We start from the raw sequence: 230,686 nt of genomic DNA, 5'->3' as shown, positions 1-230,686 counted from the left end.
CTTCGGCCGGCCGATCGGCGCGTGGCCTCCCATCGCCTCGCCCAGGTCCTCCGCGGTGAGCTCCGCCATGGCGGCCTCGTTCGCGGCGAACAGGGACTCTGCGGTGGTGAAGGGGCGCTGGGCGAGCATCTTGCTCCCCCACGCCGAACTGGCGCACACCTCGTGCAGCTCGGCCGTGGCCGCACTGTCGTCCAAGGTGTTGAACCGGGTGAGACCCGGGGTCGGACTCGAAGTCACGGTAGGCCTCCGTGGCCTGTTGTTGCTTTGACGGGCTGCGCATAGCTAACGCCCTCCACAACACGGCGTCAACACTTTGTTGAAACTTCCCGTACACAAAAGCCGCCGCCCGGGTGAATTGGGCGGCGGCTCGTCACTGTGGGTCAGGCTTCGTTCACTCCCGGCTGCTCTTGCCGGCCCCTTTCGAGGTGCTCGAGTCCCTGTTCAAGTAGTTGTAGACCGTGAAACGGCTGACGCCCAGGGCGCTCGCGACCGTTTCCACACCGTGCCGCACCGAGAAGGCGCCTCGCGCCTCCAGTATCCGCACGACGTCCTGCTTGGACTTCCGGTCGAGCTGCGACAACGGTACGCCGTGGCGGCGCTCCAGGGCCGCAAGGATGTGATCCAGCGAGTCCGAGAGCTGCGGCAGGCGTACGGCGAGCAGGTCCTGGCCCTCCCAGCTGAGCACGACGTCGTCGGGCTGCGCCAGGGCCGGATCCATCAGCTCGCCACCCATGGCGTCCACCAGCGGCTTGACCGCGGTGACGAACGGGTGGTCGCGGGGTTCGGTCATGGGGTGTCCTCCCCGATCACGTTGACCTGGAGCGAGACGCGCGTGGCTCCGGCCTCCAGGGAATCGCGCAGCAGGGCGCGCACCGCGTCCAGCACCCGGTCGGCCTCGCCTTCGGCGGTGTTGCCGAACGGGCCGACGTCCACCGCGTCCAATTGGGCCTTCTGGATGACCTCACGGGCGGCCACGGCATGGGCAGGAGCCTCTTCGAGGTCGAAGGGCTCGGTCGTGAACTCCACTCTCAATCGCACGCGCCTCAAGCTACCGGGCAGTCGGGATTTTTCGGGAGTCCGCACTTGACATCCGCGCGGAACCCCATGCAGTCTTCCATCAAGCAGAAACTAACTTCCGCAATACGGAAGGAGCGCACACCCCTCATGGGATACACGGACCAGCGCTTCGATGTAAACCTCTCGATCCTCTTCACGGAACTCCCGCTTCTGGAGCGTCCCGCGGCTGCCGCCGCGGCGGGCTTCACGGCGGTCGAGCTGTGGTGGCCCTGGATCGAGACCCCCACCCCCGCACAGGAGGAGCTCGACGCTCTCAAGAAGGCTCTTGAGGACGCCGGCACCCAGCTCGTGGGACTGAACTTCTACGCCGGCCAGCTGCCGGGCCCGGACCGCGGTGCGGTTTCGGTTCCCGGTGAGGAGTCGGAGCGCTTCAACGCCAACATCAACGTGGCCGCCGACTTCGCGGCCTCGGTCGGCTGCAAGGCGCTGAACGCCCTCTACGGCAACCGCGTCGAAGGCGTGGACCCGGCCGTTCAGGACGAGCTCGCGCTGAAGAACCTGGTCGTGGCGGCTCAGGCCGCGGACCGCGTCGGCGCGATCCTCCTGATCGAGACCCTCAACAAGCCCGAGTCGCCGCTCTACCCGCTGGTGAGCGCCCCGGCCGGCATCGAGGTAGTGGACAAGGTCAACGAGGCCACCGGCCTCGGGAACGCCAAGTTCCTGCTCGACCTGTACCACCTGGCGATGAACGATGAGGACCTCTCCGAGGTCATCGAAAAGTACGCCGCCAAGACCGGGCACGTCCAGATCGCGGACAAGCCCGGACGGGGTGCCCCCGGCACCGGCGAGCTGCCCCTCGAGGGGCTGCTCGACCAGCTGAAGAAGGCCGGATACGAGGGCTACGTAGGCCTGGAGTACAAGGCCGCCGACGCTGCCGCCTCCTTCGCGTGGCTGCCGGCCGAGGCCCGCGCCGCGAAGTAGGCGGACAAAGTCCAGGCGATCAGCCAGGCACGTCACGAACTTTTCGTACAAAGCATTAAGAGAAGGACCCTCATCATGAGCAACCCCACTGCGCTCCCGTCCATCGCCTGGATCGGGCTCGGAATCATGGGCTCCCCCATGGCCGAGAACCTCCTGAAGGCCGGCTACCCGGTCACGGGCTTCACCCTGGAGCAGGACAAGCTGGACCGCCTGGCGGCCGCCGGCGGTTCCGCGGCCGGCTCGATCGCCGAGGCCGTCAAGGACGCCGACGTCATCATCACGATGGTGCCCGCCTCCCCGCAGGTCGAGGCCATCTCCTACGGTGAGAACGGCATCCTCGAGAACGCGAAGTCCGGCGCGCTGATCATCGACATGTCGTCGATCACCCCGCAGACCTCGATCGACCTCGCGAAGAACGCCGCCGAGAAGGGCATCCGCGTCATCGACGCCCCGGTGTCCGGCGGCGAGGCCGGCGCCATCGAGGCCGTCCTGTCGATCATGGTGGGTGGCGAGCAGGCCGATTTCGACGAGGCCCTGCCGGTCCTCCAGTCCCTCGGCAAGACCATCGTGCTCTGCGGCCCGCACGGCTCCGGCCAGACGGTGAAGGCCGCCAACCAGCTCATCGTCGCGGTGAACATCCAGGCGTGCGCCGAGGCCGTCGTCTTCCTCGAGAAGTCCGGCGTGAACCTCCAGGCCGCCCTGGACGTCCTCAACGGCGGTCTGGCCGGCTCCACCGTCCTGACCCGCAAGAAGGACAACTTCCTGAACCGCGACTTCAAGCCCGGTTTCCGGATCGACCTGCACCACAAGGACATGGGCATCGTCACCGACGCCGCCCGCAACGTCGGCGCCGCCCTGCCGGTCGGCGCGGTCGTCGCCCAGCTGGTCGCCTCGCTGCGCGCCCAGGGTGACGGTGGCCTGGACCACTCGGCCCTGCTCCGTGCGGTCGAGCGCCTCTCCGGCTCGCAGGTCTGATCGAGCCGATCCCCGACGGCCCGCTCCCCCGGGCCGCCGCTCCCCCTCACGGGGGCTTGAGTTTCCGGATGGCGCCGGTGCTGACACCTGTCCTGTCGCGCCCAAGCGCCGGCGCCGTCCGGATTACCTCTCTCACAACTTCGTTCAACAAACTGTTGACGTTTGGTTCTTGCCGAAATTAGGCTCCGCATGACGGAAGACACTTTCCGTCAGCAGTTACCCGTACGGAAGGTCACCATGTCGAAGCGCACGCTGACGACCGAGTCCGGCGCCCCGGTCGCCGACAATCAGAACTCCGCCACCGCCGGCGTCGGTGGCCCGCTCCTGGTCCAGGACCAGCAGCTCCTCGAGAAGCTTGCCCGCTTCAACCGCGAGCGCATCCCGGAGCGCGTGGTGCACGCCCGCGGCTCGGCCGCGTACGGCTACTTCGAGGTGACGGACGACGTCACCGCGTACACCAGCGCCGCGTTCCTGAACACGGTCGGCAAGAAGACCGAGACCTTCCTGCGGTTCTCCACCGTCGCGGACTCCCTCGGCGGCGCGGACGCCGTCCGTGACCCGCGCGGCTTCGCGCTGAAGTTCTACACCGAAGAGGGCAACTACGACCTCGTCGGCAACAACACCCCGGTGTTCTTCATCAAGGACCCGATCAAGTTCCCCGACTTCATCCACTCCCAGAAGCGCGACCCCTTCACGGGCAAGCAGGAGCCGGACAACGTCTGGGACTTCTGGGCGCACGCCCCCGAGGCGACGCACCAGATCACCTGGCTGATGGGTGACCGCGGCATCCCGGCGTCGTACCGTCACATGAACGGCTACGGCTCCCACACGTACCAGTGGACGAACGAACAGGGCGAGGCCTTCTTCGTCAAGTACCACTTCAAGACGAACCAGGGCATCCGCTGCCTCTCGGGCGAGCAGGCCGCCGAGCTCGTCGGCAAGGACGCGAACTCGCACCAGACCGACCTGCTGCAGGCCATCGAGCGCGGTGTGAACCCCTCGTGGACCCTGTACGTGCAGATCATGCCCGCCGCCGAGGCCGCGGACTACCGCTTCAACCCGTTCGACCTCACCAAGGTGTGGCCGCACAGCGACTACCCGCTGCAGCGCGTGGGCCGTCTGGTCCTCGACCGCAACCCGGACAACGTCTTCGCCGAGGTCGAGCAGTCCGCCTTCTCCCCGAACAACTTCGTCCCGGGCATCACCGCCTCGCCGGACAAGATGCTCCAGGGCCGTCTCTTCGCGTACGCCGACGCCCAGCGCTACCGCCTCGGTGTGAACCACACCCTGCTGCCGGTCAACGCCCCGAAGGCGACGAAGGCCGAGAACTACGGCCGCGACGGCGTCATGGCGCTGCGCAACGGCTCGCGCCACGACAAGAACTACGAGCCCAACTCGTACCAGGGTCCGGCCGAGACCGGTCTGGCGCTCGGTGCCCCGAAGGCCGTCTCCGGCTACACGGGCACCCACGAGGCCCCGGCCCACACCAAGGACGACGACTTCTTCCAGGCCGGTGAGCTCTACCGCCTGATGTCGGAGGCCGAGAAGCAGCGTCTGGTGGCGAACATCGCCGGCGGGCTGTCTCAGGTCACCCTCGAGGACGTCATCGAGAAGAACCTGGCTCACTTCCACGCCGCGGACGCCGACTACGGCAAGCGCGTCGAGGAGGCCGTTCGCGCCCTGCGCGACGCCTGAGCCGCACAGCTGTACCGGGGGCCTGACGGGAGGTCAGGCCCCGGGTGCTAGCCCGAGCTGCTTGCCCGGATGAGGGGTGGTACGCAGTGAGGGCAGGACGAGGACCGTGGTGGGCGTGCGAGCCAGTGCGGTGGTAATGGGTTCCGAGGCCCGTCTCTTGACCTGAGGGAGACGGCGCCGGAGTTCTCGTCGCCCGCCCACCACGGTCCCAGCCATTCCTCTTCGTACAGGGGCCACGCACAGAGTCCCCTGTGGGTACGAGGAACCTCCTACTCCGCCCGGCGGTGCGAACGTCCTGTCGCGCCAGCCTCGCTCCGTCGGGCGGTCACAACCAGAGCGCCGAGTCACGGACGGTCCCGTGACTCGGCGCTTTGTCGTTCCCGGCCGTTTCCGGCCGCTCCCGGTCGTTTCCGGCCGCTCCTCGTCGCTCCCGGTCGGTCCCGGTCGGTCCCGCTACCGCGGTCTCCTGCGCGGTACGGAGTCCAGCAGCAGACGGGTGTACTCGTGCTCCGGGGACGAGAGCACCGAGGCGGTCGGGCCCGTCTCCACGACGCGGCCCGCGCGCATCACGACGAGCTCGTCCGTCACCGCCCGTACGACGCCCAGGTCATGGGTGATGAAGAGGTACGCCACCTCCGTGGCCGCCCGGATCTCTGCCAGCAGGCCCAGGATCTGGGCCTGCACGGAGACGTCCAGCGCCGCCACCGCCTCGTCCAGCACCAGGACCGCCGGCTCCACGGCCAGGGCCCGGGCGATGGCCACGCGTTGGCGCTGGCCGCCGGAGAGCTCGCGGGGCCGGGCCGCCGCCTCCCGCTGCCCCAGGCCGACCTGGTCCAGCAGTTCGCGGACCCGCGGGCGCGGATCGCGCCCCGGGAAGTGCAGCCGCAGGGTCTCCCGGAGCACCTCCCCCGCCGCGATCCTGGGATCCAGCGAGAGCAGCGGGTCCTGGAAGACCAGCTGGACCTCGCGCGCCCGGCGCAGGCGCGCGGCCCGCCCCTTCTCCGCCCGCCCCTTCGTGGCCCGGCCCTTCGCGGCCGGCTCGCGTACCCGGCCCCGTACGAGGACCTCTCCCGCGTCGGGCCGTTCCAGGCCCGTGATGATCCGGGCCGTGGTGGTCTTGCCCGAACCGGATGCGCCGACGATGCCCAGCGCGCCGCCCGCCGGGACGGTGAAGGACACCTCGTCCACCGCGCGGACGTCCCCTCCGTAGGTCCGGCAGAGGCCCCGGACTTCCAGTACGGCGGTCATGACGACTCCTCCGCGTGGTGACAGGCCACGCCCGCGCGCGGGGCCGGGATCTCCTGGGTGCACAGGCCGCTCGCGCGTGCGCAGCGCGGGGCGAACGCGCAGCCGATGACGGCGGTGCGCAGGTCCGGCGGGCGGCCCTCGATCCCGACGAGGGGGCCGGGCGGGGCGTCGAGGCGGGGCGTGGCGGCGAGCAGGGCCGCGGTGTAGGGGTGCCGGGGGTGTTCGAACAGGGCGGCGGCCGGGCCGGTTTCGGCGATCCGGCCCGCGTACATGACGTAGACCCGGTCGCTGATGGCGGCGGCGAGTTCCAGGTCGTGGGTGACGAAGAGCAGGCCGCAGCCGCGCTCCGCGCGGAGCCGGGCGAGCAGGGTGATGATCTCGGCCTGGGTGACGGTGTCGAGGGCGGTGGTGGGTTCGTCGGCGAGGAGCAGCCGGGGGCCGGGCAGCAGGGCGGCGGCGATCATGACGCGTTGCAGCATGCCGCCGGAGAGCTCGTGGGGGTACTGGCGCAGGACGCGGGGCGACAGGCCGACCGCGTCGAGGAGTTCGGGCAGGGCGTCGGCCCGCGCGGTTGCGCGTACGGTCTCCGTGAGGAAGTCGCCCAGCCTGCGCAGCGGGTTCATCGCGGACCGCGGGTCCTGGAAGATCATCGAAGCGGTGGTGGAGCGGACGGTCCGGAGGCGGTCCGGGCGCATGGTCAGGACGTCCTCCCCGGCCACCCGGACCTCCCCCGAGACGTCCGCACCGGCCGGCAGCAGGCCGAGGGCCGCGCGTGCGGTGAGGGACTTGCCGGAGCCCGACTCGCCGACCAGGGCGACGGTTTCGCCTGACCGGACCGTCAGGTTCACTCCGGCGAGCACGGGCCGGGCCTGGCCGGGGAGCGCCAGGTGGAGGTCCGCCACCTCCAGTACGGGGTCGTTCACGGGGTCGTTCACGGGGGTGTTGACGGTGTCGTTCACGGTGTCGTTCACGCGGTCCTCCCGGCGACCCGGTCGGCGACGTGCTCGCCGACGACGTTGAAGGCGACGACGGTGAGGATCACCGCGAGGCAGGGGGCGAGCGCGGAGAGCGGCGCCCCTTCGAGGATCGCCGACTGCCCGTCGTTGATCACGGCTCCCCAGTCCGGGGTGAGCGGCGGCACGCCGAGGCCGAGGAAGGACAGGGCGGCCAGGTCGAGCAGGGCGTAGCCGAAGTTGACGGTGGACTGGGCGAGGACGACGGGGGCGATGTTGGGGATCAGGTGGCGTACGCAGATCCACGGGCCGGAGAAGCCCTGGACCCGGTACGCCGCCAGGTACGGCTTGCCGGCCTCGGCGAGGGCGAGGCTTCGGGCGAGGCGGCTGACGAAGGGGGTGTAGGCGAGGGAGAGCGCGACGACCGGGGCGATCAGGCCGCGGCCGTAGAGCGAGACGAGCGTCATGGCCAGCAGCAGCCCCGGGAAGGCGAGCAGGAGTTCGCTGGTGCGCGAGAGCACGGCGTCGAGCAGGCCGCCGCGCCAGGCGGCGGCGACCCCGATCGCGACCCCGAGCAGGGTGGACAGGGCGACCACGCAGAGCGGCCCGAGGAGCGAGGTGCGGGCGCCGGTGATCAGGCGGGAGAGGGTGTCGCGGCCGCTGATGTCGCCGCCGAGCAGCAGGTCCGACGAGGGGCCCGCGAGGGAGGCGCCGAAGTCGACGGCGTTCGGGTCGTGCGGGGCGAGCCAGGGCGCGAACAGGGCGACCAGGACGACGAGGGCGGCGGAGCCGAGGCTCACGCGGTACAGCCGGCCCCCTCCCCGGCCGGTGCGCCGTACGGCTTTCGGTCTGAGCAGGAGTGCGGTCATTCGGTGCTCCTCGCGCCGAGCCGGACCCGGGGGTCGATGAGCGGGTGGACGAGGTCGACGGCGAGGTTGACGAGGACGAAGAGCGTGATGGTCAGCAGGGAGATCGCCTGGACGACGGGGAAGTCCTTCACGCTGACGGACTTGGCGAGGAACTCGCCGAGCCCGCCGAGGCCGAATGCGGACTCCACGAGGATCGTGCAGACCATCAGCCCGGAGAGGGTGAGCCCGGCCTGGGTGAGGACGGGGCCCAGCGCGCCGCGCAGCACGTGGCGGCGCACGACGGTCCGCTCCGGGACTCCCCGGCTGCGGGCGACGGTGACGTGGTCCTGGGCGAACTGCTCCAGCAGGGCCGCCCTGGTGACCCGGGCGAGCACTCCGACGAAGGGCAGGGCCAGGGCGAGCGCCGGCAGGGCGAGGTGGTGGAGGGTGTCGAGGAAGCCGTCACCGCTGCCGAGTACGGGGAACCAGCCGAGGCGGACCCAGAAGAGCGAGAGCAGCAGGATCGCGGCGATGAAGGAGGGGGTGGCGACGGCGGCCGAGGTGACGACGAGGACGGCCCGGTCGGTCCGGCCGCCCCGGACGGCGCTCAGCAGGCCGAGCAGGAGGCCGCCGGTGAGCACCAGGAAAGCTGAGATTCCGATCAGGGCGAGGGTGACGGGCACCCGCGCGGAGACCAGGTCCAGGACATCGCTGCGGTACTGGAAGGAGGTGCCGAGGTCGCCGGTGACGGCTCCGGCGAGCCATTTCCCGTACTGGACGAGGAAAGGGTCGTCGAGGTGGTACTGCTCCCGGATCGCGGCCAGCGCCTGCGGGTTGGCGCCGCGGCCGCCCAGCAGGAAGGTCTCGGGCTTGCCGGGGGCCAGGCGGACGGCGGCGTACACGAGGAAGGAGGCGGCGAGGAGGGTGGCGAGGAGTTCGCCGAGACGTCTCAGCAGGAAGCGGATCGGGCCGGACGGGTCCGTCATCAGGAGGCCCCCACTTCGGCGGCCCACGGGGCGTACATGTAGGAGATGGTCGTGGGGGCGCCGGTGATGCGCTCGTTCAGGAACACGGCGCCGGGATACTCGGCCACCGGCAGGCACACGGCCTCGGCCGCGGCCATCGCGGCGAGCCGGGCGGTGAGGATGCCGCGCTCGGCCGGGTCGTACGCGGCGCTCGCCTCGTCGGCGAGGGCGTCGTACGCGGGTGAGCTGTAGCCCCCGTAGTTCTCGAACTGGCCCGTGCGGAAGTTCGCGTACATGCTCAGCGGGTCGCTGACGGAGAGGTAGTAGGTGTAGGGGAAGAGGTCGAGCCCCTTGCGGGCCTCGGGGTCGGAGAACAGCGCGGTGAAGGCGTCGGGGGCGACGGTCCGGATCTCGACGTCGAGTCCGATGCGGCGGCCGGCGTCCTGGACGGCGGTGGCGAGGAGGGCGACGTCCGGGCCGAGCGGGCTGGAGGCGACGGTGAGCTTCCTGCCGCGTGCCCCGGCCTCGTCGACGAGGCGCTTCGCCTGCTCCAGGTCCCGCTGTACGGGCGGCAGCGCGGCGAGCCCGGCCGCCACCGGTTCGGGCGGTATGCCGCGCCAGGTCGCCTTGGCCACCAGGGAGCTGGTGGGGGTGGCGGCCCCGCGCATGGCCCCCTTGGCGAAGCCCTCGCGGTCGAGGGCGAGCATCAGGGCCCGGCGGACGCGGACGTCGGCAAGGGTGCCGCCGAGGTCGGCGACGGCGAGGTTGACGGTGGTGAGGCCCTCGCCGCGGTAGAGGTGCCCGGTGTCGGCGGCGCGCAGCCGGGACATGGACTCCGGGGGCACGGCGAAGGAGCCGTCGACTTCGCCGGTGAGCAGGGCGTTGGTGCGGGCGGCGGAGTCGGGGAGGAAGGCGAAGGTGACGTGGCCGGCCCTGGCGCGCTTGCCGTGGTAGCCGTCGAAGCGGTCCAGGCGCAGCGACGCGCCCTGCTCCCACTCCCCCAGCCGGAAGGGGCCGGTGCAGTCGAGGCCGCCGTCGGCGGTGCCGAAGGCCTTGCCCTGCTCCGCCATGGTGGCGGCGTTCGCGACCGTACCGGCGGAGTTGGCCATGGCCTGCGGGAACATCGCGTCGGGGGTGGTGAGGTGGACGGTGATCTGGAGCGGTCCGGTCTTCTCCACGGATTCGACGTTCTTGAAGTCCTCGATCCAGTACGAGCCGAGCTCCGGGTCGAGGTGGCGCCTCAGGCTGGCGACCGCGTCGTCGGCGGTGAGTGTGGCGCCGCTGTGGAAGCGCACGTTCGGGCGCAGGTCGTAGACCCAGGTGGTGGGGTCGGGGTTCGAGGCCTTCTCGGCGAGTCCCGGTTCGAGGGTGAGCCCGGGGGTCCAACGCATCAGGGATTCGCAGACGTTGGCGAGAACGGTGTTCTGCGGGTAGTCGAAGGCGTAGAGGTAGTCGAGGACGGGCGGCTCGGCGTAGAGGGCCCAGGTGAAGCCGTCGATGTCGCCGCGGGCGGGGGGCGTCGCGGTGGAGAGGGGGACGGCGGCGGCGCCGGAGCCGCCGGCCGGGGCCGCGCAGCCCGCGCCCGTGAACAGCAGGGCGAGGACCGCGGCGGCCGGGGCGGCCAGGCGGCGGGGTGAGGGGATCGGCATGCAGGCTCCTTGGCGGAGGGGTCCGGGTCCGCTACGCGGGTTCGGTGAGCGAGCCGTACAGCTCGGGGCGGCGGGTCTGCAGCAGGCCGAACTCCAGCCAGTCGCGGCGCTGGTCGAGGTCGAGGTCGGCGACGAGGACGGCGGGCCGGTCGCGGGGGGCGCGCAGCATGACCCGGCCGTAGGGGTCGGAGATGAAGGAGGAGCCGTAGAAGACGGAACGGCCCTCGGTGCCGGTGCGGTTGGGCACGATCATGAAGAGGGCGTTGGCGAGGCCGTTGGCGCTGATGGCCTGCTCCCACATGGGCCGGGTGTCGAAGTCCGGCAGGTCCACCTCGGAGCCGATGGCGGTGGGGTGGACGAGGATCTCGGCGCCGTGCAGGGCGTAGGCGCGGGCGAGTTCGGGGAACCACTCGTCCCAGCAGGTGGGGAAGCCGAAGCGGGCGCCCGCGTGGGCGATGACGGGGAATCCGCTGTCGCCGGGGCGGAAGCAGAGGTCCTCGCGGTAGCCGGGGAAGGCGGGGATGTGGTTCTTGCGGGTCCGGGCGATCAACTTGCCGTCCGGGTCCACGCAGATGGCGGTGTTGTATCCGAGGCCGCCGTCCTCGGCGCGCTCGTAGAGCGAGGCGTGCACGGTGATGCCGAGGCCGGTGGCGAGCTCGGCGGCCAGGTGGGCGGTCGGGCCGTCTTCGAGGTCTTCGAGGCAACGGGCGGCGCCGGCGGCCGTCGGGTCGTCGGTGGTGCAGAAGTACGGGCTGCGGGTGAGCTCGGGGAGGCAGACCATCGTGGCGCCCTGCTCGGCGGCGATGGCCACGCCCTCGCGCAGCCGGTCGTCGTGCTCCTTCTCGTCGGGGTACCAGCGCATCTGGACGAGGCCGACGCGCAGGAGCTCGCGCTCGGCGGGCTCGGTGCGGGCCGGGGAGCCGAGCGGGGAGCCGTAGGAGGTGAGGAGTGCGTACGTCGTCACGCGCGCGCCTCCTTGGGGGGCTGCGGGGTGACCGCGGGCTGCGGGGTGACCGGGGGCTGCTGGGTGGCCGGAAGCTGGGTGATCGGGAGCTGTGCGATCGGGAGCTGCTGGGTGATGCAGTGGACTCCGCCGCCGCCGTACGCGAGGACGGGGGTCGGTACGCCCACCACCTTGCGGCCGGGGACGGCGGCGGCGATCACGGCGAGGGCGGCCTCGTCCTCGGCGCTGCCGCCGACCGGGACCACGCAACCGCCGTTGGCGAGGTAGAAATTGAGGTAGCCGACCTCGACCGGCACGCCGTCGACCTCGCCGTGGGTGGTCTGCGGGAGGGCGACGATCTCCAGGGCGCGGCCGCGGGCGTCGGTGGAGGCCTCCAGGACGGCGAGGTTGGCGCGCATCCGGGCGTGGTCGGGGTGGGCGGGGTCCTCGGGGAGGGAGACCAGCACCTTGGCGGGGGCGATGAAGGCGGCGACCCCGTCCACGTGGCCGTCGGTCTCGGTGTCCTCCAGGCCGCCGTAGGGGAGCCAGATGACCTTCTCGACGCCGAGGCGGCGGCCCAGCTCGTCCTCGATCTCGGCGCGGCTCATGCGGGGGTTGCGGTTGGGGTGCAGGAGGCACTGCTCGGTGGTGATGAGGGTGCCCTCGCCGTCGACGGTGATGGCGCCGCCTTCGAGGACCATCGAGGAGTGGACGCGGGGGACGCCGAGGCGGTCGAGGAGGAGGGCGGCGAGCTTGTCGTCGGCGGTCCAGGGGTAGTGCTTCTCGCCCCAGGCGTTGAAGCGGAAGTCGACGCCGATCCGGCCGCCGTGCTGGTCGTAGGCGAAGATCGGGCCGGAGTCGCGCAGCCAGGAGTCGTCGATGGGCAGCTCGACGACATCAATGCCGGCGTCCTGGCCGCAGGCGGCGCGGGCCTCCTCGGCGCGGCCGGGGGCGGCGATCATGACGACGGGCTCGAAGGCGGCGATGGCGCGGGCCACCGCCGCGTACTCGCGCTTGGCGGCCTCGAAGGCGGACCCCCACAGCTCGGGGCGGGTCGGCCAGGCCATCAGACAGGCTTCGTGTTCGGCCCACTCGGCGGGCATGCGCCGTGGGGATGGGGTCGCGGTCATCGGGGGGGCTCCTTCGGTGCGGTGGTGGCCCGGCGGCCCCACCAGTCACCCTGACTGAAATTTCAGTCAGGAGCGAGCGGACTGAAAATCCAGTCAGGATGTCGGGTGGGAGCTATCGTGAGACCTGACTGAAAGCTCAGTCAAGGGATATCCGACCGAAAGGTGCGAGCAAGAGTGGCCGATCGCCAGGCGTTGATCTTGGAAGCAGCCGTACGCGTGATCGCGCGCAACGGCGTCAGAGGGCTGCGCGTCGAGGAACTGGCGGCCGAGGCCGGCGTCTCCACCGCGCTGATCTACTACCACTTCAAGGACCGCGCCGGACTGATCCAGCGCACCCTCGCCTTCATCAGCGACCGCGCCACCGGCTACACGGACGAGGCGCTCAAGGACACCGAGGACGCCCGCGCCGCCCTGCTCCAGCTCCTGCTGAGCGAGCTCCAGGACACCCCCCGGGTCCGCGAGAACAGCATCGCCTGGGGCGAGTTGCGGGCCAGCGCCATCTTCGAGACCGACCTGCGCGAAACCCTGGCCGAGTCGACCCGCTCGTGGTCCCAGGACACGGCGGACGCGATCTCGGACGCCCAGGCGGCCGGCCTCGCCGACCTGCGCGCCGAGCCGCTCGACGCCGCGGAGCGGCTGACCGCCCTGGTCGAGGGGCTGAGCGAGCGCTGGCTGAGCGGATCACTCACTCTGGACCGGGCCCGCGAGCTGCTGACCGGCGCGGTGGACGCGGAACTGGGCCCCCGCCCCGAGTAGTTACCGTCCGGCCCCGACAGGACCACGGGACGAAGACACAGCGAGCGAGACACAGAACGACCCCCGCCCCTCCCGGAGGAGGAACGAGGGTCGCCGTGCACTACGGGACTACGGGACTACGGGACCTGCTGGACCTGCCGGACCTGCCGGACCTGCTGCGATCAGACCTGGAGGGCCTTGATCGCGGTCGGGGCGTGGCCGGGCTCGGTGGCCAGCTCCTCGAACTCGGTGACGTCGCTCATGTCGACCGTCTTGCTCATCGAGATGTTGGTGACGCGCTCCAGGATGGCCTCGACGACGACCGGGACCTGGAACTCCTGGGCCAGCTTCTTGGCCTGCTCGAAGGCGGCGCCCAGCTCCTCCGGGTCGGTGACGCGGATCGCCTTGACGCCCAGACCCTCGGCGACCTTGACGTGGTCGACACCGTAGACACCCAGCTCGGGGGTGTTGATGTTCTCGAACTCGAGGTTGACCTCGAAGTTGATGCCCAGACCACCCTGCGCCTGACGGATCAGACCCAGGTAGGCGTTGTTCACCAGGACGTGGACGTAGGGGACCTTGTGCTGCGCGGCGACCGCGAGCTCCTCGATCATGAACTGGAAGTCGTAGTCGCCCGAGAGCGCGACGATCGGGGTCTCCGGGTCCGCGGTGGCGGCACCGATCGCGGCCGGGATGGTCCAGCCGAGCGGGCCGGCCTGGCCGCAGTTGATCCAGTTGCGCGGCTTGTAGACGTGCAGCATCTGCGCGCCGGCGATCTGGGAGAGGCCGATGGTGGTGACGTAGCGCGTCTCCGGGCCGAAGGCCTTGTTCATCTCCTCGTACACGCGCTGCGGCTTCATCGGGATGTTCTCGAAGTGCGTGCGGCGCTGCAGCGTGGCCTTGCGCTCCTGCGCGGATGCGGCCCAGGCGCTGAAGTCGGGCAGCTTGCCCTCGGCCTTGAGCTCCTTGGCGACCTCGATGAAGAGCTCCAGGGCGGCCTTGGCGTCGGAGGCGAAGCCGAAGTCCGGGGCGAAGATCTTGCCGATCTGGGTGGGCTCGATGTCGACGTGGACGAACTTGCGGCCCTTGGTGTAGGCGTCCAGGTTGTAACCGGTGTGACGGTTGGCCCAGCGGTTGCCGATGCCGAGGACGAAGTCCGACTCCAGGAAGGTCGCGTTGCCGTAGCGGTGCGAGGTCTGGACGCCGACCATGCCCGCGCTCAGCTCGTGGTCGTCCGGGATGGTGCCCCAGCCCATGAGGGTGGAGATGACCGGGACGCCGGTCAGCTCGGCGAACTCGACCAGCAGGTCGGAGGCGTCGGCGTTGATGATGCCGCCACCGGAGACGATCAGCGGGCGCTCGGACTCCAGCAGGAACTGGATGGCCTTCTCGGCCTGGGCGCGGTTGGCCGTCGGCTTGTAGACCGGCAGCGGCTGGTAGGTCGCCGGGTCGAACTCGATCTCGGTCAGCTGGACGTCGATCGGCAGGTCGATGAGGACCGGGCCGGGACGGCCGGAGCGCATGAGGTGGAAGGCCTGCTGGAAGACGCCCGGGACCTGCGCGGCCTCGAGGACCGTGGTGGCCGCCTTGGTGACCGGCTTGGCGATCGAGGCGATGTCGACGGCCTGGAAGTCCTCCTTGTGGAGCTTCGAGACCGGAGCCTGACCGGTGATGCACAGGATCGGGATCGAGTCCGCGATGGCCGAGTACAGGCCGGTGATCATGTCGGTGCCGGCGGGGCCGGAAGTACCGATGCAGACACCGATGTTGCCCGCCTTGGCACGGGTGTAGCCCTCGGCCATGTGCGAGGCGCCCTCGACGTGGCGGGCCAGCGTGTGGTTGATGCCGCCCACGTTCTTGAGCTCGCGGTAGAACGGGTTGATCGCAGCGCCGGGCACGCCGAACGCTTGCGAAACGCCCTCGAGCTTGAGGATCTCCACTGCAGCGGCGGCGGCTGTCATACGGGGCATCGAGTTCTCCTGCGGGTCTGACGGTCAGGCTTTTCCGTAATCCGGAAGTTTTGTTCTGCTATACGGAACAAGCTATGCGTGGCTCTCCCTCTCGTCAAGGCAGTAGGGGACCTCGGAAGCCACCAAAAGCCGCGTCTCGCCCTGTCGGTTGCACAAATGACCGGGGCGATGACCCGAAATGGCGTGCTCCCTCGCCCCGGTGGTCGCCGGTGGTGGAACATGTACCTACGCACAGCGACGGAGGGGGTCCAGGTCTCATGGCGGAAGCGGTACCGGTGCGCTGCCCGGCGTGCCTGCGCGAGAACGGCTACACCGCACCGGTCTTCCCGTGCGCCTGCGGAAGCCCGGTCCATCCCCCGCTGGATCTGGCGGCGCCACCGCTGCCGCTGACCCATCGGACCTGGTCGGACACCTGGGTGGCGGTGCGGTGCGAGGCCTGCGGGCGGGAGAGCGAGTGGCCGCATCCGGAGGTGGGGTGCGGATCGTGCGGGACGGTGGTGCGCCTTCCCGTGCACCCGCTGGAGCACCGGCCGGGACCGGCCGATCCGCCGCCGGGCCCGGGGAGGTCCGCTCCCGGCCCGTCCGCCGACTCCGCGACGTCGGCCTCCGGGGGCTCCGGGGGCTCCGCCACCTCCGCTGCCCTGCCGCAGCGGGATCGGCAGGATCGGCGGGATCGGCGGGATCCGCAGCCCGAGGCGAGCCCCGGGCCGGCGCCCGCGCACATACCGCTGCCGCCGACCGCGCCCGTGCCGCGGCCCGCGTTCCGGCCGGTGACCATCCGTACGGCCCGCGACGCCGTGGCCACGGCCGCGCTGTACCTGCGCTGGCTCGGCTTCCAGGACGTACGACAGCCCGACGGGCGCCCGATCCCGTCGGCGGCCGTGGACCTACGGGCTCCGGGGCTGGTCGCCCAGGTGGACCCGACCACCGCACCGGCCGGGCTGCGGGCGGTGGAGTGCGTCTGGCTGAACGGACTCACAGCTTCCGCGACGAGCGTCTACTTCGCGCTCGCCGGGTACACGGAGGAGGCCCGCACCCGCGCGGACGATCTCGGGATACCGCTGTTCGTGATGGACCTCACGGGCATGCCGCAGCCGGTCAACGACCCGGCGGACGAGCTGGTGGGATCGGGGGCCTAATCTCGGAGGCGCTACTTACTGCTTGCCGAGGAGAGCCCGATGAGCCTGTACGACATCCCGCTGACCACCCTGTCCGACGAGCCCACCAGCCTGGCGGCCCACAAGGGCAAGGCGATCCTGCTGGTGAACACCGCCTCGCAGTGCGGGCTCACCCCGCAGTACTCGGGACTGGCCCGCCTGCAGTTCAAATACGAGGAGAAGGGCTTCACCGTCATCGGCGTGCCCTGCAACCAGTTCGGTGAGCAGGAGCCCGGGAACGCGGAGGACATCCAGACCTTCTGCGCGGCCGGTTTCGGGGTCACCTTCCCGATCCTGGAGAAGTCCGAGGTCAACGGCGAGAACCGGCACCCGCTCTACCAGGAGCTGGTGAAGACCCCGGACGCGGAGGGTGAGGCGGGGGACATCCAGTGGAACTTCGAGAAGTTCCTGATCTCCCCCGCCGGCGAGGTCGTGGCGCGCTTCCGCCCGCGCACCGAGCCCGAGTCCGCCGAGGTCATCGCGGCGATCGAGGCGCACCTGCCCGCGTAAGGACGCCCGTACGTCCGCCGGCGCGGGCCGTACGTCCGCCGGCGCGGGTCGCGCGGGCCCGTACCGCTCAGCCCAGGTCGGCCTCGTGGTACTCCCCCGCCGAGCCGGCCGCGGTGAGCTCCCGCAGTTCCACCCTGCGGATCTTTCCGGACACGGTCTTCGGGAGCTCGCCGAACTCGATGCGGCGGATCCTCTTGTACGGGGCCAGCACCGCGCGGGAGTGCTCGAACAGCGCCCGGGCCGTCTCCGGCCCGGGCTCCCAGCCGCCCGCGAGCGTGACGTACGCCTTCGGTACCGCCAGCCGCAGCTCGTCCGGGGCCGGGACGACGGCGGCCTCGGCGACGGCCTCGTGTTCCAGCAGGGCGCTCTCCAGCTCGAACGGACTGATTTTGTAGTCAGAGGCCTTGAAGACGTCGTCGGAGCGCCCGATGTAGGTGAGGTACCCGTCGGCGTCGCGGGAGGCGATGTCGCCGGTGCGGTAGAGCCCGTCCGCCATGGCCTCGGCGGTGCGCTCCGGGTCGTCGCGGTAGCCGGTCGTCACCCCGGCGGGCCGGGTGCGCAGGTCCACGCAGAGTTCGCCCTCGTCGGGGGACTCCTTGCCGGTGACCGGGTCCAGCAGGACGATCTCGTAGCCGGGCGCCGGGCGGCCCATGGAGCCGGGCTTGACGGGCATGCCGGGGAAGTTGCCGACCTGGAGGGTGGTCTCGGTCTGGCCGAAGCCGTCGCGGATGGTGATGCCCCAGGCCTCGCGGACCTTCTCGATGACCTCGGGGTTGAGCGGCTCACCTGCGGCGACGGCCTCGCGCGGGGGACTGGCCAGTTTGGTGAGGTCGGACTGGATCAGCATCCGCCACACGGTGGGCGGGGCGCAGAAGGTGGTCACGCCGTGCCGGTCCATCTCGGCCATCAGCCGCTCGGCGTCGAAGCGGGTGTAGTTGTGGACGAAGACGGTCGCGCCGGCGTTCCAGGGGGCGAAGAGGTTGGACCAGGCGTGCTTGGCCCAGCCGGGCGAGGCGATGTTGAGGTGCACGTCGCCGGGGCGCAGCCCGAGCCAGTACATGGTGGAGAGGTGCCCGATGGGGTACGAGGCGTGCGTGTGCTCGACGAGCTTGGGGCGGGCGGTGGTGCCGGAGGTGAAGTACAGCATCAGCGGGTCGGTGGCGAGGGTCTCCCCGTCCGGACTGAAATTACAGTCAGCCACATCGTTCACATCGTGCATGTCCGCCAGCCGCCGCCAGCCGGCCGGAGCCTGCGGCCCGGCGGCGATCCGGGTGTAGCCGCCCGGCACCTCGTCGAACTTGGCCGTGTCCTCGGCGCGCGCGACGACGTGGCGGACGTGCCCGCGCTCGACGCGGTCGCGCAGGTCGGCCGGGCCGAGCAGCGGGGTGGCGGGGATGACGACGGCGCGCAGCTTCATCGCGCCCAGCATCACCTCCCACAGCTCGCGCTGGTTGCCGAGCATGACGAGGATCCGGTCGCCGGGCGCGACACCCTGCTCGCGCAGCCAGTTGGCGGCCGCGTCGGACCGTACGGCGAGCTCCGCGAAGGTGACGCCCTCGCTGGTGCCGTCCTCCTCGACGATGCGCAGGGCGTCCGCGTCGTTGCCGGCGGCGAGGTGGTCGAACCAGTCCAGGGCCCAGTTGAAGCGGTGGGGGCGGGGCCAGGTGAATCCGGAGTGTGCGGCTTCGTAGTCACCGCGGCGTTCCAGCAGGAAGTCCCGCGCGGTCAGGAACTGGGCGGTGGCGCTGTGCTGCGTGCTGTCGGTCGTCATGGCAGGCATCGTGCCGCGTCCGGTCCACGGACCACCAGAGCGGCGTCAGTCGCGGATTGACCCGAAGCGTACGGAAATCCGACCTCCGCCCCCAGCCCCGCCCTTGGCCTCGCCCATGACGGCGGCCATGAGCTCCCCCTCGGCGACGATCTCCTCCCGTTCCGCCTTCGAGACGTCGCCGAACAGCTCTACGGTGAGCACCTCCCCCGTCAGCTTCCAGAGGCCGGCGAGGAACCCGTCGACGAGGAGGGTGCAATGGGCCTGGTTCCCGGTCCAGGCGCGGCCCTTGGCCGCGGGGGCGACCACACGGGTGCGGTCGGCGTGCGAGAGCAGGAGGTTGTCGAATTCCGGGAGGAAGCGGGGCGGCGCCGGGGTGTCCGGGTCGGGCCGGGGCGCGTCGGGGAGGTCGAAGAGTTCCACGCCGTTCTCGTCCTGGAAGGCGACCAGCCCGGGCCGCAGCCGCTCGAAGGCCTCCCGCAGCCGGGTCAGCCCCGCCCAGACCTGCATGTCCTTGACGGAGGCGGGCCCGAAGGCGGCAAGGTAGCGCAGCACGACGTCATCCACGGCCTGCGCGGGGCACGCCTCCTTGCCCAGCCAGCTCTCAGCGGTGGTGAGCCTGACCTGCCCGCTGCGCCCCCACACCCCGCGCGGGGTGACCTGGACCAGCGGCAGCCGGCAGCGCGCGGCGACGGACAGGGACTGGGGATCGGCGCCGGGCCACTCTTCGAGCAGTTCCTCGCGGATCTCGGCCATGGTGCGCGGCTCGGCCTCGACGAACGCGCGGGCACGTTCCGCCAGCCGGTCCAGGTCCACCCCGGCGAGCCCCTTGCGGAAGTAGTTGACCTCGCGCTCGCGGGCGGGCTGGACGAGCGGGCGCAGGGTCAGGGCATCGTGCGCGGTGTGGGTGTGGATGGTGGAGCGCATGGTCACCATCCGGACCACCTCACGGGACTCCATGAGGCCGGCCAGTTCGGCGGGCCGGAAGTCGGTGAGCCGGGCGTGGAGCTGGAAGTAAGGGGGCTTGACGTTCTGCGCCTGCAGTCCGAGCAGGTGTGCCACGGCGTCCTGCGCGGACATCTCGGCGCGGCTCAGCAGGAGCTGGCGGGCGAGCGTGGCACGGTTCAGAGCGCGGGTGTCGAGTACGGGATGCATCGTCCTGGAGGCCATGACAGCAAGCTAACCCTCCTTGCGGACACCTTCTGTCCGCAACCCCACAACCGGAGCCGACGGGAAACGACGTTGCCCGACACCCCGCATCCTTTTCCCCCTATATCCTGCCCCTTGCCCGTAAACACGTTCGACCGGGAGCTGACCTGCGATGTCGGAGCGCCCAGACCGCCGCCCCTCGCCGTCCGCCGCGAAGCGCACGGGATGGCGCCGCCCCGCCTCCCCGCCCACCACGCCCCCGGCGGGACCGCCGCCCGCCCCGCAGCCCGCACCGCCGGCTACCACTTCCCCGAACCACCGCAGCGTGATCGACTCGGCCGTCTACCGCGACGGCCGCCGGGTCGCCTCCCCCGCCACCCTGGCCGACACCTTCCGACAGCTGCGCGAAGAGCCCGACGGCATGGCCTGGATCGGCCTGCACCGCCCCACGGAGCCCGAACTCCACTCCCTCGCCGCCGAGTTCAACCTCCACGAACTCGCCGTAGAGGACGCCCTGGAAGCCCACCAGCGCCCCAAGCTGGAGCGCTACGGCGACACCCTCTTCGTGGTCCTGCGCGCCGCCCGCTACCTCGACGCCCAGGAGGAGGTCGAGTTCGGCGAGCTGCACATCTTCGTCGGCCCGGACTTCCTGATCACGGTCCGCCACGGCGGCGCCCCGGACCTCTCCAGCGTCCGCCGCCGCATGGAGGAATCCCCGGAACTCCTCTCCCTGGGCCCCGAGGCCGCCCTGTACGCCATCCTCGACGCGGTGGTCGACGGCTACGCCCCGGTCGTCGAGGGCGTCCAGACCGACATCGACGAGATCGAGACGGAAGTCTTCCGCGGCGACCCGGCGGTCTCCCGCCGCATCTACGAACTCTCCCGCGAAATGGTGGAGTTCCAACGCGCCACCCGCCCCCTGGTCGGCATGCTGCACGGCCTGATGGCTGGCTTCGCGAAGTACGGCACGGACGAGGAACTCCAGCGCTACCTCCGCGACGTGGCCGACCACGTCACTCACACCAGCGAACGCGTGGACGGCTTCCGCCAAGCCCTCACCGAAATCCTGACGGTCAACTCCACCCTGGTATCCCAACAACAGAACGCCGAAATGCGCGCCCTCGCCGAAGCCGGCTTCGAACAGAACGAGGAGATCAAGAAGATCTCCTCGTGGGCTGCCATTTTGTTTGCACCCACACTCGTGGGAACCATCTACGGCATGAACTTCGAGTCCATGCCTGAGTTGGGTTGGAGCCTCGGATACCCCCTTGCGATCTGCCTCATGGGGATGGTTTGCGTCAGTTTGTATGTAATTTTCAAGCGGCGGGACTGGCTCTAAGCGGCCATCACATCACCCTCAGCAATCATTCGCACTTAGCTTTCGCATCACTCGCAGAGCGCCCCACAAGCGGCCGTGGGGGGTTCCTGGGGGGAATAGATGCGGGTGATCTCCTCGCCCTGCCCCCGACAAGCCCGTGACCAGCCTCTTTTGGGTGTCGGAAAGCTCTGGGGGGAATCCGGGGAGAAACGAATGGCAGTCCGCGCCTTGCGCCCGCCGCAACGAGCCCGCCCGGCTTCCTGTTCGGCGCTCCCTGCAGAGCCCGCCGACCCTGCGGCGCATCACAGACAGTGACCTCCATGCACTTGCCGTCCCCGACAGGCCCCAGGGTCAGAACGCCCTGACCTGTCGCAAGTGTCGTCCGTGCGAGCGACGCCAGTCGCGAGGCTTCAGCAACTCGCCATACACCGCACCGTGCCCACGGAGTCGAGCAGACACCCTCGGCCGGCAACCTGCTGTGAGCTCGCGCTCGGGTACTCCGGGCCGGCCGCTTTTTGGTCTGCTCTGGTGGCTGTTGACCGTTACGGCTGTCCCGGCGTCTGCCCCCTCCCGGGGTTGGCGCAGACGCTCTGACCGTCCCTGATTAGGGTCAGACGTCCCTGGGGAGCGGGAACCAAAGCCTTTCGGGCCCCAGAATTGTCTTCTGGTCCTCGGCGGTCTGCTGCAGTCCCCGTATCGGCCGACCGTGTTCCGTCCACGCTGACTGGCCAATGGGTCCGTCGGCTCCCGCTGGGGGGAGGCGTACGGCGATGCGGGCGCGGGAGGGGTGGCCTCAATGCGGTTAGCGCCCGTGTCCTGCCCACCCCCGCAGCAGTTCACCAGGGGTGACGGCGACGATGCGCCACTTTGAGGCCACCAACGAGGTAGCGGTTCTGCCACTCCAGGTGGAACCGGTCTTCAACGAACTCGCACGGCAGTGGTCCGACACGGGGCGGACCGTGCCGGGTCACGCGGACCGCGAGTGGACCCGGAGTGTGACCCTCCGTCGCTTCCCGTGTCCGTGTACTGCACCTTCACACGCAGCGGTGGACCACACACGCATCAGCGGAATTCGGCCGTGGTTGTTCCCGACGTTCCCCACGCAACTCCGCCCTCGTGAATGGGCGGTTCATGGATTGAGGAAGCCATAATGACGACTGCTTTGAAGAACCAGAAGTTCAGCTCTCTGTTCGACTGGTTCGACCACGACCACGACGGGCAGCTCACGCAGGCTGACATGCAGGCGACGGCCTCAGTGTTCGCCCAGGTCGCCGCGCCGGATGACCACAAGAACGTCACGGCCATCCGCAACGCGTTCGAGCAGTGGTGGCAGCTGTTGCTCAAGCACGGTGACACCGACGGCGACGGGCAGGTCTCACGCACCGAGTTCATCACTGTTATGGAGGTCAACGTCACCGCCCCCGAGCACTTCGAGGGTGCCGTCATGACGATCGCCGAGTCGGTCCATAACGCGCTCGACACTGACGGCGACGGAGTGCTCAGCCGCCAGGGGTACGTGGCGATGTGCGACGCGCTGGGCCTCTCTGCCGAGCACGCCGGGGAGGCGTTCCAGCTGCTGGACCTGGACGGGGACGGAGTGATCAGCTTCGAGGAGCACCGAAAGGCCATCCGGGACTTCTGCCTCAGCGCCGACCCCAACGCGCCGGGCAACTACCTCCTGGCCCCGGCGAACACCCTCAGCTGACGTATCGTCTTCCACACCGCCGGCGAGGGGCCCACCGGCGCGCCGCAAGGTCCCTCGCCCTACCAAACCCCGCAAGACTCCGCACGGCAGGTCGTCGGGGTGCGTGGCCAGGCACACGCGCCCACAGGGATCGCGCATACTGCAGCACCCATCCACGGACCGACGCCGATTCCTGGCGACGGCTTCGGGTCGCTGTCTGTTCGCAGCCGTTCCCGTCCGTGCGACTGCCTGATGCCGAATGCTTTCGGCCGGTCCGCGCGGGCCCTGAGCCGGGTCACCATTTTTCAGGGGACCACGACCAAGCAGCAGCGTTTCGTCGCCTGCGGGTCGCTCCGGTACTCCCTGGGGAGTCCGTCGTAGGTTTCCGCGCCCTGAGGCGCGGCATTGATGAGGATGACCGCGAAGACGGTCAACGCGGATGCGGGATCCCGAGAACCGTGACGGTCCTCGATGCGTGGGAGCGCCGAGGACCCCCGGGCGAGGCCCAACCCCCGTCAGGAGGGGCGGCGCGCCTCCAGCAGGACGTAGTCCTGCGCTTCAAGATAGATCCGGTTGTACTGGCCCACGGCAGCCTTGACCGCCTCAAGGCCTTCCTGGCCGACGCAGGCGACGAGCTCCTGCTGGCGTGCCGTCACGGCCCTGATCAAGTACGCCGCAGTGGCTCGAACCTCCGCAGTGATCGGTGTCACCCGGATCTGGGCGAGCCCTGCCTCCACGGCAAGGCCCTTCACCTGCTCCATCGTGTCCAGCGGGGCCGCGCACAGCATCTCCGCCGCCAGGCGGCGATCCTGCGCCGACATCTCGTGCGTCAACACGTAGTCGGCGATTACGAGCGGCGCTCCCGGGCGCAGTACCCGGGCGATCTCGGCGAACGCGGCGGCCTTGTCGGTTACGTGGAAGAGCAGCGACTCGATCGCGAAGGCTCCGTCGAAGGACGCGTCGGGGAACGGAAGGTGCGTCATGTCGGCGCCGGCGAAGGTCACTGAACCTGTGACGCCGGCCTGTTCGGCTGCTGCGGTCGCCTCCGCCACCTGACCCGCGCTGACGGTGACCCCCGTGACGTGCACATTCTGCCGCTGGGCGGCATGGATGGCCGGGCCGCCCTGCCCGCATCCCAGGTCCAGGATCCGGCTGCCCGGCCGTACGTGGCATGCGTCCAGTACGACATCGGTGAGATGGGTCTGAGCCTGGGGTAGCGAGGCCGCGCCCCGGCTCCAGTAGCCGACGTGAATGCTGCCGTCGTGCACGGCTGCGAAACCAGCGAGGGCGGCGTCGTAGTAGGCCCCGACCTCCTGCCCGCTGAGTCCATCTGTCTCCGTCACCATGTCCATGTCCTGCTTACTCCTGTTCTGTCACGAGGATTCCTGGCACGAAGGTCTGGGAAGGGCCGTTCCCTTGCCAAGGAGCAGGGCCTCTGTCGCCCTGACTCCGGCCGAAGGGCATCCGAGATGCGCTTCGGCGGGCGCACGTCCAGGCGGGAGTTCTTCCAGTACCTGTCCAGCATCGAGCGGGCCCGCCCGCCAGGGCAGCCGCGCGGAACTGGCCGGCGCCTCAGGCTTCGGGGCTGCGCAGCAGACAGGCGACGTATCCGGTCTTGTCCTTGAGGAAGTCAAGAAGTTGGGGCATGGCGGTGTCCATCGTCTCGGCGAAGTCCGGGCCGAGTTCGTTGGCGATGGCCTGCCGGTTCTCCCGGTAGATGTGGGAGAAGAGGCGACTGCTGAGGGTTACGTGCGCGGTCAGGTCGCGGTACTGCTCCAGTTCCAGGCCGGCTTCGCGGATCTGGTCGATCACCTCGGAGGCGGTGGGCAGCGGACAGAAGGTGAAGCTGCCCATCATGGCGAGTTCGGCATCGGTGGGGGCGACGCGCTGGGTGTAGAAGGTCACCAGGATCGGCGCTCCCGGGCGTACCACCCGGCGCAGTTCGCGCAGTGCGCGGACGGGGTCGCTCAGGTGGGGGAAGCTGTCCAGCGCCCACGCCCCGTCGAAGGTGGCTGCCTTATAGGGCAGGTCCATTGCGTCACCGTGCTCGAAGCGCACGCGATCACCCATTCCGGCGGTGGCTGCCCGGTGTGTGGCCTCCTGGACCTGGGCCTGGCTGATGCTGCAGCCGGTGAAGTGCGTGCGGGTGCGCTGGGCGGCCCGGATGGTGGGGGTGCCGTGGCCGCATCCGACGTCGAGCAGGCTCTGGCCGGGCTGGGGCCGCAGCAGATCGGTGAAGAAGTCGGTCATCCGGTCCTGGGCCTGGGTCATCAGATCCTGGCTGCGGGTGGCCGGGGTGCCGTCGTCCTTCAGCCACATGCCGTAGTGGAAGCTGTCGCCGCTGATCAGCTTCAAGAGGCTGTCGGCAGTGTCGTACCACGCGCCGACTTCCTGCGACGTTGGCATCGTGGCTGTCTCGAGGGGCGGGGCTGAGGTCATGAGGCACTCCTGGGTCGGGTTGAGCTTGCTAGGGGGTCGGCGAGGTCTTCGGCGGCACCGAGACCCGAATCAACGGCGGTGCGGCCGTGTCACCGATCGCGATGATGAAGGAAGTTGTGTTGCGGGCCCGGCTTCCTGGGCGCGGCGACGGTGGAGCAGGTCCGGGCGGTCGTCGAGGGCCAGGCTTATGTGCTGCTCGGCCCCGTCGGTCGTTGTGAGCGACGACGGGTGCGGTTTTCACCAGGTGGCGAACAGGTGGCTGGGGCCGCGCATCCCCAGGTCACTGCGTGCCCAGCCGGACTCGTCTGCCTCCTCGAGGCGTAGAGCGGGCAGATGCCGGGTGAGTGCGGCGATCGTCAGCTCGGCGAGGGTACGGGCGAATGCGGCGCCGGGGCAGTAGTGGATGCCGAGGGAGAAGGCCAACGATGCGGGGGCGTCGGTGCGACCGGGGTCGAAGGCTTCCGGGTTCCGCAGGCCGGTGGACTCGTCGTGGGCGGCAGAGCCGAGAAGGAGCAGCAATCGCTGTCCCGAGAGGATGGAGACGTCACCGAGGCGAGCCTCACGACGGGTGGCCTTGAGCCAGCCGGTGATGGGAGTGTCGTAGCGCAGAGCCTCCTCGCAGGCAGCTGGAATGTCTTCGGGGTGCGTGGCCAGGTTGGTGAAGGCACCGCTGCGCAGCAGGTGGTAGCTGGTGTTCGCGAGGTGTAGAGGGGTCGTCTCGGCATTGGTGAGCAGCAGTTCGGCGAGCTGCGATGCCGCCTCATTCTCAGTGAGCTGTTGTCCTTCGGGGCCTCGCCAGGACAGCAGGGCGCTGGGAACGTCCTGGCGGGGTGAGCGAGCCCGGTCCTCGATCACGGCGGTGCAGTAGCGGTTGAGCCAGGCGAGCTCGGCCACCCCGCGGCACTGTTCGGCGGGCGGAAGCCTGTCCCAGACCAGACGCGTCAGGGACGCGGCGGCGGACGCGATGCGCCCGTGGTCGTCCGAGGAGATTCCGCACAGCTGAGTGATGAGCGCAGCGGACAGGGGGCGGGCAAGGTCCGCGACCAGGTCCGCGCGCCGGGCAGACCTGGCGGCGAACGCGGCCACCACGGTGTCGGAGCAGGCGGCCAGGAGCGGTTTCAACGCGGCGACTTGGCGCGGAGTGGTGGGCCACGCGGCGGTCGCGGCGGCGCGCAGTCGCGCGTGACCCGGCGGATCGGTGGTGGAAACCGCCGGCACGCCGCCGACGCTCTCCAGGGCATGGAGCGCCGCGGGGTCCAAAGGCCAAACGGGTGCCAGGGTGTCGGCATTGCCGTAGGTGAGCGGATCACGCAGGACCTGCTCGATCTCGCGGTAGCGGGCTACGATCCACAGCCCCAGATCGGGGTCGTAGCAGACCGGGTGCTCGCTGCGCAGCCGCCGGTAGACGGCGTACGGGTCGCGAGCGCCGTGCAGCCCGGTACGTACCACCGCACTCCCGGTCGCTGGTGCCACCGGGCAGGCCGCGGGCGCACCCGCAGCCGGGACTCTTTGGACATCGGGGCGGTGCTCAGCCAATGGTTCAGCTGTGGCGCCCGCCATCTCCTCGATCATGTATCCCTGCTTCAGGTCAGGCCGGATCGGTTGGCACGGTCCCCGGGACCGGCCTCGCGCCTGTGCACCGTGTGGACCGCCCCGTCTGCGAGCAATCGTGTCGCGGTGACCGTCAGGCGCCCGGTATGAGCTATTTATGGTTGGCGCTTCAACCCAACGGATCACATTCGCCGTGGTGCTCAACTCGCCGCAGTCGCCGCCTGGTTGTGATCGTGGCGGCGGCGCGGGAACTGGCGCCACCTGCCGCAGCGGATGCCGGAGTGCCGCATCGGCGCATGTTTGCGCCCGAGCCCTCCCGCCACCCCCAGCACCCGGTCCGCCGCCTCCTCCGCGCCCGTCAGGCACCGCGGCGAAGGCCCTGCGTGGACCGGGGGGCGCTCGCAGCAGTGGGCTGCCCAGTCCTTCGGATCAGCCGGCGAGTTGGTAGAGGTGGAAATCCATGTTGGCCCCGTAGGGAAGGGTGGGCGTGGGAGTGACGGTGCGCAGGTGGGTGGCGCCACGGAACGCGGTGGCCAGGGAGTCGTGGGCGATCTGGTCGTTGGTCTTGATGGCGATGAAGCAGGGCCGGCCGGCGCGGTGGCGGCGGATGTCGTCGAGGATGGCGGGCACCGGCGGCGAGGTGGCTTCGAGGTCGAGCCCGGCGGCGGTGAACGCAGGGCCCCAAGGGGGTTCAACCACGTATGTGTCGTAGGGCCCGCGAGGGGTCAGGGACTCGAGGAGGACGCGGTAGTCGGTCAGCCGCAGGTCGATGGTGGAGCCGAGGGTATCGAGGTTGTGGCGGGTGGCCCGGTGCACGTCCGGGTCGAGCTCGGAGGCGAACACGGGAAGCCCGAGGCGCTGTCCGAGGTGGAAGCCGAAGTTCCCGGAGCCGCAGAACAGGTCCACGACCATGCCGTCCTCGGTTGGCGGGAGGCCGCTGCGCAGTTCGGCAACGGCGTCGGCGACGGCCGCCGAGTACTCGTCAATGGAGCACTCGATGGTGGTGCGGCCAAGGAACCGTAAGTCCTTGGCTTCCATGTCGGGGGCGGTGACGCCGTACAGGGACAGGCCCTCGGGCCGGCCGTAGATGAGAAGGCCCGCCTCGCACAGTTCGGCACCGCTCAGAACTCGGTTGCGGGACGGGCCGAGGAGGTCATCGCGGAAGCGGAAGTAGGCGGCGTGGCCGGTCTCGGTGGTGCTGGACACGGGTGCGGACTCCTGAAAGGGGGCATGGGAAAATCGCACCGTAAAACACGGTGCGTGATTGAATGATTCCGCAGTGTAGTCTCCGGGGCGATGTGTTGTTGACCATGGAAATGGACCGCTCCCGATGACCACTGAAGTGACCCGCACCCCGTCGGCGTACCTGGATTCGGCCGCTCTCGCCGCCCGCCCGTTCGACGAACTCGGCCTGACGTACGAACAGACCTACGTTCACCTGCCCGAGCAGCTGGCCGCGATCGACTGGCTCGCCGCACGCCTGCCCGCCCAGTCCCGCGTCCTGGATATCGGTTCGGGCACGGGACGCCCGACCGCGGACCTCCTCGCCAGCGTCGGTCATCACGTGCTGGGAATCGACGTGTCCGCGACCATGGTGGACCTCGCCCGCGCCCAGGTACCCGCTGCTCGCTTCGAGCAGGTCGACGTACGCACCGTTGCCTACAGCAACGGCAGTTGGAACGCGGTGTGCGCGTTCTTCCCGCTCCTGCAGATGAACCGGGCCGACCTCGACAGCACGCTGAAGCGGATCTCCGACTGGCTGGCCCCCGGCGGCTATTTCATCTTCGCCACCGTCCCGTTCGACGCCGAGAACACCCCGATCGAGTGGATGGGCCACAACGTCACCGCCACCAGCTACCCGGCCGAGGTCTATCTGGAGCGCCTGCGCGCAGCGGGGCTTGAGATCCTCCACGACCAGCTGAGCACCTTCCATCCAGACTTTCCCGGCATGGGCGCCGAGGAGCACCTCTTCATCCACGCCCGCAAGCCCGGCGGATCCGCCATCCCCGCCCACGCGCTGGCCGCTCCCTACCCCCACCCCGTCGACTACCGCGGCCCACACGAGCTCACCCAGGACGGCTGGCTCGGCCTGGAAGCCCGTTTCCAACGCGAGGACATCGCTCCCGTTGTCGACGCCCTGGCCGCCAACCAGCACGTCGTGGACATTGGCGGCGGCAGCGGCGCGGTCGTCGCCGCCATCACCCAGCGCCTCGGGACCTGCACGACCGTGGAGCCGCACGCCGCCCGCATCGAGGGCATGCGCACCCTGCTCGCCAACGGGGTCACCGTCCTGCCCGGCTGCGCCGAACAACTCCCCCTAGCGGACGCCTGCGCAGACGCGGCGGTGGCGACCTGGATGCTCCACTACACCGACGACCCGCGCGCCGCCGTCACCGAGATGGCACGCGTCGTCGACCGCACCCACCCCCAGGCCAAGGTGGTCCTCGTCCAGGGATCACCCGACAACGAACTCATCGGTCTGTGGAACCGCATCTGCGCCCCCCTCGCCGGCGAACGGCCCGACCACCAGGGCTACCTCCTGGCCCTGGCCGCCGAAACCCTCGCCGCGCACGGCTTCCAGGACATCGCCCTGCACCCGGTCGCGGTACGCGTCGCCTTCCCCGAGCCCGGCCCCCAGGCCAAGGCCGAGGCCGCCGCCGACGCGCTCGCCGACTTCTGGCACACCGGCCATGCCCGACGCGACCAGCTCCGCGCCGCCCTTCTCGCACCCCTGGCCGAGCACTTCGCCACCGGCGCCGACAGCCTCACCGACAACGGCGTCATGCTCATCGCCCGCCCCCGCCGCACCCGCTGACCCGGTCGGAGCCGTGCGGCCGGCCCGCTCAATTGATCAGCTATTTATGGCCGGAGTCGAAGTCAGGCGCCTCGGGCAAGTACGAGGGACTTACAGGAAGCGGGGCAACTCCGGGAGGTTGCATGCAGTCCGCACGGCCTTGCGCCGTTTGGTCGGCACCATGAGCGTGCCGACCAAACTGGCCACCCTCGTCAGCCGCGGGGACGTGATCGGCTACGAGCGGCAGTGGCGCGAGGTGCGAGCTCTGAAAGCGGAACCCGACGCACGGAGGTCTTCGCGGTGGGGCGGGTGTACCAGGAGGTTCTGACGGGCGCTCGTTGATCGAGATCCTGCGGCAGTCGGTAACCTCCCGGAGTCTGAAGGAGGGCTTCACCCACGAGGACTTCGCGGCAGCGATGAAGGAGATCGGGCCGCTGGTGGCCGCGCAGCCGAACGTGGCGCTGGTCGACCGGTCCAAGATCGCGGCCGAGGTGGGACGTCCTTCATACGCTGGGCAGGGCGACGGCGCTGTCGGGGAGGGGTGCCGGGCGGGGGTTGGCCGAGCACTGGGGGTCGCTCAAGTACAACCAGGCTCTGGAAGGCGGCGTCGATTCCTTCCTCGGCCTGAGCGACGAGGGCCGGCAGATCGCGGAGCAGTACAAAAACCTGCAGTCCGGTGAGCTCGGCATCGGGTTCGCCCTCACTCTCGCGAAGCACCTGCTGGGCCGACGGTTCCCCGAGCATTCCGTGACGATCGTTCCCGCGGACACGGTGCTGCGCGCGGGGTGGGCCCTCACCAGCAGGGACAAGGGTCACAAGATCAAGTACCGCTATCGTCCGCAGTACTTCGCCGAGGTCTAGCGGCCCGGTGAGCCGCCCCTCGTCATCCCCATCGCATGCAAGGGCAACCACGGCAACGCCGCGACGTCGGCAGGCCAGTTGGCATCCGCCTCAGCCCACGCTGATGCGGTGCACATTGGTGATTGGAACGAGACCCCGAGCCTGCTCTTCAGCACGGAGCTGCCGACGGACGGCACCGTGACGGTCCACACGCTCCAGGCCCCCGGTCATGGCGGCTGGCTGGACGGCCCTTCCGGAGAACCGGAAGCGAATCTGGACTCCGGGCCCGTACAGGAGAACGCCATACCGGGCATCCAGCCGCCTCCCGAGGGCGACCTGATACCCGAGCCCGTACCCGGCTGCCATGTCACACCCAAGTACTACACCTGGTTCCAGGAGACTCTCGGTCACACGGCGGCGGCCGGGCTCATGGCCTTCACCGGCTCTGGCAAAGCCACAGCCCGTCACCTGACCGACCGGCAGGGCTACAAGCGCTTCGACGGCTTCGAGCATGCTGCCAGCACCAGCGTCCAGGACATCAGCCACGAGCTCCTCGGAAACACGTACGCCGGCACGGATCACGTCTTCCGCTTGAACGGCCCCCGGGTCGAGGCGTTCTCCGGCGTGGACGCGAGCCTCTTCAGGCTTCTCTCCGAGGGGAGCGCCGAGGAGTACCGCGCCATCGTGCACGCAACCCGCCACACCCGGCCCCTGCTCGCCTGGGACGAGAAGTGGGGCGGCCCCGTCTCCGTACATGCCGACGGATCCGTACTCGCTATCCGGCTGCTGCCGGGTCAGCGTCAAGCGCGCCGCTGACGCTGACCCGAGAGCGCCAGAATTCACAGCCGCCCGGAAAGGCACCGAGACCCCGGCCAATCCTGAGCCAGAGGCCCCGCCGTGCCTGAGGCGGGCTCGCCCCCCAGCACCGGATCACTCCGCCAGCACGATGGTGTGCGGTGTCGGCGCGAGCTGCGCGCGGTAGCGGCGGATGCCCCAGCTGCGGTGCTCCAGCTCCGCCGCGACCAGTATCTCGGCCGTGTTCATACGGTCGGGCACGAGCTCCACCAGCGCGGCCACCGGGTGATCGCCGACCAGCGGGAAACCCTTGATTCGCCGGAACTCCCACTGCGGGTTCGGCTGGGAAGCTCCGTGGCCCCGGACGATCCACTCCTCCCTCGTCGGTCCGGCTCCTGGCGGCTTCTCCACCCCTACATCCAGCACGCCTGTCGTGACCGTGAAGCTCACGCCCGTCCCGAGGCCGGGGACCGGGCGGGTGCGCTCGCCAGGGTCGATCAGGCGCGCGATCGGATGTACATCACGTTCCGGTGTGGACAGTGCGACGCCCAGGGAGGCGTGGCGGAATACGCCGCTGCTCTCCGGTGTCTCGGGGCGAAACGAGCACACCATCAGCAGTTGCCGGAACTGCCGGTCGGGTGTGGCCCTGAGGTAGGACGGCCAGCCCGCCGGGGCGCCCACGTGGTCGGCAGGCAGTAGGTCCCAGCCGAAAGTGAGCCTGCCGCGCAACGGTGCGTCATCCGCCGGGCTGCCGAGCGTACGCTCCGGCACGAGTTCGACGTCGTGCAGCCGAATCTCGGTCATGCGGCGGCTCCCTTGTTCCGACCGTGCAAATAGGTGAACGCTCCCCAGTCACGGTAGTGGGGATACGTGGCACGCGTGGCGAGTTGGGCACCGCGGAAGGCCTGCTCCGGGTCCGCGCCGTGCGCGACTCCGTGGTGCAGGTGGTGGTAGAAGTACGTGGCCGGCTCCGGGCGCACGGGCCACAGGCACCCGACGACGGCCTGCGCTCCGGCGGTGATCAGTGCCGATGGGATGCCACGAATGTTGTCTCCACGGTCGAATCGGCCGAGCGCCGACTCACAAGCGGCGAGTGTGACAAGACGGACGCCGCGCAGGTCGACATCCAGGAAGTCGTACGCGAATACGCGGCCGTCGTCGTCGCCGTCCGGCGTGAGGTAGAGGCAGTGCATCCACGGCGCGTCCTCGTCTAGTGTTCCGTGTACGGCAATGTGGACGACGTCCGCCGTGGACATCTCTGCGCGCAGCCTGTCGCGAGTGGCCGCACGACCGGTGAGGGCTTCAGCGCCTACCGCCTCGGCAACCTTCCGTGCGTGCTCCTCCAACGCCGGTTCGGCATGCAGACCGAATGGAACACCCCCGGCAGCGGAGGCCAGTACAACGGTGCGGCCCTCACGCGCAGGTACTTCGACGGGTGCCATGGCTTCGAGGCCGGCGATCGTGGTGACCGTCCAGTCGTCGGCGATCAGACGGCCGCCCCTGCGGCACAGCGGTAGGGGCAGGTAGTGCAGAGCGCCGTGCGGCCAGGCCAGGATTCGGTCCTTGCCCTGGGCGCGCCACTTGTCCCACAGTTCGCTGCCGCCGAGCGGCAGGCCGGCCGACTCCAGCAGCCGATTGCCCTCCGGTGTCACGTCGCCGAACAGCGGGTCGCGTTCGATTTCCGTCCGGATCGCCTCGACCCGGTCCGCATCCGGGTGCCGGTCGCCGTTCTCGTCCGAGCCCTCGCCGAGGTGCACCACGAGCTCCCGGCCCTGCCTGGTGACCGCGAGCAGCACGGCCGCGCCACTCACCGCCGCGGGCAGGAACCACGTCAACAGCACCGTTCGATCGTCCAGCAGATCATGCACCTTGGCCCAGATACGCTGGTCGTCGATGAGCGGTGCCGAACGCCGACGCAGCTCGTCGTCGATGAACGACGAGATGCGCCACCGCAGATTCCGGGCGATCTGCGTGTTGTCGTGGCCGCTAGGACGATGGTCGGCGTCCACCACGTTCAGCAGGTTCGGCAAGGCGCCGCCGGCTGCGGCGGGCTCCTCCCAATCGCGCAACTTGCCAAGGAAGTGCTGGATGTGCGCGGGCAGCACGAGCGGGCCTTCGATGCGCCACCACGCGCCCAGCTCCGAACCCTTACCCGCTTGATGCAGGCCGAGTATCAGCCCCATCGGCAGCGTCTCGCTTTCCGCGGTGAGCTGCCAGACCGCCGAGTGCACGAGGTCACGCAGTATCGCGCCGAGTTCGGGCGTGCCGCTCGTATCGAAGTTCGGCGCATCCACGATGATCGCGTACAGCGCATTCCTGAGTTCGTCACCGCGGAGGTTGCCCAGCTGCTGCACAAGCGGCACCAGGCTCGCCTGCGCCAATTCCTCTAAGCCGAGCGAGGCGTAGGCGAGCGCCGCGTACGTGTAGTAGCCCCATGGGAACGGGACAGGACTGGAGACCGGCTCGCCTGCCTCCGCCGCCTGGTAGTACAGATCCGCCGTGAGCAGCCGGACCTCCTCGTTCCGTCCGTCGCCCGCCTGCCGCAGGAGAGTGAGCCCCAACGCCGGCTGCCGTCGGTCGCGGGCGTGTGCAGCCGCATGCAGCAGAGCCACAGATCGCTGCGCTGGTGTCCAGGACTCCGGGAACGACACCGAGAGCGCCTGGTTGGGATCCGAGCACTCGCTCGGGTCGTCGGGCAATACGTGGAGCCGGGCCTCGATCAGCTGCCTGCGATGGGCAGAGGCCCACCGGATGTCGAGCTGCCCCGCCCAATCCAACACGGTGCGCAGCAACCGCCGGTCGGCGCGTTCGCGGGCCAGGTTGACGCCCTGGCTGATCACCTTCGCGGTCACCGTACTGCCGTGGGCGGCGACGAAATCGGCCAGTGGCGTCCCGAACACCCCTGCAAGCAGCCCGTTGGTCGTCTCCGTTGACACCCCGTCCACCGTCCTGAGGAGGAACAGCACGAGGTCCGGCTCGTCGGCAGCAGACGAGTCACTCCATGCCGACAGCGCAGCCCTGGCAGCGTCACGGTGAACTCCCTCCTCGTCCGCGAGAATCTGCGCCAGTACCGCCAGCAGCCGGAACCTCTTCAACCCACCGTCCAGCTCCAGCGCCCGCACCACCAGGTGTCCCGCTTCCACCACCAGCCGGTGAGACTCCGTCTGGAAGGGCTCCTCTTCGGTGAACCACGTGCGGTACAGGTCCGAGGCCAACCGAGCGGACCATGTGGTCAGCAGCGGCTCGCGAGCGTAGCCGTCGGCGGCCAAGTCCTCCGGTCCCCGTGTAGCCATCCGCAACCGTGCGGCAGCCAGCAGCGCGGCTTCCAGATCGGCGGAGTCGCTCAGTCTGTCGATCAGCCGAGCCGCCAAGGCTTCGGACTCCTCGAACACCGCGCGGTCGCACCGGTCCGCCACCAGGTGGACGCCCGCCTCGACCGTTTGGGAAGCCGCGACCCGCCAGGCAGCCTCCATCGCGCAGGCATCGGCGACCTCGGCGACCAGTCGCCAGTAGACGTACATGAACTCCACCAGGCCGCGGTGATCGAGGAACTCGTCCCGGAACAGCAGATCCACCATCGCCGCGGCGGGCATCGCACCGTGCTCCGCCAGGGCCTGCCGCATCTCCTCTACTTCGCGCGCCCGTCGCTTCGCCTCGTCCAGCGACATGATCCGATCGCACACGTACTGCGCCAGTTCCATGAGCACGCCGACGGGGTCGATGACGAAGGTGACTGTCGGCTTGCCGTCCGTCTCGTAAGCAGGCTCACCGAAGCGCACAGAGCCGGCGCACACCTTCCCCTGCCGCGTTTCGAAGACCAGCGCGCCGAGTGGATCGTCTGTGGCAGGCAGCACGTGGGACACGACCAGCATGACCGAGCCCAACAGCTCCGCCGCCTCCCGCCATCCTGGCGGCCTTTCCAGGTCGAGGTCGTGCACGAAGTGCGCACCGTCAGGGCCGAGGACGGACAGCACACCTTCTTCGTCCTGCGTGACACACCACCGGGGGGCGAGAGGGTGACTGAACGGCAATTCGTCCAGCGAGAGGAGCGCTGGGAGGCCCCGCGCGTACGCGCGGGTGAACAGGCTGCCTCCCGCCCCGCCACCAGTGGTGAACGGGCTGATGCTGGCCAGACCGACCGCCAGGCCGGCATGCCGGACACCCTCCACATCGGCGATGAACGCCCACCCCGTGACCTCCCGTGACAGTCGCACGCCATCCCCCTTCGCGCCGCCGGTCATCGACAGGTTCAACGGTGGCACAGACAACGGCCGGACCAGCCCGCTTCCCGGGCACGCGAAGGTGATCTCAAGGGCGACAACGTGCGCGCCACGCTGTGCGCTCGTCCTTGCGCGGCCACGACCGTTCCGATTCATTCATGGACCCTTCGCCCACGAAAGCCAAAGCCACCGCAACTCCGACTCAGTTCCACTGCGTTGCGTAACCCGTCCCGACACCTGGATCAGACTCCTGGCCAGCCCTGATCTGCCCTCATCGGCAGACGCGGCTGGGGAGAATCTGGGGAGAACGAAGCCCCGTTGGGGAGCGGCTGGGGAGAATCAGCCGCATCAATAGGCAGCACGACGAAAGGGCCGGAAAGACGGGTCGCCGCAGGCCAGAGTGCCTCTCCAGGCGGTTTCCGCAGGTCAGCGCCCCGAGGGTGGCGACTTCAAGAAGATTTCCTCATGGGCTGCCATTTTGTTTGCTCCCACACTCGTCGGAACTATCTACGGCATGAACTTTGAGTCCATGCCTGAGTTGGGTTGGAGCTTCGGATACCCCCTAGCGATCTGCCTCATGGGGATGGTTTGCGTCAGTTTGTACGTGATTTTCAAGCGACGGGACTGGCTCTAAGCCCCTCGCATCACGCTCAGTCATCCTTCGCACTTCGCTTTCGCATCACTCGTAGATCGGCCCAGAAGCGGCCGTGGGGGGTCTCTGGGGGGAATAGATGCGGGTGATCTCCTCGCCCTGCCCCGGCAAGCCTGTGACCAGCCCTTTTTGCGCGTCGGCGCGCCCTGGGGGAATCTGGGGAGAAACGAAGGGCAGTCAGCGCCTTGCGCCCGCCGCAACGAGCCCGCCCGGCCACCTGTTCAGCGCTCCCTGCAGAGCCCGCCGACCCTGCGGCGCATCACAGACAGTGACCTCCATGCACTTTGCCGTCCCCGACAGGCCCCAGGGTCAGAGCGCCCTGACCTGTCGCATGTGTCGTCCGTGCGAGCGACGCCAGTCGCGAGGCTTCAGCAACTCGCCAAATGCCGCACCGTGCCCACGGAGTCAGCACCAGAGCAGACGCCCTCGGCCCGCAACCTGCTGTGAGCTCGCCAAGGCTTCAAGCCTGCGTCTGCGGTGACCACGCAGCAGGCCACGGACGGCCCAGCCTGGGTGACACCCCCGCCTCCGCACGCGACCACTTCCATGAGGAACCCTACGGGTGCTGCGTGCTCGAGCCTGACGCTGCTTTCCCGCTCTGAACCGACCTGGACAGGGGTCGTGTGCGGACTCCTCCCGACGCCAGTAGGGCCGGACACGCGGCCACTACGGAAAGCGCGTCGAGAGCTGCGAAGAGGTGGGGGTAGCCGCCCAGCGGCCCCGCAAGAGCGGCTCCGGCCCATGAGGCGAGGGCTGCGGCGATTCGGGCGGGGGCGCCGAGAAGGGCGGAGAGGCGGTCGTAGTGGGTGGTGCCCCAGCGGTCGGTGACTGCGGTGGCCTGGAGGAGGGTGAGGTTGCCGCGGACGACGCCGGCGAGGACGGCGAGGCAGACCAGCAGTGGCATGGGGCCTGGGATGAGAGCAAGGGCTGCGGTGGTTGCGCCGCCGAGGGAGATCAGGGTGACCGTGCGGGTGGTGACAGAGGTGCGGCCGGCGAGGGTTGCGTAGAGCGTGCGGCCCAGGGTCTGTCCCGCTCCGCCGAGTCCGAGGGCCCAGGCGGCGGTTGTGGCGTCGACGCCGCGTTCAGTGAGGAGCGGGATCAGGCCCATGACGACGGCGTACATGGCGAAGCCGGAGAGGGTGAAGGAGGCTGCCAGCAGGAGGAAGGAGCGGCTACGGGCGATCGGGGTGCGGTCGTTGGTCGTGGGGCGGGTGGGGCCGTCGGCCAGGGGGCCCGTAGGGCGAGCGCGGGCGGGAATGGTGATGGCGGCGAGGATCACGGTCAGTACGGCGTACGTCTGGCGCCAGGTGAGGTGTTCGTCGAGGGCGGCGGTGAGTGGGGCGAAGATCCGATCCCTCGCCCACCTTGGGTCGGGGCCAGATAGATGCTGGTCTCGACCGAGGTTTCGAATGCTTGCTTCGGGCGATAGCCGCTACTGCTGGCGTATCCGATAACCAGGCCGTCGGATTCCGCGACCAGCAGGCGGTGCCGCCCGGTTTCGGGATGCGCGTGAAGTCATTCGAGACGCTGGTCCGGGGTGAGGGGTTCCACGTCGAAGGTGACTGGCGTCTCTTTGACATAGTGGTTGTAGAGGTTTACCAGGGCAGGCAGGTCTTCCAAGATTCCGGGCCTGATGCGCACCGGCCCTACTCCGAGGAGGGGCGGATCGTCCTCGGCGTCGCCGGTCCGAGCTGTGAGACCGGGCCGGGGTGCCTGCCGGGCAGCACGAAACCCCGAGACCATGACGGGACTCGGGGTTTGTGTGCACTGCGCTGACTCACGTTCAACGACCGTTACCCCGCAGACGTCACTTGCGAAGCGGCACAGCCGCACTCGTCTGACCGGGCCGATGGTGGCCGACCGCACGGTCACGGTCAGTGCGGGGACCGCGGGTGAGCCGTCGGGGCACAGGTGGCAGCCCGCTGCGGCCGCCGCCGGGTGCGGCCGGTCGCCGGGGTCGGACGGGAGCGGGGGAGGAGTTGTCACCCGGGCCCAACGAGCGGCACCACCGGTGGCGTCACGCGGTGGTGGACGGGAACAAGCTGTCCAGCGCCAGGACGGGCACCTACTGATGGACGCTCCGAGGTGGCGCTCCTGGCCGCGGCCCCGGCGGCAAGGACCAGCCCGGGCGTGTCACGGGGCCACCGGGTCCGGTGAGACGGTGCGACCGCGTCTCGGCAAAAAATGTTTGAAACGGCAACCTTTCCGCTCCGGCCGGCCACTTAGGGGTGTACCGACGAGGGCAAGCCGTGATCAGCGGCCCTACACCCTCTGTGTCAACACCCGATCGGAGCCCCACGTGTCATCAGACGACCCGAGATCCGCCGAGCAGCCGATGCCCTCGGATCGCACGCCCCGCCGTAGCCGGATGCGCCGGCATTTTGTCGCGGGGGCGGTGGCGGTGCTCGCCGCCTCGGTCGGCCTCGGCGCCCTGGCGCCCAGCGCGGGCGCCGCGCCGACCGTAGACATCAGTGTGAATGCCGGTGCCTCCTTGGGCACGGTGCCCAGCAGTGGTGTCGGCCTCAATCTGGGCTTCGGCGACGAGCACATGGGGGACGCCAATGTGACCTCGCTGATGAAGGCCGCGGGAGTTCGGCAGCTGCGCTATCCCGGCGGTTCCGGCGCGGACGAATACCACTGGAAGACCCACACCTCCGGCGACGGCAAGGGCTGGATCCCCTCCAACACCAACTTCGACCGCTTCATGGACATCGCGAAGAAGGTCGGCGCCCAGCCGATCCTGACCGCGAACTACGGTTCCGGCACCGCCCAGGAGGCCGCCGACTGGGTCAAGTACTCCAACGTCGACAAGGGTTACGGCGTTAAGTACTGGGAGATCGGCAACGAGGTCTACGGCAACGGGCACTACGGCAACGGCAAGGGCTGGGAAAGGGACGATCACGCCGACAAGAGCCCGAGGGAGTACGGGAAGAACCTGGTCGCCTACTCGAAGGCGATGAAGGCCGTGGACCCGACGGTGAAGATCGGAGCGGTGCTCACCACCCCCGGCGGCTGGCCGGACAAGGAGAAGGCTCCCGGTGACCCCGCCGACTGGAACAACACGGTGCTCTCCATCGCGGGAAGCTCGATCGACTTCGTCATCGTCCACTGGTATCCGGGCGGCACCACCACGGCCGACCTGCTGAACACCCCCTCCAAGATCGCCGCTACCACGTCCGAGCTGCGCTCGCTGATCGCCAAGTACACGGGCTCGCGCGCCGCTTCGGTGGAGATCGCGGTCACCGAGACCGACGGCGTCGGCTCGCCCGCCTTGACCAGCCAGGCCGCGGCCCTGTTCGCGCCGGACACCTACATGACCTGGTTCGAGCAGGGTGCCACCCACGTGGACTGGTGGAACCTGCACAACGGCACGGACCAAGCACCCACCACCGTCCACGGCCAGACCGACTACCAGGACGGGGGCATTCTCTCCGCTGGAACCTGCGCCGGGGGGAAGTGCCAACCGCCGCGCGACACAACCTTCCCCACCTACTGGGGCATCCGCTCGCTGACCGCACTGGCGCAGCCTGGCGACACCATAGTCAAGTCGTCCTCGGGCAACTCGTCGGTCACTGTGCACGCGGTGCGGAGCAGCAACGGCGGTCTGAACGTCATGCTGACCAACAAGAGCCCGCAGAACGCGGCGGAGGTGTCGCTCTCGTACGCCGGATTCACCCCGGCCGCCGGGGCGGTCACGGCCGTTTCGTACGGCAAGGGAGACACCGCCCTGACGACGGCGGAGCGGGGCACGGCGGTCGCACAGACGCTGCCGCCGTACTCGATCACGACTCTTCAGCTGAAGCCCGCGGCGGGGACTGCTAGCGCTGACAAGCCGACGCCCGTCCCCACGCCGACCGTCCCCACGCCGGTTGTCTCCGGCACGACCGGCACCCGTGCGCAGGCGGGGATCGGCGCACCCGTCGGCCAGCCGACCCCGAGCAGCACGTCCGGCGGCCTGGCTTCCACCGGGGCGGGCAACGCTGTCACGTACAGCGCCATCGGTGGCCTGCTGGTCATCGCTGCCGGCAGCGTGCTGGTGCTTCGCGGACGTCGCCGCAAGGCTTTGCACGGGAAGTGAGACCGCGTGAGTGACTGACTGACGGCCCGGCAGCAACGCCACCCACCCGTGGCGCGCGCCGGGCCGTCGGCCTCCGCGCCGGGCGTCGGCGGTCAGGTAACAAACAAGGCCGGGGTCGTTGACCTGGACCTGGCCTACCTCGGCACCGGTCCCGGCCCGTGGGGTGGCCCGCAGGCGGCTGCGTTCCGGGCCACCGTGGAACTGCCGCGTGAGGACTTCGCGATCTTCGGGGACCTGGCGGTGTTGCCCGCCTGGCGGGGTCAGGGCATCGAACGGCGACTCCACGACGCCGTTCTGACCTTCCGGGACGAGACCGGGTCGGTGCTGTTCGCAGACTCCACCGATGCCACCATGCGGGGCATCCACCGGAACTGGCGCTACGTCTGGCGCACCGCAGGAGGCAGCGCCGATCGCTGCGCCCCGCCCCGCTGCTGATCTCCGGCCTTTTGCAGACCGGTAGCGCCGCCCCGGACACGTCCGTGGGCGCCACCTGCACCACCGGCGCCGACGGTGTCTGCACCGCGACCGTCCCGCTGGGGAGCTACTACTGGCAGGAGACCAAAGCACCCGCACCGCTGGGAGCACTCCCATTCGTAGGCACATGAAGCGAGCCCCGCGCGGTGCGCGTCAAGACACGCGCCCGCGTTCACCTTCCGTAACCGGACTTCCCTGCCCCACCGCGTACGGTCGACGGGCCCGTCCGGGTCGATCTCCCCACGGACACGGCCTGGTCCCCTCGGGTTCACCCCGAGGGGACCAGGCCGGCGTTTCCCAACGGCCGTGAAGCCAAAGGCCCGAGCCGACCCCCGTCAGTAGCCGACGTGGAAGGTGGCGTCGGCCTTCTCCGTGGTGGTGGCGATCGGGTCGATGCGCAGGACGTAGCCGGTGTGCCGGATGTAATGCGTCGGGAAGTTGTGCGAACGGAAGGACGACCAGGAGGAGTCGGCCAGGCCGGCGGTCCTGTGGAACGTGGCGTCCGCGGCGAAGGTCGCGGTGCCGTCGTTCTCTTCCAGCCGCAGGTCGTAGTTGGAGTGCCGCAGGTAGCGGGTCGGGAAGTTGACCGACTGGAAGGACACGCCCGCGCTGTCGGCCAGGCCGCGTACGAGCTTCCACTGCGCGTCGGTGTACGGGTCGAACGGGTAGACATCGATCCGGCCGACGGAGTTGGCATGACGGACGTAACGGTCGGGGTAGTTGTAGGACTTCAGCCGGTTCCAGGCGGGGCTGCCCCACTTCGCCACGAGGTTGTCGTACTCGGTCGTGGTGATCGTCGCAATGGTGCAGTGCTTGGAGTTAAGGGGCTGGGTGTAGTCGCGCTGGTCCAGCGCGGTCCAGGTGCCGGCGGCGAGGTCGTTGCTCTGCCAGGCGTAGAAGACGCCGTTCGGCGTGTAGGTGTCGCCCCACAGGTACCAGGATCCGGAGGTCAGGGACTTCACCAGGGTCGGCGCCTCGGTGCCGCCGTGGGCGGCCGCCGTGCTGAAGGGCGTGAAGCTGCCCGCCTGCAGGGTGGTCGACCGCGCGCCCACGAGGGCCTGGTCCCTCCCCCTGTAGTAGAGGTAGTTGACGCCGTTCACGCCCACGGCGAGGTTGCCGTCGATGATGTCGTAGCCGGGGTCGAAGAAGACCTGCGGGGACGTCACCGTCTGGAAGTTGGTGGTGTAGTTCACCATGATCACGCCGTGGCCGCTGGCATTGACGGACGAGTAGATGATCCCGTACTCGCCGCGGCCGGCGTCCCAGAACGCCTCGGGTGCCCAGCTGTGGGTGACCATGTCGTGCAGCTTCAGCCGGCGGTAGCCGGTGAGGGTGCGCAGGTCCGCGGAGTCCCAGACGTGGATGTACTGGCTGTTGTAGCCCCAGTCGGTGCCCTTGAGGTCGGTGGCGAGTACGACGAAGGTGCCGTCCTGCTTGCGCATGATGAACGGATCACGCAGGCCGCCCGCACCCGCGGTCGGGGTCACCACGGGGTTGTTCTGGTTGAGCGGCATCCAGCGCAGGCCGTCGGTGCTGACCGCCAGGTGCAGGCCGTAGTCGGCCTCCAGCATGGTCGCGGACTCGGTGAAGTAGCCCATGACGTAGGCCGCGTCCGCGGCGTAGGCGGGCCGCGCGCCCAGGGCCAGCGTTCCGGACAGGGCCAGCGGGACGGTGGCGGCCATACCGAGGAACAGGCGTCGCGACGGGTGGGGGCCGGAGCCGGTTGTTGCGGTCATTTGCGCTCCAGGGTGCGTGGAGGGCGGGCGGCCGTTCTCGGTAGTCACGGCATGCACCGTCGCAGTGCTGGGCGGGGCGCCCGGACCACGGGATGCACGGGTCCCGCGGGTGGTCGCGGACGTTGCGTCCCGGGGCGGGAGGTTGCTGCCCGTTCCGTGGAGCCCAGCCCGTCGGGAGTGTGGGGACGGTGGAAGCAGGATCGAATGTTAGCGCTAACAATCAATTCAGCCAGGTCACGCGGTAGATGAGAGCGGCTCGGTGGCCATCACTATGAGTCAGCCCGAGTAGCGCGTCAAGGTCACGCGCAAGGTCGTCCCGCTGCCCGGCCGGGAATGGCAGCCCGACCCGATCCGTCGTCCCGGACGGGCACGTCGGCCTCGACGAAGCCCAGCCGCCGGTTCATGCCGATGGCCGCAGCGTTGCCCGGGTGGTGGAAGGCCCGCATCCAGTGCACGCCGTGCGAACGCGCGAAGCTGATCGCCAGAAGCTTCATCGCCAGCGCGACGCCCCTCCCCCGGTGGCCGGCCAGCACTCCGTCTGCGCTATTGGGGGATGGTGAGCAGGATGCGGCCGTGGCCACCGCCGGCGTCGACGTGGTCGTGGGCCTTGGCGATGTCGTCCAGCGGATGACCGTCGCCGACGGCGACGGTGAGGGCGCCGACGGCGGCTGCGGAGGTGAGGTCGCGGGCGGCCTGGCGCTTGGCCTCGGCAGGGAAGTCGTCGCTGCCGAGCAGTCGCAGGGTGACGTTGTTGAACAGCAGCGGCCAGAAGGGGATCTCGGTGCGGTCTGTGCGGGTGGCGTAGGCGGCGATGACGGCGTTGTTGGCGGCGACGGCGTTGTCGAGGTCGGCGTTGTCGGACAGCGCGACCTCGATGATCCGGTCGACGCCCCGCGGCGCGTACGAGCGGATGGCCGCGGCGGGGTCGCCGGTATCCAGGGCGACGGCGTGGGAGACGACGGCCGGGTCGACGCGGTCGAGGTCCGCGGTGCGGCGGACGGTCGCGATCACAGTCGCGCCTGCCCAGTGGGCGAGCTGGGCGGCCAGGGAGCCGACGCCGCCGAGGACTCCGTGGACCAGGACCAGTCGGCCGTCGACCGGGCCGTCGGCGAAGACGGTGCGGTGGGCGGTGATGCCGGGGATGCCGAGGCTCGCCCCCAGCTCGTCACTCAGATGGTCTGGAAGAGGTACGGCTTGGTGGTCGGGTACGACGGTGTACTGAGCAGCTGTGCCGAAGGGGCGGTAGGACTGGGCGCCGTACACCCAGACCCGCTGTCCGACGCGGCGGGCGTCGACTTGGGCGCCCACGGCGTCGATGACTCCGGCGGCGTCGCTGTGCGGGATCACCCGTGGATAGGGCATGGACGAGCCGAGCCAGCCGCGCCGCTTCTTGGTGTCGCCGGGGTTGACGCCCGAGACGGTGACACGGACGCGGACCTCGCCGGGGCCGGGGACGGGATCAGGGAGTTCACCGACGTGCAGGACATCGGCGGCGGGGCCCTGGTCGTCGTACCAGGATGCAAGCATGGGGGTACCTCCGTGGACAGTCAGCTCGCGGGAGCGGCGGGGGCATGCGGATCGCTGTCGGTGCATCCGGTGTCGAATACGGGCGGTTCCTCCCCGAGGGTCTCGCGCAGCCAGGTCCGTTCGGCGCGACTGGTGGCGCGGGCGGTGAGCAGCATGCCCCGCCGGTAGGGGTCGGCGACCTCTTCGGCACGCAGGGGCCGCTCGTGGTCGTAGAAGAAGCTCGCCGGTTCTTCCAGGAACTCCAGCCGTCTGCGCAGCACCGCGTGCCGTTCGGCCACGTCGGGCAGGTGGGAGAGGAATGCCAGGACGATGTAGAACCGTGTGAAGTCGGTGATCTCGTGGTCAGCGGGCTTGCGCAGGCGCTGATGCATGTCGGCCCGCCCGGCCGCGGTCAGGCTGAGCACGTACCGTGCCGCCCCCGCGGCCGGGTCGGCGCGCCGCTCGATCAAGCCCGCCTTGGTCAGGCGATTGATCGCCGGATACAGGCTGCCGTCACTGACCGGCCGCGTGTAGCCGGTCAGCTGTGAGATGCGGCGGCGCAGTTCGTGTCCAGGTAGGGGCCCCTCGGCGAGGAAGCCGAGTATCGCGAGTTCCAGCATGAATCCATCTTCACACAAAGACATCGAATCGATGTGAACATCGATTCGATGTTACGCTCGTAGGCACCCGCCCAAACGTCTCTGGAGAGGCACAGCAAGATGCAATCGCAGTCCACCGAGTCAGTGATGAACCGTTTCGTCGAGTTCATCAACACGGGCAACGAGGATCTCGCCCGCGAGGTCATTTCTCCGGACGCGGTGTTCCACGCGCCAAGCCACCCGGAACCACTGCGGGGGCCCGATGGGTACATGGAAGTCCTCGGGATGATGCGCAGCGCCTTCCCCGACGTTCAGTGGACGCTGGAGGAGACGGTCACCGAAGGCGACACCGTGGCCGCGCGGTTCACCATGCGGGGAACCCACGACGGTGAATTCTTCGGGATTCCGGCGAGCGGCAACAAGATCTCGGTGCAGGCCATGAACTTCTACTACCTGGCCGACGGCCGGATCGTCGGCGAACGGGGCCAGCCCGACCTCCTCGGGGTGATGCAGCAGATCGGCGCCGTACCGGCGCCGTGAGGCAGACAGTCGCCTCCTCCTCCCGCGCAACCGTCCAGGTCCGCGCTGCCGCCCTCCCGCAAGGCACATCATGGAATCCCTCGCACCCGCACCGCCCGCTCAGGCGATAGCCGTCCTGCCCCGGTCCTCCATTCTGGTGGCGGCCCTGTCCACCGTCGTGGAGTGGTACGACTTCACGCTGTACCTGTACATGACCACCGTGCTGTCCCGGGTGTTCTTCGGCACCGGCTCCACCTCGCTCCTGATCACCCTGGCGGTCTTCGCCGTCGCCTACCTGATGCGCCCGCTCGGCGCGATGGCCTTCGGCCACATCGGGGACCGGCTCGGGCGCCGCAAGGTGCTGCTCGGCTCGATGGCGGTGATGACCTCCGCGATGCTGGCCACCGCCCTGCTCCCGACCCGCGACCAGATCGGCTCCGCCGCCGGGGTTCTGCTGTTGCTGCTGCGCTGTGTCATGGGCTTCGCCGTCGGCGGCGAGTACACCGGCGTCACCGCCTACCTGGTCGAAGGCGCCGCACCCCACCGGCGCGGCCTGGCCGCCTCGCTGGCCTCCGACGCCAGCGAGATCGGTGCGCTGCTCGCCGCCGGGGTCACTGCCCTCACCGTCACCCTCGTCCCCGGCCCCGCCCTGGACGCGTGGGGGTGGCGCATCCCCTTCCTGTTCGGCGCGCTGCTCGCCACCACGGTGCTGATCGCCCGCTCCACCATGCGCGAATCCCCCGCCTTCGAGCAGCAGCCCCCGCCCGACACCAAGGGGGCGGGCCCACTGATGACCACTCTGCGCACCCAGCGCCCCGCGCTCTACCGGACGTTCGCGATCTCGGCGCTCGGCTCGGTGACGTACTACGTCGGCATCAGCTACGTCCCCACCTACCTCGGCGCGGTCAGCGGCTTCAGGGAGTCCGACGCCCTGTGGCTGTCGACCATCGCGGCCCTCGTCGTCATCGTCGTCACGCCGTTCGCGGGTGCCCTGTCCGACCGGGGCGGCCGCCGCCCCGCACTCACGCTCTTCGGTGCCCTGGCGGTGATCCTGCCGCCGGCCATGTTCGGCCTGATGACCCAGGGCAGCTTCGCCGCCGCACTGACCGGCGCGGTCGTCCTGGCCTGCGTGGCAGGCGGCATCAGCGCGGTCGCGGCCTCCGCGATCGCCGAACAGTTCCCCGTCGCCCAGCGCCTCAGCGGCCTCGCGCTCGGCGCCACCGCTGCTACCGCCCTCTTCGGCGGACTCACCCCTTACGCCTCCCAGGCCCTGGTCGACTCCACCGGCTGGGCCCTGATCCCCGGCGCCCTGGTCGCCGCCACCGCCCTGGCCGTCCTGCCCGTCCTGCGCCGCCTCCCGGAAACCGCACCAGCCATCCGTGCACCCCAGCCCGGCCATCTCGCCCCGGAACCCGAACCCCAAGCCCGCTGAGCAGACTTCGTGCGCTGGAACAACCTCACCGACGCCGCCGGGCCCGCCGCACTCTTCGCCCCCGGCACAGTGCGTACCCGGACCTTCGACACCCCGGAGTTCCTCGGCATCACCTTCCACGAGGTCCACGCGAAGTCGATCGTCAACCGGGTCCCGGACGGCTCCAAGCCTTCCAAGGTGCCGCTCGCACAAATGGCCACGCCGTAGACAGCTCGTCTGCGCGCCGGCGGACCGCACCACATCGCGATCACCGTGGATCAGGCGGGGTCAGCGCTGCAGGGTGAGCAGACCCGGCCGGTACGGCAGCTCACGTCCGTCCCGTCAGCAACTTTGACAGGACGAGATTCTGATGACGTCTCAGTGACGGGCAGGTTGCGACGCGGGTACTTGACGGCCGCTCATGTGCCGTGGTTTTCTCCCTGCAACACACCAGATGTTCGACTTTCAAGTTGTTAGCGCTAACAATGCGCCGGAGGCCCGACATCCCCACCCCGCAGGGGTCACGTCTTGCAGCCGCCCCGGACAAACAGTCCGTTCGCGCAGTTCAGCGCACCAATCCAGATGACCAACCGCCCCGATGCGGGACACGGTCACCGGCCCGGACGACCGAAAGGCAGCACAATGGCCGACACCACCAACTCCCGTGCAGGCAGCGGCCGCCCGCCCGGCATCCGAGTAGGCGAAGACGGTCTGACGGAGCGCCAGCGCTCGGCGGCTCCGTCCGCATCGCACGGTTCGCACTGACCACACCCCGAGCGCAACAACGTCCCTCCTCCGCTTCTGACCAGCTGCTCAGTCCCCGAGGCGCAGCACCAGGAAGGACCACACCATGGCCAGTACCGCCGCCCACAGGCCAACGGCTCACCCGACCGCAGTGAGGTCACCCGCCGCCGGTACGAGCCCAGCCCGGGCAGCCTGGGTGCTGATGATCCTCATATTGGCGTTCGCCGTCCTTCCCGCCGCGGTGCATCCCACAGCGGCCAGGGCCGACAACCCGATCGTGCAGCACGTCTACACCGCCGACCCTGCCCCACTGGTGCACAACGGGCGGGTCTACCTCTACACCGGGCACGACGAGGACGGCTCCACCTCCTCCTTCGTGATGAATGACTGGCGGGTGTGGTCCTCCGCCGACATGGTCAACTGGACCGACCACGGCTCACCGCTCAGCCTGAACACCTTCAGCTGGGCGGGCGCCAACGCGTGGGCGGGCCAGGCCGTCGAACGGGACGGCAAGTTCTACTGGTACGTGCCGGTGTCGGTCCGGGCGACCGGCCAATTCGCCATCGGCGTGGCGGTGTCGGACAGCCCCACCGGCCCGTTCCGGGACGCCCTCGGCCACCCGCTGGTGGAGAACAGTGAGATCGACCCGACCGTCTTCATCGACGACGACGGCCAGGCCTACCTGTACTGGGGTAACCCGAACCTGTGGTACGTCAAGCTGAACGCGGACATGACGTCCTACGCAGGCAGCCCCGTCAGAATTCCGCTCACCACCGAGGGCTTCGGATCCCGCACCGACAACCCCGACCGTCCCACGCTGTACGAAGAAGCGCCCTGGGTCTACAAGCGGAACGGCCTGTACTACATGGTGTATGCGGCCAAGTGCTGCTCGGAGTTCATCGCCTACTCCACGGCACCCAGCCCGACCGGACCGTGGACCTACCGCGGAACAGTCATGCCCGCCCAGGGCAACAGCTTCACCAACCACGCGGGCATCGTGGACTTTCAGGGCAACTCGTATTTCTTCTATCACAACGGCGCCCTCCCGGGCGGCGGCGGCTTCACCCGCTCGGTCGCAGTGGAGAAGTTTTCCTACAACGCTGACGGAACGATCCCGACGATCAATATGACGACGGCCGGGGCGCCGCAGGCCGGCACGCTCGATCCTTATGTCCGCCAGGAAGCCGAGTCCATCGCGTGGGGCAGCGGCATCGAAACCGAACCCTCCAGCGAGGGCGGGATGAACATCAGCTGGATTGAAAACGGCGATTACATCAAGGTCAAGGGCGTGGTATTCGGCGCCGGTGCCGGCTCGTTCACCGCCAGGGTGGCCTCAAACACCAGCGGCGGCCGAGTTGAGCTGCACCTGGACAGTGCCACTGGGCCGACGGTCGGGACATGCACGGTGTCGGGCACCGGAGGCTGGCAGACCTGGAGCACGGTCTCGTGCCCTGTTACCGGTGCGACCGGGACCCACGATCTGTACCTGCGCTTCGCCGGTGGCAGCGGGTACCTGTTCAATATGAACTGGTGGCAGTTCACCACCGGCCAGCCCGCCTTCTCGTCAACCGCCGTCGCCCAGCACAGCGGGCACTGCCTGGACGACCCCAACCAGAGCACCACCGACGGCACTCAGTACCGGCAGTACACCTGCGGCGCCGGTGAGGAACAGCGGTTCGACTTCCGCCCGGTGCCAGGGGTGGCGGACACCTACTCCCTGGTGAACCGCCACAGCGGCAAGTGCCTCGACATCCGTGGCGTCTCCACCGCCGACGGCGCGGCGGTCCACCAGTGGACCTGCCACGGCGGCACGAGCCAGCAGTTCACGCTGCGGCAGGTCGCCGCCAACGACTACCAACTCGTCGCGGTGCACAGCGGCAAGTGCGTGGACGTCAGCGGGATCTCCACCGCCGTCGGAGCATTGGTCCACCAGTGGACCTGTGACTCCGCCAGTGCCCTGGCCACCAAGAAGAACCAGGTCTGGCGCCTGACCGGCAAGAGCTGAACCACCACAGGGTCGGGCCCGGGCCGGCAACCCGGTGCCCGACCCTGTCCAGGGCCTTTGCGCGACGGCTTCATCTCGCCGCCCGGCCTGGGTCAGCCCTCGGGTCACGTCAACGAGGTGCAGGGCGCGGCGCACTCAGATCACCCCCTGCGCGACTCGTCCTCGGAAATGTTAACGCTAACACTTCGGCTCTCGGTCCCCCACGCGTGAGGAAGCTGATCTCGTATGTCCTGGCTCCAACACCCCCACAGCCGCCGGAAAGTCATGGCGGCCACCGTCGGCCTGGTCGCGGGCACCACGCTGCCGGCGATAGGCGCGAGCGCGGCGGCGGCCACGACGGCCCAGCAGGAGCGGTTCACCAACCCGGTGATCTGGCAAGACTTCGCCGACCTCGAGGTCATCCGCGTCGGCGACGCGTACTACTACACCGGCTCGACCATGCACTTCTCGCCGGGCGCGCCCGTCCTGCGCTCCTACGACCTGGTCAACTGGGAGTTCATCGGCCACTCGGTGCCGGTCCTCGACTTCGGCGACGCGTACGACCTCAATGGCGGACGGGCGTACGTCCAGGGCATCTATGCGTCCTCGATGCGCCACCGCCCCAGCGACGGGACCTTCTACTGGGTGGGCCAGATCGGCGGGCAGCGGTCGTACGTATACAGAGCCACCAACGCGGCGGGCCCCTGGACCCGGCACGCCGAGATCGGCAGCAATTACTACGACGCGGGGCTGCTCTTCGACGACGACGGCACCCCGTACGTGGCGTACGGCGCCAACGAAATCCGCGTCGCGCAGCTCTCCCCGGACATGCGCACCGAGGTCAGGTCCGAGCACGTGCTCACCAAGCCCGACACGTTGCACTTCATGGAGGGCTCCCGCTTCTACAAGATCAACGGGAACTACTACATCTTCGTCACCCGCCCGCCCAACGGCCAGTACATCTGGAAATCCACATCAGGCCCCTTCGGCCCGTACAAGATGCGAGAGGTGCTGTTGGACCTGCCCGGCCCGATCCCCGGCGGCGGCATACCGCACCAGGGCTCGCTGGTCGACACCCCGAACGGCGACTGGTACTACATGGGCTTCATCGACGCCTATCCCGGCGGCCGCGTCCCCGCCCTGGCCCCGGTCACCTGGAACGCCGAGGGCTGGCCCGAGCTCCAGACCGTCAACGGCACGTGGGGCGAGACATACCCCTACCCGGTCACCCCGCACCCGCTCCCGCCGATGACCGGCGCCGACACCTTCCAGGGAACGGCGCTGGCGCCGTACTGGGAGTGGAACCACAACCCCGACACCGCCGCGTTCACCGTCAACAACGGGCTCACCCTCAGGACCGCCACCGTCACCGACGACCTCTATAACGCCCGTAACACCCTCACCCGCCGCATCCAGGGCCCCGCCTCCACCGCGACCGTCGTGCTCGACTGCTCCGGGATGGCGCACGGCGACCGGGCCGGGCTGGCGATGCTGCGGGACTCCTCCGCCTGGATCGGCGTCACGCGGCAGGACGGCGCCAGCAGGCTGGTGATGTTCGACGGCCTGACCATGGACGCCAACTGGAACACCAGCAGCACCGGCACCGAGCAGGCCCGCGCCGACCTCCCCGCGTCCGGCAGCCGCGTCTGGCTGCGCGCCGCCGCCGACATCAGCCCGGGGCCGGGCCGCCAGGCGATGTTCTCCTACAGCACCGACGGCACCACCTTCACCCGGCTCGGCCCGGCCTTCACCATGAGCGATAGGCCTCATTTCTTCATGGGCCACCGCTTCGCCGTCTTCAACCACGCCACCCGGGCCCTCGGCGGCGAAGTGCTGGTGGAACGCTTCGAGTTGCGCGCGCACGCGCCAGCGGCCCCTGTGGACACCAACGCCTGGTACGTCATGGTCAACCGCTCCAGCGGCAAGGCACTGGACGTGGCGGGCGTGAGCTCCGCTGACGGCGCCGCGCTCACGCAGTGGGCCCGGTACGACGGGCCCAACCAGCAGTTCCAGTTCGTGGACTCCGGTGGCGGCTACTACCGGTTGAAGGCGAGGCACTCCGGCAAGCTGCTGGACGTCTCCGGCTGGTCGACGGCCGACAACGCCGCCATCCACCAGTGGAGCGACCACGGTGGCGTGAACCAGCAGTTCCGGTTGGTGGACTCACCGGACGGATACGTCCGGTTGATCAACCGCAACAGCGGGAAGGCCGTCGAGGTACCGGGCTTCTCCTCCGCCGACGGGACCGGCATCGTCCAGTATTCGGACTGGGGCGGCGTGAACCAGCAGTGGAAGCTCGTCCGCGTCGGCTCCACGGGCTAGTCCTCCTGCTGACACCGGTATCCGGTTCAAGCCCACCGAAACTCCCCCTGCCCGCTGGGCAAGGGGAGTTTCGGTCTGCGCGCGCCCGAGGTCGCACGGCCGACAGCGAGGTCCGAAAAAATCTTGGACCGGACGGCAACCCTTTCTGAAGAGGATCGAACGCCGGGTTGCCCGGTCCTGACCGCTGCGTGCCGCGCCGCGCGCTCGGGAGACGTGGCGCCGCCCTGAGCCGTGTGCCAGGCACGGCAGGTCGCGTTTTCCCCCTGCGCGATTGGCCGACGCACTACTCGACAGGGTCCGTGAGATCCTGGCCCGGCTCCTGCCGAGACGGCGACGACGCAGCAACCGCCGCGTGGTCAAACGCAAGATGTCCAACTACAAACTCAAACGCATCCCGCACCGGAACTGGCCACAACCCACCCGCGACCCCGCCGAGGCAGTCCGGATCGCACCGCACTACCGCACCGTCTCCGCCAACAAGCAGCGCAAACCACTCTAAGTCACTGGTATTGCATCTAGACCGACCTGTCCTGACAGAGCCCAGCCCTGTGGGGCAAGACCGGACGGCGCTGCCCTCGAGGGTGGCCATGCCGACGTCACCGCTGACGCGCCAAGTGCGGGAAGTTCGACGCAAGGAGGTCAACAGCCTCCTCCCAGAGGAAGCGGTCACCACCGCCACCGGACTTCGGGCGATGCGGCATGTAGCTGCCGAACATCACGCCCATCTCACGCAGCTCATCAACGCTGCGCCGATACGCACGGTGGGCAGCGAGGGCGGTGTTCACGTAGGGGAGCACCACCATGGGGATGCCCATGCCGGGTGCCTCGCAGAGGATGCCGAGTGCGAGGTTGTCCGCGAAGCCGGCCGCCCACTTGTTAACCGTGTTGAACGTGGCTGGTGCGACTGCGATGGCGTCGACCCGCGGGTACGAGCGCGCATCACCCGGTGAGCGCCAGGCAGAGCGGATCGGGTAACCGGTCTGGTTCTCGATCACCTGGCTGTCGAGGAAGTTGAAGCCCTGTGGGGTGGCCACAACTACGACGACCCAGCCCCGTTCCTGCGCGGCGGTGATGAGTTTGCCGACATCGCCGGCGATCCCGGCCGCGCACACGATGACGTACAAGACAGACTTGCGCTGTGGCTCAGTCACGGGGCGCTCCCAGTCGACGGCTGAAGTGGCGGAACTCTGGGCAGCGTACGACTGTGGCCCCGAGCAACAGCAGACTCACCGAGCGCCTCCAGCCCCGCCTTGCCACTCCCCTGAGTAACCTGTCGTGAGCGACGTTGGATGGCCCCCGACCTGCGGTGCTCCTCTTGGCGAGACAGTGTCCGCTGGGGGGAATCTGGGGGGAATGAGGCCTCGTGGGGGGCGGCTGGGGGGAATCGGCTGCATATGCAGGCAGCAGGGTGAAAGACTCGGAAAGGTCGATCGCTGCAGGTCAGACCGCCTATGCAGGCAATTTCCGCAGGTCAGCGGTGCGAGGGTGACAACTTCAAGAAGATCTCCTCCTGGGCCGCCATCCTCTTCGCCCCGACCCTCGTCGGCACGATCTACGGCATGAACTTCGAGACCATGCCGGAACTCCAGTGGGCCGCCGGCTACCCCTTCGCGATCCTCCTGATGGCCGTGGTCTGCGTCAGCCTCTACGTCATCTTCAAGAAGCGCGACTGGCTCTAGCCAGTCGAAGAGCTGCACGCGCGCGGGATCGCCGCACCAGGCTTCCCCTCCCCGGCCGGGAGAATCTGTACCGCGTCGGAAGGCACCGGGAAAGCGGTGCCTGACGCGGGGTCCCACAACGTCACCTCACCACCGACCGCACCGAAGCTGCCGTACACCCGCTTGGGGTCCAACTTGTAACCGTACATAGGCAGCTCTTCCAACGGGCCGATGGGCGTCACGCAGACGGGCCTGGGGGTGGCACCGTAGTAATCACCCGGCACTTGGCCCGATCGCCACTTCCGCACCGCCGTATCGCCTGCCTCCGAGGCTCCGTCCAGTACGGTCACTCCCCACACCAAGGTGAGCACCATCGCTCCGGTCAAAGCAACGAGCGGGCGAAGCAGGTGCAGACTGCGGCGGCGGAGAAGGGGGCTCATGTAGCCCCAACAGGCCAGGGAGAAGAGCATCAACACTGCCGAGGTCCCCAGGACGTGCACGGAGGCCAAGAACTGCCACGCCTTCGCAACGTCCATTTCTTCCGCGCGGACGTGGAACGCTGCGCCGTAGAACGTAAAGAGCACCGGGCTGAGTCCGGCGAGTGCCGGAGCAGCCACGGGCAGCAGACCCACGAACACCGCCACCAAAAACGGTCTGCGGTCGCCCGCACGCGCCAACTGTCGGATGCCCGCCGCGACGAACACCGAACCGGCCAGCAAAAGGTGGGTGCCAAGAGCAGTGGCGGGATCGGCAATCCTGGCCAGTAAGGCTGTGCCCACGAAGAGCACCCCGCTGATCACAAGCGCAACCAGCCATGCTTCCCACCGCCGGCGTCTGTGGACGACCACGGCTTCGCCCCCGGCCCTCGCCCGCCGGGCCACCGACGCGGCTGAGTCGGGACCGCTTCCACGAAGGATCCGACGTCGGCGTACGAAGGGAAGCACGGTCGTCGCACACCACCAGACGATGGCTACCCAGGCCACCCCTGCGGACAGGGCCAGCCACCGAGGTCCCGTCGCCACGGGGATGCCGAGCAGACCTCCGGCCCAGCCCAGCGCCACCGTCTTCAGCTCCCGGCGGCGGTTGTCCGCCGCCCGGCCCCGCCGCATCCCGTCGTGAACCCGTACCCGTCGCGGAAAGGGGGGACGAACGCATCCTTGACCAGCGCGTCGCTCGGCTTCCTCGTACGAGCCGTACAACACCGTCCCGGTGTCATGGAACCCGAGGCGGCGTTCCGCGTTGAATCTGCAGCGGACCCACGGACCGGATCGCGTGCTACGCGGTGCACAGGCAAACCAGTGTGGTTCCTCGCGACGCTGCCTCCGCGACATCCTTGCGCTCACCGGCCGCAGATCCAGGTGAGCATCGTCCGCCAGGTCCTTGACCTCCTGGGCTGCCCAACGTTCCGGACGCCGCGACGAATCCTGCCGGATGGGGATGCCGAGGGTGTACACCGAGGTTCTGACCGCCTCGCCCGGGAGAACTCCCCCGGCTGCGCGAACCGTGGGAAACTCCTCCTCCTCAGCTGCCAGCACCTCCCAGCCCCTCGCCTCGAACAACCTACGTGCGGTCATCCGGTGCTCGACTGGTCCTCTGAGTGTCGCCTGCACCCGAACGTTGAGCATCACGCCTCCGCGCTCCTGCCTCTGATCACGCCTTGGCTCCGCAGGTCGCGCCGGACTTCATCGGGCAGCACGCGTTGACTTTCCCCGTCACGCCCACACCGCTGTACGTCGGACACCCGAGTTGTACGCCGAAATGGCGGGCAGTATCGCCCATCGCGCGGTACTGGCTGAGATCCCCCGTTGTGAAGCGACGGGGGACGGGGGATGAGGGACGGGCGTCACGACCCGCGTGACTGAAGCGGGTTACCGCCGGAGGCGAGGTGCGCCGCTACTCGTCGCAACCACCGGCGAATTGAGCTCCCGCTGGGTAGAGTTCGGGCCAGCGGTCCACGACGTCGGGTGGTGGGGTGGGAAGGCAATTCTTCATCGCCTTGGGGAGCGGCAAGTACTGCCACCTTCCGAAGGAAGAGCAGCTGGCCTCCGTGCCCGGGGACGTACGGGCGACCACCGAGCTGTTCCAGGCGTTCGGCTACACGGCTGTGTTACCGGGCCTGGGAGACTACGAAAGCGCCGACCAGATACGGCGGAAACTGACCCATTGGTCGTCCGATGCCGAGCTGACGGCCGACGACGTCGTCGTCGTGTACTTCGCGGGGCACGGATCCGTTGAGGAACGCGACCGCCACTATCTGCTCTGCTGGGACTCGCAGGAGGACGACCTCGTCTCCAGCGCCCTGGCCACCGAAGACCTCGTACGCATCCTCTGTCGCGGCGAGCTACGTCACCTGTTGCTGATCCTCGACACCTGCTCGGCCGGAGCGGGAAACGCGGACGCCGCCGCGGTCGCGCTCCAGACGATCGCCTATCGGAGCACCTCCGGCCGTGCCTCGACCGGCCTGTGGTTCCTGGGCTCGGCCCGGCACAAGGACATCGCGGAGGACGGCAAGTTCGTCACGGCCCTGATCGAGGCCGTCGAAACCACCGCCGGCAGGACCGGACAACGCCAGCAGTACCTGGATCTCACCGAACTCGTCAAAGCCGTCAACGAACAGTTCGACGCCGAAGGCCGCGGCCAGCGAGCGGAGTTGGCCAGTGGACTCGTGACCGGTCTCGCGCCGTTCCTGGCCAACTCGAACTACCGGGAGGAGCTTCCTCCCCTGGGCACCGATCTGCAGGTCCAACGACGCGTGGCGGACCGGGATCTGGACGAGCACTTCGGCCCCCGGTCCCGGGGCGTGGAGTTCGAGTCCGAGCAGGGCTTGTACTTCAGCGGCCGGATCCGGGTGCTGTCCGAACTCGTGGGCTGGCTCACCTCGCCCCGCGGCGACGGTCGCGGCAGGGTGGTCACAGGCAGCCCGGGATGCGGAAAGTCGGCGGTGCTCGGACGGATCGTCGCCCTTTCGGACCCCGGATACCGGGCTCGTCTCGACCTCTCCGGTGTCGACGCCTCGACCGTGCTTCCCGCCGGGTGCGTGTCAGCCGCGGTCCATGCCCGGCACAAACGGCTGGAGGAGGTGGTCGAACGCATCGCCACCGCGCTGGACACCCGTACCGATGGCCCGGCCGCCCTGCTGCAGGAGCTGACCCGCCGCGGGCGTCAGGGAGCACCCATCGTGGTCGTGGTGGATGCCGTGGACGAGGCGGGTTCGGACACTGCGGCGGACGCCGGCGGCCACGGTGAGCCCCGCCGGATCACTCGCGAGCTGCTGCGTCCCATGTCGGAGATTCCCGGCGTGAGGCTGCTCGTGGGCGCCCGCCACGAACTCGTGGGCCCGCTGGGCCGCACGTTCACGGTGATGGACCTGGATCAGGACGGCTACCGGGCCACGCAGGAGGACGTGTCCGGCTACGTCGCACGGGTGCTGCTAGCCGGCGACGAACCCGAGATTCCGACGCCCTACCGAGGCCAGGCCGACCGCGCCCGTACGGTCGCCGACGCGGTCGCGGCGAAGGCGGCCGGCGTCTACCTCTACGCGAGGACGACGGCTCGCACCCTGCGCTCCGACTGCTCTCCCGTCGACACCAACCGCACCGGCTGGGCCGAGGACCTGCCCAGCGAGGTCGGTGAAGCCTTCGACGACTATCTGGCCCGCTTCGGTCCGGACGAGGCCCGGGTGCGACGGATGCTGCTCGCGCTGGCCTTTTCGGAGGGCAAGGGGCTGCCCCGGGGCCACGTGTGGACCACGCTCAGTTCGGTGATCTCGGGCGTTGTCTGTACCGAAGGGGATGTCACTTGGGCACTGGACGTGGCGGAGGCGTACGTCGCCGAAGTCATCGACGACGACCAACGATCCGCGTACCGCCTCTACCACAAGGCGCTCGCCGAGCATCTGCGCGCCACTGCGGACCGGGAGGCGGAGCAGGTACAGCGGTCGATCGTACGGGCCCTGCGCTCGCTCGTCGCGAAGCCAGTCGACGGCCCGCCGGACTGGTTCGGCGCCGCCGGGTACGTCCGACGTCATCTGGCCACGCACGCGGCCGCCGGTGGCGTACTGACCGACCTGATCGAGGATCCCGGATTCCTCCTGGCCAGTGATCCGCGAGCGCTCCTCACGGCCTTCTCCTCCATCGAGGGCGACACTGCCCGGCGCATCCGCAGCGCGTACGAACACGTGGCACATCGGCTGACCCTCGATCGCCCGCTCGGAGACCGTGCTGCGGACCTGCAGCTCTCGGCCCGCCGGTGCGAGGCCGATCTGCTGGCCGACCGCATCGAGGACCTCTCCCTGGCACGTCCATGGGCAGCGAATTGGGCCTGGTGGTCGACGAGCGGCGTCCACCGGCTGCTCGCCGGTCACACCCGGACCGTGAGCTGCGTCGCGGTCGGCGCGCTGGACGGCCGTCCGATCACGGTCACAGGCAGTGTGGACGGCACGGCGAGGATCTGGGACCTGACGGCTCAGCAGCAGATCGGCGACCCCATGTCCGTCGGCATCGCCGTGAGCTCCGTAGCCATCGGCGATCTTGGTGACTACACGGTGGCTCTGACCGGTGGCGATGACGGCACGGTCAGGGTCTGGGACCTCTCGGCAGGCCAGGAATACGGCGCACCGCTGCGCGGGCACACCAACCGCGTGGCGAGCATCGCGGTGGGAGCCCTCGACGGCCGCCCGGTCGTACTGACCGCCAGCGCCGACGGCACGGCACGGTTGTGGGACCTGCAGGACCGGTGCCAGCTGGGGAGCGAGCTGACCGAGCACCGTCGTTCCGTCCTCGCCGCAAGTTTCGGTGAGCTCGACGGGAGGCCGATCGCCGTCACCGGCGGGGATGACAAAGCGGTGTACGTCTGGGACCTGTCCGAGGTGGTTGACGGCGGGAACGCCCGGGTGGACGGCAGTCCGCTCATCGGCACCGCGATGGGCGTCTCGGCCGTGTGCGTGACCGAAGTCGACGGCCGGACCCTCGCTTTGGTCGGTGACCAGGCTGGCATGCTGAGCCGCTGGGACTTGCACGATCGCCGTCAGGTCGGGGAGCCGGTCAGCGCACACGTCTACTACAGCCGGAGCGGAGTGACCTCGGCAGCCGCCGGCCATTTCGGAGGTCGTCCCGTAGCGGTGACGAGCGGGCGCATGGAAGCCCGTGTATGGGATGTCCGCACCTTGCAGCAGCTCGGTCCTCCTCTGCGCGGCCACGTTCACGACATCACCGCAGCGGCATTGTTCGACCAGGGCGACATCGCCCTCACGGTGACGGTGAGCGAGGACCGGACGGCACGAATCTGGGACCTGGCGGCGGACCAGCCCGCGGAAGGCCATGCCCGACCCGTGCTGGCCGCGGCCTACCACTCGTACCGGAGTCGCGACCTGGCCGTCACCGGGAGCGAAGACGGATCCGCCCGTCTGTGGGACATGGGCACCGGCCAGGAATGCGCTTCACCCCTGAAGGGCCACACCGGCCAGGTCGTGGCCGTTGCGGTCGCAGAGGTGGGCGGTTCACTCGTCGTGGCCACAGGCGGATCCGACACCACCGTGCGACTGTGGGAGCCGCTCCGCGCGGGCGCTTCGGTCGGCCCCCTGCTCGGTCACACCAATGCCGTTCGCTGCGCCGTCTTCGGCGAAGTCGAAGGACGGCCGATCCTTCTCACCGGAAGCGATGACGGAACGGTGCGTCTCTGGGACGCACGCGACGGCACCGAGCTCTGCCCACCGCTGGCCGGCCACATCGGGGACATCCGGCACCTGTCGGTCCGACGGAGCGGACGAACACTTGAGGTTGTCCTGTGTACCTCCTTGGACCACGGATACCTGTGGCGCATCGGACCCAGTCCAAGCCACCTGACCGCAACGCTCCATTCCCATTTCGACGCGTCCACTCTCACCCCCGCCGCCCGGACCGTAGGAGTCGGGTTCCACCAGGGACGCCCCGTCGTCATCGTGATCCTCGATGGAAACGCGGTCCACGCCCGGGACATGGAGACATCCGCCGTCATAGGAGGCCCCTACTTCGGCCACACCGGTTTCGTCGCGGCAGCCACACTCGGCTGCATCGGCAGCAGGACGGTCATGGCAACGACCTCGTGGGACAACACGTTTCGCGTCTGGGACCTGATGTCCGGCACCGAAGAGGGTCCGGTCCTGGCCAGCTGCAACAACCTGGCGCCGGGCTCGCAGACTCCGCCCGTCTTCGGGCGGATCGGGAACGTTCCGGTAATGATCGGCGTCGGCTCGCTCCAGGTCCGCCTATGGAACTTGACCACCATGCAACCGCTGGGTGAACCCCTGTACGGCCTCGAACAACACCTGCTTTCGGCCGACATCGCCCGCACCGCCGACGGCCGTGCCGTGGTCGTGACAGGCAGTCTCGACGGTGCTGTGCGTGTCCACGCTCTGGAGACCGGCCGGCAGGTCGCCAGCCATCTGACCTCAGGGGCGTCCTCCATCTACCACGCTGTCACGGAGCCCATTGACGACGACGCGATCGTGGTTCGCAGCAGCTGGACCGATGTCGAGGTCTGGGGTCTCGGCGCACGTCACAGGCTGGCACGCCGGGCCGGCTTTTCGCAGCTCGCACGCGCCAGCGTCCTCGAGGGGCGCCCCGTCGTGATCTCCGTTGCCGGGGACTACACCCTTCACGCCTGGGATCTCGATACGGAAGCTCCCGTATGTCCGCCCATGTCGGGGCACACGGCCATGGTCAGCGCACTGCGGGCCGGGCAGGTGGGCGCCGTACCGATCGTGGCCAGCGCCTCGTACGACGGAACCGTGCGTCTGTGGGATCTCCGGACCGGCCGCTCCCATGGGCAGGTCAGAACCGGCTACGAGATGGGGGCGACCGCACTGGATCTGGCAGTGATCGGCGGGCGCGACCACCTACTGACCGGAGCCGGTGACGGCCGGGTCTGCATGGTGCCGTTGGACGGCTACTCGTCCTCCGACACCGAACTGGACCGGTTCCCGGCTGCGGTGCGACGCGTGCGCGTGGCGAACGTGGGCGGCACTCCTACGCTCGTCGCCGCCGACCGGTACGGCTTGGTACGCGTCTGGGACCTCGAAGCAGCCGCCCTCCAGGCGGAGATCAACGTCGGCAGCGGAATCAACGGTGTCGCCGTCGACGAGGCGGGCCGGATCTGCGTGGCGACCGACATGGGGCTGGTGGCGCTCCGCCTGACCCCCGCAGCCCGTAAGGAACAGGGGGATTCCCGATGACCCGCGTCGTCCTCGTCCACGGCATCGCACAGCAACTGAAAGGGCCCGAGACGATCGCCGAGGCGTGGCTTCCGTCCCTGAACGACGGCCTCGCCCTCTCAGGTGCCGGCACGCTGCCGCGCCACGACGTCTCGGTCGCCTTCTACGGTGACCTGTTCCGCCGACCCGGCCACCGCGGCCTGGGCGAGCCGCCCCTTGACGCATCCGACGTGGAACCCGGACTCGAGCACGAGCTGCTCCTCTCGTGGTGGCAGGCAGCCGCGGACGCCGAGACCCGTGTACCCGGACCGGATGCCACTGGCCGGCTACGTACCCCCCGCATCGTCCAGCGGGCGCTCAACGCACTCAGCCACTCAACCTTCTTCGCCGGCCTCGCCGAGGGCGCGATGATCGGCAGTGCGCGCCAGGTCCGACGCTACTTCACCGAGCCAGAAGTCCGGAGGGCAGCCGGAGAACGCCTGGCTCGGGCGGTGACCGGCGAGACGACAGTGATCGTCGCCCACTCGCTGGGCAGTGTCGTCGCCTACGAAACCTTGTGTGCCCACCCGCAGTGGCAGGACCTCACGCTGATCACTCTCGGGTCACCCCTCGCCGTACACGGCCTCGTGTTCGACCGGCTTCGTCCCACCCCGCACGGAGAGGCGGCCCGGTGGCCCGTGCCCGTGAAGCGCTGGGTCAACATCGCCGATCACGGAGATGCCGTGGCACTGGTAAAGGAGCTCGCACCCTCATTCGGAACCCGCGTCCAGGACCTGACGGTCGACAACGGTGCCCATGCCCACGATGTCCGCCCCTACCTGACCGCTCGCGAAACCGGTCTCGTTCTCGCGGAGGCGCTCGCCTGACCGTTCGTTCCAGATCACGTCGGAAGAGGTAGAGACCTCTTGGCAGGGTGTCCCAGAGAGGACCACTCGCCGAATGGGGCGCAGACCGTTGCAAGGGGACTCGTTCATGGTGGGCACTTTGCGGCGTCGGAAGGCGGCTGGTGACCAGTAGAGCCGGAATCCCCAGAACCGGGAGTGGCCGCGGCAGAAGCCGTAACGTCCTCCACTCACGTCGAACAGTCTCAGCCCCGGCGCCGCACCCCCTGCTCTCGGTCTCCCACGCCACAACAGCTGTGGAGACACGATTGTTTCCGCGCCCAATCCCACCCTGGACATGGCGCGGAAAGCCAACTCGCCACTCGGACGACTGGTGCTGAGCCGTGCGCGGTCGGCTGCCAGTAGGACTTTCTGGAGGGGCACGGGTGTCGTGCCGATGGGTAGGGCTGTGACCTTCTTTCTCCCTGGCCGCGGCCGCAGAGCCGATGTTGTAGCTGAGCGCTCCGGACCCGGTGGGGTTTCCGCAGCAGGCAGGCGTTCCAGGTGGCGTTGGGGGGTGTTGTGCGGCTCTGTTGTCACTGCCACGGCCGTGGTGCTGACGGGTTCGGCCGGGCCGGTGCCCGCCCGAGCTCAGGCGCCGGCCGGGATCGCGGCACCCGTCAAGGGAGCCGGTGTTGTTCTCGATGGGGGGCACCTGACGCTGGGTCAGATGAACGCGGTGCTGGCCGGTTCGGCTGGCCCCCTGCGGCTCGCTTCGTCGGCTGCCACGAGGATGGACCAGGCACGTGCCGGGGCGCTGGCCGCGCTGAAGGGCGGGCAGCGCGTGTATGGGTGGAATCAGGCCCTGGGCCCGCTGAAAGACCATCCACTGACAACGGTGCAGCAGCGGGATTTCCAGCGCAGGATTTTGCGCTCGCACGCGGCAGGGGTAGGTGAGGAGGTTTCGGCCGGGGTAGCCCGGTTGGCTTTGGTGTTGCGGGCGAACGCCATGGCTCGCGGTCACATGGGCGTGCGGCCGGAGATGGTGCGGCGGATGCTGGCCCTGGTGAACGCCGGGGTGACCCCGGTGATGCCCTCGGTCGGGTCGCTGGGAACCGGTGATCTGCAGCCCATGGCGGCCGCCGGGATGGTCCTGACCGGGGATGGCGCGATGGCCCGGCTGCGCGGGGGTCCATCGCGCCCGGCCGGACAGGTGCTGGAGCAGGCGGGCCTGCCAAGCACGTTCGCCCTGGAGGCGGGTGAGGCGTTGCCGCTGATCAGTGGGAGTGGAGTGCTGACAGCACGCTACGCGGCTTCGGTGGTCCGGGCGGAGAGGTTCCTGGACCAGTTCGACGGTGCGTTCGGTCTGTTCCTCGAGGCAACCCGGGCCGAGGCCAGTTCGCTCGACGCTCGTACGCATGCCGAGCGCGGTGTGCCGGCCGAAGAGGAGGAAGCAGCTTTCCTGCGGGAGCTGACCGAGGACAGCGAGTGGATGACGGAGGAGGGACGCCGGCGCTTTGGGGAAAAGTCACCTCGGGTGCAGGACGCGGTTTCGGTTCGCGCGGCCCCGCACATCGTCGGCACGGTCCGCCAGACTTTGGAAGAGGCCAGGACGATCATCGGCCGGGAGGCGAACGCCTCGACGTCCAACCCACTGCTGTTCAAGTCCGGTTCATCGTATGAGTTCGTGATGGGTGGGAACTGGGACGGGGCGCAGATCGGTCATGCCCTGGACACTCTGAACGCGCAGATCACGGATGTGGCGGTGCTCAGCCACGAGTTGTCGGGACGGTTGATCTCCTCGAAGTGGAGCTACGGGCTGCCCGACAACCTGGCCGCCGAGCCGGTAGGGCTGAACTCGGGCATGGTGCAGGTCCAGACGGTCGGTGCGGCTCTGATCCCGGAGATGCAGGCGCGAGCGATGCCGGCCGGGGTACTGTCGCGGCCGGAGAAGTTCGGCCAGGAGGACCACAACACCATGGCCATGGCCTCGGTCCGCAACCTGGACGACAATCTCGACCGGGCGGAGACCGTCCTGGCCGTCCAGTTCCTCCTTGCAGCCCAGGGCATCGACCTGGCCAAGCCCAAAATGGGCGAGATGACGCTGGCAAAGCGGACCACCGAACTGCACCAGCGGTTCCGAGACCACATCCCGGCCCTCGGCCAGGACCGCTGGATGACCCCCGACGTCGAAGAAGCCGTGGACCTGGTCCGACACGGCCGACTGCGGCCCAACGGAAGCTGAGGCACAGCACTCCGGCACTCTTGGCTTGCCGGTGCCCTTCGGATACGCCGACGACCTGCTGGCCTTCGTCCATTTCAGGGCCGAGGCAGAGCAGGTTCCGGCGCGGCTGGGCACCTCGCTGAAACCAAGGGGCTGGTTTTCAACGAGGACACACGGCTCCGCGCCTCCGACTTCGCCGAAGACGTCGCTTTTGCCGGCGACGATCCAGCGGGTGGCGAGGGCGAGGCCGTCGTCGACGACGGCCAGGCCGTCGGGGAAGTCGGCGTACATGAGGGCGGGCTCCGGTGCAGGCGTCGAGACGCCCAACCAAGCGCGCCGTCAAACCCACCATCTCGAAGACACGCGTCTCGGTCCGCAGCCAATTCAGTAGCACCGTCCGGACAGGGCGATCGTGACGGTGACAGGGTCAAACGGCTCACACATCACATCGGCGGAGATCTCGACGCAGTACCGGGCGCAGTCGAGGAGCAGGAAGGCGAACGGTCGCCCGCCTGGGCCAAAGACGTACGTGCTCGACTCGCAGTCGCAGGAGACCATGGCGGCCTACCTGGCCGTCGAGGGTGAGGATGCCGCCCGCGGGGGCGTAGGCAATCTCGTAGATGCTGTGCGGGGTGCACCGCTGTCGTGATCGCACGCCCCGCAGGTCCGGACGCGTCAGCGGCCGGTGACGCGGACCCGCAGTTCGTACGGGGCGCCGGAGCTGATCACCTCCGCTTGCTCGGCCAGGTCGTCGCCGGTTAACCCCAGCATCGCGGCGTCGGCGGCACGGCGGAGGAGGGGCCGACAGCCGATGTGCCTCTGCGAAGACCCGCGCCGGTGCAAGAGGCCGGCCTTGCTGCCGTCCACCGGCCGGAGTTTTTCGCCTTCCCACTCGCTTCTGTGCAGCCCGGGTGTCGGGTCCGGTGACGAGCAGCAGGCCATCGGCCCAGACCAGATCCATGCCCCCGTCAGGCAGGACCGGGCGGAAGCCCTGGCCGGCCGGGCCGTTGTTCCAGACGACCGCTCCGGTGAGCCGGGAGGGACGTCCCTCGCACGCACCCCACCAGGGTAGGCCGATCCGCTGACACGTGCGGCGCCGTGCGGCCAGAATGGTGCGCGATCCAACTGATCGGTCCACGGGGGTTGTTGTGAGCACATTCATGGAGTTCGGCACCGAGAACGGCGCGGTCCTGGTGGAGGCCGACGGTCTCCAGCCGGGCCAGCGGCCGGTGTCCCGTGGCGGGAACTCCCTGGTCCGGGCGGGTCAGACCTTCGACGAGGCCCTGACGGGCATCCGTACGGCGGCCGAGTCGGCCCTCGCGGTGTTCCGCGGGGGGTCGCTCCGGCCGGATGGCGTGGAGCTGGAGTTCGGGGTGAAGTTGACTGCCGAGGCGGGAGCGGTGATCGCCAAGACGGCGGTCGAGGGGCACCTGGTGGTGCGGCTCTCATGGACCCCGGATGGTCGCGGTACGGAGACCACGGTCTCGGTTCCGGCCCAGCGGGCGGACCCGAGGGGTGCCCCCCAGCGGTCCGGCTCCGCGCCCGAGGCGGGTGACGAGGCGTCGCCCGCGGCCCTGTGATGCCGCCCTCACCTGCGTGGCACGTGCGCGTCGACCACGACGGCGCGGTCCTGGGCTCCGGCTTCCTTGTCGCCTCCGACAAGCTCCTGACCTGCGCCCATGTCGTCCAGGACGTCAACGACGTCTCGGTCTGGTTCCCCGGTGCGCCGGGCCTCGGCAAGGTCCCGGCTCGGGTCGCCGTGGGCGGCCCATGGGGCTGTTCATCCAACGACATCGGTGACGTCGCCGTGCTCACGCTCGACCGGCCGGTCGCAGTGCCGCCGATCGTCTTCGCCGAGCCCGAGGGCCTGGGAGACGTGGGCGAGCCGCCCCGCCTGGTGGCATACGGCTTCCCCGAAGGGTACGGGCAGGAGGGCGCCCAGACCGAGCTGCGGGTGACCGCGGCCGGGCAACTGATCCACAACGAGTGGAACCAGGCCGAGTACTGGTCGGGGTACGGGCAGGAACCCTCGTATGGCTTCAGCGGCGCCGCCGCGATGCGCGTCGGGGACGGGACGGTCGTCGGGATGGTCGCCTCGTACGATCCCGCCGTGCGCAACGCCCGGATCATTCCCGCACGGGTGCTCGCTCGGCACGTCCCGGCCCTCGCCGACCTGGTGCCCACGCCCGGCTGCACGGCCGAGGAGAAGCGCGAGCTGCGCGAACTGGTGGACCGGGCCGAGCGGTCCGGGCCGCTGCCCGTGCCGGTGGAACGGCTGCTGGGCGCCGCCGTCGGCCGTTTCGGCCTCGCCACCCCGGCGGCGCCCGTCGGTCTCTGGCAGGGCGTCTGGTACTTACTTACCGAAAGCCGTCCGGCCGGCAGTCACATCCCCGTCGCCGAGCTGGCGTCCCGCCTTGCGGACGAGGTGGCCGACCAGGAATTGCGCCGCGCCCTCCGCACCTGGGCCCGCGACCACCGCGCCCGCCACGCCGCGGGGTGTGCACCCCCGGCTCGGGGCGGGGGCCAGGCCCGGGCGGTCCACCCCGCCGAAGACCCCCTGTTCGGCGGCGTCGGGGACGACCCCGCGTGGCGCGGTTTCAGGTACGAGGCCGCACCCGACACCAGCCGTCCCCACATCGGCACCGGCACCCGGCATCGCCCTGCCGCGACGGCGGCCGGGCGGCCGGGGGTCGCGCAGCCCGGGACCACGCTGCCATGGGCACCGATCCTCGTCGAGGTGCGGCGCAGCGGCGCCGACAGCGGGACGGTCCTGACCGAGGTGTCCGTCTACCGGGGCGGCGACCGGCTGCTGGTGAAGGCGGACCAGTTCCCCGTGAGCCAGTTGCGCAGCTGGGTGGTCGACCGAATCGACGAAGCCTACGAGGACATCGTCGACGGGCGTCCGCTGGTGGCCTTCGCCCTGCCCCGGGGCTGGCTCAACAAGGACGTCGACCAGTGGACCCGAAAGCGCGGCAAGGAGCCACCGCTCGGCTGCCTTTCGGCGGTCGTGGTGCTCGACCACGACCGGCGGACGAAGGGCCGCCACCAGTTCGAGCTGCGGCGGATATGGGACGAGCTCGACCGGCAGGAGGGCTCTCCATTGCACCGCATCAGCTGCGCCACCCGGCACCGGGCACCCCAGCTCTCCGTCCTCCTCCAGGATGTGCGCGGACCGGTCGGCTTCACCCGGCCGCCGACGGCGGCCCGGGAGCGCGACCTGCACGGCGCCGCCCTGGACGCGCCGGCGCCGATCGTGCTGTGGCCGCGCAACGGCTGTCCGCCCGGCGGGCCGTGTGCGGAGAACTGCGCGGGTGCCGGCTTCCTGGACCGGATCGCGGAGCGGATCTCGCTCCTGCCGCCGTCCGAACTGCCTGACCTGGTCTTCCAGTTGCGCAAGGAGGCGTTCCTCCACGACGGACCCGAACCGCACTGGGCGGCGGCCGGCGTCTCCCTCGTTTGGGAGGACCCGCGCCGCTTCCCGGAGACCCGCCCCCTGGGCCGCTCCCCCGTCGCCTGACCCCACCTTCAACCACATCTCGCCACCTCAGGAACCCGGGAGAACCGCACATGGCCCTCTGGCCCGTCTACACCGGATCAAGCGACCCGCACGACGGCGTCGACGCACTGCCCGACCCGCCCCCGTGGCGGACCTTCGACGGCGGTCCTGCGCTGCCCCCGGCGCCGGAGGAGGAGACGGAGGGCGGGGCGCCGGGCCGGGTGCACCGGGCCCGGACGTACCAGCCGACTCCGGAGACCGTGCAGCTCGTGAACGCCGCCCTGCACCTGCGGCGCCCGCTGCTGGTGACGGGCCCGCCCGGCAGCGGCAAGTCGAGCCTCCCGTACGCGGTGGCAAGGGAGTTGAAGCTGGGCCGGGTCCTGCGCTGGAACGTCACCAGCCGTACCACACTCACCGACGGGCTGTACCGCTACGACCCGCTGTCGCGGCTGTACGCGGCTGGCCGGGTCGGCGAGGGCGAACGAGCCGCCGAGGAGGCGGCGATCGAGGACCATCTACGACTTGGCCCGCTGGGCACCGCACTGTTGCCGTACGAACGCCCGCGCGTGCTGCTCATCGACGAGATCGACAAGTCCGACCTGGACCTGCCCAACGACCTGCTGCACATCCTGGAGGAGGGGCAGTACGAGATCCCGGAGCTGGCACGGGCGGCGCGCTCGCACCCAGTGGCCGAGGTGATGGTGGCGGACTCGGAGGAGAGGGTTCTGGTACGACACGGCGAAGTCCGTTGCTGCGCCTTCCCGTTCGTGGTATTGACCAGCAACGGCGAGCGTGAGTTCCCGCCCGCCTTCCTGCGCCGCTGCGTCCGCCTCGAACTTCGCCGCCCGTTGCGCGAGCAGCTGGAGGACATCGTGCGCGCTCACCTCGGAGACATGGACGAACGCGACCAAGCCCTCGTCGAGGCCTTCCTGCGCCGCAGCAGCGCGGGCGAACTGGCCACCGACCAACTGCTCAACGCGATTTATCTGACCCGGACTTCGGGTCTTGAGGCGCCGTCCAGGGAAGAACTGGCGGAGAAGCTGATGCCGTATCTGGGACGTGCGGCGGAGACATGGGACGCAGATGACGTCTGAGCGGGGGGAGGGGTTCGCCGACGGCGCTGACCGCCCCTCCAGCACGCTCGGCACCCTCGCCGGGCTCCTCGGTCGGGTCGGCGAAGAACCGCCGACCGGACGGGAGTTGGCCGAGCTGTTGTGGCTGGCGCGACAGATGGATATGCCCGGGTGGGCCGAGGAGACACGGGCGGTCGATCGGGCGGGGGCGGGCATCGTTCGGCCGGGCGGGCGGGTTGCGCCGGCCGTGGCCGCACCGCCTCGGGAGGAGGCGCCGACGCCCGAGGCGCCGAGACCCGTTCCGCCTCGGCCGGCTGTTCCCCCGCCGCCACGGGTGCCGCTGCGCACCCCAGCCCCCGCGCCCCGCACGCCCGAACCCGCCCTCGGGCACGCCCCGCTCCTGGCGCCCGCGCCGCCGATGCTCGCGCGGCCGCTGGCCATACAACGCTCGCTGCGGCCTTTGCGGCGTACGGTCCCGAGCGCGGCCGGCCGGGAGTTGGACGAGGCGGCGACCGCCGACCGGATCGCCACCCTGGGCGCGGGGCGGAGCGGCTGGTTCCCCGTACTCCGCCCCCGGCACGAGCGCTGGCTGCATCTGCGGATCGTGTACGACTCAGGGCCGACGATGGCGATGTGGCGGCCGCTGGTGCGCGAGCTGCACACTACGTTCGCGCAGACCGGGGCGTTCCGCACGCTCGACGTGCTGCGGCTCGGCCCGGACGGCCGGCTGCCGCTGCGCCACTGGGAACGAGGTCGCACCGCCGTCCTCGTGGTCAGCGACGCAATGGGCCCGCAGTGGCGCGAGGGCCCGGCCGGGCTGCGCTGGCGGGCCACGCTCGCCGCGCTCGGCGCGGAAATGCCGGTCGCGCTGCTCCAGCCGCTGCCCGAGCGGCTCTGGCGGCACACGGCGGCGCCCGCCGAGCCCGGCCGGTTCGTCTCCCCCGCCGCTGGGGTGCCCAACTCGGCCCTGAACTTCGCCCCGTACGACCGCGTCCACGCCCCCACGGGGATGCCGGTCCCGGTGCTCGAACCCTGCGACGTGTGGCTAGGCCACTGGGCGGCCCTGGTCGCCTCCCCGTCCGGCGCAGAGGTGCCGGGCGCGGCGGCCTTCCTGACCCCGGGCACAATCGTGCCCCCGGAGGACGCCCTCTTCCCGGAGGAGGCCGACCCGGAGGAGCTGGTGGTGCGTTTCCACGCGGTCGCCTCGCCGCAGGCCTTCCGGCTCGCCGCGCATCTGGCCGTCGGCTCGGCGCACCTGCCCGTGATGCGGCTCGTCCAGGCGGCCATTGAGGAGCGCCCCGCACCGCGGCACCTCGCCGAGGTCGTCCTCAGCGGCATGCTCCGCGCCGACCCGGGCGCGGGCCCGGACGCGTACGACTTCCGACCCGGTGTCCGCGACCTCCTCCTCGGCGCCCTCCCCCGTACGTCCCTGGTCGCCACGGCCCGGCTCCTCGCCCGCGTCAGCGCCGAGATCGACGCCCGCGCGGGCGCGCTGCCGGGCGAGTTCCGCGCGCTCGTGGAGAGCCTGGAGGGGCAGGGAGGGCAACGGGCTGCGGGGCGCCCGTTCGCCTTGGTGAGCGAGGAGAGCGTGCGGCTGCTGCGGGGCTCGGAGCGGCCCGTGTTGCCCGGCGGGACCGCCGCAGCCGCCGCTCCGTCCCCGGCCGCCACGGCAGCCGGGGACGGAGCGGCGCACTGGGCGCGGCTGATCGCAGAACGGTACCTGCCGCTCGGACGCAGGCCCCACCCGTCCGGCGACGAGCTGCTCCTTGCCGATGACAAGGTCATGGACCGCCGCGTGCTCCTGCGGGTCCACCCGCACCCGGCGCCAGACGGATTCCTGGCGCGCGTGGACAGGCAGCGGAGCATCACCCACCCGCACTTCGTTCGGATCCACGGCGGCCTGGAACTCGACGGCCGCTGCGCGGTGGTCCTTGCCGTCCTCCCCGGCACCACTCTGCGCGACCTGCTCTTCAGCCGGCCGGAGGGTCTGGACGCCGAGCCTGCCATGGAGTGGGCCGGGATGCTGTGCTCGGCGGTCGTCGCCCTGCACGACGCCGGGTTCGTGCACGGACGGATCCGGGCGGACCGCGTCATGCTGTCCGAGCGGGGCGAGCCTCTCCTGACCGATGCCGCCCCGTCCCTCGACGGCCACCGGATCGAGGACGACCTGTACGACCTGGGGCGGCTGCTGTACGAACTGGCGACCGGCCGCCCCCTGCAGGACGGCGCCGCTCCGCTGTCGCCCCGCGAGGTCAGGCAGGACGTGCCGTTCACACTCGAGCAGGTCGTGCTGGGGCTGCTCTCTGCCTACGACGCGCACCGCCGTGACGCCGTGCGGCGAATGGCCGACACGAGCGCCGCGGGCGGCGGAAGTCCAGAGTCGACGACTGCGGCGTTCCGCCGCCCGAACTACCGTGTGCTCGGCCCGGTCAAGGCCTGGTTCGACTCCCTGCCGGAGACGGACGCGCTGATTCTGGCCCGGCTGCTGCTTGCCCGGGGCGACTGGGTGCCGGTCGACGATCTCCGTGACACTCCCCCGGATCCCCTCACGGAGGACGACCTGCTGGACCGGCTCGCCCGGCTCATCGCCGACGGTCACCCCATCGAGGGCGCCGAGGGCGGGGCCCGGATCGTCCTGAACGGCGGACACTTCGACCTGGCCCACGCCGAGAAGCTCCTGTCGGGCGCGGGAACGGCGGCGAGGAACGGCGACCGTGAGACGAGCGCACGGCTCTTCCGGGCCGCCCGGCTTCTGCTGCGGGAGGAGCCGCTGGCGGGGCTGCGAGGCTCCTGGGCCGAGGCCCAGCGGGGGAAGCTCCTGGCGCTGTACGAGAGCCGGGCGGAGGAGCTGGCCGGGGTCCTGGAACCGCAATCCGCGGGGTCGCGGATGCGGATCCACGTCTCCGAGGGCGGTGACGCGTCGGACAGCGATGTCTTCATGGGCCACCTTCAGGCCCTGCGAACCGAGACCGGGAGCCTTCTCACCGACTACGGGCCCGTGCAGGCCGTGTGGAGGGTGGTCCAGGTGGCCGAGCGGCTCTGGGCGCCCCTCCCCGGCGGTGGGCCGGCCACCGTGCACATCGCGCTGGCCGGGGAGGAAACCGACGAGGCGGTCCTCGACGAGATCGCCGCGGCGCTGCCCGCGGACGGGCGGCCACGGCGGCGCGTGCTGCTCGCCTATCCTCGCTGGGTCCATGAGCCGAACGGCTCCCGCCTGCCGACCACGCAGGTACCGGGGCACGACCGCTGGGTGTGGCTGGAGGTGGCCGCCGAGCCCTTCCTGGCCATGCCACCGCGCGAAGGCCGCGGCGGCTTCCTCGGCCGACTGTTCGGCAGCTCGTCGGGCGGCGGCCGACCGTCCGCCCAGGGACTCGGGCCGAAAGACGGGGCCGACGGCCCGGCGTCGGGAAGCGCGCAACCCCCGCCAGGGACCATCCCGCCTTCGGGAACCGCCAAGCCCCCACCGGGGACTACCCCGCCCCCGGACGGAAGCGCCCCGGCCTAGGCCGTCTCTTTCGGATCTTGCCGGGCCCGCGATGTCTGGCAAGATCCGAAAGAGACGGCCTAGTCGTACGTCGCGCTTTAGGAGCCGATCACCTGGCCGGCTGCCCGTCAGGGGGCGTGGCGGGCAGCCGGCCGGATCCGGTGACATCCGTCTTGCGCACTCCGAAGTCCGGTCCCGAATCAGATCCCCACGAACTTGTCGTCCTGCACCCGCTGACCACCTTGCTGGAGCTGCCACGCCGCCACTCAGGCCGATTTCCGGGTGTCGCGCGCAGGTCGTACGTCACGCCCTGCAACTGACTGCCTCCCGCACTCGGACAGCCGCCAACCCCGTCTTGCCGAACATCTGCAGCAAGTGTCACGCCTGCGGCAGAGGCGGCAGAGCGTTATCCGCGAGGACCGCTTCCACTAGTGCCGTGGCCGGAAAGGTTTGCCGGGGCACGGCGTCCGGTGCGGTACATCGCAAGGCGGAGGGTCGCGGCTCGTACTGGACGTACCAGCGCGGTCCGACAACGCGGCGAGGTGCCGTGCCGGGGGCCGTGACCCGGCAAACCTTTCCGGCCACGGCACTAGCAGCGGGCCAGTGTGCCGCTCTCCCGGGTGAGGTGGGTGCTGGACATCCAGCCTTCGGTGTTCGTGCCCTCGGCACGGGCGTAGATCCACTTGTTGCCATGGGCGTTGGTGATGTAGCAGTGGTAATAGACCTTCACGCCGGTCTTGACCACGGACACGTAGCCGCACTCCGCGTACGGCCCGGTGTAGAGGTGGGAGTTGTCGAGCAGGTAGCCGTAGCCGTTGCTGCGGTTCTCGTGACTCCAGCCGGTGCAGGCCGTCGACACCGGGGTGGGCTCCTTCACCGTGGAACTGGGCTTGGTCACCGGAGAGGCGGACGGGCTCACGGCCGGCTTGGCACCGTTGTTGCCGGGCGTCGTCGTGGGACCTGTCTTGTTCGCCGAGGGAGACGGCTGCGAAGAGGCGCCCGGAGCAACGGAGGACGACGGGCCGCTGCCCGCCGGGGAGCTGACGTCGGGCGGCGTCGCCCGCGCACCGTCCGCGGTCGTGCCGCCCTCTTGGCCGGTCAGCGCGTAGGTGATTCCGCCGCCTGCGGCGAGGAGTACGGCGGCGGCCACCGATGCGATGAGGGTGCGGCTGCCGCTCCGTGCGCGACGGGCTGCGGCGCGGCTCGCTTCGACAGTGGGGACTCCAGCGGGGCCCGCGACCGGCGCACCGGGCTGTGGAAGCGTCGGCGGCAGGTTGGGCTGCGGGTGGCCGGCAGGCTGAGGCTGAGGCTGAGGCTGCGGGAACATCGGGGGGCCGAACCCGGGAGGCGGTGCGACGGCAGCCGCAGCCCCGGGAACCACCGTGGCGGCGGGAGTCGGGCCCTCGGACACCGTCCGGCCCGAGGCGACGCGCTCCAGCATGCCGCGCGCCTGGTCTGCGGTGGGCCGGTCCTCCGGTTCCTTCGCCATCAGCGCCTGGAGCACCGGCGCGAGTGGTCCAGCCCGGCGGGGCTCCGGCAGTGGATCGGTGACGATGGCCGACAACGTGGACCACGCGGAAGTGCGGCGGAACGGCGAAGTGCCCTCCACGGCCGCGTAGAGCGTCATGCCGAGCGACCAGATGTCCGACGCGGGCCCGGGCTCCCTGCCTTGCGCGCGCTCCGGCGGCAGGTAGTCGAGAGAGCCGATGATGTCACCGCTGCGGGTCAGCTTGGCCATGGCGTCGTCGTCGGAGGCTTCCATGGTGGCGATGCCGAAATCGGTGAGTACGACCCTCCCGCCGTGCTCCATCAGCACGTTGGCGGGCTTGACGTCCCGATGCAGTACGCCGACCCGGTGCGCGGCGTCGAGCGCGTCCATCAGCTTGGCGCCGATCGCCGCGGCCTCGTGCGGCTCCAGCGGGCCACGCTCCGTCAACACGTCGTCGAGCGAGGGCCCGTCGACGAATTCCATGACGATGACCGGCAGACCCTGCTCCTCGGTCACGTCGTGCACGGTGACCACGCCGCCATGCCTAATACGGGCGGCGGCCTGCGCCTCCCGCTGCATCCGGGTCCGCAGATCGGCAAGTTCGGACGCGGAGGCGTCGTTGAAGGCACGCAGGACCTTGACGGCGACCTCTCGGTTCAGCAGTTCGTCCACCGCCCGGGCGACCACTCCCATACCGCCGCGCCCGACCATGGAGGTCACCCGGTAACGCCCCCCGAGCACCTTGCCTATCAGCTCTCCGCCCTTCCCTTCCCCCGCCTTCACCGCACGCTCCGTTCCATCGCTTCCATCGCTGTTCGCCATCGATCAGCCGGCGGCCTCAAGGGTAGAGGCAGGAGCGTGGAGGGGTTGCGGCGGCCGAAATCAGCGACACTGGATGCCGTATGCGTCATGGCATCGGGCTCTCGTCTCGGTACCACCACACAGGCTCACATCCAGGCGACCGTGCACCGAGCTGACGTCGCACTCCGCGGCCAACACCCGACAGTCGGGCGGACACACTGCCACAGGCCCAGGGATACGACGCCCTCGAAGTCGACTCTCGTCAGAGTGGGCCCTGTTGTGGTTCGTCGCACAGCTGTGGGGCTGGCGTCGCCGTATCGGCTTCTGGGATGCTTCGGTCCGTCAAGCGACGGCGGAACGAGGAAGCCGGTGAGATTCCGGCACGGTACCGCCACTGTGTAGGGGGAGCGACTCCGCCATGGCCACCGCCCGTCAAGGGGTGGGAAGGCCGGAGAAGCGTTGATCCCGAGTCAGGAGACTCACGCCGTCGCACCTCGATGTACGGGGCGGATTTCCCCAGGAGAGGCGGTGGCACTCGTGTGCCTGCGTACTTGTGTGAGCTTTGCGCTGCCGGTTGCCCATGGGAGCCGGCCGGACCGGCCTGATTCCCGGGCCCGCTCCCTCGGACTCTGAAGAGCCTTCTCCCGCCACGGAGTTCCCCTCCCGTACAGCCGCATCACGTGCGCCGGTTGCCGGTGCGCGTTTCTCTACGCATGTCACCAGGAGTCACCTTGTCCGTACGATCAGCCATGCCCAGCCGCCGTCCGGCCGCCGCGGCGGCGTTTCTCGCCCTCGCGCTCGCACTCACCGCGTGCGGTGACGGCGGCGCGGACCGGCCCGCCGACTCAAAGGCCGCGGCGGGTGACGGCTGCATCACCGATTTCGACCCGGGCAAGGACTACTTCCCGGTCAAGTCGGCGGTGAAGCACGCCAAGAACTTCACGCTCCGGTACGAGAAGAGCTACCAGGTCCTCACCGTGAACGAGCCGTACCCCAAGGGCAAGCCCGAGTCGTACGTGCTGGTCAAGTGCGGTGCCCCCAAGCCGAAGCCGACCGGCGACCTGGCGGGTGCCCCGCAGATCACCACCCCCGTCAAGAGCCTGTACTCGGCCTCGACCACGCACCTGCCCCTGCTGACCGAGACCGGCACCCTGGACGTGCTGACCGGCGTGGCGAACGCCTCCAACATCAGCTCGGCCGAGGTGACCGAGCGGGTGAAGGCGGGCAAGGTCATCGAGTACGCCAAGGACCGCACCCTCAACGCCGAGACGGTCATCGGCGCCAAGCCGGACGTGCTGATGACCCAGGGCACCGACGATCCCCAGTACCCCAAGCTGCGCCAGGCCGGCATCGCCGTCGTCGCCAACGCCGAGTGGCTGGAATCGAGCCCGCTCGGCCGCGCCGAGTGGGTCAAGGCGATGGCCGCGCTCACCGGCGCGGAGAAGCGCGCGGGCGAGGTCTTCGACACCATCGAGGGCGACTACCAGAAGGTCGCCACCAAGGCCGCCGAGACGGTCAAGGCGGGCAGGCCCGTCCAGGTGCTGCCCGGCACCATGTACCAGGGCACCTGGAACATGGCTCCCGGCGGTGGTTACGCCGGCAAGCTGATCAAGGATGCCGGCGGCACCTACCCGTGGGCGGACGAACCCGGCACCGGCAACCTCCAGCTGAACTTCGAGGCCGTGTACGCCAAGGGCGGCGAGGCACCCGTATGGCTGGTCGGCCAGCAGTGGAAGACCACCGCCGACGCGGTGAAGGCCGACAGCCGGTACGGCGAGCTGAAGGCCGTCACCGCCGGTGAGGTCTGGACGAACACCAAGGCGCAAGGCCCCGGCGGCGGCAACGACTACTTCGAGCGCGGCGTGCTGCGCCCGGACCTGGTCCTCGCCGACCTCTTCGCCCTGCTCCACCCCGACCAGGCTCAGGGCCACGACTTCACCTTCTACACCAAGGTCTCCAAGGCGTGACGACCCGGACGATCGTCACCGCGGCCGCCACGTCGGCCCGTGCCCCGGACGGGACTCCGGACGCGCCGCGGCCCGGGCGGCGCAGGCGCCTCGCAGTCGTCGGCGCGCTCGCGGCCGGCGCAGCCGCGCTGTTCGTGCTCACCATCGCGACCGGCTCGCACCAGGTGCCCCTCGCGGAGGTGGTACGCGTCCTGTTCGGCGGTACCAGTGCCGACCCGAGGTGGGCCGTGATCGTCGAGGAGGTGCGGTTGCCGCGCGCGCTGACCGCCACTGCCGTCGGAGCCGCCCTCGCCGTCGCCGGAGTACAGATGCAGACGCTGTTCCGCAACGCGCTGGCCGACCCGTTCTCCCTCGGGGTGAGTTCGGGCGCCAGCATGGGCGTCGCCGCGGTCGTGGTCGGTACCGGCGGGGTGGCCGGCAGCTTCACCGGGAACCTGGCCGGGCTGGGACGCCTGGGCGTGGTGCTGGCCGCGTCCCTCGGCGCCGGTTGCGTACTGGCCCTCGTACTGCTGCTCTCACGGTGGGTGCGGTCGGCCGTCACCCTGCTCGTCATCGGCGTCATGATCGGCTCGGCAGCCACGGCGGCGGTCAGCGTGATGCTGGTGTACGCCCAGCCCGAACGCTCCCAGCAGTTCGTCATGTGGGGTCTGGGCAGTTTCAGCGCCACGACCTGGCCCGACCTCAAAGTGATGCTGCCCGTGATCGGCGGGGGTCTGCTGGCTGCCCTGCTCACCGCCAAGCGCCTCAACGCGCTGCTGCTCGGCGAGGACTACGCCCGCACCATGGGGCTGAACGTACGGCGCAGCCGCGATCTCGCGCTGCTCGGCACCTCGCTGCTGGCGGGCGCGGCGACGGCCTTCTGCGGCCCGGTCGCCTTCCTCGGGCTCGCCGTCCCGCATCTGACGCGGGTGGCCCTCGGGACGTCCGACCACCGCGCGCTGATTCCGGCGTCGATGCTCGCGGGCGCGTTCCTCGCCCTGGCGTGCGCGCTGCTGAGCCAGCCGCCCGGGATGGACTCGGTGCTGCCGCTGAACGCGATCACCTCGCTGTTCGGCGCCCCGGTGGTCATCGCGTTTCTGATCCGCAGCCGCCGCGGCATACAAGGAGTGACCTCGTGACAGGCACAACAGGTCTGCCGGATACGGTGGAAGCCGCGGCCGCCTCTCCCCCGCGGACCGCTCACGGGACGACCGACGAAAGCCCTACGCGTGGCCTGGCCACCGAAGGACTCGCCGTCGGATACCGCACCCGGTCTCTGAGAGGGCGGGGCAGTGGGCGGGGCGGTGAGCGGGCCGTGCTGACGGGGCTCGACCTCGAAGCCCGGGCCGGTGAACTCACCGCACTGCTCGGCCCCAACGGGGCGGGCAAGTCCACCCTGTTGCGCACCTTGTGCGGGCTCCTTCCCCCGCTCTCCGGCCAGGTACGCGTGGGCGGCGTCAGCCTCGCGCACGAGTCGCCGGCGGTCCTCGCACGCCGCCTCGCCGTCGTCCTGACCGACCGCGTCGACCCCGGACTGCTGTCGGCGCGGGAACTGGTCGGGCTGGGCCGCCACCCCCACACCGGATTCACCGGCCGTCTCACACCAGTCGACCACGCGGCCGTGCAGTGGTCGCTGGAGGCGGTCGGCGCGGGGCATCTCGCCGACCGGCCGGCCGCCGAACTGTCAGACGGCGAACGCCAGCGGGTCCTGACCGCCCGGGCACTCGCCCAGGAGCCCGAGGTCGTCCTGCTCGACGAGCCGACCGCGTTCCTCGATGTGCCCTCGCGCGTGGCCCTGACGGTGCTGCTCCGTGACCTCGCCCGGGACAAGGGCCTGACTGTGGTGGTCAGCACCCACGATCTGGAGCTGGCCCTGCGGGTCGCCGACGCCGTCTGGCTGGTCGACCGCGACTCCCGTGTGCACGCCGGGGCTCCTGAGGATCTGATCCGCAGCGGCGCCGTCGCCGGCGCCTTCGACGCCGAACACCTGGCCTTCGACCCGGTCTCGGGCACCTTCGGGCTGAGCCGGACCACGCGCGCGACCGTGGCCGTGGACGCGCCGCCCGCCCTGTTCCCGCTGCTCGAACGCGCCCTGGCCCGCGAGGGGCTGGATGTCATACAGAGCGGACGGGGTGAGAAGGGGCAGGTGAGCGCCGACAAGGAGGGCAGGCTGATGCTGCGGGGGCCGAACGGCCGCGTGGTGCGTACCGGCAGTTTCCACGAGCTGGCCCGGACGGTGCGCGCATGGTGAGCCTGATAACTCCTGAGGTACTGGCGCGCGTCTCCGCCATCGGACCGTACTTCGCCGTGACCACCGGGTCCCGGCCTGATGCCGGTGGATTCCGGCCGATGTCCGACCTGTACGCGGACCCCGGCGCGCTGCAGCTCTGCGTACGCACCGTGGCCGGGCGGCTCGGCACCGATCAGCCGCGGGTGGCCGCCTCCACCCTGCACCTGGGCACCGCCTCCCGGCTCTGGTCGGTCGCCCTCGCCTGCACGGCGCTCACCGGCCGTGTCCCCGACTTGGGGCCCGACCTGCTGTGGTGGCGTCTGGCGTCCTCCGGCCCGATCGACCTGTGGCTGCCCGACGTACGAGAACTGCCCCAGGACCCGGTCACTGCCCTGCACCACACGGTCGCCACCCAGAACCTGGCGCCCTGGGCCGACGCCGTGCGGCGCGTGTCCGGCGTGTCCCCGCACACCTTGCGCGGAAACGCCGCCTCGGCGCTCATCGGAGCCCACCGCGTGCTGCTCGCCCGCCTCCCGCACGCCCCGCACGCCCCGCACGCCTCACACCAGGCGGTAGCTGTCCTCCCGGTCGTCCGCGAGCTACTCCGCCGCCCGCCGATGGCCGACGCCGGCGCGTGCGGCACCAGGCCCGACGGAACCATCGCCTTCCGCCGCCGAAGCTGCTGCCTCTACTACCGCGTGCCCGGCGCGGGCACCTGCGGCGACTGCGTCCTCAACCACCAGGAGACCAACCCATGACCACCACCGAACCCGCAGTCGTCGAAACTCCGGGCGGCGGTACCCAGAACGTCTGGACCCTGCCCACCGATGAGGCCACGCTCCTCGACCTCATCACCACCGTCTTCACCGACCACTGGCAGCACATCCACTTCGGGCCCATCATCGAAGGCGCCGCATGGGAGGTCGGCGCTCCCTGCGCGCCCACCGCCATCACCATGAACGACGGCTACGCCACCGTCGACTTCGGCGCCTGGCACTTCCACCTGTGCATCGGCGAGCACACTGCCTCCGGCCCCGAACTCGGCCGGATCCGCCGCTGCTCCCGCGCCGAGCTCTACCGCACACTCGGTTCCGACGGCGCGCCCGTCAGCTGGGGGGCCCGCCTGTTCAACGGCAGCGACGAACAGATGATGACCGTCCTGCTGCCCAACCCCTTCCTCACCGACCGCCAGGAGATCCGCGAGACCCCCGACTTCACCCGCCTCGCCGCCTGGGACGCACTGCGCGCTCGCTTCCTCGATCTGCCGGAGGACCCCCTCGACCGCAGCGGCAAGGGATTCCGGCACAGCGGATGAGGAGTCGGCCAGTCCGTGTGCGGCCGCCTTCCGGACCGGGCATACGGCCCGGTCCGGAAGGCGGCTTCTTGATTTGACGCCATATCAGCAATACCTGGGCCGGGCGACGACAGCAGGAGGCAGGACGGGAGGCTGGCCGGGGGGGGCAGGACCGGGGGCCGGCGGAGGCGGGCCGGCGGACCGGCCCCCCAGGCTCTCCTGGCTCTCCTGGCTCTCCTGGCTCAGTTCTCGCCGGTGGCCGAGGCCCCGGTCACCGGCCGATCCGGGCCGGCAGTTGGCCGCAGTCGCTGCCGGCGCACTTGCTCAGCCAGTCGGCGAAGTCGGCGTCGTACTTGGTGCCGATGGTGTCGCGAAGCAGGCTGTGGGCCGCGTCGTACTCGCCTGCGCGGTAGTGGCCGAGCAGGGTGGTCACGTCCGCGGGGTGCGACTGGAGCATGTAGCGGACGCCCAGATAGCCCCACTGGTAGATACGGGTGGTGTCGGCGTTGTCGTAGGTGGTTCCGAAGAGCTGGCTGAGCTTGTAGGTGTTCTTACCCGCCTCCTCGATCGCCCTGTCGTAGGTGATGCCGCGGTACGAGTAGGAGACGTACTCGGCGAAACCCTCGATCCACATCACGGTCGGGGTGGTCTGCCCGGCTGCGAAGTCGCCGTACATGTCGTAGCGGCCGTCGAGGTAGTGGGTGTACTCGTGGTTGAGGTTCCAGATCTGGAAGGCGCCGTCCTGGGCCGGCTGCTCGTAGGCGATGAAGCGCGGCTGGTTGCCCTCAGCGGCCGGGTCGCCCTCCAGGTACATGCCGCCGTTGTTGGTGTCGATGCCGAAGACGACTCCGGCGTAGGTCTTGTAGTCGGTACTGGAGTTGAAGGCGACGATCTCGATGCTGGTGTTGTTGTCGTTCTTGACCGGACCGTTGTCCTTGACGATGTTGTGGAAGACCGGGTCCTGCTTGAGGATGCTGTCGCACGTGGCCGACAGGTCGGACGCGGTCAGCTCCTGTGCGAGGATCTTCGCGCTCGGACCGCATGTGTGCTTGACCGTCAGCACGGCGTCGCGCACGCGGTTCTGCAGGTCACAGGTGTCGTACTCGGCGCAGTTCTCCTTGTCGTACTCGTTCGTCATCTCGGCAAGGCCGACCCAGAGCGGGGCGGTGCGTCCAGTGATCTCGCTGCGGCCGAGCAGCTCCTTGACCAACGGCTTGACGGTGTCCTTGAGGTCGGCGTGCCGCAGGAAGCGGCCGAGTTCGCGTCCGGCGTTGCCGGCCAGGTAGGACTTGTCGGTGCCGAGGAGATCGTCGTGGGCGACGGCGAAGTCACGCAGTCCGGTGAGGACGCTCGGGTCCGCCTTCACGGCTTCCACGAACTCGGGCAGCTGGTGGCCGCGGAAGAGCACGGTGTAGGTGTTGTTGACCGCCGAGAGCATCCCGTAGAACTGGTCGTACGACGAGTCGTAGCCCTTCTGCAGACGCTTGACCACGCCGAGGTGGCGGGCGTTCTCTCCGGAGCTGTCGATCAGGGTGACCGTCTCGGCCAGGGTTTCTCCGTTGGCCTCGGTGACGTCGAAGGCGTGGGACGAACCGAAGAAGGCATCCAGGGCGCCCTGAATGGCGCTCTTCAGCGTCGGGCCGTATTCGCCGACGTTCTCCGGCTGGTTGTACTGGATGTAGTAGCCGGCGCGCAGGTACAGCACCACCTGGGTTGCGAAAGTGCTGTTGTCCCCCGGGTAGTTGGCCGCGACGTCCTTGAGTGCGTTCGCCACCGTGACCATCTGTTCCTCGCGGAAGAGGGCCTTGGAGTCTTCACCGGTCACGCTGAACAGCGTGTTGATGCAGGTGGTTTCCGACTTCTTGATCTGCCCGACCAAGGCAGCGCCGGTCTTCGAGGTGAAGTCGCTGACGTTGCAGTCCGCCGCGGCCTTCGCCACAGAGCGGGCCTGCTCGCGCTCTGAGGCGTTCTGGGCCGCGGGGAGCGGAGGGCGTTGCGCGGGGTTCGAGACCTTCGCGGCAGATCGCGCGGGGTCGGCGGCGTGTCCGGGTGCGAGATCGGCGGCAAGCACGGTGGCGGAGGCGGGCTGTGGGGCGGGGCCCGACCTCGGTGCGGACTTGGGTGCCCAGGTGCCGGCCGGGGCCGCCGCGCCATGGGGGGCGAGCATGGTGAGCCCCAGGCCGGCGACGGCCACGGTAGGTATCAGCAGTTGGGTGAGTTTCCTGAGTGTGGGGGGTTTGCGCATAGCGATGGCCTCCAGGCCGGTCGGCAGCCGTGCGTGGGGCACGGCGGTGGGGGGTGCGGACCGTGTTGGCAACGGAAGTTGAGCACTCCCGGAGCTGTCATGCCCGCGGAAAGTGTGACCGTACAATTTCACAGTTCACATGGCAGCGAAAGGGGGTTGCAAGCATCAGAAGAAACTGATGTGCCGTCAGGGAGGTGTCTTGTCAGGGAACTTGAGCGCGCGGGTGACGCCGGCAGGCAATCCCGGTGGCACGACGGCGACATGGGTACGGGACCGGCTGGACGGGCCGTGCAGTGACGAGGGCTTCGCCGGCTGGTGGCCTCCGCCGGGGACGCCAGTGTTCGCGCCTACTCGCGCCGCCCGGGCACAGAGTCTGACTGGCACTCTGGCCGCTGGGCGGGTGCTGGACATGCGTAACAGGCCCTGCGGCGGCTCACCGGCTCCCTCAGCCGTCTGCGGGAGTATGCAGTCGGCCGCCCGCAGGCAGTGACGGCGCGTCGTGCTGTCTCTTGCGTGAAGGTGCCGGATGCCGTCAGCGATTGCTGAAGGAGCGGGAGCCGGCTGCCCGACAGCGGGTGGAGCCGCTGCGGGAGGAGGCGGACCGCGAGGGCGGACGTTCGACCGTCTCGCGTCCCGTCAAGCAGGCACCCCGCACCGCCCACACCGGCACGTGAACGGGGTCTGCGCAGCCTCGCCGTACGCACCCAGGAGACACACTTTGAGCACCGATGCCCCGCCCGCAGACGGCGGCGACACCTTCTGGCAGGAACGCCGAGTGTGCTTCCTCACCACGCACCGGCGCGGGCTGCAGTCGGCCAAGCCGACGGCCGACGCTGGTGCACCCCGGAAGGCCCGGCCGTCATCAAGGACCCTCAGGCTGGTGACCTTCCCCGCGTGACCTGCCGACGAGCGGCGTCTGCCGTCGTCCCGGCGCGGCCTGACCTCAACGACCCGATGCCGTCGATGGGCAGGCCGAGCGTGTCCCGCCCGTGGCAACTTCTCCGATGCGGTGCGTAGCCTCTTCGCGTGCCCAAGGAGAGCCCTCTCACCAGCGGTAATGCCTTCAGAAACCGGCGTTGGCCGTGGAGAATCCGGGGAGAATAAAGCCGCGCCGGGGAGCGCCTGGGGGGGGAATCGACCGCGTAAATCGGCGTCACGGTGAAAGCACCGGAAACGTCCATCACCGCAGGTCAGCACACCCCATTCAACGATCCCTGCAGGTCAACGAGTCAAGGGCGACCATTCCAAGAAGATCTCCTCCTGGGCCGCCATCCTCTTCGCCCCCACCCTGGTGGGAACGCTCTATGGCATGAACTTCGAAGACATGCCCGAACTGAAGTGGGCCGGAGGGCCCGATTGGCCGGTCCATCCCCGGTACACGTAGTCGTGCGCCTCCGCGTCGGCCAGGGCCGCGGCACGGATGAGTCCGTGCTCGGGCGACAACCGGCACGCGGGGTCGGTACGGGTGGGGTCGCCGGTCAGCGCGTAGGCCTGGCACCGGCATCCGCCGAAGTCCTTCTCGCGCTGCGGACAGCTGCGGCACGGTGCCTGCATCCAGTCGGTGCCGCGATAGCGGTTGAAGCAGTCGGAGCGCTCCCAGATCCAGGCGAGCGTCCGGTCGCCGACATTCGGCGCGTTGAGCCCGGGCAGTGTCGCGGCCGCCTGGCAGGGCAGCACGGTGCCGTCGGGTGTGACGGTGAGCGAGATCGCTCCCCAGCCGCCCATGCACGGCTTCGCGATTCCCTCGACATGGTCGGGCACGACCCAGATCAGCTCGGTGAGTCCGTCCAGCCGCTCCCGCCACCGTTGCACCGCCTCTGACGCCCGGGACAGTTGGGCGCGGGTCGGCATGAGGGCCGCACGGTTGCGCAGGGCCCAGCCGTAGAACTGTGTGTTGGCCAGCTCGATGCGGTCCGCGCCCCAGGCCAGCGCCAGCTCCACGATGGCATCGATCGCGTCGAGGTTGTCGCGGTGAAGGACGACATTGACCCCCAGCGGCAGTCCCGCTTCCCGCACCACCGCTGCGGCCCGCTCCTTGGCGTCGAACGACCTGCGCCCCGCGATGCGGTCGGAGGCTGACGCGTCGGAGTGCTGCACCGACAACTGCACGCTGCGAAGTCCGGCGTTGACGAGTCCCGACAGCCGGACGGCATCGAGACCTACCCCGCTGGTGACGAGCTGTGTGTGCAGCCCGGCCGAGTCGGCGGCGAGGACGATCGCGTCCAGGTCCGGGCGCAAGAGGGGCTCCCCGCCGGACAGATGAGTCTGTACCACTCCCAGGTCCCCGGCCTGCCGCATGACGTCCTGCCATTGGACGGTGGACAGTTCCCGGCTGCGGCGGGACAGCTCCAGTGGATTGGAGCAGTAGGGGCAGCGCAGCGGGCACGCGTGGGTCAGCTCGGCGAGCAGTGCCCAGGGGGGCGGCACGCCCGTCATCGCAGCCAGCCCTCGACGCGCATCCGGTCCAGGAAATCGGGAACGTCGGCGGTCACGGGGGCAACCGGGAAGCGCGCCGCCAGCTCACCGACGATCCGGGGGACATCCCGCTCACCGTCGCAGAGCCGCAGAACGTCGCCTGCTTGCCCACGCAGGACCACCACGCGTTCCGGCATCGTCAACAGGTCGGTACCGCGTACCTTGTCGTATCGCAGGAAGACGGCCCGAGCGAGCCGCGGCCGCCATCGCGGCTCCGCCACCGGGATCGAGGTCATCGGCATCGGCATCGGCATCGAGGTCATCGGGGATCCTCCCGCCGAGCGTGGTCCACCGCGTCCAGCAGTGACCAGAGCACCTCGCACTTGAACGTGAGTGCCGCGACCGCCCGCTCCTGCTCGACCCTGCCGCGCGCCCACTGGAGGACGAGGGCCATTGCCTCGCCACTGTCCCGCCGACCCTGGGACACACGTGCCCGGAAGTAGGCCAGTCCGTCGGCGCCGATCCACGGGTAGTGCCGTTCGAGGGCATCGATGCGCCGCCGCATGAGATCCGGGGCGGACAGTTCGGTGAGCGACGCCGCGACGGCGTCCAGCGCCGGCCGCAGCCGGCAGAAGTTGACGTACCCGTCGACGGCGAGACGCACCCCCGGCAGCACGTCCCGACCCGCGAGGAGACCTGCCCTGTCCAGACCGGCCGCCTCACCCAGGCGCAGCCACCGCTCGATCCCGCCCTCGTCGCCCTCGCGTCCGTCGTGGTCCTCGATCCGGCGCACCCACATGCGCCGTAGCTCCGGTGAGCCCAGCTTCGCGGTGATCAGGGCGTCCTTGACCGGAATGTTCCGCTGGTAGTAGAACCGGCTACTGATCCAGCGCCGCACTTCGGCGGGGCTCAGCATGCCTTCGTGCATCCGCACATGGAACGGATGACGGTCGTGGTAATGGCGCTCGACCACCGCCCGCAGCCGTTCCTCGAACTCCGCTTGTGCCCAGGCACCTTCCGTTTCCACGACGGTCACAGCACGATCTCCGTTCCGTCAGCGGCCACTTCGATGCCCAGCCGGGCCAGCACCTTGTGCTGGGGCGCATCGGGGTCGACAAGGGGGTTGGTGTTGTTGAGGTGCGTGTAAAGCCGGCGCGCGGACAAGGAGGCGATCCGTCGTGCCGTGCCGTTCGGCCCGTCGATCGGCAGGTGCCCCATGGCTGTCGCGGTGCGGGCCGAGCACTTGTGACGCCGTGGCTCGTCGTCGTCCCAGAAGGTGCCGTCGAGGATCACGCAGTCGGCCTCGGAGACGGCCTCCTCCAGGGCGGCCGGCCATGCGCCGAGCGCGGGTGCGTACACGGCGGTGCGGCCGGTGGCTCTGTCCGTGAGCCGCAGGGCGGTCACCCAGTGGTCGGCGGCTCCGGCCGACGCCCCGGCCGCGGCGTAGCGCGGTTGCTTGCCGGACACGGGGATGGCACTGATGTGAATCGTCGAGCCCGTGGCGAGTGGCTCGGCCCGGCCGCCCTCGGGAAGCAGACGCCAGGTCAGTTCGGTGTACGGAGCGAGCAGCGCCCCCAGGTGCTGCCGTTCCAGCAGCGCATCCCGCACGGCGGCCGTGGTGAGCAGCTCCAGCCGCTCGGCTTGCCGCAGCAGGGCGATGCCCAAGGTGTGGTCGAGTTCGGCGTCTGTGAGCACGACTCCGGCGAGCGGTGTGCGTCGCCGCTCGGGGCCCGGATGCAGCTCGGGACAGTTCTCGATCTGGGCCGCGATGTCGGGTGTCGCGTTGACCAGGTACCAGTGGCCCTCGGCCGCCATGACGGCGAGTGAGGCGTGGTGGCGGCGGCGCCGCGGATCGGCACGCGCCCCGGAACATCCCCTGCAGGCGCAGTTCCATTGCGGTACGCCTCCGCCGGCTGCGGTACCGAGCACCTTGAGCAGCATGTCCGCGGGGTCCGCTAGCGGTCGGCCAGCGAGTAGGCCGTCACCTCGAGGGCGGTCTCCACGACCTCGAACTCGGGCTGCTGCCAGACCGCTTCCTCGTCGGGTGTGGTCACTTCGCAGCTGGAAGCCTGCCCCTGAGCGTTCGTCGGTTCCATGCTCTCGGTTGCCATGAGCCTGTCCCTTCCTTCGGATGTCGATGACGCTCCCCATCGCAGCCTCCGGGGGCGGCGGGTTCCTGGCAATTCAGGGGCGTCCATCAGAGGGATCAACCGGCATGTCTGATCATCCTTCAGTCATAGCGGTCCTACGATCCCGGGTGAACCAGTGCCGAGCCTTCCCGGAGGATGCCCGTGCCCACTCTCACAACGCGCCGAAAGGCTCCCGGACGCAGGCCGCTCCGTGCGGTGAGAGCCGTCGGGGTCACGATCGCGGGGATGCTGGTGGGGGTGGCCGGCGCGGGGACCAGCGCGTTCGCGCTGCCCGCGGAGCATCCGCCCGGGAACCATGCGCTCACCGAACCGGGCGCGGTCCGGACCGTTTCCACCCAGTGGACCACGCCGTGGGGTATGAGCTGGCTGCCGGACGGCTCCGCGGTGATCAGCGAGCGCGAGACGTTCAAGCTGTTCAGGCTCACCCAGGCCGGTGGGAAGACGCTCATGGGCACTGTTCCGGAGTCGATGACCACCGGTGCCGAGGACGGCGTGATGGGCATCGCGGTGTCGCCCAGGTGGAACAACGACCACTACATCTACATCCTTCACACGACCGCGACCGAGAACCGAATCGCGCGCATGACGTACGACGGGTCCACTCTGGGCGGGTACACGCCGCTGCTCACCGGGATCAGGAAGGAGCGGGTCCACAACGGCGGACGCCTGAAGTTCGGCCCCGACGGCTACTTGTACGCCTCGATGGGGGATGCCTTTCAGCACACCCTGGCGCAGGACAAGAACTCCCTCAACGGGAAGATCCTGCGCTTGACCGCCGACGGCAAGCCGGCACCCGGCAATCCGTTCGGCACCTACGTCTACTCCTACGGCCACCGCAACCCGCAGGGACTGACCTGGGATGCGCAGGGCCGCCTGTGGGCGTCCGAGATCGGCCCGACCGACGTGGATGAGCTCAATCTCATCGAACCCGGCAAGAACTACGGCTGGCCCACCTGCTCAGGTCCCTGCACCGCTGAGGGGATGACGAACCCCAAGGCGTCCTGGCCGACCTCGGAGGCCACACCGAGCGGTCTCACTTACGCCGACGGCAACCTCTACATGGCCGGGCTGCGCGGCAAGCGTCTGTGGCGCATTCCCATCAGCGGCACCACGGTGGGTACCCCGGTGGCGCACTTCAAGGACGTGTACGGCCGACTGCGCACGGTCGAGAAGGTTCCTGGCAGGAACGCACTGTGGCTGTCGACGACCAACACCGACCGCAACGGTGGGCAGCCCGACGGTGCCGACACGGTGCTGGAGGTGGCGCTGACAAAGCCGGCCGCCTGAGCCCGCGGGGTGCTCCAGCCCCTCGAACGGTGGCCATGCCGACGTCACCGCTGACGCGTCAAGTGCGGGAAGTGCGGGGAGTGCGGGGCAAGGAGGGCAATATCCTCCTCCCAGCGGAAGTCACGCCCCATCTCACGCAGCTCATCAACGCTGCGCCGATACGCGCGGTGGGCAGCGAGGGCATTGTTCACGCAGGGGAGCACCACGGTGGGGATGCCCATGCCGGGGGCCTCACAGAAGATGCCGAGTGCGAGATTGTCCGCGAAGCCGGCCGCCCACTTGTTGACCGTGTTGAACGTGGCCGGTGCGACTGCGGTGGCGTCGGCCTGCGGGTACGACCCTGCATCGCCGGGGTGAGTGCCAGGCAGAGCGGATCGGGTACTGGCCTGGTTGGCTCCCGAGCAGACATCTCGGGTACCGGGCCGGGGCTCGTCTCGGTGGGGGTCCTTGTGGCGTGCGGACTGCCGAACCGGCAGGGCGCCGGCCGGTGGTCCCCGTGGCGCGTCACATCGTCCGCCTGGCCTTTCCGCCGGCTCGTGAGCGCAGGGATCAGCGTGTAGACAGCAGCGCCACCGCCCATGCCGGGGCGCGCTGTCGCACGTACGACGACCGCGACCGCGTCGTGTCGGAGGGCGGCGAGGCCGGCCACGTCCAGATCACCCTGACGTACACCGAGCCGGACCCGGAGACAGGTCACCACACCACCACGCTCACCACCGCCGACGGGCATACGACGCACCACCTGTTCGGCCCCGGCTGCCGTCGGCTGGCCGTCACCGACCCGCTTGGTCACACCACCCGCTTCACCTACGACCCGCGCGGCAACCTGCTGACCCGCACCGACCCGCTGGGCCTCACCACCGCCTTCTCCTACGACGAAGACGGTCGCGTCGTCCGCGCCGTCCGCCCGGACGGAAGTGAACTGCGAACCGTGCGCGGCCGGTTCGGCCTGCCCGTGGAAGTCGTCGGACCGGACGGCTCCCGCATGGTCCATGAGTTCGACGAACGCGGCAACCGCACGGCGGTGACCGATCAGGGCGGCTCGACCACCCGCTACACCTACGACCATGCCGGCCGGCTCACCTCGCTCACCGACGCCGAAGGGGCCATGACACGCGTGGTGTGCGACGCGTCGGGGCTCCCCGTGGAGGTGACCGACCCGGCCGGCGCCATCACCCGCACGGACCGGGACGCCCTGGGCAGGCCGCTCCGCATCACCGATCCGGTGGGTGGCGTAACCCGCCTGGAGTGGCATGCCGACGGACAGCTCGCCCGGCGCATCGGCCCCGACGGCGCCACGGAGTCGTGGACGTATGACGGCGAGGGCAACCTGCTCTCCCGCACCGACGCGTCCGGTGGCGTCATCCGCTTCGAGTACACCCACTTCGACTTGCCGATATCCCGCACCGGACCCGACGGCGCACGCTACGAGTTCGAGCACGACACCGCGCTGCGCCTCACCCGCGTCACCAATCCGCAGGGACTTACCTGGGCCTACGAGTACGACGCCGCCGACAACATCGTCTCCGAGACCGATTTCGACGGCCGCTCCCTCACCTACCGGCTGGACGCTGCGGGCCGGCTCGCCGCCCGCGTCGACGCGCTCGGCGGGACCATCTCGTTCGAGCGTGACCAGCTCGGCCAGGCGGTCGCCAAGGACGTCGACGGCCGGGCGACGACCTACGCCTACGACAGGGCCGGACGCCTGCTGGAGGCGGCCGGACCGGACGGGGAACTCCGTTACCAGTACGACCGCCGGGGGAAGGTCAAGACCGAGCTGGTGGATGGCCGTCCCCTCACCTATGCCTATGACACCCTCGGCCGCCGTACGCGCCGCACCACCCCCACCGGTCACGTCACCAACTACGCATACGGTGCCGACGGAACGCCACACCGCCTGACCACCGGCCATCACCACGTCGACTTCACCCACGACGCCGCCGGCCGCGAGCTCACCCGCGTCTTCGGCGACGCGATCACCATGACCTCCGCCTGGGACGAAGCCGGACGGCTCACCGAGCAGCACACCACCGCCGGGGCGCGCGCCGTCAACAGCCGCGCCTACACCTACCGCGCCGACGGCCATCTCATATCCGTCGCAGACCGGCTGTCAGGCACCCGCACCTTCGATCTCGACCGGGCCGGCCGCGTCACCGCCGTCCACGCCCACAGCTGGACGGAGCGCTACGCCTACGACGCGGCCGGCAACCAGACATCGGCATCATGGCCATCGCGTCACCCCGGCAGTGACGCCACCGGCCCACGCACCTACACCGGCACCACCATCACCCGCGCCGGAACGGTCCGCTTCGAACACGACGCCCTCGGCCGGGTCACCCTGCGACAGAAGACCCGCCTCTCCCGAAAGCCCGACACCTGGCGCTACGAGTGGGACACGGAGAACCGACTCACCTCCGTCACCACCCCCGACGGGACACGGTGGAAGTACCGCTACGACCCGCTCGGCCGCCGCACCGGGAAGCAGCGCTTGGCGGCCGACGGCGAGAGCGTGGTCGAGGAGGTCCGGTTCACCTGGGACGGCCTGACCCTGTGCGAACAGACCAGCCACCAGCCGGACCAGCCGAACACGGTCGCCCTCACCTGGGACCACCGCGGCGACGTCCCTCTGACCCAGACCGAGCGCATCCTCACGGCCGACGACCGCCAGGAGGAGATCGACCGCCGGTTCTTCGCCATCGCCACCGACCTCATCGGCACCCCCACCGAACTGATCGACGAGTCCGGCGACATCGCGTGGCACTCCCGGACCACCCTGTGGGGCACCACCGCCTGGGCCCGCGACAGCAGCACGTACACCCCGCTCCGCTTCCCCGGCCAGTACTACGACCCCGAAACCGGCCTGCACTACAACCTCTTCCGCCACTACGACCCCGAAACCGGCCGCTACGCCTCCCCGGACCCCCTCGGCCTCGCTCCAGCCCCCAACCCCGTCGCGTACGTGGACAACCCGCACGGCGGGTGCGACCCGCTGGGCCTCATGCCCAAGTACACGAAGGAGGAGAAGGCACAGAAGGCCAGGGAGGTCGCCCTCAAAGCCATAGACGAAGTCATCGAGAGGGCGCAGGAAGGCAAGATGAAGAAGGCTGGCAACTACCACGCGGACGACCACGGCTTCACTGAGGACATGGTCATGGAGATCCTCAAGAAGCCGGACGCGGTGTACCACTCGACGGCGGGCAGCGGAAAATTGATCTTCCGTCAGGGCGAGGACATCGTGGTGGTCCGGGCTGACAATACCGCGCCAGGCAATGTCATCACGGCATACGGTTCGTCCGGCATCAAGGGTCCCTCCGGGGCCGAGGCGCTGGGCGGCTTGCCCACCGATCCCGGTGCACCGATTACGCACGTGGACGTGGTGGAGGGCAGGATTTCAGCCAAGACCGGCTACATGGCTCCCGCAGAGCAGGTCAGATGAGGTGGCATTCACGATGAAACTCACCATCGACGACGACTGGACCGCGGTGGTGACGGGCGATCCGCTGCGCATCACTCCGCGTTTCGATTTTTGGGATTTCAGTGTGCGCATCGCGACGTACGCGAACGTCGAGGAACGCGGGCGGTTCCTTCTGGACACCTTCGGCAGTCAGCCGTGGTTGTGGGACACGCCCGACGAACTCCGCTTCGATCCGGCCAGCCGGAAACTGGTCGGCGCCGAGTTTCAGATCGCCGGTGAGGCCGCTGACGTCGAGGACTGTGCCCGTGTTCCCGCTACACCCCTCGTCCGCCCGGGCGGTCTTCGCGCGGACGAGGCCCGGGACTTCCGCCTGGAGGTGACCACGGAGCTGTGCCGCGCCCCCGGGGACACCGTGCTCACCTGCCTCCGCGACCTCGACGTCCTCGACGGGCCGCTGGAGGCCCGCATCGGCATCGCACCCGACGTGGCGATCCTGGTCCAGCACGGCACCATCGTCGGCTGGAGCCTCACCGACCCCGCCCGCTACCTGACCACCGGCTTCGCCGCCCCCGACCCGGCTCCCCCCGCCCCGGCCACCCGGCTCCTGCTCACCGAATGCCTCGACCTCATCACTACGCCGCTGCTCGACGGGGTGAGGCGCCGGGACCCGGCCGCCCTGGCCAGCCTCCGGGCACTCGACCACAGCCTGCGCAATCAGCGCGAGGACCGACACCGAATCGACGCCCTGACTACGAAGATCGCCGACTTGGTAGAGGACTACGGGAACTAGTGACGGCCGGTTTGGGCGGGCGGGCGCGGCGAGCATGCCTGAGGGAGGGGACCGGTGTAGGGCTCCGGTCCCCTCCCGGGCGGCGAGGGGGATCGCCGCCGGTTCAGCAGGCGATCAGCAGCCGCTCGTGTGCCAGCGGCAGGCCGTGATCAGCGCGGCGGCGTGCTCCTCGCCGCGGGCGTCCTCGGTACGGACGTCCTCGGGCAGGACCTGGAGGGCATCGATGTCGAACTCCGCCATGGCGGTCTCCTTCTGTGCGGATGGAACTGCGGGTGGAACGCCGGACCCGGATGAGCCCGGCAGCCGGTGGCCGGAGGCCACCGGACACTCAGGGGTGGGCGGATTCGCCCTCGGGCAGCCAGGCTCGCGGGCCGCCGTACCGCAGGCGCAGCAGCAGTGACAGGCTCCCGGCCAGACCGGTGGCGTACTCGGCCAGCACGGCCTTGCGGTTCTCGTCGGGCACCAGCAACCGGCCGTCGCGCAGCACCGCCTGGGCCGCCATGTGCTCGACCAGCAGCTCGGCTCCCGCGCGGTGGCGCGCATCGCCCGTCAGCTCGGCCGCGTCGAGCAGGAACTCGGCGTTGCCCGCGAGCCCGTGGCAGGTGGCGGCCGTATCGGTCACCCTGCCCGCCCGGACCGCGGCTGCCGCGCCCTCCACCAGGTCGGTCAGGCCCTCGTCGGGCGTGGCGGTGGCCGACCGTAGGCGGACCAGGAAGGTGCCCACGCCGGAGGAGCCGCTGCACCAGTGCCGGGCCAGGTCCGGGGAGTCCGACAGGTGCCGGGCCCGGTCCACCGGCCACAGCGTGCCCGCCGGTCCGCGGCGGGCGGCCTCGGCCAGGGTGGCGCCCGCCGCCACGGCCGCGGCGCGCAGCCGCTTGTCGCCCGTGGCCTCCCAGGCGAGCAGCAGGAAGGTGCCGACGCCGGCCACGCCGTGCGCGAATCCGTAGTGCCAGGCGCCCGCCAGACCGGAGTCGAAGTCCTCGGGCACCGGCCAGAAGACGCCCTCGGGCGTGCCCCGAGCCGCCGCCAGCAGCCCTTCGGCAGCTTGCGCTGCACGCTTGAGGAAGCGCGGGTCCCCCGTGGTGCGCCAGAAGTGCAGCTGGGTCAGGCCGGCGCCGGCCGCGCCGTGGCAGACATCCGGGTTGGGCCACTCCACGGGCAGCGCCAGGGCGAGCGCGACGGCACGTTCGGCGAGCACCTCGTCCTGCAGCGCCCGGGCGGCGTCGAGCAGGGCCCAGGCCGTGCCCGAACGGCCGAAGTGGAGTCCGGGCAGGTTGCCGGGCAGCGCCTCCTGGCGGTCCGCCGTCCAGAGCGCGGCCGTACGCAGCCCCGTACGCAGTGCCTCCCGGGTCACCGGCGGCCCGTACGGGGCCCCGTGGGAGGTCGTCCCGTACGGGAACCCGGCCGCGAGGTCGTCCGCGTGGCGCAGGGCCCGGGCGAGCACGCTCACCCCGCCCGCCGAGCCGTGCTGGAGGGCCACCGGGTCGCAGGTCTCGCCGAAGGAGTCCGCGGCCCAGAGGCGCTCGGGGTCGGCAGGGCGCATGGTGGCCAGCAGGTGGGCGATGCCATCGTGCAGCAGCCGTGCGCGCACCTCCGCCGGGCCGGGAGACGGCGTGGGGCGCGTGGCCCCCGTAGACCCCGTAGACCCCGTGGCCCCCGTAGACCCCGTGGCCCCCGTGGACTCCGACGTGCCGGCGGGTGCGGCGGGGACCGCCGGTGCCGCGCCGCCGGTGAGGGTCCCCCGAGCCCGCTCCAGGGTCCAGCGGTCCGCGGGCGCGTCCCGCATCAGCCCCCGGACCAGCGGCCCGAACCGCCGTACGAGCGGCTGGTCGCGGGCCAGCAGCTCCAGGAGCCGGGACAGGCGCTCCTCGTCCGGGCGGGCCCCCGCCGCGGGCCGGTCCGGCGCGAAGAGCGGATCGGCGCCGGTCAGGGTGTGCAGGATGGTGGCGCCCAGGGCGTAGAGGTCCACGCCGGGCCCGAACGCGGGGGCCACCGGGTCGGCGGCACGCAGTTCGGGGGCGGTGTAGCCGGGGGTGGCGCCGAGCACCCAGCGTTCGCCCTCCTCGGCGGCCATCTCCAGGTCGATCAGCCGCAGCCGCCCGTCGGGGGTGACCATGACGTTGTTGGGATTGAAGTCGTGCAGGGTGACGCCGAGTTCGTGGGCGACCGCGACCAGTTCGAGCAGCTGCCGGACCAGGGACTCGGCGGTCCGCTCGTCGGGGCAGGCGGCGCCCTCCCGGATCAGCGACTCGGCGACGGTCCGGCGCAGGGTCGCCCCGGGGACCGACTCGGCGACCAGGAACGCACTGCCCTGCTGATCGAACACGTCGACGAGCCGGGGAACCCGGTCGGGGAACTGCTTGCCGAAGCGTTCCAGGAGGGCCGCCTCCCGGCGCAGCAGGTCCCGTACGTCCAGCCCTTCGAGGCCGGCGCCCACATGGGGACGGGCCTGTTTGACGACCACCTGGGCGCCGGTGGCGGTGTCCTCCGCGCGGAACACGCCACCCTTGTTGGAGTGCTGGATCGCGCCGCGTACGAGGTAGCGCCCGTGCAGCAGCACGGGCTTCGCGGTGGCCGTGCTGCGGGCCGGAGCGAGCGGGCGGCCCGGGAACGGGTCGCCCGCCCAGGACGGCGGGCTGTACCAGGCGTTGCGCTCGTCGGGGACCGGCCGTCCCTCGGGGTCGGTCAGACGGGCGGCGAAGGCGCCGTCGGCGGTGAGCTCGGGGGTCGCCGCGAACACCCCGTAGCGGTAGTAGACCTGACTGTCCGGCAGATAGCGCCGGTCGGAGAGCACCGCGGGTCCGGGCAGACCCACGGTGGCCCGGTGCAACTCCTCGGCGAGCAGCCGGAACTGTGCGTCGTCGACCGGGTAGACCGTGATGAACTTGCCGGCCCCGCCCCGGGTGAAGCGCCCCGAGACCAGGGCGGCGACCCGCGCCGGGCTCGCCGCGAACTTGAACGGCGCCCGGTGGGCGGTCAGCACCTCGGCGGCCCGGGCCAGCACCAGCGGGGCCGAGAGCGGGGTGGCCGAGACGTGGAGCTTCCACCCCTGGGTGCGACGGACGGCGTCCCCCGGCCGCACGTGGCACCAGAACTCGCCCTGCTCCACGGCCCAGTCCCCCGCTGCTCCGGCCCCGCCGGCCCCGCCCCGCGCGAGGACGGCGCGTACCAGGTCGGGCAGCAGCGCCAGGTCCGCGGGACCCTCGGCGCGTGTCCGCCGCGGCCCGGTGAAGGACCGGGACGGAGTCTCGGGCAGTGATGACACGCTCTACGACCTCGCACTTCGCACGGCGGAACCAATGAGGCGGACGGAAGGGGCCAACAGGCTTTTGAGGAAGGGGCCCTTAAAGAAGGGGCCGGATGTAGTCGTCACCCCAGCTGGTGTCGAGAATGTCCGCGGCGAGGACCGCGCTCGCCCCGTCCTGCGCACCCCGGTGGTGCCCGGCGGCCGCCCCCGGCCCTGCCTCCGGTTCGGCGACGAAGGCCCCGCCGGCCAGCAAGGCCACGAGGAGGAGCACACAGCGGAGGGTTCTGGACATGGGACAGCTCCTGGATGGGGAGGTCGTGGATCGGGCAGCGGACGCCCGCGTGGGGCGCCTCGCGCCGTAGGTCGGCATATCGGCCTGATGGGGTGTGGCCCCGGCCGGATGCTCAAATTTCATACCGGCGTACCCCGTTGGTCCAGCCCATTGAGCTGGCAATAGCCTGCATGGCACGGAAGTAACAGGGCCGCATTGCTGGGGAAATGATGACCATCCCGACAAATTCCATCGAACTGCCGCGGCTGGACGCCCGGGCCGTCGCCGTCTTCGAGTACGCGCTGTCGCAGGGCAGCCTCAAGAGGTGGCCGCCCGACGCGCCCGGGGCCCTCGGCATGAGCCTGGAGGAGGTCGAGGGTGCCTGCCGCACGCTGCTGCTGCTCCGGCTGCTGCGCCCGGCGCCCGGCAGCCCCGACGAGCTGATACCGGTCAGCCCGGACGCGGCCGCGGCGGAGGCGGTCGGCCCGCTGGAGGCCCAGGTCGCGCAGGCCGCCGCGCACGCCCAGTCCGTACGCGAGGATCTGCGCTCCCTGATACCGCACTACCGCGCGGCCCGACGCGAGCGCGACCACCAGCAGGGCGTGGACGTGCTGCCCGACCTCGCGGCCGCCTCGGCGATGCTCACCGAGGAGTCGGCCCGCTGCCGGGAGGAGGTGTTCAGCATCCAGCCGGGCGGCGGCCGGGCCCCGCACCGCCTCGGGGACGCCATCGAACGGGACCTCGCGATGCTGCGCCGCGGGGTGGGGATGCGCACCCTCTACCAGCACTCGGCGCGCGCCAGCCTCTCCACCCAGGGGTACGTGGAGACCCTCACGCAGGCCGGCGCCGAGTACCGCACCGCCGCAGAACTTCCGGACCGGGCCGTGGTGTTCGACCGCTCGGTGGCCTTCCTGCCCCGGCGCACCGAAGGCGGTCCGGGCGAGGGGGCCGTACTGGTCCGGGACCCGGACGTGGTGGCGTACCTGTGCCGGGTCTTCGACCAGCACTGGTCCGGCGCGACCCCGTTCCACGGCAGCAGCGAGGCCGCGTACAAGGAGGTCGGCCCGAGCCTGCGCCGGGCGCTGGTCGGGCTGCTGGCCGAGGGCGCCAAGGACGAGGTGATCGCCCGGCGGATGGGCATGTCCCTGCGCACCTGCCGCCGCCACATCGCCGACCTGCTGGAGGAGCTCGGCGCCGAGAGCCGGTTCCAGGGCGGCGCCCTGGCCGAACGCGCCGGACTCACCTCTGCGGAATAGCCCGCCTCGTCAACGCCACTGCCCACCTCGTCAACGCGGCTGCCTACACCGCCATCTCATCCGCGCTCAGGCTCGCTTCCCACTCGGGTGAGGGACGGAGCAGGTGAGCCGAAGGGCTGTCCGTCGAGCGTCCAGTGGGGGTCGGGCGCGATGCCCAGCGCCGCGTAGACGTGGGCGGCGACATCGGCGTGGCGGAGGCCGGCCGACGTGGTGGAGGGGGGTGAGGCCGGGGCCGCTCGCGGCGATCCAGGCGGTGCGCTCCAGCGTGCTCCGGCCGCCGTGCCCGCCTTCGTCGCGGTGGCCGTGGTCGGTCACCGCGATGACGGTCCACTCCTCGGACCGGACGTCGGGACGCCCGCGTACGGCGGTGAGGAGCTCTCCGAGCCGTCGGTCGGCGGCCTCGATCGCCCGCCGGTACTCGGGGCCGCAGCCGAGGAAGTGGGCGGTCTCGTCGACGGCACCGAGGTAGACGAAGGAGGCGTCGAGGTCCTCGCCGGAGCCGAGGACCCGCACGGCTTCGGCGGTCACGCTCTGGTCGGACTCCTCCCAGGCCTGCGGGGTGTCCTCCCTCGGTGCGATGTACGAGAGCCTGCTCGGGGCCGCGAGGAGCGGGCCGCCCTGCCGGGCCAGGAACAGCGGCTCCCAGCCGCCGGCCGCGAAGGTCCGCAGCCCCCGCTCGGCGGCCAGGCGGGTGGTGAAATCGGGGAACACCCCGAGCCGGTTTCCGGTGAAGTTGTTGCCCCAGACTCCGTGTTTGGCCACGCCGACACCGCAGAGGACGGTCGCCCAGCACGGGCCCGACATGGTGGGTGTGTCCTCGTCGATGTGGACCGGCGCGAGGAAGCCGGCGTTCGCGATGTCGTCGAGGTTGGGGGTGTCGAGCAGCGGCAGCAGGTCGAGGCGGACGCCGTCGATGCCGACGACCAGGACGCGGGGTGTGGCCACGTTCTCGGGTCCTTCGTGAGTCGGGTGCGGAAACCGGGGGCGGAAAGCTGTGCGGGGCGCGGGGAGCAGACCCGGGTGCGGAGAGCGGAGCCGGGTGCGGAGAGCGGAGCCGGGTGCGGGAAGCAGGGAGGGGCGGGAGTTCAGTCGGTCCGGCGCAGCCGGATCAGGCGGCTGGCGTAGTCGCCGACGGGCAGCCGCAGGTCGATGCCCTGCCGGGTCAGGACGGCGCCGCTGTGCGTGGTGCCCTCGTCGACGTCCAGGTAGCGGGCCGTGGGGTCCAGGGCCGGCAGGGCGAGCCCGGAGGGCTGGTGGCCGAAGCGGGTTGCGGGGCGCCAGGCGAGGACGGCGTGTTCGGCGCCGTCCGAGGACGCGTAGTGCACGGCCGTCACTCCGCGGTGGCCGGTCAGGCGGTACTGGCGGCCGTGCTGGACCAGGGGGCGGATCTCCTTGTACCGGGCGACGAGCCCGGCGGCTGCGTCGAGCTCCTCCTCGGACCAGCCGGCCAGGTCTCCGCCGAGGCCGAGCGCTCCGGCCATGGCGACGTGGAAGCGGAACCGGAGAGGGGTGGTGCGGCCCGTCGCGACGTTGGGGCTGTCGGTCACCCAGGCGGCCATCGTCTGGGCGGGGAAGAGCTGGCTGAAGCCGTGCTGGATGCCGATCCGGTCGACGGGGTCGGTGTTGTCGGAGGTCCAGGCCTGATCGGTGCGGGCGAGGACGCCGAGGTCGACCCTTCCGCCGCCGCCCGCGCAGGCCTCGATACGGAGGCCTGGGTGGTCGGCGCGGAGGCGGTCCATGACCCGGTAGACGGCGCGGGTGTGGTCGATCCACAGCCGGTCGGGGTCCGGATGACCGGCCCATCCGGCTTCGGTGACGACCCGGTTGGCGTCCCACTTGAGCCAGTCGACGTCGTGGTCGCGCACCAGTCGGTCAAGGGTCCGGTGGGCCCAGGCCTCGACGTCCGGGCGGGCGAAGTTCAGCATGAGCTGGTTGCGCAACTCGGTGGCGTCCCTGGTCGCCGCGTGGACGACCCAGTCGGGATGGGCGCGGTAGAGGTCGCTGTCGCGGTTGACCATCTCCGGTTCCACCCACAGTCCGAAGGCCATGCCCAGGCGGTGCACCTCGTCGGCCAGCGGGCGCAGCCCGTCGGGGAACGCCTCGGGCCGGGGTGTCCAGTCGCCGAGGCCCGCCCGGTCGTTCGTACGGCCGCCGAACCAGCCGTCGTCGAGGACGAAGAGCTCGGCTCCCAGCCGGGCGGCCAGCCGGGCCAGCCGGAGCTGGCCGGGTTGGTCGACGTCGAAGCCGGTGGCCTCCCACGAGTTGTAGACGACGGGCCGGTCACGGTCGGGGGCGGGCAGGACGTTGCTGCGCAGGTGGGTGTGCCAGGCGCGGCTGGCGGCGCCGAAGCCCCCGGGGGTGTAGAGGCCGGCGAAGACGGGGGTGTGCAGGATCTCGCCGGGTCGGAGCGTCCAGCTGAGGCCTTCGTGGCCGAAGCCGCCGGTCCAGGTGGTCCGGCCGACCGGGTCGCGGTGCACGGTGATGCGCCAACTGCCGCTCCAGGCGAGGGCGGTGCTCCAGACCTGGCCGTCTTCCTCGCCGGCGGTGCCGTCGTCGAGGGCGAGCCAGGGGCCGGCCTGGTGGCTGGTGAGTCCGCGGCGGCTGGTGAGCACGGTCTCGGCGACCGGGAGCCGGTCGCGGTGCAGCTGGAACTCGCTGTTCCAGCCGCCCACGAGATGACTCAGGCGGTAGTCGGGCAGTTCCGGCACCGTCCAGCCGGCCGAGTCCAGCCGGTCGACGGTGATCGGGCCCGAACCGTCGGCGCCGGTGTGGGCGAGTTCCACCCAGCGCTCGATGACGTCACTGTCGGGGCGGACGCGGTAGCACAGTTCGGCGGCCAACGGATAGCGGCGGTCGGCCAGGTGCAGGCGCAGCTCGCCGCCGTGGACCGTGTGCCCGGTGAAGGACCACTGGGCGCCGCGGGTGCCGTCGGCGAACCGTACCTGGAGGCCTGCGGGCCCGAACCGCGCACCGCTCTGCGGGGCCCACTCGTCCGGAGCGGGGTCTGCCGCGAAGCTGCTCGCGGCGGGTGAGGTGGCCGCGGGCAGGCCCGCGAGGGCGTCGGTGTCGAGCACCGGCCCCCAGTACAGGTGCCGGGGGCTGCCGTCGGCGCCGACGCGCACGGCGTAGACGCTGTTCGGGGTCCGCAGGACGGCCAGCGCGCGGACGGGATCGAAGGAGACGGGCGAGAGCACGGGAGTCAACAGGTGGTCCCAGGGGTGGGGAGCGAGGATGAGGACCAGGCGCGGACGGACGACCGGGCATGGCGAACCAGGCCTGAAACGCATGGAGTTGGGCCAGAGAGTAAGACCGCCCCAGCGGGAAAATCAATACTGGACGAAGTTATTTATTTACCGGTAGGTTACCGCCGTGTTTCCCAACCACTCCCGGCCACTGGTCACCGCTCCGGCCGAAACCGCCATCCTCGCCCTCCTGTTGGCCGAGAGCCCGCTCAGCCGAGTGGAGCTGGCCCGCAGGACGGGCCTGTCCTCGACCGCGGTGACCAAGGCCGCGCGCCCGCTCATCGACGACGGCTACCTGCACGAACTTCCCCCGGAGCGCACCGCTCCAGGGGCCGGACGCCCCGTCAACCCGCTCGCCGTCACTCCCGACCGGGAGTTCTTCGTCGGCGTGAAGATCAGTGCCGACACCGTCTTCGGCACGATCTGCGACCTGCGGGCGCGGATGCGCACCACCGCCAGCAGACCGCTCGCCGACCGCGACCCGGCCGCCGTGTGCGCGCTGCTGACCGACCTCGTCGCCGAACTGCTCGACGCGGAACCCGAATACCGCACCCGCACCCGGCACTTGGGCATCGCGGTCTCGGGTGACGTAGACCGCCCCAGCGGGCGCGTCCGCTACTCCCAGCTCCCCGGCTGGCGCGACGTGCCGCTGGCCGAGACCGTCGCCGCGGCCACCGGCCTGACCGTCACCGTGGAGAACGACGTCAAGGCCCTCACCGCCGCCGAGCACTGGTTCGGCGAGGGCATCGGCACCGAATACTTCGCGCTGGTCACCATCGGAGCCGGCATCGGCTCCGGGATCGTCGTCAACGGCGAGCTGCTCACGGGCTCGTACGGCGTCGCCGGCGAGATGGGGCACATCAGCATCGACCCGGCCGGGCCGACCTGCCACTGCGGCCAGGTCGGCTGCGTGGAGGCGACGGCCTCCAGCAGCGCCATCCTCGCCTCGGTCCGCGGCGCCACCGGCCGCCCGGACCTCGACTTCGACGGGGCCGTCCAGCTCGCCCGCGGCGGAGAACCCGCCGCCCGCGACGCCTTCGCCCGCGCCGGCCGCGCGATCGGCACCGGCATCGCCATCCTGGTCAACCTGCTCGGGCCCGAGCGCGTCGTCGTCACCGGCGAAGGGCTCGACACGTACGACCTCTTCGGAGTGCACATCAAGGACGCCTACGCGGCGCACTGCTTCAAGGCGGCGGCGAAATGCCCGCTGACCCTGCGTCCGCTCCCCTGGGAGGAGTGGGCCCGCGGCGCCGCCGTCGTCGGCATCCAGGCCCTTTTCCCCTGACAGGCGTCACCACCGGATCCGGGCCGGGCCGGGATCCCGAGCACCAGCCAGAGCCTCCGGCGCGACCGATGTCCGTCACTGCCTGCCAGCCGTGAATGTCGGACACCGGCCACGCCGGCCAGCAACCGCACCCTCACACCCTCAGCCTGAAGGATTCGCCATGAGCGCACAGAGAGCCCAGCTTAGCCGCAGAGCATTCCTCGGCGGATCCGTCCTGTTCGTCGCCGGAGCGGCGGTCGGCTGCAGCACCGACCCGGCCGGCGGGGACTCCGCCGGGGCGAAGACCACCCTGAACGTCTGGTCCCACGCCTACGGTGAGGCGGGCACCCAGCAGGCCCTCACCCGCTACGCCACCGCGTTCACCAAGGCCAACCCGGACATCGCGGTCAAGGTCACCTGGACGCCCGGCGACTACGCCAGCAAGCTCAACGCGACCCTGCTCACCGACTCCGCCCCGGACGTCTTCGAGATCGGCGACTTCAGCGAGGCCCTGGCCCGGCGCGGCCAGATAGCCCCGCTGGACGACCTCTACGGCGACGCCAAGCCCGACTTCAACCAGGGCGACCTCGACGCGGTGACCGTCGACGGCAAGCTCTACGGCGTCAAGATGATCGACGACGTCATGATGCTCTACTACCGCAAGAGCGTGCTGTCCAAGGCCGGCATCACCCCGCCCGACACCTTCGACGCGCTGGTCGCCGCGGCCAAGGCCCTCACCACCAAGAACACCAAGGGCCTGTTCCTCGGCAACGACGGCCTGGGCGACAGCGCCATCCTGGCGGTGTGGTCCAACGGCGGCGACCTGGTCACCGACGGCAAGGCCGCCTTCGGCTCCGCGCAGGCCGCCGAGGCGGTGGCCGGTCTGAAGCGCCTGCACGACGACCGGTCCCTGCTGCTCGGCTTCACCACCGACTGGTGGGATCCCGCCGCCCTCACCCAGAACCTCGTCCCGATGCAGTGGGGCGGCCTCTGGTCGATGCCCGCCATCACGACCGCACTCGGCGACGACTTCGGCATCCTGCCCTGGCCCGCCTTCAAGGCCGGCGGCACACCGGCCGTGCGAGTCGGCGGCTGGATCAGCTGCGTCAACGCCAAGGGCAAGAACGTGGAGGCGGCCAAGAAGTTCGTCCAGTGGCTCTGGGTCCATCAGACCGGCCTGCAGAAGGACTGGTCGGAGAGCTACGGCTTCCACGTGCCGCCGCGCAAGTCCGTCGCCGCCTCCGCCGACAAGCTCGCCCAGGGCACCGCGAAGGAGACCGTCGAGCTGGCCGCCAAGTACGGCAGGCAGAACCCCGGCACCTGGAACACCGCCGTGAGCGCCCTGTTCAACGCGGCCGCGGCAAAGGTCGTCAGCGGGCAGGGCGAGGCGGCCCAGCTCATGGCCGAGGCGGCCAGGCAGGCCCAGATCGAGATCGACAAGCAGCGCGCCTGATGAAGTCCGTATCCGCGACCACGCTGCCCAACGAGCGTGCCGGGGGCCCCGCGGCCGAGCCGCGGGGCACCGCCCCCACCCGCCGGCCACGCCGGGACTGGCGGACCTGGGGCGCGTTCGCACTGCTCGCCGGACCCCTGCTGATCGGCCTGGGCGTCTTCAAGTACGTCGCCATCGGCTGGAGCTTCCTGCTCAGCCTCAGTGAGGCCCGCGGCACCATCGCCCTGGGGAACTGGGTCGGCCTCGACAACTACCAGGCGCTGCTCTCCGACGCCGTGTTCCGCAAGTCGCTCGTCCAGATCCTGCTGTTCACGGTGTTCATCGTGCCGGTGACCTTCGCCGCATCGCTCGGGCTGGCACTGCTGGTGCACCGGATCCGGCGCGGCCGGGCCCTGCTGCGCACCGCCTTCCTGATCCCGGCCGCCGTCTCCTACGTCGCAGCCTCCCTGCTGTGGAAGATGTGCCTGTTCAACGGGCTGCCGGCCGGCATCGCCAACTCGATCGGCGGCTGGTTCGGCATGTCCGCCGTCCCGTGGCTGCAGACCACCTCGCCGCCGCTGTACTGGGTCGCCCTCGTCACCCTCCGCCTCTGGCTCCAGGTCGGCTTCTACATGGTGCTCTTCCTGGCCGGTCTCCAGGGCATCCCCAAGGAGATCGACGAGGCCGCCGCCCTCGACGGTGCCACGGGCCTGCGCCTGCTGCGCAGGATCACCCTGCCGATGCTGCGCAACACCTCGGTGGCCGTCCTGATGCTGCAGTTCATCGCCGCGTTCCAGGCGTTCGACGAGTTCTACAACCTGTTCAACAGCGGGCTGTCCGGGACGGCGACGGCCCCGGTCCGGACCCCGCTGGTCTATCTCTACGACACTGCGATGAGCGCCCAGAACTACGGCCTCGGATCGGCCGGAGCCTTCGTCCTCACCGCCGTCATCGTCGGTGTGACCCTGCTCCAGGGCCGGTTCACCGGATTCGGCAAGGGTGACGAGTGAGCGCCATGACAGCCATGACAGCCATGCGAAAGCTGCCGCAGGTCCTGCGCCGGTCCGCGCGCGGCGTGTTGGCCGGCCTGCTGATGGTGGTGTTCCTGACACCCTTCTACCTGATGCTGCGCAACGCGCTGATGGACACCAGGAGCCTCACGTCGCCGCACTGGACGTGGTGGCCGTCGACGATGCACTGGGAGAACTTCAGCTCCCTCTTCAGTGATCCCGCCCTGCACATGGGTCAGGCCCTCGGCAATTCACTGCTGATCGCCGCGATCACCGCGCCGGTGTCGACGATCCTCGCCTCCGCCGCCGGATACGCCCTCGCGCGGATCCCGGTGCCCGGACGCGGCGTCCTGCTCGCCCTGGTGGTGGCCACGCTGATGATCCCCAGCTCGGTGACGTTCGTGCCCACCTTCGTCGTCGTGGGCTCGATGGGCGGGGTCAACACCCTGTGGGGAGTCATCGCACCCGGGCTGTTCAACCCCTTCGCCGTCCTGCTCTTCCGCAACTTCTACCTCCAGTTCCCCACCGAGATCGAGGAGGCCGGACGCCTGGACGGGCTCGGCTGGCTCGGCCTGTACCGCCGGATCGCACTGCCGTCGTCCGGGGCGATGCTCGCCTCGCTCGGCGCGCTCGCCTTCATCGAAAGCTGGAACTCCTTCCTGTGGCCGCTGGTCATCGGACAGGACCCGTCGGCGTGGACGGCCCAGATCGCCCTGTCGACCTTCCTCACCTCACAGACCATCAACCTGCCCGGCCTGTTCGCCGGAGCGGTCGTGACCATCACACCGCTGGTGGTCATGTTCCTGGTCGCTCAGCGCTACATCGTCGAAGGCATCGCCACCAGCGGCCTCAAGGGCTGAGCCGACCTCCCCACCGTCCCCACCGCAAGGAGCGCCACGGCAATGCCACGACTGGAGATCGCCGGAGACGGCTTCCGTCTCGATGACCGACCGTTCCGCATCATCTCCGGCGGACTGCACTACTTCCGCGTCCACCCGGAGCAGTGGGCCGATCGGCTCCGCAAGGCACGCCTGATGGGGCTCAACACGGTCGAGACCTACGTCCCGTGGAACCTCCACTCGCCCCGGCGCGGGGAGTTCCGGCTGGACGCGGGCCTCGACCTGCCCCGCTTCCTCGACCTCGCCGCCGCCGAAGGACTGCACGTCCTGCTGCGTCCCGGACCGTACATCTGCGCCGAGTGGGAGGGCGGCGGGCTGCCCTCCTGGCTGCTCGCCGACGAGGACATCGAACTGCGCAGCCGCGACCCGCGCTACCTGGAGGCGGTGGACGGCTACCTCGGCGCCCTGCTGCCGCCCGTACTGCGCCACCTCTCCACGCGCGGCGGCCCGGTCCTCGCCGTCCAGTTGGAGAACGAGTACGGCGCGTACGGCGACGACTCCGGTTATCTGCAGGACCTGGCGCAGCTGCTGCACCGGCACGGCGTCGACGTACCGCTGTTCACCTGCGACCAGCCCTCCGACCTCGAGCGCGGCGGCCTCGACGGCGTCCTGCGCACCGTCAACCTCGGCAGCCGGGTGGACGCCGGGCTCGCCGAACTGCGGACGCGGCAGCCGTCCGGGCCGCTGATGTGCAGCGAGTTCTGGATCGGCTGGTTCGACCGCTGGGGCGGCACCCATGTCACCCGCAGCGCGGCCGACGCCGCGGCGGACCTCGACCGGCTGCTCGCGGCCGGAGCCTCCGTCAACATCTACATGTTCCACGGCGGGACCAACTTCGGCTTCACCAACGGCGCCAACGACAAGGGCACCTACCGCCCGACCGTCACGTCGTACGACTACGACGCGCCCCTGGACGAGGCCGGCGACCCCACCCCCAAGTACGCCACCTTCCGCGAGGTCATCGCCCGGTACGCGCCCGTCCCCGAGGATCCGGTACCCGCCCCCGCCCCCAAGCTCGCCCCCGCCGTCGCCGAGCTCTCCGCCTGCGCCGGCTTCCTGGACCAGCGCGAGCGGCTCGGCAGCGCGGTCCACGCCGTCCGCCCGCAGGTCATGGAGCAGCTCGGCCAGTCCTTCGGATTCGTCCTCTACGAGACGGCGCTCGCGGCGGCCGGGCCGGCGGTCCTGCGCGTCGCCGGGGTGCACGACCGCGCCCAGGTCTTCGTCGACGGCCAGCCGGTCGGCGTCCTGGAACGCGAGAACCACGAGCACACCCTCACCTTCCACGCCCCCCGGTCCGGCGCGCAGCTGGCCGTGCTGGTGGAGAACCAGGGCCGGGTCAACTACGGTCACGGCGTGCACGACCGCAAGGGGCTGCTCGGCGAGGTCACCGTCAACGGGCGGGCCCCGGAAGGCTGGTACAGCCGGCCGCTACCGCTCGACGATCTCGGCGGGCTCGGGCTCTCCTTCACCGCGTTCGAGCCCGCCGCTCCCCCGGTCGGCCCGGCCTTCCACCGCGGACACCTGGACATCGAGCGACCGGCCGACGGCTTCATCTCCCTGGACGGCTGGACCAAGGGCCACGTCTGGATCAACGGCTTCGCACTCGGCCGGTACTGGTCCCGGGGCCCGCAGACCACGCTCCACGTCCCCGCGCCGACCCTGAAGGCCGGCCGCAACGAGATCACGGTCCTCGAACTGCACGGCTCCACCACCCGCACCGTGGAACTGCGGGGCGCACCCGATCTGGGCCCCACCGAAGACTGACGGACACGCCGCCCCGCGAGGCAGTCATCGCGGATCGCGGATACTCGTTCCGCCGGCCCTGCACTGGTGTGCGACGATCACTCGTCGCACACCACCCTGGGGGGCATGCCAACGGCATCGGCGTCTGCGAGACGCCCGATGTCCACCGCACTGACGTGCCTGCTCGCCGTCCTCGCCGCACTCCTCCTGCCGGTGAGCGCCGCTCAGGCCGCGCCGGTCGCTCAGGACTGCGTCGGAGTCGCCGAGGGGCGGTACGCAGGTCAGTTCACCGCGGCCGGGCAGACGCACTGCCTGGAGCTGCCGAGCCCGCAGGGCGCCCGGATCGCGGCCCTCACCTCGCTCGGCGGCGCGGGCGTGACCGTCCAGGTCGAGGTCGTCGACCGAACGGCACCGCGCCGTGCACCGCCGGTGCTCTCGGCTGGGGCGACTGCGCCCCGTGGACCTGCGCACGGCCCCCGCCGGCATCTGGAACATCAACGTCGACGCGCTCGGCACCTCGTACGCGAGCGGGACGCTGACGGTGACGCCGCCCGCGGTCTCCGGCCTGGGTACGTACAAGCCGATCACTCCCACCCGGCTGATGGACACCCGTGAAGGCCTGGGTGTCCCCAAGGCCAAGGTGGGCGGAGCAGGAACGGTCACCCTGCAGGTCACCGGCACCGCCGGAATCCCCGCGAGCGGAGTCACGGCCGTCGTCCTCAACGTCACGGCCACCGACCCCACCGCAGGCAGCTACGTCTCCGTCTACCCCAACGGCACCACCCGCACCAGCGCCTCCAACCTCAACTTCACCGCAGGGCAGACGATCCCCAACCTCGTGGTCGTCCCCGTCGTGAACGGAAAGGTCAGCTTCTACAACAACGCGGGATCGGTCGACCTCATCGCCGACATCGCCGGCTACTACACGACGAAGTAACGCCAGAGAGACTCACCCTGCGCCGGCCGGCCCGTCGGCCGGAGCAGGGTGAGGGAACCGTCGGGCCGCGCACCGTGTCTTCACGGGCGTCGGGACCTGCAGGCCGTCAGCGGGAGAGGGCTGCGAGGCTCGCGAGCAGGTGTGCGGACTCGGGGTGGTGGAAGTCGGAGTGCGAGCCCGCCGGGGACAGGCGGCTCACCCGGCTGCCCCGGAAGCGCCAGCCGGCGTCGACGTTGACGATGCGGTGGTCGAGCAGTCGGCGTGTGTACGGCTCGTCGACCGTGAGCATCCGCGTGGAGTACTGGGGCACCGGGGCCGTGCCCACTCCGGAGTGACCGATTCCGGCAGCGCCCTCGGCCCTCAGGTGCCAGAAACCGGTGGCGCGGTCCCAGCGGGAGTGGGTCAGGACGAGCGGGCCCTGCAAGGGTGCGGCGGGCCGGTTGTCGGTGGGGAACAGTGCGGGGAACATCGTGTCGAAGCTGTTGCGCGGCGCGGCCATCTGGAAGACGAGGGCGCTGTCCACCGTGAACGGCCGCCGCGGGTCGGCCGGGTTGCCCCAGCCGAGCACGCGGGGGGCCGTCGGCGCGTCGGCCGCCCATTGGACCGCTTCGCACAGGAACCGTCCGCCGAAGGAATGCCCGAGCAGGTGCAGGTACTGCCCGTTGCGGTTCCGCAGCACCGCCGGGTCGGTGGGATCCGTCCGGTGCGTGTCCAGGTAGCCCAGCAGATGGCCCAGGACGTGGCCGGCCTGCCCGGTTCCCGGTGTGCTCATGGCGTGCGCGCGTTCCCGGATGCGGCGGTATCCGGCGGGGCTCGGCAGGCTGGAGGACGGCCAGCAGACGACCACGCACCACGGCCGGTACCCGTCGGCCAGCCCGGCGTAGAGGTCCGGTCGGGCGGCGGTCAGCTCCCGGGCCTGGCGCAGCAACTTCGTCGCGCTGCGAAGAGCGGTGTCCGGAGGGGTCTGCCAGCCGTGCACGTAGACGTACAGGTCGGTCGCCCGCTCCGGGACGCGCAACTCGCGGGCGAGGTACTCGGCCAGCCGATCGGGCCGGACGGGTGCCGAGGCTCCGGCCGGGCGCAGCCGGCCCTTCTCGTCCAGGTGGACGACGGTCTGCGTCACGTGCGGGGACTGCTTCACTGTGCCTTCTCCAGTCTGCTGTCGATGCCGCAGTACACCGAGTAGGCCAGACCCAGCGGGTTGTGGAACCGGTCGGCGTACCAGCGGACCAGCCCCAGGGCGATCTCACCCGCCGTGCTGTCCCCGCTGAGATAGCGGTCCAGGAATTCCAGGGCGTACTCGGAGGCGAAGAGCTGGGGTATGTCGAACTGCGGCCCGATGACCCCGTCCGCCCCCAGGTTGACCAGCGCCGCGCCGAGGTGTTTCATCCCGGGTTCCGGAGCCGTCTGGCCCGTGTGGCAGGCATTGAGCAGGACGAAGGGGCGGAAGAGCGCGTCGCCGGACGTCGTGTGCCGACGGCGCTTGAGCAGGACCAGATCGGCGTCGATGGGCTGGCTGTCGGACAGTTTGACGGCCAGGTGGGGGTGGGGCGATCCGTTCTCCACGAACGCGCCGTGGCACCAGAAGTACATGACGTCGTCGTGCAGGACGGGGGCGGCGAGATCGCCCAGCAGTTCCTCCGAGTCGGTGCGCACCGTCAGCTGGGAGCGTTCCTCCAGCAGCTTGCGGACCTCCGGCGCCCGGCCGACGGTGTCGAGCGTGACGTCGGTGTTGAGGCTGGTGACGGGGAGCGCACGGGCCAGGACCTCGCGCTGGGTGCTGGGAAAGGCCTGCGCGCCGGTCTGCTCGATCTGGTGCCGGTAGCCGAGGAACCCTTGCAGGGACGGGGCGCCCCCGGGCGGCTCGACGGCGAGCATCGGCCAGGGCAGGTGCAGGTCCGAGTCGAACGAGACGCGCAGGCCCTCCTCACCGGCGAGCGTACCCACGAGGAAGGCGCGCAGCTCGGTCATCGGACGGTCCGTTCCCTCCAGGAGGCGCTCCAGGAGGTATTGCCCCTCGTCGGCGAGCTCCTCCGTCATGCGGTGGGAGAGCTCGGCGTACACGGACAGGTCCACCTCGTCGCTGAAGGGGTGGCCCCCCACGGGCATGCCGTCCTCGTCCTGCGGCTGGTAGTGGACGAGCCGGCTGCTCCAGACGCCGCGAAGCCGGGCCGCCGCCCGCAGGAGCTCGTTCGCGGAGACGTTGAGGTAGGCGTTCGGCGTTCCGTAGTACGGAGTGCGCTGCCCGGCACGGAAGGCCGACAGGTGCAGCCGGTCAGGGCTGTGCTGGCGGAGCATCACCACCAGGTCGAGGGGCGGCTTGGCACGGACCGGGCTGTCGGGACGGCGCTGCCGCGGGGGCAGCGCCGTGAAATCGAGCGAAGGGTTGTGGATCACGTCCACAGAGAGCTCTTTGGTCACCTGCTCACTTCCTCCTGCGGCCACGTGCGTCGGATGCGCCGTGGGAACGGGCGTCCTCCGCCACGTCGATGCCGGCTTCCACGTCCTGGAGCACGACGCCCATGTCCCGGTCGTACACGGTGAGTCGCAGGCGGTGTTCGCCCGGCTCGGACGCCGTGAAGACGAAGACGGCGGGCCGGCCTCCGGAGACGTACTCGGCGACCGCGGGCTCCACCGTCGCGGCCGAGCGTGTCGCGGCCACCAGGAGCAGCAGCGGCAACGGCTGTGCCGGCGACGGCTCCGTCCGTCCCGGCGACGCCTCGGTTCCCCGCACTTCCGGCGCGCCGGATTCGGCCTCCCGGTCTTCCGGTTCGCCGGATTCCGCCTGCCGGTCTTCCGGTTCGCCGGACCGTTCCAGGCGGACCTCGACGCCGACCGCCTCTCCGACGCTCACCTCATCGGCCAGGAGCCTCAGCCGGACCGTCCACGACGGGTGGGACGCGGCCAGTCGCCGCCGTATCTCCTGGACCCGGGGGTGGTCGCGTCCCAGCACCCCCTCCCAGGCCGCCGCGAGACGGGCACCGGCCACGGGGCCGTCGCCGCCACCGGCCGCGGCGCGGGCGAGGAACAGGCCGGTGCGGCTCTCCAGCGTGTCGGGGTGCGCCTCTCCCAGGACCTGCCCGCGCCCGGAGGCGACCGCCGCGAACAGTGCCACCGCCCGCTCCCAGTCTCCCGCCTCTCCGTAGGCCCGGGCGAGCGCGTCGATGGCGGTGGGGTGGGTGCGGTCCTGCATGCGAACCCGGCACGCCATCACGGTCGCCAGCGCGTCCCGTCCCCGCTGGTGGGCGGCGCCGACGCCCTCAGGTGTGTCGGGGTGGCCGAGGCCGAGGACTCGCGAACGGTCGGCGATGACGCTCTCGAACAGGGCGATCGCGCGGCTGGTGTCGCCCGCCAGCAGACAAACGTAAGCGAGCCGCTCGCGGCTGGCGAGGGCCTCCTCGTGATCGGCTCCGAGCGCCCGCACGTGGTCGTCGACCAGCTGCTCGCACAGGGAGACCGCGTGTTCCGAGGGGCCGTCGGGCAGCGCGGCGAAGCTGAGGGCGAGGGCGCTGCGGACGTCCAGGGTGTCGAGGTGGTCGGGGCCGTGCACCCGTCGGCAGTCGCCGGCCAGCTCCTCGTACAGCGCCACGGCGCGGGCATGTTCACCGGCGTCGCGGCAGACGACGGCCAGGTTGGCCCGGCTCGTCAACGCGTCGGGATGGTCCGCGCCCTGGATCCGCCTGCGATCCAGGGCGAGCGCCTCCGACTCCCGCAGTGCCGTCTCGTACTGCCCCACCAGCCGACGCGTGATCCCCAGCCCGCCCCGGCACGCCAGCGTGTCGACGTGGTCCACGCCCAGCACCCGTACGGTGTCCGCGAGGACCTCCTCGTACAGCTCGAGTGCCCGTGGGTACTGCCCGGCATGTCGGTGCGAGAAGGCGAGCCATTGCCGCGTGGCGAGCGTGTCGGGGTGGTCCGCGCCGAGGACCCTGCGGCGGTCCGCGACCAGCTCCTCGTACAGACTCAGGCAACGGGGGTGAGCACCGGCCTGGCGATGGGCGTTGGCCAGGTGCTGCCGTGCCCGGAACGTGCTGGGGTGGTCGGGGCCGTGCACCCGGTGGGAGTCGTCGGCCACCGCTTGGTACAGCGCGACCGCACGGGCGTGGTCACCGGCGTCACGGCACGCATTGGCGAGGTTCGACCGGCTCACCAGCGTGGCCGCGTGGTCCCTCCCCTGGATCCGCGTACGGTCCGCGACCAGCGCCTCCATCTCCCGCACCGCCGCGCCGTACCGCCCCGCCTCCTGGAGGGCGAAGCCGCGCCCGTTGCGACACAGCAAGGTGTCGACGTGGTCCGCGCCCTGCACGCTTTCGAGGGCCGCCAGCACCTCCCCGTACAGCTCCACGGCCCGCTGGTGGTCACCGGCCGCGTTGAGGGCTCCGGCCAGGTCCCTGCGGATGTTGAGCACCCGCCGGTGCCGAGGCCCGTGGATCCGGGTCAGGTCGGTGACGAGCCGCCGGAGCACGTCGACGGCCCTGCGGGGGTCATCCGCCTGCCAGTGGGTGTAGGCGATGTTCGTGCGGCTGGTCAGGGTGCTCGCGTGGTCCGCGCCCTGGATCCGGGTGCGGTCGGCGACCAGCGCCTCGTACTCCCGCAGGGCGTCGGCGTACCGTCGCGCGGCCAGCCATGCCCCGGCCAGCACTTCCCGGGTGAGGAGCGTGTCCGTGTGATCCGCGGCCCGCACGCGGAGTTGGTCGCTCAGCAGGCTCTCCAGGAGCCGGGCGACGCGCACGTGCTCTTCGGCCGCACCGCGCGCCAGGGCCAGGTCCAGCCGTACCCGGAACGTGGTGGGGTGGTCGGCGCCGTGGACCCGGCGGCAGTCGTCGACCAGCTCTTCGTACAGCGCGACGGCGCGGGCCTGGTCGCCGGCGTCACGGCAGGCGTAGGCGAGATTCGAACGGCACACCAGTGTGGCCGCGTGGTCCACCCCCTGGATCCGCGTACGGTCCGCGACCAGCGCCTCGTACTCCCGCACCGCCGCCCCGTACCGCCCCGCCCTCTGAAGGGCGAAGCCGCGCCCGTTGCGACACAGCAAGGTGTCGACGTGGTCGGCGCCCCGCACCCGCGCGGATTCCTCGACGAGCCGCTCGAACATGGTGACGGCTTTGTCGTGGTCTCCCGCCTTCCGGTAGGCCTCGGCGAGGTTGCCGAGGGTCTTGAGCGTGCGCGAGTCGTCCGCCCCCTGGACCTCCGTGCGCTCCGCGGCCAGCTCGTCGAGCAGTTCCGCGGCACGGCGGGCGTCTCCTTCGTCGCACCAGGTCAGGGCCAGGGACTCCCGGGCGTCGAACACGTCGGGGTGCCGAGGGCCCTGGACACGCATCCGGTCCGCGATGAGCCGCTCGTCCAGCGTGGCCGCCCGCCGGTGGTCACCGGCGCGGCGGCAGACGAAGGAGAGCCACGCTCGGATGTTCAGTACGTCGGGGTGGTCGGGACCCTGCACCCGGGTGTGGTCCGAGAGGAGTTCCTCGAAACCGGCGATGGCGCCGCCCGTGTCACCGGCCAGGTCGCGCGCGTAGTTGAGGCCGATCCGAGCGCTCCGGGTGTGCGCGTGGTCGGGGCCCAGGACGCGGGTGCGGTCCGCCACCAGGGCGGTGAACTCGGCCACGGCGGCGTCGAACCGTCCCGAGAGCCGCAGGATGTACGCCAGCGCGTTACGGCTTTCCAAGGTGTCGGGATGGTCCGTGCCCAGCACCCGGACGCGGTCTGCGACGACCGGCTCGCACCACACCATGGCCTGGGGGTAGTCGCCCGCCTTCCGGTACATGTAGGCCACGCTGTCGCGCGCATCGAGGGTGGCGGGGTGGTCGGGGCCCTGGGTGCGCGTGCGGCGTGACACCAGGGCCTTGAGCAGCCGCACGGCCCGCGCGTACTCCTTGGCCGCCCCGTGGGCGAAGGCGAGGTTGTCGCGCGTCTTCAGGGTGGCCGGATGGCTGGCGCCCTGGATGCGGGTGCGGTCGGCCACCACCTCGGTGTACATGCTGATCGCGCGCTTGTGGTCGCCCAGATCGCGGTACGCGGAGGCCAGTTTCTCGCGGTCGTCGAGGGTGGCGCGGTGGTCCGGGCCCTGGACGCGCGCACGGTCCGCGACGATCTCTTCCAGCTCCCGCACCGCCCGCTCCGCGTCGCCGGCGCACTGCCGTGCGTAGGCGAGGTCGGCGCGGGTCCCGATGGTGTCGGGGTGGTCGCCGCCCAGGAGCCGGGTGCGGTCCGCGGCGATGGACTCGAGACCGGCGATCGCCGCGGAGAAGTCCTTGGCCACGCGATGGGCGTGCGCGAGCCAGCCCCGGCTGGTCAGGGTGTCCACGTGATCGGCCCCGAGGACGCGGGCCCGGTCGGCGATCGCCTCCTCGTAGAGCAGGACGGCTCGCTGGTGGTCGCCGGCGTCCAGGCAGGCGTAGGCGAGGCTGCTCTTGCTGTCGAGCGTCGGCGCGGCGTCGGCGCCCAGCAGGGCGGTACGGTCGCGGACCACGGCCTCGTACTCCGCGACGGCGCGCCGGTGGTCGCCCGCCATCTGGCGCGCGTACGCGAGGCCGTCGCGGCTGTCGAGCGTGTCGGGGTGCTCCGGGCCGAGGACGCGCGTGCGGTCGGCGACGACCGCCTCGAACTCACGGACCGCCACTTGGTGGTCGCCGGCCTTCCGCAGCGCGTACGCGTAGGTGTGCCGGGTGGCGAGGGTCGCGGGATCGTCGAGGCCGAGCAGACGGGCCCGGTCGGCGATCAGGCCGCGGCACAGCTGCACCGCCTTCTGAGGGTCGCCGTCCGTGCTCTGCACGTCGGCGAGGGTGTCGCGGCTGTCGAGGGTGGCCGGGTCGTCCGGTCCCCGCAACCGGGTGAGGCCGTCGACCACGGCTTCCATCAGCGTGACGGCGAGCGTCTTCTGGTCGCGCTCGATCAGCTCCCGCGCCGCCCGCTCGTAGAGCTGGACGGTCGCCTCGCGAGGCCGCCAACCGGCCGGGCCGGCGGCGGCGGCCAGGGCCTGGATGTGCGGGAGGATTTCCTGCCAGCGTGCCTGGACCGGACGCTCGGTGCGCGGTCCCTCGGGCAACGCCCGTACGAGGGCCGCCTCCGCCCACTCGCGGCCGGTCTTCAGCAGGGAGGGGCGGCCGGTGCCGCGCGCGGGGCCGGGCGGCGGGACGGAGTTGCGCAGCGTGGTCTGGACGAGCCGGTGGACGGTGACGTCCTGGTCGGTGAGCGTGATCAGGTTGTAGTCGGCGAGCAGGCGCAGGGCCCTGCGGATCGTGGATGCCCTTGCGCTCTCCACCTCCGTGTCCAGCGGCACCGAGAGGGCGGCGAGCGGCACGGCCTCGGGGGCGTACCAGGCGAGCGTGTGGAGCAGTGTGGCCGCCTGCGGGGCGGTCCGCTCCAGGGTCCGGAAGGTCGTGCGCCAGATCCGGGCGATGGTCCGGTCGGCGTCCTGTCCGTGACCGGCGGCGTCCAGCACCGTGGTGGGTGCCTGCGAGAGGAGGGCCCGGTACGCGGCGAAGGGCATGCGGTTCTGCCGCAGATAGGCGCCTGCCTGTGCCAGCGCCAGGGGCAGGTGGCCGAGCTCCGTGGCCAGGGCGTCGGCCTCACGGATCTGCTGCGGGGTCGGCTCCCTGTCGGGCATGGCCAAGTTGCACAGCAGGCTCACCGAGGGCTCCGCGGCGAGCACGTCGATGCGCAGCGCCTGTGCGCCCGCCCGCCAGCCGTCCGCGCGGCGGCTGGTGACGAGTTGGTGCCCGTGGCCGTGGAGCCGGCCGAGGTAGGGGTTGAGGTCGGCGGGGCTCTCGGCGTTGTCGAACACGAGGAGCCAGCCGTCGTGCGACTGGAGCCAGAGGATCGCCCATTCCGTCTGCTGGTCGGGCAGCGCGCCGAGGGCCCAGCTCGGGTGGAGCAGGACCGCGAGGTCGGCGAGGGCGGCGTCCACCTGCTCGCGGCTCTCGGCGACGATCCACCAGACGAGGGTGTAATCGGTGCGGTGTTCGCGGGCGTACCGCAGGGCGAGCGACGTCTTGCCGACACCGCCCAGGCCGTGCAGCGTCTGCGGCTGGGTGATGATCCCCTCACCCAGGCGCAGGGCCCGCTGGATGCTCGCCACGTCGTCGGTCCGGCCCACGAAGGTCTCGGTCCCGCTCAGCGGCAGGTTGTCCATGCCGGGCGGGGCGTCGATCGTGGTGGCGGCGACGACGGCTTCGGGCGGCACACTGGCCCGCCGCTCCGTGTGGGGATTGCCGTTGGCTTCGGCCGGCGCCTGCGAGCGGCGCACCATGAGGACGTCCGAGTCGGGCTGTTCGGCCGCCCTCCACTGGTGTAACCGCTCAGCTGTGATCACATTGGCCCCCCGTTGCCCGCGCTCGTTCGCGAAGCCGCACCGGGCTCCGCGAACTCACTCCCCTCGGCATGGTAACGACGAGCCTGACGTGGTGTCATGCGTTCGGCGGCGTCGTGCTCCCCACGTGATCCGCCGGGCCGACGATGCGGCCGTCGCGCAGTTCCACGACCCGGTCGGCGAGCTCGATCAGGTTGGGGTCGTGGGTGGCGACGAGGATGGTGACCGACTCGCTGCGCACCACCGCGCGCAGCAGTTCCATGATCGAGCGGCCGGTCTCCGAGTCGAGCTGGCCCGTGGGTTCGTCCGCGATGATCAGGTCGGGGTCGTTGGCCAGGGCGCGGGCCACCGCGACGCGCTGCTGCTGGCCGCCGGAGAGTTCGCCGGGGCGCTGCTCGGCGTGGTCCGCGAGGCCGACCAGGGCGAGCAGGGTCCGCGCGCGTTCCTCGCGCTCCTTGGCGGGGATGCGGCGCAGGCGCATCGGTACGCCGACGTTCTCGGCGGCGGTGAGGACGGGGATCAGGCCGAAGGACTGGAAGACGAATCCGATGCGGTCGCGGCGCAGGGCGAGCAGGCCCGGCTCGTCGAGGGCCGCCAGGTCGGTGCCGTCGAGGGTGATCCGGCCGCCGGTCGGGGTGTCGAGGCCGCCGACGAGGTTCAGCAGGGTGGTCTTGCCGGAGCCCGACCGGCCCCTGAGGGCGGTGAGTTCGCCGCGGCGGACCTCGAAGGACACGCCGCGCAGGGCGTGGACGGCCTGCGGTCCGCTGCCGAAGCTGTGGTGCACGTCGTCCACCACCACGATCGGCGCGCCGTCGCCCTCCCGTGCCGTCGCGACCGTCGCGATCGCCGCGACCGCCGCGACCGCCGACTCCGGTTCCTGATGGTCCCTCATGATCTGTACTCCCCCGTCGTGTTGTCCGCGCGGAGCGCCCTGGCCCGCGTCCCACGCGTCCCGCCTCTGCAACTTTCTGATCGCATTTGCGCATCTGTCACACCAATCACGCAAGACCCTTCCCTCTATCGTCCGAATCTGACAGCATCGTCCGCTATCCGGTACCGAGGGTCCGGACGGGGGAGGAACTCAACACGTGCTCGGCTTCGTCGTGCGCCGACTGCGCGGGCGATGGCCGCTCGCTGTCGCCGTACTGCTCACCGTACTGATCACCGCGACCGCTCTCACCGCGCTGACGGCCTTCACCCGCGGCGTGGGGGAGGAAGGGCTGCGGCGGGCGCTGACCGGCCCGGAACAACCCCGGACCACCGTCGTGGTCACCAGCAGCCACCCCGCCTCCGCCCGCGCCAAGGACGACGAGTCCGTCCGGGCCTTCACGGACGAGGTCTTCGGACGGCTTCCGGTGACCGCCGAGAGCGTGGCCCGCAGCCGTTCGTACGGACTCCCCGGCGCTGCCGCTTCCGGCCGCGACGCCGATCTGACCCTGCTCGCCGCGCTCGGCCGGGAGCACGTACACCTGCTCGCCGGCCAGTGGCCCGGGCCGGCCGCCGCAGCCGCCGGAGCCGGATCCGGAGCCGGCGCCCCGGCGGCACCGACGCAGGTGGCCGTCCCGCGCGCCGCGCTGGCGCGGCTCGGCCTGGCCGAGTCCGCGCTGCCCGCACCCGTCCGGCTGGACGACCGGTTCGGCGGACCTCCGCTGACCGTGCTGGTCACCGGCGTGTACCGGGCCGCCGATCCGGACGCCGGGTACTGGCGGCTCGACCCGCTCGGCGGCCGGGAGATCCAGGGCAACACCTTCGCCACCTACGGCCCGCTCCTGGTGGACGACAGCGCCTTCACGACGGGCGGTCTCCTCCAGGACTACCGCCTCACGCTGCTGACCCCGGACCTGCGCACGATCCGCGCCTCCGAGGCCGAGGCCGTCCGGACCGCGGCGAACCCCGCGGGAGCCTCCCTCGAACGCACCACCTCGCTCCGCGCCGCCACCGAACTGCCGCAGATGCTGGCCGAGCTGGACTCCGGCATGCGCGTCGCCCGGTCCACGCTGCTGGCGGGCGCGCTCCAGCTCGCCGTGCTGTCGACCGCCGCGCTGCTCCTCGTCTCCCACATCCTGACGGTCCGCCAGGAGCCGGAGCGCGTCCTGCTCACCGCGCGCGGTGCCTCCCGCCGGCGTCTCGGCGCGCTGAGTGCGGCCGAGTCGCTGCTGCTCGCCCTGCCCGCGGCCGTCCTGGCACCGCTGCTGACCCCGCCCCTGCTGCGCGTGTTCAGCCGGTTCGGACCGCTCGAACGGGTCCACCTGGAGATCCCGGACACCTGGCTGGTGTGGCCGGTCGCGGCCGGCTGCGCCCTGGCCTGTGTCCTGCTGACGACCCTGCCCTCCGTCCTGCGCGGCGCCTCGGCCGCCGTACTGCGCCGCGTGGGCAGCAGGCAGGCCCTGGTGACGGGCGCCGCCCGTTCCGGAGTGGACCTGGCCGTGGTGGTGCTCGCCGTCCTCGGCTACCAGCAGCTCTCGCAGTACGGGGGTACGGACGCCCCCGCGCCCGACGCCCCCGGCGGCGGGCTCGGCGTGGACCCGGTCCTGGTCGCCGCGCCGGCCCTGGCCCTGTGCGCGGGCACGCTGCTGGTCCTGCGGCTGCTGCCGTTCGCGGCGCGGGCCGGGGGACGGCTGGCGGCGCGCGGCCGGAGCCTGGGCCCCGCCCTGTTCGGCTGGCAGCTCGCCCGACGGCCCGGCCGGGCCACCGGGCCGGTGCTGCTGCTCGTACTCGCCGTCTCCAGCGGGATCCTGGCGCTCGGTCAGCACACCGCCTGGTCCGCGTCCCAGCGCGACCAGGCCGACTTCGCGACCGCCGGCGGCCTGCGGATCTCCGGGAGCAGCATGTCCCCGATGGGGCAGGGCGGACGCTACGGGGCGCTGCCCGGCGGGGACCGCCTGAATCCGGTGGTCCGCCGGGAGCAGCAGCTGCCGGGCGGGGGCGTCGCCGACCTCGTCGCGCTGGACGCCGCCAAGGTGGCCGAACAGGTACCGCTGCGCACGGACCTGCGCGACGGCCGCGCGATGCGGGAGCTGTTCGCGCCGCTCGCCGCGGGTGACCCCCCGAACGCCGCGGCCGGGTCCGGCGCCTCGGGAGCGGCCACCGCCCCCGCGGAGGGCCCCGGTGTCGCACTGCCCGGCTCGCCCCGCCGGATCGACCTCGACGTGACGGTACGGTCCGCCGGAACGAGCTGGGCGGCCGTGAGCCTGCTGCTGCGCGACCGGTTCGGGGCGACCTACGGGACGCCCTCGGTCACGCTGCCCGACAGCGGCGACGTCACCCTCCCCTTCCTCCTGGACGCGCTGACCGGAGCCCCGGTCGGTTCGGCCGCGGCTCCGCTGACGCTGGCGGGGATACGCCTCTCGTACGCCGGGGACGGCGGTCCCCCGGGCGACGGCAGCGAACTGGCCCTGCGGCGCATCGCCGTCTCCGACACCGTGGACGGCGGCGCCGTCCAGGTCGCCGTGCCCGGCCCCGCGGGCACGGGCGGCTGGCAGTCGGCGCCCGCGGAGAAGCCCGGCTCCCTGCGGGCTCCCGTACCGTCCCCGGTCCCCGCCGGTTCCACGGACCTGCTGCGGCTGCGCTACCGGGGCGGGGCGGGCACCGAGAAGGGTGTCACCGCCGTGCTGTTCCCGACGCCCGCGGCGCCGCCCGCCCCCGCGGTCCCTGCCATCGCCACCACCCGCTACCTGCGGTCCATAGGTGCCTCCGTGGGCGCGACGGTCCCCGTCACGCTGGACGGCGCGACCGTCCCGATGCGGATCACCGCCGCCGTGGACTCCCTCCCCGTGGCCGGACGGACGGCGCTCGCCGTCGACCTGCGCGTGCTCGGCCGGTACCTGCTGGAGTCCTCCGGTCAGCAGCCGGCCGCGCCCACCGAGTGGTGGCTGCCCGCGGCCTCGGCCGCCGACCCGGTCCCGGCCCGCGCGGCGGCCGAACTGCGCGCGGGGGCCAGGACCGAGCGCGTCCAACTGCGCGAGGAGATCACCGCGCGCCTGCTGGACGACCCGTTGAGCGCCGGCTCGCAGAGCGCGCTGGTCGCCCTCGCCGCCGCGTGCGCGGTCCTGGCGGCCATCGGCTTCGCGACCGCCACCGCCGCCGAACGGCGCGTGCGCGGCCGGGAGTTCTCGGTCCTGCTCGCGCTCGGCACACCGCGCCGGTCGCTGGCCGTGGCGTCCGCCGCCGAGGGCGGGGTGCTGATCGCCATCGGGACCGCGGTCGGGACCGCGCTGGGTGTCGCCCTCGTCCATCTGATGGCGCCCCTGGTCGTGCTGACACCCGCCGCCGGGCGGCCGTTCCCGCCCGTACGGGTGGACATGCCGTTCTGGCAGACGCTGCTGACGGCCGCCGCCATCGCCGCCGTTCCCCTGCTGTCGGCCGCGCTGAGCGGCCCCCGGGGCCGCGACATCGCCGCCCGGCTGCGCCCCGTGGAGGAGATGTGACCACCCCGCCGCCGTCCACCGGCACCCCGCCGCCTCCGGTCGCTGCCCCGCGGCCGCCCGCCGCCCCGAAGTCCGGGCCGCGGCCCGCGCCGTGGGTCCGGACCCGGCTGCGCGCGGCTCCGCTCGGCACCCTGCTCGCCGCCGCGCTGGCGTTCGTCGCCGTCCTGCTCGCCGCCGCACTGCCCCGGGCCCAGGACCGGGGCGCCGACCAGGCCCTCCGGTCCTTCCTGGACCACAGCGGGTCGACCCGCACCAGCCTTCAGGTGACCGCGGAGGCACCGCCGTCCGGGCAGAGTGCCCAGGCCCTGGACCGGACGCTGAAGAGCCTCCTCGCCCGTACCGGGAACACCTTCCACGTCGACGCCGACACGGTCGTCCACGGCACGCGGACCACCAAGCGGCAGCCTCTGCTGAATCCGGAACTGTCCCGCCCGCACCGCCTCCCGCCCAAGATGTCCTTGCTGTACATCCAGCAGGCGCAGGATCACGTGAAGCTGGTGGAGGGGCGCTGGCCGAGCGACGCCCCCCGGCCCACCGGAGCCGCCGCGTACGAGCCGCCGCTCCAGGTCGTCCTGTCGCGGGAGGCCGCGGCCACCATCGGCGCCCGCGTGGGCTCCGTCCTCAAGAGCGCACCCCTGATCGACGGCACGCCGTCCGTGGAGGTCGTGGGCCTCTACTCGGTCACGGACGAGACCGAGGACTTCTGGGTGAACCTGGACTGCCTCCCGCGCGCCTGCAAGACGTTCGTCGGGGAGAGCTACCTGTGGGAGGCCGACGCCCTGATGGGGGCCGGCGACCTCGACCGGATGGACCTCTGGGGCCACAACGCCGAGGACTTCTGGCGCCTCCCGGTCGAGGTCGGCCGGCTGCGGGCCGACCGGCTCGACGCCACGAAAGAGGAGATCGCCTCCTACGTCGCCGGCCCCACCGCCGCCGCCATCGCCTTCGAGACCCGCCGCGAGCGGATACGGACCACCTCGTGGCTGCCCGAACTGTTCGAGCAGGCCCACGACCGCAGACAGGCGGCGGCGCCCCTCGCGCTGATCGGGCCCGCCGGGGTCGGCGGGGTCGCCTTCGTCGTCCTCTGCCTCGCCGGCGCGCTCGCCGCGGACCGGCGGGACGCCGAACTGCGGCTGCTGCTGGCCCGCGGCGGCTCCCGCTCCGCCATCGTCGGCCGGCTCCTCGGGGAAGGCGCCGTCACGGTCCTCCCGGCCGCCGCGGCCGCCACCGCGCTCGCCGTACTCCTGCTGCCCACACCACGGCTCGCCCCCGCGCTCATATCGGCCGCGACCGTCGCACTGCTCGCGCTACTGGCCTTCCCCGTACGGGCTGCCGTGCTGCTGACCCCGCCCCGCCCCGCCGGGCGCTGGCGGCGGCCCGTGGCCGAGCTGCTCGTCCTCGCCGCCACGGCCGCCGCCGTGCTGGAGGTCCGCCGCCGCGGGGTCGCCCCGGCCGGCAGCGACCCGGACCCGCTGCTCATCGCGTCCCCGCTGCTGCTCGCACTGTGCGGGGGGCTGCTGCTGGCCCGGCTCCTGCCGGTGGTGACCGGGTGGCTCGCACGGGCGGCCGCCCGCCGCTCCGGACTGGTCGGCTTCCTCGGACTGGCCCGGGCCGCGCGCGGTTCCGGGGCCCGGGGCACCGGCCGCTCGGGCCCCTCCGTCCTGCCGATGGTCGCCCTGCTCCTCGCCATCACCACCGGGGGGTTCGGAGCCGCCGTCCTGCAGTCCGTGGACTCGAACCGGCTCGGTGTCGCCCGGCTGACCGTCGGGGGCGACGCGGCGATCTCCGCCTTCGGCAAGGCGGAGCTCCCGGAGGGCCTCGCGAAGGCCGCGGGCGAACTGCCGGGCGTACGGACGTCCGTGCCGCTGTGGATCGACCACGACTCCGCCCTCGTCGGCACCGTCCAGCGCTCCAGCCAGGTCAACCTGATCGTCGTCGAGCCGGGAGCGTACGCGGAACTGTCCCGCGTCCTCGGCTGCGGACCCTTCGACCCCGCCCTGCTCGCCACGGCCGGCGGGGAGCCCGCGGACGCCCCGGTGCCCGCGCTGTTCAGCTCCGGCCTGGCACGGCTGGGCGGCTCGGGAACCTTCACGCTCCAGCCCGGCAACGGCGGCGAGGTGCGGGTCCGGGGCACCGCCGTGATCGACTGCACTCCGGCGGTTGCGGCCGCGGACGCCGCGACCGTCGTCCTGCCCGCGAGCCGCGCGGCGGCCCTCATCAGCGGCGCCGACCGCCCGAACCGGTGGTTCGGCCTCGGGTCCGTCGACGGCGACCGGCTGCGCGAGCTGGTCCGCTCCGCTCTCCCGGCGGCGTCCGCTTCCCCGTCGGCGTCGGCGTCGGCGTCGGCGTCCCCGTCCCCTTCGCCCGCGGCCCCGGCCGGAGGCCAGGACCCGGCCCCGGCTCCCGGGACGCAACCGGCCGACGAGGTGTATCCCGTGCGCACCAGCGCCGAGGTCGTCGCCGAGCTGGGCTCCGATCCGCTTCAGCGGTCGGCACAGCGGCTCTTCTGGGCCTCCGTGGCCGGAGCGGCCGGCTTCGCGCTGCTGGCCGTACTGCTGACGCTGATGCGGACCGTCCCCGAACGTGCGGCGCTGCTGGCCCGGCTGCGCACCATGGGGCTGCGCCGTCGCCAGGGCGTGGCGCTGATCCTCGCCGAGACCTTGCCGCAGACCGTGGCCGCGGCACTGGGCGGGGCCCTGGTGGCGGCGGCCGCGGTGGCGTTGCTGGGACCGGCGATGGACCTGTCCACGCTGGTCGGCACGAGCGTGCCGACCGGTGTACGGCTCACGGCGGGGCCCGTACTGACCCAGGCCCTGGGCCTGGCCGCCCTGGTCGCCGCGGCCGTGCTCGTCGAGGCGGCGACATCCGGGCGACGGCAGATCACCACCGAGTTGAGAGCGGGAGACCAGCGTTGAACAGCGACCAGCCGACGTACGAGGAGCTGCGCCGCCGGGCGACGGCCGCCGCGGAGCCCCGCACCACGGCGGTGGACGCCGCGATCGCCTGCGACCGCCTGGTGCGGATCTTCAGTACGGACGGGATCGAGGTACAGGCCCTCCAGGGCCTGGAGCTGACGGTCGCGCAGGGCGACCTGGTGGCCCTCGTGGGCGCCTCGGGCAGTGGCAAGTCCACCCTCCTGAACATCCTGGCGGGCCTGGACGTGCCGACGGCGGGCAGCGCGGCGGTCGCCGGCTACGACCTGCTGGAACTGTCGGCGCGGGACCGGCTGCGCTACCGGCGCGAAGCGGTCGGGTTCGTCTTCCAGCAGACGGCCCGCAACCTGCTGCCGTTCCTGACGGCCGCCCAGAACGTCGCCCTGCCCATGCAGTTGAAGGGTGACGGCCCGCGGCGCGGCGCGGGCGCACGGCGCTCCGCCCGCGTCGCGGAGATCCTGGACGCCCTCGGGATCGGTGACCTGGCGCACCGGCGCCCGGCGGAACTGTCCGGCGGCCAGCAGCAGCGCGTCGCGATCGCCGTGGCGATGGCGAACGACCCCAAGGTGCTGCTGGCCGACGAACCCACCGGCGAACTGGACTCGGAGACGGCCGCGGCGGTCTTCGAGACCTTCCGCACGGTGAACAAGGAGCTGGGCGTGACGGTCGTCATCGTGACGCACGACCCCATGGTGGCGGGCGAGGTCCGCCGCACGGTGGCGATCCGCGACGGCCGCACGAGCAGCGAGGTCCTGCGCCGCCTGGTCACCGACGAGCACGGCGAGGAATCGATCAGCGAACGCGAGTACGTCGTCCTGGACCGCTCCGGGCGCGTCCAGCTCCCCCCGAAGTTCCTGGAGGCCCTGGGCATGGAGCACCGCGTGGCGGTCGACCTGGCCCCGGACCGCATCGAGCTGCGCCCGGACCGGAGCTGAGGGCTCCCACGCCGCACGCATGGGCCCGCCGACACGGGGCAGACGCCGGGTACGGGGCAGTGGGCATCGCATCGCTTCGCGCAGTGCGGTGGCGAAAGGAGGCTGCCATGGTGCTCGTGGCAGCGGACGTGCTGGGTGCGCCGTGCTGGCTGAGTCTGATGGCACGCGATCTTCAGGCCGCGGAGCGCTTCTACGGGGCGGTGCTGGGCTGGACCTTCCGGCGGGGCGTGTTCGGACGGGCCTCCTCGGTGGCCGAGCTGGACGGCGTGGCGGTGGCGGGGATCGGAGCGATGGCCGGGGAACTGGCCGCACCCGTGGCATGGACGGTGTACTTCGCGGTCGACGACGCCGATGCGGCCGTGGCCAGGGTCCGCGAGCGCGGGGGCACGGTCGGGGTGGGGCCGGTGTCCTATCCGCCGCGCGGCCGGGCGGCCCTCGCCACCGACCCCGAGAGTGCGGCCTTCGGCATCTGGGAGGGAGAGGTGCTGTCCGAGTGGCGCGCCGGTGAGGGGCGGGCACCCGCTTGGGTGGAACTGCTCACGCGCGACGCCTTCGACGCGGCCGTCTTCTACGGCGAGGTCCTGGAGTGGGCCGCGAACGCGAACACGGCCGAGGACGAGGACGAGGACGCCGGAGGCTGCGAGGTCTCCTACGAGGAGGACCAGGTCGTCCTGCGGCGCGGCGACGGCCGGGCCGTCGCGCGCTTGAACAGCGGCCCGGTCGAGGCGGCCGCCGAGCGGCCCCAGCTACGGCCCCGCTGGCTGGTCCATTTCAGGGTCCCGGATCTGAAGGCGGCACGGGCGGCGGTCGTCGAGCACGGCGGCAGCATCGTCCCGGACGTCCCGGACCCCGCCGGGTGGGCTGGTGGGAAGCAGCGCACGACGGTGTGCGATCCGGACGGCGGCCTCTTCACCCTCGACCAGTCGCCCTCCGCGTGACGTCGGCGCCGCCCGGGAGGTCGGCGGTGAGGAGGAGGCCGAGGAGGAGGCCGTCGGCGCGCTTGCCCAGCACGTCCGCCGCCGACGCCAGGCGCCGGGACTGCGACACGGGCAGGGACAGCGCGATGCTCGACGTGAAGCCGGGAAGCCTCAAGGGCACGGCCGCGCAGACGTCCCTCGGGGAGTATTCGAGGAGGCTGAACTGCTCACTTCTGTTCCACAGGGCCACCTGAGCTCACCGGGGCAGGCGTGGCGACGGGGCGTTTTGGCTCATCCGCGTTCACACCGGGTTGAGATCCGGGGCGCGAAGGGGGAGGCTGGCGGGGCTGGTTGCCCAGGCAACCGGACATCCCCTGGCTACTACTGGCTGCAACCGTACGGAGCGGGGATCTCGGGCAGCATTCACGTTGGCGCGTGGGCTGCCCGGGAGGCCGTCGTCCGGAACGCGGGACGACGGCCTCCTTCAGCTCACCAACCTGCCGCGGGCACCGGCGGTACGTCGTCCCGGGGCGCCTTGGCGGTGATCGTGAGGCCGGCGACGAGGGCGGCGAGGAGCATGCCGGCGAGCGACCACCAGAGGCCGTCGGTGTAGGCGCGCAGCAGATCTCGGTTCACCGTGTCGGGCAGCCACCCGCGCAGTCGGCCGGTGATGAGACTGGTGAGCAGCGCCGCGCCGAACGCGCCGCCCACGTGCTGGGCCGCGGCGACGGCCGCCGAGGCCACACCGGCGCGCTGCGGGGCGATCGCGGCGGTCGCGGTGGCGAAGACCGGCGTGAAGGCCAGGCCGGTGCCGAAGCCGATGAGGAGCATGCCGGGCAGTACCTGGGTCCCGTAGGCGCCGCCGGGTTCGAGGCCGGTCAGGAGCAGCAGCCCGAGAGCCGTGGTCACCAGGCCCGCCACGATCAGGACGCGGGGCGCGACGCGGGGCAGCAGGCGGGCGGAGACCTGGGTGGAGCCGATGACGGCTGCGGCGACCATGGGCAGGAAGAGCACCCCGGTCATGACGGGGCCGTAGCCGCGGACGTACCCCACGTGGAAGGTCACGGCCGGGAGCGAGGCGGCGATGCCGGCGCCGACGAGGAGCACGGTGAGGAAGCAGCCGACGCGGTCGCGGACCGTGACGGGCGACGGCTGGAGGAACGGACTCGACGTCCGGGCCTGCCGCCGCAGGAAGGCCACGAGCAGGACGGCTCCGACCACGAGCAGGACCAGGACAAGTGGGGTGCCCCAGTCGCGCGGCTCGGCCTCGATGAGGCCGTAGGTGAGGGCCCCGAGCCCGCCGGTGCCGAGCAGCACGCCGGGCACGTCGAGGCGGGCGCCGCTGCGGTCCGGGCCGTCGCGCAGCACGATGAGCGCGCCGGTCAGGGCGATCACGGCGATGGGGATGGCGGCGTACAGGGACCATCGCCAGTCCAGCCCCTCCGTGAGCAATCCGCCCGTCAGCAGCCCGAGGGCCGAGCCGCCGGCGGCGACCGCGGCGTAGACCCCGAAGGCCCTGCCACGGTCCTTCGGGTCGGTGAAGCCGGTGGCCACCAGGGACAGTGCGGACGGTGTCACCAGCGCGGCGAAGACGCCCGTCAGGGCGCGGGCGCAGATCAGCGTGGTGGAATCGCCGGCCGAGCCGCCGAGCGCGGAGGCCGACGCGGATCCGACCAGGCCGATGACCAGGGTCCGCTTGGGCCCGACGAGGTCCGCGATGTGCCCGCCGAGCAGCAGCAGACTGCCGAAGGCGAGCAGATCGGCCCGGAACGGCAGGCCCAGATCGTTGTCGGAAAGGTGCAGGTCGGCCTGGAGCATCGGCGCCAGGACGTTGTAGTTCATCGCTTCGATCAGCACCAGCAGCTGCGCCAGGGCGATCACCGCCAGGGCCCACCAACGCCGCGCGTGCGCGAACGGTGCGCCGGGCGGCGGTCCCGGGGGCGGTCCGAATCCCTGCGCGGGGCCGAAGTGCGCCGGGGTGGTCGGGGCGTACGCGGGGGCCACCGGCGGGGGCAGCGGCTGCGACCGGGGCTGCGACACGGGCTGCAGCTCGGGCTGTGCGGGCGGGGCACCCGGACTCGGCTGTGCGGCAGGCGCTTCCGGGGCGTAGTCCAGCAACCGGGCGGCATGGCGCCCCAGTTGCGCCAGCACCGCGCCCGGCAGCCACTCCCCCGCCTGATCCTGCGCCGTGCGCGCGGCCACCTGTTCGGGGGTGGGCCTCTTGGCCGGGTCCTTCTCCAGGCACGCGCGTACGAGGTCGACCAGCGACTCCGGTACGCCGGTCAGGTCCGCCTCCTCCTCGGCCACGCGGAAGAGGTGGGCGTTGAGCCCGGTGTCGGCGGCGCCGAAGAGGAGGCGCCCGGTGGCGGCGTAGACGAGGACGGCGCCCAGGCAGAAGACGTCGCTGGCAGGCGTGAGTTCGAGCCCGCGGACCTGTTCCGGCGACATGAAGCCGGCGGAGCCGATCAGCATGCCGGTGTGGGTGTGCAGACTGTCCCCGGCGAGGCTGTCCATCGCCCGTGCAATGCCGAAGTCGATGACGCGGGGGCCGTCGACGGTGACGAGGACGTTGGACGGCTTGAGGTCGCGATGGATCAGGCCCGCCTCGTGCACGGCCTGCAGGGCGAGGGCGAGGCGGTTGGCCAGGGTGTGGACCGCATGCTCGGGCAGCGGCCCGAAGTCCTCGGCGACCACGGCGTGCAGGTCGGGCCCCGGTATGTACTGGGTCGCCACCCACGGTACGGCGGCCTCGGGGTCGGCATCGAGCACGGCGGCCGTCCAGCTCCCGCCCGCCCGCCGCGCGGCGGCCACTTCACGGGCGAAGCGCTTGCGGAACTCGGTGTTCCCGGCGTACTCGGCCTGCACGACCTTCACGGCCACGGTCCGTCCGCCCTCGGAACGCCCCAGATAGACCAGGCCCATCCCGCCCGCGCCCAGCCGGGCGATCAAACGGTACGGGCCTATGCGGGTCGGGTCTTCAGTGATCAGCTGGTCCACGGAGGAAGGATAGTCCAACTATCCAACTACCACAGGGCCATTGGGCGAAACGACTGCTCCGAGGGTCGCAGCCGGTCAGGGCAGCGTCCAGATCCGGATCGTGACCACGTAGAAGACGACGGCCCAGAACACCATCGCCGCGGCGACGATGCCGAGGCCGACGAGGTTGGTCCTCGCCTTCGGCTCGTCCGGGGCCGGCCGCAGCCAGCGTTTGAGGAGCGGGTTCACGTAGTACGGCATCGTGAGGAAGCTCATCAGGAAGCTCGACAGCAGGTTGCCCACGAGCAGTCCGAGCCAGAACGGCATCCCCAGCGGATGCAGGGCGAGCGACAGCAGGACGACGGTCGGGTACAGGCCGACCCAGATCGCGATGGAGGTCTTGGTCTCCGAGGGGGGCGGCGCCTCCTTGCCGTGCTGGTCGAAGGCGAACCAGCTTCCGAACGAGTTGTCGATCGTGCGCAGTTTGAAGTCGTCGAACTTCTCGCCCTCGGTGAGGAGTTCCTGCCGTTTGGCCGATGTCAGCCAGGCATCGAGGTGCTCGGCGCTGTCGTAGCGGTACAGCGTGGTCCATTCGTCCTGGAGCCCCTCGATGGGGCGGAAGATCTCGGTACCGCGGAATCCTTCGAACTTCTCCTCCTCCTGGCTCATGCGGCGCTGCCAGTCGAGGAATTCCCCGATCTGGTCGGGGTGGACGCGGTGGGTGACCACGACGGTCACCAGCGGATCCGTCGGCTGGGTGCCACCGCTGACCACCTGCTGGGTCGCGGGACCGTCGAAGTACCTTCGCCCCCTGTCGAGGAAGCCCTGCCTGGTCGCGCTGTTGATCCACGCTTGCAGATGGGCTATCGAGTCGAACCGGTACACGACGACCCAGTCGGGTTGCAGGGGTGTCGCCGGGGAGTTCTCGGCGCCCAGGAACCCGGGGTAGTGCGCGGCGGCGGCGTTGACGTCCTCCTGCCACATCTCGTACTCCTGCTCCGCTCCGGGCAGGATCTTCTGGCCGATGATGGCCGTTGCCGCCGCGTCTTCGAACTTCTTGGTGTTCACGGGATCAGGCCGTCGTCCGCGCCGTCCGGCTTTCGCCCAGCCGGCCGTAGATCCGCTCCGGGGTCAGGGGCAGGGCGCGGTAGCGGACGCCCGTGGCATCGTGGAGCGCGTTCGCCAACGCGGGGGCCACCGGGTTGATGCAGCATTCCGCCATCCCCTTCGACCGCATGGGCCCGAAGGAGTCCGTCGAGTCCACCAGGAGCACCTCGGTGCGGGGGACATCGGCGTAGGTGGGGATGCGGTAGTTGCGGAGGTTCGGGTTGGCCATGACGCCGTTCGCGTCGACCTGGAAGTTCTCGGTCAAGGTGAAGCCGATTCCCTGGGCCACACCGCCTTCCACCTGCCCGCGGACCTGCTCGGGGTTGATGACCACCGCGGCGTCCGTCGCCTGGACGCTGTAGAGGATGCGGATCTCACCGGTCACCTGATGGACGGCGATCCGGAAACCCTGCGTGTTGGAGGTGACGCTGCGGGGTGAACCGTAGGCCTTGCGGGCGGCGGTGAACCGGATTCCGCGCGCCCGGGCCAATGCGACGAGCTCGGCCAACGACACGCGCCGGTCGCCGCAGACGACGCCCCCGTCTTCCATCGAGCACATCACGACGTGGATGCCCGTGTGCGCGGCGGCGAATTCCAGGATGCGGTCGCGCACGGCGTTGGCCGCGCGGAGTACCGCGTTGCCCGATACGAAGAGACCCGCGCTCGCGAAGGCGCCGGTATCGAATCCCGTGCGGTCGGTGTCGGACTGCACCAGCCGGATACGTGAGGGCGTCGTGCCCAGCTGGTTGGCCGCGATCTGGACGTGGGCGGTCGACGTCCCCTCGCCGAATTCGACCGTTCCGACGGCCAGTTCGTAGATGAGGTCGTCGCCGAGGGTGACCCAGGCCTCGGAGATGTGCTCGGTGGGAGGCGCGGTCTCGTGCAGTGAGCTCGCGACGCCGCTCCCGAGGAGCCACCCGGGGCCGGGGGACGGCTGATCGGCCGTACGGGCCATCGCCGCGTCCACGAGATCGATGCACTTCGCGAGCCCTTCCTCGGTGAACATCACGTCGTCGGGGCCTTCGTGCAGGGCGATGAGCGGATCGCCCGGTCGCACGATGTTGCGTCGTCGCAGTTCGAGCGGATCGAGGTGCAGGGCGAGTGCCAGTTCGTGCATCGCCGATTCCACGGCGAAGGCCGGCTGCGTCATCCCGTAACCGCGCAGGGCTCCGCTCGGAACGGTGTTCGTGTAGACGGAGTACGCGTCGTACTTCTTGTTGGGGCAGCGGTAGATCATGACGGCCGAGCCGCCCGCGTACAGCGTTTCGCCGCCGTGGTTGCCGTAGGCGCCCGTGTTCGACACGTTGCGGATCTGGAACGCCGTGAGCGTGCCGTCCGCCTTGGCGCCCAGCTTGACCGTGAGGGTCATCGGATGCCGCGGCGAGGCCGTGGTGAACTCCTCCTCGCGGGTGTACTCGAAGCTGACGGGCCGCCCGGTGTCCAGGGTGGCGAGTGCGGCCAGATCCTCCGAGATCACTTCCTGTTTGCCGCCGAAGCCGCCGCCGACCCGTTTGCAGAACACGCGGAGCTGGTCCGGGCGCAGCGCGAACAGGTAGGCGAGTTTGACCTTCGCGATCGACGGCGACTGCGAGCTGGTGCGGACGTTGAGCCGGCCGTCCTCCATCCAGGCGATCGAGCCGTGTGTTTCGAGGTGCGCGTGCTGTACGCGCGGTGAGGCGTACGTGCCTTCGTGGATCACGTCGGCTTCGGCGAACCCGGCGTCGACGTCGCCGATGTGCGAGTGGATCTCGAGCAGGATGTTGTGGAGGGGGTCGCGGGCGAAGGGATCGTTGCCCGCGCCGTGCAGCTGTGGCGCCCCGTCGGCCATGGCCTCTTCGGGGTCGAACACCGCCGGCAGCACCTCGTATTCGACGACGAGTCTTCGGCAGCCCTCCTCCGCGGCCCCGACCGTGTCGGCGAGGACCGCGGCGACGCGCTGGCCGACGAAGCGGACCGTGTCGTCGAGGATGAAGGTGTCGTCCGGATCGACGAGATGGTCGGTGTGGATCGCCGTGGTGAAGCGCTTGGGCGGCACGTCTTCCCAGGTGTAGACGCGATGCACCCCGGGGACGGCGAGCGCGGCGGTCTTGTCGATCGAGACGATCCGGGCGTGGGCGTGCGGCGAGTGCAGCACCTTGAGGTGCAGCATGCCCTCCATACGGGTGTCCATGGTGAACTCGGCGCGACCGGTCACAATGTCGTCGGCCGCCGGCGCCCCGACGCTCGTCCCGACGGCCTTTCCCGGTGCGGCGCTCTCCACGCCGACGACACCCTTCACGGCGTCCTCGATCGCCCGATAGCCCGTGCAGCGGCAGAGGTTGCCCTTCAACGCCCGTGGCAGGTCCGCCTTCTGGGCCTCGGTGAAGGTCGCCGAGGTCATGATCATCCCTGCGGTGCAGAAGCCGCACTGGAAACCGGGCGCATCGCGGAACTGTCGCTGCACCGGATGGAGGCCGCCGGGTGCTCCGAGCCCCTCGATCGTCGTCACCTTGCGACCGTCCGCGCGGAAGGCGGGAGTGATGCAGCTGTGGACCGGTTCGCCGTCCAGCCACACCGTGCACGCGCCGCAGTCGCCCGCGTCGCACCCCTTCTTGACGCCGTAGTGGCCGAGTTCGCGGAGGAAGGTGCGCAGGCACTGACCGGGTCGCGGTTCTTCGCCGAAGCTCTTGCCGTTCACGGTGTACGTCATGCCGGACCTCCGGCCATGAGTTCGCGGCGGATCTCCTCGGCGAAGTGCTCCGTCAGGTGGCGACGGTGGTCGGGGGTGCCGTTGGGGTCGGCGAACCAGACGTCGGCGGGGATGGCGTCGATGCTCTGCCGCAGCGTGGGGGCATCGGGCATGGTGTCGAAGGCGAACCGCACCGGCCGCGTGGTGCCGGCGGTGACGGTGAGCAGCAGGTTGCCCGTTCCGGGCGCGTGCGTACCGATGAGGAAGACGGTCGACCGGCCGAGGCGGGTCAGCGTGAAGCGGCGGTGCGCGGCGCGCTTGCTCAGGGCGTGCGCCGGAACGTCGATGCGGCGCAGTATCTCCCCGGGGGCGAGGATGTTGCGGTTGTTCCCGGTCACGAAGTCGAGGGCGTCGACGGTGCGCACGGACCCGTCGGGGGCCCACAGCTCGTACCGTGCCTCCAGCGCGACCGTGAGGGTGATCATCGGGCCGGCCGGCAGGGACATGCAGATGTTTCCGCCGACGGTCGCCGCGTTCCAGACCTTGAAGGAGGACAGGAACGCCTCGCAGGACGTCCGGATGAGGGTGCCCGCGGGCCAATCAGCAGGAGGCGAAAAGGCGTACAGGTCGCGGACGGTGCACGTCGCGCCGATTTCCAGGCCCGCGTCGCTCGGGACGAGGGGGTCCCAGCGCAACGCCGTCAGGTCGATCAGGCGGCGCAGGCCGGGCTGCTCCGCGGAGAACAGCCACGTTCCGCCCGCGAGCCAGGCGTCGCCTTCGCGCCAGTCCGCACCCGGCCGGTCGGACGGTCGCCGGACTACTTCGGTGATGGTGTTGAGATCCATGGGAGCTGATCTCCCTCACGACGATGCGCCTGGAGGCAGTGCAACCCCGAGCGACCACTGGGCGCATAAACCTTTTTCCAGGATATAGCAGAACAGAACAGCCCCGCCAAACGGAACGGGCCGCGTTCCCCACTCATGTCAGATCAGGACCACGGCCCGGTTGTACCCCACGAGGCCCAGCGCGGTGCCCAGGCAGACCAGCACGATCAGCCAGAAGAGGAAGGGCAGTGCGACCTGGGCCAGGGGCGGGGCAAGGGCCACCGCCGGGACCACGGCGAGGATGAAGTTGAGGGGCCAGCCGGAACATCGTTCGAGCAGGCCGAAACCCTGGCGGTAGGGCTCGAACGGGGCGTTCAGCGCCGTGCGCAGTGGCCGGCGCGGGGAGTACAGCTCGTCGCTGACGCCTTCGGCGAAGTAGACCAGGGCCCAGATGAGCGCGACCCAGCCGAGGACGAAGACGGCGAAGCCCCGCCACGGCACCTCCACGTCCGTGGCCGCCATCAGGGCGGCGTCGGTGCCGAGCGCGAGAGAGCCCACGCTGGCAGCGCTGATCAGGACGTAGCAGCCGAGGGCTAGCAGGGCCCGACGCCAGGACGGGGTCTCGATGGAGTAGGGCTTGCCGAGGGCACGCCCGGCCTCCAGGCGCAGCTTCCAGTCCTCGTCCTGCCGCAGTTCCTCCAGCCGGCTGCGTGCATTGAGGGAGAGGGATGCCTCGTTCAACACGGACGAGTGCATCAGTACTTCACCCAGTTCGCGGACGACCTCGCGCCGCCCTTCCGTATCCAGGGACATCAGTCGCTCGTCCGCGCGTTCGATTGACGCCTTGGCCGTCCACCGCAGCTCGGCCATCCGTGAGAGATCCTGCTCCCCCCAGGAATGCTTCCGGTCCCGCCAGTCACGCAGGATCCGGCCCAGCAGGTCGTGGAACAGCTCGTACTTGTACGTCGTGCCGCACGCCACGCGCCGGAGGATGAGGACTCCGCCGGCACAGAGCGATTCGAGCGTCTCGTACAACAGCTGACTGAGTCTCGGGTTCTCGAACGGCCATTGCTGTTCGTCGTCCGCCAGCCCGAACGTCCTGCGCGCCTGCGGGGTGAAGTCCCGGGCGGTCACCAGCCCGGAGAGATCGTCGAGGCCGAGCAGGACCTTGGCTCCGGTCGGCGTCACCAGGTAGCGGACGATCGCGAAGAGGATCTCCAGATGGTCCTCCGGCATCGAATCGTCCAGCTTGCCGCGCACATAGGACTGCAGGACCCCCTGCACCCCGCCTTCCCGGTCATAGGTGGCGCGGGTGAGCGTGCGGTCGGGCCGGTCCTTGTCCAGCTCCCACAGGTGCTGGCAGACCACTTGGAGGTGACCGAGCTCGGCGTAGCCCTTCCCCTCGGTGTCCAGGTCGACCACCAGCTCTTCGAACAGCCCCTCCTCGGCTCCGAAGGGCGGCACCAGGGCGTCCAGCGGGCTGCGAAAGGCGCGGTGCAGGCTCTTGGGACCCAAGGGTCCCAGCCGCAGGCCGTTCTCGATCAGCGTCGGCACGCGGCGCAGCAGCTCGTCGAGATCGGCCAGGTGGTCCTCGCGGATTCCCAGGACCACCCGGGCCCCGCTGCGCGGATGTGTGCCGATCACGGCCAATTCATCCCAGACCGCGTCCAGTCCGTCTCGCTGGCGCAGCGCCTCCTCGAACTGGTCGAGGATCAGCACGGGGCAGCAGCCGGTCTCGGCGGCGTTGGCACGCAGCATCTCGCACCACGATCCGGGGCGTTCCCCCGACGACGGGAAGTGCTCTGCGATCAAGCGGCTCAGCTGCTCCGCGATGGGAGGCCGCCACGCGTCCACGGAGGCGATGGTGAAGTCCCCGGCTCTGTCCAGGGCCGGGCGCAGGCCGGCTTGGAGCAGCGAGGACTTGCCCCCTCCGCTCGGCGAGTACACCAGCGTGAGGGGGGTCGAATAGACCAGGTTGTAGAGGACCTCGGCCTCCCGCTTCCTGCCGAAGAACAGGTGCCGGTCGCGCTCGGTGAAAGGCCGCAGGCCCACGTAGGGGCTGCCTGCCGTCCCGGGGATGGTCATGCCGCCACTCCGATCGCCGTGTGCAGGTGGGCAACGAACTCGGCGAGGTCCATGTCGAACAGCTCGACGTGGCGCTTGTCCCAGAACTTCCGCTCGACGACGGAGACCGATCTGCGGACCCCCCAGGACGTCGGCACGTTCAGGGGCGGCCCAGGGCGGCGCTGTTCGAGCTGGTGCAGGATCACCCGCATGTTCCAGTCGGCCATGGAGTACCCGAGGAAGAGGATGCGCCGCTTCTCCAGGATGTGCGTGGCGATGGCGCCGGGCGGCACGGCGTGGGTGGAAAGCGAGGCGACGAAGCGTATGTAGTCGCCTTCGGACACCACCAGCGTGTCCACATCGTCGCCGAGTCCTTCGCAGAAGCCTCCGTGCAGCTTGTAGATCAGTGTCGTCCCCGCGTACTCGTCGAGCCCCAGCTCCTGGCTCTGCATCGGCTCGAACTCGGCGTCGCCGCTCTTGCGCACCAGCAGTGTGTGCGAGGTCCAGGGCATCGTGTCCTGGATGACCACGGTGTACCTGCGCCCGGCCAGCTCCATGGCCTTCTCCAGCTGGCAGTCGTAGTTCGTGGTGATGACCACGAGGGGGCGGTCGGCGGGCGGTGCGATGGCTGCCACCATTTTGGCGGTGGGCGCCGGGGCCACTTCGCGTTGCTCCTCGTAGAACACCTGGCGGAAGCAACGCCAGATCTCGGTGTGGCTGCCCGCGCTGTCCTCGTAGTACTGGGCGACCTGGGTGAGCGGATCGTCGGCCTTACCCGGGTAGCCCTGGAACTCGTCGATCAGCCGCTGGGCGAGCTTCTGGCCACCGGGCAGCCTGCCGGGAGCGGTCTCGGCCACTCCGGCGTAGGAGGCGGCCGCGCCGAGGAAGGGCACGGCCCGGCCTCCCAGGAGTTCCGTGGCGATCAACCCGTACGGGGGTTCGTTGCCAGTGGTCATCGTGTCGCCTCCTGACTCGGCGCCCGGCCCGTGCGAAGGGTCAGCCGTCCTTGCCGCCCGTGCCGCCCGTGCCGTCCGTGCCGTCCGGTCCGGCGACGAGGAAGACGTCGGACAGCGGCGCGGTGTCGGCGCCGGCGCTGATGAGCAGGTCGTACGTGCCGGGGGGCAGCAGGCCGAGGTCGAACCGCTGCCGCTTGCGGGGGACGGTGATGGCGCGGTCGACCGCCTGGCGGCCGGTGGACCGTTCGGTGACCGAAAGGCGGGCCCGGACCTCGGGCAGTTCGCTCTCGCCGGAGGCGCTGTTGGCGCCGATCTCACAGGCAACGATTTCGTCGGCGAGGTAGAGGTCGTCGCCGAGGTAGCTGAACCAGACGGTGACGGCGTCACGCAGGTCGTCGATGCGTATGTTGTGCAGGGACTGGAGGATGCCCTTCAGGTGGGCGAGCATCGCGTCGTGGTTCTGCAGGCTGCCGTGCTTCTGCGGGACGAACGTGCGGGCGTCCTCGGTGCCGGAGAGGGCGGCGGAGAGTTTGGGCACGGTTCCGTCCCCTCCTTCGTCCGCGTCCCCACGGATCATCAGGGCCTCGACCTTGTGGTCGGCGATCCGGGCCGATTGTCTGGTGGGCTGGTCCATGCCGACGATGGGGTGGTAGATCACGCGCTGGGTCTCCCAGGCGGGGTCCTTCCGGTTGGCGGCGGCCGCCTTCTCCATCTCGTCGTGGAAGTCGGTGAGATGGCTGCTCCACTGCGGCTGCCAGCCGGGCAGTCCGGCGTTGGCCGGGGTGGCGGCCGAGCCGTCCGGCCCGTAAATGCACTTGTACACGGGCACGAGCTGGTGGAGGCCGGTGAGGGAACGCAGCAGGCGCGTGAGGTCGTGCTCGAAGGGGCCGATCCGCTTGTGGAAGCCGTTGCACAGGAAGTCGACGGCATTGAGCGAGCCGTAGAAGGGGGTGCCGAAGGTCACGATGGCCCGGGTGTTCTTCCAGCCGCCCAGTGCCTCGACGAAGTAGCGGGAGATGAGTCCGCCCATCGAGTGCCCGATCAGGACGAGTTGGGCCGCGTCGTTGCCGCTCTTCTCGCGCCAGTTGCTCAGCCAGGTGTGGCTCTGTTCGGCGAGCTTTCGGGCGGCGGCCCGGTTGTCGCGGCGCCAGTCGTACGGGAAGGGGAAGTAGTTCTGGCCTGCCGTCAGGTCGAACTGGGCCAGCAGGAAGTTCTCGATCGCCGTGTAGCCGTCGATCTTCCACAGACCGGGCAGGGTGTGGAGGTCGGGCACCAGCCGGGGGGCGGCGACCCCGTCGCCGAGGTCGTCCACGTGCCAGTCGTCCTCCCCCAGTTCGAGCGACTCCAGTGAGCGGCCCAGACTCGTGAGCGCGCCCAGTACCGCCGAGGGCGACGGCGCCCATACGTCCTTGCCGTTCCGGGTCAGCACGCTTCCGGTGATGCCGGGGAGCAGTACGACGACGTCGGCCATCGGGATCCTGGCCATGAGCGGACCTCCTAGCTGCCCCCTGGTCGGTCGTTCGGGTCGGGTCGGACGAACCGGGCGGCCGCGTCCCCGTAGTGCTGGTAGGCCGCCCATGCACTCCACCGCTGCGGGTTGGCCGCGATGTCGGGCTGTCGCTGCTCCGCGGCGCGCTGATCGTAGAGCCTCTTGCGCGCCGCGCGGACGGCGCCGCCCACCGTCGGCGCCTCCTCGGCGGCCCCGTCCTTGAAGAGGTGTTGGTAGAACTGCTCGGCGAAGGTGATCCCCTGGTCGTCGGGGATCCGCCAGGCCGCCCCGACGTAGTGGCCGACGCCGACCCGAAGGAATTCGTCGGCGAGACTCGGCACCAGCGCGGCCTGCGGGTTTCCCCAGGGGCTCTGCTCCGCCACGCCCGGCTGTCCTTCCGGCGTGCCGGGACCGGTGGGGCCGCCGAGCCGGGCCGTGTAGCAGGCGTTGGCCACGACGATCAGGGGCGGCCGTTCGAGCAGGGCCAGTTCCTGTGAGGTCAGCAGGCCGTCCGAGAAGACCCAGCCCGAGCGGCGGCCCGTGTCGGACACGTCGAAAGCGCTGTGACCGCAGTAGTGCACGATGTGGTTGCCCCCGCACAGCAGGACCCGCAGGACGTCCAGGCGCCTCGCGGGTTCGGCGTCGCCCGGCTCCCGGGGGGCGTTCGCCGCGCCGATGAAGCGGGTGACCTTGACCCCCAGGCTCTCCAGCTGGTCGGCGACCGCGTGGGCCTCCTGGCAGGCTCCCGGCAGGTCGAACCCCTTCTCCGGGTCTCCCGGGTCGCCGATCACCAGGGCCCGCAGCTGTCCGTCCGCCGCCCCCTCGGTCGTCACGCGCGAGTAGGGAGTGCGCAGTTGCCGGGACAGCTGGGTGCGGATCGCCAGGGGATCGCGCCTCTCACCGCCGGCCTGCTGGATCTCGGCCAGGAACTCCCAGGGCACGGAGGCCGTGTCGCGGTCCAGTTCCAGCAGGACCGTCGCATCGTCGGTGAGCAGCCGCTGGAAGTCCGCGGGCACCATGAAACGGGACAGCAGGTCGGGCAGTCCGTCCGCGTCCTCGACCGTCGGTTCCGTCAGCCGGCCCACGAGCTGGCGCAGCAGGTCCATGTCCACGGGGAGGAACCGCTCCGGTACGGTGGCCCGCCCGGTCAGCGCCGCCCAGCGCAGGCCGCGGATACCCGATTGGACGGACATCCGGACCGGTACGGAGCCGTCCTGGGTCTCCACGGACGGGCGTACCGTCAACGTCAGGTCGGTGTGCGCCACTTCGGCCAGGTGGACCAGCTGCTCACGGACCTGGCCCTGGATGTGGGGGGCGAGGCCGGCCAGCACGGTGCTCAGGACGTCATCCCCGGCGAGCCCGGTCAGCGCGGTCAAGGCGTACACCGCCGCGGAGGGCGGGAACAGCTGACCGCCGCTGCCCTCGCGCAGCTCCGGGCCGATCCGCAGCTGCGACAGTTTCTCGGTCGCCTTGCTCAGCGCCAGGAGGAGCTGCTCCGCGCGCAGCCGGTCGACCTCCACGACGAGCACCTCGGTGAGCGCGGGCGGCGGCGTCGTGGGCAGCGACGCCAGGAAGCCGGCGAATCCCCTGACGAGGGCGCGAGCCGCCTGGTTCACGGTCAGGTTGCCGGTGCCCGAGCCGATGAGCACGGTCGCCATGGTCTCGACGTGGCCGAGCCCGACCGCTTCGCCGAGCAGCGAGCCGTACATCTGGACGGCGCGGCGTTCGGTCAGGGTGCCCATCGGCCCCATGCCGACGACGGCGGCGGACCGCACGGGGCCCGCTTTGCAGGGGAAGTACGTGACCTCCCCCAGCTGGGCGTCGATCCAGCCCAGTTTGGTGTGCTCGGTGATGATCCGGCGGGACTCGCTGGATATGGCGCGGTCGAGCGCGAGCTCCGCGGCGGCGGGCACCACCGACTGGTAGTGCCCGGTGACGTGCAGATCGGCGCCGGCCTCCGCGAGGTCGCCCCACACCACGGTCAAGCCGACGGAGGGGCCACCGGGGCGCGCTGGTTCCTCCTGGGGCGGAGCGGGAGGCTGTCGCGGAGGGTTGGAGGCCGGCGGCACGTCCTCGAGCAGGTCAGCGATGCGTGCGTCAGGGGTGCTCACCACGCTCCTCCTTCGAGTCGCCCGGCTTCTCGCTCACGGATGCGTACCACCCGTCCCCTTAACCGGATTATCCCACCGTTCCCCGCCCGTCACCTCTGGCGGCGGCCCCGGCGGCTTCCCGACGGGATCCGGTTGTTGAACGGTTAGTTGTTGAACGGTTGTTGAACACGTTCCGCAAAATACGGAGGATGGCCGTGAGCGAGGGAGGTCCGCACCACGGCTCGCCACGGGTCCCTCTCCCACCCTCAGCCCAGGCGGGCCGGGGAGGAGGCCCCCGGGGCCAGCAGCTCGGGAGCTCCCGAGCCGTCGGCGGGCACGGTCCACAGGTCCGTGCTGTCGACGGCTCCGTCCGTGGGCAGGGCGTAGGCGAGGGTACGGTCGTCGAGCCAGGCGGCCTGGTCGTCCACGCTGCGCTTCTCCGCGAGCGGCTGTTCGCGCAGGGTCCGCAGGTCCATCACGTGTTCGCGCCACAACGAGGCTCCGGGCCGCACCCGCTTCTTGTACGCGATGCGGGTCTCGTCCGGGGACAGGGACGGGCATTCGACGTTCTGCGCCAGGGTGGTGACGCTGCGCCGGGAGATCGAGCCCTTGACCAGGTGGGTCCGGCCGGCGGTGCTGAGGGTGGCGTAGAAGGTGTCGTCGTCCTTGGTGAAGGTGACTCCCCAGAAGTTGACGTCCTGGGCGCGGTAGTCCCGGCCGTCCAGGGAGACGGCGAACTCCTCCAGATCGGCTTCGAGTTTCCACGTACGGGTGTCCAGGATCGCGGTCCGAGTCGAGAAGAACGCGGCTCCGTACGACTCGCCGGAGACGAAGACGGTCCAGGCGACGAACCGGCCGCTCGGCGAGACGCGGGCCCTGCTGGGGGTGCCCGCCAGCGGGAAGCTGCGCACCGTGCGCAGGTCGGCGTCGACGATCAGGGCCTTGTTGTCCTGGGCGAGCGCGCCCGGCATGGAGCGCAGGCACACACCGGTGCCCGCGGCGGCGTGGAACCGCTGGCAGGTGAGGTCGGAGGCGGTGCGCGCGCCCTCGGGCGCATCGGCCGGGACCGAGGCGAGGGATCCGCGGTGCGGGCCCTGCCCGCTGTTGAGCAGGGCGAGGCGGCTCGGCGCGGTCAGCGTGACGGCGCCCTCGGCGACCGCCGGGCCGCCCGTCCGCGGCTGGTCGGCACGGGAGGCGGAGCGCAGCACGAGTGCGGTGGCCAGGCCCCCGAGCAGCAGCACCGCCACCGTGAGGACGAGCAGGCGGCGTGAGAGGGTCATCCGGTTCCTCGCGGGCTTCGGGTCGGGTCGGGGACGGTGGCGGCGTCAGGGGCCGCCGGACGCAGGACGAAGCCGGCCACGGCCGCGCAGCAGAACAGGCCGGCCGCCGCGGCGGCGAGGGCCGGCCCGGTGCCCCAGAGCGTCCACGCCCCGCCGAAGGCCAGGGAGCAGCCGAAGCGGGCCAGCGCCTGGCCGGTGCCGACCAGGGCCAGGCCGGTGGCGCGCAGCCGCGCGGGCACGGTGGCGGCGACGGCGGCGGGCAGCACGCCGTCGGTGGCGGCGTAGAACATGCCGTGCAGCGCGAGGACGAGGTAGGGCAGGGCCGGCCAGTCGGGGGCCCACAGCAGCAGCCCGTACCCGGCCAGCAGGAGCGCGTGCCCGGTGAGGAACACGGTGCGCCGCCCGATCCGGTCGGCGAGGGTGCCGGCGGGTACGGCCAGCAGCAGGAACACGGCGGCGGTGCCGAGCGGCATGAGCGGGAACCACTGCTCGCCGACGCCGGTGCGGCGCTGGAGCAGCAGGTAGACGAAGGCATCGCTGACGGTGGTGAGGCCGAGGAGGACGGCGCAGCCCGCCAGGGCGCGCAGCCGGGGCAGGCGCAGCAGGGCCAGGGCGTCGCGCAGGCCCACGGGAGCCGGTTCCGGGCCCGCGTGGGCGGCCGCGCCGCCGCCCGTGCCGCTGCCTGTGCCACCGCCCGGGCCGCCCGCGGCCTTCGGCACCGGGCGCAGGTCGCCGCCGCCGGACGGGACGAACAGCACGAGCACCACGAGGCCGAGCACGGCGACGCAGGCGCTGACCCCGAAGACGGCGTCGTAGCCGTCGACCGCCACGCTGAGGATCATGAAGGCGGCGAGCGGGCCGAGCAGCGCCCCGGTGGTGTCCATGGCCCGGTGCACCCCGAAGGCGCGGCCCTGTAACTCCGGTGGTGTGGACAGGGAGATCAGGGCGTCGCGCGGAGCGGTGCGCAGGCCCTTGCCGGTGCGTTCCAGGGCGAGGACCATGCCCACCGGGCCCAGGCTGTGGGCGAACAGCAGCAGCGGCTTGCACAGCGCGGACAGGCCGTAGCCGATGCCGGCGATCAGCTTGTGGTTGCGCACCCGGTCGGCGAGGTGGCCGCCGGTCAGCTGCACCAGGGCGCTGACCCCGTTGTAGACGCCGTCGAGGGCGCCGAAGCCGAGGGGGCTCAGGCCCAGACCCGCGATCAGGTACAGGGGCAGGACGGCGGTGACCATCTCGGAGGAGATGTCGGTGATCAGGCTGACCGCGCCCAGGGCCAGGACGGTCGAGGCGACCGCGGGGTTCCGGACGGTGCCGTGACCCTCAGGCGCGGTCTTCGCGCCCGCGGGCGCGGAGCGGTCCGCGAGATACATGCTCTGGAGCCCCCGATGCCGACGGTCTGAGTCACTCGAACGTGCGATGGAACCCTAGTCGTTGTACGGGCCTCCGGCGGGGCCAAATTCAGCCTCGCCGGCTGCTCTCGTCCCGCAGCCAAGTGGAGAAGTCCCCGTCGCGGATGGCCTTGCGGGACCCCCTGCGGGCGGCGAGGGCCGCGACGGCGAAGACCACCACCCCGGGAAACAGGCTCGGCCGGTCCCGCAACAGGGCGCGCAGATCGGCCGTACCGGTCCGTGCGGTCGGCGCCGCCTCCCCTGCCGGGGCCCCGGCCCGCTGCGCCGCCTGGAAGCGCTCGAACTCGGCGGAGGAGGTCGCCGCGCGGATCCGCCGCCTGACGAGGTCGGACCAGGTGCGCGGGGGATGCACGACGACCCGGGCCGACTCCACCACGCGCCGCTCCCCCGGCCCGAAGGCGAGGGAGGCGGCCAGGTCGTCGGCCATCAGCGGCGGCAGCGCGGTGATCCGCGCGTGGCCCGGCTCGGTCACCGCGATGACCCCCCGGCCGAACAGGCCCTCGCGGACGGCCGGAAGCCGCTGCCAGACCCGGTAGTACGCCCGGACCGGCCAGGCGCAGCCGGACAGGGGGATGTCGCGGCCGGGGGCGGCGGCGAGGAGCTCCGGGCTCTCGGCGAGCGCGCCGACGAGGGCCCGTACGTCGGCGGCCCCGACGACGACGTCGGCGTCCACGTAGAGGCGGGGAAAGCCCCGCGCGTGCTCGTCCCCGACCCGAAGTGCCGCGTGTTTGGAGGGAGTCGGGATCTCGACCACCCGTACGCGGGCACCCCGCGCGCCCGCCACCCGGGCGGTGTCGTCCGTACAGCCGTTGCACACCACGACGATGTCCGGACCGGATGACGATGGCGATGGCGATAACGATGACGAGGTGTCGGCCAGGAGCGCGTCGAGGAGCCGGCCGATGACCCGGCCCTCGTTGTGGGCCGGTATCACGATGCTGGTCACCCGGGCAGTATGCACGGTCGAACACCCGCTCCAGGCGATTGTGCCAACTCTGCCCGGGGGTAGGCCCGGTGGACTAGATTGAGCGGCGCCGACCCGATTCGGCACGCGGTACGGGTTCGGCTGCCTGGGGGACACGCAGCCGGTCCGGGGGGTGGTACGCGGAGCACGCAGAGCATCGGTTGTGGGGGGCCATCACCGTTGAGCAGGTCATGCACGGGTCGCGCAGGCGTCCGGCCTGCCCTCGACGGCTTTCCCCTCCATCTCACGCGCCCCGGCCATGAGTTGTCGACACGCCGGCGGGCGTGCGCGGAAGGAAGGGGAACGCTGTGAAGCCCAACACTGTGAAGGACGGCGCGCAGGACCCGGGGCGGCCGGAGCCATTAGGCGTCGCCGTGGTCGGCGCCGGCTACTGGGGCCCCAATCTCGTCCGCAACTTCCAGTCCAGTCCGCAGTTCCGGCTGCACTGGCTCTGCGACCTGAACGTGGACCGCGCCCGGCAGGTGCTCGGCGGGTACTCCACGGTCCAGGCGACCTCGGACTACGCGGCCGTCCTCGCCGACCCGGCCGTCCAGGCGGTCGCCGTGGCCACCCCGGCCGGCACGCATCTGGACGTCGCGCTGGCCGCCCTGCGCGCCGGCAAACACGTCCTCGTGGAGAAGCCGCTCGCCGCCACGTACGAGGACGGGCTGCGGCTGGTGACCGAGGCCGAGGAGCGCGGTCTCACGCTGATGTGCGACCACACGTACTGCTACACCCCGGCGGTGGGCCGCATCCGGGACATGGTCCGCTCCGGCGAACTGGGCGAGATCCACTTCGTGGACTCGGTACGCATCAACCTGGGGCTCGTCCAGAGGGACGTCGATGTCCTGTGGGACCTGGCCCCCCACGACCTGTCGGTCCTCGACTTCATCCTCCCGGACCACGTCCAGCCCGTCGCGGTCGCCGCGCACGGAGCCGATCCGATCGGGGCCGGGCAGTCCTGCGTGGCCTATCTGACGCTCCAGCTGAGCACCGGCGCCATCGCGCACGTGCACGTCAACTGGCTGTCCCCGACGAAGGTGCGGACCACCATGGTCGGCGGTTCCAAGCGCACCCTGGTGTGGGACGACCTCAACCCCACCCAGCGCGTGTCGGTCTTCGACCGCGGCGTGGAGCTGAGCACCCCGCAGGAGATCGGGGTGGACGAGCGCCGCGACATGCTCGTCTCCTACCGGACCGGCGACATGGTGGCGCCCGCGATCGGCGAGAAGGAGGCGCTGCGCAGCATGGTCGAGGAGTTCGCCGGGGCGATCCGGGCGGGGCGGCCGGCGCTGACGGACGGCAGGGCCGGCCTGAAGGTCCTGGACATCCTGGAAGCCGCCTCCCGGAGCCTGGAGTTCCGCGGCGCGGTCGTCGGACTGCGCACCGGGCGTTGACCGTGCGCAGGCCGCTTGCACGCAAGACGATGAACGACTCAGTGGGGGCAGGGCGTTGAGCAGCGTACGAGGCAAGAGGATTCTGGTCACCGGCGGAGCGGGCACCATCGGCTCGCACCTGGTGGACCTGCTGGTGGACAACGGGGCACGCGAGGTCGTGGTCCTCGACAACTTCGTGCGGGGGCGGACCGCCAACCTGGCCCGCGCCCTGCCGAGCGGCGTGGTGGAGGTCGTCGAGGGCGATATCCGCGACGTCACCGCGGTGCGCAAGGCGACGGAGGGCGCCGACCTGGTGTTCCACCTCGCCGCCATCCGGATCACCCAGTGCGCGGAGGAGCCGCGGCTGGCGAACGAGGTGATGGTGGACGGCACGTTCAACGTGCTGGAGGCCGCGGCCGCCGCCGGGGTGGGCAAGGTGATCGCCTCGTCCTCGGCCTCGGTGTACGGACTGGCCGAGGCCTTCCCGACCGGCGAGCGCCACCACCCGTACAACAACGACACCTTCTACGGCGCCGCGAAGGCCTTCAACGAGGGCATGCTGCGCAGCTTCCACGCCATGTACGGGCTGGACTACGTGGCGCTGCGCTACTTCAACGTGTACGGGCCCCGGATGGACATCCACGGGCTCTACACCGAGGTGCTGATCCGCTGGATGGAGCGGATCGCCGCGGGCGAGCCGCCGCTGATCCTCGGTGACGGCACCCAGACCATGGACTTCGTCCACGTACGGGACATCGCGCGGGCCAATCTGCTGGCCGCCGAGTCAGACCTGACCGACGAAGTGTTCAACGTGGCGAGCGGGACCGAGACGAGCCTGCTCGACCTCGCGCTCGGCCTGCTGGAGGCGATGGGCGCGGACGGCCTGGTGCCGGAGCACGGACCGGCCCGCGCCGTGAACGGGGTGACCCGGCGGCTCGCGGACACCTCGGGTGCCGCCGGGCGTCTCGGCTTCACGGCGGAGATCGATCTGCGCGGCGGGCTGCGGGACCTGGTCGACTGGTGGCGGGCCGAGCGCGCCGCGGACGCCGCCTCCGCCGGAGCCACCGCCGGGGAGGCCGGCCGATGAGCGCGCGGGAGCCCGCAGCGCCGGCCCGCATTCCGGTGATGGTGCCGTGGCTGGGCGAGGAGGAGGCCCGGGCCGCCGCCGACGCGGTGCTCTCCGGCTGGGTCGCCCAGGGTCCCCGGGTCGCCGCGTTCGAGCGGGCCTTCGCGGAGCGCGTGGGCGCCGAGCACGGCATCGCGGTGAGCTCGTGCACCACCGCCCTGCACCTGGCCCTGATCGCCCTGGACTTCGGTCCGGGCGACGAGGTGGTCGTCCCCTCCCTGTCCTTCATCGCCACGGCCAACGCGGTGCGCTACGTGGGGGCTCGGCCGGTGTTCGCGGACGTCGAGGAGGCCACCGGCAATCTGACCCCCGCCACCGTGGACGCCGTCCGCACGCCCCGTACGAAGGCGGTGCTCGCCGTGCACCAGGGCGGGGTGCCCGCGGACGTGCACGCGCTGCGCGCGGCGTGCGCCGACTGGGACCTCGCGCTGGTGGAGGACGCGGCCTGCGGGATCGGCGCGACGGTCGGCGGCAAGTCCGTCGGCCACGGCGCACTGCTCGCCGCCTGGTCCTTCCACCCGCGCAAGGTGATCACCACCGGCGAGGGCGGCATGCTGACCACCGACGACGCCCAGTGGGCCGAGCGGCTGCGACGGCTGCGCGAACACGGGATGAACGTGTCCGCCGCGCAGCGGCACGCGAGCAGCAAGCCGATCGTCGAGAGCTATCTGGAAGTCGGCTACAACTACCGGATGACCGACATCCAGGCCGCGGTCGGCCTGGTGCAACTGGGCAAGCTGGACGCGATCGTGGCCCGGCGGCGGGCGCTCGCCGCCCGGTACACGGAGCTGCTGCGCGAGGTCCCCGGCCTGCGCCCGGTCCGGGACCCCGGTCACGGCCAGGGGAACTTCCAGTCGTACTGGGTGCTGCTGGCCGAGGACTTCCCGGTCGGCCGGGACGAGCTGCTCGCGGCGCTCTCCGAGGCCGGGATCTCGGCCCGGCGCGGGATCATGGCCTCGCACCTGGAGCCGGCCTACGCGGGCCACGGCGCGGCCCCGCTGCCGGTGACCGAGCGGATCAGCCGCGACTCCCTGATCCTGCCGCTGTTCCACACCATGACGCAGGAGCAGCAGGACCGGGTGGTGGCGGCGCTGCGCGAACAGGCCGGCGGGTGAGCGGGCCGCAGGGCACCGAGGACCTGCTGGTCATCGGTGCGGGCGGGTTCGCCCGGGAGACCGCCCAGGCCGTACGGGACGTGGCCGCCGCGGACGTGGCGCGCGGCCGCCCTCCGCGGTGGCGGCTCGCCGGGCACCTCGACGACGACCCGGCCCTGCACGGCCGGGACGTGGACGGGGCGGCGGTACTGGGCGGCTGCGAGCTCGCGCACGAGCTGTGGGCCGCCCGGGTGGTGGTCTGCGTGGGCAGCCCGCGCGACTACGCCGTACGGGCCCGTCTGGTGCGGCGCCTGGGCCTGCCCGTGACCCGGTACGCGACGGTGGTCCACCCCACGGCGGTGGTGTCGGGGTCCTCGATGCTCGGCGCGGGCTCGGTGCTGCTCGCGCACTGCGTGCTGACCGCCGCCGTCCGGGTCGGGTCCCATGTGGCGGTGATGCCGCAGGTGGTCCTCACCCACGACGACGCGGTCGGGGACTTCGCCACGCTCGCCTCGGGCGTGCGCCTGGGCGGCGGGGTGCGGCTGGGGCGGGGCGCCTACGTGGGCGCGGGCTCGCTGGTCCGCGAGTCCACCACGGTCGGCGCCTGGTCGCTGACCGGCATGGGCAGCACGGTCCTCGGGGACGTACCGCCCGGCGAGGTCTGGGCCGGGAGCCCGGCCCGCCGGCTGCGCGCGGCGGACGGTCCGGCGCTCGACGAGCTGCGGACCGATGGGGAGATGACCGGCCTGCGGCCGGAGACACGGATGGAGAGCCGAGTCAGATGAACCAGATACCGCTCGTCGACCTGAAGGCGGCGCACGCCGAAGTGGCCGAGGAATTACGGGCAGGATTCGACCGTGTCCTCGCCGCCACCGCGTTCATCGGCGGTGAGGAGGTCCGCGCGTTCGAGCGCGAGTACGCCGACTTCGCCGGGGTCGGGCACTGCGTGGGCGTGGCCAACGGCACCGACGCCCTCGAACTGGCCCTGCGCGCCAGTGGGGTCGGCGTCGGCGACGAGGTGGTGCTGCCCGCCAACACCTTCATCGCCACCGCGGGCGCCGTCGCCCGGATCGGGGCCCGGCCGGTGCTGGTCGACTGCCTCCCCGACAGTCTGCTGATGGACCCGCAAGCCGCGCTGGACGCGGTCGGGAAGGCCACCCGCGCGGTGGTCCCGGTCCACCTGTACGGGCAGTGCGCGGCCACCGCGGAGCTGGCCGCGCAGCTTCCGGCGCACGTCAAGGTCGTCGAGGATGCGGCGCAGAGCCAGGGCGCGACCCGCGACGGCCGCTCCCCCGGCAGCGGCGGGATCGCCGCGACCAGTTTCTACCCGGGCAAGAACCTGGGCGCGTACGGGGACGCGGGCGCGGTGGTGACCGACGACGAGGAGACCGCCGACCTGGTGCGGGCACTCGCCAATCACGGCGGCGTCGCCAAGTACCGCCACGACGTGGCCGGGTTCAACAGCCGGCTGGACGGTCTGCAGGCCGTGGTCCTGCGGGCGAAGCTGGCCCGGCTGGCCGAGGGGAACGCGGCCCGCCGGGCCGCCGCCGCCCGGTACGACGAGCTGCTGGGCGAGCCGGCGGCGGCCGGGCGCCTCACCCTGCCGGTCACGGCGGAGGGCAACGTCCACGTGTGGCACCTGTACGTCGTGCGGGTGGCCGGCGCGGACCGCGACGCCGTCGTCGGCAAGCTCAACGCGGAGGGCATCGGCGCGGGTGTGCACTATCCGGCTCCGGTCCACCTCACCCCGGCCTTCTCCCACCTCGGCCACGGCCGCGGGGACTTCCCGCACGCCGAACGGGCCGCGGACCGGATGCTCTCCCTTCCCCTCTTCCCGCAGATCACCGCCGCTCAACAGGAGCGGGTCGTGGACACGCTCGCCGGCGCCCTGCGCTGACGTAAACCGATGAGGTCCAGATGAACAGACGGACAAGGTTGCTCCGGTACGGTCTCTTCACCGTGATCGCGACCCTGATGGCCACGGTCCTCCCGCCGGCCTCGGCGGCCGGTGCCGCCGACCCCTGCGGTCCCGGTACGAACGCGATCGTGTGCGAGAACTCCAAGCCGGGCACGCCGATGTCCGACTGGTTCTCGGCCGGCGCGTACGGCGACATCAAGGGCTTCCCGACCCAGACGAGCGTCCAGCCCGGCGACACCGTGCAGTTCAAGATCCAGTCGTCGACGCCGTACCGCGTCTCGGTCTACCGCCTCGGCCACTACGGCGGCAACGGGGCCCGCCTCCAGTCGACCGCGGCCCAGGCCGCCCAGACGTACCCGGCGAACTTCCTGCCGGGCGGGAACCCGCGCGGCTGCACCACCAAGACGTCCACCGGCCTGGTCGACTGCGGCAACTGGCCGGTCACTGCGACGTGGACCGTGCCGTCCGACGCCGTCTCCGGTCTGTACGTGGTCAACTTCGACCAGGCGGACGGCAACGGCGTGATGCCCTACCCGTTCGTCGTCCGCAACGACTCCAGCCACTCCGACATCGTGGTGCAGACCAGCGACCAGACCTGGCAGGCGTACAACAACTACGGCGGCCAGGACCTCTACGACGGCGGCGGGCCCGCCCCGGACGGGCGGGCGTACGAGGTCAGCTACAACCGGCCCATGGACATCGGCGGGGAGAACGGGATCTACGGGTCCGAGTTCCAGATGGTCTCGTGGCTGGAGCGCAACGGCTACGACGTGAGCTACATGTCCGGCATCGACGTGTCGACCCGCGGCGCGCAGCTGCTGAACCACAAGGTGTTCATGTCCTCGGGGCACGACGAGTACTGGACGCAGGAGCAGTTCACGAACGCGCTGAACGCGCGCAGGGCCGGGGTCAACCAGACGTACTTCAGCGGCAACGAGGTCTTCTGGAAGACCCGCCTCGCCCCGAGCATCGACGGCGCCTCCACCGCCAACCGGACGCTGGTCTCCTACAAGGAGACCAAGCTGTCCTTCCCGCAGCCGAACGGCGTCCCCGACCCGAGCGGGATCTGGACGGGCACCTTCATGGACCCGGCCAGCGCCACCAACGGACGGCCCTTCCAGCCGCAGAACCAGCTGACCGGCTCGATGTTCAGCGTGAACGGCTACCGCAGCGACGCGATCACCGTGCCGGGCACCTTCGCCAAGCAGCGGCTGTGGCGCCACACCAGCGTCGCGAACATCACGCCCTCGCAGACGGCCACGTTCCCCGCCGGTACGCTCGGCTACGAGTGGGACAGCGACGTGGAGAACGCCACCCGGCCGACCGGGCAGATCCAGATGTCGTCCACCACGGTGGACATTGACGACGGCAAGCTCCTGAAGGACTACGGCAACACGTACGGGAACGGCACCGCGACACACAGCCTGGTGGCCTTCCGGGACCAGACCTCGCACGCCCTCGTCTTCGGCGCGGGCACGGTGCAGTGGTCCTGGGGTCTGACCAACATGCCCGTCGGCAATCCCGACGACGCGGTGGTCACCGAGGACAAGCGGATGCAGCAGGCCACCGTGAACGTGTTCGCCGACATGGGGGTCCAGCCCAAGTCCCTGCAGAGCAACCTGGTCGCGGCGAGCGCCTCCACGGACACCGTGGGCCCGGCCGTCACCGTGACCAGCCCGGCGGCGAACGCCACCCTGCCGGCGCTGCGGCCCGTGACCGTCACGGGCACGGCCACGGATTCCGGCGGCGTGGTGGCCCGCGTGGAAGTGTCCACCGACGGCGGGACCGCCTGGAAGGCCACCACGGGCCTCGGCTCCTGGAGCTACACGTGGACCCCGACCACCCCGGGCCCGGTGCAGATCAAGGTGCGCGCGGTGGACGACAGCGTGAACATCGGCGCCACCACCACGGTGCCGCTGACCATCGGCCCCCAGCAGTGCCCCTGCACCGTCTGGCCGGCCGCGGCCGTGCCCGGCACCGTCAACGCCGGTGACGGCGGCGCCGTCGAGCTCGGCGTGAAGATCCGCTCCTCGGTGGCGGGTTCGATCACCGGCATCCGGTTCTACAAGTCCCCCGCCAACACCGGGACCCACATCGGCAGCCTGTGGAGCAGCACGGGCCAGCGCCTGGCCACCGGCACCTTCACCAACGAGACGGCATCCGGCTGGCAGCAGCTGAACTTCTCCTCACCGGTGCCGGTGAAGGCGAACACCACCTACATCGCCTCCTACTTCGCGCCGCACGGCGGCTACTCCTTCGACACCACCTTCGCCTCCGGGGACGCGGGGCTGGCCCCGCTCACCGCGCTGAAGAGCGGCACCGACGGCGGCAACGGCGTCTACCGCTACAGCACCACGGGCGGCTTCCCGTCCACGACCTCCAACGGCAGCAACTACTGGGTGGACCCGGTCCTGGACACCTCCACCGCGAGCACCACGCCGCCGTCCGTCAGCTCGACGTCGCCGCAGTCCGCGGCGACCGGGACCCCGATCACGGCGGCGGCGACGGCCACCTTCAGCACCGCCATCGACGCGGATTCGCTGGTGTTCACGCTGAAGGACGCCGGCGGCGCCACCGTGCCCGGTACAAAGACCCTCGGCGCGGCGAACAGTGCGACCTTCACCCCGTCCACCGAACTGGCCCTGAACACCACCTACACGGCGTCGGTGCACGCCGCCGACCTGTGGGGCAACACCATGGCCGCGCCGGTCACGTGGAACTTCACGACCAGCGCCTCGCCGCCGACGGTGAACTGCCCCTGCACCCTGTGGGGCAGCAGTGCGGCGCCGAGTACCGCCAACGTCGGGGACGACGCCAACTCCGTGGAGCTGGGCACCCGCTTCCAGTCCGCGGTGAACGGCTACATCACCGGCATCACCTTCTACAAGGGCCCCGGGAACACCGGCACGCACACCGGCACCCTGTGGTCCGCCTCCGGCGCGCAGCTGGCCACCGGCACCTTCGGCAGCGAGACCCTGTCCGGCTGGCAGACGCTCAAGTTCGCCACCCCGGTGGCCATCACCGCGGGCACCTCGTACGTGGCCTCGTACCACGCGCCGAACGGCAACTACTCGGTGGACGGCGGCTACTTCACCGGCGCGCACCGCTCGTACCCGCTGGTCGCCCCGGCCGACGGCAACGGCGGCGCCAACGGCCTCTACAAGTACGGCTCCGCCACCGCCTTCCCCACGAACACCTTCGGCTCGGTGAACTACTGGGTCGGCCCGGTCTTCACCACCACCCCGCCGGCCGCCGCCCCGCCCGTCGCCTCCTCGGAGGTGACCGGCCAGTGAGCACGGTCAGCGTGGTGATCCCCTGCTACAAGTACGGCCACTTCCTGGCCGACTGCGTCAAGAGCGTCCTGGACGAACAGGAGGGCGTCGACGTCCGGGTCCTGATCATCGACGACGCCTCGCCCGACGACTCCGCGGACGTGGCACGCGCGCTGGCGGCGGCCGACCCGCGGATCGAGGTACGGGTCCACGAGCGCAACCAGGGGCACATCGCCACCTACAACGAGGGTCTGCTGGAGTGGGCCGACGGGGACTACGTGGCCCTGCTCTCGGCGGACGACCGGCTGGTCCCCGGGGCCCTGGTGCGCGCCGCCGCCCTACTCGACGCGCATCCGGAGGCCGGCTTCGCCTACGGCAGGCCGCTGCGCTTCCGGCACGGCGGGCCGCTGCCCGCGGCCCGGACCCGCAGCACCGGGTCGGTCGTCTACCCCGGACGGTGGTGGCTGGAGCGGCGGTTCCGGGAGGGCACCGGGTGCATCACCTCACCGGAGGTGGTCGTCCGCACCAGCCTCCAGCGCAAGGTCGGGGGCTACGATCCGCAGCTCCCGCACGCCGGGGACATCGAGATGTGGATGCGGCTCGCGGCGCACGCCGACGTGGGCTACATCAGCGGGGCGGATCAGGCCTTCTACCGGGTCCACGGCAACAACATGTCCACCACGGACTTCGGCGGGCAGCTCGACGACCTGCGTCAGCGGCTCGTCGCCTTCGACTCGGTGCTGGACAAGTGCGCCGGGCTGCTCCCGGGGGCCGAGGCCGACCGGCTGTCCGTGGCGGCGCGTACCCGGCTGGCCCGGTACGCGCTGCGGCGCGCCTACCGCGCGTACGACCGGGGGCGCACGGCCGTGGTCCCGGTCGAGGAGCTGGTGGAGTTCGCCGCCGAGTGCCTGCCCGGCGGCTACACCTCGCTGGCCGAGTACCGGGCGCTGCGCAGGCGCTGTCGCGTCGGGGCGCGCGTGATGCCCTACCTCCAGCCGCTGGTGCTCTCGGCGGTCGCCGACCGGGGGCGCGAGTGGCTGTGGTGGCAGTCGTGGAAGCGCCGAGGGATCTGATGCACCGTCCGTTCCACTCAGTTGCCCGCCCGCCGCGCCCGGCGGGCGAGCAGCTGGTCGCTCCACAGGGCCGCCGGCACTCCCACGACCCCGGCCAGCAGGACCGATCCGGCCAGCCCCCGGCTCTTGGTGCCGGTCTGCGCCACGGCGTTCGGCGGCACCAGGAGGGTGACGCTCATCCGCGCCGACTCGGGGATGCCCTGGCCCGTCTGCAGGTCCGTCAGGCGCTTCGTGTAGAGCTCGATGATCTTCCGTACGGCGGTGTCGGCCGCGGCCGGGCCGGGCTGCTCGGCCTGGATCTGCAAGGAGGGGATCAGGTAGCGCGGGGTCACGCTGGTGCCGCTGTTGCGCGGTATCAGCCGGTAGGTGCCGGTGACTCCCGCGGCCCTGAGCTCGGCCTCCCCGGCGGGCGAGTCCAGCTGCTGCACCGTCGCGTAGGAGGCGGCGGCGAGCGGCGGCTGCAGATTGGCCAGCTGGTTCGGCTGGTTGCCGGTCACCGGTGGCTTGAGCACGACGATCGCCGTGCTCAGGTACGTCACGGAGGGGCGGAGCACCTGGTAGGCGCCGGCGGCCGCGAGCACCATCGCAAGGACCAGGACGTACCAGCGCCGACGCAGCGCGCGAACCAACTCACCAGGCGACACACGATTCCCTTCGTCGCGATCGATCCTCGCAGTACATGTGTCGGCACGCCATCAAATCCCGTACCTTCTGGGGGCGTTAGTGACCATCGGTGAAATACTCGCGGTGCTACGGCGGCGCTGGTACGTGATGGTGCCGTTGACGCTGATCGGCCTCCTCGCGGCCGGGCACCTGTACCGGTCGGTGCCGGTGGCGTACCAGTCGCAGAGTTCGGTGGCGCTGATCGATTCCAAGGCGGTGGCCGAACTGGCGCCGGCCTTCGGCAATCCCATCTCGAACGCCGGCGGTTCGCTGGTCGTGACCGCTGACGTGCTGATCAGAACCCTGTCGGGGACGGATGCGGCGCGGGATCTGCAGGGCCTGGGCGTGACGGACCCGTACACCGTCTCCTTCGCCGCGAACGCCTCGGGACCGTTGCTCACGCTGACCGTCACGGGCACCGACCGGGAGAAGGTGCTCCGGGAGACCAACATCCTCACCGGTTTCGCCGGGGAGCAGCTGGGGGCACTCCAGGCGGCGGCCAAGGTCGAGCCCGCGTACTTCGTGCAGACCACGCCCGTGGTGCTTCCGCAGACCCCGCGACCCCAGCTCAAGAGCCGCTACCAGCAGGTGCTGGGCGTCCTCATCCTCAGCACGACGGCCGGTTTCACGCTGTCCTTCGTGACCGAGAGCCTGGTGGTGGCCCTGCGCCGCAGGCGCGCGAACGGGTCGTCCGGTGTGCGCGCCTGGCGTGCGCACCGGCGGGCCCGGGGCCGGCAGCTGGACGCGGTCACGCTGCTCAGCGGTTATCTGGCGCTGGCCTTCTTCATCCCCTCGAACCTGACGCTGCCGGGGATGGGCGGGGTGGGCACCCCGGCCAACGTGTTCGCGCTGCTGGGCCTGTTCTGGTACCTGGCGGCCTGGATCACCGGCCGCATCCGGCCGGCCCCGGGCACCCGGCTGCCCCGGGTCGTGATGTGCCTGCTGGCCGTGTCGGTCCTGGCCTCGTACCTCGCGAACGCGACGCGCGGCAGTACCCAGAAGGAGGTCCTCGCGGCGGACCGCGGCCTGATCGCGCTGCTCGTCTGGGTGGCCCTGGTGGTGCTGGTCTCCGCCGGGATCCAGGACCGGGCCCGGCTCGACGTCCTGCTGCGCAGGGCCGTCGTGATGGGGGCGGTGGTGGCCGCGATCGGCTTCTACGACTTCTTCACCGCGACCAACATCGCCGACAAGATCAGCATCCCCGGGCTCAAGTCGGCCGTCGCCCAGATCACCGCCCTGGACCGCGGCTCCTTCACCCGGCCGCGCTCCACCACGGCGCAGCCCCTGGAGTTCGGCGGGATGCTCGCCATCCTGCTGCCCTTCGCCGTGCAGCAGGCCTTCGATCCGGTAAGGCGGCACCTGAGCGGGTGGCGCCGCTGGGGGCCGGTGGTGCTGATGGGCGGCGCCCTGCCGCTGACGGTGTCGCGGACCTCCATCATCGGGGCGCTCATCGTGATCCTCGTGATGGTGCTGCGCTGGAAGCCGCAGCGACGGTGGACGGCGATCGGTGTACTGATGGTCTCCGTGGCCTGCTTCAAGGTCATCGTCCCCGGGCTGATCGGCACCATCACCACGTTGTTCGGCTCATTCCTGGCGAACTCCGACAGCAGCACCCAGGCGCGCACCCTGAAGTACAGCGCGATCGTCCCCTACCTCGACGAACGCCCCCTGCTCGGCCGGGGCTTCGGGACCTTCCTGCCCGAGCTGTTTTTCTTCACCGACAACCAGTACATGCTGACCCTGGCCGAAATGGGCCTCGTGGGGCTGATCGCGCTCCTGGTGATCCTCTTCACGGGAATGCACCAGGGCGGCGCCGTCCGCAGGCTGGCCCGCACCGAGTCCGACCGGGAGCTGGGCCAGGCGTTCTTCGCCTCGGCCCTCGTCTCCCTGGTCATCAGCGCCACCTTCGACGCCCTCAGCTTCCCGATGTTCGCCGGGATCTTCTTCCTGACGATCGCCGCCGGAGGCAGCTACCTCGGCTTCATCCGGCGCGAGGCGCCGAAGCCCCGAACCGTGGAGTCCCCGTGCCCGGTCCCGTCCCTCCCGTCCGTCCCATCCATCCCGTCCGTCCCCTAGGCCCCGTCGCCGTTCTCGTCGTCACCTGGAACAGCGCCGGGGTGCTCCCGGAGTTCCTCGCCTCGCTGCCGGAGGGCACGGCCGGGCTGGACTGGCGCTTGGTCGTGGCCGACAACGACTCGGCCGACGGCACCGTGGACCTGGTCCGCTCGCTGGCCCCGGACGCGACCGTCGTCCAGACCGGCCGCAACGCCGGTTACGCGGCCGGGGTGAACGCCGCCCTCGGCGCCGCCGCCGCGTGGGAAGGCGGCTTCCGTGCGGCCCTGGTGTGCAATCCGGACATCCGGATGCGGCGCGGCTGCGCCAAGGTGCTCGTGGACGCGCTCGACGCGCCCGTGGCCGACGGCGACCGCGTCGGGATCAGCGTGCCGCTGCTGTACGAAGAGGACGGCCGCACCCTCGTGCACTCGCTCCGCCGGGAGCCGAGCGTGACCCGCGCCCTCGGCGAGGCCGTCATCGGCAACCGCCGGGCCGGGCGCTTCCCCCGCCTGAGCGAACTGGTCACCGACCCCGCCACGTACGAGCGGCCCACGTACGCGGACTGGGCGACCGGAGCCCTGATGGCCCTCTCCGCGGACTGCCTGGCCGCCTGCGGCCCATGGGACGAGTCCTTCTTCCTCTACTCCGAGGAGACCGAATACTGCCTCCGTGCGCGAGACCGGGGATACGTCACGCAGTTGGAGCCGACGGCCGAGGCCGTTCACCTGGGGGGCGACTCTCAGGTGTCGCCCCGGCTGTGGACTCTGCTCACCCTCAACCGCGTCCGTCTGTACCGGCGCCGGCACGGCCCCCTCGCCACAGCCGCCTTCCGCACCGCTGTCCTGCTCCGGGAGACATCACGCGCCGCGCTCGGCCGCCCGGCCAGCCGAGCGGCCGCCGCCGCCCTCGCCCGACCGGGCGCCTTGCGCGCCACGCCGGGGCCGTGATCGCGACCCGTCCGGGAGGTGCGTTCCCCCGGACGGGGCTGACTGCGTCAGGGGCGCGTCTTCCGGCGTCCGAGTCGCCGCATCACAGGCACCTCGACGAACCGGTGCATGAGCCCCGCGAGCGCCACTGAGAGAACGAGCGCTCCGACGGTGAGCGTCCAGGCCTTTGCCGAGGCCGAACCCTGAGCGCCGAGCCCCCGCATGAGATCCACGATCACCGACTGATGGATCAGGTAGAAGGCGAAGGAGATCTCTCCCAGCCACACCGCGGACCGGCTCCGCCACACACTCGGCTTCCCCTCGACGTCGGCGACAGCCACGGCAGGGATGAGCAACGCGAACGGGATCGCGGTGACGGCCGACGTTTCCGCGTCCGGCGGGAAGTACGGCGTCACGGCGTAGGCGACGACGAGAAGCACTGCGACGGACCACATGGGAATCCGCGGCCAGCGCCCGCTCTTCACGACGAGCGCCATCAGAATCCCGAGCACGAACTCCAGCAAGCGGACCGGCGGGAAGATGTAGACGAACCAGTAGTGCCGCTCGGCAGGCAGCAGCGTCGCCATCACGGGCACCGCGAACACGGCCGCTACGCACGCCGTAGCGCTCGCCCACAGCCTCTCCGGACGGATGCGTCTCAACACGGGCAGCAGCGCCGGGAACAGGGCGTAGAAGAACGCCTCACACGCGAGCGACCAGCTGACCGAGTTCGCGCCGAAGTAGACGCGCGGGTCCGGCCACCACGCCTGAACGAGCCCCAGGTTCGCCGCTCCGACGAGGAACCCGACGGCATGGCCGGTCGCATACAGCCCGGCGAGGGAGATGACGAAGGCCATGACGTAGTTCGGGTAGATCTTCGCCGCTCGACGCCGCCAGAAGGCACGAGCGGTGTCTCCTTGCCGTGCTGACCACGTCAGGACGAAGCCGCTGAGGACGAAGAAGAACGAGACGCCCACAGCGCCGGCGCCCGCCGTGCGAGCGAACGCGTGTTGTGTTGACGACGGAGCCAACAGCCCCGATATCGAGACGTGGAAGCAGAAGACGAGGAATGCGGCGACGAACCGGAGCCCCGTCAGCGAGGGGAGCCTCGATCCGTCGGCCTGCGTTCCGGCCCGCCTGTCCGATCCGTCGGTGACCCCAACTGCACTCATGAATCCCCCCAAGAGCCCAAAGCGACCCGATCCGACTCACACGGCACTGGAGTACTGGCTCGCGCTCCGCGGTCGGCACACCATGGCGATGAAGTCGTGCCCAACCTCCGGCAGGGCCGCGTCCTCCGCGGCGAAGCACCGCTCCAGCAGCTCCAGCGTCTCCGGCTGCTGGTCACGGAAGTTGTGCGCGATCCCGGAGAACGCGATGTGCAGGACCGTGCCCCCGTACGGCCGTTCCTCGACGACGTCGAAGTGGCGCCGCAGGCCCGGCAGCAGCGCCGCCGCGTCGACCGCCTCCGAGGGGTCGTCCAGCACCATCGACAGCCTGCTGGGCCGTACGACGCGCCGCTTGATCCGGCCGTCGGCCAGCCGCCGCCGCTCCTCGGGGAGCCGGGCCAGCAGCTCGTTCGCCGCGTCCAGCTGACCGTCGGTCCACTGGAACCGGGTAGGGCCGACGAACTCGTCAACGACGAACGTCCCGCCGGGCTCGATCAGCCGGGACAGCCGCGGCAGGGTCTCGTCGAGGTGGTCGAAGTGGTGCAGCGACTGGAGGCCCAGCAGTACGTCGAAGCGTTCCCCGTCGGCGGCCATGCGGTTGACGTCGGTGACCCGGAAGCGCAGGACGTCGGCGAGGCCCTCCTCGGCGGCGGCGCGGGTCGCGAAGTCGATCCGCTGCTGGGCCACGTCCACGCCCTCCAGGAGACCGAAGGCGCCGGTCTTCGCCCAGAGCAGTTCGTTCCCACCGGTGCCGCACCCCAGCGACAGGCCGCGCAGATCGGCGCGCGGCGCGAAGTGCTTGGCGGCCACGTACTCGGGAAAGGAGATGTCCGCGTCGCCGGTCATCAGCAGGTTCCACCGCTTGATGACCGGCGGTATCGCCCACCATTCGGTCAGCGACGGGTCGACCTGGGACCAGTGCTGGACCACCCGCGCGCCGCCGCGCACCCGTAGCTTGGCCAGCACCGGATCCAGGTCCAGCTTGCGCACCTTGCGCAGCAGCCGGTCCGCGTCGTGTCTGTTGATCAGGTTGTTCAGCATGTGGGCTCCGTTCGTACGGCTGTCAGCGACTTCGTGACACCGAGCACCCGCTCGCTGAGGAGCACCGATCCGGGGAACAGGTAGCTCATCTCTGCGCGGGTCAGCAGCTCGATGTTGATCACGGCGTTCATCGCCGACTCCGGGCTGTCGGGACGGCTGTGGACGAGCGGCCAGTGCCGTACCAGACGTGTCCTGGCGGCCAGTGGCAGGAACTGGAAGCCGGGCGCCACGAAGTGCGGCTCGACCGGGAAGTAGCGGTACGGCGTCTGGATCCAGTGCAGCGGGGCCAGTGACTCGACGGCGGCGACGAACCGCCGGCGCTGGCTGTGGCCGCCCACGTGCTCGATGGTCGAGTTGGAGAACACCAGGTCGTAGCCGCCCTGGGCGCTCAGTTCGGCGGCGACCACCGGGTCGGTGACGTCGGCGACCTCCGCGGTGATCCAGTCGGGCAGGTCGGCGGGATGTTCCTCCAGATTGATCAGGTGGACGTGCTTGGCGCGCACTGGTGCACGCAGCCACATCTCGGCCGTCCCGCCCAGGTCCACGACGCTCATGCTCTCGATGCCGGGGAAGCAGCGTTGAAAACGCTCCCAGCGGGCGATGCGCATGCGTTCGCCCAGCGAGCCGGGCGCGTCGACGAACTTGTTCCTGAGGGCACGGGATAGGGGCATGGGATCAACCACCTGTGGTCGGAGCGGAAAGGGAGCAAGCCTCAACTGGGCTGTTGCCATTGCGTGTAGAAGCTGGCCGGGTTCATCAGGTATCGGACGGTGGGATGCGGGACATGGAGCACCCGGTACCGGCGGCCGTAGCGGCGGATCAGCTCCCAGTCCTCGCGGGGCAGCACCTCCGGTGTCCGGCGCAGACGGCTGAAGTGCAGGGAGCGATTACGCCGGGCGACAAAGGCGTTGGTGTCCAGGAAGGCCTCGCGGGCGGCGCGGCGCCGGTCGTAGGGCACCGAAAGGACGTCCTTCTCGCTGCCGTCGGGCAGGACGCGGCGCAGCGCCGTGTAGACGCCGTCGGGCCCGCCGGGAGACTCCAGGACCGCCAGCGCCCGTTCCAGATGGTCGGGTTCCCACAGGTTGTCGTCGTCCAGGAACGCCACGTACCGCGAGCGGGTGAGGCGGATGCCCACGTTGCGCACGACGCCCGCCACACCGGTGTTGCGTGCCAGCGACACGGCGAACAGCCTTGGGTCATCGGGGAGTCCGGGCAGTCCGGCGCCGTCGTCGACCACGATCACGACCTGGTCGCGAACGGTCTGGGCCAGGGCCGAGCGCACCGCGGCACGCAGCGCCTCGGGGCGCCGGTGGGTCGCGATCACCGTGGCGACCAGCGCCGGGGGCGGCGACGGCAGGACGACGGCCAGCCGCCCGGTCTCGGCGTCCTCGATCCGGCGCAGCCGCACCGCGGTGGGGGCCAGCAGGACCTTGTTCCTGGCCTCGAAGAGCACCAGCCAGCCGAACACCGCCTTGAGCAGCGTCCAGGACGCCCGCGCGACACGGCGCACGAGGCCGCTCATGAGGCCGGCTCCGGCTGGATCGGGCGGCCGTCGGACATCCGGTTGCCCCGCCACACGTTTCCGGCGCCGCTGTCGTTCCAGTGGGCGACCACGCCGTATCCGCCGGCCGCGGGGTGGTACTGCGTCGAGAAGACGTTGTCGGTGACCTTGATTCCGGTGGCGCCGGTGCTCCCGCCATAGAGGGCGTAGGCGCCGCCGGCGATCCAGTTGTTGTCGACGGTGACATTGCGGACCACCCCGGTGTCCGCGAACAGGCCGATACTGCCCGAGGCGCCCTGCGTGAGGCTGCTCGGGTTCAGCAGGGTGTTGTGGCGGATGATCAGTTCCCCGGTGTTGCCGCCGCCGCTGATCACCGCGTTGGTGTGCTGCCATTCGCCGCCCAGGTTGACGAACGGGACGATGTCGTGCACGTAGTTGTCGTGCAGATTGCCCTGTCCCATGGCCAGGGCGTCGCCGAACACCGAGACGTCGCACCAGCCGACCTCGATGGAGCTGCCCCCCATGTTCGACACCGCGTAGTCCACGCCGCCGTTGTCCGGCCCCTTGCCGGGCACGGCCGTGATGGTGGAGTGCAGGACCCTCAGGCCGCTGTAACCGGGGCGCAGGTTGATGCCCCACCAGTTGTCCGAGGTGATCTTGCTGTCGATGACGGTGACGTCGTTCGCGTAGATGTCGAGGGAGCCGGTGATGTCCCACCCCCGGATGACGAGCCCGTTCTCACGGACGGCCATGTACCCGGTCTCGTGGGGCGTGAGGGGGATCCGCGGACCGGTGGTGCCGGCGTCGGGGAAGCCGCAGGCGCCGGGAGAGGCGCAAGCGGTCTTGGCCGCGGGTGCGCCGGACGCACCGCCGGTGCCCGCCGTCGCGGTGGGCTTCCCCGTCGGGGGCGGCGAGGCGGCGGGGCGGTCCGTCGCCTGGCCGGCCGCGGTCGACGGACCGGCGCTCGGTGCCGCCGAGGTCCCGCTCGCGGGGCAGGTCAGCGCGTCATCCGCGCAGTCCGACGAAGCGGACCGGTCCGGTCCCGAGCAGGCCACGCCCAGGACCGCCAGTAAGGCTGCGAGCAGCAGTCCCGCAGCTAAGTTCCGGCTGATGCGCCGTGACATCGGGCTCACCTCATGTCCTGTCGGGTGGGCCGCACCGGTGCGGACGACCGGTGCCGGCCGCGGTGGGTCCGGTCGCCGCGGCCGACGCCGCGCAGGAAGTCGCGGCTGGGCAGTACGCACAGCGTGTAGCCGGCCAGGGCGATCGTGCTGATGGCGAGGAGGGCGAGCGGGCCGTCGCCCAACCGGTGCTCCAGGCCGAGGATGATCGCGGCCATCACGGCCCCGCCGAGGAAGGGCCACGCGCAGGCCCTGGCGATCGAGCCGACACCGATGCCTCCACGGCTGAGGGCGTACAGGAACACGGGCACCACCATGCCGCCGGCGACCAGGACATGGGCCTGTGAGGCTCCGACGATGCCGTTCAGGCGGGCGCCGACGAGGAGCACCGGGATCAGGGCCGCCAGCCACAGGCCCTGCACCAGGAAGAGCGACCGGCGCTGTCCGATCGCGACCAGACAGTCGTAGGCGAGTTCGCTGCCGATGCGGATCAGGCCGAGGGCCATCAGCCAGGGCAGTGCCGCGGCGGCGGGGGCCCAATGGCTCCCGTAGATCAGCTGGACGGCCGGCCCCGCCAGGCCGGCCAGCAGGACGCACAGCGGGACGGTGGCGGTGATCACCACGCCCAGGGCGCGGCTGAAGCCCTGGGCCAACGCCTGGGGTGAGTCGGCCAGGCGGGAGAAGCCGGCGAAGGAGACCCGGCGGGCGGCCTCGGAGATGATCCGCACGGGCCAGCCGGAGATGTTGAAGGCGAGCACGTAGAAGCCCAGCGCCACATTGCCCAGGGTCGCGCCCACCACCATGGTGTCGACGTTGACCACCGCGAGGGCCAGCATGCTCGCGCCCGCCAGCGGAAGCCCGAACCTGAGCAGCGCCCGGGCCTGTTCGGGGTCCCAGCCGAACTTCAGGGTGCCCGGTGCCGCCAGCGAGCAGCCGATCAGCGTCACGACGTTCCCCGCCACGGCTCCCCAGGCGAAGCTCATCGCGCCCCAGCCCTCGAAGGCCAGCAGCAGCGTCACCGAGGTACTGATCACGAAGTTGAGCCCGTCGATGATCATCCGCTTGCCCTGGGCGAACTCACGGGTGAGGAAGCCGCCGGGCACCTGCGCCACCCCGTCGATCACCACGCACAGGCACATCACCCGCAGGACGCCCGCGGCGTCCGGCGAGCCGAGCAGACCGGCCGCCGTCGGCGCCGCCGCGAACAGCGCCACGTACAGCAGGCCGCTGGAGAGGGTGCTGAGGGTCAGTACGGTCGGCGCGAACCGCCGTGCGTCCCCCTCCCAGCGCACGATGGCCAGGCCCACACCCAGCTCGTTCGCGGACAGCAGGACCAGCAGCACGGTCTGGGCGATGCCGTACACGCCCCACTCCGCGGGGCCCAGGGCGAAGCGTGCCAGCACGATGCCGGTCGCGAAGTTGCCCAGGCGCATGACGACGGTGTTGATCAGGCTCCAGCGGGCCGCCGAGCGGACCTTCCGGCCAAAGGAGGGAGAAGCGAGGAGTGCGGGTGCGGGAGGAGCGGGGGCGGGAGGAGCGGGGGCGTCGCTCGGCTCACCGGTCTCACTGTCCGGTGCGCGGGCGGTGTCCATGAGTCGACTCCTCGTCGAGCGGCTCGGCGGCGGATGCCACGGGCATGACGGGCTGTGGCGCCTTGGGCTCTGCGGCGGCCGGCCCGTCCTCGGCGGACCGCGCCCAGCTGGGCGGCCGCCGGATGGCGAGCGTCCTTTCCACGACCGGTTCCCCGGTCGAGGGGAGGGGGGCGGCCGTCTCCTCCTCCGGCTCGGGCTTGGGCCCGGGGTTGTGCGACCTCTTCCGCGCCTCCACGTAGAAGGCGGCGACCATGCTGAGCACCAGGCCCAGGCCCCCGGCCATGACGAGGTACTGCAGCCTGGTCTTGGTCTCGGCCACCGGCTTCTGCGGCGGCACGATCGTCGCCATGCGGATCATGGCGTCCGGGGCGACCTTCTGCTTCGCCTGGAAGTCGGTCAGCCGGGTCGCGGCGTAGGCCGTGAGCTTCTGGTCCGACTCAAGGAGGCGGTCCGGATCGCTCCCGGTGACGATGAGCCACATGAACGGACCCAGGGCGTTGTCGGCGATCTTCGCCTCGGGGGTTCCGGTGACGCCCAGGTCCTTGAGGTCGGCCAGCGAGGCGTCGGAGTTGAGGTTGCGGGCGAGCCCGTCGGCCATGCCGGTGAGGGAGGTCTGCGTGCTCAGGAAGGGGTTGCCGTCGTAGGCCTCGGTGGCCTTCTGCGAGTTGAGCAGGGTCACGGTGCTCTGCGACCGGTACGTCACCGGCACCACCAGGTACACGCCGACGACGAGCGCCGCGGTGATCAGCAGTCCGGGCAGCAGCACGTACCAGCGTCTGCGCATGACCCGCCAGATCTCGGCGAGATCCATGGTCTTCCCCTTCGAATTGCGGTTCTACGGAACGAGGTCGGTGGGCCGGAGCCGGGTGTCCGCGGCCCCGCCGTCCAACAGGACCCCGGCTATGCGGTCGCCGGCCCGGCCGTCCCAGAGCTCGGGGCAGCGGGCGGCGGGCGGATCGTCGAGCACCCGGTGCACGGTGGCCACGATGCGTTCCGGGTCGGTGCCGGCCAGGACGTTGGTGCCCTCCTCGACGGTGATGGGGCGCTCGGTGTTGTCCCGCAGGGTCACGCAGGGCACGCCCAGGGCGGTGGTCTCCTCCTGGATGCCCCCGGAGTCGGTGAGCACCAGGCGGGCGGAGTCCTGGAGGGCGATGAAGTCGAGGTATCCGGCGGCCGGAACCAGCCGGATGCCGTCGGGCACGCCCAGTTCGGCCAGCCGCCCGGCGCTGCGCGGGTGCACGGGCAGCAGCAGGGGGCAGCGGCCGGCGATCTCGCCGAGGGCCTTCAGCAGGCCGCGCAGTGCCCCGGGGTCGTCCACGTTGGCCGGCCGGTGCAGGGTGACCAGGCCGTATCCGCCGCGGGTCAGCTCGTACCGGTCCAGGACGTCCGACTTCCTGGCCCGGTCCAGGTTGGCGAGGAGGGTGTCGATCATGACGTTGCCGACGACGTGGATCTGGTCCTCCCGGTAGCCCTCCGCCCGCAGGTTCACGGCGGCGTCGGGCGAGGGGGCAAGCAGGTAGTCGCTGACCCGGTCGGTGGCGACCCGGTTGACCTCCTCGGGCATGCTCCAGTCGCGGCTGCGCAGCCCGGCCTCCACGTGGGCCAGCAGCGGGCCGGCCTTCGCGGTCACCAGGGCGCAGGCCAGCGTGGAGTTGATGTCGCCGACCACCACGACCGCGTCCGGGGCCAGCTCGTCGAGCAGCGGCTCGAAGGCGGTCATCACCCGACCGGTCTGCTGGGCGTGGGTGCCCGAACCGGCGCCGAGGTACCGGTCGGGGGTGCGGATGCCGAGGTCGCGGAAGAACACGTCGTTCATGGACTCGTCGTAGTGCTGGCCGGTGTGGACGAGGACCACCTCGGCGCCGCGGCGCTCCAGCGCGTCCATCACCGGTTTGATCTTCATGTAGTTGGGCCGGGCTCCGGCCACGCAGACGATCCTGGTCATGGGGTCAGAGCACCTCCACCTTCGGTCCGGTCATGCGGTTGCGGGTGTCGAGGACGAAGGACGCGTGCTCCGCGATCATCCGGTAGTCGAAGGAGTCGTGGTCCGTGAGCAGGACGACCACGTCGGCGGCCGCCAGCTCCTTGCGGGTCGGCTCGACCCGCACGAGGCGGGCGTCGACCTTGATGTGCTCCACGACGTGGGGGTCGACCGCGCGGACCTTGGCGCCCATGTCGAGGAGGAGTTGGGCGATGCGTACGGCGGGTGACTCGCGCGCGTCGCCGGTGTTCTTCTTGTAGGCCAGGCCGAGGAGCAGGACCCGGGAGCCGTTGACGGAGCGGCGCTTGGCGTTGAGGGCGTCGATGACCCGGCGCGTCACGTACTCGGGCATGTGGTTGTTGATGTCGTTGGCCAGCTCGACGAAGCGGAAGTTCTGGCCGAGTTCGCGCTGCACCCGCCAGTTGAGGTACGAGGGGTCGATGGGCAGGCAGTGGCCGCCGACCCCAGGGCCCGGGGTGAACTTCATGAAGCCGAAGGGCTTGCTGGACGCGGCCTCGATGGACTGCCACACGTCGATGTCGAGGTGCCGGGCGAACATGGCGATCTCGTTGACGAGGGCGATGTTGACGTGCCGGAAGGTGTTCTCCAGCAGCTTGGCGAGCTCGGCCTCCTTGGGCGAGCGGACGGGGACGGTGGTGTCGACGAGCTCCCCGTAGAAGGCCTCGACGGCCTTCAGGGAGGCCTCGTCGACCCCGGATACGACCTTGGGCGTCTGCTGGAAGCCCCAGACGGTGTTGCCCGGGTCGATGCGCTCCGGGCTGTAGCCGAGGTGGAAGTCCGCTCCGGCGGTGAGGCCGGAGCCGTCCTCGAGGATCGGGGCGAACAGCTCCTCGGTGGTGCCCGGGTAGGTGGTGGACTCCAGGACGACGGTCGCGCCCGGCCGCAGGAAGCGGGCCAGGGTGCCCGCCGACTCCTCGATGTAGCGCAGGTCGGGGGCGCCGTCCTGTAACGGGGTGGGGACCGTGACGACGGCGACGTCGAAGCCTCCGCAGTCCCGGGCGAGTTCGCTCGGCCGGTAACTGCCGTTCGCCAGCGCCCGGCTCAGCCGCTCGGAGGAGACGTCCTCCACGTACGACTCACCGGCGGCGAGGCTCTTGACCCGCCGGGCGTCCACGTCGTACCCGATCACCTGGTGTCCGACCTCGGCGGCCCGGATGGCCAGCGGCAGTCCGACGTATCCCTGTCCCACGACGACGACGCGCATCAGTGACTCCTGTTCGCGGAACCGGTGGACGGTGTGCGGTGGATGAGCTCCCGGACCGTCATGAGGAGGAAGGCAGCGTTGGTGGTGAGGTAGCGCTTGCCGAGCCGGCGCGGCTCCTGGAGGGTGCGGTAGAACCATTCGAGTCCCATCCGCTGCCAGGCCAGGGGAGCTCGCTTGGTGATGCCGGCGAGGATGTCGAAGGAGCCGCCCACGCCGTGGACCACGTGGGCGCCGCTGCGTTGGCCGTAGCCGGCGGTGAAGATCTCCTTCTTGGGCGAGGTCATGCCGAGGAAGAGCAGCCGGGCGCCGCTGTCCGCGATGGCGTCGGCGATCGTCTCCTGGTCGCCGTCGCCGAAGTAGCCGTTGCGGCTGCCGGCCACCCGGAGCCGGGGGAAGCGCTCGGAGATCTGCCGGAGCATCGTCTCCAGGACGCTCTGTTCGGCGCCGAGCAGGTAGACGGGGATGTCCGCCACCTCGGCCGCGGCGAGCAGCCGCATGAACAGGTCGATGCCCGCGACCCGCTCCGGCAGCCGGACGCCGAGGATCCGGCCGGCCCAGACCACCGCCTGGCCGTCGGCCAGGACGAGGTCGCAGCCGGCGACCGCCTCGGCGAGGCGGGGGTCGCGGCGCATGTTGACCAGCTTGGCGGCGTTGACCATGCCGATCTCGATCTGTTCGCCGCGCCGCACCGCGTCCAGGCAGCGCTGCACGGTCTCGTCCATGGTCAGGGCGTCGAGCGACACCCCGAAGAGGGACGGCCGTGGGGATCGCCGCGGGGATTGCCGTCGCGTCATCTCGGCAACCCCCCGAGCCAGGCGAACAGGAGCCAGCCGAACTCGTACGGACGGCACTCGCGGTCCACCGAGCCGGGCCGGAAGAGCAGGTCCAGCGGTGCGAGCCGGGCCTGCGGGGCCACCTTGGTGGTGAGCCCGCGGGCGGCGCGTACGGCCTTCTTCGGATCGCCCCGGTAGACCTTGCGCCAGGTGACGCCGAAGTCCTCGCGGATCATCGGCTCGCGCGGGCTGCCGGTGGGCCCCGCGAGTTCGGGTACCTCCGTCATCCAGCCCAGCCCCCGGCGGATCGCCGCGCCGAAGTCGGTGCCGCCCGCGTCGGCCAGGTCGAGGAGGGCGGTCGGGGCCATCGCGTGCTGGTGGACGCTGTAGACGGGGTAGCCCTCCACCACACTGCCGCGGCGGGCGTCGTAGTGCCACCACCACTGTCCGCCGTCGCCCTGCAGGGCGCAGATGCGGGCGGCGCAGGCGTCGGCGGCCGCGAGGGCCTCCGGGTCGGCGCAGCTCGCGTGCAGCCGGGCCAGCGCCTGGAGCGGATACGTCTGGTCGGCGAAGCAGGCCACGTGGGACCGGTATCCCGGCACCAGGCCCGGACCGGTGGCGTGCGGGAAGAGCGGGCTGTCGGCGGCCTTGGCCGCCAGCAGCCGCCCGCGGGCGACCGCGATGCGGTCCTCCACGTCCACCGCGGCCCGCGCGGCCGCGAGGGCGGAGAGCACCCAGGCCGCCTCGACCGTGTACTGCGGCCGCCCGGGCACGTCCAGCGCGGCCACCCGGTCGAGGGCGTCGGACAGCTTGGGGTGGCCGGTCTCGGCGGCGGCCCAGGCGATCAGCGCCGCGTCGCCCAGGTTCACCACCCCCGCCAGCCGTTCCACGAGCAGTCCGGCGTACTCCTCGGCACTGCGCCCCCCGAACAGGGCGCGCTGCCGCTCCTCTGGCAGGAACCGGGCCCCGAGCGCGGTGATGGCCGCGTACCGGGTGCTGCTCCCGCGCAGTTCCATGCGGCGGGTGCCGTCGGGCGTGACCGTCCCCGCCCTGGTGAACACGAAGGTCTCGGCGTCCGGCAGGTACATCTCGGGCAGCCCCGCCTCGGCCAGCGCGAGCAGCCGCTCGGCGAGGGCGTGCAGCCGCAGGTCCGCTTCGGCCAGGGCTCCTAATCGTGCGGCGGTCATCGGGTCCCCACCCCGACTTCCCGGGTGCTGCGCGCACCCCGTGTGTCCGAGCTCTGCGGCTCCACCACACCTACCCCCTCTGATCGCTCCTCGGGCGGACCTGGCGGTCGTCGCCCTGCGGAGGGGAACTGCGCGTGACGACGCCGGCGCCCACGGCGTCCTCACGCCGATGACACGAGCCGTCCGACGGCCGCCACTGGACCCCCCAGCGATGCCCCGGACCGGGACACGCACGTGCAGCAGCGTCGGCGGGCGCGGTCAATCCGCGCCGCGCGGCTCTGCCCGCGGTGCCCTCGTCGTACACAACCCCCCACTGAACAAGGCCTGTTGCCTGCTCAGATCCCGTGTGCAGGGACACGGTATGCCCACGGATGTTCGTTGATTGTGGTTTTGAGGAAATGCCGGTGCCCCAAAATCTCCGACATTCCGTCAGGTTCGTTCGATGAGCGTGCCGTCCTTCTCGTCGTGCAGCGCTCCGGTGCTCGGGCACTCCCAGACGCCCGGCTCGTCCCCGCGCTCCACCAGACGGACCCCGGCCCGGCCCACCCAGCCGATCCGGCGGGCCGGCACCCCCGCCACCAGCGCGAAGTCCGGCACGTCCCGGGACACCACCGCGCCCGCCGCGACCAGCGCCCAGCGCCCGACGCGCACCCCGGCCACGCACACCGAACGGGCCCCCAGTGAGGCCCCCTCGGCCACCACGACCCCGGCGGGCTCCCAGTCGCCGTCGCGCTTGAGCCGGCCGTCGGGGTCCACCGCGCGCGGGTAGAAGTCGTTGGTGAGGACCGCCGCCGGGCCGATGAAGACCCCGTCGCCGAGCTCGGCGGGCTCGTAGACGAGTGCGTAGTTCTGGAGCTTCACGTGGTCCCCGATGCGCACACCGGGCCCTACGTACGCCCCGCGCCCCACGATGCACCCGCGCCCGAGCCGCGCGTCCTCCCGTACCTGCGCCAGATCCCAGATCGTGGTCCCCTCGCCGAGCTCGGCGCTCTCGTCGACCTGGGAGGAGGGTTGAATGCGGATACTCACGGCGCGGTCCCCTTACGGTGCGCAAGGCGTGCGGATGCACGGGTGTACGGATGTACGGCGTGCGGGAGTACGAAGCGAGCATATGCGCCCGCGCTCCACCCCACCCATGGATCAACCGACTCTCCGATCAACGCACTTGGAGTGACCGCAGGTCCGCAGGGCCCCGCCGCGCACCCTGCACGCCCGATCCGGCGCCTCCGAGTCCGTACCGGCGACAAACACGTCCGAGTCGGCGCGTTGGCGTGCGCGAAGTGGTGAAACCCGATCGGCTGTGGGGCGTTAGAGGGTCGGGCCGATCTTCGCCCGCGGTGCAGACGAGTACGAGGAGCATGATGACGAACCCGAGGCCGGCCGGACGCGGTCGGATGAAGCTGGCAGCCCGGTGCCGGGTGGCCACGGAGGCCCCCGCCTTCGGGTTGGTCGTCTTCTGCGCGATCCTGTTCAACGCGGGGCTGATGGGCGTGGAGACGTACAGCGGGCTCGCCGAGGACTACCAGCAGGTGCTGCGGGCCGCGGAGGAGTGCTGCCTCGCCCTGTTCACCGTGGAGATGCTGCTGCGCATCGGTGCCTTCGCGGACCGGCCGAAAGCATTCTTCCGCGACCCGTGGAACCTCTTCGACCTCGCGGTCGTGGCCTCCGCCTTCCTCCCGCTCGTACGCGAGAACGCCACCCTGCTGCGGCTGCTGCGGCTGGCCCGCGTCCTGCGCACCGCGCGGTTCCTGCCGCACCTGCGGATCCTGCTGATCGCCGTCGGCCGCAGCCTGCCGGGCACGGCCAGCTTCCTGTTCGTCGGCGCGCTGGTCCTGTACGTGTACGCCATGGTCGGCTGGGTCTGCTTCGCCGACTCCGACCCCCAGCACTACGGCTCGGTGGGCCGCGCCATGCTCACCCTGTTCCTGCTCACCACCCTCGACGGCCTGACCGACGCGGTCCGCGCCGGGCTGCAGATCTCCCGGCTCAGCATCATCTACTACGCCTCGTACGCGCTGCTCGCCTCCTTCGTCCTGGTGAACGTGCTCATCGGGGTCGTCCTCAACTCCCTCGACGAGGCGCGCGAGATCGAGGAGGCGGCCAACCGGAACCCCAAGCAGCCCGGGGCTCCCGGCCCGGTCGCCGGCCCCGGCCCGGGCGGCGGCCCCGGCACGGAGGGGGCGGACGTCAGGGAACGGATCGCCACGGCACGCCGCGCCCTGGACGAGATCGAGGCGAGCCTCACCGGGGCCGACGGCCGTCCGCCGCGGCGGCTGGAGGCCTCGCACAGCGGGCCGTGAGAGGTACGTTCACCCGCCCTCGGGGTCGGCGAGCGCGATGTCCCACGAACCGTCCGGGCGGCGCCGGACCGTCCAGCGGCCGGACCCGTCGCCGAACGGGAGCCGGGCATCCGCCTCGGACCGCAGGCGCACGGCCTCGAACCGCACCGGCCTGCTGAACCTCGCGTGGCTGAAACTCACCGGCCCCCCGAATATGGTCCCGGCGCCGAGCAGCTCCTGCTGCCACTGCGAATGCGAGAAGGACACGGACGCCGAGAACTCGGCCTTGCCCAGCTCGACCGGCCCCCGGAAGGACGTGAGGGTGAAGTCCGCCGGGCCTTTGACCCGGATCCCCGTCAGGTTCGAGGCCGCCTCGAACCGCGCCCGCGCGAAGGAGACTTCCTGCGCGAAGACGGATCGCCCGAACGCGGCGGTGCCACCGAAGACCGCGCGCCGGAACGTGGCCGTGTCCCGGAAGCGGCTCCGGTCGAAGGTGGCGCCCTGCCGGAACACGGCGTCGTCGAAGGAGACCGTCCCGAACCCGGCCTCGCCGAACTGCGCCCGCCGCTCGAACACGGCGTGGCGGAAGGAGGCGTGGCCCCGGAACGCGGGCTGAAAGGTTTCCCAGTCCTCCACGAAGCGCGCGTGGTCGAAGACGGGGTCGACCAGCATGAGAATTTCGGATTCCGGCTCCGTCAACGCCCCGAAGACCTGCCCGAGCAGGCCCTGCTCGAAGGTGGTGCCGCGGAAGTCCACCCGGGATTCGTGGTCGAGCGTCCTGAGGTACGCCTTCCGCTCCCGGCGCTCCAGATGGGCAAGGCACCGCTCGTACCCGGGCAGCCGGATGCCGATGCACCCGGCCGGGTCGGCCTCCGAGAGGGCCAGGCCGCAGGTCGGCCAGCCGATGCCCTCGTCCAGGCGTTCAGCGGCCTCCACCAGGGTGCGTCCGAGCTCCGCGGGGCCGCCGGTCCAGGTCCAGCCTTCCCCCTCGCGGCCCACCGGCGCCAGGAAGCGCAGCGCGACGGGCCCCAGGAGCGCGTCGAGGTTCTCGTGCACGTGCTGGGTGAGGGCGGGGACGACGGAGCCGGACCTCGTCTGCCGCCGCCGGGCGTCCACGAGCCCCGGGTGCCGGACGAGCCGGACGGCCTCCGCGGCTCCGGTCGCCACGGCGACGCTGATCGTGGGCTGCATGCCTTCCAACCCCCGGTCACCGTACGAGGCCCACACCCTGGGCAGTTCGGAGAGGAGCCGGCCCGCCTTGGCGAGGGCGCCCGGCGCGTCCAGCACGACGAGGACGGGCGCGCCCCGCGGGGCGCCGACCAGTTGCCCCCCGGCGTGCGCTTCCCCCAGGAGCCGCGTCAGCATGTGCAGCACCTCCTCGTTCGGTGAACTGCCGATCGGGTGGACGCCGTCGTCACCGGGCTGCACCGCCAGGCACACCTCCACCGCCGCTTCCACGGCTCCGGCGACCGCCGCCAGGCGTGCGCGCCCGTGGTCGGTGACGGCCGCGCGGAAGCCCGGCTGTTCCAGGAGGGCGTGGCCCGACAGGAACACCATGCGGTCCGGCCAGACCCCGTGGACGATGCCGGTCAGCTGCCCGTCGCGGGAGACCGGGCCGCCGCGGTAGTGCGTCCAGCTCTCCGGCTCGGCGGAGAGCCGGACCAGCTCGCCGTTGCGGGCCCCCTCGTACGGGACCACCTCGCCCGTCAGCGCGACGGGATCCCCCTGGTCCGTGCGGCCGTCGACGCGGACCCGGACGGCGTCGGCGCCGGGGTCCGCGGCGGACCAGACCACGGGATCGGACCACAGCGCCGAATCCAGGTCCGGATGCGGCTCCACCAGGTCCTCGTCGGCCAGCAGCAGCAACACCCGGGGCGCCGCGTCGTCCCACCACACCGGGCGGCAGGGGATCTCCCGGTCGCCGGCCCGCACCCAGGCGACCGTGGACCGGGAGGGCGTCGCGTCCCCGACCGTGAGCACCAGCCGTGGCGTCAGCAGGGTGCCCACCTCCTGCGGCTCCGGCAGCGTGTCGTACCGGACCCGTACGACCCGGTCGCGCAGGCCGGGCTCCGGCAGTGCGTGCGGCTGCGCCGCGAACGGAAGGGCCTCCTCGGCCACCCGGCGGCGGCCCTCCCGCCTCGCGACGACCAGGGTCGCGGAGAAGTCCGGGCCGGTGCGCCGGTTGCGGGACATGAATCCCCAGGTCTTCTCGCGCTGGCGGACCAGTTCCCGGACGGTGGCCACCTCCCCGCGCAGTTGCGAGCCGAGCAGGGCCTCCCGTACGCCGGGCAGGAACTCGAACTCCACGTCCTCGGGGTCCTGTTCCCCGCCCCAGGGCGCGAACAGCCCGCCCAGGGCGACCTCCGCCAGGTGGCCGTGTTCCGAGTCGCGCAGCAGGGAGCGCCGGACCAGTGTCATCACCGGCAGGGTCAGCGGTACGGCGGCCAGGTGGGCGGCGAGCTGCTGGGCGGTCGGGGAGGCGCTCGCGCGGAACCGTTCCACGATCTCCAGCGCGCTGCGGCCTCCGCCGGGGGCGGGTTCGTCCGGGGCGCTCGTGTACCCCGGCTCCGCGTCCAGCCGCAGGCAGGCCAGCCGCCGCCACCGGCCGTCCCCGGACACCACGCGCACCAGCCTGGCCAGGCTTCCCGAGGCGATGCCGACCACCGGGACCACGGCCGCGGCGGCGCGGCGGCGCCCGGCGCGGGCGCGGCGGGCGGCCGGCGCCTGCTGCCAGGAGCGGGTGGCGGCCGCGGGCCGGTCGGCGCGGACGGCGAAGGGCACGGGCCGTACGGCGCCGCGCGTCCAGAGTCGTTCGGGCAGGACGTTCAGGACGGCCACGGCGTTGTGCGCGCACCAGTGCCGGAGCACGCCCTGCACGGAGGCCTCCCGCCAGCCGCCCGCCACGGTGTCGGACAGGACGAGGATCAGCCGGCGGCCCGCCGGGTCGGCCAGTTCGAGGGGGTTGCGGGGCGGGCCGCCGCGGCCCCGGGTGACCATCGGGGTGGCACCGGATCCGGTGCCCGTCAGCTGCCAGGTGCGCACGTCGCGGAAGACCCCGCTGCGGGTGAACACGCGGCGGAGCTCGTCCACGAGGTCCGACCAGAGCAGCATCGAGTGGTGCGTGTCGACGACCAGCGCCAGGTCCAGCCAGCGGCTCTCGGCGGGGCGCAGGACCGGGGTCGGCACCATGCGCTCGATGCTGCGTTCCACTGTGAGCTGCTCGTCCAGTTCCTCCCCCGGGCCGCCGATGGAACGCCGGCCGACGGGGCGCAGGGAGCGCATCAGGGCGAGCGGATCGTCCAGGGAGGCGGCCCGGGGCAGCCGCAAGGGCGAGCCCCGGCGTCCCGCGTCGGCGTCGGCCGGTTTCCCTGCGGGGTCGCGTACGCCCGCCGGGAACAGCTGGACGGCCGGCTCGCCCCTGTACGGACCGAAGGACACGGCCAAGGAGTCGGTGTGCGGATCGGCTTCGGGCGAGGAGGGTTCGGGGGCCGGTGGCCGCTCACCCGCCGGGGCTGCGGCGGGTTCCTGGGGCGGGCGGGCCCCGGCCGGGGCCACCCGGGCCGCCAGCCACAGGATGTCGGCCATCTCCTCCGCCCCGATTCCGGGGTGGAGGCCGCTGTCGTCGGCGCCGTCGGCGAGGGCGGCGAACAGCTTCTCGATCACGCCGAAGGCCCGGTCAGGTGTTGCATGACGGTGGCCAGGAAGCGGTCGCGGTCACCGGCGGCCGACCAGGCACCGGCAAGGCGGAGCTGGATGGCGTTGAGGAGCTGGTCGGTGGCCAGGTCCCCGTCTTCTGCGCGGGCGAGGAAGCTGTGGACGAGTCCCTGGTACTCCTCGCTGGCCTCGATGTCGACACCGAGCCGGCGGCGCACGATCCGGGCGAGCTTCTCCGGTCCGGGCGGCTCCAGGTGGAGGCGGACGCAGCGACGCAGGAAGGCGGGCGGGAAGTCGCGTTCGCCGTTGCTGGTGAGGACGACGATGGGGAAGTACCGGCACTGGACGCGGCCTTGGGTGATCTGTACGGCGGAGTCGGAGTCGTCGTCGGTGCCCACGGCGATGGTGGGGTCCTCCTGGGCGAGGCGGGCCAGTTCGGGGATGACGAAGCCGCCGTCCTCGAAGACGGTGAGGAGGTCGCCCGGGAGGTCGATGTCGCTCTTGTCGATCTCGTCGACGAGCAGGACGCGGGGCCGGTCCTGCGGCAGCAGGGCGGTGCCGAGCGGCCCGAGGCGCAGATAGCGGGAGATCGAGGGGGCGGTGGCAGGTGGGGACGCCGTCGCGGGCCCGGCCGCGGAAGGCGCGGCGGCAGCGGCGCCCGGGGTGCGCAGCTGCTCCAGCCCGGCCTCCTGGAGCCGCCCGATCGCGTCGTACAGGTACAGCCCGTCCCGCAGCACGGTCCGGCTGGTGATCGGCCAGTGCAGTACGGGCCCCAGGCCCAGGTCCGAGGCGATGCTGTACGCGAGGGTGGACTTGCCGACGCCTGGCCTCCCGGTGATCAGCAGCGGCCGGCGCAGGTGCAGGGCCGTGTTGACCACGTCCTGCTCCGGCTCGTCGGGTACGTAGCCCTCTCCGCGCCGCCGGGTGCGCTCCCAGGCCGCCCCCTCGCACCCGGGCGGCGCGTACCCGGGGTCGGGGGTGCCGGTGAAGTCCCGCCAGGGCGGTGGGAATCCGGCCTCCAGGCGGGCACGCCGGTCCGCGCCCTCGCCGTTCCCGTGGTACAGCCACCAGTCCTTCACCACTGCCTGTGCCTCCATCATCGGTGTCGCCGTCCGTCAGTGGTCGGGGGTCAGGGGGGCATGTGGGTCAGGCCAGGGACCGCAGGCCCGGTACATCGTCGGGATCGTCCCACAACAGAACCAACTGGTCTGCCCCTGCCAGTGGTTGGTGGGCGCGTACGGGTCCCGCTCCCGCTCCGGCGGCCGCCCGGCGCACCTCCCGCACGCGTGCGGGCAGGGCGAGTACGTCCAGTGCGCCGGGGTCGGGGCGGCCGTCCGCCCCGGCCGGTGCGAGCAGGTCGAGGAGTGCGGGAGCCGGTACGCCGCCACCGCGCCGCCACACCGCCACCGGGACGCCCCCTTCGAGTACGGCCTCCAGCAGCCCGGCGTCCGGGGCGGCCGTCGTGTGCGCCAGGACGCATGCGGGCGCCGGTCCCGTCGCAAGCTCCATCCCGAGCGCGTCCGTGACCTCGGCATCTTCCACCACCCGGACGGCGTCGCGGTGCCGGCCGCCACGGGCGCACAGCCAGCGCCAGCTGGTGTGCCACTCGGCCCGGGTGTCCGCCCGCTCCTCCGGGCAGCACACCACCACCTGGTAGAGCAGGCCCAGGGCGCGGTGCTTGCCGGCCCGGCCGCGCGGCACCGGCCACTGGTCGAAGTCGGCGTTCAGCAGCTCGTACGGCACATGGAACTCGATGCGGTCCACCGTGCCGTACGACGCCCCGCCGATGAGGGCGAGTTGACGTACGAGCTCCTCCCGTACGCGGCCCAGCCGCACCGGCTTGCCCTCCGACTCCCATATGTGCTCGGCCCGTTCACCCCGCAGCCACATCCGGGCCAGGAAGCCGGGCTCCCCGCCCGGTGGCGTCTCGAGCCGGATGTGCACGGCCGAACCGCGGGGCGGGGGCGGGGGCGGGGGAAGCGCAGGCAGGACGAGCCGCTCCCGGGTGGTGCGCACCCAGGCCCGGAGCCGGTCCGCCCACTGCGCGTCGCCCACCGCGGCCCGCTCCGCGAGGAACCGTACGAAGGGCACGGCCAGCGGCATCCCACCGCGCCCGCCCTGGCGCTCGTCCAGGTCCTGGACCACGTCGAGGAGACTGTCCCCCGGCAGACCGCTGCGCACCGGGGTGGCGCAGCCGGCCATCTTGAACGCCCACGCGTAGGCCTCGTAGGCGCAGCGCGGCAGTTCGCGGCCTTCGAAGAGCTCACCGAGCCCGTCCCAGGCCGGCTGGTCGAGCCGGGCCGCCCTGGGCGGAACGGCCCCGACCGGATCCTCGCCGGGGAAAACGGCCCAGCCCGGATCCTCGTCGAGGAAGGAGCAGGCGTCCCAGTCCCGGTCCACGACGAACTGCGGAAGCTGCCAGCCCTCGCCGCGCTCGCGCAGCTTCTGAAAGGTGCTGTGGATCCTGCGGGCGGCGGCGGGCAGCCCGGCGACGCTCTCCCGTACGGACCACTGCCCGAGTTCGCCGAGCAGGGCCTCGGTGAAGCGGCCCGCGCCGCGCTCGGCGTCGTTCTGCGCGGCCTCGCCCTCGCGGGAGGCGTAGAGCCGGAACTGCCGCCGTCCGGGCACCGAACTGCCGCCGCCGTAGTCGGTGGTGCCGAAGTTCCAGCGGGTGTCGCGGGGTGCGTCGACCCGGCAGGAGTCCACGAGTGCGGCCTGGAGCCGGAAGCGCCCCTGTGGGACGAGGTCGGTGCGCCACCAGCGCTGCGCCGAGTCGAGGTTGAGGTGCCTGATCTGGCCGGGGCGGGCGTCGACGCAGGGCAGGAGCAGTTCCTGGCGCGGTCCGACGTAGCCGTGTCCGGCCCAGAAGATCCAGAGCAGATCACCGTCGCACTGCGGGAGTTCGTCGAACAGGGCCGATTTCACGTTCTCCTCGGTGGCCGGCCGGTACGTCTTCCGCAGGGCCGCCATGGCCGGGGAGTCCGACCAGTCGAGGGCGTCCGGCTCGTCGAGCGGGGACAGCAGCAGCCGGACGTTGCCGGGCGGCACCTGCGCGGGTCCGGTCAGCCAGCGGGCGAAGCGCAGGGCGTCGCGGGCCGGACCGCGCAGGTTCCAGCGGTGGCTGATGTCGTAGCGCTCGACCCCGGCGACGAGCGCGAAGGTGCGCCGCGGCCCGAGGGCCGGGGGCAGCAGGGCGGCGGGGGTCACCCGATGCCCGCGTCGGCCATCGCCTGTTCGATCCGCTCGTAGAGGGAGTCCTGTTTCCAGTACGCGCTGTGGCAGGCCGGGAAGGGCTGCCGGCTGCCGACCTCGTGGTCGGTGACGCGGGCATCGCCGGGGAAGACGGGGCCGGCGAGGTAGGCGAGCACGTCCTGGCGGTCGTAGACGTTGAGCCAGCGCGGGAAGCCGTACGGGAGCTTCTCGCCGGGCTCCAGCGCGGTCAGCGCGCCGAGTTCGTAGAGGAACGGGGCCTGGGAGCCGACGGTGACCAGCAGCTCCGCCCCGGGGACGGCCGCGCCGCGGGCGGCGGCGAGAGCGAGGAGGTCCACGAGGGCGATCCCGCCGAGGCTGTGGCCGATGAGTACGGTCGGCCCCGGATCGGCGGCGATCCGGGCGTGCAGGAACTCCCGCAGGTCGTGGCCGCGGGCCTGGTAGCGCAGGATGTCGCCGAGCGCGGGGGTGGCGCCGGCGGTGAGGGAACCGCGCCAGGCGTTGAGCAGGGGCTGGGTGGTGACCCGCAGGGCGAGCCGGCCGAGGACGGCGGCCGCGCGGGCGCCGGGCACCCGGGCGTCGCCGCCGAGGCGGGCGGCGAGCAGCTCGACGAGCCGGTCCCGTTCGGCTCCGGTGCAGTCGGCCTCGGCTCCGGCGGAGGCGAGCGCGGCGGCGGTGACGGCTCGGGCGAGGGCGGTGGCCAGCTCGCGGGCCTGCGGTTGGCCCGCGGCGCGGGCCCCGGCCCTGGCCGCTTCGGCGGAGCCGGTGGTGGACTCCAGGGCGGCGGGGAAGCCCGCGGCGAGGCCCGTGCCGTGCAGCAGGGCGCCGAGCTCGTCCCCGTCGCGCGGCGGCGCCGGCGGCAACGCGGCCAGCAGCCCCAGCACTTGCTGCCCTGCCGGCTGTACGCCGGGCATCGCGAAGCCGTCGTCCTCCGCGTCCTCGTCCGCGCCGCCCGCCCCCTCCCAGCCGGCTTCGGCGAGGACTCTGAGCTCGCACAGCGGGTCGGCGAGCAGCAGCGCCCACTCGGCCGTCTCCGCGTCCACGGGGTCCGGCGCGGCGTGCGGCCTCGGCCGCAGGCCGGGCACGGACCGGCCGCCCGCGCCGAGGGTCGCGCCGAACCGGTCGCCCCAGTAGACGGAGTCGACGGCCGCGTCGGGGAACCGGGCCGTCAGCCGCTCCCGGACCAGCGCGAACAGCCTGTCGTGCCGTTCGCGCCGCACCCCCGTGCCGTGGACAAAGAGAAAACGCATCGCAGCCCCGCCCCCCTCGTGCAGTCGCCCCGCCCGGCACCATAGCGCCGCGGGCCGAACAGGGGGCGCGGAACGGCGAGTTCAGCTCGGGGCCGTGCGGTGCCCGCCCGGCCGGAGCGGGTAACGTCACCGCTCGTGACCCCTGTACTGCGCACCGATCGCCTGCTCCTCGACCCGTACACCCCCGAGGACGAGGAGGCCTTCGTCGCCCTCTTCCAGGACACCCGCGTGTCCCGGTGGATGGGGGACGGCCCCACCACTGAGGCCGAGGACCGCGCCCTGTTCGGGCGGGTCTTCACGAAGGTCTACGCCCAGGACCTCTTCGACGTCTGGGCCGTGCGCCGGGACGGCCGCCTGATCGGGCACGCCGAGATCAAGCGGACCGACGAGGCCGACGGCCACGAGATCATCTACGCGCTGGCCCCCGAGGCCTGGGGATCGGGCCTCGGGACCGAGATCGCGGAGGCGATCGTCGCGTACGGCTTCGCCACCCTCGGCCTGACCGAGGTGCACGCCACCGCGGCCGCGTCCAACACGGCCTCGCTGGCCCTGCTGGAACGCATCGGCTTCACGCACGTCCGGGACGTCCGGGAGGAGGACGGCAGCACCACCCGCGTCCTGACCCGGCGACGCACGGCCCGGCCGCGCGGTTAGGCCGGGCGGTCAGGCGCTCGGTTAGGCCGGGCAGTCGGGCGCTCGGTTAGGCCGCGCAGTCAGGCCGGTTGCTCAGGCCGGTTGGTCAGCCGCGTGGTACGACCGTCGCCAGCACCTGGGGCAGCGGGTACCAGTCGGCGGAGATCACGGAGGCGTGGTGCCCGGCCAGGAACGCGAGGCGATCGCGGGCCTGGGCCTCGGTCGGGCGGGTGCCGTCGATCGCGGGGGCGACGTTGTGGGCGTCGGTGGCGATCAGCAGGTAGTGGTTGCGGTCGTACCAGCCCGTGTCGATGGCGCCCCCGGCGTACGCGCTCGCGTCCCCGTCGAAGACCACGAACCAGGGGCGCAGTCCGGCGTCGGCGTAGCGGGCGCGCGGGTCGCCCGCCTCGGCCCGGTGCACGGCGGGGAAGGCGGCGGCCTGCCCGAGCCGGCCCTGGGCGGCGAGGGAGCGCAGGTGGGTGGCGTACTCGCGGTCGGTCCACAGGGTGTCGGAGCTGTTGCCCTCCTCCACGGTGCCGGGGATCAGCTCCACGATGAACTTCCCGGCCAGCGCGGCGCGGCTGGGCCAGGCCCCGGCGCGGGCGGCCGTGTCGAGGTCGGGGTGTCCGGCCGCGAGCTGGCCGGGGCGGTAGAGGGCGTCGCCGAGCTTGCCGGTCACCAGCGCGTCGAGGTCGGCCGGGCCGCGGCCGAGGTTCGCGGCGAAGCCGTCCTTGAGCTCCAGTTTGAGGACGATCGGCCGGTGGCCGGGGTGGGCGTCGTGCCAGCTGCGGATGTCGGCGAGGCAGCCCGCGAGGTTCTGGTTGCGGGACTTGGTGCGGAGCTGGGCCGGGGTGGTGGCGTTCTCGCAGTTGCTGTCGTTGCCGAAGGGGTTGTTGTGGGAGACCCGCCACGAGCTGCCGAAGAAGTTGGTCCACACGTCGAGTTCGAGCATGGCCGCGCCGGAGTCCAGCGCGTCCGCGAAGTAGGGGTACTTGGCCTTCTCGTAGGCGTTGTGCACCCCGACACCGGTCGATCCCGCGTACGGGAGACCGTCGGAGGCCCGCGCCGGCGCGGCCGCCGAGGCGCCGGCCGGCGCCGTGCCCAGTGCGAGGGCCACGGCCACCAGCCCGGCGGTCACCGCGCCCGCCATCCGGTTCCGCATTCTCATCATCCGACTCCCGTCAGTCATGTGGTCGTCGACCATATGAACCGTCGATCATGCGCACGTCAAATCGCGTGGAGCGTAGGCCAGTTGGATGACGAGCGGAAGGCCGGGGGGTGACGCACACGGGGCGGCGGGGCCGGTTGTGAGAACGGACACGTCCCGTCGCCGGAACCCGGGGCGCCGTGCCCCCATCGAACGAAGAGTCGGATCATGTCTGCGGGGTGGGAGTGCCAGATGGTCAGCAAGGTTCACGGGCGGGAGCGGGGCCGGGCCGCGCGCGGCTCCGTCGTGGTCGGCCTCCTCTGCACCGTGGTGCTCGCGGGCACCGGGTACGTCGCCTGGGAGCTGCGCGGCATCGCCGCCAACCGCGCGGACGGGGATCCCTCGCAGGGCACCTACCAGCAGGACCCCGAGCGCGCGGACAAGACGGCGGCCGCCGTGCTGGACGGGATCGTCCGCGAGGACCCGGAGCCTCCGACGGACGGCAAGGCCTTCGCCGACGGGAGCACCCCGGTGGACTGGCGGTCCGCCGGATGGCAGCCTTCCGACCCACTGGAGGCCCGGCCCGCCCCCGCCGAGCCCGCGATCGGCGCGCTGTTCTCCCCCGGCACCGACGGCGACCCCGACCACCACTGCTCGGGCGTCGTGGTCCACTCCCCCGGCGGCGACCTCATCGCCACCGCGGCCCACTGCGTGTACGGCCGCGGCTTCCGCACCAACCTCGCCTTCGCCCCGGGCTACCGGGACGGCGTGGCGCCGTACGGCATCTGGGTGCCCACCCGGATCGACGTGGACCCGCGCTGGACCGAGGACCAGGACCCCGACCACGACGTCGCCTTCGTCCGGCTGCGCCGGCCCGGATACCCCGGCCAGCGCCTGGAGGACGTCACCGGGGCAGAGACCATCGCCTTCCGGCCCCAACTACCCGCGCCCGCACGGCTCGTGGGCTACCCGAATGACTCCGAACAGCCGCTGGAATGCCGCAACACCGCCCGCGCGGCCGGGCCGACGCAGTTGCGGCTGGACTGCGCGGACGTCCCCAACGGCACCAGCGGCGGCCCGGTGCTGACCGACCGCCGCACCCTGATCGGGGTGATCGGCGGCCGCGACGGCGGCGGCGACGACCAGACCTCGTACAGCAGTTACTTCGGCGACGGCGCCCGGGCCCTGTACGAGCGCGCCACCAAGTGAGTCGTGCAGTGCCCGTCTCCGCCCGTGCTGGGTGGTTGTCCGTATCGTCGTCGCTCATGCTGCCGAGTCTCCGGCGCAGGAAGCGTCCGGGTCAGGCACAGGCCGGGGCGGACGGAGGCGTCCCGGGGGCGGACGGACTCACATCGGGGCGCCTGCGGGCGGCCTCGCGGCCGTGGCTCAGCGCGGCAGGGAGGCGTACGAGACGCCCGTGAGCTTCTCGGAGGCGGCCCAGAGCAGTTCGCCGGACCTGTCGTCGAGGGTCCACTTCGCCCTCCAGGACCGCACCGGCACGCCCCGCCACCCGAACCGCGGGCCGATGAACGCGTCCGGCCGGACCCCGGGCGCGGTGGCCGCGTAGAGGGTGGGCAGCGCGCCCGCGGACGCGGGCTGGGCGACGAACGCGTTGCCGAACGCCGCGACGCGCGAGTTGAGGCTGGGGCCCTCCAGCTTCGCCGCTCCGGCGTGGAGGTTGCTGGAGGCGTAGCCGGGGTGGGCGGTGGCGGCGGTGATCGTGGAGCCGGCGGCGGCGAAGCGCCGGGACAGCTCGTGCGTGAAGAGGAGGTTGGCGGTCTTGGAGCGGCCGTAGGCCTTCCAGCGCCGGTAGCCGTGCGCGCCGCCGCCACCGCCCAGGGCCTCGGGGTCGACGAGGTCGGGGGCGCGGAGGCTTCCCAGGACGTGGAAGCCGCTGGAGACGTTCACGATCCGGGCCCCCGGGGCGGCGGCCCGCAGCCTCGGCAGCAGCAGCCCGGTCAGGGCGAAGTGGCCGAGGTGGTTGACCCCGAACTGCGCCTCGAACCCGTCGGCGGTGCGCCCGTAGGGCAGGGCCATCACGCCCGCGTTGTTGACCAGCAGGTCCAGGGACGCGAAGCGCTTCGCGTAGGCCGCGGCGAACTCCCGTACGGAGGCCAGGTCGGCGAGGTCCAGCGGTATGAACTCCACCTCGGCTCCCGGCACCTCCGCGCGCAGCCTCACCTCGGCGGCCTTCCCGCGCGCCGCGCTGCGGCAGGCCAGCACGATGCGGGCGCCGCGCCGCGCGAGCTCCCGGGCGGCGATGTAGCCGATCCCGCTGTTGGCCCCCGTCACGACCGCGGTCCGGCCGCTCTGGTCGGGGATGTTCGTGGCGTTCCAACCGGGCATGGCGACTCCCTCGCGATCGGTGGGTTACCGACAGTAGACGGGGCTCGGCGAGGGGCGGCAGCAGGGGTCGTCCGTGCAGGCCAGTAGGCTGCGGTCCACCCCTTGTCCCTTCCCGCCCCCGAGGTATCGCGCAGTGAGCTCCGCACCGCCCCCCATACCAGTGACGGTCGTCGGCCTCGGCGCCGACGGCTGGGCCGGGCTCACCGCCACCGCGCGGTCCGCACTGTCCTCGGCCGAGGTGCTGATCGGCGGGCCGCGCCAGCTGGACCTGCTGCCCGCCGGTGAGTGCCCGGGCCTGCGGGTCTCCTGGCCGAGCCCGCTGCGCCCCGCGGTGCCCAAGCTGATGGCCGAGCACGCCGGCCGCCGGATCGCGGTGCTGGCCAGCGGCGACCCCATGTTCTACGGGATCGGCCGCGCCCTCGCCGAGGAGCTCGGGCCACAGGCCCTGCTGGTCCACCCGCACCCCTCTTCCGTCTCCTACGCCTGCGCCCGCCTGGGCTGGCCGGTGGAGGACACCGAGGTGATCACGGTGGTCGGCCGCCCGGTGGCCCGGCTCGCGGCCGTGCTCCACGAAGGACGCCGGGTGCTGGTGCTCAGCGCCGGAGCGGCGTCCCCGAACGAGATCGCTGCTCTGCTTCGAGAGCGTGGCTTCGGCCCGAGCCGGATGCGGGTGCTGGAACAGCTCGGGTCCGAGCGCGAGGACGCGTACGAGGGCCGCGCGGAGAGCTGGGACCACGCGCCCGGCGACCCCCTGAACGTGGTGGCCCTCGACTGCAGCCGCGACCCGGCCCACGACGCACCGCGCCTCGGCGCGACCCCCGGCCTGCCGGACGCCGCGTACGAACACGACGGCCAGCTCACCAAGCGCCACGTCCGCGCCGCCACCCTGTGCGCGCTGGCCCCGGCCCCCGGCGAGCTGCTGTGGGACATCGGCGGCGGCTCCGGCTCCATCGGCATCGAGTGGATGCGTACGCACCCCTCGTGCCGGGCGGTGGCGGTCGAGCGCGTCCCGGAGCGGGCCGCGCGGATCACCCGTAACGCGGCGGCCCTCGGCGTACCCGGTCTGCGCGTGGTGATCGGCGCCGCACCGGAGGCGCTGGCCGGACTCCCGGCCCCCGACGCGGTGTTCATCGGCGGCGGACTGACCGCGCCGGGCCTGCTGGACGCGGCCTGGGCGGCGCTGGTCCCCGGCGGCCGGCTGGTGGTGAACACGGTCACCCTGGAGTCGGAGGCGGTCCTCACCGACCGCTACCGGCGCCACGGCGGCGAACTGGTGAAACTCGCGGTCGCGCACGCCGTGCCGGTCGGCGGTTTCACGGGCTGGCGGCAGGCGATGCCCGTCACCCAGTGGTCAGTGACGAAGTCGACGAGCGAGAAGGATCTCTGACATGACCGTGTACTTCATCGGTGCCGGCCCCGGCGCCGCCGACCTGATCACGGTGCGCGGTGCCCGGACCCTGGCCGCCGCCCCGGTCTGCCTGTACGCGGGCAGCCTCGTCCCGCGCGAGCTGCTGGCCGAGTGCCCGGCGGACGCCCGGCTGGTCGACACCTCGCAGCTGAACCTGGACGAGATCGTCGCCGAGTGCGTACGGGCCCACGCGGCGGGCCAGGACGTGGCGCGGCTGCACTCCGGCGACCCGTCGATCTTCAGCGCGGTGGCGGAGCAGATGCGGCGGCTCAACGCGGCCGGCATCCCCTACGAGGTCGTCCCGGGCGTACCGGCGTTCGCCGCGGCGGCCGCCGCGCTCAAGCGGGAGCTGACCGTCCCCACCGTCGGCCAGACGGTGATCCTGACCCGGATCGCCCAGCAGGCCACCCCCATGCCGCCCGGCGAGGACCTGGCCACCCTGGGCCGCAGCGGCGCCCTGCTGGTCCTGCACCTGGCCACCCGCTACGTGGACCGGGTCGTCGACGAACTGCTGCCGCACTACGGTGCCGAGTGCCCGGTGGCGGTGGTGGCGATGGCCAGCCGTCCCGACGAGCTGATCCTGCGCGGCACCCTGGCCGACATCGCGGCTCAAGTGAAGGAGGCGGGCCTTGTCCGCACCGCGGTCATCCTGGTGGGCCGCACGCTGGGGGCGGAGCAGTTCCGCGACAGCCACCTCTACTCGCCCGAGCGCGACCGGCATGTCTGCTGAACCGCACCCCCTGCCGCCCCACCACGTGCTGATCCTCGGCGGCACGACGGAAGCCAGGCAGCTCGCGGAGGCGCTGGCATCCGACCCCGCGGTCCACGTGACCACCTCGCTCGCGGGCCGGGTCACCTCGCCGGTGCTCCCGCCGGGCGAGACCCGGATCGGCGGCTTCGGCGGCATCGCGGGCCTCGCGACCTGGATCATCGTCAACGACGTCACGCGCGTCGTCGACGCCACCCACCCCTTCGCGGAGCAGATGAGCTTCCACGCGTCCGAGGCCCAGGCCCTCACGGGTGTCCCGCTGCTGGCGCTGCGGCGCCCCGGCTGGACGCCGCAGCCGGGCGACGACTGGACCTTCGTGGACTCCCTCGCCGAGGCGGCGGCCCTGCTGCCCGGCTCCGGCTCCCGCGCGTTCCTGACCACCGGCCGGATGGGCCTTCACACCTTCGCGCACCTCACCGACACCTGGTTCCTGGTGCGTTCGGTGGATCCGCCGGCCGCGCCGGTGCCGCCGCAGCTCGAAGTCCTGCTCGCCCGGGGCCCGTTCACCCTCGATGACGAGCGGGAGCTGCTGACCCGGCACCGGATCGACGTCCTGGTGACGAAGGACAGCGGCGGCTCCGCCACCGCCCCGAAGCTGGCCGCCGCCCGCGAGGCGGGCATCCCGGTCCTCGTCGTACGCCGCCCCGCGGTGCCGCAGGGCGTGGCGGAGGCGGATTCGGTGGCCGCGGCCCTGCGGTGGATCGGTTCGGAGGCGTGAAACGGCCCGGGCCCGGGGCGGCTTGCCACCCCGGGCCTAGAGGGGTGTCTTGCCGCCCCGGGCGGGCACGCTCAACCCGTCACGGGTAGCGGCGCGGCGTCCACGTGATCCTCGAACCGTCGGCCCGCTCGGTGACCTGGGTCTGCGAGGAACCGATCAGCAGGATCGTGCGCATGTCCACCTCGGACGGCTCCAGTCCGGCGAGCGTGACGATCCGTACCGACTGCGCCGGGCCGCCCACGTCGCGCGCGAGGACCACCGGGGTCTCGGGCGAGCGCAGCTCCAGCAGCAGCTCCCGGGCCTGGGCGACCTGCCAGGTCCGGCTGCGCGAACCGGGGTTGTAGAGCGCGAGCACCAGGTCGGCCGAGGCGGCCGCGCGCAGCCGCTCCGCGATGACCTCCCACGGCTTGAGGCGGTCGGAGAGGGAGATGGTGGCGTAGTCGTGGCCCAGCGGGGCGCCGGCCGCGGCGGCCGCCGCGTTGGCCGCCGTCACGCCGGGCAGGACCCGTACGGGCACGTCCTTGTACTCGGCCTGCCCGGCCCCCTCCAGGACGGCGGTGGCCATGGCGAAGACCCCGGGGTCGCCGCCGGAGACCACGGCCACCCGCTGTCCGCGCCGGGCGAGGTCGAGGGCGAACTCGGCGCGCTCCGACTCCACCTTGTTGTCGGATCCGTGCCGGATCTGGCCCGGCTTCACCGGGACCCGGTCCAGGTAGGTGGTGTAGCCGACCAGCACCTCGGCGTCGGCCAGCGCCCGCCGGGTCTGCGGGGTGAGCCACAGCGGGCCCGCCGGGCCGGTGCCGACGACCACGACCTCGCCGGGACCGGACGGCACGCTGCCCGGGTTGCCGATGCGGCTGGGGACCACGGCGACGGCGAAGTACGGCACGCTGTCGGGGTCGGTGTCGGCGAGGACGCCGGTGCGCTCGCCGGGCATGGTGGCGCGCTCGACGTAGCGGGCTTCGGCGAGCCGGCCGCTGTTCTCCATGGCCGCGCGCACGGCGGGGAAGGTCCGGCCGAGCTTCATCACGACCGCCGAGTCGGTGGCGGCGAGACGGGCGGTGAGCTCCTCCTCGGGCAGGGTGCCGGGGAGGATGGTCAGGACCTCCTCACCCTCCACGAGCGGGGTGCCGAGCCGGGCGGCGGCGGCGCTGACCGAGGTGACACCGGGGATGACCTCGGTCTCGTACCGGTCCGCGAGCCGCTTGTGCATGTGCATGTACGAGCTGTAGAAGAGCGGGTCGCCCTCCGCGAGCACGGCGACGGTCCGGCCGGCGTCCAGGTGGACGGCCAGGCGGGCGGCGGCGGACTCGTAGAACTCCTCCATCGCGCCCTGGTAGCCCCCGGGGTGGTCGGTGGTCTCGGTGGTGACCGGGTAGACCAGCGGCTCCTCGATGTGCGTCTGGCGCAGGTGCTTCGCGGCGATGGAGCGGGCGATGGAACGCCCGTGCCGGGCGCTGTGATAGGCGACGACGTCGGCCTCGCCGATCACCTCGACGGCGCGCAGGGTCATCAGGTTCGGATCGCCGGGCCCGAGCCCGACCCCGTAGAGACGTCCCTTGCCGTCGCTGGCCTTGTCGCTCATTCGGCCACGCTCGCAATGGCGTTGACGGCGGCGGCGGCGATGGCGCTGCCGCCCCGGCGGCCGCGCACGATCAGGTGGTCGAGCCCGGAGGGGTGGGCGGCGAGGGCGTCCTTGGACTCGGCGGCGCCGATGAAGCCGACGGGCACTCCGATGACGGCGGCCGGGCGCGGGGCACCCTCCTCGATCATCTCCAGCAGCCGGAACAGTGCGGTCGGCGCGTTGCCGACGGCGATCACCGAACCCTCCAACAGGCCCCGGTCGCGCCAGACTTCGAGCGCGGCGGCGCTGCGCGTGGTGCCCATCTTCGCGGCGAGCTCCGGCACCGCCGGGTCGGAGAGGGTGCAGATCACGTCGTTGTCGGCGGGCAGCCGCTTGCGGGTGACCCCGCTGGCGACCATCTGGACGTCGCACAGGATCGACGCGCCCGCTTCGAGCGCGGCGCGGGCGCGCAGCACCACCTCGGGGGTGTACCCCAGGTCCTGCGGGAGGTCGGTCATCCCGCAGGCGTGAATCATGCGCACCGCGACCTGGGCGACCGAGGCGGGCAGCCCGGAGAGGTCCGCCTCGGCGCGGATCGTGGCAAAGGACTGGCGGTAGATCGCGGCGCCGTCCTTCTCGTACTCAAACACGGTGTACTCGCTCATTTCTTCACTGCGTCTTCGGACTCTGAGGTGATGAGGGGATCTCGCGTGCGGCCGTGAGGGCGGCCGCCAAGTCTGGCCCGTGCGGCAGGGCCTGCCCGTCCACGGAGAGCCGGTACCCGTCCTCCGTGGCGACCACGTCCACCCACTCCGTCCCCCGCGGGTGCCCGCACCGGCGCTCGCATCCGGACCAGTGCACGGGCAGCGGACCCCGGGCCCGTTCCACGAGGGCTCGCGCGTCGGCGCGTACGTCCGCGAGGGATTTCGCGCAACCCGGGCGCCCCGTACAGGCGGTGACGGACTGCCAGGGGCTCTCGGGGGACACGACCAGCCCGGCGGCCTCCAGTCGGGCCGGGCCGTTGACCGGCCGCCGGAGCGGGGCGTCGGGCAGGACGACGGTGCGCCACGGGGTGATCCGCAGCCCGTCGCCGCGGTCGGCGACCCGCACCAGGACCCGCCACTGGTCGGTGGTCAGCCGGCCCAGCGGGGGCAGGACGCACAGGGGGCCGCGCAGGCTGGGTCCCCAGCCCCACGGCCGGGGCGGTGCGCAGAACGGCCAGTCCACCTCGGCCACGCGCGTCGCGTCGATGCCGGCGGCGGCCAGCCGGTCCCCGAACACCTCGTCGTCCAGGGCGTGTTCGGCGGGCAGCTCGCTCACCCGCCAGGCCCGGGTACCGGCCGCGTCCACGGCGTCGAGGAAGTATTCGGCGGCGAGCAGCGCTGCGCGCGGGGCGTCCTGCGCGGAGACGGCCACGGCGCCGGCGGCGGCCGGTCCGAGGCGCACCAGCACCCCTTCTCCCGCTCCCGCCGCCGGTCCCGCTCCCTGTCCCGCCGCCGGCGAGCCGAGCACGGTGATGTCCGGTTCCAGGGCGGCCACGTCCCCGCGCCCGTCGTCGAAGGCGAACAGGAAACGCCCGGACAGGGCGGTGACCCGCGCGTTCGCGCACAGCAGCCGGTCCAGTTCACGGACCCAGGGCAGCACGTCCTGCGAGGTCGGCGTGGCCACGATGTTGCGTACCCGCTCATGGCTGGGCGCGGGCAGCAGCCCGGCGGCGTCCAGCAGCCGCGCGAGCCCGGCGCCGCAGCCCTCGTCGAGGCCGCGCAACTGGACGTTGCCCCGGGAGGTGAGCTCCAGGTGCCCGTCGCCGAACCGGTCGGCGGCCAGCGCGAGGAGGGAGCCCTGGTGCGCGGTCAGCGCCCCGCCGGGAATCCGGACGCGCGCGAGGTACCCGTCGTCCGCCGCGTGGAGCCGCAGCGCACCGGGGCATGCGTCACCGCGGTCCCGTATGACGGGTTCGTCCCGCGATACGGCGGAGGGGGGCTGGGGCATGGCGGCGAGCATACCCACGATTCCCCTCCCCCGACCTGTGTCCGTCGCCACCCTGCCGCGGCTCGCGGCGCGGCGGCCCGGAGGCCAAACCGCATCTCCATCTCCAGCCCCACCACGCAACCACCCCCACCCCCAATCCAGCCCAGCCGCGCAATCCGGCCCCGCCGCCCCATCCAGCCCCGCCGGCGTTTGAGGCGCGGGGGCCCGGGGGCGGAGCCCCACCTCAGCCCCGCCTCCCACCTCAGCCCCGCCTCCCATCCAGCCCCGCCGGCGTTTGAGGCGCGGGGTCCGGGGCAGAGCCCCGGCAACGGCACCGCACCCGACCAACGGCACCGCACCCGGCACCCCGCCCCGGCCTGCACAAAGTCACGCCCTAAGATGACCTTCCGGCGGACCACACGGCCCGCCGTCGCCGAGGACGGCGACATGGGAGGAAGCCCGGTGAGATTCCGGCGCGGTCCCGCCACTGTGAACCCGGCAGAGCCACACCGCCACACCGCCGGGCAAGTCAGGAACTCCCGCTGTCCTCACTGCCCGGGGCGCGGAAACCCCGAGGAAGGCCTGCCGCCGCATGATCCTGCTGCTGTCGACGTCCGACACCGATCTGCTCAGCGCTCGCGCCGCGAACACGGCTGACGGCCCCGTCCCGTACCGGTTCGCGAACCCCTCCCGCCTCCCTCTCGACGACCTCCCCGGCCTGCTCGACGGGGTCGACCTGGTCGTCGTACGCCTCCTCGGCGGCCTCCGCGCCTGGCAGGAGGGCCTCGACGTCCTCCTCGCCCCCGGCCAGAGCCGCCCGGTCGTGGTCCTCACGGGAGAACAGGCCCCGGACGCCCAGCTGATGGAGGCCTCCACCGTCCCGATCGGCATCGCGGCCGAGGCCCACGGCTACCTCGCGCACGGCGGCCCGGCCAACCTCGACCAGCTGGCCCGGTTCCTCTCGGACACCGTGCTGCTCACCGGCCACGGCTTCGAGCCGCCCGCCGCCTCCCCCACCTGGGGCCCCCTGGAGCGCACCGCGCGGCAGACCACGGGCCCCAAGGTCGCCGTGCTCTACTACCGCGCCCACCAGATGAGCGGCAACACCGCCTTCGTCCGCGCCCTGTGCGAGGCCGTCGAGGCCCACGGCGCCGAGCCGCTCCCCCTCTACGTCTCCTCCCTCCGCACCCCGGAGCCGGAGCTCATCCAGGCCCTGGAGTCCGCGGACGCGATCGTCACCACCGTCCTCGCGGCCGGCGGCACCCGCCCCGCGACCGCCTCCGCCGGCGGTGACGACGAGTCCTGGGACGCGGGCGCGCTCGCCGCGCTCGGCGTGCCGATCCTCCAGGCCCTGTGCCTGACCGGCTCCCGCAGCAACTGGGAGGAGAACGACGAGGGCCTCTCCCCCCTCGACGCCGCCACCCAGGTCGCCGTGCCCGAGTTCGACGGCCGCCTGATCACCGTCCCGTTCTCCTTCAAGGAGATCGACGAGGACGGCCTCCCCGCCTACGTGGCCGACCCCGAGCGCGCCTCCCGCGTCGCCGGCATCGCCGTACGCCACGCCCGCCTGCGCCACATCGACCGCCGCGACAAGAAGATCGCCCTGGTCCTCTCCGCGTACCCCACCAAGCACTCCCGCATCGGCAACGCGGTGGGCCTGGACACCCCGGCCAGCGCCGTCGAACTGCTGCGCACGCTCATCGCCGAGGGCTACGACTTCGGCCCCGTCCCCGAGATCCCCGGCCTGGTCTCCGGCGACGGTGACGAGCTGATCCGCGCCCTGATCGAGGCCGGCGGCCACGACCAGGACTGGCTGACCGAGGAGCAGCTGGCCCGCAACCCGGTCCGGATCCCGGCGGCCGACTACAAGCGCTGGTTCGCCGAGCTCCCCGCCGACCTGCGCGCGAGCGTCGAGGAGCACTGGGGCGAGGCCCCGGGCAACATGTTCGTCGACCGGTCCTCCAACCCCGAGGGCGACATCGTCCTGGCCGCCCTGCGCCGCGGGAACCTCCTCATCCTGATCCAGCCGCCGCGCGGCTTCGGCGAGAACCCGATCGCGATCTACCACGACCCGGACCTGCCGCCCTCGCACCACTACCTGGCCGCGTACCGCTGGATCCAGGCCCGCGCCGAGGACGGCGGCTTCGGCGCCGACGCGATGATCCACCTGGGCAAGCACGGCAACCTCGAATGGCTCCCGGGCAAGAACGCCGGCCTCTCGGCGTCCTGCGCGCCCGACGCCGCGCTCGGCGACCTCCCGCTCATCTACCCCTTCCTGGTCAACGACCCGGGCGAGGGCACCCAGGCCAAGCGCCGCGTGCACGCCACCCTGGTCGACCACCTCGTACCGCCCATGGCGCGCGCGGAGTCGTACGGCGACATCGCCCGCCTGGAGCAGCACCTGGACGAGTACGCCCAGATCTCCGCGATGGACCCGGCCAAACTCCCTGCCATCCGCGCCCAGATCTGGACCCTGATCCAGGCCGCGAAGCTCGACCACGACCTGGGTCTGGCCGAACGCCCGGACGACGACGGCTTCGACGACTTCCTGCTGCACGTCGACGGCTGGCTGTGCGAGGTCAAGGACGCCCAGATCCGCGACGGCCTGCACGTCCTCGGCGGCGCCCCGACGGGTGAGGCCCGCGTCAATCTGGTCCTCGCCATCCTGCGCGCCCGCCAGATCTGGGGCGGTACGACGGCCCTTCCGGGCCTGCGCGAGGCGCTGGGCCTCGACGAGTCCGCGGCCACCCGTACCTCGGCGGACGCCGTGGAGGAGCAGGCCCGCGCCCTGGTCCAGGCGATGGAGGACGCGAACTGGGACCCGTCCGCCGTCCCCTCGGTCACGTCCGCGCATTCCGCGGACGTCACCGCGGTCATGGACTTCGCCGCTCGGGAAGTGGTCCCCCGCCTGGCCGGCACGACGGACGAGATCGCCCACGTGGTCTCGGCCCTGGACGGCCGCTTCGTCCCCGCCGGCCCCTCCGGCTCCCCGCTCCGGGGCCTGGTCAACGTCCTGCCGACGGGCCGCAACTTCTACTCGGTGGACCCGAAGGCCGTCCCCTCCCGCCTGGCGTGGGAAACGGGCCAGGCCCTCGCCGAGTCCCTCCTCACCCGCTACCGCACGGACAACGGCGAGTGGCCGGCCTCGGTCGGCCTGTCCCTGTGGGGCACGAGCGCGATGCGCACGTCGGGCGACGACGTGGCCGAAGCCATGTCCCTGCTCGGCATCCGCCCGGTCTGGGACGAGGCCTCGCGCCGCGTGACCGGCCTCGAACCGATCCCCCTGGCCGAGCTGGGCCGCCCCCGCATCGACGTGACCCTGCGCATCTCGGGCTTCTTCCGCGACGCGTTCCCGCACGTCATCGGCCTCCTGGACGACGCGGTCCGGCTCGCGGCCTCTCTCGACGAGCCGGCGTCCGAGAACTTCATCCGAGCCCACGCCCAGGCGGACCTGTCCGTCCACGGCGACGAACGCCGCGCGACGACCCGTATCTTCGGCTCGCGCCCGGGCACGTACGGCGCCGGCATCCTCCAGCTGATCGACAGCCGCGACTGGCGTACGGACGCGGACCTGGCCGAGGTCTACACGGTCTGGGGCGGCTACGCCTACGGCCGCGGCCTGGAGGGCCGCCCGGCCCGCGACGAAATGGAAACGGCCTACAAGCGCATCACCGTGGCCGCAAAGAACACGGACACCCGCGAGCACGACATCGCGGACTCGGACGACTACTTCCAGTACCACGGCGGCATGGTGGCCACGGTCCGCGCCCTGCGCGGCACGGCTCCCGAGGCGTACATCGGCGACTCCACCCGCCCGGAGACGGTCAAGACCCGCACCCTGGTCGAGGAGACGTCGCGCGTCTTCCGCGCCCGCGTGGTCAACCCCAAGTGGATCGAGGCGATGCGCCGCCACGGCTACAAGGGCGCCTTCGAACTCGCGGCCACCGTCGACTACCTCTTCGGCTACGACGCCACGACGGGCGTGGTGGCGGACTGGATGTACGACAAGCTCACGGAAACCTACGTCCTGGACCCGGAGAACCGCGCCTTCCTGGAGGAGGCCAACCCCTGGGCCCTGCACGGCATCGCGGAACGCCTCCTGGAGGCCGAGTCCCGCGGCATGTGGGAGAAGCCGGACCCGCAGATCCTCGAATCCCTCCGCCAGGTCTACCTGGACACGGAGGGCAACCTCGAAGGCGAGTCCGACTAGACGGACACAAGGCCGTCCCCTCACCCGATCCAAGGGGCGAGGGGACGGCCTTTCGCGTTCGCTCGTTCGCTCCGCGAACCCCGAGTACGCGGACGACCTGCTACGCCTCTACACCTCTACGCCCCTACACCTTGACGGTCTGGTGCAGCGCGACGAGCGCCTGCGCCCACCGCACGTACTTCAGCTGCCCGAAGTCGGCGACGGTCTTGACCCCGAACGCCTCCCGCAACAGCTCGCCGTCCTTGTCGGTGACCCCCTTGAGCGCGGCCACGGGAGCCGCGAGCACCTCGGCGAGCGGCTTATCGGCCCACGCCTTGTCGAGCACCTTGTCCAGATCAATGGCCATGAGTGTCCCTCCCGGAACCCCGGAATCGAATATCGAGACAAACCTAACCGAATCCGACAATCACCCCACCCTCCGACACCCCGAACCGACCACTCCACCAGCGCCCGTCGCACCGAGACGCCATGCCGGGGTAACGCCGGAGCGCCTCTGCCTCGGGACCAAGCTCACCGTGACGACGAAGCGCCACGCCCCCACCAACCGTGGCCTGGCCGCCCCCCGGGCAGAGCTGAAGGGCAGAGCTGGGCTGCATTCCTGGGGTCAGCAGGCCGGGTGAGCGACCGCACCGCTTCACGTCACTCTCGACCCAACACATCGGCCAACTGGGACACCTGCCGCACCTGCCCAACAGCCAGATGTCGCACATCCCAGAGCAGCGCGGCGGTGTCGGCGATCTCCGCCGAATGCCTGCGCCCCGCCGCTGCTTCTCGCACGCCGGTCAGGGCTGCCAGGACAGCGACCGGAACGCCGAGCACCGCCGCGAAGCCATTGAGAAGCTCAGCATCAAGCTCCCTGACACCACGCCCTACCGCGCCGACCCAGATTGCGGAAGGCGAGCATCCGCACTAGGAGCTGTCCGGCCGATCATGTAACCGTCGTTTGATCTGCTTGTTCTTCCCGGTCGAGGGCGACCACCGCAGCGACTCCGCGGACTCCCGCTACCACCGCAACAGCCCGACCGGCGGCGCCGTCCCCGTCGGCGACGTGGTCGGCCCGGTCCGGGCCGTGGTCTGGCCGCTGTTCTGAGCCCTCGGTCGGCGTCAGGCCGGGGGGACCAGGCGGTTCTCGTGGGCGAAGACCACGGCCTGGATCCGGTCGCGGAGTTCCAGCTTGAGCAGGATCCGCCCCAGATGCGACTTCACGGTCGCCTCCGCGAGGTACAGGGCGGCCGCGATCTCGGCGTTGGACAGGCCGCGACCGACCTCGACGAGCACCTCGCGCTCCCGGGCGCTGAGCCGGTCCAGCCGCTCGTCGCGGACGGCGGTGCCCCCGTCGGCCAGGTGCGGACGGAAGTCCTCCAGCAGGCGCCGGGTGATCCGTGGGGAGAGCACCGCGTCGCCCGCCGCGACGTTGCGGATCGCGGTGAGCAGCTCCTCGGGCCGGGTGTTCTTCAGCAGGAAGCCCGAGGCCCCGGCGCCGAGCGCGGCGAAGGCGTACGCGTCCAGGTCGAAGGTGGTCAGGATCAGCACCCTGCTCCCCGGGGAGACCTCGACGACCTGCCGGGTCGCCTCGATCCCGTCCGTCCCGGGCATCCGGACGTCCATCAGGACGACGTCGGGCCGCAGCTCCCGGGCGAGGCGGACGGCCTGGGCGCCGTCCGCGGCCTCGCCGACCGGCGCCATGTCGGGCTGGGCCTCCAGGACCGTGCCGAAGGCCATCCGGAGCAGCGCCTCGTCGTCGGCGATCACGATGCGGATCGTCATACGGCGCCCGTCCCGCTGCTGTTGAGCAGGAGCCGGGTCCGCACACCCCAGCCGCCGCTCGGAAGCGGTCCGGCCCGCAGCGTCCCCCCGTAGGCGGCCGCGCGCTCGCGCATGCCGGGGATGCCGTGGCCGGACGGTGCGGCGGCGGGAAGCGCCGGCCGGGGGCCGCTGTCGGTGACCTCCACGCCGACGCTCCCGGCCGAGCACTCGACCAGGACCGTCGCGCGGGTGCCGGCGGGGGTGTGCTTGAGGGTGTTGGTCAACGCTTCCTGCACCAGGCGGTAGACGGTGAGTTGTGCGGTGGCCGGCACATGGGCGTGGCCGCCGCGGACCTCCAGGCCGGTCGGCAGCCCGGCGGCGGCCATCTGGTCGGCGAGCGCCTCCAGCTGGGCAATGCCGGGCAGCGGGTGGCGCTCGGCGTCCGGCTCGTCGGCCCGCAGGACGCCCAACGAGCGCCGCATGTCGGTGAGGGCCTGCCGGCCCGTCTCGGAGATCTGCAGCATCGCGGCGGTGGCCCGGTCCGGGGACCTGTGCTGCGCGTAGACGGCGGCGTCGGTGAGCGCGACCATGACGGACAGGTTGTGGGTGACGATGTCGTGCATCTCGCGGGTGATCCGGGCCCGCTCCTCGGCGACGGCCAGCAGCGCCTGCTGCTCCTGGTGCAGCGCCAGCCGTTCGGCCCGCTCCTGCACGGCGGCGAGGTAGGCCCGGCCGGTCCGCACGTTCACCCCGAGGACGGCGGCGGCGACCACCGTCGCGGAGAGCGCGACGAACGGGGTCAGGAACGCGCCGTTCGTCGCCCAGCGCAGGCAGGCCAGCACGGCCCCGCCCTCCACGACGGCGGCGGCGAGCAGCGTGCCGCGCCGGCCCGTGTGCGCGGCCGCCGTGTACAGGGCCACCAGCAGGGCGATGTCCGCGGGCAGTTGGACGTCCGCCAGCCACTGGACGAAGGCCGCGGCCACCACGGCGGCGAACACCGCGAGCGGGGCCCGGCGCCGCCACACCAGGGGCAGCGCCAGGGCTGCGGTGAGCGCCGCCGCCACCGGCAGCTCCCGAGCCGGGTACGTGGTCACGACGTTGAGCAGGAGCAGCGCCGGCAGTACCGAGTCCCACACCAGGGGCGGTACCCGGTCCCGGTGGCGCACCGTCACACCTCTCTCCACCGATCGGTCGTCGCGGCCGGCCGGGGCCGCCACCGCGTACAGCCGCAGCCTAGGCCGCGGGTCCGCGCCGCACATGAGCCCGGCGTCGGAGCGCAATGGGCCGGGGTACGACCACAGGAGGAGACCCGCCACCTCCCGCGGTCGTAGGCCGGCCGCCGGTCCGGGGTGCCCGGTTGCCACTCCGGCCGCACCGCGGCCCGCCCCGGTTGCCACCCCGGTCGCAGTCGGCGGCGACCCGGGGCCGATGCGGCGGCGCGGGCCCGGCACCGAGCATGGCCGGGTGACCGAAACCATCCCGGGGCTGTTCCTGTCCCTTCCGGAAGTCCTCGTCCTGCTGGGCGCCGTCGTGCTGCTGGTGGCGCGCTGGCTCCCCCCGGCTGCCCGCCGGCCCGTCACCGTCGGGGCGGGGGCGGTCCTCGTACCGTCGGCGATCGTGCTGGGCATCGTGGGGATCCGCTGGCAGATGCTGCCGGTCCTGGCCGGCGCCGCCGTCGCCTCGGCGTTCGCCCTCCCGCCCCTGCTGCGGCGCGGTGCCGGCCGACCGGCGTGGCGGGCCCGCTGGTGGCTGGCCCTGCCGGGATCGCTGGCCTGCGCCGGCCTGATCGCCACCGGCCCGGTGGCCGCCTGGGCCTTCCCCGTGCCCGTCTTCCCCGAGCCGACGGGCGCCTTCGCGGTCGGCACCCGGGTGGTGCAGTGGACCGACCCGCTCCGCCCCGAGAGCTTCACCGCCGATCCGGACGACCGGCGCACGGTCGTGGTCCAGCTCTGGTACCCGGCGCAGAAGAGCCCCGCGGGCGTCCCTCGGGCCCAGTACCTGGGACGCACGGAGGACGAGGCGCGGACCGTCTCCGAGGCCCTCGCCAGCGGGGTCGGCCTGCCCGGTTTCCTGGTCGACGGCGTCCCGAGGGCCCGCAGCCGCGCGGTCGTCGACGCCCCGGTGGCCGGCGGGGGAGAGCGGTTCCCGGTCGTCCTCTTCTCCCCGGGGTCGGGCGGGGTGCGGACCCAGAACACCGCCTGGGCGGAGGAGCTGGCCAGCCACGGCTACCTGGTCGCCGCCCTCGACCACCCGTACGACTCCACCGTCGTCGTCCTCGCCGACGGCCGCACGATCCGCGCCACCACCGCCTCCTCCGGGGACCGCGACAGAGACGAGGAGCTGGCCGCCGGCTGGACCGCCGTCCGGGCCGCCGACCTCGGCTTCGTCCTCACCCAGCTGGAGCGACTGGACCGCGGTGAGACCGCCGACCCGCTGACCGGACGCCTGGACACCGGCCGCGCCGCGGTGGCCGGCCACTCCCTGGGCGGAGCCGCCGCCCTGCAGGCGGCCCGGCAGGACCGCCGGTTCGACGCCGTCGTCGACCTGGACGGCTACCCCCACGGCCCCACCGCACCCGCCCTCGAGCAGCCGGCGCTCGCGCTCACCCAGGAGATCACCGCCGGCACCGACCCGCGCTACCTGCCCCGGCTCACCGAGGCCCTCGAGCACAGCACCGCGACGAGCTACCGGCTCACCGTCCCCGGCGCCGGGCACCTCACCTTCATGGACGGCCCGCTCTACCTGCCGCCGGTGCCCTCGATCGTCGGCACCCTGGGCCGCACCGAGAGCCCGCGCGTCGTCGCCGCGGCCACCCTCGCCTTTCTGGACGCCACTCTGCGAGGCCGCCCCGGCGACCCGGCCGACACCCTCCGGGCCTACGGCACGGTCTCATCATCAGGGGCTCGGGGAACTGCGACGCCAACCCCGTGATCGGCCTTACGCGCGTGTTCGGCCATCCACGGGGTTGGCCTCGCAGTTCCCCGAGCCCCGGAGCTGTCGGGCCGATCATGTAACCGTCGTTTGATCTGCTCGTTCTTCCCGGTATGGGGCGGGGAGAACGCGGTGATCTGTCGGACGCGGAGTGGGAACGGTTGCGGCCGTTAGTGCCGGTGAGTAACGGCCGGTGCGGGCGGTGGCGTGATCACCGGAGGGTGATCGACGGGATTCTGCACCGGGTCCGGACCGGGGTGCACCGGCGCGATCTGCCTGAGCGGTTCGGGCCCCACCCTCGTCCTCGCCCAACCACCCTGATCCTCACAGCATCAGACGCGTCGCCCGCACTTGGTCTTCGTGCGCACACGGGCGCGAAGCTCGGCCTGGTAGAAGGCGGCTTTGTCGCCGCCCAGCCCAAAGGACTCACAGATGCCCGCCACCGTTTCGGCGTCTTCCGCAGTACCCGTGAGCCCGATCTGGACGAGCCTCCAGTACCCCTCCTGAACGTGATGCCTGCATCCCTCGCCCAGACCCGCACCTTCGGGAGTCGGCTGGTAGTCGCCGGAGCCCGCAGCCACGAACCACAACGTCTGCAGCAGCACGTCCCGGGCCGGTGTGGAGAGGTCGCCCGCCAGCGCGGCCGTGATCACGCCGACCGCCGGCGGAGTGCACTCGAAAATGATCGTGCTTTCCTCGACATGACCATCGAGGGTGTATCCGATCATGTCCTGGGGGTTCTCAGCAGTGACTATGGCCTCGATCAGAAGCGGTACATGCTCGGCAGAGTCACCGCAGCCGCACTCCAACGACGCCCAATCGACGCGTCGCAGTTCTGCATGTACCAGCTCGCTGACCACCACCCAGACCCCCTCAAGGCATGCCGGGCCCCCAGGCCCCGGCACTGGCGATCAAGCATGAGCCAACGTCTGCCCCACCGCCATCAAGGTGCGTCACGAAATATCCGCCACAGCCTTGAAAACGGCCATCCCCCGATTGGGAGTTACCTCACACCTGTTCGCTGGATGTCCCCAGCCATGGGCACCCTACCTGTGACCAAGGGTGCCCGATGGACAGCCAGTTCCTGGGGTGGGGCGGACTTGTTCATGGTGCCTGTAGGCCGGCGTGTAGCGCCGCCGTAGGCGCTGGGGACGTACGGGCGCTGGGGACGTACGGGCACCGGCGACGACTTCGGCCTGCTCGTGGTCTTCCTGGCGTCCACTGACGCGTGCTGGATCACCGGGGGGGGGACAGCATCCCCGTCTCCGGCGGCATGCGCTGACGCCACGTGGTCTTCGCCGCTGACCCGAAACCGGCCGGTGCCGTTGCTCAGGGTCAGCGAGGGGTGAGGAGGCAGAACTCGTTGCTTTCCGGGTCGGCCAGAACCGTCCAGGAGATTGCGGACTGGTCGATGCCAGGGGCGGTGGCGCCCAGGGCGCGCAGTCGGGCTTCTTCTGCTTCCAGGTCGTCACCGGGGTAGGGGCAGATGTCGAGATGGACGCGGTTCCAGACGCTCTTGGTGTCGGGGGTGCGGAGGAACTCCAGGTAGGGGCCGACGCCTTTGGCGGATCGCATGGTCGCGTGGTCGTCGGTGACCTCGTGGAGCGTCCAGTCCATTGCCTGGCCCCAGAACCGGGCCATCTCTCGTGGGTCGGTGCAGTCGACCACGACCGCGGCGATCGGCCCGGTGTCCTGGTAGATCGGACGGGGCTCCAGGACGCAGAACTCGTTGCCCTCCGGGTCGGCCATGACCGTCCAGGGGACGTTGCCCTGACCCACGTCGGCGAGCGTCGCGCCGAGATCCTTCAGGCGCGCGACCAACTCCGCCTGATGGGCGGTCGAGGTGGTGGCCAGATCAAGGTGTACCCGGTTCTTCACCGTTTTGGGTTCCGGGCGGGCGACGATGTCGATGCAGACGGCCACGGGGTCGGGGTAGGCGAAGCCGCCCATGGGTTCGAGGTTGGTCACGCCGGGTCCCTCGCTGTCGACACCCCAACCGAGTGCCTCCGCCCAGAACCGGCCGAGTACGGAGTCGTCTTGGGCCTTCATATTGATCTGCACGAGTCTTGTTGCCATACCGAAGATCTTAGAAGCTGCCGCCGACCCGAGCCCCCCGATCAGGCATGTGTTCGCCCCGGCACTGACCATGGTCGCCCTCGTCGAGACTGTGCGAGTGCCTGTGAACGAGGGCGAGACCCGACCACGCCGCCTGCATCCGAACGGCCAGTGACACGGAGCCCGAACTCAATCGGATGCTACTCAAGCCCCGCGTCCCCTGACCGGCCGACGCGGCCCGCACAGTCCACGGGCGAGCGGCCCGGCCGACAACGTGCGCGACGCTCGCTGAAGCTGGCTGTGGCGTGTGACAGTCACAGAGCAGCTGCCGGTCCAGCACCGGCTCCGGTGTTCCGTGCCTGCGTGCGGACGTGCCCTGAGGAAGGGCGCATGGAAATGTGGCCCAGGTCCGCTCGGGTCGAAAGTGCGACGAGGGAATGGCCCCTACGGACCTCCACCGCCTCTCGGTTGTGCTGCCCACCTGGTAGACGCTCTGCTGGTCGCCGAGCAAGCATTGGTCTCCACCAGTGCATGGGGCAGCGCGCCGAAGCCGGTACAGGTGTCCATCGGAATCTATGCGTCCTCCTTGTGTGGGGCCCCGCCTGACCGTCCCCCCTGCGAAGCCGTCACGAATTATCCGCCACAGCCGCCAGAGTCCGCGGTTGTGCCCCGGAATCCGTGGTTGTTGCCGTCGCTACCCGCCAGGAGCCGGGGTTCTCGGGCGGGGCGGAGATGCGGTCGCCGCGCGATTCGGCGACCCGGAGTGCATCCGTCAGGGCTTCGGTCAGCCGGCGGGCGACCCACCGGTACTCGACGGCCGACAGCTCCTTGGCTCCGGCGGCCGCCGCACCGCACCGCACCGAGGCCGTCTCCCCACCCAGGGAGGCGGCCTCGCCCGCCTCCCGGCGCAATCCCTCGTACGGGGGCATCGCCACCTCCGGGTGGTTCGAACGCCCGGTCACCGCACACCGCTTGGGGTACGGGCCGTCGTCGCAAGTGCGTGCGGGCGTTCGCTCCCCGCGGCCCGTGACGCCGCTCTGAGCAGCCACGTTCTTCCGGCATCAGTTCGCAGCCGCTGCGCCTCGGGAGGAATCTTGCGATCCGTGCATGTTCGTGCGGTGTTCGGCCCGGCACCGGGCGGGGGTGGCCGCGCGTGAGGCTCCTCAAGCGGCCCGAGAGTGTGCAGCCCGCCGTCTCCGAGAGCGAGCGGCGCCTCTTCGGCGGGCCGCTGCGCTACGACGCCGGCTGGTCCAACCACGACTACGCCCGGCTGGAGGGGCGGCTGGTCAGCACCCTGCGCTCCATGCCCCGCATGGTCGGCGGGACCCTGCGCCTCGCCTGGGACACCGACCGGCCCGCCCTGCTCACCGTCGCCGCCGCCGAGGCCGGGCAGGGGGTCACCTCCGCCGTCGGGCTGCTCGTCGTCAGCGAGGTGCTCCGTACGCTGCTGGGCGCGGGCAGCGCCGCCGACCGGCTGCACGCCGCGCTGCCCGCCCTGGCCGCCGGCGCGCTGGTCGCCGTACTGGGAGCCGTACTGGCCTCGCGGTCCACCGCGGCCGCCGGGCGGCTGGAGCCCAAGGTCGAGCGGGCCGCGCACGAGCAGTACCTGGGCGCCGCCGTCGCGGTGGAGCTCGAAGCCATCGAGGACGGGGAGTTCCGGCGGCTGCTGGACAGCGCCCAGTGGGGGCCGCCCTCCGCCCGCCGGACGGTGGGGGCCTGCGTGGCCACCCTCGGCGGGGTCATCTCGCTGGTCGCCACCGCCGGGGTGCTCGCCGTGCTGCACCCGCTGCTGCTGCCCATGCTGCTGCTCATCGCCGCCCCGCGCGGCTGGGGTGCGATGCGGGTCGCCCAGCGCCGCTACCTGTCCATGATCACCTGGGTGGAGCACGTCCGGGCCGCCCGGCTCATCGGCCAGTTGCTGATCTCCCGTACGTCGGCACCCGAGGTCCGGGTGCACGGCGTCGGCCGCTACCTCCTCGGCCACTACCGCAACATGGCCGAGGTCGCCGAGACCGAGGCCACCCGCCTCGCCAAGGACAAGGCCGCCACCGAGCTGCTCGCCGCCGCACTCTCCGGACTCGCGGCCCTGATCACGTACGGGGCGATGGGCGCGCTCATCGTCTCCGGCCGGATGGACCTCGCCGTCGCCGGCACCGCCGTGATCGCGGTGCGCACCGGTTCGGCGAGCCTCGGCGCGCTGGTGAACACCACCAACACCCTGCACGAGGAGTCCCTGTACGTACGGGACCTGGAGCGGTTCGTCGCCGCGGCGGCCCGCCGGGCCATCCCGTCCGGCGGGCTGCCGCTGGGTGAGCGGCTCGGCGCGGTACGGCTCGACGACGTGGGCTTCCGCTACCCGGACCGCGACGAGCCCGCCCTCACCGGGGTCTCCCTCACCATCGAGGCGGGCCAGGTCGTCGCCCTGGTCGGCGAGAACGGCTCCGGCAAGAGCACCCTCGTCAAACTGCTGGCCGGCCTGCACCTGCCCGACTCGGGGTCGCTGACCTGGGACGGGGTGGAGGTGCGGGATGCCGACCGGGAGCAGGTCTTCGACCGCGTCGCCCTCCTCACCCAGGACTTCGAGCGCTGGCCGGTGACCGCCCGGACCAACATCGCCATCGGCCGGCCCGGGGAGGAGGATCCCGAGCGCGCCGTGGAGCAGGCGGCGGACGTGGTGGCCGCGGCCCGCTACGCGGGAGCCGACCTGATCGTCGAGAAGCTGCCGCACGGCTACGAGACCCTGCTCGCCCGGGTGTTCAGGGGAGCCTCGGAACTCTCCGGCGGACAGTGGCAGAAGTTCGGCCTGGCCCGCACGCGCTTTCGCGACGCCCGCGTCCTCGTCGTGGACGAGCCCACCTCGGCGCTCGATCCGGAGGCGGAGATCGCCGCCTTCGACAGCATCCGGAGCCTCGCCGGGCCGCAGCGTGCGGTGGTCCTCGTCACGCACCGGATGTCGGGCGTGCGGTTCGCCGACGTCATCTACGTACTGCACGAGGGGCGGCTCGTGGAACAGGGCAGCCACGAGGAGCTGCTGACCCTGGGCGGGCGGTACGCGTCGATGTTCCGGATGCAGGCCGAGCAGTTCGCCCAGCGGCCGCACGAACAGGCCGAACAGGCCCAACAGGCCGAACAGTTCGCCCAGCGACCCTCTCCTATCCCCCCGCAGGCCGTCGCGCCGAGGAACGACCCGTCCGTCACCTGAAGCGGTGAACTCCCCCTTATCCCAGGGCCACCACGGGTAGGGCACTGCTGATCTCGTGCGGGGGCCGGGACGACCGGCCTCCGCACCCATGGACGAAAGGCCGACCCTGCCGTGACGCAGCCGTTTCAACTGCCGGATTTCTACGTGCCTTATCCGGCGCGACTGAACCCCCACTACGAGGATGCGAGGGTCCACACCAAGCGATGGGCGCGCGACCTCGGCATGCTGGAAGGTTCCGGCGTCTGGGAGGAGAGCGATCTCGACTCGCACGACTACGCGCTGCTCTGCTCGTACACCCACCCCGACTGCGACGCCGAGGCGCTGTCGCTGGTCACCGACTGGTACGTGTGGGTGTTCTTCTTCGACGACCACTTCCTGGAGATGTACAAGCGCTCGCAGGACCGCGACGGCGCCAAGGAGTATCTCGACAAGCTCGCCGCCTTCATGCCGATGGATCTGGCCGACGGCTTCCCCGAGCCCACCAACCCCGTCGAGGCGGGCCTCGCGGACCTGTGGGCGCGGACCGTCCCGGCGATGTCCGCGGACTGGCGGGAACGGTTCTCCTTGTCCACGAGGAACCTGCTCAACGAATCGATGTGGGAACTCGCCAACATCAACATCGGGCGCGTGGCGAACCCCCTCGAATACATCGAGATGCGCCGCAAGGTGGGCGGCGCCCCCTGGTCGGCCGGCCTGATCGAGTGCGTCTCCGCCGAGGTCCCCGCCCGCGTGGCCCACTCCCGGGCCCTCGGCGTCCTGCGCGACGCGTTCTCCGACGCCGTGCACATCAGGAACGACATCTTCTCCTACGAACGCGAGGTCGCCGACGAGGGCGAACTCTCCAACGCCATCCTGGTGTTGGAGACCTTCCTCGGCTGCACCACCCAGGAGGCCGCCGAAGCCTCCAACGACCTGCTCACCTCAAGGCTGCAGCAGTTCGAGCAGACCGCACTCTCCGAGCTCCCCCAGCTCTTCGCCGACCACGCGATGAACCCCGCCGAGATCGCCGCCGTCCTCGCCTACGCCAAGGGCCTGCAGGACTGGCAGTCCGGCGGCCACGAGTGGCACATGGTCTCCAGCCGCTACATGAACAAGGAGGCCAAGGCCACCGCCCCGCTCACCCTGCCCTTCCTCCCGTCCGGGCTCGGTACCACCGCGCTCGACCTGCGGTCCGTCTTCACGCAGCGATCGATGGAGATGCGGCGCCGCTCCTTCACCCACGTGCCCTTCGAGCACACCGGGCCCTCCGTCATCCCCGACATCCACATGCCGTTCACGCTCTCCCTCAGCCCCCATCTGGACCACGCGCGCGAGGGATCGGTCGACTGGTCCCGGCGCATGGGCCTGCTGGATCCGCAGCCCGGCGACCCCGGCTCCGCCATCTGGAACGAACAGAAGCTGCGCGGCTACGACTTCGCCCTCTGCTCGGCCGGCATCGACCCCGACGCCACGCCCGAGGCCCTGCTGCTCAACGCGTGCTGGCTGACCTGGGGAACGTACGGGGACGACTACTACCCGGTGGTCTTCGCCCAGACCAAGAACCTCAACGCCGCCAAGGCGACCACCGCGCGGCTCGTCTCGATGATCCCGGTCGATCACGCCGAACAGGCGCAGCCGGTCACGGCGATGGAGCGCTCGCTCGCCGACCTGTGGGTGCGCACGAGCCAGGGCATGACCACGGTGGTCCGCACCGAGTTCCGGGCGACCCTCGTGAACATGCTGGAGAGCTGGGTGTGGGAGATCGAGAACCAGATCCAGAACCGCATCCCGGACCCGGTGGACTACGCCGAGATGCGCCGCCACACCTTCGGCTCGCACCTCACGATGTACCTGTGCCGGCTCGGCCAGGCGGGCCGCGGAATCCCCGACGAGATCTACGCCTCCGGGACCATCCGGTCACTGGAGAACGCGGCAGCCGACGCCGCGTGCATGCTGAACGACATCTTCTCGTACCAGAAGGAGGTGGAGGTCGAGGGCGAGGTGCACAACTACATCCTCGTCACCCGGAACTTCTTCGACATCGGCTACCCCGAGGCCCTCAACATCTGCCATGCGCTGATGACCCAGCGCACCGAGGAGTTCGAGCACATCGTCGCGAACCAGCTGCCGCTGCTCTACGACGACTGGAAGCTGGGCGCCGAGGCCCGGGCCGGGCTCGACGCGTACGTCCGCGAGCTCCAGGACTGGCTGTCCGGGATCCTCAACTGGCACCAGAAGTGCCGCCGTTACCGCGAGGAGGACCTGCACCGGCTGGGTGACTCGCTGTCCACCGGCGTCTGGAGTTCCGGCTTCGGCATGTCGGCCGCCCGGATCTCCCTGCCCGCCTGATCCCGGGGGCGGGGGCGGTCCGCTCGCCCGCCCCCGCCCCCGCCCCGCCCCCGCTCGCCCGGACCCGCACCCGCACCCGCGGTCCCGCCGCCGTCCCTCAGAACTCGTCGCTCGTGTGCGGCAGCAGCGGCGTGCGCAGGGCCGCGTCCAGCGCCGCCGCCGCACCGGGCGTGTGCTCCCGCACCAGCCCGGCCGCGACGAGGTCGGCGACCCGGGTCCCGCCCAGGTAGCAGGCGGCCAGCTCCCGTACGTCCAGGGCCAGGTCGGGGGCTGCGTCCGCGTGCTCGTACGTCGCCCCGCCCGGCCCCGCCTTGAGCCGGAACCGCCCGGCGTTGGCGGGCAGCCGTACGTCGTGCACCTCCAGCACCAGTTCCACCGGCGCGGCCCAGGACCGCCCGGTCAGCGCCGCGCGTACGTCGACCAGGCGCAGCCAGAGCGCCGGGAACTGGGCGGTGACGCGGACCTGGTCCCGGTCGGCGGCGAAGTGCAGCAGCGGGTCGTCGACGGGGCGGCCCCACGCGGAGACCTTGCCGGTGAGGTCGAGGGCGGCCAGGCACTCCCACAAGGCGGCGGCGACCGCCGGGGTGTCGGCCTCCAGCTCCTCGACCCGGACCAGGCCGCCGTGCGCGCGGGCGGACCCGCCCTCCCCCTCCGGCTTCGTGCGGTAGAGCACGTATCCGGCGATCGGCTCGTCCGGGTCCCCCAGGACGATGATCCGCGGCGGGCTCAGCTCCTCGTCCTCCTCGTCCTGCTCGGCCAGCCACTCGTCGCGCCAGCGCTCCGCGCTCCGGGTCGGGCGGCCGGCCCGCGCGCCGCGGGCGGCCTCGTGGAAGGGCCCGATCACGGCGAGGGCCTCGTCCGGGGCGACGAGGTGGAGCGGGCGCCGGTCCGGGTCGATGCGCAGGGCCAGCGGCCGGGTGGAGTCGATCTCGATGGTGGCGCCGGTGGTCGCGCTGCCGAAGCCGAAGCGGCCGTAGATGGCGGCCTCGGAGGCCCACAGGGCGGCGAGCGGACTGCCCGCGGCCGTGGCGCGGCGCAGCATCTCGGTAATCAGCCCGGTGAGCACGCCGCGGCGGCGGTGGGTGGGCGCGACGCAGACGAAGGTGAGCCCGGGGCAGCGCAGGTCCGCCCCGGGCACGGAGAGCCGGAAGTCGTGCGCGGCCATGAATCCGACGAGGACGTCGCCGTCGTAGGCGCCGATCCGGTCGCACCGCACGAGCAGCGCGTGGTGTTTCTCGCGGCCCTCCTTCTCCGGCCGGTCGTGGAAGACCAGGTACGCGAGCTCCAGAGCACGGTCGATGTCGGCGTCGGGTACGTCACGGATGTCCACCATGATCACGAGACTAATCGGTCATCGCGGACCGGTCACCCCATACTTACCCGATGTGTCGGCCCGGGGCCGGTCACCGTGACGCGGGGCCGGTCCAGTCCGCCGGGACGTGGCCGATCCGGACGCGCTGCGGATGGTCCCCGACCGGGACGGACACCCGCTTGGTGCCGGTGGCGAAGTCGATGGCCGTGACCTGGTCGGCGCCGCTCTCGGAGATCACGCAGCCCTTTCCGTCGCCGTCGACCGTGGCCCAGTACGGCTTGGCGGCGGGCACGAGCGGCCCTTCGGCGAGGGTGGCGCGGTCCACGATGGTCGCGTAGTCGTCCATGGTGCCCGCGATGCAGAGCTTCGCCCCGTCGGGGCTCATGGACATGCCGTGGTGGCGGGAGTCGTTGACCCACTTGGTGCGGTCGGTGCTGGTGGCCGGGTTCACGGGGAGGGTCTTGAGGCGGGTGATCCGGTCGGAGGCCACGTCGTACTCCAGGAAGCCGTTGAAGAACGACACCTGGAAGTAGAGCTTGGACTCGTCGGGGCTGAAGGAGACGGGGCGTACGGAGTCGGACAGGTCCCGGCGGCCGAAGGCGTCCAGCCGCTCCCGCATGTCGATCACCCGGACGGTGCGGAAGGTCTGCGTGTCGACCACGGTGAGCTTCCGGTCGCCCTTCGTCCAGTCCAGCCAGGGCGCGTCGAGGGCGGTGTTCACCTCGCCGATCGAGCTGTTCCACAGGAAGCGGCCGTCGCGGGTGAAGACGTTCTCGTGCGGCTTGTCCCCGGTGGAGAAGGAGCCGGCCTGGCGCCCGGTGGCGATGTCCAGGACGTGCACGGTGTTCGCGGTGGAGGCCGAGACCGCGATGTGGGTGCCGTCCGGGGAGACCGCCATGTGGTCGGCCCGGTAACCGGCGACCGGGAAGCGCCAGTTGATCCGGCCCGAGGCCACGTCGATGGACACGACGTCGGCGAAGCTGGGGCGGGAGGCGACGACGGCGGAGCCGTCCGGGGTGGTGTACATGTCGTCCACGAACTGGTCGTGGCCCTCGCCGGCGCTCTCCCGGATGCCGAGGAAGAAGCCGAGCTTCAGGGGGTTGAGGTAGATCTCGCGCAGCCGCTCCGCCTTGTCGGGGATCATGTTGATCCGGCCGACCTTGGCGAGATCGCCGGTGGAGGCGAGGACGTCGGCGGTCCCCTCCCAGTTGTTCCCGACGAAGAGCACCTCGCGCAGACCGGCGCCACCGGAAGCCGGGACCGGGGCCGGGGTCGGGGCGGAAGCCGGGGTCGGGGCCGAGGTCAGGGCCGGGGCCGGAGCCGATGCGAAGGCGGTGAGCAGGGTGGCCGCAGCCAGCGCGCCGAGGGTTCGCAGGGTACGTATCATCCGCTCAACTCCGGTGTGGGGAAGGGAAGGAGAGAGTGCCTCCTGTTACCGGCCGGTAAAATAGACGGAACGTCAAAAGGGCACAACCCCTAGGGAGTGTGCCCTTTGCTCACCTTCGGCGGTCAGCTCTTCAAGCGACGGAGCCGATCCGGTCGATCACGGTGTTCGCGACGTCGGGGTGGATCGGGATGTGCGCGCCGGTGAGGGCGGCGCCGGTGCCGCCGCGGCGGTTCGCGACGATCTCCGCGGCGATGGACAGCGCGGTCTCCTCCGGGGAGCGGGCGCCGAGGTCCAGGCCGATCGGGGAGCGCAGCCGGGCCAGTTCGAGCTCGGTCACGCCGACCTCGCGGAGCCGCTTGTTGCGGTCCTCGTGGGTGCGGCGCGAGCCCATGGCGCCGACGTAGGCGACGGGCAGTCTGAGGGCCAGTTCGAGGAGCGGGACATCGAACTTGGCGTCGTGGGTGAGCACGCACAGGACGGTACGGGCGTCCACGTCCCCAGCCGAGGACTGCGTCTCCAGGTAGCGGTGCGGCCAGTCGACGACGATCTCGTCCGCCTCGGGGAAGCGGGTCTTCGTCGCGAAGATGGGCCGCGCGTCGCACACCGTCACCCGGTAGCCGAGGAACTTGCCGATCCGCACCAGGGCGGAGGCGAAGTCGATGGCGCCGAAGACGATCATCCGCGGGGGCGGGACGCTGGACTCGACCAGCACCTTGAGCGGCTCTCCGCAGAGCCGGCCGTCGGCGCCGATCTCCAGCACGCCGGTCTTGCCGGCGTCGAGCATGGCGCGGGCCTCTTCGGCGATGGTGCGGTCCAGCTCGGGGTGTCCGCCGAAGCCGCCCTCGTAGGCGCCTTCGGTACGGACGAGCACGGCGCGGCCCATGAGCTCGGCCGGGCCCTCGGCTATGCGGGCCACGGCGGCGGCCTCGCCGCGGGACGCGGCGGCCAGGCCGGCCGCGAACACCTCCCGCACCGGGGAGCCCACGGGGACCGGGGTGACGAGGATGTCGATGATTCCGCCGCAGGTCAGGCCTACGGCGAAGGCATCGTCGTCGCTGTACCCGAAGCGCTCCTGGACGGTTTCGCCGTCTTCGAGCGCCTGCCGGCACAGCTCGTACACCGCACCCTCCACACATCCACCGGAGACCGAACCGATGGCCGTGCCCTCGCCGTCCACGGCGAGTGCGGCCCCGGGCTGCCGGGGCGCGCTCCCGCCGACCGCCACGACGGTGGCGACGGCGAAGTCACGTCCCTGCTCGACCCACCGGTTCAGCTCTTCGGCGATGTCCAGCATTGCGGCCTCCTCGGCGAGGTTCGATTTCCAGTATCGGATACGTGGAGGGTGCGGTATTCGTACGGCTGCGCTGTGTGCGCGGCTGCGCTCTTCCTGCCGGTCAGGTCGGTCCGGGTCAGCTGACCCCGAGCCAGCCCTCGATCGGGTGCAGGGCGAAGAAGACCAGGAAGATTCCGGTCAGCGCCCACATGAAGGCACCGATCTCGCGGGCCTTGCCCTGCGCCACCTTGATGGCGACGTACGCGATGACACCGGCGGCGACACCAGCGGTGATCGAGTACGTGAACGGCATGATCACGACGGTCAGGAAGACCGGGATCGAGGTCGCGCTGTCGGCCCAGTCCACGTGGCGGGCGTTCTGCATCATCATCGCGCCGATGACGACCAGGGCCGCGGAGGCGACCTCACCCGGGACGATCTGGGTGATCGGGGTGAAGAAGAGGCAGGCGGCGAAGAACAGGCCGGTGACGACGGAGGCGAGACCTGTGCGGGCTCCCTCGCCTACGCCGGTCGCGGACTCGACGAACACGGTCTGGCCGGAGCCACCCGCGATGCCACCGATGGCGCCACCGGCACCGTCGATGAAGAGCGCCTTGGACAGGCCAGGCATGCGGCCCTTGTCGTCGGCGAGCTTGGCCTCGGTGCCGACGCCGATGATGGTGGCCATCGCGTCGAAGAAGCCGGCGAGCACCAGGGTGAAGACGATCATGCCGACCGTCATGTAGCCGACGTCGCCCCAGCCGCCGAACGAGACGTCGCCGAAGAGGGAGAAGTCCGGCATCGAGACCGCGGAGCCGCTGAGCTCCGGCGGGCCGCTCCTCCAGGCCTTCGGGTCGATGTCGGCCACGGCGTTGAGGATGGCGGCCAGAACGGTTCCGCCGACGATGCCGATCAGGATCGCGCCGGGAACCTTGCGTGCCTGCAGCATGAAGATGGCGAGCAGGGTCACGCAGAAGATCAGAACGGGCCAGCCGGCGAGTTCACCGACGGCGCCGAGCTGGACCGGGGGTCCGAACTCCGGACCGCGGCCCACGAAGCCGGCCTTCACCAGGCCGATGAGGGCGACGAACATGCCGATGCCCATGGTGATGGCGTGCTTGAGCGCGAGGGGAATCGCGTTCATGATCATCTCTCGGAGGCCGGTGACGACCAGGAGACAGATCACGACACCGTAGACCACACACATGCCCATGGCCTGCGGCCAGGTCATCTGGGGGGCTACCTGTGAGGCGAGCACGCCGGACACGGACAGGCCGGCGGCGAGTGCGAGGGGCACCTTGCCGACGAAGCCCATGAGGAGCGTCGTGACGGCCGCGGCGAACGCCGTGGCGGTGATGATGGCCGACGTGGCCATCGAGGCGCCGGCGACGTCCTTGCCCGAGAGGAGCAGGGGGTTGAGCAGGAGGATGTACGCCATGGCCATGAAGGTCGTGATACCGCCACGAACCTCGTTGCCGACGTTGGAACCTCTGTGCGTTATATGAAAGTACCGGTCGAGCCAAGAACGTCCGGCGGGGGTGCGAGAGCCGTCGCCGGCCTCTTCCGCGGTGGTCTTGGGCTCCACAGACGACTGGGTCATGGTGCCTAACTCCCAAGGTTCAAAGGGGCACCCGCTTGGGGATTGGAGATTGCGGGATTTGGGATGCTGCGTTTGGCTGCACGACCCGGGGTGACGGCCCGAGGCGACGCGAAATGTTCACTGCGTTTACTGCGGGTAGTGCGGGGGTGACCGCTGGTACTACGTGGGGGTTCTTGCAGGGGTACTGCGAGGTGAAGGGACCGCGAGCGGTGCGGTGCTTCGTATGTACTCCGGGCGGTGGGCGGTGAAGTGTGACGTTCCCGAGCCACACCGCCCGGAGAGTCTGAGGGGGGGTCCGGGGGCCTCTCGGCCCCCGGACCACGCCGTCCTAGAGGGTCCCGGTGAGGGCTTCCGGACGGATCGGCGTCTTGTTGATCTCCAGACCGGTCGCCTGCCGGATCGCCGCGATGACGGCCGGGGTGGACGAGAGGGTCGGGGCCTCGCCCATACCGCGAAGGCCGTACGGCGCCTTCGGGTCGGCGAGCTCCAGGACGTCGACCGGGATGGTCGGGGTGTCGAGGATGGTCGGGATCAGGTAGTCCGTGAAGGAGGGGTTGCGCACCTTCGCGGTCTTCGGGTCCACGATGATCTCTTCCATGATCGCCACGCCGAGACCCTGGGTGGTGCCACCCTGGATCTGGCCGACCACGGAAAGCATGTTGAGCGCCTTGCCGACGTCCTGCGCGGTCGCCAGCTCCACGACCTTGACGAGGCCGAGCTCGGTGTCCACCTCGACGACCGCGCGGTGCGCGGCGAAGGTGTACTGGACGTGGCCGTCGCCCTGGCCGGTGACCAGGTCGAAGGGGACGGTCGGCCGGTGCCGGAACTCCAGCTCCAGGTCGATCGCGTCCTCGCCCTCCAGCAGCTCGGCCAGGTCCGCGAGGACCTCGCCGCCGTCGGTGACGACCTTGCCGCCTTCGAGCAGCAGCTCGGCGGTGGCCCACGCGGGGTGGTAGGAGCCGTTCTTGCGGCGCCCGATCTCCAGGACGGCTTCGCGGACGGCCTCACAGGTGTTCTTCACGGCGCCACCGGTCATGTACGTCTGCCGCGAGGCGGACGTGGAACCGGCGGAGCCGACCTGCGTGTCGGCCGGGTGGATGGTCACCTGCGTGACACCCAGCTCGGTGCGGGCGATCTGCGCGTGGACGGTGATGCCGCCCTGGCCGACCTCCGCCATGGCCGTGTGGACCATCGCGACGGGCTCGCCGTTGATGACCTCGAGGCGCACGCGGGCGGTGGAGTAGTCGTCGAAGCCTTCGGAGAAGCCGACGTTCTTGATGCCGACCGCGTAGCCGACGCCGCGGACGACGCCCTCGCCGTGCGTGGTGTTCGACAGACCACCGGGCAGCGCGCGGACGTCCGCACCCTCACCGGCGCTCTCCCACTGACGCTCCGGCGGCAGCGGGCGGGCCTTGACCCGGCGCAGCAGCTCGGCGACGGGCGCCGGGGAGTCCACGACCTGGCCGGTGGGCATGATCGTGCCCATCTCCATGGCGTTCAGCTGGCGGAACTCGACCGGGTCCATGCCCAGCTTCTCCGCGAGCTTGTCCATCTGGGCCTCGTACGCGAAGCAGGCCTGGACGGCGCCGAAGCCGCGCATCGCGCCGCAGGGCGGGTTGTTCGTGTAGAGCGCGATCGCCTCGATGTCCACGTCCTCCAGGACGTACGGACCCACCGAGAGGGAGGAGGCGTTGCCCACGACCGCCGGGGAGGCCGACGCGTACGCGCCGCCGTCCAGGACGATCTTGCACTTCATGTGCGTGAGCTTGCCGTCCTTGGTGGCGCCGTGCTCGTAGTAGAGCTTCGCCGGGTGCCGGTGGACGTGACCGAAGAAGGACTCGAACCGGTTGTAGACGATCTTGACCGGCTTGTTCGTGGCCAGGGCCAGGAGGCACGCGTGGATCTGCATCGAGATGTCCTCGCGACCACCGAAGGCACCGCCGACGCCGGAGAGCGTCATGCGCACCTTCTCCTCGGGGAGACCGAGGACGGGGGCGATCTGCTTGAGGTCCGAGTGCAGCCACTGGGTGGCGACGTACAGCTCGACACCGCCGTCCTCGGACGGCACGGCCAGGCCGGACTCCGGGCCGAGGAAGGCCTGGTCCTGCATGCCGAAGGTGTACTCGCCCTCGACGATGACGTCGGCGCGCTTGCGGGCCTCTTCCACGTTGCCGCGGATGATCGGCTGGCGGTGCACGATGTTCGGGTGCGGGACGTGACCGATGTGGTGGTCGTCGCGGCCCTCGTGGATCAGCGGCGCGTCGGGGGCGAGGGCGGAGGCCTCGTCCGTGACGAGCGGCAGCTCACGGTAGTCGATCTTGATCTTGGCGGCCGCGCGGCGGGCGGTCTCCGGGTGGTCGGCGGCCACGAGGGCGACCGGCTCACCGTGGTGACGTACTCGGCCGTTGGCGAGAACCGGGGTGTCCTGGATCTCCAGGCCGTAGTTCTTCATCTCGGCCGGCAGGTCGTCGTACGTCAGCACCGAGTAGACGCCGGGCATGGCGAGCGCCTCGGAGATGTCGATGGAGACGATCTCGGCGTGGGCGACGGTGCTGCGCAGGGTCTGGCCCCACAGCATGTCCTCGTGCCACATGTCCGAGGAGTACGCGAACTCGCCGGTGACCTTGAGGGTGCCGTCCGGGCGGAGCGTCGACTCGCCGATGCCGCCCTTGTTGTGCTTCTGGGTGACGTTGGTGGGCGTACCCGCCGGAACGGTGCGCGTGTTCTGCGCCATGGTCAGACCGCCTCTCCCTGACGGGCGGCCGCGAGGCGGACCGCGTCGAGGATCTTCTCGTAGCCCGTGCAGCGGCAGAGGTTGCCGGACAGGGCCTCACGGATGTCCTGGTCGGACGGGGAGGAGTTCTCCTCCAGCAGCGCGTCGGCCTGGACCAGGAGGCCCGGGGTGCAGAAACCGCACTGGACCGCGCCGGCGTCGATGAACGCCTGCTGGATGTTGGAGAGCTCGACGCCCTCACCGGTCTGCGAGTCGGCAGCCCGCGAGCGGAGCTCGCTGTTGGGCCCGTGCGCCTGCCACTGCTTGGCCGCGTCCAGGGAGACGCCGCCCTTGCTGCCGCAGCCGCCGCCGGTGCCGCAGGCACCGCCGTGGCCGTGCTCCTCGCGCTGCTTGGCGAACTCCGCCAGGCCCTCGACGGTCACGACGTCGCGGCCCTCGACCTGGCCGGCGGCGACGAGACAGGAGCAGACCGGCACGCCGTCGAGACGGACGGTGCAGGAACCGCACTCACCCTGCTCACAGGCGTTCTTCGAACCCGGCAGGCCCAGGCGCTCGCGCAGGACGTAGAGAAGGGACTCGCCCTCCCACACGTCGTCAGCTTCCTGCTGACGGCCGTTGACAGTGAAATTGACGCGCATGATTACGCAGCCCCTTCAAGCGAGCGGCCGTTGCCGGTTCCGCGGTACTGCTCCCAGGTCCAGACGAGCTGGCGGCGAGCCATGATGCCGACCGCGTGACGGCGGTACTTCGCCGTGCCGCGGACGTCGTCGATCGGGTTGGCCGCGCCGGAGGCGAGGTCACCGAACTGCTTGGCGATCGACGGGGTGATGACCTTGCCGGACTCCCAGAAGCCGCCCTCTTCGAGCGCGGCGTTCAGGAACTCCTCGGCGGCCTTCGCGCGGATCGGGGTCGGCGCGGCCGATCCGATGCCGGTGCGGACCGTACGGGTCTCGGGGTGCAGGGCCAGACCGAACGCGCAGACCGCGATGACCATCGCGTTGCGGGAGCCGACCTTGGAGTACTGCTGGGGGCCATCCGCCTTCTTGACGTGGATGGTCTTGATGAGCTCGTCGGCGGCGAGCGCGTTGCGCTTGACGCCGGTGTAGAACTCGTCGATCGGGATCAGGCGAGAGCCGCGTACGGACTCCACCTCGACCTCGGCGCCCGCCGCGAGGAGCGCGGGGTGGGAGTCACCGGCCGGCGAGGCGCAACCGAGGTTGCCGCCGACGCCGCCGCGGTTACGGATCTGCGGGGACGCGACCGTGTGCGAGGCGAGTGCGAGACCCGGAAGCTCCGTCCGGAGGTTCTCCATGATCTGCGTGTACGGGACGGAGGCGCCCAGACGGACAACGTCCTCGCCGACCTCCCACTCCCGCAGCAGACCGATGCGGTTCAGGTCCAGAAGGTACTCCGGCCGACGGTGGTCGAAGTTGATCTCGACCATCACGTCGGTGCCACCCGCAATCGGCACAGCTGTGGGGAACTCGGCCTTAGCGGCGAGCGCCTCCTCCCAGCTGGCGGGGCGAAGGAAGTCCATGAGCGGCTCTCTTCTTCTTCATCGTGTCGTTCACTTCAAGCCAGGAGGCCTAAGGGCCCTCGACTGGTCGTTCACGTGCTGTTAACGCGGTGTGGACTCAGTACACAAGCCGCGCGTCCCCCGGGTGCAGTCACCGAAACCATGAAGGAGTTGGCTGACGGCCTCCCTCGTCTTGTAGATTCGTATGAAAGGCAGGATGCAACGACCTGCCCGATTTCCAACGGCAACAATCGAGACAGATCGGCGGCGACATCATGCGGCTGCGCGCACTGCTGGAAACCGAGGCGCTGGGGCTGCGGCTGCTGGGCGGCGAGGACGAACTCGACCGGACGGTCCGCGGGGTCATGACGACCGACCTGCGTGATCCCAGCCGATACCTCACCGGGGGTGAACTCGTCCTCACCGGCCTGGCATGGAGGCGAAATTCAGCCGACTCCGAGCCGTTCGTACGAATCCTCGCGAGCGCCGGTGTCGCGGGCCTCGCGGCGGGCGAGGCGGAGCTGGGAGACATCCCGGACGATCTGGTCTCGGCCTGTGTTCGCAACCGGCTGCCGCTGTTCGCCGTGAACGAGGACGTTGCATTCGCCACGATCACCGAGTACGTCGTACGGCAGGTTTCGGGCGAGCGCGCGGGAGACCTCGCGGCCGTCGTGGACCGCCACCGCCGCCTGATGACCTCGGGTCCGGCCGGCGGCGGCCCCGATGTGGTGCTGGATCTGCTCACCACCGACCTCGACCTCCGGGCCTGGGTGCTGTCCCCCACCGGCCGGCAGATCGCCGGGGCGGGAGAGCCGCTGGCGCCGGGCGTGTGCGCGGCGCTGGCGGGCGAGCACCTTGCGGCGGTCCGGACGGGCCGCAGGGGGCCGCACCGGATCTCCATTCAGGGTATTACCTACTCGCTCTTCCCGATCAGGGGACACGGGCGCGGCGCGGCCGGTCCGGCCGCCCGGGACGTGCGCGAGACCGTGCTGTCGGACTGGCTGCTGGCCGTCGAGGCGGACGCGGGCGACTGGCCCGCCGAGCGCCTGGACCTGCTCCAGGGCGTCACCCAGCTGATCGCCGTGGAGCGGGACCGGCGCGACGCGGCCCGTACGGTGCGCCGCCGCCTGGCACAAGAAGTCCTGGAACTGGTCCAGACGGGTGCCCCGCCCGCCGAGATCGCCGCCCGCCTGCGCGTGGCGGCCCCCGTGCTGCTGCCCGGGCTGGGCGCCGCGCCGCACTGGCAGGTCGTCGTGGCCCGGGTCGACTGGGACAACGGGGACATCCCCGGCGGCCCGGTGGCCCAGTCCCTGCTGGAGGAGATCCTCGTCGACCCGTCGGTCTCGGGGCCGGAGCCCTCGGACCGGATCGCCGTCGCCCATGCGGGTGACGAGGCCATCGCCCTCGTACCGCTCCCCTCGCTGTCCGGGGACGCCGGGGAGGACAAGGGCCCGGACTCGGCCCTGCACGCCGACGAGCTGCTCGCGGCCGTACGGGAGCCCCTGGCGGCCGGTCTGGCCGACGACGGCCGGCTCACGCTGGGCGTCAGCGCGGCCGTGCACTCCGCCGAGGGGCTGCGCGGTGCGCTGGAGGAGGCCCGGCACGCCCGCCGGGTCGCCGCGGCCCGGCCGGGCCGGGTCTGCGCGGCCGGCCACCACGAGCTGGCCTCGCACGTGCTGCTGCTGCCGTTCGTGCCGGACGACGTGCGGCGCGCCTTCACGGCCCGGCTGCTGGACCCGCTGCGGGACTACGACCGGCGCCACCGCGCGGAGCTCATCCCGACGCTGGAGGCCTTCCTGGACTGCGACGGTTCGTGGACCCGCTGCGCGACGCGGCTGCACCTGCACGTCAACACGCTGCGCTACCGGGTCGGACGAATCGAGCAGTTGACGGGGCGGGACCTGTCCCGGCTGGAGGACAAGCTCGACTTCTTCCTCGCACTGCGGATGAGCTGAGCAGATCCGCCCCGCGGCCGGACGGTCCCGGCCGCGGGGCGGCTGATGATCCGTCCGGACTTTGTGAAAGAGTTCACCCGACCCCTTGGCCGATGCCGCCGATCCGTGCTCTCATTTCGCCCCAGGGCTCAACGATGTGCTGCTTGGTTGCTTTGGGGAGGGCAATGTGGCGGATACCGCCATGTCGGGTGCCGGAACAACCGGGGGAGACGACCCCCTCCAGCGGGCGATATGGCGGCTGCGCTCGCGCGGCTGTTGGACCGACGCGGCGGCTCTGCTGGTGCCACACGCCGGCCAGTCCGTCCATGCGGGGGCTGCCGTCCAGCGGACCGCGCTGCTGGTCGAGCGGTGCCTGTTCACGGGGCAGGGCTGGGCCGAGGCCGAGGACGCGCTGCGGACCGCCGAGGCGGTGGCGCAGGACGACGACGACCGGGGCGCGGCCGCCTGCGAACGGGGCCACCTGGCGTACGCCGCCACCGTGCTGGGCGTGCGCGACCGGGCCGACGAGGCCCGCTCCGCGCTGGGCCGGGCGGCGGCGCTGCTGTCCCCGGAGTCCCGGACCCGCCCGCTGCTCGATTTCCGCCGGGGCCTGGTCGCCGAGCACCTGGCGGACGCCCCGCAGTCGGCCCGGCCGGCGTACCGCCGGGCGCACGAGGGGGCGGAGGCCCACGGGGACATCCTTCTGCTGTCCTTCACCTGGCGGCACCTGGCGGCGCTGGCGCTGCGGGACGGCGAGGTGGCCGAGGCCCGCAAGGGCTTCGTGGAATCCCTGCGCATCCGGGAGGACCTGGGCTTCCTGATCGGCACGGCCCCGGCGCTGGCCGCCCTGGCCGAGGCCGAGCCGGAACCGGAGGCCACCCGCCTGCGCGCGGAGGCCCGCCGGCTCTTCCATCTCCTGGGCGGCATCCCCACGTGGCTGGCGGACCAACTCCACCCGGCCCCCTCGCCTGCCCCTTCGCCTGCGGCGTAGCCCCCCATCACCTGCGCGGGCGAGACCGCTCGACCCCTGGGGCTCCGCCCCAGACCCCGCGCCTCAAACGCCGGCGAGGCTGGATCTTCCAGCCCCTGCCGGCGTCTATTTCAGCCTCGCCGGCGTTCGGGGCGGAGCCCCGGTCTTTCCCTCGCCGGCGGCGGGGGCGGGGCTCAGGCTGACGAGCCCGCGAAGTGTTCCCGTACGAGGGACTCCACCGCCGACAGATCGCCGGCGATCAACGCCTCCAGCAGCGCCGAGTGCTCCGCCGCATCCGCGACGAGATCGGCCCGCCGAACCCGCGGAGCGCCCGGCAGGGGCCACTGCGACCGGCGGTGGAGCTCCGCGGCCACCCGCACCAGCTGGGCGTTGCCCGCCAGCGCCAGCACCTCGCCGTGGAAGGCCCGGTCCGCCTCCGCGTAGCCCGGCAGGTCGCCGGCCGCCGCGGCCTCCGCGGTGGCGGCCGCCGCCGGGCGCAGGGCCTCCCACGTGTCCGTCGGCACCGTCCGCGCCAGCCGCAGCATCACGGGGACCTCCAGCAGCGCCCGTACCTCCGCCAGCTCGGCCAGCTCGCCCGGGGTCCGCGACAGGACCCGGAACCCCCGGTTCGGCATGCATTCCACGGCCCCCTCCAGGGCCAGCTGCTGCATCGCCTCGCGCACGGGGGTCGCCGAGACCCCGAAGCGCTCCCCCAGGGCCGGGCCCGAGTAGATCTCCCCGGGCGCCAGCTCGCCGTCGACCAGCGCCGCGCGCAGGGCGTCGAGGATCTGCCCGCGCACCGAATGGCGCAACACCTTCCCCGCGGTTTTCTGCTCCGGAATCAGCGGCACGGTCCTCCTCCCAGGTCTCGACCGGTCCTGAGAATATGCGACCCGCCACCGGGCGATACGATCCGGCCACGATTGGGTAAGGTAAGGCTAACCTGTTAACGATCGTGTGATTCGGTGGTCCGTCATGACCGTCATGGCCGTCAGCGCCTCCCCACCCGCCCCGGCCGGCTCCCCGGTGGCGGATGCGTACGCGCGCCTCGCCGAGGTCTTCGGCGGACTGCGCGTCATCGAGCGAACCGCGCACGAACCCGCCCCTCGCGGTGTGGGATGGGTCGGCGCGGACGAGCTCGCGGCGGGCGGGCCGGCCCTTGACGCCTTCCTCGCCTGGGACGACGCCCAGGTCCGAGAGGACTACGGCCACCAGGCCCGCCCCGATGTGATCGCGAGCTTCGGGCTGCACCGCTACGCGTGGCCCGCCTGCCTGCTGATCACCCTCCCCTGGTTCCTGCACCGGCGGGTCCCCCGGCTCCCGGTCGCCGACGTGGCCTTCCACCGGACCCTCGGCCGGATGGCCGTGCGCGTCGCCTCCTTCGCCTGCCTGCCGGACGACCCGGAGGCCGCTCTCCCCGGGGCCCGGGTCGTGCCCGACGAGGAGGCACTGCGCGGCGAGGTGCGGGCCGCGGTGGCCCAGCACCTCGCGCCCGTGCTGGAAGGTTTCGGCCCGCGCATGCGGCGCGGCCCCCGCGCCCTGTGGGGCATGGCGACCGACGAGGTCGTCGAGAGCCTCTGGTACATCGGCAACCTGCTCGGCGAGGAGCACCGGGCCACGGCCGAACTGGAGGCGCTCCTGCCGGGCTCGACCGCCCCGTACACCGGGAGCGCGGGCTTCCGTACGCTCCAGGGCCCCGACGGCCGCGAGCTGCCCACCCGGGACCGGGCCAGCTGCTGCCTCTTCTACACGGTCCGGCCGCAGGACACCTGCGTCACCTGCCCCCGGACCTGCGACGCGGACCGCGTCGCCCGGCTCACGGCGGCCCCCGCCGACTGAACCCACCCTCAAGGGTGACCGCAATCGAACACAACTCGGCTCGTACGGGCGCCAGTTCGAGCCACAACACCCTATCCGGCGGGCCCCGGCCCCCGATGGCGTCCACTTGCCCCGAAACCCGCGTGCGCGGCACACCGGCTACGCCACTATGGCGCCCGGAAAGCCGCACGGCCGCAGACGCGAGGCAAGGGAAATCCGCATGAGACTGACCGACATATCGCTGGACTGGCTGCTGCCCGGCAGCCTGCTGATCCTGGGCGTACTTGCGGCAGTTGCGGTATTGGCCCGTGGCAAGCGCGAAAGCGAGAAGGCCGCGGCCGACGACAGCTGGGAGCGCAGCGAGGAGCGGCGACGGCGCAAGGAAGCCGTCTACGGGACCGCCTCGTACGTCCTGCTCTTCTGCTGCGCGGCGGTCGCCGCCGCGCTCTCCTTCCACGGACTGGTCGGCTTCGGCCGGCAGAACCTCAACCTCTCCGGAGGCTGGGAGTACCTGGTCCCCTTCGGCCTCGACGGCGCCGCCATGTTCTGCTCGGTGCTCGCCGTCCGCGAGGCCAGCCACGGCGACGCGGCCCTCGGCTCGCGCATGCTGGTCTGGCTGTTCGCGGGCGCGGCCGCCTGGTTCAACTGGGTGCACGCCCCGCGCGGCATGGGCCACGACGGAGCCCCGCAGTTCTTCGCCGGGATGTCGCTCTCGGCGGCCGTCCTCTTCGACCGCGCCCTCAAGCAGACCCGCCGGGCGGCGCTGCGCGAACAGGGCCTGATTCCGCGGCCGTTGCCGCAGATCCGGATGGTCCGCTGGCTGCGGGCCCCCCGGGAGACCTTCGGCGCGTGGTCGCTCATGCTGCTGGAGGGGGTGCGCACCCTCGACGAGGCCGTGGACGAGGTGCGCGAGGACAAGAAGGAAAGGGAGCAGGACCGGCACCGCAGGCGCGATCAGAACCGGCTGGACCGGGCGCGCATCAAGGCGCTGGGCCGGCAGAACCGGGCGTTCGGGCGAACCCGCGGCCGCCAGGTCGAGCTCCCGGAGCTGACGCAGGGAGCGGGCTCCGCGCCGGTCGGCGCGGAGCCGGCCATACCGGAACCGGAGCAACTGCCCTGGCGCCGCCGGCCCTCCCTGCAGGCCGTGAACCGTACCGAATCCACTGACGTGACCGGCACCCGGACGGTGGACCTCACCGCCGAGGACGACACCCAGACCATTCCCCGTCTGGACTCGCTGGAGCGCAAACTGAAGGAAATGGAGCAGCAGTTCGGCTGACCGTTCCTGACCCGGGGAGACCCCGCAGGGCCCGCCTGTTCAGGCGGGCCCTGCGCCGTACTGCCCGTCGCAGTGTCCCTCCAGCTCGAACCACACCACCTTGCCGCTGCCCAGGGCCAGCGCGTCCACGCCCCAGTCGTCGGCGAGCGCCTGTACCAGGACCAGGCCCCTGCCGTGCGTACCGTCGTCGGCGGTCGGTACGTACGGCCGGGGCCGGCGTGCGGCGTAGTCCCGGACCTCCACCCGTAACCGCGTGGCGGCGAGACTCGCGGAAATCTCCGCGCCCCGGTCGGTGTGGACGAGGGCGTTGGTGACGAGCTCGGTGATCAGCAACTCGGCCACCTCGGCGGCCTCGGCCCGGCACCGGTGCCGCATCAACTCCCTCAGCGCCCTGCGTACTTCACCCACGGCCTTCAGGTCCGCGCGGCGCACGCTCCGAGTGATCCGCAGCGTGTCCACCGCGCCCCCGTCCTCACCGGCTGACGGTTCGCGCGGCTCCGGCCGCCCTCTCCTCCACAGCTTCCCGTTCTTCGCCCCCACCCGCACGGCGATGTCCCTCCCCCGCGTCCATGACTCTCGAACTGGTCTACGGGATGCATGCCCCCCGGGCCGATCCGCACTCCTGCGGGCTTAGGGGCGGGGCACGTTGCGGAGGTTGGATCGAGCCATCTGGATCATCCGGCCCACCCCGCCGTCGAGCACGATCTTGCTGGCCGATAGTGCGAAACCGGTCACCATTTCGGCGCTGATCCTCGGTGGAATCGACAGGGCGTTGGGGTCCGTCACCACGTCCACCAGGGCGGGTCCCTTGTGCCGGAAAGCGTCCTTCAAAGCCCCCGTGAGCTGCTTGGGCTTCTCCACGCGGACCCCGTACGCGCCCGCCGCGCGGGCGATCGCGGAGAAATCGGGATTCGTGTTCGTCGTGCCGTAGGAGGGCAGGCCGGAAACCAGCATCTCCAACTCGACCATTCCGAGGGATGAGTTGTTGAAGAGGACCACTTTGACGGGCAGGTCGTACTGCACCAGGGTGAGGAAATCTCCCATCAGCATCGAGAAACCGCCGTCGCCCGACATCGACACCACTTGACGGTTCCGGTCGGTGAACTGTGCGCCGATGGCCTGCGGGAGGGCGTTGGCCATGGAGCCGTGGCTGAAGGAGCCGATGATGCGCCGTTTGCCGTTCGGGGAAAGATAGCGCGCCGCCCACACATTGCACATGCCGGTGTCGACAGTGAACACGGCGTCTTCGTCGGCCAGTTCGTCGAGAACGGCCGCCGCGTACTCGGGATGGATCGGCGTGTGCTTCTCGACCTTGCGCGTGTAGGCCTTCACCACCCCTTCCAGGGAATCGGCGTGCTTCTTCAGCATCCGGTCCAGGAAGCGCCGGTCCGTCTTGGCCCGCACCCGCGTGTTCAGGGCGCGCAGGGTCTCCCGTACGTCCCCCCAAACGCCGAGGTCCAACTGGGAGCGCCGGCCCAGGTGTTCGGGGCGGATGTCCACCTGCACGATCTTCACGTCGTCGGGGAGGAAGGCGTTGTACGGGAAGTCCGTGCCGAGCAGGATCAGCAGATCGCACTCGTGGGTGGCCTCGTAGGCGGCGCCGTAGCCGAGCAGCCCGCTCATGCCGACGTCGTACGGGTTGTCGTACTGGATCCACTCCTTGCCGCGCAGGGCGTGCCCGATGGGTGCCTGGACCCGGCCGGCGAACTCCATCACCTCGGCGTGCGCCCCGGCCGTGCCGCTGCCGCAGAAGAGGGTGACCTTGTCCGCCTCGTCGACGAGGCGGACCAGCTTCTCGATCTCGCCGTCGCCGGGCCGCACGGACGGGCGGGCGGTGACGAGCGCGTGCTCCACCGCCTTCTCCGGAGCGGGCAGGGCCGCGATGTCCCCGGGCAGCGCGACCACGCTCACCCCGCCGCGGCCGACGGCGTGCTGTACGGCCGTCTGGAGCAGCCGGGGCATCTGCCGGGGGTTGGAGATCAGCTCGCTGTAGTGGCTGCACTCACGGAAGAGCTGGTCGGGATGCGTCTCCTGGAAGTACCCGAGGCCGATCTCGCTGGAGGGGATGTGCGAGGCCAGCGCGAGGACCGGCGCCATCGAGCGCTGGGCGTCGTACAGGCCGTTGATCAGGTGCAGGTTCCCCGGGCCGCAGGAGCCCGCGCAGGCGGCGAGGCGGCCGGTGATCTGCGCCTCGGCGCCGGCCGCGAAGGCGGCGGTCTCCTCGTGCCGGACCTGGATCCAGTCGATGCCGTCCGTCCGGCGGATCGCGTCCACCACCGGGTTGAGGCTGTCGCCGACGACTCCGTACATCCGTCGCACGCCCGCGCGCACGAGGATGTCGACGAACTGCTCCGCCACGTTCTGCTTCGCCATGCCTCCCATCCAGCCACGGGTACGCCGGTTACGCCTCCCAGACCGCGGCGGCCGTGCGGTCGTCGGCGTACCCCTTGAGGCGGAGCTGGGTATCGGCGAGGAAGGCAGCCAGGCCGGGCGGTTCCGCTTCGGCCCAGCGGGCGGCGAGCTCCGCCGGCAGGACGGCCTCCTCCCGCATCGGCTCCGCGAGGCCCCCGGAGCACAGGAGCAGGGTGTCCCCGGGCCGCGCCACGGACGCGCGGAACCTGAACCCGCCCTCGGCTTCCCCGTCCGGCGCCGTGGCCCCGGACGACCCGCTCGGCCCGGCGGGCTCCAGGTCCTGCCATTGGCCCGACCGGAGCCGGAACAGCCCGCCGGCGCCGGCGCCGAAGCACACCCGGGTGCGGCACTGCGGGTCCACCGGGAGCAGCAGGCCGCGCAGCCCCGCGGTGTACGCCGCCTCCGCGAGCCCGAGCTCGGCGGCGCGGGCCCGCAGCCGCCCGTAGCCCCGGTCGGTGAGCCGCTGGAGGCCCGAGCGCAGGGCGTCGCGGCGCCCGGCCCGGATGTCCTCGGCCAGTCGGCCCTGGCTCCGCCCGACGGCCGCCGCGACCGTGCGGCACAGCTCGGCGGCGGCCTCCGCGGCCCCGGGCGCGGCCCGGTCCCCGCCGGCGAGGGCCACCAGGACCAGGGCGTCGTCACCGCTGCCGAAGCGGGCGGTGAGCAGGAAGTCCCGGCGGGCCTCGCCGCGGTAGCGGGCGGAGTCCCCGCGCAGGGAGGCGGCCCGCACGGTGTAGGTGCCGTAGCGGGCCCCCTCCAGGACGGTGTCGGGGGTCAGGCCGTCCAGGGCTGCCGGATCGGCGGGGGGCAGCGCGCCCGGTTCGGCGGCGTACGTGGGGGCCCGGTCGCCGAGGTGACGCACCTCGGGCCGCCGCTCCGCCGCCGCGGGCTCCGCCGGTACGGGCTGCGGTACGGGTCCGGGCCTCGCCGACTCCTCGGCCAGGGCGTCCTCGGCCAAGGCATCCTCGGCCAGGGCGTTCGCGGTCAGGGCGTCCTCGCGCGGCTCCTGCCAGCGCCAGGCCGGCAGCCCGGACGGCTGCGCGGGCGGTTGGGCGGGTGGCTGCGCGGGCGGCACGTCCACGTCCCCGAGCGCGTACCCGGTGGGGCCGCCGGCCCGCGGATCCCGCGGCGCGGCGTCCGGCTCCGGGATCTCCGGGGCCGGGCGCGGGCCCGGCACCAGCCCGTGCACCGGGCCCGGCGGGGCCGGGTACGGCGGCGGCGCGGGCTCGTCCCGGCCCGCGGCCGGTACCGGCGGCCGGGCCGGCAGCCCGGATTGCGCGTCCGGCGCCGGGCGCGGGCCCGGCAGCGGGGCCTGCCCGGGCTCCGCCGTGGCGGCGAACTCCTCCGGCAGGGCCGGGTGGGCGGGCAGGCCCCGCTCCGGGGCGGGCGGGCTCTGGCCCGCGGGCGCGGTCTGGCCCGGGGGCGGGGCGTGGCCCGGGGGCGGGGCCTGGCGCGGCTCCGGCGGGGCGGGCGGGGCGGGCGGTTCCGCCGTCAGTCCCGCCGCCGAGCGGAACCGGTTGTCCAGGGTGTCCCCCGGGTCCGGTCCCGGCCCCGCGTCCGGATCCTCGTAGAGCTTCTGCCACCAGTCGTCCGCGCCCCGCTGACTCATGACCTCATTCTCGGCCCCCCGCGCGGGCGGAAAACGCGGAATGCACGAAAAGGGTCCACCGGGCCGCCGCCCGGTGGACCCCTTCCGCTTTACCCGTACGGACTAGCGGACGTCGTACGCCCGCGCGACCGTCTGGGTGACCGTGGCGCCGTTCGCGTCGGTCAGTTCGACCTTCAGCGACACCGGCTTGCCGGAGGCCCCGGCGTGGTCCACGACCGCGGTCCACGTGCCGCCGCGCTCACCGACCTTCGCCTGGGTCCAGTTCTCGCCGTCGTAGGAGTACGACAGCCTGGCCGACTTGAGGGCCCCGGGCGCGTAGCCCGCGTGCCCGGTGACGCTCAGCCCGATGCTCTGGCCGTTCGCCGCCGCGACCGTCTTCATGCCGTCGAGCGGGGCCTCGTACCTCGGGAAGAGGATCGCCAAGCCCTGAGAGTACGCCGACGCGTCGAGCTTCGAGGTGAAGCCCCAGGTCGTCCGGACCGAGGTGGACCGTTGCCACAGGCGCGCCGGCGGGCCGATCTTCTCGATGTTCTGGGTCAGTTCGTACCGGCCCGGCTCCGCCGGGACCTCGAAGACCCCGAACGGGTACCAGCTGTCGCCGATGACCTCGCCGTCGCGCGCGAGCTGGAGGCTGCCGATGTCACCGAAGGAGCCGGCCTGCGCGTAGTGGCCGCTGTCTCCCCACATCGCGGAGGCGAAACCGATCAGGTTGCCCTGGCGTTCGGCGACCAGGACCTCCTTGCCCGTCCTGTCCCGCGGCGCGACCGGGCCGGTCACCCCGTCGTACCAACGGGCCTTCGTCTTGTGGCCCTTGGTGTAGGTGCGCTGCTCGCCCGTCATGAACTCGCCCCACGGGAAGCTGCTGGAGAGCAGCTGGTCCCAGGCCGTGTCGCCGGCGGAGTAGAACTCGGTCCGCTTGCCCGGGGCCGCGACGGTCTCGATCCCGCCGAAGTACACCGCGGCGCCGATCGGCCGGTAGGCGCCGGCCAGGTCGATGAAGTCGGCTGCCACGCCCATGGAGTTGTAGGTGGACTCCACCTGGCCGAGGTCGCGGTCGCGCACCCGGTAGGTCTTGGCGCCCCGGACCTCTCCGGTCTCCGGGAGGGCGAGGCTGTAGACGTACGGGCTCTTCGCGGTGGCCTTCCACCCCAGGGTGACCTTGCCCGCCGCCAGCCGCTCCAGCAGCGCCTTGGCCTCGGCGGACTCGATGGTCATCACGGGCAGCGCGCCGCCCGCGTAGCCGGTGAAGGCGACCCAGCGGCCGGGAGCCTCGCGGTGGGCGAGCACGGCCTTGGCGCCGGCCGCCTTCGCGTTCTGCGCGATCTCGTACAGCGCTCCGTCGACCGCCTTGACCAGGACGACCGCATCCTTGGCCCCGGCCGCGGCGAGCTCCTGCGGCGTACCGGTGCCCGCGTCGACCAGCGGCGCGCTGCCCGCTCCGTCGAGGTTGTCACTGCCGGTGGAGGCGGTGATCGGGTGCAGGAGCGGACCGCCGTCGGCCTTCAGCTCGGAGACCAGCGGCGCGGCCGCCCGCCAGTAGCTGCCGAACTCGAAGTCGCCGTCCTTGGCGCGGCCTTCGACCGAGGCGTAGAAGCCGCGGATGGTCCGGCCGCCCATGGCGGTGCCGGCGTGCAGCCAGGCGTCGTCCCAACTGCGGGCGAATCCGACGGTGGTGTTGCGGGACTCGACCGGCTTGTCGGCCTCGATGCTCAGGCGCCCGGCCTTGCGGGCGTCGAGCACGATGGTCGTGTCCTTCTTCACCTCGACCTGGGGGCGGCCGAGGTAGGTGAGAGAGTCGATCAGCTCTGCGCCCTCGCCCGCGTCGGGGGTGCCGACGAAGGCGGAGAGGAAGTACGCGCCCGGGCGGACCCGGTAGACCTGGTCGACGGAGCCCTCGTTGAAGCGGCGCTCGCCGGTGGCGTCGTCGGTGCCGATGACGTCCAGGGAGGACGGTCCGGCGGCCGGCTTGCCCGCGCGGTCGACGAGCTTGACGCGCAGGGTCACCGTCTCGGGCTCCACGTAGAGCGAGAAGGGCGTGGAGACGCGTACGCCGTCGGCCGTGGCGACGACGCGGCCGGTGACGTCCCCGTACTGGGAGCGCTCCAGCTTCGCCGCCGGGTCGAGGGCGAGCGGCACCTTCACGGTGGCGCCGGCCGGGACGGTCACCGTGCGCCGGTCGAGGCGGGCGACCTGGCCGCGGACGGCCGAGCCGTCGTTGCCGGTGACCCTCTCGACGGCGAGGTGCAGCGTGACGGGGCTCTTGCCGAGGTTGGTGTACGGGACCTCGACGCCGGTGCGGTCCCTGCGGTCCTGCGGCCAGTTGTACGTGCCGCCCTGGACGGCGGGCGCGCCGGTGACCGTGGTGTCGATGGCGGCCTTCACGTCGAGGCGGCCGCCACCGGTCTCCCGTACGTCCCCGGGGACGCCCGTGTCCGCCGAGCCGACGAGGGCGGCCTTGATCTGCTGTGAGGTCCAGTCGGGGTGGCGCTGCTTGACGACGGCGGCGGCGCCCGCGACGTGCGGGGTGGCCATCGAGGTGCCGGACATGGACTGGTAGGCGTACACCCCGCGGCCGCCCATGGCGGCGGCGGAGATCCCGACGCCGGGGGCGGCGATCTCGGGCTTGAGGGTGTGCCGGAGGCCGGCCGGACCGCGACTGGAGAACGGGGCCGTGGTGTCGTCGCGGTCGACGGCGCCGACGGTCAGCACGCTCGCCGCGCAACCGGGCGAGGAGACCGTGTTGTTGCCGGGGCCGGAGTTGCCGGCGGCGATCACGAAGAGCGGTCCCTGCTGGGAGAGCTTCTCGGCCGCGGCGGCGAGCGGGTCGTCACAGGCGGTCTGGGAGGGGTCGCCGAGGCTCATGGAGACCACGTCGGCCTTGGACTCGACGGCCCATTCCATGCCGGCGATGATCCACGAGTCGAGGCCGTAGCCGTAGTCATTGAGGACCTTGCCGCTGAGCAGTTCGGCGCCGGGGGCCACACCCTTCTTGGCGCCGCCGCTCTCGGCTCCGGAGCCGCCGACGGTGGAGATGGTGTGGGTGCCGTGGCCCTGCCGGTCCGCGTCGGTGTCGGAGTCGGTGAAGTTCTTCGACGCGGTGACCCGGCCCTTGAGGTCGGGGTGCTCCAGGTCGGTGCCGGTGTCGAGGACGGCGACCTTGGTGCCCTTGCCGTCGTACCCGGCGGCCCATGCGGCGGTGGCGGCGACCTGCTGCGTGGAACGCTCCAGGTTCGCCCGGACCTTGCCGTCGAGCCACAGCTTCTTCAGGCCGCCCGCGGCACGGGAGCGGCCGTCGGCGGTGACGTCGGCCCAGAAGGCGGCGGCCTGCGCCTTGTCGGCGGCGAGCGCGACGGCGCCGATGGAGCCGAGGACGAGGGACCGGTCGGCGCCGCGGGGCGCCGGCGGTGCGCCCCGCGCCACGTTCACGGAGCCGTCGTACACCGCGATGAGCGGGAGCTTCGCGGTGTGCGCGTCGTCGTAGCCCTGCCGGACGAGACCGGTGACGTTGAAGAGCTCGTGGTCGACCTTGCCCCCGGCGAGGGCCTTGACCGCGCCCTCGGGGTAGACGTACAGGTCCTTGCCGGACTGCCGGGTCTGCACGAGCGGCTGCGAACCGTCCTCGCGCGGCATGGCGGTGGCGGCACTGCGGCCGGACGCGTCGGTGGAGACCAGGATCCGGTCACCGGTGACGAGGGTCACGGTGACGGGGGCCGTGGACCGCTGTCCGGCCGCCTCGCTCCCGACGAGTGGTCTCTCTCCCGCTCCGGGCGCTCCGTCGCTCGGCTGTGCCGTGGACGGGCCGACGGCGGTGACGGCCAGGACGGCCGCGGTGGCCGCCCCCCATGCCGTACGCGATATCGGGCGCATCGCTCTCCCCAGGTGAATTCCGGTCCAACTACGGCATTGCGCGGCAAAGCTGCCGCGCAAATGGCTTCTGGCCGGCGGATGTTGGTGCTGCGGTGGCATGACCTTTACAGAGGGGCGGGGGGTGCGGCGATGATGTCCGCGGCGGGTTTGCGCCGTGGCCGCTTCCCGCCAGGCGCTGTGTCGAGAGGTGGGGTGGGCGGGTTGCTGGGTGCCATAGGCCTGGACGAGGGCCAGGAGTCGGCCTACCGCGTGCTGGTGGCGCTGGGGGCGGCGGAAGTACCCGACCTCGCGCACCGGCTGAACCTGCCGGTGCCGCAGACCGAACGGGCGGTGCGCCACCTGGAGCGCCGCGGGCTGGCGGCTCAGTCCTCGGCCCGCCCGGGCCGCTGGGTGGCGGCCCCGCCGGGAGTCGCCCTCGGCGCCCTGCTCACGCAGCAGCGGCACGAGCTGGAGCAGGCGGAGCTGGCGGCGGCGCTGCTGGCGGAGGAGTACCGGGCGGAGGCGGCCGAGCCGCCGGTGCACGACCTCGTGGAGGTGGTGCAGGGCGCGAGCGCGGTGGCGCACCGCTTCCACCAGCTCCAGCTCGGCGCGGAGAAGGAAGTGTGCGCGCTGGTCACCGGCCGGCCGCAGGTGGTGACGGGAACGGACAACGAGGCCGAGGACCGGGCCTCCGTACGCGGTGTCGACTACCGGGTGGTGATCGAGCGGGAGGTGCTGACCCTGCCGAGCGGGATCAGGGAGGCGTCCTCCGCGCTGGCCCGGGGCGAGCAGGTCCGGGTGACGGCGCAGGTCCCGACGAAGCTGGTGATCGCGGACCGCACCCTCGCGATGGTCCCGCTGACGGCGCGCGGCGCGGAGCCGGCGGCGCTGGTGGTGCACGCGTCGGGACTGCTGGAATCACTGACGGGCCTGTTCGAGGCGGTGTGGCGGGAGTCCCTGCCGCTGCGGCTGGGCGCGGCCGGCTCGGCGGAGGAGTCCGACGGCTGCCCGGACGCCACGGACCTGGAGATCCTGTCCCTGCTCCTGGCGGGCATGACGGACGCAAGCGTGGCGAAGCACCTGGAGCTGGGCCTGCGGACGGTGCAGCGGCGGGTCAAGGGCCTGATGGAACTGTCCGGGGTCACCACCCGGCTCCAGCTGGGCTGGCACGCGTACGAACGGGGCTGGGTGGCCCGATAGCCCCTGGTCGGTCACGCTGAGCAGATGGATCTGCCTCAGCTGCTCCTGGTGGGGCTGGTGATGCTGCTCGGGGTGCTCGGGGTGCTGATCCCGGGCGTGCCGGGCACCTGGCTGGTGTGGGCGGGGCTGATGTGGTGGGCGCTGCACGAGCGGTCGGCGCTGGCGTGGTCCCTGCTGGTCGCGGCGACGGCCCTGCTGCTGGTGGTCCAGGTGGTGAAGTGGCAGCTTCCGCCCCGGCGGCTGCGGGGGCTGGGGATCACCCGCAGGATGGCGGTGTTCGCGGGCGCGGGCGCCGTACTGGGCTTTGTACTGGTCCCCGTGCTGGGCTCGATCCCGGGCTTCGTGGGCGGCATCTACCTCTGCGAACGGCTGCGCCTGGGGACGCACGGCGAGGCCTGGGCGTCGGTACGGGCGGTGATGCGGGCGGTGGGGACGAGCGTGCTGGTGGAGCTGTTCGCGTGCCTGCTGGTGGTGGGCGCGTGGGTGGGCGCGGTGGCGGCGGGTTCCTAGGCCATGGCCTCGGAAGGGGGCCTGGGGCGGGGCCTCGGACAGGGCCTCGGACAGGGCCTAGTCGGCAAGGCCTAGGCCTGAGGCCCGATGCGGGCGGGTGCCGGGGCTGCGAGGCTTTCGGCCATGAGGGACTTCGACGGTTTCAGCGAGGCAGAGCTGGCGTACCTGCGCTCCCAGCACCTGGGCCGCCTGGCCACGGTGGACGCGGCCGGGCAGCCACAGGCGAACGCGGTGGGCTTCTTCCCGCAGGAGGACGGGACGATCCTGGTCGGCGGCATGGCGATGGGCACGTCGAAGAAGTGGCGCAACCTCCAGACGAACCCGCGGCTGGCCCTGGTCGTGGACGACCTGGTGAGCACCCGTCCGTGGCGTGTCCGCGGCATGGAGATCCGCGGCCACGCCACCCTTGAGGTCGGCCCGCACGCCTTGGGTCCCCACTTCAGCCCGGAGGTGATCCGGATCCACCCGGACCGGGTCCACACGTGGGGCGACCTCTGACCCATCCGCTGCGCGGAGCTGCTCCCCACCCCGCCCTTTCTCCGTTTCCCGGGGGTCCCCCCGGACCCCCTACGTGCGCTGCGCGCCCGTGCCCTCAAACGCCGGGCTGGCTGAAATCAGCCCCGCCGGCGTTTGAGGCACGGGGGTCCGGGGGCAGAGCCCCCCGGCCCTAGACGAGTAAGTCCGAAGTCTTCGGGGGCATGAAGCGAGGGTCTCGTTGATCCGTTTGTGACGACAGATCTCGAAACCCTCGCGACAGCACT

164 protein-coding genes, 9 pseudogenes and 2 riboswitches (1 of these 175 cut by a window edge) are annotated in these 230,686 nt (G+C 71.5%); of the genes and pseudogenes, 78 read left to right on the top strand and 95 right to left on the bottom strand.

Annotated elements, in window-relative coordinates; genetic code table 11:
* The 3 genes from uraD to ACZ45T_RS18065 form a co-directional block, all read right to left on the bottom strand.
* Positions 1 to 237: the beginning of a 2-oxo-4-hydroxy-4-carboxy-5-ureidoimidazoline decarboxylase gene (gene uraD, locus ACZ45T_RS18075; RefSeq protein ID WP_468442304.1), read on the bottom strand. It extends 270 nt beyond the left edge of the window; 237 of the gene's 507 nt are visible here — the first part of the coding sequence; its start codon is at positions 235 to 237; the stop codon falls past the left edge of the window.
* Positions 238 to 391: 154 nt separating this feature from the next.
* On the bottom strand, positions 392 to 790 hold the full coding sequence (locus tag ACZ45T_RS18070; protein WP_468442302.1) for a helix-turn-helix domain-containing protein: 399 nt from the start codon (positions 788 to 790) through the stop codon (positions 392 to 394).
* Positions 787 to 1,038: a thiamine-binding protein gene (locus tag ACZ45T_RS18065; RefSeq protein WP_468442300.1), complete on the bottom strand. Its 252-nt coding sequence runs from the start codon at positions 1,036 to 1,038 to the stop codon at positions 787 to 789. Before ACZ45T_RS18065 ends, ACZ45T_RS18070 begins: the two co-directional genes overlap by 4 nt.
* A 126-nt stretch (positions 1,039 to 1,164) precedes the next feature.
* On the opposite strand from ACZ45T_RS18065, the gene ACZ45T_RS18060 reads away from it, so the two are divergent.
* The 3 genes from ACZ45T_RS18060 to ACZ45T_RS18050 all read left to right on the top strand — a co-directional run bounded on the left by ACZ45T_RS18060 (position 1,165) and on the right by ACZ45T_RS18050 (position 4,668).
* Positions 1,165 to 1,998 (top strand): TIM barrel protein, encoded by an 834-nt coding sequence (locus ACZ45T_RS18060; RefSeq protein ID WP_468442298.1) that lies wholly within the window; start codon positions 1,165 to 1,167, stop codon positions 1,996 to 1,998.
* Between the two features lie 75 nt (positions 1,999 to 2,073).
* On the top strand, positions 2,074 to 2,973 hold the full coding sequence (locus ACZ45T_RS18055) for a 2-hydroxy-3-oxopropionate reductase (protein WP_468442296.1): 900 nt from the start codon (positions 2,074 to 2,076) through the stop codon (positions 2,971 to 2,973).
* A gap of 237 nt (positions 2,974 to 3,210) precedes the next feature.
* Complete coding sequence (locus ACZ45T_RS18050) at positions 3,211 to 4,668, top strand: catalase (protein WP_468442372.1); 1,458 nt, start codon at positions 3,211 to 3,213, stop codon at positions 4,666 to 4,668.
* A 453-nt stretch (positions 4,669 to 5,121) separates the two neighbouring features.
* Here the strand turns inward: ACZ45T_RS18050 and ACZ45T_RS18045 are convergent, their stop codons facing one another.
* The 7 genes from ACZ45T_RS18045 to ACZ45T_RS18015 are packed head-to-tail and all read right to left on the bottom strand — an operon-like array spanning position 5,122 to position 12,404.
* Positions 5,122 to 5,916: an ABC transporter ATP-binding protein gene (locus ACZ45T_RS18045; protein ID WP_468442294.1), complete on the bottom strand. Its 795-nt coding sequence runs from the start codon at positions 5,914 to 5,916 to the stop codon at positions 5,122 to 5,124.
* Positions 5,913 to 6,887, bottom strand: coding sequence for an ABC transporter ATP-binding protein (locus tag ACZ45T_RS18040; RefSeq protein WP_468442292.1), 975 nt, complete (start codon positions 6,885 to 6,887; stop codon positions 5,913 to 5,915). Before ACZ45T_RS18040 ends, ACZ45T_RS18045 begins: the two co-directional genes overlap by 4 nt.
* Complete coding sequence (locus ACZ45T_RS18035) at positions 6,884 to 7,738, bottom strand: ABC transporter permease (protein ID WP_468442290.1); 855 nt, start codon at positions 7,736 to 7,738, stop codon at positions 6,884 to 6,886. Before ACZ45T_RS18035 ends, ACZ45T_RS18040 begins: the two co-directional genes overlap by 4 nt.
* Positions 7,735 to 8,703 carry an ABC transporter permease gene (locus ACZ45T_RS18030; protein WP_468442288.1) on the bottom strand — a complete coding sequence of 323 codons (969 nt, stop codon included), beginning with the start codon at positions 8,701 to 8,703 and terminating at the stop codon, positions 7,735 to 7,737. The genes ACZ45T_RS18035 and ACZ45T_RS18030 overlap by 4 nt, the downstream gene beginning before the upstream one ends.
* On the bottom strand, positions 8,703 to 10,331 hold the full coding sequence (locus ACZ45T_RS18025; RefSeq protein WP_468442286.1) for an ABC transporter substrate-binding protein: 1,629 nt from the start codon (positions 10,329 to 10,331) through the stop codon (positions 8,703 to 8,705). The genes ACZ45T_RS18030 and ACZ45T_RS18025 overlap by 1 nt, the downstream gene beginning before the upstream one ends.
* A 31-nt stretch (positions 10,332 to 10,362) precedes the next feature.
* Positions 10,363 to 11,295 carry a nitrilase-related carbon-nitrogen hydrolase gene (locus tag ACZ45T_RS18020; RefSeq protein WP_468442284.1) on the bottom strand — a complete coding sequence of 311 codons (933 nt, stop codon included), beginning with the start codon at positions 11,293 to 11,295 and terminating at the stop codon, positions 10,363 to 10,365.
* Complete coding sequence (locus tag ACZ45T_RS18015) at positions 11,292 to 12,404, bottom strand: agmatine deiminase family protein (RefSeq protein ID WP_468442282.1); 1,113 nt, start codon at positions 12,402 to 12,404, stop codon at positions 11,292 to 11,294. The genes ACZ45T_RS18020 and ACZ45T_RS18015 overlap by 4 nt, the downstream gene beginning before the upstream one ends.
* Before the next feature lie 174 nt (positions 12,405 to 12,578).
* Between ACZ45T_RS18015 and ACZ45T_RS18010 the strand changes: the two genes are divergently transcribed.
* The gene (locus tag ACZ45T_RS18010) at positions 12,579 to 13,160 is read left to right on the top strand and encodes a TetR/AcrR family transcriptional regulator (RefSeq protein ID WP_468442280.1); all 582 of its coding nucleotides are present in this window, start codon (positions 12,579 to 12,581) and stop codon (positions 13,158 to 13,160) included.
* Between the two features lie 161 nt (positions 13,161 to 13,321).
* On the opposite strand, the gene gcl is transcribed toward ACZ45T_RS18010, so the two are convergent.
* On the bottom strand, positions 13,322 to 15,109 hold the full coding sequence (gcl, locus tag ACZ45T_RS18005) for a glyoxylate carboligase (protein WP_468442278.1): 1,788 nt from the start codon (positions 15,107 to 15,109) through the stop codon (positions 13,322 to 13,324).
* A gap of 257 nt (positions 15,110 to 15,366) precedes the next feature.
* Between gcl and ACZ45T_RS18000 the strand changes: the two genes are divergently transcribed.
* Both ACZ45T_RS18000 and ACZ45T_RS17995 read left to right on the top strand, forming a co-directional pair.
* The gene (locus ACZ45T_RS18000; RefSeq protein WP_468442276.1) at positions 15,367 to 16,248 is read left to right on the top strand and encodes a hypothetical protein; all 882 of its coding nucleotides are present in this window, start codon (positions 15,367 to 15,369) and stop codon (positions 16,246 to 16,248) included.
* A 39-nt stretch (positions 16,249 to 16,287) separates the two neighbouring features.
* Complete coding sequence (locus tag ACZ45T_RS17995) at positions 16,288 to 16,776, top strand: glutathione peroxidase (RefSeq protein WP_468442274.1); 489 nt, start codon at positions 16,288 to 16,290, stop codon at positions 16,774 to 16,776.
* 67 nt (positions 16,777 to 16,843) lie between these two features.
* Here the strand turns inward: ACZ45T_RS17995 and ACZ45T_RS17990 are convergent, their stop codons facing one another.
* Complete coding sequence (locus tag ACZ45T_RS17990; RefSeq protein WP_468442272.1) at positions 16,844 to 18,547, bottom strand: AMP-binding protein; 1,704 nt, start codon at positions 18,545 to 18,547, stop codon at positions 16,844 to 16,846.
* Between the two features lie 45 nt (positions 18,548 to 18,592).
* Entirely contained in the window at positions 18,593 to 19,714 is a 1,122-nt protein-coding gene (locus ACZ45T_RS17985) for a winged helix DNA-binding domain-containing protein (protein WP_468442270.1), read from the bottom strand.
* Between the two features lie 151 nt (positions 19,715 to 19,865).
* Between ACZ45T_RS17985 and ACZ45T_RS17980 the strand changes: the two genes are divergently transcribed.
* On the top strand, positions 19,866 to 21,032 hold the full coding sequence (locus ACZ45T_RS17980; protein ID WP_468442268.1) for a magnesium and cobalt transport protein CorA: 1,167 nt from the start codon (positions 19,866 to 19,868) through the stop codon (positions 21,030 to 21,032).
* Positions 21,033 to 22,161: 1,129 nt separating this feature from the next.
* Positions 22,162 to 22,716, top strand: a complete 555-nt coding sequence (locus ACZ45T_RS17975) for an EF-hand domain-containing protein (RefSeq protein WP_468442266.1) — start codon at positions 22,162 to 22,164, stop codon at positions 22,714 to 22,716.
* Positions 22,717 to 23,210: 494 nt separating this feature from the next.
* Here the strand turns inward: ACZ45T_RS17975 and ACZ45T_RS17970 are convergent, their stop codons facing one another.
* The 4 genes from ACZ45T_RS17970 to ACZ45T_RS17955 all read right to left on the bottom strand — a co-directional run bounded on the left by ACZ45T_RS17970 (position 23,211) and on the right by ACZ45T_RS17955 (position 27,891).
* Positions 23,211 to 24,047: an SAM-dependent methyltransferase gene (locus tag ACZ45T_RS17970; RefSeq protein ID WP_468442264.1), complete on the bottom strand. Its 837-nt coding sequence runs from the start codon at positions 24,045 to 24,047 to the stop codon at positions 23,211 to 23,213.
* A gap of 220 nt (positions 24,048 to 24,267) precedes the next feature.
* Complete coding sequence (locus tag ACZ45T_RS17965) at positions 24,268 to 25,101, bottom strand: SAM-dependent methyltransferase (RefSeq protein ID WP_468442262.1); 834 nt, start codon at positions 25,099 to 25,101, stop codon at positions 24,268 to 24,270.
* A gap of 270 nt (positions 25,102 to 25,371) precedes the next feature.
* Positions 25,372 to 26,583, bottom strand: coding sequence for a cytochrome P450 (locus ACZ45T_RS17960; RefSeq protein ID WP_468442260.1), 1,212 nt, complete (start codon positions 26,581 to 26,583; stop codon positions 25,372 to 25,374).
* Between the two features lie 531 nt (positions 26,584 to 27,114).
* Positions 27,115 to 27,891 (bottom strand): hypothetical protein, encoded by a 777-nt coding sequence (locus ACZ45T_RS17955; protein WP_468442258.1) that lies wholly within the window; start codon positions 27,889 to 27,891, stop codon positions 27,115 to 27,117.
* A gap of 124 nt (positions 27,892 to 28,015) precedes the next feature.
* Between ACZ45T_RS17955 and ACZ45T_RS17950 the strand changes: the two genes are divergently transcribed.
* The 3 genes from ACZ45T_RS17950 to ACZ45T_RS17940 all read left to right on the top strand — a co-directional run bounded on the left by ACZ45T_RS17950 (position 28,016) and on the right by ACZ45T_RS17940 (position 31,135).
* On the top strand, positions 28,016 to 29,500 hold the full coding sequence (locus ACZ45T_RS17950) for a methyltransferase domain-containing protein (protein ID WP_468442256.1): 1,485 nt from the start codon (positions 28,016 to 28,018) through the stop codon (positions 29,498 to 29,500).
* A 534-nt stretch (positions 29,501 to 30,034) separates the two neighbouring features.
* Entirely contained in the window at positions 30,035 to 30,340 is a 306-nt protein-coding gene (locus ACZ45T_RS17945) for a hypothetical protein (protein WP_468442254.1), read from the top strand.
* A 108-nt stretch (positions 30,341 to 30,448) separates the two neighbouring features.
* Complete coding sequence (locus tag ACZ45T_RS17940; RefSeq protein ID WP_468442252.1) at positions 30,449 to 31,135, top strand: hypothetical protein; 687 nt, start codon at positions 30,449 to 30,451, stop codon at positions 31,133 to 31,135.
* A gap of 114 nt (positions 31,136 to 31,249) precedes the next feature.
* Here the strand turns inward: ACZ45T_RS17940 and ACZ45T_RS17935 are convergent, their stop codons facing one another.
* Positions 31,250 to 31,918 (bottom strand): hypothetical protein, encoded by a 669-nt coding sequence (locus ACZ45T_RS17935; protein ID WP_468442250.1) that lies wholly within the window; start codon positions 31,916 to 31,918, stop codon positions 31,250 to 31,252.
* Positions 31,915 to 35,367, bottom strand: coding sequence for a CHAT domain-containing protein (locus ACZ45T_RS17930; protein WP_468442248.1), 3,453 nt, complete (start codon positions 35,365 to 35,367; stop codon positions 31,915 to 31,917). The genes ACZ45T_RS17935 and ACZ45T_RS17930 overlap by 4 nt, the downstream gene beginning before the upstream one ends.
* Before the next feature lie 415 nt (positions 35,368 to 35,782).
* Here ACZ45T_RS17930 and ACZ45T_RS17925 point away from each other — a divergent pair.
* Positions 35,783 to 35,968 (top strand): annotated as a pseudogene (locus tag ACZ45T_RS17925) (CorA family divalent cation transporter); the annotation flags it as partial.
* A gap of 574 nt (positions 35,969 to 36,542) precedes the next feature.
* Here ACZ45T_RS17925 and ACZ45T_RS17920 read toward each other — a convergent pair.
* Positions 36,543 to 37,271: an MFS transporter gene (locus ACZ45T_RS17920; protein ID WP_468442370.1), complete on the bottom strand. Its 729-nt coding sequence runs from the start codon at positions 37,269 to 37,271 to the stop codon at positions 36,543 to 36,545.
* Between the two features lie 1,083 nt (positions 37,272 to 38,354).
* On the opposite strand from ACZ45T_RS17920, the gene ACZ45T_RS17915 reads away from it, so the two are divergent.
* Positions 38,355 to 40,064, top strand: coding sequence for an LPXTG cell wall anchor domain-containing protein (locus ACZ45T_RS17915; RefSeq protein WP_468442246.1), 1,710 nt, complete (start codon positions 38,355 to 38,357; stop codon positions 40,062 to 40,064).
* 117 nt (positions 40,065 to 40,181) lie between these two features.
* A pseudogene (locus ACZ45T_RS17910) lies at positions 40,182 to 40,289 on the top strand (YceI family protein); the annotation flags it as partial.
* A gap of 584 nt (positions 40,290 to 40,873) precedes the next feature.
* On the opposite strand, the gene ACZ45T_RS17905 reads toward ACZ45T_RS17910, so the two are convergent.
* From ACZ45T_RS17905 to ACZ45T_RS17890, 4 genes are all read right to left on the bottom strand, one after another.
* Positions 40,874 to 42,274: a glycoside hydrolase family 43 protein gene (locus ACZ45T_RS17905; protein WP_468442244.1), complete on the bottom strand. Its 1,401-nt coding sequence runs from the start codon at positions 42,272 to 42,274 to the stop codon at positions 40,874 to 40,876.
* 299 nt (positions 42,275 to 42,573) lie between these two features.
* Positions 42,574 to 42,768 (bottom strand): hypothetical protein, encoded by a 195-nt coding sequence (locus ACZ45T_RS17900; protein WP_468442242.1) that lies wholly within the window; start codon positions 42,766 to 42,768, stop codon positions 42,574 to 42,576.
* A 49-nt stretch (positions 42,769 to 42,817) separates the two neighbouring features.
* A complete protein-coding gene (locus tag ACZ45T_RS17895; protein WP_468442240.1) occupies positions 42,818 to 43,801 on the bottom strand; it encodes an NADPH:quinone reductase in 984 nt (327 codons plus the stop codon).
* 20 nt (positions 43,802 to 43,821) lie between these two features.
* Complete coding sequence (locus ACZ45T_RS17890) at positions 43,822 to 44,400, bottom strand: PadR family transcriptional regulator (RefSeq protein WP_468442238.1); 579 nt, start codon at positions 44,398 to 44,400, stop codon at positions 43,822 to 43,824.
* Positions 44,401 to 44,526: 126 nt separating this feature from the next.
* Between ACZ45T_RS17890 and ACZ45T_RS17885 the strand changes: the two genes are divergently transcribed.
* The 7 genes and pseudogenes from ACZ45T_RS17885 to ACZ45T_RS17855 all read left to right on the top strand — a co-directional run bounded on the left by ACZ45T_RS17885 (position 44,527) and on the right by ACZ45T_RS17855 (position 51,858).
* Positions 44,527 to 44,919, top strand: a complete 393-nt coding sequence (locus ACZ45T_RS17885) for an ester cyclase (RefSeq protein WP_267036548.1) — start codon at positions 44,527 to 44,529, stop codon at positions 44,917 to 44,919.
* A 70-nt stretch (positions 44,920 to 44,989) separates the two neighbouring features.
* Entirely contained in the window at positions 44,990 to 46,330 is a 1,341-nt protein-coding gene (locus ACZ45T_RS17880; protein ID WP_468442236.1) for an MFS transporter, read from the top strand.
* 9 nt (positions 46,331 to 46,339) lie between these two features.
* Positions 46,340 to 46,498, top strand: a pseudogene (locus ACZ45T_RS17875) (Rv2578c family radical SAM protein); the annotation flags it as partial.
* 757 nt (positions 46,499 to 47,255) lie between these two features.
* Entirely contained in the window at positions 47,256 to 49,058 is a 1,803-nt protein-coding gene (locus ACZ45T_RS17870; RefSeq protein WP_468442234.1) for a family 43 glycosylhydrolase, read from the top strand.
* A 225-nt stretch (positions 49,059 to 49,283) separates the two neighbouring features.
* Positions 49,284 to 50,891: pseudogene (locus ACZ45T_RS17865) on the top strand (glycoside hydrolase family 43 protein); the annotation flags it as partial.
* Positions 50,868 to 51,359 (top strand): RICIN domain-containing protein, encoded by a 492-nt coding sequence (locus tag ACZ45T_RS17860; RefSeq protein WP_468442368.1) that lies wholly within the window; start codon positions 50,868 to 50,870, stop codon positions 51,357 to 51,359. The pseudogene ACZ45T_RS17865 and the gene ACZ45T_RS17860, both read left to right, overlap by 24 nt.
* A 352-nt stretch (positions 51,360 to 51,711) precedes the next feature.
* Positions 51,712 to 51,858, top strand: a complete 147-nt coding sequence (locus ACZ45T_RS17855; RefSeq protein WP_266614063.1) for a hypothetical protein — start codon at positions 51,712 to 51,714, stop codon at positions 51,856 to 51,858.
* Between the two features lie 97 nt (positions 51,859 to 51,955).
* On the opposite strand, the gene ACZ45T_RS17850 is transcribed toward ACZ45T_RS17855, so the two are convergent.
* Entirely contained in the window at positions 51,956 to 52,510 is a 555-nt protein-coding gene (locus ACZ45T_RS17850; RefSeq protein WP_468442231.1) for a flavoprotein, read from the bottom strand.
* A gap of 342 nt (positions 52,511 to 52,852) precedes the next feature.
* On the opposite strand from ACZ45T_RS17850, the pseudogene ACZ45T_RS17845 reads away from it, so the two are divergent.
* Positions 52,853 to 53,038 (top strand): annotated as a pseudogene (locus tag ACZ45T_RS17845) (CorA family divalent cation transporter); the annotation flags it as partial.
* On the opposite strand, the gene ACZ45T_RS17840 reads toward ACZ45T_RS17845, so the two are convergent.
* Entirely contained in the window at positions 53,035 to 53,805 is a 771-nt protein-coding gene (locus ACZ45T_RS17840; RefSeq protein WP_468442229.1) for a hypothetical protein, read from the bottom strand. The pseudogene ACZ45T_RS17845 and the gene ACZ45T_RS17840 overlap by 4 nt on opposite strands.
* A 1,184-nt stretch (positions 53,806 to 54,989) precedes the next feature.
* On the opposite strand from ACZ45T_RS17840, the gene ACZ45T_RS17835 reads away from it, so the two are divergent.
* From ACZ45T_RS17835 to ACZ45T_RS17805, 7 genes are all read left to right on the top strand, one after another.
* Entirely contained in the window at positions 54,990 to 60,227 is a 5,238-nt protein-coding gene (locus ACZ45T_RS17835) for a caspase family protein (protein WP_468442227.1), read from the top strand.
* A complete protein-coding gene (locus ACZ45T_RS17830; protein ID WP_468442225.1) occupies positions 60,224 to 61,072 on the top strand; it encodes a hypothetical protein in 849 nt (282 codons plus the stop codon). Before ACZ45T_RS17835 ends, ACZ45T_RS17830 begins: the two co-directional genes overlap by 4 nt.
* 313 nt (positions 61,073 to 61,385) lie before the next feature.
* Positions 61,386 to 63,272: an HAL/PAL/TAL family ammonia-lyase gene (locus ACZ45T_RS17825; protein ID WP_468442223.1), complete on the top strand. Its 1,887-nt coding sequence runs from the start codon at positions 61,386 to 61,388 to the stop codon at positions 63,270 to 63,272.
* Positions 63,273 to 64,399: 1,127 nt separating this feature from the next.
* Positions 64,400 to 64,831 (top strand): CU044_2847 family protein, encoded by a 432-nt coding sequence (locus tag ACZ45T_RS17820; RefSeq protein ID WP_468442221.1) that lies wholly within the window; start codon positions 64,400 to 64,402, stop codon positions 64,829 to 64,831.
* A gap of 23 nt (positions 64,832 to 64,854) precedes the next feature.
* Positions 64,855 to 66,768, top strand: a complete 1,914-nt coding sequence (locus tag ACZ45T_RS17815) for a VMAP-C domain-containing protein (RefSeq protein WP_468442219.1) — start codon at positions 64,855 to 64,857, stop codon at positions 66,766 to 66,768.
* A gap of 50 nt (positions 66,769 to 66,818) precedes the next feature.
* On the top strand, positions 66,819 to 67,841 hold the full coding sequence (locus tag ACZ45T_RS17810; RefSeq protein ID WP_468442217.1) for an AAA family ATPase: 1,023 nt from the start codon (positions 66,819 to 66,821) through the stop codon (positions 67,839 to 67,841).
* Positions 67,831 to 71,325 (top strand): SAV_2336 N-terminal domain-related protein, encoded by a 3,495-nt coding sequence (locus ACZ45T_RS17805; RefSeq protein ID WP_468442215.1) that lies wholly within the window; start codon positions 67,831 to 67,833, stop codon positions 71,323 to 71,325. The genes ACZ45T_RS17810 and ACZ45T_RS17805 overlap by 11 nt, the downstream gene beginning before the upstream one ends.
* Positions 71,326 to 71,893: 568 nt before the next feature.
* Here ACZ45T_RS17805 and ACZ45T_RS17800 read toward each other — a convergent pair.
* Positions 71,894 to 73,576 (bottom strand): serine/threonine-protein kinase, encoded by a 1,683-nt coding sequence (locus tag ACZ45T_RS17800; RefSeq protein ID WP_468442213.1) that lies wholly within the window; start codon positions 73,574 to 73,576, stop codon positions 71,894 to 71,896.
* A 336-nt stretch (positions 73,577 to 73,912) separates the two neighbouring features.
* Positions 73,913 to 74,097: riboswitch (cobalamin riboswitch) on the top strand.
* Between the two features lie 228 nt (positions 74,098 to 74,325).
* Here ACZ45T_RS17800 and ACZ45T_RS17795 point away from each other — a divergent pair.
* Genes ACZ45T_RS17795 through ACZ45T_RS17775 form a run of 5 tightly spaced genes read left to right on the top strand, consistent with a single transcriptional unit; the run spans position 74,326 to position 79,085 of the window.
* Positions 74,326 to 75,561 carry an ABC transporter substrate-binding protein gene (locus ACZ45T_RS17795; protein ID WP_468442211.1) on the top strand — a complete coding sequence of 412 codons (1,236 nt, stop codon included), beginning with the start codon at positions 74,326 to 74,328 and terminating at the stop codon, positions 75,559 to 75,561.
* On the top strand, positions 75,558 to 76,679 hold the full coding sequence (locus ACZ45T_RS17790) for a FecCD family ABC transporter permease (protein ID WP_468442209.1): 1,122 nt from the start codon (positions 75,558 to 75,560) through the stop codon (positions 76,677 to 76,679). Before ACZ45T_RS17795 ends, ACZ45T_RS17790 begins: the two co-directional genes overlap by 4 nt.
* The gene (locus tag ACZ45T_RS17785; RefSeq protein ID WP_468442207.1) at positions 76,676 to 77,791 is read left to right on the top strand and encodes an ABC transporter ATP-binding protein; all 1,116 of its coding nucleotides are present in this window, start codon (positions 76,676 to 76,678) and stop codon (positions 77,789 to 77,791) included. The genes ACZ45T_RS17790 and ACZ45T_RS17785 overlap by 4 nt, the downstream gene beginning before the upstream one ends.
* Positions 77,785 to 78,528, top strand: coding sequence for a (2Fe-2S)-binding protein (locus ACZ45T_RS17780; protein WP_468442205.1), 744 nt, complete (start codon positions 77,785 to 77,787; stop codon positions 78,526 to 78,528). Before ACZ45T_RS17785 ends, ACZ45T_RS17780 begins: the two co-directional genes overlap by 7 nt.
* Positions 78,525 to 79,085: a DUF7676 family protein gene (locus ACZ45T_RS17775; protein ID WP_468442203.1), complete on the top strand. Its 561-nt coding sequence runs from the start codon at positions 78,525 to 78,527 to the stop codon at positions 79,083 to 79,085. Before ACZ45T_RS17780 ends, ACZ45T_RS17775 begins: the two co-directional genes overlap by 4 nt.
* A gap of 250 nt (positions 79,086 to 79,335) precedes the next feature.
* Here ACZ45T_RS17775 and ACZ45T_RS17770 read toward each other — a convergent pair whose 3' ends face one another.
* Positions 79,336 to 81,309: a collagenase gene (locus ACZ45T_RS17770; RefSeq protein WP_468442201.1), complete on the bottom strand. Its 1,974-nt coding sequence runs from the start codon at positions 81,307 to 81,309 to the stop codon at positions 79,336 to 79,338.
* A 718-nt stretch (positions 81,310 to 82,027) separates the two neighbouring features.
* Here ACZ45T_RS17770 and ACZ45T_RS17765 point away from each other — a divergent pair.
* Positions 82,028 to 82,207 carry a hypothetical protein gene (locus ACZ45T_RS17765; protein WP_468442199.1) on the top strand — a complete coding sequence of 60 codons (180 nt, stop codon included), beginning with the start codon at positions 82,028 to 82,030 and terminating at the stop codon, positions 82,205 to 82,207.
* A gap of 345 nt (positions 82,208 to 82,552) precedes the next feature.
* Positions 82,553 to 82,660, top strand: a pseudogene (locus tag ACZ45T_RS17760) (CorA family divalent cation transporter); the annotation flags it as partial.
* On the opposite strand, the gene pqqE reads toward ACZ45T_RS17760, so the two are convergent.
* The 5 genes from pqqE to pqqA are packed head-to-tail and all read right to left on the bottom strand — an operon-like array spanning position 82,612 to position 85,835.
* A complete protein-coding gene (pqqE, locus tag ACZ45T_RS17755) occupies positions 82,612 to 83,745 on the bottom strand; it encodes a pyrroloquinoline quinone biosynthesis protein PqqE (protein ID WP_468442198.1) in 1,134 nt (377 codons plus the stop codon). The pseudogene ACZ45T_RS17760 and the gene pqqE sit on opposite strands and share 49 nt — an antisense overlap.
* Positions 83,742 to 84,047, bottom strand: a complete 306-nt coding sequence (pqqD, locus tag ACZ45T_RS17750) for a pyrroloquinoline quinone biosynthesis peptide chaperone PqqD (protein WP_468442196.1) — start codon at positions 84,045 to 84,047, stop codon at positions 83,742 to 83,744. Before pqqD ends, pqqE begins: the two co-directional genes overlap by 4 nt.
* Entirely contained in the window at positions 84,044 to 84,760 is a 717-nt protein-coding gene (gene pqqC, locus ACZ45T_RS17745; protein WP_468442194.1) for a pyrroloquinoline-quinone synthase PqqC, read from the bottom strand. Before pqqC ends, pqqD begins: the two co-directional genes overlap by 4 nt.
* Positions 84,757 to 85,665, bottom strand: a complete 909-nt coding sequence (gene pqqB / locus ACZ45T_RS17740; protein WP_468442192.1) for a pyrroloquinoline quinone biosynthesis protein PqqB — start codon at positions 85,663 to 85,665, stop codon at positions 84,757 to 84,759. The genes pqqC and pqqB overlap by 4 nt, the downstream gene beginning before the upstream one ends.
* Before the next feature lie 14 nt (positions 85,666 to 85,679).
* Positions 85,680 to 85,835 carry a pyrroloquinoline quinone precursor peptide PqqA gene (pqqA, locus tag ACZ45T_RS17735; protein WP_468442190.1) on the bottom strand — a complete coding sequence of 52 codons (156 nt, stop codon included), beginning with the start codon at positions 85,833 to 85,835 and terminating at the stop codon, positions 85,680 to 85,682.
* A gap of 264 nt (positions 85,836 to 86,099) precedes the next feature.
* Here pqqA and ACZ45T_RS17730 point away from each other — a divergent pair, with 264 nt between their 5' ends.
* Positions 86,100 to 87,161 (top strand): PQQ-dependent sugar dehydrogenase, encoded by a 1,062-nt coding sequence (locus ACZ45T_RS17730; protein WP_468442188.1) that lies wholly within the window; start codon positions 86,100 to 86,102, stop codon positions 87,159 to 87,161.
* Between the two features lie 44 nt (positions 87,162 to 87,205).
* Here ACZ45T_RS17730 and ACZ45T_RS17725 read toward each other — a convergent pair.
* Positions 87,206 to 87,542, bottom strand: a pseudogene (locus ACZ45T_RS17725) (flavoprotein); the annotation flags it as partial.
* Positions 87,543 to 87,762: 220 nt separating this feature from the next.
* Between ACZ45T_RS17725 and ACZ45T_RS17720 the strand changes: the two are divergent.
* A pseudogene (locus ACZ45T_RS17720) lies at positions 87,763 to 90,597 on the top strand (RHS repeat-associated core domain-containing protein); the annotation flags it as partial.
* A 13-nt stretch (positions 90,598 to 90,610) separates the two neighbouring features.
* Positions 90,611 to 91,366, top strand: coding sequence for a hypothetical protein (locus tag ACZ45T_RS17715; protein ID WP_468442187.1), 756 nt, complete (start codon positions 90,611 to 90,613; stop codon positions 91,364 to 91,366).
* A 114-nt stretch (positions 91,367 to 91,480) separates the two neighbouring features.
* Here the strand turns inward: ACZ45T_RS17715 and ACZ45T_RS17710 are convergent, their stop codons facing one another.
* From ACZ45T_RS17710 to ACZ45T_RS17700, 3 genes are all read right to left on the bottom strand, one after another.
* Positions 91,481 to 91,606 (bottom strand): ALQxL family class IV lanthipeptide, encoded by a 126-nt coding sequence (locus tag ACZ45T_RS17710; protein WP_189745961.1) that lies wholly within the window; start codon positions 91,604 to 91,606, stop codon positions 91,481 to 91,483.
* A gap of 88 nt (positions 91,607 to 91,694) precedes the next feature.
* Complete coding sequence (gene lanL / locus ACZ45T_RS17705) at positions 91,695 to 94,631, bottom strand: class IV lanthionine synthetase LanL (protein ID WP_468442185.1); 2,937 nt, start codon at positions 94,629 to 94,631, stop codon at positions 91,695 to 91,697.
* Between the two features lie 79 nt (positions 94,632 to 94,710).
* Positions 94,711 to 94,905, bottom strand: coding sequence for a hypothetical protein (locus ACZ45T_RS17700; RefSeq protein ID WP_468442184.1), 195 nt, complete (start codon positions 94,903 to 94,905; stop codon positions 94,711 to 94,713).
* Between the two features lie 209 nt (positions 94,906 to 95,114).
* Between ACZ45T_RS17700 and ACZ45T_RS17695 the strand changes: the two genes are divergently transcribed.
* A complete protein-coding gene (locus tag ACZ45T_RS17695; RefSeq protein ID WP_468442182.1) occupies positions 95,115 to 96,140 on the top strand; it encodes a hypothetical protein in 1,026 nt (341 codons plus the stop codon).
* Positions 96,141 to 96,206: 66 nt separating this feature from the next.
* Here the strand turns inward: ACZ45T_RS17695 and ACZ45T_RS17690 are convergent, their stop codons facing one another.
* Together ACZ45T_RS17690 and ACZ45T_RS17685 are read right to left on the bottom strand one after the other, a co-directional pair.
* Positions 96,207 to 97,085: an alkaline phosphatase family protein gene (locus ACZ45T_RS17690; protein WP_468442180.1), complete on the bottom strand. Its 879-nt coding sequence runs from the start codon at positions 97,083 to 97,085 to the stop codon at positions 96,207 to 96,209.
* Positions 97,086 to 97,225: 140 nt separating this feature from the next.
* The gene (locus tag ACZ45T_RS17685; RefSeq protein WP_468442366.1) at positions 97,226 to 99,334 is read right to left on the bottom strand and encodes an alpha-galactosidase; all 2,109 of its coding nucleotides are present in this window, start codon (positions 99,332 to 99,334) and stop codon (positions 97,226 to 97,228) included.
* A gap of 175 nt (positions 99,335 to 99,509) precedes the next feature.
* Between ACZ45T_RS17685 and ACZ45T_RS17680 the strand changes: the two genes are divergently transcribed.
* The 6 genes from ACZ45T_RS17680 to ACZ45T_RS17655 all read left to right on the top strand — a co-directional run bounded on the left by ACZ45T_RS17680 (position 99,510) and on the right by ACZ45T_RS17655 (position 106,667).
* Positions 99,510 to 100,667, top strand: coding sequence for an ROK family protein (locus ACZ45T_RS17680; protein WP_468442178.1), 1,158 nt, complete (start codon positions 99,510 to 99,512; stop codon positions 100,665 to 100,667).
* Positions 100,668 to 100,827: 160 nt separating this feature from the next.
* The gene (locus ACZ45T_RS17675; RefSeq protein ID WP_468442176.1) at positions 100,828 to 102,099 is read left to right on the top strand and encodes an ABC transporter substrate-binding protein; all 1,272 of its coding nucleotides are present in this window, start codon (positions 100,828 to 100,830) and stop codon (positions 102,097 to 102,099) included.
* On the top strand, positions 102,099 to 103,088 hold the full coding sequence (locus ACZ45T_RS17670) for a carbohydrate ABC transporter permease (protein WP_468442174.1): 990 nt from the start codon (positions 102,099 to 102,101) through the stop codon (positions 103,086 to 103,088). Before ACZ45T_RS17675 ends, ACZ45T_RS17670 begins: the two co-directional genes overlap by 1 nt.
* Before the next feature lie 14 nt (positions 103,089 to 103,102).
* Positions 103,103 to 103,948, top strand: a complete 846-nt coding sequence (locus tag ACZ45T_RS17665) for a carbohydrate ABC transporter permease (RefSeq protein WP_468442172.1) — start codon at positions 103,103 to 103,105, stop codon at positions 103,946 to 103,948.
* A gap of 42 nt (positions 103,949 to 103,990) precedes the next feature.
* Positions 103,991 to 105,751 (top strand): glycoside hydrolase family 35 protein, encoded by a 1,761-nt coding sequence (locus ACZ45T_RS17660; RefSeq protein ID WP_468442170.1) that lies wholly within the window; start codon positions 103,991 to 103,993, stop codon positions 105,749 to 105,751.
* A 436-nt stretch (positions 105,752 to 106,187) separates the two neighbouring features.
* Complete coding sequence (locus ACZ45T_RS17655; protein ID WP_468442168.1) at positions 106,188 to 106,667, top strand: hypothetical protein; 480 nt, start codon at positions 106,188 to 106,190, stop codon at positions 106,665 to 106,667.
* Positions 106,668 to 106,773: 106 nt separating this feature from the next.
* On the opposite strand, the gene ACZ45T_RS17650 is transcribed toward ACZ45T_RS17655, so the two are convergent.
* The 4 genes from ACZ45T_RS17650 to ACZ45T_RS17635 all read right to left on the bottom strand — a co-directional run bounded on the left by ACZ45T_RS17650 (position 106,774) and on the right by ACZ45T_RS17635 (position 115,867).
* Positions 106,774 to 107,808 (bottom strand): hypothetical protein, encoded by a 1,035-nt coding sequence (locus tag ACZ45T_RS17650; RefSeq protein WP_468442166.1) that lies wholly within the window; start codon positions 107,806 to 107,808, stop codon positions 106,774 to 106,776.
* Positions 107,805 to 109,088, bottom strand: a complete 1,284-nt coding sequence (locus ACZ45T_RS17645) for a CHAT domain-containing protein (protein WP_468442164.1) — start codon at positions 109,086 to 109,088, stop codon at positions 107,805 to 107,807. Before ACZ45T_RS17645 ends, ACZ45T_RS17650 begins: the two co-directional genes overlap by 4 nt.
* Before the next feature lie 4 nt (positions 109,089 to 109,092).
* A complete protein-coding gene (gene fxsT, locus ACZ45T_RS17640; protein ID WP_468442162.1) occupies positions 109,093 to 114,978 on the bottom strand; it encodes an FxSxx-COOH system tetratricopeptide repeat protein in 5,886 nt (1,961 codons plus the stop codon).
* Between the two features lie 94 nt (positions 114,979 to 115,072).
* Positions 115,073 to 115,867, bottom strand: a complete 795-nt coding sequence (locus ACZ45T_RS17635; RefSeq protein WP_468442160.1) for an ABC transporter ATP-binding protein — start codon at positions 115,865 to 115,867, stop codon at positions 115,073 to 115,075.
* A gap of 196 nt (positions 115,868 to 116,063) precedes the next feature.
* On the opposite strand from ACZ45T_RS17635, the gene ACZ45T_RS17630 reads away from it, so the two are divergent.
* From ACZ45T_RS17630 to ACZ45T_RS17615, 4 genes are all read left to right on the top strand, one after another.
* A complete protein-coding gene (locus ACZ45T_RS17630; RefSeq protein ID WP_468442158.1) occupies positions 116,064 to 119,402 on the top strand; it encodes an FtsX-like permease family protein in 3,339 nt (1,112 codons plus the stop codon).
* The gene (locus tag ACZ45T_RS17625) at positions 119,399 to 122,317 is read left to right on the top strand and encodes a hypothetical protein (RefSeq protein ID WP_468442156.1); all 2,919 of its coding nucleotides are present in this window, start codon (positions 119,399 to 119,401) and stop codon (positions 122,315 to 122,317) included. Before ACZ45T_RS17630 ends, ACZ45T_RS17625 begins: the two co-directional genes overlap by 4 nt.
* Positions 122,314 to 123,270 (top strand): ABC transporter ATP-binding protein, encoded by a 957-nt coding sequence (locus tag ACZ45T_RS17620; protein ID WP_468442154.1) that lies wholly within the window; start codon positions 122,314 to 122,316, stop codon positions 123,268 to 123,270. The genes ACZ45T_RS17625 and ACZ45T_RS17620 overlap by 4 nt, the downstream gene beginning before the upstream one ends.
* Before the next feature lie 107 nt (positions 123,271 to 123,377).
* Entirely contained in the window at positions 123,378 to 124,208 is an 831-nt protein-coding gene (locus ACZ45T_RS17615; RefSeq protein ID WP_468442152.1) for a VOC family protein, read from the top strand.
* On the opposite strand, the gene ACZ45T_RS17610 is transcribed toward ACZ45T_RS17615, so the two are convergent.
* The 12 genes from ACZ45T_RS17610 to ACZ45T_RS17555 all read right to left on the bottom strand — a co-directional run bounded on the left by ACZ45T_RS17610 (position 124,180) and on the right by ACZ45T_RS17555 (position 141,996).
* Positions 124,180 to 124,437, bottom strand: coding sequence for a hypothetical protein (locus ACZ45T_RS17610; protein WP_468442150.1), 258 nt, complete (start codon positions 124,435 to 124,437; stop codon positions 124,180 to 124,182). The genes ACZ45T_RS17615 and ACZ45T_RS17610 overlap by 29 nt on opposite strands.
* 239 nt (positions 124,438 to 124,676) lie before the next feature.
* Entirely contained in the window at positions 124,677 to 127,184 is a 2,508-nt protein-coding gene (locus ACZ45T_RS17605) for an MDR family MFS transporter (RefSeq protein WP_468442148.1), read from the bottom strand.
* A gap of 75 nt (positions 127,185 to 127,259) precedes the next feature.
* Positions 127,260 to 128,231, bottom strand: a complete 972-nt coding sequence (locus tag ACZ45T_RS17600) for an antibiotic biosynthesis monooxygenase (RefSeq protein ID WP_468442146.1) — start codon at positions 128,229 to 128,231, stop codon at positions 127,260 to 127,262.
* Between the two features lie 4 nt (positions 128,232 to 128,235).
* Positions 128,236 to 130,959: a molybdopterin-dependent oxidoreductase gene (locus tag ACZ45T_RS17595; protein ID WP_468442144.1), complete on the bottom strand. Its 2,724-nt coding sequence runs from the start codon at positions 130,957 to 130,959 to the stop codon at positions 128,236 to 128,238.
* The gene (locus tag ACZ45T_RS17590; RefSeq protein WP_468442142.1) at positions 130,956 to 131,783 is read right to left on the bottom strand and encodes an FAD binding domain-containing protein; all 828 of its coding nucleotides are present in this window, start codon (positions 131,781 to 131,783) and stop codon (positions 130,956 to 130,958) included. The genes ACZ45T_RS17595 and ACZ45T_RS17590 overlap by 4 nt, the downstream gene beginning before the upstream one ends.
* Positions 131,784 to 131,921: 138 nt before the next feature.
* Positions 131,922 to 133,847 carry an nSTAND1 domain-containing NTPase gene (locus ACZ45T_RS17585; RefSeq protein WP_468442140.1) on the bottom strand — a complete coding sequence of 642 codons (1,926 nt, stop codon included), beginning with the start codon at positions 133,845 to 133,847 and terminating at the stop codon, positions 131,922 to 131,924.
* Entirely contained in the window at positions 133,844 to 134,782 is a 939-nt protein-coding gene (locus ACZ45T_RS17580; RefSeq protein ID WP_468442138.1) for an SIR2 family NAD-dependent protein deacylase, read from the bottom strand. Before ACZ45T_RS17580 ends, ACZ45T_RS17585 begins: the two co-directional genes overlap by 4 nt.
* A 40-nt stretch (positions 134,783 to 134,822) precedes the next feature.
* Positions 134,823 to 136,268: an esterase/lipase family protein gene (locus ACZ45T_RS17575; RefSeq protein WP_468442136.1), complete on the bottom strand. Its 1,446-nt coding sequence runs from the start codon at positions 136,266 to 136,268 to the stop codon at positions 134,823 to 134,825.
* 11 nt (positions 136,269 to 136,279) lie between these two features.
* The gene (locus ACZ45T_RS17570) at positions 136,280 to 138,382 is read right to left on the bottom strand and encodes a CHAT domain-containing protein (RefSeq protein ID WP_468442134.1); all 2,103 of its coding nucleotides are present in this window, start codon (positions 138,380 to 138,382) and stop codon (positions 136,280 to 136,282) included.
* A 245-nt stretch (positions 138,383 to 138,627) separates the two neighbouring features.
* Entirely contained in the window at positions 138,628 to 139,641 is a 1,014-nt protein-coding gene (locus ACZ45T_RS17565; RefSeq protein ID WP_468442132.1) for a TolB family protein, read from the bottom strand.
* Positions 139,638 to 141,011, bottom strand: a complete 1,374-nt coding sequence (locus ACZ45T_RS17560; RefSeq protein ID WP_468442130.1) for an MFS transporter — start codon at positions 141,009 to 141,011, stop codon at positions 139,638 to 139,640. Before ACZ45T_RS17560 ends, ACZ45T_RS17565 begins: the two co-directional genes overlap by 4 nt.
* Positions 141,012 to 141,099: 88 nt before the next feature.
* Positions 141,100 to 141,996: a glycosyltransferase family 2 protein gene (locus ACZ45T_RS17555; protein WP_468442128.1), complete on the bottom strand. Its 897-nt coding sequence runs from the start codon at positions 141,994 to 141,996 to the stop codon at positions 141,100 to 141,102.
* A gap of 326 nt (positions 141,997 to 142,322) precedes the next feature.
* On the opposite strand from ACZ45T_RS17555, the gene ACZ45T_RS17550 reads away from it, so the two are divergent.
* The 7 genes from ACZ45T_RS17550 to ACZ45T_RS17520 are packed head-to-tail and all read left to right on the top strand — an operon-like array spanning position 142,323 to position 151,873.
* Complete coding sequence (locus tag ACZ45T_RS17550) at positions 142,323 to 143,411, top strand: Gfo/Idh/MocA family protein (protein WP_468442126.1); 1,089 nt, start codon at positions 142,323 to 142,325, stop codon at positions 143,409 to 143,411.
* Between the two features lie 55 nt (positions 143,412 to 143,466).
* On the top strand, positions 143,467 to 144,477 hold the full coding sequence (locus tag ACZ45T_RS17545) for an NAD-dependent epimerase/dehydratase family protein (protein WP_468442124.1): 1,011 nt from the start codon (positions 143,467 to 143,469) through the stop codon (positions 144,475 to 144,477).
* Positions 144,474 to 145,631 carry a DegT/DnrJ/EryC1/StrS family aminotransferase gene (locus ACZ45T_RS17540; RefSeq protein WP_468442122.1) on the top strand — a complete coding sequence of 386 codons (1,158 nt, stop codon included), beginning with the start codon at positions 144,474 to 144,476 and terminating at the stop codon, positions 145,629 to 145,631. The genes ACZ45T_RS17545 and ACZ45T_RS17540 overlap by 4 nt, the downstream gene beginning before the upstream one ends.
* A complete protein-coding gene (locus ACZ45T_RS17535) occupies positions 145,628 to 146,395 on the top strand; it encodes a NeuD/PglB/VioB family sugar acetyltransferase (protein ID WP_468442120.1) in 768 nt (255 codons plus the stop codon). The genes ACZ45T_RS17540 and ACZ45T_RS17535 overlap by 4 nt, the downstream gene beginning before the upstream one ends.
* Entirely contained in the window at positions 146,392 to 147,507 is a 1,116-nt protein-coding gene (locus ACZ45T_RS17530) for a DegT/DnrJ/EryC1/StrS family aminotransferase (RefSeq protein ID WP_468442118.1), read from the top strand. The genes ACZ45T_RS17535 and ACZ45T_RS17530 overlap by 4 nt, the downstream gene beginning before the upstream one ends.
* Before the next feature lie 20 nt (positions 147,508 to 147,527).
* Positions 147,528 to 150,821, top strand: a complete 3,294-nt coding sequence (locus tag ACZ45T_RS17525; RefSeq protein ID WP_468442116.1) for a DUF4082 domain-containing protein — start codon at positions 147,528 to 147,530, stop codon at positions 150,819 to 150,821.
* Entirely contained in the window at positions 150,818 to 151,873 is a 1,056-nt protein-coding gene (locus tag ACZ45T_RS17520) for a glycosyltransferase (protein WP_468442114.1), read from the top strand. The genes ACZ45T_RS17525 and ACZ45T_RS17520 overlap by 4 nt, the downstream gene beginning before the upstream one ends.
* Before the next feature lie 17 nt (positions 151,874 to 151,890).
* Here the strand turns inward: ACZ45T_RS17520 and ACZ45T_RS17515 are convergent, their stop codons facing one another.
* Positions 151,891 to 152,517 (bottom strand): hypothetical protein, encoded by a 627-nt coding sequence (locus ACZ45T_RS17515; RefSeq protein ID WP_468442112.1) that lies wholly within the window; start codon positions 152,515 to 152,517, stop codon positions 151,891 to 151,893.
* 79 nt (positions 152,518 to 152,596) lie between these two features.
* Here ACZ45T_RS17515 and ACZ45T_RS17510 point away from each other — a divergent pair, with 79 nt between their 5' ends.
* The gene (locus ACZ45T_RS17510) at positions 152,597 to 154,612 is read left to right on the top strand and encodes an O-antigen ligase family protein (protein WP_468442110.1); all 2,016 of its coding nucleotides are present in this window, start codon (positions 152,597 to 152,599) and stop codon (positions 154,610 to 154,612) included.
* Positions 154,561 to 155,538, top strand: a complete 978-nt coding sequence (locus tag ACZ45T_RS17505) for a glycosyltransferase (RefSeq protein WP_468442108.1) — start codon at positions 154,561 to 154,563, stop codon at positions 155,536 to 155,538. The genes ACZ45T_RS17510 and ACZ45T_RS17505 overlap by 52 nt, the downstream gene beginning before the upstream one ends.
* Positions 155,539 to 155,585: 47 nt before the next feature.
* Here the strand turns inward: ACZ45T_RS17505 and ACZ45T_RS17500 are convergent, their stop codons facing one another.
* From ACZ45T_RS17500 to ACZ45T_RS17445, 12 genes are all read right to left on the bottom strand, one after another.
* Entirely contained in the window at positions 155,586 to 156,701 is a 1,116-nt protein-coding gene (locus tag ACZ45T_RS17500) for an acyltransferase family protein (RefSeq protein ID WP_468442106.1), read from the bottom strand.
* A gap of 24 nt (positions 156,702 to 156,725) precedes the next feature.
* On the bottom strand, positions 156,726 to 157,727 hold the full coding sequence (locus ACZ45T_RS17495; protein WP_468442104.1) for a class I SAM-dependent methyltransferase: 1,002 nt from the start codon (positions 157,725 to 157,727) through the stop codon (positions 156,726 to 156,728).
* Positions 157,721 to 158,398 (bottom strand): class I SAM-dependent methyltransferase, encoded by a 678-nt coding sequence (locus ACZ45T_RS17490; protein ID WP_468442103.1) that lies wholly within the window; start codon positions 158,396 to 158,398, stop codon positions 157,721 to 157,723. The genes ACZ45T_RS17495 and ACZ45T_RS17490 overlap by 7 nt, the downstream gene beginning before the upstream one ends.
* 41 nt (positions 158,399 to 158,439) lie before the next feature.
* Positions 158,440 to 159,249 (bottom strand): glycosyltransferase family 2 protein, encoded by an 810-nt coding sequence (locus ACZ45T_RS17485; RefSeq protein WP_468442101.1) that lies wholly within the window; start codon positions 159,247 to 159,249, stop codon positions 158,440 to 158,442.
* Positions 159,246 to 160,352, bottom strand: coding sequence for a hypothetical protein (locus ACZ45T_RS17480; protein ID WP_468442099.1), 1,107 nt, complete (start codon positions 160,350 to 160,352; stop codon positions 159,246 to 159,248). The genes ACZ45T_RS17485 and ACZ45T_RS17480 overlap by 4 nt, the downstream gene beginning before the upstream one ends.
* A 5-nt stretch (positions 160,353 to 160,357) precedes the next feature.
* On the bottom strand, positions 160,358 to 161,941 hold the full coding sequence (locus ACZ45T_RS17475; RefSeq protein WP_468442097.1) for an oligosaccharide flippase family protein: 1,584 nt from the start codon (positions 161,939 to 161,941) through the stop codon (positions 160,358 to 160,360).
* Positions 161,913 to 162,752 (bottom strand): YveK family protein, encoded by an 840-nt coding sequence (locus ACZ45T_RS17470; RefSeq protein WP_468442095.1) that lies wholly within the window; start codon positions 162,750 to 162,752, stop codon positions 161,913 to 161,915. Before ACZ45T_RS17470 ends, ACZ45T_RS17475 begins: the two co-directional genes overlap by 29 nt.
* Positions 162,753 to 162,776: 24 nt before the next feature.
* On the bottom strand, positions 162,777 to 163,886 hold the full coding sequence (gene wecB, locus ACZ45T_RS17465; protein ID WP_468442093.1) for a non-hydrolyzing UDP-N-acetylglucosamine 2-epimerase: 1,110 nt from the start codon (positions 163,884 to 163,886) through the stop codon (positions 162,777 to 162,779).
* 4 nt (positions 163,887 to 163,890) lie between these two features.
* A complete protein-coding gene (locus ACZ45T_RS17460) occupies positions 163,891 to 165,147 on the bottom strand; it encodes a nucleotide sugar dehydrogenase (protein WP_468442091.1) in 1,257 nt (418 codons plus the stop codon).
* Positions 165,147 to 165,890, bottom strand: coding sequence for a WecB/TagA/CpsF family glycosyltransferase (locus ACZ45T_RS17455; protein ID WP_468442089.1), 744 nt, complete (start codon positions 165,888 to 165,890; stop codon positions 165,147 to 165,149). Before ACZ45T_RS17455 ends, ACZ45T_RS17460 begins: the two co-directional genes overlap by 1 nt.
* A 47-nt stretch (positions 165,891 to 165,937) precedes the next feature.
* Positions 165,938 to 167,107 (bottom strand): hypothetical protein, encoded by a 1,170-nt coding sequence (locus ACZ45T_RS17450; RefSeq protein ID WP_468442087.1) that lies wholly within the window; start codon positions 167,105 to 167,107, stop codon positions 165,938 to 165,940.
* A gap of 429 nt (positions 167,108 to 167,536) precedes the next feature.
* Complete coding sequence (locus tag ACZ45T_RS17445) at positions 167,537 to 168,136, bottom strand: acyltransferase (protein ID WP_468442085.1); 600 nt, start codon at positions 168,134 to 168,136, stop codon at positions 167,537 to 167,539.
* A 365-nt stretch (positions 168,137 to 168,501) separates the two neighbouring features.
* Here ACZ45T_RS17445 and ACZ45T_RS17440 point away from each other — a divergent pair, with 365 nt between their 5' ends.
* A complete protein-coding gene (locus tag ACZ45T_RS17440; protein ID WP_468442083.1) occupies positions 168,502 to 169,407 on the top strand; it encodes an ion transporter in 906 nt (301 codons plus the stop codon).
* A gap of 9 nt (positions 169,408 to 169,416) precedes the next feature.
* On the opposite strand, the gene ACZ45T_RS17435 is transcribed toward ACZ45T_RS17440, so the two are convergent.
* The 4 genes from ACZ45T_RS17435 to ACZ45T_RS17420 are packed head-to-tail and all read right to left on the bottom strand — an operon-like array spanning position 169,417 to position 177,500.
* Entirely contained in the window at positions 169,417 to 173,049 is a 3,633-nt protein-coding gene (locus ACZ45T_RS17435; RefSeq protein ID WP_468442081.1) for an SAV_2336 N-terminal domain-related protein, read from the bottom strand.
* Positions 173,046 to 174,140 (bottom strand): AAA family ATPase, encoded by a 1,095-nt coding sequence (locus ACZ45T_RS17430; RefSeq protein ID WP_468442079.1) that lies wholly within the window; start codon positions 174,138 to 174,140, stop codon positions 173,046 to 173,048. Before ACZ45T_RS17430 ends, ACZ45T_RS17435 begins: the two co-directional genes overlap by 4 nt.
* Before the next feature lie 46 nt (positions 174,141 to 174,186).
* A complete protein-coding gene (locus tag ACZ45T_RS17425; protein WP_468442077.1) occupies positions 174,187 to 176,247 on the bottom strand; it encodes a VMAP-C domain-containing protein in 2,061 nt (686 codons plus the stop codon).
* The gene (locus ACZ45T_RS17420) at positions 176,244 to 177,500 is read right to left on the bottom strand and encodes a hypothetical protein (RefSeq protein WP_468442076.1); all 1,257 of its coding nucleotides are present in this window, start codon (positions 177,498 to 177,500) and stop codon (positions 176,244 to 176,246) included. Before ACZ45T_RS17420 ends, ACZ45T_RS17425 begins: the two co-directional genes overlap by 4 nt.
* Positions 177,501 to 177,635: 135 nt before the next feature.
* Between ACZ45T_RS17420 and ACZ45T_RS17415 the strand changes: the two genes are divergently transcribed.
* Entirely contained in the window at positions 177,636 to 178,154 is a 519-nt protein-coding gene (locus ACZ45T_RS17415) for a GNAT family N-acetyltransferase (protein ID WP_468442074.1), read from the top strand.
* Positions 178,155 to 178,239: 85 nt separating this feature from the next.
* On the opposite strand, the gene ACZ45T_RS17410 is transcribed toward ACZ45T_RS17415, so the two are convergent.
* Positions 178,240 to 179,295: a phosphatidylinositol-specific phospholipase C domain-containing protein gene (locus ACZ45T_RS17410; RefSeq protein ID WP_468442364.1), complete on the bottom strand. Its 1,056-nt coding sequence runs from the start codon at positions 179,293 to 179,295 to the stop codon at positions 178,240 to 178,242.
* A 237-nt stretch (positions 179,296 to 179,532) separates the two neighbouring features.
* On the opposite strand from ACZ45T_RS17410, the gene ACZ45T_RS17405 reads away from it, so the two are divergent.
* Entirely contained in the window at positions 179,533 to 180,489 is a 957-nt protein-coding gene (locus tag ACZ45T_RS17405; protein ID WP_468442072.1) for a trypsin-like serine peptidase, read from the top strand.
* Between the two features lie 177 nt (positions 180,490 to 180,666).
* Here the strand turns inward: ACZ45T_RS17405 and ACZ45T_RS17400 are convergent, their stop codons facing one another.
* Positions 180,667 to 181,626: an oxidoreductase gene (locus ACZ45T_RS17400; RefSeq protein WP_468442070.1), complete on the bottom strand. Its 960-nt coding sequence runs from the start codon at positions 181,624 to 181,626 to the stop codon at positions 180,667 to 180,669.
* A 133-nt stretch (positions 181,627 to 181,759) separates the two neighbouring features.
* On the opposite strand from ACZ45T_RS17400, the gene cbiE reads away from it, so the two are divergent.
* Genes cbiE through ACZ45T_RS17385 form a run of 3 tightly spaced genes read left to right on the top strand, consistent with a single transcriptional unit; the run spans position 181,760 to position 184,521 of the window.
* Positions 181,760 to 183,013, top strand: coding sequence for a precorrin-6y C5,15-methyltransferase (decarboxylating) subunit CbiE (gene cbiE / locus ACZ45T_RS17395; protein ID WP_468442068.1), 1,254 nt, complete (start codon positions 181,760 to 181,762; stop codon positions 183,011 to 183,013).
* A 1-nt stretch (position 183,014) separates the two neighbouring features.
* Positions 183,015 to 183,764: a precorrin-4 C(11)-methyltransferase gene (gene cobM / locus ACZ45T_RS17390; protein ID WP_468442066.1), complete on the top strand. Its 750-nt coding sequence runs from the start codon at positions 183,015 to 183,017 to the stop codon at positions 183,762 to 183,764.
* The gene (locus tag ACZ45T_RS17385) at positions 183,754 to 184,521 is read left to right on the top strand and encodes a cobalt-precorrin-6A reductase (RefSeq protein WP_468442064.1); all 768 of its coding nucleotides are present in this window, start codon (positions 183,754 to 183,756) and stop codon (positions 184,519 to 184,521) included. The genes cobM and ACZ45T_RS17385 overlap by 11 nt, the downstream gene beginning before the upstream one ends.
* Positions 184,522 to 184,600: 79 nt before the next feature.
* On the opposite strand, the gene ACZ45T_RS17380 is transcribed toward ACZ45T_RS17385, so the two are convergent.
* The 3 genes from ACZ45T_RS17380 to ACZ45T_RS17370 are packed head-to-tail and all read right to left on the bottom strand — an operon-like array spanning position 184,601 to position 188,077.
* Complete coding sequence (locus tag ACZ45T_RS17380) at positions 184,601 to 186,106, bottom strand: precorrin-2 C(20)-methyltransferase (protein WP_468442062.1); 1,506 nt, start codon at positions 186,104 to 186,106, stop codon at positions 184,601 to 184,603.
* Entirely contained in the window at positions 186,103 to 186,750 is a 648-nt protein-coding gene (locus ACZ45T_RS17375) for a precorrin-8X methylmutase (RefSeq protein WP_468442060.1), read from the bottom strand. The genes ACZ45T_RS17380 and ACZ45T_RS17375 overlap by 4 nt, the downstream gene beginning before the upstream one ends.
* A 4-nt stretch (positions 186,751 to 186,754) precedes the next feature.
* Positions 186,755 to 188,077, bottom strand: a complete 1,323-nt coding sequence (locus ACZ45T_RS17370) for a cobalamin biosynthesis protein CobG (RefSeq protein ID WP_468442058.1) — start codon at positions 188,075 to 188,077, stop codon at positions 186,755 to 186,757.
* Between the two features lie 409 nt (positions 188,078 to 188,486).
* Positions 188,487 to 188,595: riboswitch (cobalamin riboswitch) on the top strand.
* A 53-nt stretch (positions 188,596 to 188,648) separates the two neighbouring features.
* On the opposite strand from ACZ45T_RS17370, the gene cobN reads away from it, so the two are divergent.
* Positions 188,649 to 192,266, top strand: a complete 3,618-nt coding sequence (gene cobN / locus ACZ45T_RS17365) for a cobaltochelatase subunit CobN (protein WP_468442056.1) — start codon at positions 188,649 to 188,651, stop codon at positions 192,264 to 192,266.
* 124 nt (positions 192,267 to 192,390) lie between these two features.
* On the opposite strand, the gene ACZ45T_RS17360 is transcribed toward cobN, so the two are convergent.
* Entirely contained in the window at positions 192,391 to 192,612 is a 222-nt protein-coding gene (locus ACZ45T_RS17360) for a hypothetical protein (protein WP_468442054.1), read from the bottom strand.
* A 597-nt stretch (positions 192,613 to 193,209) separates the two neighbouring features.
* Here ACZ45T_RS17360 and ACZ45T_RS17355 point away from each other — a divergent pair.
* Positions 193,210 to 193,356 carry a S26 family signal peptidase gene (locus ACZ45T_RS17355; RefSeq protein WP_468442052.1) on the top strand — a complete coding sequence of 49 codons (147 nt, stop codon included), beginning with the start codon at positions 193,210 to 193,212 and terminating at the stop codon, positions 193,354 to 193,356.
* Between the two features lie 14 nt (positions 193,357 to 193,370).
* Here the strand turns inward: ACZ45T_RS17355 and ACZ45T_RS17350 are convergent, their stop codons facing one another.
* Both ACZ45T_RS17350 and ACZ45T_RS17345 read right to left on the bottom strand, forming a co-directional pair.
* Positions 193,371 to 194,033 carry a response regulator transcription factor gene (locus ACZ45T_RS17350; protein WP_363492653.1) on the bottom strand — a complete coding sequence of 221 codons (663 nt, stop codon included), beginning with the start codon at positions 194,031 to 194,033 and terminating at the stop codon, positions 193,371 to 193,373.
* Positions 194,030 to 195,184, bottom strand: a complete 1,155-nt coding sequence (locus ACZ45T_RS17345) for a sensor histidine kinase (protein ID WP_468442050.1) — start codon at positions 195,182 to 195,184, stop codon at positions 194,030 to 194,032. The genes ACZ45T_RS17350 and ACZ45T_RS17345 overlap by 4 nt, the downstream gene beginning before the upstream one ends.
* Positions 195,185 to 195,476: 292 nt before the next feature.
* Here ACZ45T_RS17345 and ACZ45T_RS17340 point away from each other — a divergent pair, with 292 nt between their 5' ends.
* Entirely contained in the window at positions 195,477 to 196,943 is a 1,467-nt protein-coding gene (locus tag ACZ45T_RS17340) for an alpha/beta hydrolase family protein (protein WP_468442048.1), read from the top strand.
* 113 nt (positions 196,944 to 197,056) lie between these two features.
* Positions 197,057 to 197,233, top strand: a pseudogene (locus tag ACZ45T_RS17335) (transposase); the annotation flags it as partial.
* Between the two features lie 42 nt (positions 197,234 to 197,275).
* Here ACZ45T_RS17335 and ACZ45T_RS17330 read toward each other — a convergent pair.
* The 3 genes from ACZ45T_RS17330 to ACZ45T_RS17320 all read right to left on the bottom strand — a co-directional run bounded on the left by ACZ45T_RS17330 (position 197,276) and on the right by ACZ45T_RS17320 (position 199,960).
* Entirely contained in the window at positions 197,276 to 197,806 is a 531-nt protein-coding gene (locus tag ACZ45T_RS17330; RefSeq protein WP_468442378.1) for a hypothetical protein, read from the bottom strand.
* Between the two features lie 472 nt (positions 197,807 to 198,278).
* Positions 198,279 to 199,019: a VOC family protein gene (locus tag ACZ45T_RS17325; protein WP_468442046.1), complete on the bottom strand. Its 741-nt coding sequence runs from the start codon at positions 199,017 to 199,019 to the stop codon at positions 198,279 to 198,281.
* Positions 199,020 to 199,624: 605 nt separating this feature from the next.
* Positions 199,625 to 199,960, bottom strand: coding sequence for a hypothetical protein (locus tag ACZ45T_RS17320; protein ID WP_468442044.1), 336 nt, complete (start codon positions 199,958 to 199,960; stop codon positions 199,625 to 199,627).
* A gap of 191 nt (positions 199,961 to 200,151) precedes the next feature.
* Between ACZ45T_RS17320 and ACZ45T_RS17315 the strand changes: the two genes are divergently transcribed.
* The gene (locus ACZ45T_RS17315; RefSeq protein WP_468442042.1) at positions 200,152 to 202,200 is read left to right on the top strand and encodes an ABC transporter ATP-binding protein; all 2,049 of its coding nucleotides are present in this window, start codon (positions 200,152 to 200,154) and stop codon (positions 202,198 to 202,200) included.
* 111 nt (positions 202,201 to 202,311) lie between these two features.
* On the top strand, positions 202,312 to 204,528 hold the full coding sequence (locus ACZ45T_RS17310) for a terpene synthase family protein (protein ID WP_468442040.1): 2,217 nt from the start codon (positions 202,312 to 202,314) through the stop codon (positions 204,526 to 204,528).
* Positions 204,529 to 204,625: 97 nt separating this feature from the next.
* Here ACZ45T_RS17310 and ACZ45T_RS17305 read toward each other — a convergent pair whose 3' ends face one another.
* The 7 genes from ACZ45T_RS17305 to ACZ45T_RS17275 all read right to left on the bottom strand — a co-directional run bounded on the left by ACZ45T_RS17305 (position 204,626) and on the right by ACZ45T_RS17275 (position 214,371).
* Positions 204,626 to 205,861, bottom strand: coding sequence for a GNAT family N-acetyltransferase (locus tag ACZ45T_RS17305; RefSeq protein WP_468442038.1), 1,236 nt, complete (start codon positions 205,859 to 205,861; stop codon positions 204,626 to 204,628).
* Positions 205,862 to 205,931: 70 nt separating this feature from the next.
* On the bottom strand, positions 205,932 to 207,227 hold the full coding sequence (locus ACZ45T_RS17300; protein ID WP_468442036.1) for a YncE family protein: 1,296 nt from the start codon (positions 207,225 to 207,227) through the stop codon (positions 205,932 to 205,934).
* Between the two features lie 130 nt (positions 207,228 to 207,357).
* The gene (locus ACZ45T_RS17295; protein WP_468442034.1) at positions 207,358 to 208,521 is read right to left on the bottom strand and encodes an XdhC family protein; all 1,164 of its coding nucleotides are present in this window, start codon (positions 208,519 to 208,521) and stop codon (positions 207,358 to 207,360) included.
* 115 nt (positions 208,522 to 208,636) lie between these two features.
* A complete protein-coding gene (locus ACZ45T_RS17290) occupies positions 208,637 to 210,100 on the bottom strand; it encodes an NCS2 family permease (RefSeq protein ID WP_468442033.1) in 1,464 nt (487 codons plus the stop codon).
* A gap of 328 nt (positions 210,101 to 210,428) precedes the next feature.
* Positions 210,429 to 212,834 carry a xanthine dehydrogenase subunit D gene (pucD, locus tag ACZ45T_RS17285; protein WP_468442032.1) on the bottom strand — a complete coding sequence of 802 codons (2,406 nt, stop codon included), beginning with the start codon at positions 212,832 to 212,834 and terminating at the stop codon, positions 210,429 to 210,431.
* A 2-nt stretch (positions 212,835 to 212,836) separates the two neighbouring features.
* Positions 212,837 to 213,472, bottom strand: coding sequence for a (2Fe-2S)-binding protein (locus ACZ45T_RS17280; protein ID WP_468442031.1), 636 nt, complete (start codon positions 213,470 to 213,472; stop codon positions 212,837 to 212,839).
* Positions 213,473 to 213,474: 2 nt separating this feature from the next.
* Positions 213,475 to 214,371 carry an FAD binding domain-containing protein gene (locus ACZ45T_RS17275; RefSeq protein ID WP_214937389.1) on the bottom strand — a complete coding sequence of 299 codons (897 nt, stop codon included), beginning with the start codon at positions 214,369 to 214,371 and terminating at the stop codon, positions 213,475 to 213,477.
* Positions 214,372 to 214,625: 254 nt separating this feature from the next.
* On the opposite strand from ACZ45T_RS17275, the gene ACZ45T_RS17270 reads away from it, so the two are divergent.
* Positions 214,626 to 216,305: a PucR family transcriptional regulator gene (locus tag ACZ45T_RS17270; protein ID WP_468442029.1), complete on the top strand. Its 1,680-nt coding sequence runs from the start codon at positions 214,626 to 214,628 to the stop codon at positions 216,303 to 216,305.
* A 166-nt stretch (positions 216,306 to 216,471) separates the two neighbouring features.
* The gene (locus tag ACZ45T_RS17265) at positions 216,472 to 217,275 is read left to right on the top strand and encodes a hypothetical protein (protein WP_468442027.1); all 804 of its coding nucleotides are present in this window, start codon (positions 216,472 to 216,474) and stop codon (positions 217,273 to 217,275) included.
* A 173-nt stretch (positions 217,276 to 217,448) separates the two neighbouring features.
* On the opposite strand, the gene ACZ45T_RS17260 is transcribed toward ACZ45T_RS17265, so the two are convergent.
* Positions 217,449 to 218,105, bottom strand: a complete 657-nt coding sequence (locus tag ACZ45T_RS17260) for a GntR family transcriptional regulator (protein ID WP_468442025.1) — start codon at positions 218,103 to 218,105, stop codon at positions 217,449 to 217,451.
* A 133-nt stretch (positions 218,106 to 218,238) separates the two neighbouring features.
* On the opposite strand from ACZ45T_RS17260, the gene ACZ45T_RS17255 reads away from it, so the two are divergent.
* Both ACZ45T_RS17255 and ACZ45T_RS17250 read left to right on the top strand, forming a co-directional pair.
* A complete protein-coding gene (locus tag ACZ45T_RS17255) occupies positions 218,239 to 219,093 on the top strand; it encodes a (2Fe-2S)-binding protein (RefSeq protein ID WP_468442362.1) in 855 nt (284 codons plus the stop codon).
* A 199-nt stretch (positions 219,094 to 219,292) separates the two neighbouring features.
* Complete coding sequence (locus ACZ45T_RS17250) at positions 219,293 to 220,351, top strand: DUF2637 domain-containing protein (RefSeq protein ID WP_468442023.1); 1,059 nt, start codon at positions 219,293 to 219,295, stop codon at positions 220,349 to 220,351.
* Between the two features lie 39 nt (positions 220,352 to 220,390).
* On the opposite strand, the gene ACZ45T_RS17245 is transcribed toward ACZ45T_RS17250, so the two are convergent.
* The 4 genes from ACZ45T_RS17245 to ACZ45T_RS17230 form a co-directional block, all read right to left on the bottom strand.
* Positions 220,391 to 220,783, bottom strand: a complete 393-nt coding sequence (locus ACZ45T_RS17245; protein WP_468442360.1) for an ATP-binding protein — start codon at positions 220,781 to 220,783, stop codon at positions 220,391 to 220,393.
* Between the two features lie 198 nt (positions 220,784 to 220,981).
* Positions 220,982 to 222,724 carry a pyruvate dehydrogenase gene (locus tag ACZ45T_RS17240; RefSeq protein ID WP_468442021.1) on the bottom strand — a complete coding sequence of 581 codons (1,743 nt, stop codon included), beginning with the start codon at positions 222,722 to 222,724 and terminating at the stop codon, positions 220,982 to 220,984.
* A gap of 28 nt (positions 222,725 to 222,752) precedes the next feature.
* Positions 222,753 to 224,369: a protein phosphatase 2C domain-containing protein gene (locus ACZ45T_RS17235; RefSeq protein ID WP_468442019.1), complete on the bottom strand. Its 1,617-nt coding sequence runs from the start codon at positions 224,367 to 224,369 to the stop codon at positions 222,753 to 222,755.
* A gap of 102 nt (positions 224,370 to 224,471) precedes the next feature.
* Positions 224,472 to 228,236 (bottom strand): S8 family peptidase, encoded by a 3,765-nt coding sequence (locus ACZ45T_RS17230; protein ID WP_468442017.1) that lies wholly within the window; start codon positions 228,234 to 228,236, stop codon positions 224,472 to 224,474.
* Positions 228,237 to 228,437: 201 nt separating this feature from the next.
* On the opposite strand from ACZ45T_RS17230, the gene ACZ45T_RS17225 reads away from it, so the two are divergent.
* The 3 genes from ACZ45T_RS17225 to ACZ45T_RS17215 all read left to right on the top strand — a co-directional run bounded on the left by ACZ45T_RS17225 (position 228,438) and on the right by ACZ45T_RS17215 (position 230,423).
* Positions 228,438 to 229,415 (top strand): helix-turn-helix domain-containing protein, encoded by a 978-nt coding sequence (locus ACZ45T_RS17225; RefSeq protein WP_468442015.1) that lies wholly within the window; start codon positions 228,438 to 228,440, stop codon positions 229,413 to 229,415.
* A 24-nt stretch (positions 229,416 to 229,439) separates the two neighbouring features.
* Positions 229,440 to 229,925: a DUF456 domain-containing protein gene (locus tag ACZ45T_RS17220; protein ID WP_468442013.1), complete on the top strand. Its 486-nt coding sequence runs from the start codon at positions 229,440 to 229,442 to the stop codon at positions 229,923 to 229,925.
* Positions 229,926 to 230,048: 123 nt separating this feature from the next.
* A complete protein-coding gene (locus ACZ45T_RS17215) occupies positions 230,049 to 230,423 on the top strand; it encodes a PPOX class F420-dependent oxidoreductase (RefSeq protein ID WP_468442011.1) in 375 nt (124 codons plus the stop codon).
* Positions 230,424 to 230,686 lie beyond the last annotated feature (263 nt).

Source organism: Streptomyces sp. NPDC030995 (assembly GCF_055571215.1).
The sequence above is the reverse complement of the archived record's forward strand: the minus strand, read 5'-3'. Positions and strand labels throughout refer to the sequence as shown.

Bases quoted from the DNA above. Each gene is read 5' to 3' on its own strand.
- ACZ45T_RS17325 (WP_468442046.1), bottom strand. From the start codon at position 199,019: ATGGCAACAAGACTCGTGCAGATCAATATGAAGGCCCAAGACGACTCC.
- ACZ45T_RS17540 (WP_468442122.1), top strand. From the start codon at position 144,474: ATGAGCGCGCGGGAGCCCGCAGCGCCGGCCCGCATTCCGGTGATGGTG.
- ACZ45T_RS17215 (WP_468442011.1), top strand. From the start codon at position 230,049: ATGAGGGACTTCGACGGTTTCAGCGAGGCAGAGCTGGCGTACCTGCGC.
- ACZ45T_RS17695 (WP_468442182.1), top strand. From the start codon at position 95,115: ATGACCATCCCGACAAATTCCATCGAACTGCCGCGGCTGGACGCCCGG.
- ACZ45T_RS17715 (WP_468442187.1), top strand. From the start codon at position 90,611: ATGAAACTCACCATCGACGACGACTGGACCGCGGTGGTGACGGGCGAT.
- ACZ45T_RS17770 (WP_468442201.1), bottom strand. From the start codon at position 81,309: ATGCGCAAACCCCCCACACTCAGGAAACTCACCCAACTGCTGATACCT.
- ACZ45T_RS18030 (WP_468442288.1), bottom strand. From the start codon at position 8,703: ATGACGGACCCGTCCGGCCCGATCCGCTTCCTGCTGAGACGTCTCGGC.
- ACZ45T_RS17305 (WP_468442038.1), bottom strand. From the start codon at position 205,861: ATGGTGGACATCCGTGACGTACCCGACGCCGACATCGACCGTGCTCTG.
- ACZ45T_RS17240 (WP_468442021.1), bottom strand. From the start codon at position 222,724: ATGGCGAAGCAGAACGTGGCGGAGCAGTTCGTCGACATCCTCGTGCGC.
- ACZ45T_RS17480 (WP_468442099.1), bottom strand. From the start codon at position 160,352: ATGTCACGGCGCATCAGCCGGAACTTAGCTGCGGGACTGCTGCTCGCA.
- ACZ45T_RS18070 (WP_468442302.1), bottom strand. From the start codon at position 790: ATGACCGAACCCCGCGACCACCCGTTCGTCACCGCGGTCAAGCCGCTG.
- ACZ45T_RS18045 (WP_468442294.1), bottom strand. From the start codon at position 5,916: ATGACCGCCGTACTGGAAGTCCGGGGCCTCTGCCGGACCTACGGAGGG.
- ACZ45T_RS17470 (WP_468442095.1), bottom strand. From the start codon at position 162,752: ATGGATCTCGCCGAGATCTGGCGGGTCATGCGCAGACGCTGGTACGTG.
- ACZ45T_RS17615 (WP_468442152.1), top strand. From the start codon at position 123,378: ATGGTGCTCGTGGCAGCGGACGTGCTGGGTGCGCCGTGCTGGCTGAGT.
- ACZ45T_RS17485 (WP_468442101.1), bottom strand. From the start codon at position 159,249: ATGAGCGGCCTCGTGCGCCGTGTCGCGCGGGCGTCCTGGACGCTGCTC.
- ACZ45T_RS17670 (WP_468442174.1), top strand. From the start codon at position 102,099: ATGAAGTCCGTATCCGCGACCACGCTGCCCAACGAGCGTGCCGGGGGC.
- ACZ45T_RS17730 (WP_468442188.1), top strand. From the start codon at position 86,100: ATGCTGGTGGGGGTGGCCGGCGCGGGGACCAGCGCGTTCGCGCTGCCC.
- ACZ45T_RS18050 (WP_468442372.1), top strand. From the start codon at position 3,211: ATGTCGAAGCGCACGCTGACGACCGAGTCCGGCGCCCCGGTCGCCGAC.
- ACZ45T_RS17525 (WP_468442116.1), top strand. From the start codon at position 147,528: ATGAACAGACGGACAAGGTTGCTCCGGTACGGTCTCTTCACCGTGATC.
- ACZ45T_RS17950 (WP_468442256.1), top strand. From the start codon at position 28,016: ATGACCACTGAAGTGACCCGCACCCCGTCGGCGTACCTGGATTCGGCC.
- ACZ45T_RS17490 (WP_468442103.1), bottom strand. From the start codon at position 158,398: ATGCCCCTATCCCGTGCCCTCAGGAACAAGTTCGTCGACGCGCCCGGC.
- ACZ45T_RS18015 (WP_468442282.1), bottom strand. From the start codon at position 12,404: ATGACCGCGACCCCATCCCCACGGCGCATGCCCGCCGAGTGGGCCGAA.
- ACZ45T_RS17530 (WP_468442118.1), top strand. From the start codon at position 146,392: ATGAACCAGATACCGCTCGTCGACCTGAAGGCGGCGCACGCCGAAGTG.
- gcl (WP_468442278.1), bottom strand. From the start codon at position 15,109: ATGCCCCGTATGACAGCCGCCGCCGCTGCAGTGGAGATCCTCAAGCTC.
- ACZ45T_RS17410 (WP_468442364.1), bottom strand. From the start codon at position 179,295: ATGCGGAACCGGATGGCGGGCGCGGTGACCGCCGGGCTGGTGGCCGTG.
- ACZ45T_RS17230 (WP_468442017.1), bottom strand. From the start codon at position 228,236: ATGCGCCCGATATCGCGTACGGCATGGGGGGCGGCCACCGCGGCCGTC.
- ACZ45T_RS17590 (WP_468442142.1), bottom strand. From the start codon at position 131,783: ATGGATCTCAACACCATCACCGAAGTAGTCCGGCGACCGTCCGACCGG.
- ACZ45T_RS17970 (WP_468442264.1), bottom strand. From the start codon at position 24,047: ATGGACATGGTGACGGAGACAGATGGACTCAGCGGGCAGGAGGTCGGG.
- ACZ45T_RS17825 (WP_468442223.1), top strand. From the start codon at position 61,386: ATGGCGCGGAAAGCCAACTCGCCACTCGGACGACTGGTGCTGAGCCGT.
- ACZ45T_RS17580 (WP_468442138.1), bottom strand. From the start codon at position 134,782: ATGACCACTGGCAACGAACCCCCGTACGGGTTGATCGCCACGGAACTC.
- ACZ45T_RS17775 (WP_468442203.1), top strand. From the start codon at position 78,525: ATGACCACCACCGAACCCGCAGTCGTCGAAACTCCGGGCGGCGGTACC.
- ACZ45T_RS17780 (WP_468442205.1), top strand. From the start codon at position 77,785: ATGGTGAGCCTGATAACTCCTGAGGTACTGGCGCGCGTCTCCGCCATC.
- ACZ45T_RS17235 (WP_468442019.1), bottom strand. From the start codon at position 224,369: ATGAGTCAGCGGGGCGCGGACGACTGGTGGCAGAAGCTCTACGAGGAT.
- ACZ45T_RS18060 (WP_468442298.1), top strand. From the start codon at position 1,165: ATGGGATACACGGACCAGCGCTTCGATGTAAACCTCTCGATCCTCTTC.
- ACZ45T_RS17805 (WP_468442215.1), top strand. From the start codon at position 67,831: ATGACGTCTGAGCGGGGGGAGGGGTTCGCCGACGGCGCTGACCGCCCC.
- pqqB (WP_468442192.1), bottom strand. From the start codon at position 85,665: ATGCTGCTCAAGGTGCTCGGTACCGCAGCCGGCGGAGGCGTACCGCAA.
- ACZ45T_RS17975 (WP_468442266.1), top strand. From the start codon at position 22,162: ATGACGACTGCTTTGAAGAACCAGAAGTTCAGCTCTCTGTTCGACTGG.
- pqqE (WP_468442198.1), bottom strand. From the start codon at position 83,745: ATGACGGGCGTGCCGCCCCCCTGGGCACTGCTCGCCGAGCTGACCCAC.
- ACZ45T_RS17250 (WP_468442023.1), top strand. From the start codon at position 219,293: ATGAGACTGACCGACATATCGCTGGACTGGCTGCTGCCCGGCAGCCTG.
- ACZ45T_RS17935 (WP_468442250.1), bottom strand. From the start codon at position 31,918: ATGACCGAGATTCGGCTGCACGACGTCGAACTCGTGCCGGAGCGTACG.
- ACZ45T_RS17810 (WP_468442217.1), top strand. From the start codon at position 66,819: ATGGCCCTCTGGCCCGTCTACACCGGATCAAGCGACCCGCACGACGGC.
- ACZ45T_RS17700 (WP_468442184.1), bottom strand. From the start codon at position 94,905: ATGTCCAGAACCCTCCGCTGTGTGCTCCTCCTCGTGGCCTTGCTGGCC.
- ACZ45T_RS17965 (WP_468442262.1), bottom strand. From the start codon at position 25,101: ATGCCAACGTCGCAGGAAGTCGGCGCGTGGTACGACACTGCCGACAGC.
- ACZ45T_RS17450 (WP_468442087.1), bottom strand. From the start codon at position 167,107: ATGACCGCCGCACGATTAGGAGCCCTGGCCGAAGCGGACCTGCGGCTG.
- ACZ45T_RS17990 (WP_468442272.1), bottom strand. From the start codon at position 18,547: ATGACGACCGACAGCACGCAGCACAGCGCCACCGCCCAGTTCCTGACC.
- ACZ45T_RS18035 (WP_468442290.1), bottom strand. From the start codon at position 7,738: ATGACCGCACTCCTGCTCAGACCGAAAGCCGTACGGCGCACCGGCCGG.
- ACZ45T_RS17905 (WP_468442244.1), bottom strand. From the start codon at position 42,274: ATGACCGCAACAACCGGCTCCGGCCCCCACCCGTCGCGACGCCTGTTC.
- ACZ45T_RS17885 (WP_267036548.1), top strand. From the start codon at position 44,527: ATGAACCGTTTCGTCGAGTTCATCAACACGGGCAACGAGGATCTCGCC.
- ACZ45T_RS17710 (WP_189745961.1), bottom strand. From the start codon at position 91,606: ATGGCGGAGTTCGACATCGATGCCCTCCAGGTCCTGCCCGAGGACGTC.
- ACZ45T_RS17870 (WP_468442234.1), top strand. From the start codon at position 47,256: ATGATCCTCATATTGGCGTTCGCCGTCCTTCCCGCCGCGGTGCATCCC.
- ACZ45T_RS17460 (WP_468442091.1), bottom strand. From the start codon at position 165,147: ATGCGCGTCGTCGTCGTGGGACAGGGATACGTCGGACTGCCGCTGGCC.
- ACZ45T_RS17300 (WP_468442036.1), bottom strand. From the start codon at position 207,227: ATGATACGTACCCTGCGAACCCTCGGCGCGCTGGCTGCGGCCACCCTG.
- ACZ45T_RS17585 (WP_468442140.1), bottom strand. From the start codon at position 133,847: ATGACCATCCCCGGGACGGCAGGCAGCCCCTACGTGGGCCTGCGGCCT.
- ACZ45T_RS18055 (WP_468442296.1), top strand. From the start codon at position 2,074: ATGAGCAACCCCACTGCGCTCCCGTCCATCGCCTGGATCGGGCTCGGA.
- ACZ45T_RS17360 (WP_468442054.1), bottom strand. From the start codon at position 192,612: ATGGCCATTGATCTGGACAAGGTGCTCGACAAGGCGTGGGCCGATAAG.
- ACZ45T_RS17880 (WP_468442236.1), top strand. From the start codon at position 44,990: ATGGAATCCCTCGCACCCGCACCGCCCGCTCAGGCGATAGCCGTCCTG.
- ACZ45T_RS17290 (WP_468442033.1), bottom strand. From the start codon at position 210,100: ATGACCCAGTCGTCTGTGGAGCCCAAGACCACCGCGGAAGAGGCCGGC.
- ACZ45T_RS17675 (WP_468442176.1), top strand. From the start codon at position 100,828: ATGAGCGCACAGAGAGCCCAGCTTAGCCGCAGAGCATTCCTCGGCGGA.
- wecB (WP_468442093.1), bottom strand. From the start codon at position 163,886: ATGACCAGGATCGTCTGCGTGGCCGGAGCCCGGCCCAACTACATGAAG.
- ACZ45T_RS17985 (WP_468442270.1), bottom strand. From the start codon at position 19,714: ATGGCCTCCAGGACGATGCATCCCGTACTCGACACCCGCGCTCTGAAC.
- ACZ45T_RS17575 (WP_468442136.1), bottom strand. From the start codon at position 136,268: ATGGCCAGGATCCCGATGGCCGACGTCGTCGTACTGCTCCCCGGCATC.
- ACZ45T_RS17495 (WP_468442104.1), bottom strand. From the start codon at position 157,727: ATGCTGAACAACCTGATCAACAGACACGACGCGGACCGGCTGCTGCGC.
- ACZ45T_RS17380 (WP_468442062.1), bottom strand. From the start codon at position 186,106: ATGAGCGACAAGGCCAGCGACGGCAAGGGACGTCTCTACGGGGTCGGG.
- ACZ45T_RS17255 (WP_468442362.1), top strand. From the start codon at position 218,239: ATGGCCGTCAGCGCCTCCCCACCCGCCCCGGCCGGCTCCCCGGTGGCG.
- cobN (WP_468442056.1), top strand. From the start codon at position 188,649: ATGATCCTGCTGCTGTCGACGTCCGACACCGATCTGCTCAGCGCTCGC.
- ACZ45T_RS17430 (WP_468442079.1), bottom strand. From the start codon at position 174,140: ATGATGGAGGCACAGGCAGTGGTGAAGGACTGGTGGCTGTACCACGGG.
- ACZ45T_RS17405 (WP_468442072.1), top strand. From the start codon at position 179,533: ATGGTCAGCAAGGTTCACGGGCGGGAGCGGGGCCGGGCCGCGCGCGGC.
- ACZ45T_RS17440 (WP_468442083.1), top strand. From the start codon at position 168,502: ATGAAGCTGGCAGCCCGGTGCCGGGTGGCCACGGAGGCCCCCGCCTTC.
- ACZ45T_RS17830 (WP_468442225.1), top strand. From the start codon at position 60,224: ATGACCCGCGTCGTCCTCGTCCACGGCATCGCACAGCAACTGAAAGGG.
- ACZ45T_RS17295 (WP_468442034.1), bottom strand. From the start codon at position 208,521: ATGCTGGACATCGCCGAAGAGCTGAACCGGTGGGTCGAGCAGGGACGT.
- ACZ45T_RS18000 (WP_468442276.1), top strand. From the start codon at position 15,367: ATGGCGGAAGCGGTACCGGTGCGCTGCCCGGCGTGCCTGCGCGAGAAC.
- ACZ45T_RS17220 (WP_468442013.1), top strand. From the start codon at position 229,440: ATGGATCTGCCTCAGCTGCTCCTGGTGGGGCTGGTGATGCTGCTCGGG.
- pqqD (WP_468442196.1), bottom strand. From the start codon at position 84,047: ATGACCTCGATGCCGATGCCGATGCCGATGACCTCGATCCCGGTGGCG.
- ACZ45T_RS17890 (WP_468442238.1), bottom strand. From the start codon at position 44,400: ATGCTGGAACTCGCGATACTCGGCTTCCTCGCCGAGGGGCCCCTACCT.
- ACZ45T_RS17980 (WP_468442268.1), top strand. From the start codon at position 19,866: ATGTCGGAGCGCCCAGACCGCCGCCCCTCGCCGTCCGCCGCGAAGCGC.
- ACZ45T_RS17350 (WP_363492653.1), bottom strand. From the start codon at position 194,033: ATGACGATCCGCATCGTGATCGCCGACGACGAGGCGCTGCTCCGGATG.
- ACZ45T_RS17275 (WP_214937389.1), bottom strand. From the start codon at position 214,371: ATGGACTTCCTTCGCCCCGCCAGCTGGGAGGAGGCGCTCGCCGCTAAG.
- ACZ45T_RS17400 (WP_468442070.1), bottom strand. From the start codon at position 181,626: ATGCCCGGTTGGAACGCCACGAACATCCCCGACCAGAGCGGCCGGACC.
- ACZ45T_RS17385 (WP_468442064.1), top strand. From the start codon at position 183,754: ATGTCTGCTGAACCGCACCCCCTGCCGCCCCACCACGTGCTGATCCTC.
- ACZ45T_RS18025 (WP_468442286.1), bottom strand. From the start codon at position 10,331: ATGCCGATCCCCTCACCCCGCCGCCTGGCCGCCCCGGCCGCCGCGGTC.
- ACZ45T_RS17665 (WP_468442172.1), top strand. From the start codon at position 103,103: ATGACAGCCATGCGAAAGCTGCCGCAGGTCCTGCGCCGGTCCGCGCGC.
- ACZ45T_RS17375 (WP_468442060.1), bottom strand. From the start codon at position 186,750: ATGAGCGAGTACACCGTGTTTGAGTACGAGAAGGACGGCGCCGCGATC.
- pucD (WP_468442032.1), bottom strand. From the start codon at position 212,834: ATGGCGCAGAACACGCGCACCGTTCCGGCGGGTACGCCCACCAACGTC.
- ACZ45T_RS17900 (WP_468442242.1), bottom strand. From the start codon at position 42,768: ATGAAGCTTCTGGCGATCAGCTTCGCGCGTTCGCACGGCGTGCACTGG.
- ACZ45T_RS17595 (WP_468442144.1), bottom strand. From the start codon at position 130,959: ATGACGTACACCGTGAACGGCAAGAGCTTCGGCGAAGAACCGCGACCC.
- ACZ45T_RS17635 (WP_468442160.1), bottom strand. From the start codon at position 115,867: ATGAGGGACCATCAGGAACCGGAGTCGGCGGTCGCGGCGGTCGCGGCG.
- cobM (WP_468442066.1), top strand. From the start codon at position 183,015: ATGACCGTGTACTTCATCGGTGCCGGCCCCGGCGCCGCCGACCTGATC.
- ACZ45T_RS17660 (WP_468442170.1), top strand. From the start codon at position 103,991: ATGCCACGACTGGAGATCGCCGGAGACGGCTTCCGTCTCGATGACCGA.
- ACZ45T_RS17280 (WP_468442031.1), bottom strand. From the start codon at position 213,472: ATGCGCGTCAATTTCACTGTCAACGGCCGTCAGCAGGAAGCTGACGAC.
- ACZ45T_RS17270 (WP_468442029.1), top strand. From the start codon at position 214,626: ATGCGGCTGCGCGCACTGCTGGAAACCGAGGCGCTGGGGCTGCGGCTG.
- ACZ45T_RS17370 (WP_468442058.1), bottom strand. From the start codon at position 188,077: ATGCCCCAGCCCCCCTCCGCCGTATCGCGGGACGAACCCGTCATACGG.
- ACZ45T_RS17895 (WP_468442240.1), bottom strand. From the start codon at position 43,801: ATGCTTGCATCCTGGTACGACGACCAGGGCCCCGCCGCCGATGTCCTG.
- ACZ45T_RS17995 (WP_468442274.1), top strand. From the start codon at position 16,288: ATGAGCCTGTACGACATCCCGCTGACCACCCTGTCCGACGAGCCCACC.
- ACZ45T_RS17915 (WP_468442246.1), top strand. From the start codon at position 38,355: ATGCGCCGGCATTTTGTCGCGGGGGCGGTGGCGGTGCTCGCCGCCTCG.
- ACZ45T_RS17565 (WP_468442132.1), bottom strand. From the start codon at position 139,641: ATGACCCTCTCACGCCGCCTGCTCGTCCTCACGGTGGCGGTGCTGCTG.
- pqqA (WP_468442190.1), bottom strand. From the start codon at position 85,835: ATGGCAACCGAGAGCATGGAACCGACGAACGCTCAGGGGCAGGCTTCC.
- ACZ45T_RS17420 (WP_468442076.1), bottom strand. From the start codon at position 177,500: ATGCGTTTTCTCTTTGTCCACGGCACGGGGGTGCGGCGCGAACGGCAC.
- ACZ45T_RS17560 (WP_468442130.1), bottom strand. From the start codon at position 141,011: ATGTATCTCGCGGACCGCTCCGCGCCCGCGGGCGCGAAGACCGCGCCT.
- ACZ45T_RS17475 (WP_468442097.1), bottom strand. From the start codon at position 161,941: ATGGACACCGCCCGCGCACCGGACAGTGAGACCGGTGAGCCGAGCGAC.